214 protein-coding genes, 8 tRNA genes, 1 other RNA gene and 1 pseudogene (2 of these 224 only partly in view) are annotated in these 230686 nt (G+C 69.3%); 80 read left to right on the forward strand and 144 right to left on the reverse strand.

Annotated elements, in window-relative coordinates:
* The 5 genes from OL358_RS13830 to lnt form a co-directional block, all read left to right on the forward strand.
* On the forward strand, positions 1 to 936 hold the 3' portion of the coding sequence (locus OL358_RS13830; protein WP_264710648.1) for a helix-turn-helix transcriptional regulator. 27 nt of this gene lie to the left of the window's left edge; 936 of the gene's 963 nt are visible here — the last part of the coding sequence; its start codon lies beyond the left edge, outside the window; it ends in the stop codon at positions 934 to 936.
* Positions 937 to 1023: 87 nt separating this feature from the next.
* Complete coding sequence (tatA, locus tag OL358_RS13835) at positions 1024 to 1281, forward strand: Sec-independent protein translocase subunit TatA (RefSeq protein ID WP_264710649.1); 258 nt, start codon at positions 1024 to 1026, stop codon at positions 1279 to 1281.
* Between the two features lie 66 nt (positions 1282 to 1347).
* The gene (gene tatC / locus OL358_RS13840) at positions 1348 to 2109 is read left to right on the forward strand and encodes a twin-arginine translocase subunit TatC (RefSeq protein ID WP_264710650.1); all 762 of its coding nucleotides are present in this window, start codon (positions 1348 to 1350) and stop codon (positions 2107 to 2109) included.
* Positions 2106 to 4601 carry a DEAD/DEAH box helicase gene (locus OL358_RS13845; protein ID WP_264710651.1) on the forward strand — a complete coding sequence of 832 codons (2496 nt, stop codon included), beginning with the start codon at positions 2106 to 2108 and terminating at the stop codon, positions 4599 to 4601. The genes tatC and OL358_RS13845 overlap by 4 nt, the downstream gene beginning before the upstream one ends.
* A gap of 50 nt (positions 4602 to 4651) precedes the next feature.
* The gene (gene lnt / locus OL358_RS13850) at positions 4652 to 6232 is read left to right on the forward strand and encodes an apolipoprotein N-acyltransferase (protein WP_264710652.1); all 1581 of its coding nucleotides are present in this window, start codon (positions 4652 to 4654) and stop codon (positions 6230 to 6232) included.
* A 3-nt stretch (positions 6233 to 6235) separates the two neighbouring features.
* On the opposite strand, the gene OL358_RS13855 is transcribed toward lnt, so the two are convergent.
* The 4 genes from OL358_RS13855 to OL358_RS13870 form a co-directional block, all read right to left on the reverse strand.
* Positions 6236 to 6619, reverse strand: a complete 384-nt coding sequence (locus tag OL358_RS13855) for an RNA polymerase-binding protein RbpA (RefSeq protein WP_056120244.1) — start codon at positions 6617 to 6619, stop codon at positions 6236 to 6238.
* Between the two features lie 138 nt (positions 6620 to 6757).
* A complete protein-coding gene (locus OL358_RS13860) occupies positions 6758 to 7537 on the reverse strand; it encodes a glycerophosphodiester phosphodiesterase family protein (protein WP_264710653.1) in 780 nt (259 codons plus the stop codon).
* A complete protein-coding gene (locus tag OL358_RS13865) occupies positions 7534 to 8496 on the reverse strand; it encodes an SPFH domain-containing protein (protein WP_264710654.1) in 963 nt (320 codons plus the stop codon). The genes OL358_RS13860 and OL358_RS13865 overlap by 4 nt, the downstream gene beginning before the upstream one ends.
* Complete coding sequence (locus tag OL358_RS13870; protein WP_264710655.1) at positions 8493 to 8975, reverse strand: NfeD family protein; 483 nt, start codon at positions 8973 to 8975, stop codon at positions 8493 to 8495. Before OL358_RS13870 ends, OL358_RS13865 begins: the two co-directional genes overlap by 4 nt.
* Positions 8976 to 9020: 45 nt before the next feature.
* On the opposite strand from OL358_RS13870, the gene OL358_RS13875 reads away from it, so the two are divergent.
* The gene (locus tag OL358_RS13875; RefSeq protein ID WP_264710656.1) at positions 9021 to 9794 is read left to right on the forward strand and encodes an SDR family oxidoreductase; all 774 of its coding nucleotides are present in this window, start codon (positions 9021 to 9023) and stop codon (positions 9792 to 9794) included.
* Positions 9795 to 9797: 3 nt separating this feature from the next.
* A complete protein-coding gene (locus tag OL358_RS13880) occupies positions 9798 to 11780 on the forward strand; it encodes an alpha/beta hydrolase family protein (RefSeq protein ID WP_264710657.1) in 1983 nt (660 codons plus the stop codon).
* Between the two features lie 51 nt (positions 11781 to 11831).
* Here the strand turns inward: OL358_RS13880 and OL358_RS13885 are convergent, their stop codons facing one another.
* A complete protein-coding gene (locus OL358_RS13885; protein WP_264710658.1) occupies positions 11832 to 12392 on the reverse strand; it encodes an HdeD family acid-resistance protein in 561 nt (186 codons plus the stop codon).
* 190 nt (positions 12393 to 12582) lie between these two features.
* On the opposite strand from OL358_RS13885, the gene OL358_RS13890 reads away from it, so the two are divergent.
* Genes OL358_RS13890 through OL358_RS13900 form a run of 3 tightly spaced genes read left to right on the forward strand, consistent with a single transcriptional unit; the run spans position 12583 to position 14173 of the window.
* The gene (locus tag OL358_RS13890; RefSeq protein WP_264710659.1) at positions 12583 to 13176 is read left to right on the forward strand and encodes a sulfite oxidase-like oxidoreductase; all 594 of its coding nucleotides are present in this window, start codon (positions 12583 to 12585) and stop codon (positions 13174 to 13176) included.
* Positions 13173 to 13898: an FAD-binding oxidoreductase gene (locus OL358_RS13895; protein ID WP_264710660.1), complete on the forward strand. Its 726-nt coding sequence runs from the start codon at positions 13173 to 13175 to the stop codon at positions 13896 to 13898. The genes OL358_RS13890 and OL358_RS13895 overlap by 4 nt, the downstream gene beginning before the upstream one ends.
* Complete coding sequence (locus OL358_RS13900; RefSeq protein ID WP_264710661.1) at positions 13895 to 14173, forward strand: DUF6510 family protein; 279 nt, start codon at positions 13895 to 13897, stop codon at positions 14171 to 14173. The genes OL358_RS13895 and OL358_RS13900 overlap by 4 nt, the downstream gene beginning before the upstream one ends.
* Here OL358_RS13900 and OL358_RS13905 read toward each other — a convergent pair.
* Positions 14170 to 15090 carry an AEC family transporter gene (locus OL358_RS13905; protein WP_264710662.1) on the reverse strand — a complete coding sequence of 307 codons (921 nt, stop codon included), beginning with the start codon at positions 15088 to 15090 and terminating at the stop codon, positions 14170 to 14172. The genes OL358_RS13900 and OL358_RS13905 overlap by 4 nt on opposite strands.
* A 55-nt stretch (positions 15091 to 15145) precedes the next feature.
* On the opposite strand from OL358_RS13905, the gene OL358_RS13910 reads away from it, so the two are divergent.
* From OL358_RS13910 to OL358_RS13930, 5 genes are all read left to right on the forward strand, one after another.
* The gene (locus tag OL358_RS13910) at positions 15146 to 15604 is read left to right on the forward strand and encodes a pyridoxamine 5'-phosphate oxidase family protein (protein ID WP_264710663.1); all 459 of its coding nucleotides are present in this window, start codon (positions 15146 to 15148) and stop codon (positions 15602 to 15604) included.
* Positions 15601 to 16356, forward strand: coding sequence for an aminoglycoside phosphotransferase family protein (locus OL358_RS13915; protein WP_264710664.1), 756 nt, complete (start codon positions 15601 to 15603; stop codon positions 16354 to 16356). The genes OL358_RS13910 and OL358_RS13915 overlap by 4 nt, the downstream gene beginning before the upstream one ends.
* Before the next feature lie 168 nt (positions 16357 to 16524).
* A complete protein-coding gene (locus tag OL358_RS13920; protein WP_264710665.1) occupies positions 16525 to 17724 on the forward strand; it encodes a lipase family protein in 1200 nt (399 codons plus the stop codon).
* A 78-nt stretch (positions 17725 to 17802) separates the two neighbouring features.
* The gene (locus OL358_RS13925) at positions 17803 to 18669 is read left to right on the forward strand and encodes an AraC family transcriptional regulator (RefSeq protein ID WP_264710666.1); all 867 of its coding nucleotides are present in this window, start codon (positions 17803 to 17805) and stop codon (positions 18667 to 18669) included.
* Between the two features lie 73 nt (positions 18670 to 18742).
* Positions 18743 to 19426, forward strand: a complete 684-nt coding sequence (locus OL358_RS13930; RefSeq protein ID WP_264710667.1) for a GNAT family N-acetyltransferase — start codon at positions 18743 to 18745, stop codon at positions 19424 to 19426.
* 64 nt (positions 19427 to 19490) lie between these two features.
* Here the strand turns inward: OL358_RS13930 and OL358_RS13935 are convergent, their stop codons facing one another.
* Entirely contained in the window at positions 19491 to 19754 is a 264-nt protein-coding gene (locus tag OL358_RS13935) for a DUF6458 family protein (RefSeq protein ID WP_264710668.1), read from the reverse strand.
* A gap of 177 nt (positions 19755 to 19931) precedes the next feature.
* Between OL358_RS13935 and OL358_RS13940 the strand changes: the two genes are divergently transcribed.
* Genes OL358_RS13940 through OL358_RS13950 form a run of 3 tightly spaced genes read left to right on the forward strand, consistent with a single transcriptional unit; the run spans position 19932 to position 23082 of the window.
* Positions 19932 to 21278 carry an MFS transporter gene (locus tag OL358_RS13940; protein WP_264710669.1) on the forward strand — a complete coding sequence of 449 codons (1347 nt, stop codon included), beginning with the start codon at positions 19932 to 19934 and terminating at the stop codon, positions 21276 to 21278.
* 50 nt (positions 21279 to 21328) lie between these two features.
* A complete protein-coding gene (locus tag OL358_RS13945) occupies positions 21329 to 22246 on the forward strand; it encodes a pseudouridine-5'-phosphate glycosidase (RefSeq protein ID WP_264710670.1) in 918 nt (305 codons plus the stop codon).
* Positions 22243 to 23082 carry a carbohydrate kinase family protein gene (locus OL358_RS13950; protein WP_264710671.1) on the forward strand — a complete coding sequence of 280 codons (840 nt, stop codon included), beginning with the start codon at positions 22243 to 22245 and terminating at the stop codon, positions 23080 to 23082. The genes OL358_RS13945 and OL358_RS13950 overlap by 4 nt, the downstream gene beginning before the upstream one ends.
* Before the next feature lie 2 nt (positions 23083 to 23084).
* On the opposite strand, the gene OL358_RS13955 is transcribed toward OL358_RS13950, so the two are convergent.
* Together OL358_RS13955 and OL358_RS13960 are read right to left on the reverse strand one after the other, a co-directional pair.
* Positions 23085 to 23531, reverse strand: coding sequence for an SRPBCC family protein (locus tag OL358_RS13955; protein ID WP_264710672.1), 447 nt, complete (start codon positions 23529 to 23531; stop codon positions 23085 to 23087).
* Positions 23528 to 23899, reverse strand: a complete 372-nt coding sequence (locus OL358_RS13960) for an ArsR/SmtB family transcription factor (protein WP_264710673.1) — start codon at positions 23897 to 23899, stop codon at positions 23528 to 23530. The genes OL358_RS13955 and OL358_RS13960 overlap by 4 nt, the downstream gene beginning before the upstream one ends.
* A gap of 85 nt (positions 23900 to 23984) precedes the next feature.
* On the opposite strand from OL358_RS13960, the gene OL358_RS13965 reads away from it, so the two are divergent.
* Together OL358_RS13965 and OL358_RS13970 are read left to right on the forward strand one after the other, a co-directional pair.
* Entirely contained in the window at positions 23985 to 24554 is a 570-nt protein-coding gene (locus OL358_RS13965) for a dihydrofolate reductase family protein (RefSeq protein ID WP_264710674.1), read from the forward strand.
* Positions 24551 to 25162, forward strand: a complete 612-nt coding sequence (locus OL358_RS13970; RefSeq protein WP_264710675.1) for a DUF2087 domain-containing protein — start codon at positions 24551 to 24553, stop codon at positions 25160 to 25162. Before OL358_RS13965 ends, OL358_RS13970 begins: the two co-directional genes overlap by 4 nt.
* On the opposite strand, the gene OL358_RS13975 is transcribed toward OL358_RS13970, so the two are convergent.
* The 3 genes from OL358_RS13975 to OL358_RS13985 are packed head-to-tail and all read right to left on the reverse strand — an operon-like array spanning position 25057 to position 28273.
* Positions 25057 to 25818, reverse strand: coding sequence for an SGNH/GDSL hydrolase family protein (locus OL358_RS13975; protein ID WP_264710676.1), 762 nt, complete (start codon positions 25816 to 25818; stop codon positions 25057 to 25059). The genes OL358_RS13970 and OL358_RS13975 overlap by 106 nt on opposite strands.
* A 19-nt stretch (positions 25819 to 25837) precedes the next feature.
* Positions 25838 to 27199: an MFS transporter gene (locus tag OL358_RS13980; protein WP_264710677.1), complete on the reverse strand. Its 1362-nt coding sequence runs from the start codon at positions 27197 to 27199 to the stop codon at positions 25838 to 25840.
* Between the two features lie 36 nt (positions 27200 to 27235).
* Positions 27236 to 28273 (reverse strand): LLM class flavin-dependent oxidoreductase, encoded by a 1038-nt coding sequence (locus OL358_RS13985; protein ID WP_264710678.1) that lies wholly within the window; start codon positions 28271 to 28273, stop codon positions 27236 to 27238.
* Between the two features lie 108 nt (positions 28274 to 28381).
* On the opposite strand from OL358_RS13985, the gene OL358_RS13990 reads away from it, so the two are divergent.
* On the forward strand, positions 28382 to 29008 hold the full coding sequence (locus OL358_RS13990; protein ID WP_264710679.1) for a phosphoribosyltransferase: 627 nt from the start codon (positions 28382 to 28384) through the stop codon (positions 29006 to 29008).
* 11 nt (positions 29009 to 29019) lie between these two features.
* On the opposite strand, the gene OL358_RS13995 is transcribed toward OL358_RS13990, so the two are convergent.
* Positions 29020 to 30693 (reverse strand): DUF885 domain-containing protein, encoded by a 1674-nt coding sequence (locus OL358_RS13995; protein WP_264710680.1) that lies wholly within the window; start codon positions 30691 to 30693, stop codon positions 29020 to 29022.
* A 58-nt stretch (positions 30694 to 30751) separates the two neighbouring features.
* Complete coding sequence (polA, locus tag OL358_RS14000) at positions 30752 to 33391, reverse strand: DNA polymerase I (RefSeq protein WP_264710681.1); 2640 nt, start codon at positions 33389 to 33391, stop codon at positions 30752 to 30754.
* 57 nt (positions 33392 to 33448) lie between these two features.
* On the opposite strand from polA, the gene OL358_RS14005 reads away from it, so the two are divergent.
* A complete protein-coding gene (locus OL358_RS14005) occupies positions 33449 to 33874 on the forward strand; it encodes a hotdog fold thioesterase (RefSeq protein WP_264710682.1) in 426 nt (141 codons plus the stop codon).
* Positions 33875 to 33941: 67 nt separating this feature from the next.
* Here OL358_RS14005 and OL358_RS14010 read toward each other — a convergent pair whose 3' ends face one another.
* Entirely contained in the window at positions 33942 to 34559 is a 618-nt protein-coding gene (locus OL358_RS14010; protein ID WP_264710683.1) for an ANTAR domain-containing response regulator, read from the reverse strand.
* 50 nt (positions 34560 to 34609) lie between these two features.
* Here OL358_RS14010 and OL358_RS14015 point away from each other — a divergent pair.
* Positions 34610 to 34692 (forward strand) — tRNA-Leu (locus tag OL358_RS14015).
* 4 nt (positions 34693 to 34696) lie between these two features.
* Here OL358_RS14015 and OL358_RS14020 read toward each other — a convergent pair.
* On the reverse strand, positions 34697 to 36097 hold the full coding sequence (locus tag OL358_RS14020; protein WP_264710684.1) for a MinD/ParA family protein: 1401 nt from the start codon (positions 36095 to 36097) through the stop codon (positions 34697 to 34699).
* Positions 36098 to 36236: 139 nt separating this feature from the next.
* Positions 36237 to 36614: an SHOCT domain-containing protein gene (locus OL358_RS14025; RefSeq protein ID WP_264710685.1), complete on the reverse strand. Its 378-nt coding sequence runs from the start codon at positions 36612 to 36614 to the stop codon at positions 36237 to 36239.
* 280 nt (positions 36615 to 36894) lie between these two features.
* Between OL358_RS14025 and OL358_RS14030 the strand changes: the two genes are divergently transcribed.
* A complete protein-coding gene (locus tag OL358_RS14030) occupies positions 36895 to 37410 on the forward strand; it encodes a hypothetical protein (RefSeq protein ID WP_264710686.1) in 516 nt (171 codons plus the stop codon).
* Positions 37411 to 37489: 79 nt separating this feature from the next.
* Here OL358_RS14030 and pyk read toward each other — a convergent pair whose 3' ends face one another.
* The 14 genes from pyk to rpe all read right to left on the reverse strand — a co-directional run bounded on the left by pyk (position 37490) and on the right by rpe (position 52895).
* Positions 37490 to 38941, reverse strand: coding sequence for a pyruvate kinase (gene pyk / locus OL358_RS14035; RefSeq protein WP_264710687.1), 1452 nt, complete (start codon positions 38939 to 38941; stop codon positions 37490 to 37492).
* A gap of 48 nt (positions 38942 to 38989) precedes the next feature.
* On the reverse strand, positions 38990 to 40456 hold the full coding sequence (locus OL358_RS14040; RefSeq protein ID WP_264710688.1) for a glutamate synthase subunit beta: 1467 nt from the start codon (positions 40454 to 40456) through the stop codon (positions 38990 to 38992).
* On the reverse strand, positions 40449 to 45011 hold the full coding sequence (gene gltB, locus OL358_RS14045; RefSeq protein WP_264710689.1) for a glutamate synthase large subunit: 4563 nt from the start codon (positions 45009 to 45011) through the stop codon (positions 40449 to 40451). The genes OL358_RS14040 and gltB overlap by 8 nt, the downstream gene beginning before the upstream one ends.
* Before the next feature lie 66 nt (positions 45012 to 45077).
* The gene (lgt, locus tag OL358_RS14050) at positions 45078 to 46049 is read right to left on the reverse strand and encodes a prolipoprotein diacylglyceryl transferase (protein WP_264710690.1); all 972 of its coding nucleotides are present in this window, start codon (positions 46047 to 46049) and stop codon (positions 45078 to 45080) included.
* A 56-nt stretch (positions 46050 to 46105) separates the two neighbouring features.
* A complete protein-coding gene (gene trpA, locus OL358_RS14055; RefSeq protein ID WP_264710691.1) occupies positions 46106 to 46900 on the reverse strand; it encodes a tryptophan synthase subunit alpha in 795 nt (264 codons plus the stop codon).
* Entirely contained in the window at positions 46897 to 48162 is a 1266-nt protein-coding gene (trpB, locus tag OL358_RS14060; RefSeq protein ID WP_264710692.1) for a tryptophan synthase subunit beta, read from the reverse strand. Before trpB ends, trpA begins: the two co-directional genes overlap by 4 nt.
* Positions 48159 to 48935 (reverse strand): indole-3-glycerol phosphate synthase TrpC, encoded by a 777-nt coding sequence (trpC, locus tag OL358_RS14065; RefSeq protein WP_264710693.1) that lies wholly within the window; start codon positions 48933 to 48935, stop codon positions 48159 to 48161. The genes trpB and trpC overlap by 4 nt, the downstream gene beginning before the upstream one ends.
* 1 nt (position 48936) lies before the next feature.
* Complete coding sequence (locus OL358_RS14070) at positions 48937 to 49167, reverse strand: DUF6704 family protein (RefSeq protein WP_264710694.1); 231 nt, start codon at positions 49165 to 49167, stop codon at positions 48937 to 48939.
* Between the two features lie 31 nt (positions 49168 to 49198).
* Positions 49199 to 49807 carry a Trp biosynthesis-associated membrane protein gene (locus OL358_RS14075; protein ID WP_264710695.1) on the reverse strand — a complete coding sequence of 203 codons (609 nt, stop codon included), beginning with the start codon at positions 49805 to 49807 and terminating at the stop codon, positions 49199 to 49201.
* Positions 49804 to 50169 carry a phosphoribosyl-AMP cyclohydrolase gene (gene hisI, locus OL358_RS14080; protein ID WP_264710696.1) on the reverse strand — a complete coding sequence of 122 codons (366 nt, stop codon included), beginning with the start codon at positions 50167 to 50169 and terminating at the stop codon, positions 49804 to 49806. Before hisI ends, OL358_RS14075 begins: the two co-directional genes overlap by 4 nt.
* Positions 50166 to 50939, reverse strand: a complete 774-nt coding sequence (gene hisF / locus OL358_RS14085) for an imidazole glycerol phosphate synthase subunit HisF (protein ID WP_264710697.1) — start codon at positions 50937 to 50939, stop codon at positions 50166 to 50168. The genes hisI and hisF overlap by 4 nt, the downstream gene beginning before the upstream one ends.
* Entirely contained in the window at positions 50939 to 51781 is an 843-nt protein-coding gene (gene hisG / locus OL358_RS14090) for an ATP phosphoribosyltransferase (RefSeq protein WP_264710698.1), read from the reverse strand. Before hisG ends, hisF begins: the two co-directional genes overlap by 1 nt.
* 43 nt (positions 51782 to 51824) lie before the next feature.
* Positions 51825 to 52088 carry a phosphoribosyl-ATP diphosphatase gene (locus tag OL358_RS14095; RefSeq protein ID WP_264710699.1) on the reverse strand — a complete coding sequence of 88 codons (264 nt, stop codon included), beginning with the start codon at positions 52086 to 52088 and terminating at the stop codon, positions 51825 to 51827.
* A gap of 108 nt (positions 52089 to 52196) precedes the next feature.
* The gene (gene rpe, locus OL358_RS14100; RefSeq protein WP_264710700.1) at positions 52197 to 52895 is read right to left on the reverse strand and encodes a ribulose-phosphate 3-epimerase; all 699 of its coding nucleotides are present in this window, start codon (positions 52893 to 52895) and stop codon (positions 52197 to 52199) included.
* Positions 52896 to 52915: 20 nt separating this feature from the next.
* Between rpe and glsA the strand changes: the two genes are divergently transcribed.
* Positions 52916 to 54088 carry a glutaminase A gene (glsA, locus tag OL358_RS14105; protein ID WP_264710701.1) on the forward strand — a complete coding sequence of 391 codons (1173 nt, stop codon included), beginning with the start codon at positions 52916 to 52918 and terminating at the stop codon, positions 54086 to 54088.
* Between the two features lie 7 nt (positions 54089 to 54095).
* Here glsA and OL358_RS14110 read toward each other — a convergent pair whose 3' ends face one another.
* From OL358_RS14110 to rpsD, 27 genes are all read right to left on the reverse strand, one after another.
* Entirely contained in the window at positions 54096 to 55469 is a 1374-nt protein-coding gene (locus OL358_RS14110) for an RsmB/NOP family class I SAM-dependent RNA methyltransferase (protein ID WP_413631680.1), read from the reverse strand.
* The gene (gene fmt / locus OL358_RS14115) at positions 55463 to 56386 is read right to left on the reverse strand and encodes a methionyl-tRNA formyltransferase (RefSeq protein ID WP_264710703.1); all 924 of its coding nucleotides are present in this window, start codon (positions 56384 to 56386) and stop codon (positions 55463 to 55465) included. The genes OL358_RS14110 and fmt overlap by 7 nt, the downstream gene beginning before the upstream one ends.
* A gap of 8 nt (positions 56387 to 56394) precedes the next feature.
* Positions 56395 to 58371: a primosomal protein N' gene (locus tag OL358_RS14120; protein ID WP_264710704.1), complete on the reverse strand. Its 1977-nt coding sequence runs from the start codon at positions 58369 to 58371 to the stop codon at positions 56395 to 56397.
* 30 nt (positions 58372 to 58401) lie between these two features.
* Complete coding sequence (gene metK / locus OL358_RS14125) at positions 58402 to 59595, reverse strand: methionine adenosyltransferase (protein WP_264710705.1); 1194 nt, start codon at positions 59593 to 59595, stop codon at positions 58402 to 58404.
* An 87-nt stretch (positions 59596 to 59682) separates the two neighbouring features.
* A complete protein-coding gene (rpoZ, locus tag OL358_RS14130; RefSeq protein ID WP_264710706.1) occupies positions 59683 to 59937 on the reverse strand; it encodes a DNA-directed RNA polymerase subunit omega in 255 nt (84 codons plus the stop codon).
* A 91-nt stretch (positions 59938 to 60028) separates the two neighbouring features.
* Complete coding sequence (gmk, locus tag OL358_RS14135) at positions 60029 to 60925, reverse strand: guanylate kinase (protein ID WP_264710707.1); 897 nt, start codon at positions 60923 to 60925, stop codon at positions 60029 to 60031.
* On the reverse strand, positions 60918 to 61775 hold the full coding sequence (gene pyrF, locus OL358_RS14140; RefSeq protein ID WP_264710708.1) for an orotidine-5'-phosphate decarboxylase: 858 nt from the start codon (positions 61773 to 61775) through the stop codon (positions 60918 to 60920). Before pyrF ends, gmk begins: the two co-directional genes overlap by 8 nt.
* A complete protein-coding gene (gene carB / locus OL358_RS14145; RefSeq protein WP_264710709.1) occupies positions 61772 to 65059 on the reverse strand; it encodes a carbamoyl-phosphate synthase large subunit in 3288 nt (1095 codons plus the stop codon). The genes pyrF and carB overlap by 4 nt, the downstream gene beginning before the upstream one ends.
* Entirely contained in the window at positions 65052 to 66209 is a 1158-nt protein-coding gene (gene carA / locus OL358_RS14150; RefSeq protein WP_264710710.1) for a glutamine-hydrolyzing carbamoyl-phosphate synthase small subunit, read from the reverse strand. Before carA ends, carB begins: the two co-directional genes overlap by 8 nt.
* On the reverse strand, positions 66206 to 66715 hold the full coding sequence (locus OL358_RS14155) for a hypothetical protein (protein WP_264710711.1): 510 nt from the start codon (positions 66713 to 66715) through the stop codon (positions 66206 to 66208). Before OL358_RS14155 ends, carA begins: the two co-directional genes overlap by 4 nt.
* Complete coding sequence (locus OL358_RS14160; protein ID WP_264710712.1) at positions 66712 to 68022, reverse strand: dihydroorotase; 1311 nt, start codon at positions 68020 to 68022, stop codon at positions 66712 to 66714. The genes OL358_RS14155 and OL358_RS14160 overlap by 4 nt, the downstream gene beginning before the upstream one ends.
* Entirely contained in the window at positions 68019 to 68996 is a 978-nt protein-coding gene (locus OL358_RS14165; protein ID WP_264710713.1) for an aspartate carbamoyltransferase catalytic subunit, read from the reverse strand. Before OL358_RS14165 ends, OL358_RS14160 begins: the two co-directional genes overlap by 4 nt.
* Positions 68993 to 69523: a bifunctional pyr operon transcriptional regulator/uracil phosphoribosyltransferase PyrR gene (gene pyrR, locus OL358_RS14170; RefSeq protein ID WP_264710714.1), complete on the reverse strand. Its 531-nt coding sequence runs from the start codon at positions 69521 to 69523 to the stop codon at positions 68993 to 68995. The genes OL358_RS14165 and pyrR overlap by 4 nt, the downstream gene beginning before the upstream one ends.
* A 144-nt stretch (positions 69524 to 69667) precedes the next feature.
* Positions 69668 to 71236 (reverse strand): Rieske 2Fe-2S domain-containing protein, encoded by a 1569-nt coding sequence (locus OL358_RS14175; RefSeq protein WP_264710715.1) that lies wholly within the window; start codon positions 71234 to 71236, stop codon positions 69668 to 69670.
* Positions 71237 to 71347: 111 nt separating this feature from the next.
* Complete coding sequence (gene nusB / locus OL358_RS14180) at positions 71348 to 71758, reverse strand: transcription antitermination factor NusB (protein WP_264710716.1); 411 nt, start codon at positions 71756 to 71758, stop codon at positions 71348 to 71350.
* A gap of 3 nt (positions 71759 to 71761) precedes the next feature.
* Positions 71762 to 72322, reverse strand: a complete 561-nt coding sequence (gene efp, locus OL358_RS14185) for an elongation factor P (RefSeq protein ID WP_264710717.1) — start codon at positions 72320 to 72322, stop codon at positions 71762 to 71764.
* Positions 72323 to 72419: 97 nt separating this feature from the next.
* Positions 72420 to 72872, reverse strand: a complete 453-nt coding sequence (gene aroQ / locus OL358_RS14190; RefSeq protein WP_264710718.1) for a type II 3-dehydroquinate dehydratase — start codon at positions 72870 to 72872, stop codon at positions 72420 to 72422.
* 12 nt (positions 72873 to 72884) lie between these two features.
* A complete protein-coding gene (locus OL358_RS14195) occupies positions 72885 to 74171 on the reverse strand; it encodes an ion channel protein (protein WP_264710719.1) in 1287 nt (428 codons plus the stop codon).
* A 97-nt stretch (positions 74172 to 74268) separates the two neighbouring features.
* Complete coding sequence (gene aroB, locus OL358_RS14200) at positions 74269 to 75345, reverse strand: 3-dehydroquinate synthase (protein ID WP_264710720.1); 1077 nt, start codon at positions 75343 to 75345, stop codon at positions 74269 to 74271.
* On the reverse strand, positions 75342 to 75845 hold the full coding sequence (locus tag OL358_RS14205) for a shikimate kinase (protein ID WP_413631621.1): 504 nt from the start codon (positions 75843 to 75845) through the stop codon (positions 75342 to 75344). The genes aroB and OL358_RS14205 overlap by 4 nt, the downstream gene beginning before the upstream one ends.
* Before the next feature lie 10 nt (positions 75846 to 75855).
* Positions 75856 to 77085 carry a chorismate synthase gene (gene aroC / locus OL358_RS14210; RefSeq protein ID WP_264710722.1) on the reverse strand — a complete coding sequence of 410 codons (1230 nt, stop codon included), beginning with the start codon at positions 77083 to 77085 and terminating at the stop codon, positions 75856 to 75858.
* A gap of 35 nt (positions 77086 to 77120) precedes the next feature.
* A complete protein-coding gene (locus OL358_RS14215; protein WP_264710723.1) occupies positions 77121 to 78002 on the reverse strand; it encodes a shikimate dehydrogenase in 882 nt (293 codons plus the stop codon).
* A complete protein-coding gene (gene mltG, locus OL358_RS14220; protein ID WP_264710724.1) occupies positions 77960 to 79462 on the reverse strand; it encodes an endolytic transglycosylase MltG in 1503 nt (500 codons plus the stop codon). Before mltG ends, OL358_RS14215 begins: the two co-directional genes overlap by 43 nt.
* 1 nt (position 79463) lies before the next feature.
* Positions 79464 to 79931 carry a Holliday junction resolvase RuvX gene (gene ruvX, locus OL358_RS14225; RefSeq protein WP_264710725.1) on the reverse strand — a complete coding sequence of 156 codons (468 nt, stop codon included), beginning with the start codon at positions 79929 to 79931 and terminating at the stop codon, positions 79464 to 79466.
* Positions 79928 to 82585 (reverse strand): alanine--tRNA ligase, encoded by a 2658-nt coding sequence (gene alaS / locus OL358_RS14230; RefSeq protein ID WP_264710726.1) that lies wholly within the window; start codon positions 82583 to 82585, stop codon positions 79928 to 79930. Before alaS ends, ruvX begins: the two co-directional genes overlap by 4 nt.
* A gap of 61 nt (positions 82586 to 82646) precedes the next feature.
* Positions 82647 to 82931 carry an ATPase gene (locus OL358_RS14235; RefSeq protein ID WP_264710727.1) on the reverse strand — a complete coding sequence of 95 codons (285 nt, stop codon included), beginning with the start codon at positions 82929 to 82931 and terminating at the stop codon, positions 82647 to 82649.
* 103 nt (positions 82932 to 83034) lie between these two features.
* Complete coding sequence (gene rpsD / locus OL358_RS14240) at positions 83035 to 83664, reverse strand: 30S ribosomal protein S4 (protein WP_056119987.1); 630 nt, start codon at positions 83662 to 83664, stop codon at positions 83035 to 83037.
* A 303-nt stretch (positions 83665 to 83967) separates the two neighbouring features.
* Here rpsD and OL358_RS14245 point away from each other — a divergent pair, with 303 nt between their 5' ends.
* Complete coding sequence (locus OL358_RS14245; protein WP_264710728.1) at positions 83968 to 84462, forward strand: hypothetical protein; 495 nt, start codon at positions 83968 to 83970, stop codon at positions 84460 to 84462.
* 11 nt (positions 84463 to 84473) lie between these two features.
* Here OL358_RS14245 and OL358_RS14250 read toward each other — a convergent pair whose 3' ends face one another.
* Entirely contained in the window at positions 84474 to 85748 is a 1275-nt protein-coding gene (locus OL358_RS14250) for a replication-associated recombination protein A (RefSeq protein ID WP_413631681.1), read from the reverse strand.
* 165 nt (positions 85749 to 85913) lie between these two features.
* Here OL358_RS14250 and OL358_RS14255 point away from each other — a divergent pair, with 165 nt between their 5' ends.
* The 3 genes from OL358_RS14255 to OL358_RS14265 all read left to right on the forward strand — a co-directional run bounded on the left by OL358_RS14255 (position 85914) and on the right by OL358_RS14265 (position 88243).
* A complete protein-coding gene (locus OL358_RS14255) occupies positions 85914 to 86216 on the forward strand; it encodes a dioxygenase (RefSeq protein WP_264710730.1) in 303 nt (100 codons plus the stop codon).
* A 98-nt stretch (positions 86217 to 86314) separates the two neighbouring features.
* Positions 86315 to 87592, forward strand: coding sequence for a DUF349 domain-containing protein (locus OL358_RS14260; protein WP_264710731.1), 1278 nt, complete (start codon positions 86315 to 86317; stop codon positions 87590 to 87592).
* Positions 87593 to 87685: 93 nt separating this feature from the next.
* Positions 87686 to 88243 carry a hypothetical protein gene (locus OL358_RS14265; RefSeq protein ID WP_264710732.1) on the forward strand — a complete coding sequence of 186 codons (558 nt, stop codon included), beginning with the start codon at positions 87686 to 87688 and terminating at the stop codon, positions 88241 to 88243.
* On the opposite strand, the gene OL358_RS14270 is transcribed toward OL358_RS14265, so the two are convergent.
* From OL358_RS14270 to pdxS, 11 genes are all read right to left on the reverse strand, one after another.
* The gene (locus tag OL358_RS14270; protein ID WP_264710733.1) at positions 88230 to 90479 is read right to left on the reverse strand and encodes a RelA/SpoT family protein; all 2250 of its coding nucleotides are present in this window, start codon (positions 90477 to 90479) and stop codon (positions 88230 to 88232) included. The two genes, OL358_RS14265 and OL358_RS14270, sit on opposite strands and share 14 nt — an antisense overlap.
* Positions 90480 to 90533: 54 nt before the next feature.
* Positions 90534 to 91523, reverse strand: a complete 990-nt coding sequence (gene secF, locus OL358_RS14275; protein WP_264710734.1) for a protein translocase subunit SecF — start codon at positions 91521 to 91523, stop codon at positions 90534 to 90536.
* Positions 91523 to 93262, reverse strand: a complete 1740-nt coding sequence (gene secD / locus OL358_RS14280; protein WP_264710735.1) for a protein translocase subunit SecD — start codon at positions 93260 to 93262, stop codon at positions 91523 to 91525. Before secD ends, secF begins: the two co-directional genes overlap by 1 nt.
* A gap of 42 nt (positions 93263 to 93304) precedes the next feature.
* A complete protein-coding gene (locus OL358_RS14285; RefSeq protein ID WP_264710736.1) occupies positions 93305 to 93742 on the reverse strand; it encodes a preprotein translocase subunit YajC in 438 nt (145 codons plus the stop codon).
* An 81-nt stretch (positions 93743 to 93823) separates the two neighbouring features.
* Positions 93824 to 94852 (reverse strand): Holliday junction branch migration DNA helicase RuvB, encoded by a 1029-nt coding sequence (gene ruvB / locus OL358_RS14290; protein WP_264710737.1) that lies wholly within the window; start codon positions 94850 to 94852, stop codon positions 93824 to 93826.
* On the reverse strand, positions 94845 to 95465 hold the full coding sequence (ruvA, locus tag OL358_RS14295) for a Holliday junction branch migration protein RuvA (protein WP_264710738.1): 621 nt from the start codon (positions 95463 to 95465) through the stop codon (positions 94845 to 94847). Before ruvA ends, ruvB begins: the two co-directional genes overlap by 8 nt.
* A 46-nt stretch (positions 95466 to 95511) precedes the next feature.
* Positions 95512 to 96087, reverse strand: coding sequence for a crossover junction endodeoxyribonuclease RuvC (gene ruvC, locus OL358_RS14300; protein ID WP_264710739.1), 576 nt, complete (start codon positions 96085 to 96087; stop codon positions 95512 to 95514).
* A 55-nt stretch (positions 96088 to 96142) separates the two neighbouring features.
* Positions 96143 to 96901 (reverse strand): YebC/PmpR family DNA-binding transcriptional regulator, encoded by a 759-nt coding sequence (locus tag OL358_RS14305; protein ID WP_264710740.1) that lies wholly within the window; start codon positions 96899 to 96901, stop codon positions 96143 to 96145.
* A 116-nt stretch (positions 96902 to 97017) separates the two neighbouring features.
* Complete coding sequence (locus tag OL358_RS14310) at positions 97018 to 97563, reverse strand: DUF1697 domain-containing protein (RefSeq protein ID WP_264710741.1); 546 nt, start codon at positions 97561 to 97563, stop codon at positions 97018 to 97020.
* On the reverse strand, positions 97560 to 98159 hold the full coding sequence (pdxT, locus tag OL358_RS14315; protein WP_264710742.1) for a pyridoxal 5'-phosphate synthase glutaminase subunit PdxT: 600 nt from the start codon (positions 98157 to 98159) through the stop codon (positions 97560 to 97562). The genes OL358_RS14310 and pdxT overlap by 4 nt, the downstream gene beginning before the upstream one ends.
* Positions 98156 to 99046, reverse strand: a complete 891-nt coding sequence (gene pdxS, locus OL358_RS14320; protein WP_264710743.1) for a pyridoxal 5'-phosphate synthase lyase subunit PdxS — start codon at positions 99044 to 99046, stop codon at positions 98156 to 98158. Before pdxS ends, pdxT begins: the two co-directional genes overlap by 4 nt.
* 123 nt (positions 99047 to 99169) lie before the next feature.
* On the opposite strand from pdxS, the gene OL358_RS14325 reads away from it, so the two are divergent.
* Both OL358_RS14325 and pdxY read left to right on the forward strand, forming a co-directional pair.
* Positions 99170 to 100519 carry an aminotransferase class I/II-fold pyridoxal phosphate-dependent enzyme gene (locus tag OL358_RS14325; protein WP_264711025.1) on the forward strand — a complete coding sequence of 450 codons (1350 nt, stop codon included), beginning with the start codon at positions 99170 to 99172 and terminating at the stop codon, positions 100517 to 100519.
* Between the two features lie 57 nt (positions 100520 to 100576).
* Positions 100577 to 101428: a pyridoxal kinase PdxY gene (gene pdxY, locus OL358_RS14330; protein ID WP_264710744.1), complete on the forward strand. Its 852-nt coding sequence runs from the start codon at positions 100577 to 100579 to the stop codon at positions 101426 to 101428.
* Between the two features lie 46 nt (positions 101429 to 101474).
* Here the strand turns inward: pdxY and OL358_RS14335 are convergent, their stop codons facing one another.
* The 4 genes from OL358_RS14335 to OL358_RS14350 form a co-directional block, all read right to left on the reverse strand.
* Positions 101475 to 102059 (reverse strand): HIT family protein, encoded by a 585-nt coding sequence (locus tag OL358_RS14335; protein WP_413631622.1) that lies wholly within the window; start codon positions 102057 to 102059, stop codon positions 101475 to 101477.
* The gene (gene thrS / locus OL358_RS14340) at positions 102056 to 104065 is read right to left on the reverse strand and encodes a threonine--tRNA ligase (protein ID WP_264710745.1); all 2010 of its coding nucleotides are present in this window, start codon (positions 104063 to 104065) and stop codon (positions 102056 to 102058) included. Before thrS ends, OL358_RS14335 begins: the two co-directional genes overlap by 4 nt.
* Before the next feature lie 143 nt (positions 104066 to 104208).
* Positions 104209 to 104874, reverse strand: a complete 666-nt coding sequence (locus OL358_RS14345) for a DNA alkylation repair protein (RefSeq protein ID WP_264710746.1) — start codon at positions 104872 to 104874, stop codon at positions 104209 to 104211.
* The gene (locus OL358_RS14350) at positions 104871 to 107201 is read right to left on the reverse strand and encodes a glycoside hydrolase family 5 protein (RefSeq protein WP_264710747.1); all 2331 of its coding nucleotides are present in this window, start codon (positions 107199 to 107201) and stop codon (positions 104871 to 104873) included. The genes OL358_RS14345 and OL358_RS14350 overlap by 4 nt, the downstream gene beginning before the upstream one ends.
* A gap of 106 nt (positions 107202 to 107307) precedes the next feature.
* Here OL358_RS14350 and OL358_RS14355 point away from each other — a divergent pair, with 106 nt between their 5' ends.
* Together OL358_RS14355 and OL358_RS14360 are read left to right on the forward strand one after the other, a co-directional pair.
* The gene (locus OL358_RS14355; RefSeq protein WP_264710748.1) at positions 107308 to 107526 is read left to right on the forward strand and encodes a KTSC domain-containing protein; all 219 of its coding nucleotides are present in this window, start codon (positions 107308 to 107310) and stop codon (positions 107524 to 107526) included.
* Positions 107527 to 107718: 192 nt separating this feature from the next.
* A complete protein-coding gene (locus tag OL358_RS14360; protein WP_264711027.1) occupies positions 107719 to 109137 on the forward strand; it encodes an APC family permease in 1419 nt (472 codons plus the stop codon).
* Positions 109138 to 109229: 92 nt separating this feature from the next.
* Here the strand turns inward: OL358_RS14360 and OL358_RS14365 are convergent, their stop codons facing one another.
* Positions 109230 to 110525, reverse strand: coding sequence for an acyltransferase family protein (locus tag OL358_RS14365; RefSeq protein ID WP_264710749.1), 1296 nt, complete (start codon positions 110523 to 110525; stop codon positions 109230 to 109232).
* A gap of 1033 nt (positions 110526 to 111558) precedes the next feature.
* Here OL358_RS14365 and OL358_RS14370 point away from each other — a divergent pair.
* Positions 111559 to 112179, forward strand: a complete 621-nt coding sequence (locus tag OL358_RS14370) for a hypothetical protein (protein ID WP_264710750.1) — start codon at positions 111559 to 111561, stop codon at positions 112177 to 112179.
* Positions 112180 to 112534: 355 nt separating this feature from the next.
* Here OL358_RS14370 and OL358_RS14375 read toward each other — a convergent pair whose 3' ends face one another.
* Positions 112535 to 112723, reverse strand: a complete 189-nt coding sequence (locus OL358_RS14375) for a hypothetical protein (protein WP_264710751.1) — start codon at positions 112721 to 112723, stop codon at positions 112535 to 112537.
* Positions 112724 to 112802: 79 nt separating this feature from the next.
* On the opposite strand from OL358_RS14375, the gene OL358_RS14380 reads away from it, so the two are divergent.
* The 3 genes from OL358_RS14380 (at position 112803) to OL358_RS14390 (ending at position 114205) form a co-directional block, all read left to right on the forward strand.
* Entirely contained in the window at positions 112803 to 113012 is a 210-nt protein-coding gene (locus tag OL358_RS14380; RefSeq protein WP_264710752.1) for a helix-turn-helix transcriptional regulator, read from the forward strand.
* A 99-nt stretch (positions 113013 to 113111) separates the two neighbouring features.
* Positions 113112 to 113342: a helix-turn-helix domain-containing protein gene (locus OL358_RS14385; RefSeq protein WP_264710753.1), complete on the forward strand. Its 231-nt coding sequence runs from the start codon at positions 113112 to 113114 to the stop codon at positions 113340 to 113342.
* A 71-nt stretch (positions 113343 to 113413) separates the two neighbouring features.
* On the forward strand, positions 113414 to 114205 hold the full coding sequence (locus OL358_RS14390) for a hypothetical protein (protein ID WP_264710754.1): 792 nt from the start codon (positions 113414 to 113416) through the stop codon (positions 114203 to 114205).
* Positions 114206 to 114294: 89 nt separating this feature from the next.
* Here OL358_RS14390 and OL358_RS14395 read toward each other — a convergent pair whose 3' ends face one another.
* From OL358_RS14395 to OL358_RS14410, 4 genes are all read right to left on the reverse strand, one after another.
* Positions 114295 to 114702 carry a hypothetical protein gene (locus OL358_RS14395; RefSeq protein WP_264710755.1) on the reverse strand — a complete coding sequence of 136 codons (408 nt, stop codon included), beginning with the start codon at positions 114700 to 114702 and terminating at the stop codon, positions 114295 to 114297.
* 640 nt (positions 114703 to 115342) lie between these two features.
* Positions 115343 to 115414, reverse strand: a tRNA-Val gene (locus tag OL358_RS14400).
* 26 nt (positions 115415 to 115440) lie between these two features.
* Positions 115441 to 115511, reverse strand: a tRNA-Cys gene (locus OL358_RS14405).
* Positions 115512 to 115566: 55 nt separating this feature from the next.
* Positions 115567 to 115639: transfer RNA gene (locus OL358_RS14410), tRNA-Gly, on the reverse strand.
* 154 nt (positions 115640 to 115793) lie between these two features.
* On the opposite strand from OL358_RS14410, the gene OL358_RS14415 reads away from it, so the two are divergent.
* A tRNA-Val gene (locus OL358_RS14415) sits at positions 115794 to 115866 on the forward strand.
* A gap of 65 nt (positions 115867 to 115931) precedes the next feature.
* Here the strand turns inward: OL358_RS14415 and OL358_RS14420 are convergent.
* The 3 genes from OL358_RS14420 to zapE form a co-directional block, all read right to left on the reverse strand.
* Positions 115932 to 116456, reverse strand: coding sequence for a type II toxin-antitoxin system PemK/MazF family toxin (locus tag OL358_RS14420; RefSeq protein WP_264710756.1), 525 nt, complete (start codon positions 116454 to 116456; stop codon positions 115932 to 115934).
* Between the two features lie 76 nt (positions 116457 to 116532).
* Entirely contained in the window at positions 116533 to 117801 is a 1269-nt protein-coding gene (locus OL358_RS14425) for an ammonium transporter (RefSeq protein WP_264710757.1), read from the reverse strand.
* Positions 117802 to 117961: 160 nt separating this feature from the next.
* Positions 117962 to 118987 carry a cell division protein ZapE gene (zapE, locus tag OL358_RS14430; protein ID WP_264710758.1) on the reverse strand — a complete coding sequence of 342 codons (1026 nt, stop codon included), beginning with the start codon at positions 118985 to 118987 and terminating at the stop codon, positions 117962 to 117964.
* A 122-nt stretch (positions 118988 to 119109) separates the two neighbouring features.
* Here zapE and OL358_RS14435 point away from each other — a divergent pair, with 122 nt between their 5' ends.
* Together OL358_RS14435 and OL358_RS14440 are read left to right on the forward strand one after the other, a co-directional pair.
* The gene (locus OL358_RS14435) at positions 119110 to 120012 is read left to right on the forward strand and encodes a sulfurtransferase (RefSeq protein ID WP_264710759.1); all 903 of its coding nucleotides are present in this window, start codon (positions 119110 to 119112) and stop codon (positions 120010 to 120012) included.
* A gap of 39 nt (positions 120013 to 120051) precedes the next feature.
* Complete coding sequence (locus OL358_RS14440) at positions 120052 to 120492, forward strand: SufE family protein (RefSeq protein ID WP_264710760.1); 441 nt, start codon at positions 120052 to 120054, stop codon at positions 120490 to 120492.
* Positions 120493 to 120501: 9 nt separating this feature from the next.
* Here the strand turns inward: OL358_RS14440 and OL358_RS14445 are convergent, their stop codons facing one another.
* A complete protein-coding gene (locus OL358_RS14445; protein ID WP_264710761.1) occupies positions 120502 to 121722 on the reverse strand; it encodes an alpha/beta hydrolase family protein in 1221 nt (406 codons plus the stop codon).
* 25 nt (positions 121723 to 121747) lie between these two features.
* On the opposite strand from OL358_RS14445, the gene OL358_RS14450 reads away from it, so the two are divergent.
* The 4 genes from OL358_RS14450 to OL358_RS14465 all read left to right on the forward strand — a co-directional run bounded on the left by OL358_RS14450 (position 121748) and on the right by OL358_RS14465 (position 126961).
* Positions 121748 to 122338, forward strand: coding sequence for a DUF3000 domain-containing protein (locus tag OL358_RS14450; RefSeq protein ID WP_413631623.1), 591 nt, complete (start codon positions 121748 to 121750; stop codon positions 122336 to 122338).
* Positions 122331 to 123530, forward strand: a complete 1200-nt coding sequence (locus OL358_RS14455) for a ribonuclease D (RefSeq protein ID WP_264710762.1) — start codon at positions 122331 to 122333, stop codon at positions 123528 to 123530. Before OL358_RS14450 ends, OL358_RS14455 begins: the two co-directional genes overlap by 8 nt.
* A 72-nt stretch (positions 123531 to 123602) precedes the next feature.
* Complete coding sequence (locus OL358_RS14460; RefSeq protein WP_264710763.1) at positions 123603 to 124805, forward strand: thiolase family protein; 1203 nt, start codon at positions 123603 to 123605, stop codon at positions 124803 to 124805.
* Between the two features lie 11 nt (positions 124806 to 124816).
* Complete coding sequence (locus tag OL358_RS14465) at positions 124817 to 126961, forward strand: 3-hydroxyacyl-CoA dehydrogenase NAD-binding domain-containing protein (protein ID WP_264710764.1); 2145 nt, start codon at positions 124817 to 124819, stop codon at positions 126959 to 126961.
* A 210-nt stretch (positions 126962 to 127171) separates the two neighbouring features.
* On the opposite strand, the gene OL358_RS14470 is transcribed toward OL358_RS14465, so the two are convergent.
* The 6 genes from OL358_RS14470 to dut all read right to left on the reverse strand — a co-directional run bounded on the left by OL358_RS14470 (position 127172) and on the right by dut (position 135491).
* A complete protein-coding gene (locus OL358_RS14470) occupies positions 127172 to 128485 on the reverse strand; it encodes an HNH endonuclease (RefSeq protein ID WP_264710765.1) in 1314 nt (437 codons plus the stop codon).
* A 73-nt stretch (positions 128486 to 128558) separates the two neighbouring features.
* A complete protein-coding gene (gene dxs, locus OL358_RS14475; RefSeq protein WP_264710766.1) occupies positions 128559 to 130517 on the reverse strand; it encodes a 1-deoxy-D-xylulose-5-phosphate synthase in 1959 nt (652 codons plus the stop codon).
* A 99-nt stretch (positions 130518 to 130616) separates the two neighbouring features.
* On the reverse strand, positions 130617 to 133451 hold the full coding sequence (locus OL358_RS14480) for an aconitate hydratase (protein ID WP_264710767.1): 2835 nt from the start codon (positions 133449 to 133451) through the stop codon (positions 130617 to 130619).
* A gap of 137 nt (positions 133452 to 133588) precedes the next feature.
* Entirely contained in the window at positions 133589 to 134377 is a 789-nt protein-coding gene (locus OL358_RS14485; protein ID WP_264710768.1) for a DUF3159 domain-containing protein, read from the reverse strand.
* Positions 134374 to 134973, reverse strand: coding sequence for a DUF3710 domain-containing protein (locus OL358_RS14490; protein WP_264710769.1), 600 nt, complete (start codon positions 134971 to 134973; stop codon positions 134374 to 134376). Before OL358_RS14490 ends, OL358_RS14485 begins: the two co-directional genes overlap by 4 nt.
* Positions 134974 to 135032: 59 nt before the next feature.
* Positions 135033 to 135491 (reverse strand): dUTP diphosphatase, encoded by a 459-nt coding sequence (dut, locus tag OL358_RS14495; protein WP_264710770.1) that lies wholly within the window; start codon positions 135489 to 135491, stop codon positions 135033 to 135035.
* A gap of 12 nt (positions 135492 to 135503) precedes the next feature.
* On the opposite strand from dut, the gene OL358_RS14500 reads away from it, so the two are divergent.
* Complete coding sequence (locus OL358_RS14500) at positions 135504 to 135992, forward strand: DUF3093 domain-containing protein (protein ID WP_264710771.1); 489 nt, start codon at positions 135504 to 135506, stop codon at positions 135990 to 135992.
* On the opposite strand, the gene OL358_RS14505 is transcribed toward OL358_RS14500, so the two are convergent.
* On the reverse strand, positions 135967 to 136260 hold the full coding sequence (locus tag OL358_RS14505; protein WP_264710772.1) for a DUF4193 domain-containing protein: 294 nt from the start codon (positions 136258 to 136260) through the stop codon (positions 135967 to 135969). The genes OL358_RS14500 and OL358_RS14505 overlap by 26 nt on opposite strands.
* Before the next feature lie 210 nt (positions 136261 to 136470).
* On the opposite strand from OL358_RS14505, the gene sepH reads away from it, so the two are divergent.
* A complete protein-coding gene (gene sepH / locus OL358_RS14510) occupies positions 136471 to 137511 on the forward strand; it encodes a septation protein SepH (protein ID WP_264710773.1) in 1041 nt (346 codons plus the stop codon).
* Between the two features lie 4 nt (positions 137512 to 137515).
* Here sepH and OL358_RS14515 read toward each other — a convergent pair whose 3' ends face one another.
* The gene (locus tag OL358_RS14515; RefSeq protein WP_264710774.1) at positions 137516 to 138631 is read right to left on the reverse strand and encodes an alkaline phosphatase family protein; all 1116 of its coding nucleotides are present in this window, start codon (positions 138629 to 138631) and stop codon (positions 137516 to 137518) included.
* 63 nt (positions 138632 to 138694) lie between these two features.
* Between OL358_RS14515 and OL358_RS14520 the strand changes: the two genes are divergently transcribed.
* Entirely contained in the window at positions 138695 to 141154 is a 2460-nt protein-coding gene (locus OL358_RS14520) for a DNA topoisomerase (ATP-hydrolyzing) subunit A (protein ID WP_264710775.1), read from the forward strand.
* 27 nt (positions 141155 to 141181) lie between these two features.
* On the opposite strand, the gene OL358_RS14525 is transcribed toward OL358_RS14520, so the two are convergent.
* Complete coding sequence (locus OL358_RS14525) at positions 141182 to 143254, reverse strand: DNA gyrase/topoisomerase IV subunit B (protein ID WP_413631627.1); 2073 nt, start codon at positions 143252 to 143254, stop codon at positions 141182 to 141184.
* A gap of 169 nt (positions 143255 to 143423) precedes the next feature.
* Here OL358_RS14525 and OL358_RS14530 point away from each other — a divergent pair, with 169 nt between their 5' ends.
* Entirely contained in the window at positions 143424 to 143648 is a 225-nt protein-coding gene (locus OL358_RS14530) for a hypothetical protein (RefSeq protein WP_264710776.1), read from the forward strand.
* 78 nt (positions 143649 to 143726) lie between these two features.
* On the opposite strand, the gene OL358_RS14535 is transcribed toward OL358_RS14530, so the two are convergent.
* The 3 genes from OL358_RS14535 to OL358_RS14545 all read right to left on the reverse strand — a co-directional run bounded on the left by OL358_RS14535 (position 143727) and on the right by OL358_RS14545 (position 146946).
* On the reverse strand, positions 143727 to 144422 hold the full coding sequence (locus OL358_RS14535; protein WP_264710777.1) for a coenzyme F420-0:L-glutamate ligase: 696 nt from the start codon (positions 144420 to 144422) through the stop codon (positions 143727 to 143729).
* Positions 144419 to 145798, reverse strand: a complete 1380-nt coding sequence (locus tag OL358_RS14540) for an RNA polymerase sigma factor (protein WP_264710778.1) — start codon at positions 145796 to 145798, stop codon at positions 144419 to 144421. Before OL358_RS14540 ends, OL358_RS14535 begins: the two co-directional genes overlap by 4 nt.
* Positions 145799 to 146022: 224 nt before the next feature.
* On the reverse strand, positions 146023 to 146946 hold the full coding sequence (locus tag OL358_RS14545) for a PAC2 family protein (RefSeq protein WP_264710779.1): 924 nt from the start codon (positions 146944 to 146946) through the stop codon (positions 146023 to 146025).
* A gap of 130 nt (positions 146947 to 147076) precedes the next feature.
* Here OL358_RS14545 and OL358_RS14550 point away from each other — a divergent pair, with 130 nt between their 5' ends.
* From OL358_RS14550 to sucB, 3 genes are all read left to right on the forward strand, one after another.
* Positions 147077 to 148552: a leucyl aminopeptidase gene (locus OL358_RS14550; protein ID WP_264710780.1), complete on the forward strand. Its 1476-nt coding sequence runs from the start codon at positions 147077 to 147079 to the stop codon at positions 148550 to 148552.
* Complete coding sequence (gene lpdA / locus OL358_RS14555) at positions 148552 to 149925, forward strand: dihydrolipoyl dehydrogenase (RefSeq protein ID WP_264710781.1); 1374 nt, start codon at positions 148552 to 148554, stop codon at positions 149923 to 149925. The genes OL358_RS14550 and lpdA overlap by 1 nt, the downstream gene beginning before the upstream one ends.
* A gap of 61 nt (positions 149926 to 149986) precedes the next feature.
* Positions 149987 to 151747 (forward strand): 2-oxoglutarate dehydrogenase, E2 component, dihydrolipoamide succinyltransferase, encoded by a 1761-nt coding sequence (sucB, locus tag OL358_RS14560; RefSeq protein WP_264710782.1) that lies wholly within the window; start codon positions 149987 to 149989, stop codon positions 151745 to 151747.
* 12 nt (positions 151748 to 151759) lie between these two features.
* Here the strand turns inward: sucB and OL358_RS14565 are convergent, their stop codons facing one another.
* Positions 151760 to 153121, reverse strand: a complete 1362-nt coding sequence (locus tag OL358_RS14565; protein WP_264710783.1) for a hypothetical protein — start codon at positions 153119 to 153121, stop codon at positions 151760 to 151762.
* A gap of 124 nt (positions 153122 to 153245) precedes the next feature.
* Here OL358_RS14565 and OL358_RS14570 point away from each other — a divergent pair, with 124 nt between their 5' ends.
* Positions 153246 to 153956, forward strand: a complete 711-nt coding sequence (locus tag OL358_RS14570) for a DUF4191 domain-containing protein (RefSeq protein ID WP_264710784.1) — start codon at positions 153246 to 153248, stop codon at positions 153954 to 153956.
* A 55-nt stretch (positions 153957 to 154011) separates the two neighbouring features.
* Here OL358_RS14570 and OL358_RS14575 read toward each other — a convergent pair whose 3' ends face one another.
* Positions 154012 to 154434 carry an RDD family protein gene (locus tag OL358_RS14575; RefSeq protein WP_413631684.1) on the reverse strand — a complete coding sequence of 141 codons (423 nt, stop codon included), beginning with the start codon at positions 154432 to 154434 and terminating at the stop codon, positions 154012 to 154014.
* Positions 154435 to 154537: 103 nt separating this feature from the next.
* Here OL358_RS14575 and glnA point away from each other — a divergent pair, with 103 nt between their 5' ends.
* From glnA to OL358_RS14590, 3 genes are all read left to right on the forward strand, one after another.
* Positions 154538 to 155962, forward strand: coding sequence for a type I glutamate--ammonia ligase (glnA, locus tag OL358_RS14580; protein ID WP_264710786.1), 1425 nt, complete (start codon positions 154538 to 154540; stop codon positions 155960 to 155962).
* Positions 155963 to 156240: 278 nt separating this feature from the next.
* The gene (locus tag OL358_RS14585; protein ID WP_264710787.1) at positions 156241 to 156777 is read left to right on the forward strand and encodes a hypothetical protein; all 537 of its coding nucleotides are present in this window, start codon (positions 156241 to 156243) and stop codon (positions 156775 to 156777) included.
* Positions 156778 to 157061: 284 nt separating this feature from the next.
* Complete coding sequence (locus tag OL358_RS14590) at positions 157062 to 157553, forward strand: hypothetical protein (protein ID WP_264710788.1); 492 nt, start codon at positions 157062 to 157064, stop codon at positions 157551 to 157553.
* 12 nt (positions 157554 to 157565) lie between these two features.
* Here OL358_RS14590 and OL358_RS14595 read toward each other — a convergent pair whose 3' ends face one another.
* The 3 genes from OL358_RS14595 to OL358_RS14605 all read right to left on the reverse strand — a co-directional run bounded on the left by OL358_RS14595 (position 157566) and on the right by OL358_RS14605 (position 162184).
* Positions 157566 to 160565 carry a bifunctional [glutamine synthetase] adenylyltransferase/[glutamine synthetase]-adenylyl-L-tyrosine phosphorylase gene (locus OL358_RS14595; RefSeq protein ID WP_264710789.1) on the reverse strand — a complete coding sequence of 1000 codons (3000 nt, stop codon included), beginning with the start codon at positions 160563 to 160565 and terminating at the stop codon, positions 157566 to 157568.
* Positions 160566 to 160580: 15 nt separating this feature from the next.
* Positions 160581 to 161918 (reverse strand): glutamine synthetase family protein, encoded by a 1338-nt coding sequence (locus OL358_RS14600; protein WP_264710790.1) that lies wholly within the window; start codon positions 161916 to 161918, stop codon positions 160581 to 160583.
* Between the two features lie 80 nt (positions 161919 to 161998).
* A complete protein-coding gene (locus OL358_RS14605) occupies positions 161999 to 162184 on the reverse strand; it encodes an SPOR domain-containing protein (protein WP_264710791.1) in 186 nt (61 codons plus the stop codon).
* Positions 162185 to 162282: 98 nt separating this feature from the next.
* Between OL358_RS14605 and ppgK the strand changes: the two genes are divergently transcribed.
* Positions 162283 to 163044 carry a polyphosphate--glucose phosphotransferase gene (gene ppgK, locus OL358_RS14610; RefSeq protein ID WP_264710792.1) on the forward strand — a complete coding sequence of 254 codons (762 nt, stop codon included), beginning with the start codon at positions 162283 to 162285 and terminating at the stop codon, positions 163042 to 163044.
* A gap of 16 nt (positions 163045 to 163060) precedes the next feature.
* Here the strand turns inward: ppgK and rnpB are convergent.
* Positions 163061 to 163422, reverse strand: an RNA gene (gene rnpB, locus OL358_RS14615) — RNase P RNA component class A.
* Positions 163423 to 163633: 211 nt separating this feature from the next.
* Here rnpB and OL358_RS14620 point away from each other — a divergent pair.
* Together OL358_RS14620 and OL358_RS14625 are read left to right on the forward strand one after the other, a co-directional pair.
* Positions 163634 to 164278 (forward strand): LPXTG cell wall anchor domain-containing protein, encoded by a 645-nt coding sequence (locus tag OL358_RS14620; RefSeq protein ID WP_264710793.1) that lies wholly within the window; start codon positions 163634 to 163636, stop codon positions 164276 to 164278.
* Positions 164279 to 164312: 34 nt separating this feature from the next.
* The gene (locus OL358_RS14625) at positions 164313 to 166046 is read left to right on the forward strand and encodes a DUF4012 domain-containing protein (protein WP_264710794.1); all 1734 of its coding nucleotides are present in this window, start codon (positions 164313 to 164315) and stop codon (positions 166044 to 166046) included.
* Position 166047: 1 nt separating this feature from the next.
* On the opposite strand, the gene OL358_RS14630 is transcribed toward OL358_RS14625, so the two are convergent.
* The 3 genes from OL358_RS14630 to OL358_RS14640 are packed head-to-tail and all read right to left on the reverse strand — an operon-like array spanning position 166048 to position 168936.
* The gene (locus OL358_RS14630; protein WP_264710795.1) at positions 166048 to 167790 is read right to left on the reverse strand and encodes a bifunctional 3'-5' exonuclease/DNA polymerase; all 1743 of its coding nucleotides are present in this window, start codon (positions 167788 to 167790) and stop codon (positions 166048 to 166050) included.
* On the reverse strand, positions 167765 to 168208 hold the full coding sequence (locus OL358_RS14635) for a reverse transcriptase-like protein (protein WP_264710796.1): 444 nt from the start codon (positions 168206 to 168208) through the stop codon (positions 167765 to 167767). Before OL358_RS14635 ends, OL358_RS14630 begins: the two co-directional genes overlap by 26 nt.
* The gene (locus OL358_RS14640) at positions 168205 to 168936 is read right to left on the reverse strand and encodes a zinc ribbon domain-containing protein (protein WP_264710797.1); all 732 of its coding nucleotides are present in this window, start codon (positions 168934 to 168936) and stop codon (positions 168205 to 168207) included. Before OL358_RS14640 ends, OL358_RS14635 begins: the two co-directional genes overlap by 4 nt.
* Before the next feature lie 83 nt (positions 168937 to 169019).
* On the opposite strand from OL358_RS14640, the gene OL358_RS14645 reads away from it, so the two are divergent.
* Positions 169020 to 170543, forward strand: a complete 1524-nt coding sequence (locus OL358_RS14645) for an amino acid permease (RefSeq protein WP_264710798.1) — start codon at positions 169020 to 169022, stop codon at positions 170541 to 170543.
* 4 nt (positions 170544 to 170547) lie between these two features.
* Here OL358_RS14645 and OL358_RS14650 read toward each other — a convergent pair.
* Positions 170548 to 170620: transfer RNA gene (locus OL358_RS14650), tRNA-Val, on the reverse strand.
* A gap of 142 nt (positions 170621 to 170762) precedes the next feature.
* Here OL358_RS14650 and aceE point away from each other — a divergent pair.
* The 6 genes from aceE (at position 170763) to OL358_RS14680 (ending at position 178349) form a co-directional block, all read left to right on the forward strand.
* A complete protein-coding gene (gene aceE, locus OL358_RS14655; protein ID WP_264710799.1) occupies positions 170763 to 173492 on the forward strand; it encodes a pyruvate dehydrogenase (acetyl-transferring), homodimeric type in 2730 nt (909 codons plus the stop codon).
* A gap of 8 nt (positions 173493 to 173500) precedes the next feature.
* Positions 173501 to 174718 carry a PucR family transcriptional regulator gene (locus OL358_RS14660; protein WP_264710800.1) on the forward strand — a complete coding sequence of 406 codons (1218 nt, stop codon included), beginning with the start codon at positions 173501 to 173503 and terminating at the stop codon, positions 174716 to 174718.
* A gap of 84 nt (positions 174719 to 174802) precedes the next feature.
* Positions 174803 to 175717, forward strand: coding sequence for an ACP S-malonyltransferase (locus OL358_RS14665; RefSeq protein WP_264710801.1), 915 nt, complete (start codon positions 174803 to 174805; stop codon positions 175715 to 175717).
* Positions 175718 to 175731: 14 nt separating this feature from the next.
* Positions 175732 to 176733, forward strand: coding sequence for a beta-ketoacyl-ACP synthase III (locus OL358_RS14670; protein ID WP_264710802.1), 1002 nt, complete (start codon positions 175732 to 175734; stop codon positions 176731 to 176733).
* 71 nt (positions 176734 to 176804) lie between these two features.
* Positions 176805 to 177053, forward strand: coding sequence for an acyl carrier protein (locus tag OL358_RS14675; protein ID WP_214466933.1), 249 nt, complete (start codon positions 176805 to 176807; stop codon positions 177051 to 177053).
* Between the two features lie 57 nt (positions 177054 to 177110).
* Positions 177111 to 178349, forward strand: coding sequence for a beta-ketoacyl-[acyl-carrier-protein] synthase family protein (locus tag OL358_RS14680; protein ID WP_264710803.1), 1239 nt, complete (start codon positions 177111 to 177113; stop codon positions 178347 to 178349).
* Positions 178350 to 178493: 144 nt separating this feature from the next.
* Here the strand turns inward: OL358_RS14680 and OL358_RS14685 are convergent, their stop codons facing one another.
* Positions 178494 to 178997 (reverse strand): DUF3145 domain-containing protein, encoded by a 504-nt coding sequence (locus tag OL358_RS14685; protein WP_264710804.1) that lies wholly within the window; start codon positions 178995 to 178997, stop codon positions 178494 to 178496.
* Between the two features lie 191 nt (positions 178998 to 179188).
* Positions 179189 to 179962 carry a hypothetical protein gene (locus OL358_RS14690; protein WP_264710805.1) on the reverse strand — a complete coding sequence of 258 codons (774 nt, stop codon included), beginning with the start codon at positions 179960 to 179962 and terminating at the stop codon, positions 179189 to 179191.
* 213 nt (positions 179963 to 180175) lie between these two features.
* Here OL358_RS14690 and OL358_RS14695 point away from each other — a divergent pair, with 213 nt between their 5' ends.
* From OL358_RS14695 to OL358_RS14705, 3 genes are all read left to right on the forward strand, one after another.
* Positions 180176 to 182182 carry a DUF262 domain-containing protein gene (locus OL358_RS14695; protein ID WP_264710806.1) on the forward strand — a complete coding sequence of 669 codons (2007 nt, stop codon included), beginning with the start codon at positions 180176 to 180178 and terminating at the stop codon, positions 182180 to 182182.
* 29 nt (positions 182183 to 182211) lie between these two features.
* Positions 182212 to 182285 (forward strand) — tRNA-Ile (locus OL358_RS14700).
* Positions 182286 to 182392: 107 nt separating this feature from the next.
* On the forward strand, positions 182393 to 182695 hold the full coding sequence (locus OL358_RS14705) for a hypothetical protein (RefSeq protein WP_264710807.1): 303 nt from the start codon (positions 182393 to 182395) through the stop codon (positions 182693 to 182695).
* Here OL358_RS14705 and OL358_RS14710 read toward each other — a convergent pair.
* Positions 182687 to 183760, reverse strand: a complete 1074-nt coding sequence (locus OL358_RS14710) for a DMT family transporter (protein ID WP_264710808.1) — start codon at positions 183758 to 183760, stop codon at positions 182687 to 182689. The two genes, OL358_RS14705 and OL358_RS14710, sit on opposite strands and share 9 nt — an antisense overlap.
* 51 nt (positions 183761 to 183811) lie before the next feature.
* On the opposite strand from OL358_RS14710, the gene def reads away from it, so the two are divergent.
* Positions 183812 to 184378 (forward strand): peptide deformylase, encoded by a 567-nt coding sequence (gene def / locus OL358_RS14715; RefSeq protein ID WP_264710809.1) that lies wholly within the window; start codon positions 183812 to 183814, stop codon positions 184376 to 184378.
* 68 nt (positions 184379 to 184446) lie between these two features.
* Here def and OL358_RS14720 read toward each other — a convergent pair.
* From OL358_RS14720 to dusB, 5 genes are all read right to left on the reverse strand, one after another.
* Positions 184447 to 184519, reverse strand: a tRNA-Asn gene (locus OL358_RS14720).
* A 62-nt stretch (positions 184520 to 184581) separates the two neighbouring features.
* Positions 184582 to 185370, reverse strand: a complete 789-nt coding sequence (locus OL358_RS14725) for an ATP-binding cassette domain-containing protein (protein WP_264710810.1) — start codon at positions 185368 to 185370, stop codon at positions 184582 to 184584.
* Between the two features lie 50 nt (positions 185371 to 185420).
* Complete coding sequence (dnaG, locus tag OL358_RS14730; RefSeq protein WP_264710811.1) at positions 185421 to 187280, reverse strand: DNA primase; 1860 nt, start codon at positions 187278 to 187280, stop codon at positions 185421 to 185423.
* Positions 187280 to 188620 (reverse strand): deoxyguanosinetriphosphate triphosphohydrolase, encoded by a 1341-nt coding sequence (locus OL358_RS14735; protein WP_264711030.1) that lies wholly within the window; start codon positions 188618 to 188620, stop codon positions 187280 to 187282. Before OL358_RS14735 ends, dnaG begins: the two co-directional genes overlap by 1 nt.
* Positions 188610 to 189785, reverse strand: coding sequence for a tRNA dihydrouridine synthase DusB (dusB, locus tag OL358_RS14740; protein ID WP_264710812.1), 1176 nt, complete (start codon positions 189783 to 189785; stop codon positions 188610 to 188612). The genes OL358_RS14735 and dusB overlap by 11 nt, the downstream gene beginning before the upstream one ends.
* Positions 189786 to 189866: 81 nt before the next feature.
* On the opposite strand from dusB, the gene OL358_RS14745 reads away from it, so the two are divergent.
* Positions 189867 to 190370 carry a glutathione peroxidase gene (locus OL358_RS14745; protein ID WP_264710813.1) on the forward strand — a complete coding sequence of 168 codons (504 nt, stop codon included), beginning with the start codon at positions 189867 to 189869 and terminating at the stop codon, positions 190368 to 190370.
* A 63-nt stretch (positions 190371 to 190433) separates the two neighbouring features.
* Here the strand turns inward: OL358_RS14745 and OL358_RS14750 are convergent, their stop codons facing one another.
* From OL358_RS14750 to OL358_RS14775, 6 genes are all read right to left on the reverse strand, one after another.
* A complete protein-coding gene (locus OL358_RS14750; protein ID WP_264710814.1) occupies positions 190434 to 191114 on the reverse strand; it encodes a DsbA family protein in 681 nt (226 codons plus the stop codon).
* A 46-nt stretch (positions 191115 to 191160) separates the two neighbouring features.
* Positions 191161 to 192174 (reverse strand): hypothetical protein, encoded by a 1014-nt coding sequence (locus OL358_RS14755; protein WP_264710815.1) that lies wholly within the window; start codon positions 192172 to 192174, stop codon positions 191161 to 191163.
* On the reverse strand, positions 192174 to 192803 hold the full coding sequence (locus OL358_RS14760; protein ID WP_264710816.1) for a hypothetical protein: 630 nt from the start codon (positions 192801 to 192803) through the stop codon (positions 192174 to 192176). The genes OL358_RS14755 and OL358_RS14760 overlap by 1 nt, the downstream gene beginning before the upstream one ends.
* 98 nt (positions 192804 to 192901) lie before the next feature.
* Complete coding sequence (locus tag OL358_RS14765; protein WP_264710817.1) at positions 192902 to 193714, reverse strand: isoprenyl transferase; 813 nt, start codon at positions 193712 to 193714, stop codon at positions 192902 to 192904.
* Positions 193711 to 194454 (reverse strand): DNA repair protein RecO, encoded by a 744-nt coding sequence (gene recO, locus OL358_RS14770; protein WP_264710818.1) that lies wholly within the window; start codon positions 194452 to 194454, stop codon positions 193711 to 193713. The genes OL358_RS14765 and recO overlap by 4 nt, the downstream gene beginning before the upstream one ends.
* Positions 194455 to 194507: 53 nt before the next feature.
* Positions 194508 to 195695, reverse strand: a complete 1188-nt coding sequence (locus OL358_RS14775; RefSeq protein WP_264710819.1) for an aminotransferase class I/II-fold pyridoxal phosphate-dependent enzyme — start codon at positions 195693 to 195695, stop codon at positions 194508 to 194510.
* Positions 195696 to 195793: 98 nt separating this feature from the next.
* Here OL358_RS14775 and OL358_RS14780 point away from each other — a divergent pair, with 98 nt between their 5' ends.
* The 3 genes from OL358_RS14780 to OL358_RS14790 are packed head-to-tail and all read left to right on the forward strand — an operon-like array spanning position 195794 to position 197612.
* Positions 195794 to 196258 carry a MarR family winged helix-turn-helix transcriptional regulator gene (locus OL358_RS14780; RefSeq protein ID WP_264710820.1) on the forward strand — a complete coding sequence of 155 codons (465 nt, stop codon included), beginning with the start codon at positions 195794 to 195796 and terminating at the stop codon, positions 196256 to 196258.
* A complete protein-coding gene (locus tag OL358_RS14785) occupies positions 196255 to 196905 on the forward strand; it encodes a hypothetical protein (RefSeq protein ID WP_264710821.1) in 651 nt (216 codons plus the stop codon). Before OL358_RS14780 ends, OL358_RS14785 begins: the two co-directional genes overlap by 4 nt.
* Positions 196906 to 196925: 20 nt before the next feature.
* On the forward strand, positions 196926 to 197612 hold the full coding sequence (locus tag OL358_RS14790; RefSeq protein ID WP_264710822.1) for a trimeric intracellular cation channel family protein: 687 nt from the start codon (positions 196926 to 196928) through the stop codon (positions 197610 to 197612).
* A 45-nt stretch (positions 197613 to 197657) separates the two neighbouring features.
* Here the strand turns inward: OL358_RS14790 and leuA are convergent, their stop codons facing one another.
* Positions 197658 to 199418 (reverse strand): 2-isopropylmalate synthase, encoded by a 1761-nt coding sequence (gene leuA / locus OL358_RS14795; protein ID WP_264710823.1) that lies wholly within the window; start codon positions 199416 to 199418, stop codon positions 197658 to 197660.
* A 236-nt stretch (positions 199419 to 199654) separates the two neighbouring features.
* Here leuA and OL358_RS14800 point away from each other — a divergent pair, with 236 nt between their 5' ends.
* Positions 199655 to 200302: a hypothetical protein gene (locus tag OL358_RS14800; RefSeq protein ID WP_264710824.1), complete on the forward strand. Its 648-nt coding sequence runs from the start codon at positions 199655 to 199657 to the stop codon at positions 200300 to 200302.
* A gap of 6 nt (positions 200303 to 200308) precedes the next feature.
* On the opposite strand, the gene era is transcribed toward OL358_RS14800, so the two are convergent.
* From era to lepA, 11 genes are all read right to left on the reverse strand, one after another.
* Positions 200309 to 201205, reverse strand: coding sequence for a GTPase Era (gene era, locus OL358_RS14805; RefSeq protein WP_264710825.1), 897 nt, complete (start codon positions 201203 to 201205; stop codon positions 200309 to 200311).
* Entirely contained in the window at positions 201202 to 202566 is a 1365-nt protein-coding gene (locus OL358_RS14810) for a hemolysin family protein (RefSeq protein ID WP_264710826.1), read from the reverse strand. The genes era and OL358_RS14810 overlap by 4 nt, the downstream gene beginning before the upstream one ends.
* Entirely contained in the window at positions 202563 to 203033 is a 471-nt protein-coding gene (gene ybeY / locus OL358_RS14815) for an rRNA maturation RNase YbeY (protein WP_264710827.1), read from the reverse strand. The genes OL358_RS14810 and ybeY overlap by 4 nt, the downstream gene beginning before the upstream one ends.
* Positions 203030 to 204061: a PhoH family protein gene (locus tag OL358_RS14820; protein WP_264711031.1), complete on the reverse strand. Its 1032-nt coding sequence runs from the start codon at positions 204059 to 204061 to the stop codon at positions 203030 to 203032. The genes ybeY and OL358_RS14820 overlap by 4 nt, the downstream gene beginning before the upstream one ends.
* 52 nt (positions 204062 to 204113) lie before the next feature.
* Complete coding sequence (locus tag OL358_RS14825; RefSeq protein ID WP_264710828.1) at positions 204114 to 204461, reverse strand: HIT domain-containing protein; 348 nt, start codon at positions 204459 to 204461, stop codon at positions 204114 to 204116.
* 50 nt (positions 204462 to 204511) lie between these two features.
* Positions 204512 to 205246: a 16S rRNA (uracil(1498)-N(3))-methyltransferase gene (locus tag OL358_RS14830; RefSeq protein ID WP_264710829.1), complete on the reverse strand. Its 735-nt coding sequence runs from the start codon at positions 205244 to 205246 to the stop codon at positions 204512 to 204514.
* Positions 205247 to 205249: 3 nt separating this feature from the next.
* A complete protein-coding gene (gene dnaJ / locus OL358_RS14835; protein ID WP_264710830.1) occupies positions 205250 to 206365 on the reverse strand; it encodes a molecular chaperone DnaJ in 1116 nt (371 codons plus the stop codon).
* Between the two features lie 54 nt (positions 206366 to 206419).
* Positions 206420 to 207460 carry a heat-inducible transcriptional repressor HrcA gene (gene hrcA / locus OL358_RS14840; RefSeq protein WP_264710831.1) on the reverse strand — a complete coding sequence of 347 codons (1041 nt, stop codon included), beginning with the start codon at positions 207458 to 207460 and terminating at the stop codon, positions 206420 to 206422.
* Positions 207461 to 207555: 95 nt separating this feature from the next.
* Entirely contained in the window at positions 207556 to 208773 is a 1218-nt protein-coding gene (gene hemW, locus OL358_RS14845; RefSeq protein ID WP_264710832.1) for a radical SAM family heme chaperone HemW, read from the reverse strand.
* Between the two features lie 7 nt (positions 208774 to 208780).
* The gene (locus OL358_RS14850) at positions 208781 to 209431 is read right to left on the reverse strand and encodes a DUF1990 family protein (protein WP_264710833.1); all 651 of its coding nucleotides are present in this window, start codon (positions 209429 to 209431) and stop codon (positions 208781 to 208783) included.
* Positions 209432 to 209441: 10 nt separating this feature from the next.
* The gene (gene lepA / locus OL358_RS14855; RefSeq protein WP_264710834.1) at positions 209442 to 211295 is read right to left on the reverse strand and encodes a translation elongation factor 4; all 1854 of its coding nucleotides are present in this window, start codon (positions 211293 to 211295) and stop codon (positions 209442 to 209444) included.
* Positions 211296 to 211368: 73 nt separating this feature from the next.
* Between lepA and OL358_RS14860 the strand changes: the two genes are divergently transcribed.
* Positions 211369 to 212088 carry an alpha/beta fold hydrolase gene (locus tag OL358_RS14860; protein ID WP_264710835.1) on the forward strand — a complete coding sequence of 240 codons (720 nt, stop codon included), beginning with the start codon at positions 211369 to 211371 and terminating at the stop codon, positions 212086 to 212088.
* A 113-nt stretch (positions 212089 to 212201) separates the two neighbouring features.
* A complete protein-coding gene (gene rpsT, locus OL358_RS14865; RefSeq protein ID WP_264710836.1) occupies positions 212202 to 212462 on the forward strand; it encodes a 30S ribosomal protein S20 in 261 nt (86 codons plus the stop codon).
* A 58-nt stretch (positions 212463 to 212520) separates the two neighbouring features.
* On the opposite strand, the gene holA is transcribed toward rpsT, so the two are convergent.
* The 8 genes and pseudogenes from holA to pabB all read right to left on the reverse strand — a co-directional run bounded on the left by holA (position 212521) and on the right by pabB (position 222669).
* A complete protein-coding gene (gene holA, locus OL358_RS14870; RefSeq protein ID WP_264710837.1) occupies positions 212521 to 213558 on the reverse strand; it encodes a DNA polymerase III subunit delta in 1038 nt (345 codons plus the stop codon).
* 278 nt (positions 213559 to 213836) lie between these two features.
* Entirely contained in the window at positions 213837 to 214154 is a 318-nt protein-coding gene (locus OL358_RS14875) for a hypothetical protein (protein WP_264710838.1), read from the reverse strand.
* 179 nt (positions 214155 to 214333) lie between these two features.
* Positions 214334 to 215326: a hypothetical protein gene (locus OL358_RS14880; RefSeq protein WP_264710839.1), complete on the reverse strand. Its 993-nt coding sequence runs from the start codon at positions 215324 to 215326 to the stop codon at positions 214334 to 214336.
* 189 nt (positions 215327 to 215515) lie between these two features.
* Positions 215516 to 215638 (reverse strand): annotated as a pseudogene (locus OL358_RS14885) (DNA polymerase III subunit delta); the annotation flags it as partial.
* A gap of 9 nt (positions 215639 to 215647) precedes the next feature.
* Complete coding sequence (locus OL358_RS14890) at positions 215648 to 218011, reverse strand: ComEC/Rec2 family competence protein (RefSeq protein WP_264710841.1); 2364 nt, start codon at positions 218009 to 218011, stop codon at positions 215648 to 215650.
* Entirely contained in the window at positions 218008 to 218610 is a 603-nt protein-coding gene (locus tag OL358_RS14895) for a ComEA family DNA-binding protein (RefSeq protein ID WP_264710842.1), read from the reverse strand. The genes OL358_RS14890 and OL358_RS14895 overlap by 4 nt, the downstream gene beginning before the upstream one ends.
* Before the next feature lie 93 nt (positions 218611 to 218703).
* On the reverse strand, positions 218704 to 221295 hold the full coding sequence (gene leuS / locus OL358_RS14900) for a leucine--tRNA ligase (RefSeq protein WP_264710843.1): 2592 nt from the start codon (positions 221293 to 221295) through the stop codon (positions 218704 to 218706).
* Positions 221296 to 221364: 69 nt separating this feature from the next.
* Entirely contained in the window at positions 221365 to 222669 is a 1305-nt protein-coding gene (gene pabB / locus OL358_RS14905) for an aminodeoxychorismate synthase component I (RefSeq protein WP_264710844.1), read from the reverse strand.
* A 41-nt stretch (positions 222670 to 222710) separates the two neighbouring features.
* Here pabB and OL358_RS14910 point away from each other — a divergent pair, with 41 nt between their 5' ends.
* Genes OL358_RS14910 through OL358_RS14925 form a run of 4 tightly spaced genes read left to right on the forward strand, consistent with a single transcriptional unit; the run spans position 222711 to position 226110 of the window.
* The gene (locus OL358_RS14910; protein ID WP_264710845.1) at positions 222711 to 223403 is read left to right on the forward strand and encodes a DedA family protein; all 693 of its coding nucleotides are present in this window, start codon (positions 222711 to 222713) and stop codon (positions 223401 to 223403) included.
* A 5-nt stretch (positions 223404 to 223408) separates the two neighbouring features.
* Positions 223409 to 224446 carry an App1 family protein gene (locus tag OL358_RS14915; protein WP_264710846.1) on the forward strand — a complete coding sequence of 346 codons (1038 nt, stop codon included), beginning with the start codon at positions 223409 to 223411 and terminating at the stop codon, positions 224444 to 224446.
* Between the two features lie 29 nt (positions 224447 to 224475).
* Complete coding sequence (locus OL358_RS14920) at positions 224476 to 225189, forward strand: SOS response-associated peptidase (RefSeq protein WP_264710847.1); 714 nt, start codon at positions 224476 to 224478, stop codon at positions 225187 to 225189.
* Positions 225190 to 225234: 45 nt separating this feature from the next.
* Positions 225235 to 226110, forward strand: a complete 876-nt coding sequence (locus tag OL358_RS14925) for a 3-methyladenine DNA glycosylase (protein ID WP_413631642.1) — start codon at positions 225235 to 225237, stop codon at positions 226108 to 226110.
* Here the strand turns inward: OL358_RS14925 and OL358_RS14930 are convergent, their stop codons facing one another.
* The 4 genes in view from OL358_RS14930 to OL358_RS14945 are tightly spaced (at most 53 nt apart) and all read right to left on the reverse strand, a layout consistent with a single transcriptional unit that may run on beyond the window.
* Entirely contained in the window at positions 226111 to 227319 is a 1209-nt protein-coding gene (locus OL358_RS14930) for a glycoside hydrolase family 3 N-terminal domain-containing protein (protein WP_264710848.1), read from the reverse strand.
* A gap of 53 nt (positions 227320 to 227372) precedes the next feature.
* Entirely contained in the window at positions 227373 to 229052 is a 1680-nt protein-coding gene (locus OL358_RS14935; protein WP_264710849.1) for an acyl-CoA dehydrogenase family protein, read from the reverse strand.
* On the reverse strand, positions 229049 to 230134 hold the full coding sequence (locus OL358_RS14940) for a putative zinc-binding metallopeptidase (RefSeq protein WP_264710850.1): 1086 nt from the start codon (positions 230132 to 230134) through the stop codon (positions 229049 to 229051). The genes OL358_RS14935 and OL358_RS14940 overlap by 4 nt, the downstream gene beginning before the upstream one ends.
* Before the next feature lie 45 nt (positions 230135 to 230179).
* Positions 230180 to 230686, reverse strand: the 3' end of a protein-coding gene (locus tag OL358_RS14945) for a PQQ-dependent sugar dehydrogenase (RefSeq protein WP_264710851.1). The gene runs 639 nt beyond the window's last position; 507 of the gene's 1146 nt are visible here — the last part of the coding sequence; the start codon falls outside the window, past its right edge; its stop codon occupies positions 230180 to 230182.

Here is a 230686-nt window from a genome sequence, read left to right on the forward strand (position 1 = left end):
ACCGATCGCGCCGCTCTCATGCTCCAGCTCGTGCCGTACCTGATCGGCAAGGGCGAGGTCTCGATCGCGGAGGCCGCGGACGAATTCGACGTCGCGCCCGATCAGATGCGCGCGATGGTCGAGAAGCTGACGGTCATCGGGCTTCCCGGCGACGGCGGCTACTGGCAGATGTCGAACGACCTGTTCGACATCGACTGGGATCTTCTCGACCAGCGCGACCTCGTCGTCATCACGAACTCGGTCGGGCTCGAGCGCGCGCCGAAGCTCACCGCGCGCGAGGCGGCGGCTCTTCTCGCCGGTCTGCAGCTCGCCCGCACGATCCCCGGGGTCGGCGACACCGATCTGTACACCGGCCTGCTCGCCAAGCTCGCGCGCGGCGCATCGGGAACGCCCGCAGAGGTGATCGTCGCTCCCGGCCCGGTCGACACGGTGCGCGACGCGGTCGCGACCGCCCTCCGCGGGGGCGTGGCGGTCTCGTTCACCTACAAGGCACCGGATGCCGCGCCCACGACGCGGACCGTCGACCCCGTCAAGGTGCACATCGCCGACGGCCAGTGGTACCTCCAGGGATGGTGTCACCTGCGCGAGGCGATGCGCACGTTCCACCTCGACCGCGTGAGCGACCTCCAGCTGACGGACATCCCGATCAGCCACGCGAGCGAGCCCGCTCCGGGATGGTTCGAGGCCAACGAGGACGATGTCGACGCCCGTATCCGATTCCCGGAGGCGGTCGCGCGCCTGCTCGGCGATTATCTCGACCGCGCGATCCTCGAGACCGACGGCGGAGTCACGACGGCCACGATGCGCGTCGCAGACGAGTTCAGCCTGCGCCGCCTGGCACTCCGCCGCGGGGGCGAGGTCGAGATCCTCGAGCCTGCCGGCGCGAGGCGCGCGGCGGCCGATTGGGCCGAGGCGGGTCTGGCTCAATACCGATGACGCGCATCTGATGAGTTTGACCAGTCAGCACCGGGTCTCGTGGACGCGGGGTTAGACTGAAACAGGACCCGCCGAAAGGACATCGACATGCTGCAAGGCCTCACAGGGTGGCACTTCCTGATCATCCTGGCCGTGATCCTGCTGCTGTTCGGCGCGGCGAAGCTGCCGGCGCTGGCGAAGAGCATGGGTCAGTCCGCTCGCGTCTTCAAGGGCGAGATGAAGGCGATGAAGGACGACGACTCGTCGAAGGGCGACGCGACCTCGGCCACCACCGTCTCCTCCGTCGATGCACCGTCGACCGAGGTGCGCACCGACGCTGGCGGAACCGCCGAATCCAAGCCCTGACCGCTCGTGGCAACGGCAGGACCGCCGCGCATAGGAGCGTCCGAACCTCCGCGGCGTGAGAAGCGCATGTCGCTCGGCCAGCATCTCGTCGAGCTGCGCAAGCGGCTGATGTGGGCGGCGCTCGCCCTCATCGTGGGCATGGTCGTGGCGTTCTTCATCACCGACCCGATCATCTACCTCATCACCGAACCGCTCCGGGTCGTCGCTGCCGCAGACGGCCAGGAAGCCAAGGTCGAGCTGATGTTCAGCACCGTCACGGCCGCATTCGACCTGCGCCTGCGGATGTCGTTCGCGATCGGTCTGCTGATCTCGGCGCCGATCTGGCTGTGGCAGATCTGGGCGTTCATCATGCCCGGGCTCACCCGCAAAGAGGTGCGCTACACCGTCGGCTTCCTGGCCGCGGCGGTGCCCCTGTTCTTCGCCGGCTGTGCCATGGGGCTCGTGATCATGCCGCACATCGTCGAACTGATGGCGTCGTTCGTGCCGACGGGTGCGGCGTCGTTCTACGACGCGGCGTACTACTACGACTTCGTGTTCAAGCTCCTCATCGTGGTGGGTGTCGCATTCGTCCTGCCGGTGTTCCTCGTGGCGCTCAACGTCGCGGGAGTCATGTCGGGGCGCGCGATCCTCAAGGGGTGGCGCGTCGCTGTGCTCATCTCGGTCGTGTTCTCGGCGCTCGCAACCCCTGCCGCCGACGTGGTCAGCATGCTGATGCTCGCGGGAATCATGGTGGTGCTCTTCTTCGGAGCCGCGGGATTGTCCCTGCTGTTCGACCGTCGCCGTGCGAAGCGCGAGGCGCTCATCCTGCCCCCTGAGAGCGGCGCATGACCGACCCGGCTCCCGCGGAGAAGTACGCGCGGGCGCGTGAGTCGGCTGCGGCATCACGCAGCCATCCGGTCACGGCCGACTTCGCGGCATCCCAGCGGTTCACCCTCGACGACTTCCAGATCGCGGGATGCCGCGCCCTCGAGGAGGGCCGCAGCGTTCTCGTGGCGGCACCCACCGGCGCGGGCAAGACGATCGTCGGCGAGTTCGCCGTGCACCTCGCGATGCGCGAACCCGGCGACAAGGCCTTCTACACGACGCCGATCAAGGCGCTGTCGAACCAGAAGTTCCGCGAACTGCAGGATGTGTACGGGGCCGATCAGGTCGGGCTCCTCACCGGCGACACGAACATCAACGGCAACGCCCGCATCGTGGTCATGACGACCGAGGTGCTGCGCAACATGCTGTATGCGGACTCGCCTGCGCTGCGAGGACTGCGGTACGTCGTCATGGACGAGGTGCACTACCTCGCCGACAGGTTCCGCGGGGCGGTGTGGGAGGAGATCATCATCCACCTTCCGCAGACCGTGCGCCTGATCTCGCTCTCGGCGACGGTGTCGAACGCCGAGGAGTTCGGCGACTGGCTCGACACCGTGCGCGGCGACACCGAGGTCATCGTGTCGGAGACGCGCCCGGTGCCGCTCGAGCAGCACGTCCTCGTGCGGGGCGACCTGCTTCCGCTGTTCGACGACCGTGCCGGCATCGCCACCGCGCAGGTGAACCAGGAGCTCATGCGCATACGGTCCTTCAAGGGGCCGAACTTCGAGAACAACCGGCGCGTGCAGCAGATGTCGAGCGCGCGCAACGCCGGGTACGAGGCATCCCGTCGGCGCCCGAATCGCGGCGGCCGGAGACCCGTCCGCTCGGCGAACGTGCAGCGGATCGAACGCCTCGACCGGCCCGACGTCGTCGAGCTGCTCGCTCGCGCGAACCTGCTTCCCGCGATCTTCTTCATTTTCAGCCGTGTCGGGTGCGACGCCGCGGTGCAGCAGGTGCGGCGCGCGGGGGTCCGTCTGACGAATCAGGACGAGCGTGCCGAGATCCGGGCCATCGTCGAGGAGCGCACGCGCACCCTGCACGACGAGGATCTCGCGGTGCTCGGCTATTGGGAATGGCTCGAGAACCTCGAGCGGGGAGTCGCCTCGCACCACGCCGGTCTCCTTCCCGCGTTCAAGGAGGTCGTGGAGGAGCTCTTCCAGCGCAAGCTCGTGAAAGTCGTCTTCGCGACCGAGACGCTGGCGCTCGGCATCAACATGCCGGCCCGCACCGTGGTGCTCGAGAAGCTGGAGAAGTTCAACGGCGAGGCGCGCGTCGCGATCACGTCGGGGGAGTACACGCAGCTCACCGGTCGCGCGGGACGCCGCGGGATCGACGTCGAAGGACACGCCGTCGTGCAGTGGACCGAGGGGCTCGATCCGCAGGCCGTCGCCGCGCTGGCGTCGCGACGCACCTATCCGCTGAACTCGAGCTTCCGTCCGACCTACAACATGGCCGTCAACCTGATCGACCAGTTCGGGCGGTCGCGGGCGCGCGAGATCCTCGAATCCTCGTTCGCCCAGTTCCAGGCCGATCGCGCCGTCGTCGGGCTCGCCCGCCAGGTGCGCGAGCAGGAGGAGTCGCTCGCCGGCTACGAGCAGGCGATGACCTGCGATCGGGGAGACTTCGCCGAGTACTCCGGAATCCGGCGCGACCTGAGCGACCTCGAGAAGCTCAACCGCAAGGATGCGAACGCGTCTCGTGCGACCAGGGACAAGCGGCACAAGGAGATCGGCGGTCTCCGACGACGGATGCAGCGGCATCCGTGCCATTCGTGCCCGGACCGCGAGCACCACGCACGATGGGCGGAGCGGTACTGGAAGCTCAAGCGCACGATCGACAAGATGCGCCAGCAGATCGAGACGCGCACCGGCACCGTGGCCCGCATCTTCGATCGCGTCGTCGATGTGCTCGACGAGCTCGACTACGTGCGCGTCGATGACGGCGCCACGAGCCTCACGCCCGCAGGACGCACGATGCGGCGCATCTACGGCGAGCGGGACCTCCTCGTCGCCGAGTCGCTTCGCCTGGGGCTGTGGCGGGATCTGGATGCCGCTTCACTCGCATCCCTCGCGTGCTGCCTCGTCTACGAGCCCCGCCGTGACGAGGGCGGTCCGAATGAGCGTGCCCTTCCACGCGGTCCGTTCCGCACCGCATTCGCCGAGACGCTCGACCTGTGGCAGCGACTCGACGACCTCGAGCGCGAGCACCGCCTTCCCGGGTCGGAGCCGATTGCGGCGGGACTGGCGCAGGCCATGCACTCGTGGGCACGCGGAGCGATGCTCGATCGCGTGCTGTCCGAGGCCGACATGGCCGCCGGTGACTTCGTGCGCTGGTCGAAGCAGACGATCGACCTGCTCGATCAGCTCTCCATCGTCGCCGACGCGCCGATCGCGACGACGGCCCGCAAGGCACTCGACGCGGTGCGTCGCGGCATCGTGGCCTACTCGGGCGTCTGAGCACACCCCCTCCGGGTCGCTGAGGGGTCAGCGACGCTTAGGGTTGTCACGTGCCTCTCGCCGCCGCGCCGCGTCCGCTCCTGCCGCTGTGGGCGGCTGTGGCGGCATCCCTCGCCTCTGGCCTGCTCCTGACGACGGCGTTCCCGTCGCTCTCGTGGTGGCCCGTCGTGTTCGTCTCGGTGCCGCTCGCCCTGGTCGGCCTCATCGGGCGACGCTCGTGGTCGGCGGTGCTCGTCGGGTTCGCATTCGGCGCCGCCTTCTTCTTCGTGAATCTCTCCTTCACCGCGCGCTACCTCGGCCCCGTGCCGTGGATCGCGCTGTCGATGCTCGAGGCGACGATCACGGCGGCACTTGCGGTGCTCATCGCTCTGGCCTACCGCTGGACGCCTCGCGTCCTCCCCGGCGCGTGGGGTCGGCTGGTGGTGCTGCCCGCGCTCGTCGCCGGGCTGTGGACCCTTCGCGAAGAGGTTCTCGGCACGTTCCCGTACGGCGGCTTCCCGTGGGGGCGCCTGGGGATCTCGCAGGCGAACGGTCCGCTCGCCGACGTCGCGTCATGGGTCGGGGTGTCCGGGCTCTCGTTCCTCGTCGTTCTGGTGTGCGCCGCCGCCGTGGAGTACGCCCGACTCGGACGCTGGCGCGACCTGCGCACCGCACTTCCCGTCGCCATCGCGATCGTGGCACTCGTGCTGCCCCCGCAGTTTCCGACATCCGCCGGCGGGACGATCAGGGTCGGTGCCGTGCAGGGCAACGGTCCGACCGGCTACTTCGACGAGCGCAGCCGCAACGATGTGCTCAACGCGCAGCTCGCGGCGACCGCCCCGCTCTTCGGCGAGGACATCGACGTGCTGTTGTGGCCGGAGGGCGGCATCGACTCCGACCCGACGCAGAACGATTCGACCGCCGCGGTGCTCGACGCACTGTCGGAGCGTCTCGGCGCGCCGCTCCTCGTCAGCGCGGTGACCCAGCGCGGCGACGACTACTTCAACTCGTCCCTGCTGTGGCGGGCCGGAGCCCACAATCCGGTCGACACCTACGACAAGCGGCACCCTGTGCCGTTCGGCGAGTATGTGCCCGATCGCTGGCTGTACCGGATGTTCGCGCCGGACCTCATCGACCTCATCCAACGTGAGTACACGCCGGGAACGTCGTCACCGGAGTTCGACGTCGACGGGGTCGGCGTCGGTCTCGCGATCTGCTTCGACGTCATCTACGACGACGTGATCTGGGAGGGCGCGCGGGACGGCGCCGAGGTCTACATGTTCCAGACGAACAACGCGGACTTCCGCGGCACGAACGAGAATCTCCAGCAGCTGGCGTTCGCGCGCATGCGCGCGATCGAGACCGGACGGTCCGTCGTGAACCTCTCGACGGTGGGCACGAGTCAGGTCATCGCCGCCGACGGCACGACGATCGACGGGCTTCCGGCCGACACCGCAGGCCATATGCTGACCGACGTTCCGCTGCGCACCGGACTCACCCCGGCCGTCGTCGCCGGTGCCGGCATCAAGGCGTTCCTCGCGTGGGGGAGTCTCGCCGCTCTCGTCGTCATCGGCGGCGTGGTGGGCGTGCGCCGCCGTGCGGACGCGAAGACGCCGGCTCCCGAAGGAACCGGCGTCGGACCGAGCGAGTGACGCTCAGGCGCTGATCTTGTCGAGGGTGACGTCCTCGCCGGCGCCGCGACGGGCGCGAACGTAGGCGAGACGCTCCTCGAGGAGCTCTTCGAGCTCGGGGACCGTGCGGCGCTCGAGCAGCATGTCCCAGTGGCTGCGGGGGATCTTGTCACCGGAGTGATCGACGGTAGCGGTGCCGTCGCCGACGCGCAGGAGCGCCTCGGCACCACAGGTACGGCACTCCCATGCCGGAGGAACCTCAGCATCGGCCGCAAACGTCAGTTTCGTGTCACGCCCGCAGGCCGTGCACGTGTAGGCGTGCTGTGCACGCTCGTGGAAGACGACGCCCTCTTCGCTCTGTAGGCTCTGGGCGCCGAGTCGGATGCCGCGCAAGCTGCGGTCTGCCATTGTGTGGTCCTCTCGTCGCTGTATAGGTATAACGAAGCGACCTGTGCGGATCATCCGAAACGGCATTGGGACGACCCGTTTCACAGTGGATGCACAGCAGTCGCGCTCTCGGAGAAGGGCGGGGCCGCTCGCGCGTTCTCAGCGCAGCGCACGCAAGGCGAGATCAGCGCGATCCGTGACGATCCCGTCCACTCCCATGCGCACGAGCCTGGTCATGTCGGCGGGGTCGTTGACGGTCCAGACGTGCACTTCGACGTCGTGCGAATGAGCGGCCTCGATGAGCCTCGGGGAGACGACGCGGATCCGGCCCTGGCGCTCGGGGACCTGCAGGGCGTCGACCCCGTGCAGGGCCGCGCGCACCCCGCGACGGGACCGGACGGCGAGGGCGGCGAGGAGGCGCACCATCGTGGCGCTCCCCGCCGACGTAGCGGGGCGGATGCCGCGCCCGACCGCCTGTGCGGCGGCCAGCGCCGCTCTGCGGCGATCGTCGGAGAAGCTCGTCAGCAGAACACGCGCGCCGTGCGACGCGACGAGATTCCCGACGGCGGCGGCTGCGCCCGCAGCCTTGACGTCGAGATTGAAGCGCACCGTGGGGAAGGCGTCGAGCGCCTGTGCGAGCGTGAGGAGTCCGCCGCGCTCCGACATGAGCGATTCCAGTTCGCGGGAGGCGACGGATGCGATCGGCCGCGGATCGCCGGTGACGCGGGACAGGTCGTCGTCATGGAAGAGCACGACGATGCCGTCTGCCGTGAGGTGGCAGTCGGACTCGACGTACTCCGCACCCGCCGACTGCGCAGCCGCGACCGCGGCGAAGGAGTTCTCGACGACGCCGTGCGCGGCATCCTCAGGTGTGACGAGACCACGGTGCGCGAGAACGCGCGGCGTCGCCGCACCCGCGAACCAGGGGTGCTCGGTCACGACGCGGGCGGCTGAATGCCCGGCGCCTTCTCCTCGCCGCGAGCGCGGACCCCGGCGTCCTGTGCGGCGCCGAGGAACGAGCCGCTCAGGCCCTTCAGCGCCTCGGTGAACTCGCTCGGGATGATCCAGAGCTTGCTCGACGCACTGTCGGCGATCTTCGGCAGGGTCTGGAGGTACTGATAGGCGAGGAGCTTGTCGTCGGGGTTGCCCTCGTGGATGGCGTCGAAGACGGTCTGAATGGCCTCTGCCTCGCCCTGCGCGCGCAGGACCTGCGCCTGCTTGTCGCCCTCGGCCTTCAGGATCTCGGCCTGCCGGCGGCCCTCGGCCTCGAGGATCTGCGACTGCTTCGAGCCTTCGGCCGTCAGGATCGCCGCGCGGCGATCCCGCTCAGCGCGCATCTGCTTCTCCATCGAGTCCTGGATCGAAAGGGGCGGGTCGATGGCCTTGAGCTCGACACGACCGACGCGGATGCCCCACTTCCCGGTGGCTTCGTCGAGCACGACGCGCAGCTGGCCGTTGATGTTGTCGCGGCTGGTGAGCGCCTCTTCCAGGTTGAGCCCGCCGACCACGTTGCGCAGTGTCGTCGTGGTCAATTGCTCGACGGCGCCGAGGTAGTTCGCGATCTCGTACGTCGCCGCGCGCGCGTCGGTGACCTGGAAGTACACGACGGTGTCGATCGAGACGACGAGGTTGTCCTCGGTGATCACCGGCTGAGGCGGGAAGGAGACCACCTGCTCGCGCATGTCGATCAGGGGGCGGAGTCGGTCGATGAAGGGGACGAGCAGATTCAGGCCGGGAGCGAGGGTCTTGTGGTACCGGCCGAGGCGCTCGACGACGCCCGCGTTCGCCTGGGGGATGATGCGGATGGACCGCACGATCACGACCAGCACGAAGATGAAGACCGCGATGGCGAGCAGCCACGCGATGGCTGCGGGGATCAGGGTGTCGAGATCGCTCATGCGGTCGGGTCCTCCGTAGGTGTGCGGTCGGTGGCGCGGACGACGGCGGTCGCGCCATCGATGCGGCTGACGTTGATCAGGGTGCCGGGGTCGAGCTCGCCGGCCTCGGTTCGCGCGGTCCACACGTCGCCGTTGGCCAGGCGCACCTGACCGCCGTGGGTGTCGACGGTCGAGACGACGCGTCCGCCCAGGTCTATGAGGGCATCGACGTTCGACGGTGTGGGATCTTCACCGCGTCGCAGCCTCCGCAGCAGCGGGGGACGCAGGAAGAGCACAAGCACGGCAGCCACGACCGCGGCGATGATGACCTGCAGCCAGATGGGTGCTCCGACGAGGTCGGCGCCGAGACCGGCGAGACCGCCGATGCTCAGCATCAGGAAGGTGAAGTCGAGGGTGAGCATCTCGATCACCAGGAACACCAGGATGAGCACCAGCCACCCGATCCATGCGTACTGTTCGATCGTCTGGATCAGCTCCACTGTGCGCCTCCTTGTCCTTCGAACCTAGCAGGTAGGGTCGAGGGCGTGACTGAGACATCCACACCGCTTCCCGCCGGCTCGCTGAGCGGCAGGACCGCCCTCGTGACCGGGTCGTCGCGGGGTATCGGGGCCGATACCGTGCGCTACCTCGCCGAGGCGGGCGCGAACGTCGTGATCAACTATCGCAACAAGGCGCCGCGCGCCGAGAAGCTCGCGACCGAGCTGCGCGGACTGGGCGTAGAGGCCCTCGTCGTCGGCGCCGATCTGACCGACCCGGAGTCGGTTCAGGCGATGTTCGATGAGGTGCAGCGCACCTTCGGCGGTCTCGACATCCTGGTTCTCAACGCCTCGGGCGGCATGGAGGCGGGCATGGCCGAGGACTACGCCCTCCAGCTCAACCGGGACGCTCAGGTGCGCGTTCTCGAGACGGCCCTGCCCCTCCTCGGCGACGGCGCGCGCGTCGTGTTCGTGACGAGCCACCAGGCGCACTTCATCCGCACAACCCCCACCATGCCGGAGTACGAGCCTGTCGCCCTCTCCAAGCGCGCGGGCGAGGACGCCCTCCGCGAGCGGATCCCGCTGCTCGCCGAGCGGGGCATCGGCTTCGTCGTCGTCTCCGGCGACATGATCGAAGGCACCATCACCGCCACGCTCCTCGAGCGCGCCAACCCGGGAGCCATCGCGGCCCGTCGCGAAGACGCGGGGAAGCTGTACAACGTCTCGGAGTTCGCCGCCGAGGTCGCCGCAGCCGCACTCGATCCCGTCCCGGCCGACAACACGCGCCTGGTCGGCGAGACCGCTTCGTTCGACGAGGAGTGAGCCGTGCGCGCACACGACATCGAGGCGCTCATCTCTGTCGGGCGCCCGGCGATCGCGCCCGACGCGTCGTTCGCGGTGTTCGCGACGTCGCGTCCTGACATCCGAGCGAACCGCTCGGTCGGGCAGCTCTGGCGTGTCGACCTCCCCGAGGGGACGCCCCGTCGACTGACGCGGGGTGTCGCCGACTCGAGTCCTCGCCTTTCGTCCGACGGCATGCGCCTGGCGTTCCTGCGCGGTGACGGCAAGGGGCGACCGCAGATCTTCGTGATCCCGGCATCGGGCGGGGAGCCCGTCCAGGCCACGGACGCGACGCTGGGGGTCGAGGGGTTCGCGTGGTCGCCCGATGGGCGCTCCCTCGCCTATCTCGCGCGCGTTCCCGAGCCCGGTCGCTACGGCAGCGTGGAGGGACTGGATGCCGCGGCCGAAGCTCCTCGTCACATCACCGGCATCCGCTGGCACTCCAACGGGCTCGGGTACCTGGCCGACCGTCCGTCGCACCTCTTCCTCGTCCCTGCGCCCGAGACCGACTCCGAGCCGTTCTACGAACCGGCGGCGGCCGTCCTCGCGGACGGCGAGGAACGCCCCAAGAAGCCCGTCGTCGGCGCGGAGGCGCGCCGCCTCACGGACGGCACCGCCTCTCATGCCGGAGTCGTCTTCTCGAGCGACGGCGCGGAGGTGCTCACGACCGTCGACGAGATCGAGCCCGCTCGGCGCGATCTGCGCACGCGTGTGATCGCGGTTCCGCTCGACGGATCGGCGCCTCGGGAGGTGCTCTCGCGCGAGACCGGCCTCTCGGTGTTCGATCTCGAGGTCGCCGCGGACGGTGCGATCGCGCTGCTCGCGCACGAGGTCGGCGACGACGGCATCGACTTCATCGCTCCGGGCGTCGGGCTCTGGCTCGTCGAAGCCGCAGGGCCGCGCCGCCTCACCGACGACGATCTGATCAACCTCGGCGACAGCCACATCACTCCTCTCGGCGACGAGTTCCTCGTGCAGGACACCACGCGTGGGCGCGTGCGTCTGGTGCGCGTCAGCCGCGCCGGAGATCTCTCGGAGGTGCTCGGCGGCGGCGTCGAGGTCACCGGCCATGCCGCCGCCGGCGACCGCATCGTCGCCGCCGTCGCCGCCCCGGATTCGTTCGGCGAGCTGGTCGTCGTCGACGGCGGCTCGCCGCGCACCGTGACCGCGTTCGGTGCAAGAGCAGCGGCAGCCGGCATCGCCGCGCCCCGCGAACTCACCGTCGCCGGGCGCGACGGCTACCCGGTGCACGGCTGGGTGGCGGTACCCGAGGGCGACGGGCCGTTCCCGGTGATCCTGCAGATCCACGGCGGGCCCTACGCGTCGTACGGCGTGCACCTGTTCGATGAGACGCAGGTGCTCGTCGACGCGGGATACGCCGTCGTGTACAGCAATCCGCGCGGCTCCGCCGGATACGGACGAGCGCACGGGCGCAGCATCCGTCAGGCCATGGGCACGGTCGACTTCGCCGATGTCATCGACTTCCTCGACGGGGCCGTCGCCGGCGATCCACGACTCGACGGCGGGCGTGTCGGCGTGATGGGCGGCTCGTACGGCGGGTACCTCACCGCCTGGATCATCGCGCACGATCACCGATTCGCCGGCGCGATCGTCGAGCGCGGATTCCTCGACCCGGCGAGCTTCCAGGGCACGAGTGACATCGGGACGTTCTTCGGCGACGAGTACGTCGGGGTGTCCGCCGATGACATCGCACGCCAGAGCCCGATGGCGGTGGTGGACCAGGTGACGACGCCGACGCTCGTCCTCCACTCCGAGCTCGACTTCCGCTGCCCGCTCGAGCAGGCGACGCGCTACTACGCGGCGCTCAAGCGCAACGGCGCGGAGGCCGAGATGCTGGTGTTCCCGGGGGAGAATCACGAGCTCACTCGTGCCGGGCAACCTCGTCACCGGGTACAGCGCTTCGACGCCGTGCTCGACTGGTGGGCGCGCCACCTGCCGACGCACTGACCACGAGAAAGGGCCCCGGGAGATTCCCGGGGCCCTTTCGACGTCAGCGGTTCAGAGGTCCTTCTTGCCGAAGGTGAAGGCGCGGACGATGTTGATGATGCCGAGGACCACCAGCGCGATGCCGAGGATCCACCACAGCACGACGGCGCCCCACAGCGGGCTGAACACCAGGTAGAGACCGGCGATGAGGCTGATGATCGCGAAGAAGATCGACCATCCCTTCGACGCGGCGTCACCGAGCGTGGACAGTGCCACGATTCCCTCGATGATCCACATGATGCCCACGAGGATCACCACGAAGACCGCGAGCCATGCGGTCGCCTGCTGGAGGTTCACCAGCGCGACGACACCAGCGATCACGAACAGGATGCCGAGGGCGATGTGCCCGAGGCGGGCCCAGCCGCCCTTGTTGCGGGAGAAGATCCCGAGGCCGGCATAGACGATGCCCGCGGCGATCGCATAGATCGCGATCACGATGGTGACCACGAACGCCGCGTTCTGGGGCTGGAAGACGATGAACAGACCGGCGAGGACAGCGAGGACGCCGCCGACGCCGAGTGCGGTGCGGATGCCGTTGACGGCCGACTTCTCGGCCGCGGATTCTGTGGACATGCGAGGTGTCCTTTCTGAGAGTTACCTGGGAACGTGCGGCTAAAGCCTAGACCCGAACTCGAACAACCTCGGAATGAACATCGTGTGTCGCGTCACCTGTCGTCACGTCGTGATCAGGCTGTGACCCTCGCGCAGCGGCCTTCCGCGGCGATACGGTGAGCGTGCGCGGTACGAGCGAGGGAGGCGCGCGATGGCAGTGTTCTCGAGGGGATTCGGCGCGCGGCGCCGCGATACCGACCCGAATCTGCCTCCGGGGCAGTACCTCACCGAGGACTTCCCGGTGCTCTCCGCCGGTCCGACGCCGCGGATCGACACGGCCGAATGGTCCTTCGACGTCATCGAGGACGGACGTGGACTCGCGCGCTGGAGCTGGGACGACCTCCTGGCACTCCCCATCGAGGACATCGCCACCGACATCCACTGCGTCACCCGGTGGTCCAAGCTCGGCACGTCGTGGCGCGGCGTGTCGATCGACACCCTCCTCGAGGACGTCGACTCCGAGGCCACGCACGTGATGGCGCATTCCTACGGGGGCTATACGACGAACATCCCGCTCGAGGACCTCACCGACGGCAAGGCCTGGATCGCGTTCGAATTCGAGGGGGAACCGCTCGACCCTGAGCACGGCGGTCCCGCACGCCTGCTCGTGCCCCACCTGTACTTCTGGAAGAGCGCGAAGTGGGTCAAGGGCCTCGAGCTCATGGATGGCGACGCGCCCGGATTCTGGGAGCAGAACGGCTACAACATGCACGGCGATCCGTGGACCGAGGAGCGGTATTGGTGATCGTCGGGGCATGGCGTCCGGCACGCGTGGCCGACGTGGCGGCTGCGACGCCGACCGCGCGAGTCCTGACCCTGGACGTCCCCGGCTGGCCCGGAAGCGACGCCGGCCAGCACGTCGACGTCCGCCTCACGGCCGAGGACGGGTATCAAGCGGTGCGTTCGTACTCACTGGGCTCCTACGGCAGCGCCGAGCGCATCGAGCTCGGTGTCGATGAGATCCCCGACGGCGAGGTGTCGCCGTACCTCGTGCGCGACGTCCGCGTCGGGGACGAGCTCGAGGTCAAGGGCCCGCTCGGCGGCTACTTCGTGTGGCGACCCGGGGGAGGGGCCCCCGTGCAGCTCATCGCGGGCGGGTCGGGCGTCGTCCCTCTGGTGGCGATGGCGCGAGCGGCCGCGGACGCGGGGGCCGCGGCATCCGCTCGTCTGCTGTATTCCGTGCGCGGACCGGACGCCGCGATGTACCGGGACGAGATCGAGCAGCTGGCGGGCCACGGGGGAGTGGGGCTCACGTGGGCCTACACGCGGCGCGCGCCCGAGGGGTGGGACGGCAGCGTCGGGCGCCTCGACGACGAGCGTCTGCGCGGCGCCGTGTGGGATGCGACGCTCCGACCCGATGTGTTCGTCTGCGGCCCGACGGGATTCGTCGAGCACGTCGCGGACGCGCTGGTGAGGCTCGGACACGCGCCCGAGCGGATCAGGACCGAGCGATTCGGAGGGGGATGATGCGGGCGGACAACGCGATGTCGACGGTCGACGGGAATGTGCTGGCCGGGATGCTGGCCGGCGTGCTCGACGGCGACGCCACGACCCTGGTCGGCGTGTGCGCGGGATGCGGGGCGGCCGCGGCCCTGGCCGAGACGGTCGTCGAGATCGACGAGACGTGCGCGATCGTGCGCTGCCGCTCGTGCACGCACACCCTGCTCACCGTCCTGCGGGACGGAGAGGGCGTGCGGATCGTGCTCGGAATGCTGAGAGAGCTGCGCCGCGGCGCGCTCTAGCCGAGCAGGAGCGTGACGGCGATCAGCACCGGCACGCAGCCGATCGTCGTGAGGAAGATCGTGTCTCTCGAGATGGTCTCGCCGACGTCGTAGCGCTGCGAATAGTTGAAGACGTTCTGGGCGGTGGGCAGCGCCGCCAGCACGACCACGATCAGCACATCATGAGCGCTGAGTCCGAAGACGAACTCCGCGACGATCCAGGCGAGCACCGGCATCGCGATGAGCTTCAGCGCCGACGCGAGCACGACGTCGCGCCGGCGTCCCGACGGCGCGAGCACGCGCTGACCGTGAAGCGAGATGCCGTAGCTGATCAGCAGGATGGGCACGCACGCGTTCGCGATCAGGATCGCCGGCTCCATGACGACCGCGGGAAGGTCGAGGCCGCTCACCGAGACCAGCGTGCCGAGAACGGACCCGAGCACGATCGGGTTCGTGACGGTGCGGACGATGGACCGCCAGAGCGTCGCGCGGCCGAAGGTGACGGCATCCAGGATCGCCATCGTGATGGGCGTGAACACCAGCAGCTGAAGCAGGATCACGGGAGCGGGATAGGCGGCGCTGCCGAGGAGGTACAGCGAAAGCGGGATCCCGATGTTGTTCGAGTTCACCTGACCGGCGCTCAGCGCGCCGATCGCGGTCTCGCCGACGGACCGCTTCCACGCGAAACGCGCGACGAGTGCGTACAGCGCGATGATCGTCACCGCCGCGATGGCTGACACCGGCAGCAGAGCGGAGAAGAGCGTGCGCACGTCGGCCTGCGCGAGCACCACGAAGAGCAGGAAGGGGGACAGGACGAAGAACGTCAGCCGGGCGAGAACCGGGCGGCCGTGCTCGCCGAGGAGATCGATGCGACCGAGGATCCAGCCGAGCAGGATCGCGACGCCCACCACGACGAACCCTGTGAGCGACTCCAGCATGATTCGAGCCTACGGGCGCGGGCGCATCCGTGACGGTCGCCGCTAGCGTGGGGGCATGAGCGCCGCTGCCGAACCGCGAGACCGCGCCACGAGAAGGGCCGATGCCCTCGCAATGCTCGCGTCGGCGGAGATCGACGTGTGGGTGGCCACCGCCTCGCCGGGCGGCGCCCCTCACCTCGTGCCGCTCTCGCTGGCATGGGTCGAGGGCCGAGCCGTCATCGCGGTCGAGGAGCGATCGATCACCGCTCGCAACGTCGCGGACCAGCGCGTGGCGCGGCTCGCGGTCGGACCGACGCGCGACGTGGTGCTGCTCGACGTCGAACTCGAGCGCACGGTCGGCGTCGACGCGGACGCGGAACTCGGCGCCGGGTACGCGGCGCAGGCGGACTGGGATCCCCGCGGCCTCGCCGGCTATGTGTTCCTGGTGCTGCGGCCCTCGCGCGTGCAGGCGTGGCGCGAGGCGAACGAGCTCCGTGGCCGGGTGCTCATGCGCGAGGGGGAGTGGCTGCCGTGAGCGATGGGCTCGACGAGCAGGTGCTCACCGGTGGCAATGCGACCCCGGTGGTGCGTCGCGGTGGCGCGGTGCACCGCGAGACGGGGCCGTGGACGCCCGCCGTGCACCTACTGCTGCGCGCGCTGCGCGACGGCGGCGTCACCGGGGTGCCCGAAGCGCTCGGCTTCGACGAGCGCGGACGTGAGATCCTGTCGTTCGTCCCGGGGGAGACCCTGACGGATGCCGCTCCCCGGGTGCTGTGGTCGATCCACGTGCTGCGGGACGCCGCCCGCCTGCTGCGCGCAATCCACGATGCGAGTGCGCCGCTCGCCGGGGATCGGGCACTCGTCTGGCGCTCGAACCGCCACGAACCGGCAGAAGTGATCTGTCATAACGATTTCGCCACCTACAACCTCATCGTGGTCGGGGATACGCTTTCCGGTGCCATCGATTTCGACTTCGCGTCGCCGGGGCCGCGGGTGTGGGATCTCGCGTACCTCGCTTACCGGATCGTGCCGTTCGCCGAGGATTCACCCGACGCCGCTGAGCTCGATCGTGCGCACCGTCTGGACGAACTCATCACCGCGTACGGCGGCGGATTCGAAGCCGCAGACGTCGTGGCGGCGATGGTGCGACGCCTGCACGATCTGCGCGAGTTCACACTGACGCGTCGGGATGCCACAGGACGTCTCGATTTCGGTGAACACGCGGCGATGTACGAGCGGGATGCCGCGCGCCTGACGGACTGGAGTCCTGGGCTACCGTATTGCTGATAATGCACATTATGTCAGTTTGCTCGAACGAGACCACCGACAGTTACGCTCTGGGCGGTCCCCCGAATCCCGCGTGACGCCGGAGGAGCCGTGCGAATGAGCCGCTGAACCGTGGCGAGCGTCTGCGATGTTCGGAACCGACCTGGATCTGGCCATAGCCTGAGGTCCATGTCGATGCACACGGCTCGCCACCGTCACCGCTGGTGGATCGCTGCGTGCGCCGCCGTCCTCGCCGTCATCGGCGGTCTGGTGGCCGTCACCGAGGTGCGCATCGCGGGCGACCTCCTCGAGCGCGACGGTCTGGAGGCGTTCTATACGCAGCCCGCCGATGCGCTCTCGGGCGATCCGGGCTCGATCGTGAAGAGCGAGCCGCTCCTCGGCGTCCCGATGGACACGCGGGCGTGGCGCATCATGTACCGGTCCACCGATCTCCACGGCGATCCCGTCGTGGCGACCGGCGTGGTGGTCACTCCCCTGGGCCCGGCCCCTGCGGGCGGACGCACCGTGGTGTCCTGGGGACATCCCACCACCGGATCCGCCGCCTCGTGCGCGCCATCTCGCAGCCTCGACCCCTACATCGGCATCGAAGGAATGCGCGTACTGCTCGACCGCGGCTACACCGTCGTCGCGACCGACTACACCGGCATGGGCACGGAAGGCCCCGACTCGTACCTCATCGGCGTCACCGAGGGCCACAATGTGCTCGATGCCGTGCGCGCCGCACAGGCGATCCCGGCGGCTGAGGCGAGTTCGGACGTCGTGCTGTGGGGCCACTCCCAGGGTGGGCAGGCCGTGCTCTTCGCTGCGGAACTCGCCGAGGAGTACGCACCAGAGCTCGATATCCGCGCCGTGGCGGCGGCCGCGCCCGCGGCGGACCTCAAGGCGCTCATGAAGACCCATCTGGACGACATCTCGGGCGTGACCATCGGCTCCTATGCGTTCACGGCCTTCTCGGAGATCTACGCCGATCGCGGCGCGGACATCGACGCCATCCTCACTCCGGAGGCCGTTGCGATCCAGCCGCAGATGAACGCGCTCTGCCTCCTCACGCATATCGAGGAGCTGCACGAGATCGCCGGTCCGGTCGTCGGGACGTTCACCTCGGCCGACCCCACCACCACGGAGCCGTGGGCGACCCTGCTCGAGGAGAACTCGGCGGGAGGAACGGCGTTCGGCGCACCGCTGCTGATCGTGCAAGGACTCGACGACGAGCTCGTCAGACCGGCCGACACGGAGGTGTACGTCGAGCACGCGAAGTCCCTGGGCATGGACGTGACGTATCGCACCGTCCGCGTCGCCACGCACGGCACGATCGCCTACCTCGGGCTGTTCGATCTCGTCGAGTTCCTCGACCGCGCGGGTGTGTGAGCCCGCGCGATCTTTTCGGTCCGCGACGATCGGGTCCGCAGCGCTCCCCCGCGCGAGGCTGGAGGCGAAGGAGGAACCGTGATCGCGAACCTGAACAGCGTCGTCGACCTCGTCGAGGAGCACCTGACCGATGAGATCGACATCGGCGCCCTTGCACGGCGGCTCGGAACGACCGAGTACCACGTGCGCAGGATGTTCTCATCGCTGTCCGGGATGCCGCTTTCCGAGTACATCCGGCGCCGCCGGATGACGCGCGCCGCGGCGGACGTGATCGGCGACGCCGACCTGCTCGGGATCGCGGTGCGCTACGGATACGGCTCGACCGAGGCGTTCGGCAGGGCGTTCCGTGCTGTGCACGGCGCCAGCCCCGCCGACGTGCGCCGGGACGGCGGTCCCCTTCGCGCTCAACCACAGCTCAGGTTCCGCCTGACCGTCGAAGGGAACGTATCCATGGACACCCGCATCGCCGACCGGCCGGCATTCCGGCTGGTCGGGCACGCCGCCCGCGTGCCACTCATTCATCGCGGACCGAATCCGCACATCCAGGCTCACATCTCAGGGCTCCCGGTCGCGGAGCACGCCCGCCTCAAGTCGCTCAGCGCGCTCGAACCCGCGGGTCTGCTGCAGGTGAGCGCCGACGTCGATCCCGACTACGCCGAAGGCAGCAAGCTGACCTACCTCCACGGCGTCGCGGTCGCCGCGGACGCGGAGACCCCCGACGGGCTCGACGTGATCGATGTCCCGGCCGGTCACTGGGCGGTCTTCCGAACCGAGGGACCGTACCCCGCTGCGCTCCAGGAGACGTGGGCGGCGACGGCGAGCGACTGGTTCCCGTCGAATCCGTGGCGATTGCGCCCGGGGCCGTCGATCGTCGCCGTCCTCGACCGGTCCCCCGACTTCGCCGAGGCGACCTGCGAGCTGTGGCTCCCGGTCGAGCGCACCTGACGCGATAGCTCCGGCCGGATGCCCCGCACCCGGCACCCGCGCGGCGGCTCCCACGGTCTGGCAGACTGCCGGGATGTCATCCGAGCAGCTCATCCGGCTCTGGCCGGCAGCCGGTGTGCGCGTGCGCAGCGGTGGCCTGGAACTCCGGTGGATCGACGACGAGCTGCTCGGGGAGCTGGCGGACCTGGCCGGACGCGGCATCCACTCCCCCGACACCCTGCCGTTCGAGCACGCCTGGACGCGAGGGACCCCCGACGAAGTCGCCCGCAGCGTCGTGCGGTTCCAGTGGAATGCCCGGCCGCAGGTGTCGCCCGATCGCTTCGTGCTCGAGCTGGGCGTGATCGCCGACGGAGTTCCCGTCGGTGTCCAGGGCCTCGTGGCCGACGATTGGGGCGTACTTCGATGCGTTCGGACCGGCTCCTGGCTGGGCCAGGAGCACCAGGGTCGCGGCATCGGACGCCGCATGAGGGTGCTCGCGCTGCATCTCGCCTTCGAGGGGCTCGGCGCCGTCGAGGCGAGAACCGGTGCGTTCGTCGACAACGCGGCGTCGAACGCCGTCTCGCATCGCGTCGGCTACCTCCCCGACGGAGCTGTACGCGTGGCACGCGATGGCGAGCCGGTGCTCCACAACAACTTCATGATGACGCGCGAGCGGTGGAGTGAACTGCGCGATGCTCACGCGGCAGTCCTCGGAGCCCCCGTCGAACTCCACGGCGTGGCGGGGTTCCGCGCGCAGATCGGTGCCGACGGCTCCTAGCGCGGGAACCGGACAGCGAAGCGGGGCGGGGTCTCTCGACCCCGCCCCGCCGCACGATCTGGCGTCAGAGTCCGGCGGTGTCGTCGGTCGAGCTGGTGGTGCTGCGCGTGACGCGTTCCCCCGCGACGGGGTCGACGGCGGTGCGCGTGACGGTCTCGGCGCTGCGGCGGCGCGCCATCAGGATGATGCCGATGAAGAAGATGACGGCACCCGCTCCCATGAGGATGTAGCCGATCATGTCGAGATTGAGGTACTCGAGCTCGATGTTCACGGCGAACGCGAGAATGGCTCCGATCGCGAACAGCGCGATTCCTGCTCCGATGCTCATGTGACGTTCCTTTCCGGGGCGCGAGGATCGGCCCTCCCCTGGTTTCGGGACGCTTTCGTCCCGGCATCCACCCTTGCCGACCGGACAGACCGGATGCAGGGGCTTGACAAACGGCGGAATCCGCCGATCCGCTGGCCGGCGCCTCGTCACGGCGCACCGGGTGGTTACGGTGGACGTGTGCGTTCTCCCTCCCGCCTCCCCGCCGCGGAGCCGGGAGCGCGGGCGTGGATCATCTGGAGCGTCGGCGTCGCCGCGTACGTGCTGGCAGTCACCAACCGGTCGTCGCTGAGTGCCGTCGGCGTCGATGCCGCAGAGCGTTTCGACGCGGATGCCGCGACCCTGTCGATGTTCGCGGTCGTGCAGCTGGCCGTGTACGGCGGCATGCAAATTCCAGTGGGGGTGCTGCTCGATCGCTATGGCGCCCGTCCCATCATGACGATCGGCATGGTGCTGATGGCGGTCGGGCAGCTGGTGATGGCGATCTCCCCCAGCGTCGGGGTCGCGATCGTGGCCCGCATGCTGCTCGGCGCGGGCGACGCGGCGATCTTCCCGGGCGTGCTGCGGCTCGTCGCAACGTGGTTCCCCGCCCAGCGCGGACCCCTGATGGTGCAGTTCACCGGTCTCGTGGGGCAGACCGGACAGCTCGTCGCCCTGATTCCCCTCGCCGCCCTGCTGCATGCCACGACCTGGACCATCACCTTCGGCAGTGTGGCCGGACTCGGCATCCTGTTCGCCGTCCTGGTGTTCCTGCTGATCCGCAATCATCCGCCCGACCGCGACGAGGACGTCTCCGTCGACACCGACACCGGCGCGATCCGCGTGGTGACCTCGTCGATCGACACCGGGGTCGGCATTCGCGCTGCGTGGGCGCATCCGGGCACCCGACTGGCGTTCTGGTCGCACTTCACGACGCCGTTCGCCGGAACCGCCTTCGTGCTGCTGTGGGGCATGCCCTTCCTGACCGCCGGCGAAGGGCGCACTGTGGCCGAGGCGGCCACGATCATGTCGACGTATGTCCTTGTCGGCATGGGTCTCGGTCCCGTTATGGGCGAGCTCTCCCGGCGCATCCCCCATCTGCGTTCGCGGGCGCTCGTGCTTCCGGCGGTCGCGGTGCAGTTCGCCGCCTGGATGGCGGTCATCCTCTTTCCCGGCCCCGCCCCGCTGTGGCTGCTCTTCGTCCTGGCCATCGCGCTCGCGATGGGTGGCCCGGCGTCGATGATCGCGTTCGACCACGCCCGCACCCACAATCCGAGGAACCGGCTGAGCACCGCCACCGGTGTGACGAACGCCGGCGGGTTCCTCGCCGCCCTGATCGCGATCTTCATGATCGGGCTCGCGCTCGACCTGCAGGGCGCGGGAACTCCGCAGACGTACACGCTCGACGCGTTCCGGATCGCGTTCCTCACGCAGGTGCCGCTGTGGCTGATCGGCAGCGCGTTCATCGTGATCGAGCGCAAGCGCACCCGCATCCGCATCGGGATGGACGCGCCGCGGTCACCGCGGCGCCCGCGCGGTGCCCGCTGACGCCGTCGCGGGTTTGTAGGGTGGCCGTATCCCGACCGGAAGGACGCCCCGTGACCGCATCCCTCGTGATCGCCGCTGAGGTGCAGGAAGCCGTGAGCGCGGGCGACCCGGTGCTCGCACTGGAGTCGACCATCTTCACGCACGGACTCCCCCGGCCTCGCAACGTCGCGGTCGCTCTGGAGGCCGAGGAACGCGTGCGCGCGCTGGGTGTCACGCCGGCGACGATCGGCGTCGTGGACGGCCGGCCGACGGTCGGCATGTCCAGCTCCGAGATCGAGCGGCTCTCCGACATGGACGACGTCGTGAAGGCGAGCCTGCGCGATGTGCCGATCGTCGCGGCGAAGGGGCTCAGCGCGGGAACGACGGTGGCCGCCACCGCCTACCTCGCCCACCTCGCCGGCGTCCGCGTCTTCTCGACCGGCGGATTGGGCGGCGTTCACCGCGACGCACAGCGGACCTTCGACGAGTCCGCCGATCTCGGCACCCTCGCCGCCCTCCCGCTGGTGGTGGTGAGCGCCGGGGTCAAATCCATCCTCGACATCCCGCTCACCCTGGAGCGCCTCGAGACGCTCAACCTGGCGGTCGTCGGCTATCGGACCACGGACTACCCCGGCTTCTACATCGCCGATTCCGGCCATGACATCGAGTACGCGGTCGACTCACCCGCCGAGATCGCCCGCATCGCCCAGGCACGCGACGGCCTGGGCATCGCGTCGACACTTCTCGTGGCGAATCCCGTCTCGGCCGGGAGCGAACTCGATCCCGACCTGCACGACGACGTCCTCACGAGGGCCCTCGGTGCGGCGGAGGACGCGGGCGTGACCGGACACGACACGACGCCGTTCCTGCTCGACTTCATGCAGCGCGAGACCGCCGGGCGCAGCCTCGACGTCAACGTCGAGGTCTACCGCGGCAACGTGCGCCTCGGCGCGGAGATCGCCCTCGCCCTCTCCGGCATGCCCCGATGATCGTCGTCATCGGCGATCTCGTCGCGGACCTCATCGTGCTCGGCGGAGGCTCACTCGAACGCGGCACCGACAACCCCGCAGAGGTGCGGCTCACGCGGGGCGGCAGCGCGGCCAATGTCGCCGTGGCGGTCGCGCCGCGGCATCCGGTGCGCTTCATCGGCCGCGTCGGCGACGACACCATCGGGCGCGCACTCGTGGCCGAGCTCGAGTCCGCGGGCGTGGAGGCACGCGTCCAGCGCGCCGGGCGCACCGGGGCGATCGTCGTGCTGGTCGACCCGGTGGGCGAGCGCACGATGATAACCGACCGCGGCGCCGCGGCCGAGCTCGAAGCGATCGATCCGGGCTGGCTCGCGGGCACGCGGTGGCTGCACCTGCCGCTCTACGGCTTCGCGGCGCCCGCATCACGCGAGGCGCTGACGGATGCCGCGGCCACCGTGGTCGCGGCGGGAGGCCGGCTGAGCCTGGATCTCTCGAGCGTCGCGACCATGCGCGAGCTCGGCCGGCACGCGCTCCAGAAGATCGTGGACCGGATCGCGCCCGACGTCGTCTTCGCGAACGCGGATGAGGCTGCGGCGACCGCCGAACTCGGACTCGACCTCGGCCGCAGCGTCTCCGTGATCAAGCGAGGCGGCGACCCCGTGGTGATCGAGACGGCGGGCACGCGCGTCGAGGTTCCCGTACGGCGTGTGGACGACGTGCTGGACTCCACAGGCGCGGGCGATGCCTTCGCCGCGGGGTACATCGTGGCTGCACTGGGCGGCGCGGACCCGCAGGAGAGCGCGAGGGCGGGCGGCGCACTCGCGATGAGCGCGCTGCGCCGCCCCGGCGCCCTCTGAGGTCAGGCCGTCTGCAGTGACTCGAGGACCCGCTCGATGTCGTCGACGAACGCGTTGTAACCGGCGATCGTCGCCGCGACCTGCTCGTCGCTGAAGTCCGAACGATCCTGGCGAATCGTCAGCTGGGTGCCCCCGTCGACCTCTTCAAGGTCGAACAGCACGGGGAGGCCCGCATCGTCTCCGGGCTGATCGGTGAGTGTCATCGCCAGGTGCGACGGCGGCTCGACGACCTTGTACTCGCCGGCCCAGTCGATGCGATTCCCGTCCGGCAGAACCATCACGGCGCGGAAGGCGCCGCCCGGCCGCACGTCCATGGTCAGCGACTCCTGCGGCACCTCGACGGCGGCGGTGCCGAACCACACCGCGAAGTGCTCGGGCAGCGTGATCGCTTCGAAGACGAGCTCGCGCGGTGCGCGGAGTGTGCGGGTGATGGTGAAGTACTCGGTCATCGGTCTTCCTTCGTGTCGGTGCCGTCCGTCGTGGGCGGCGGGCTGAGCTGTTGCAGAGCGTTGAGGTACTGGTCGAGCGCATCGACGCTGTCCTCCCAGAAGCGGGCGTAGTCCTCGATCCAACGGGATGCTTCGACGAGAGGTCGCGCATCGAGCTGAGCCGGTCGGTACTGGGCTTCGCGCCCGCGGGTGACGAGACCGGCGGATTCGAGGACCCGGAGATGCTTCGACACCGCGGCGAACGTCATGTCGAACGGTTCGGCGAGCTCACCCACGGTGGCCGCTCCCCCGCTGAGGCGCGTGAGCATCGCCCGCCGCGTGGGGTCGGCCAGCGCCGCGAATGTGCGGCTGAGCGGATCGCTGCTCATCGTCTCCTCCTTGTTCAACTCATTGGTACAGTACCGATTAGTTGAATACGTGTCAACTGTCGGACGGTCGCGCTAGCGTGGCGGGATGCCGCGCGTGATCTTCTACACCGCCACCACCCTCAACGGCTTCCTGGCCGACGATGCCGATTCGCTCGACTGGCTCTTCGCCGTGCCGGGCGGCGAGGGCGGAGACGGCGCGTTCCAGGAGTTCCTCTCCGGCATCGGGGTCCTCGTGCAGGGGTCCTCCACGTACGAATGGGTCCTGCGCCAGGAGGATCTGATCGCACACCCCGAGAAGTGGCCGGCGTACTACGGCGCCCGCCCGACGTTCGTGTTCACGGGGCGGGAGCTGCCGTCGGTGCCGGGGGCTGACATCCGCTTCGTCCGCGGCGACGTGAGCGCGGTGTGGCCGCGAATCCTCGAAGCGGCGGCCGACCGCGACGTCTGGGTCGTCGGCGGAGGCGATCTCGCCGGGCAGTTCGCCGATGCTGGGCTGCTCGATGAGATCCTCGTATCCGTCGCACCCGCGACACTCACCTCGGGCAAGCCGCTTCTCCCCCGCGATCTCGGCGCCGACAGGCTGACGCTCACCGGCGTGCGCCAGGCGGGTGCCTTCGCCGAACTGACGTACGCGGTGACGGGTGAGCAGTCGTGAGCGACCGCTGGCGCGGCATCGTGGCCGCCCTGCTCAATCCTGACCTGCGCGCGGTGCTGGCGGAGGCGATCGGCGCGACCGACCTGACCGCCTCGCGACGGGAGCGCGCGACCGAACGCCTTCTCGATATCGGGCTGCTGCGCGCGTCGCCGGACGGCGTGGTATTCGACGAGGACTTCGTGCGCGCCCTGCTCGCCGAGCAGCCGAAGACGCGACCGACGGGCCCGGAGCGCTTCCTCGACGGTGCCGGGCGCATCGACCGCTATCCGGTGCAGGCGACGGAGCGCGCGGAGCTGCTCCGCTGGGTCGCGACGCGCGCGTTCGCTCCCGGCGACGTGCTCAGCGAGAGCGAGACGAACGAGCGGCTCGCACCCTTCACCGATGACGTCGCGCTGCTTCGCCGCCACCTGGTCGACGCCGAACTTCTCGAGCGCACCAGGTCGGGATCGGAGTACGCGCCCGTCGAACTCGAGGTCGAGGAAGAGTCGAGGACCCGACCGGCTCAGTCGCCTGAAGGGCGCACCTCGAACCACTCGCCGTGCTTGGGCTCGCGGCCGTCACCCGACGACGTGCCCGTCAGCCGGCGCCGTACCCAGGGTCCGACGTGATCGCGATAGTAGGCGGCGCCGCGGTTCGCCGCGGCCGGAAGCTCCGGAAGCGACCACCAGCCGGACGCCGGCTCGAGCCCGAGGGAGGTCAGCACGCGCGCGGCGACGCGGTGGTGTCCGCGGGAGTTCATGTGAAGCCGATCCTCCGACCAGTACGGCGGACTCGAGAGCTCGCGATCGGGCCAGTTGAACGCACGGACGAGGTCGCCGCGATCCGCCAGCTTCTTCGACACGGCGGCCGAGAGCAGATCGCCGCGTCTCTGGATCACGCGGCTCAGCGGAAGCTGCGCCGACGGATTGGCGCCGGACAGCACGATGAGCTTCACGCCCTCCTCGTCGCAGCGGCGGAGCACGTGGGTGAAGGCCTCGACGACGCGAGCGACACTCGTGCGGGGCCGCAGCATGTCGTTGCCGCCACCGTTGAACGAGAGGTGCGTGGGCTTGAGCGCCAGCGCCGGTTCGAGCTGCTGCTCGACGATCGGCCACACGAGCTTGCCGCGGATCGCGAGATTCGCGTACTCGACCGGCTGCGCCGAAGCATCCGCCCATCCCTGCGCCACCAGGTCCGCCCACCCGCGCACGCGGCCATCGGGGAGCTCGTCGCCCACGCCTTCGGTGAAGGAGTCGCCGATCGCGACGTACCGCACGGATGCCATCGTCACAGCCTACGGCGGGTCAGCGGTCGTCGAGCGCCGCGCCCCGTCGGTCGACGAGCCCCCAGGCCGCCGCCGCGGCGACGGTGAAGAAGGCCGCGAACACGATGAACAGGGCCGGCGCTCCCCCGGCGGAGAGCAGCAGCGGCACGCTCAGGGGCGCGATGATCGACGCGATGCGGCCGGCACCCGCCGCCCACCCCGAGCCGGTGGCCCGCAGCGAAGTCGGATACATCTCGGGCGTGACGGCATACAGGGCTCCCCACGCGCCGAGGTTGAAGAACGACAGCGCCATGCCTGCGGCGATGACCGCGCCTTCGGTCCCTGCGGTGCCGAAGAAGCCCGCGGCGACGGCGGAGCCCACGAGGAAGACCGAGAGCGTCAGCCTCCGCCCCCAGACTTCGATGAGCCACGCGGCGACGGCGTACCCGGGAAGCTGCGCCAGCGTGATGATCAACGTGAACCCGAACGAACGGACGAGGTCGTACCCCTGGGCGACGAGGATCGACGGAATCCAGATGAACGCTCCGTAGTACGAGAAGTTCACGCAGAACCACACCAGCCACAGGCACGCCGTCCGCACCCGGAACTCCGGCGCCCACAGCGCGGCCAGGCGCGAGCCGACGCTGGTGGCCACGGGCGGCGCGGCATCCGCGGTCGGTACCGCAGCAGGGGACGGAGCGGATGTCGCACCCGCAGACTCCTCGAAGGACCGGACGACCGCATCCGCCTCGGCATGCCGTCCTCGGCGCTCGAGCCACCGGGCGGACTCCGGCAGTCCCCACCGCACGAAGAGGGCGTAGGCCGCCGGTATCGCGCCGAGCGCGAACGCCCAGCGCCAGCCGGCCTCGGATGCCGGGATCACGAAGTAGCCGATCAGCGCGGCCGCGGTCCAGCCGATCGCCCAGAACGCCTCGAGGAACACGATCAATCGTCCGCGCATCCGTGCCGGGGCGAACTCGCTGACGTACGTCGACGCGACCGGCAGCTCGGCTCCGAGGCCGAGTCCCACGAGGAATCGCAGGACGAGCAGTGCCGCGAGCCCGCCGACGAGGGCGCTCGCGCCGGTGGCGAGCCCGTACACCAGGAGCGTGATCGCGAAGACCGATCGGCGGCCGAACCGATCGGCGAGAAGACCGCCGACGCTCGCACCGATCGCCATGCCGATGAAGCCGACGGAGGCGATCCAGGCCGTCTCCTGCGGCTGAAGGCTCCACTGCACCGCGAGAGCGGTGATCACGAAGGAGATCAGCCCGACGTCCATCGCGTCCAGCGCCCACCCGAGCCCCGATCCGGTCAGCACCCGCAGGTGGCGACGCGTGAAGGGCAGGGCATCGAGGCGTTCCGAGAACGTGGCTGCGACGCGGGGCTCGGCATCCGTCATAGCGTCATGCTACGGATGCCGCGTCCCCTGCGGCAGTCACGACAGCATGTCGCGCACGAGAGGCGCGACGCGCGAGCCATAGAGCTCGATCGAGCGCATCATGCGCTCGTGCGACAGCGTGCCGGTCGAGAACTTCATGTCGAAACGCTGGATGCCGAGCGTCGCGACCGTGTCCGCGATCTTCCGGGCCACCGTCTCGGGCGAGCCCACATAGAGCGCTCCCTCGGGCCCGACGTCGCGCTGGAACCGCATCCGGCTGTAGGGAGGCCAGCCGCGTTCGCGGCCGATGGTGTTGTTCATTGCCTCGAAGCCCTCGTAGGCCTCGTCCCACGCCTGCTGATCGGTGTCGGCGACATGGCCTGGCGAGTGCACGCCGATCGGAAGCTCGGGCTTCTCGAAGCTCGTCAACGAGCGACGGTACAGGTCGGCGAACGGCCGGAATCGGTCCGCCGGGCCGCCGATGATCGCGAGCATGAGCCCGTACCCGTGACGCGCAGCGCGAACCACGGACTCGGGCGTCCCTCCCACGCCGACCCACGCGCGCAGACCGTTCTCGGTCTTCGGGAACACGTCGGCGTCCTCCAGCGGCGCACGCAAGGTGCCCTGCCACGTCACCGGCTTCTCGTCGAGGAGGCGTGAGAAGAGGTCGAGCTTCTCGTCGAAGAGGGTCTCGTAGTCGCGCAGGTCGTAGCCGAAGAGCGGGAACGACTCGATGAAGGATCCGCGGCCGAGGATGACCTCCGCGCGCCCTCCGGACACGGCGTCGAGGGTGGCGAAGCGCTCGTAGACGCGCACCGGGTCGTCGCTCGAGAGGACGGTGACCGCGGTCCCCAGGTGGATGTTCTCGGTGCGGGCGGCAGCCGCCGCGAGCACGATCTCGGGGCTCGATACGGCGAACTCCGGCCGGTGGTGCTCCCCCACCCCGAAGAACGACAGGCCGACGCGGTCGGCGAGCACCGCCTGCTCGACGACATTGCGGATCGTCTGGGCATCGCTGAGACGCGTGCCGGACGCGTCACGCGTGACGTCTCCGAACGTGTCGAGACCCAGTTCGACGGCGGTGAGATCGGTCATTCGAGCATCCTTTCCATTCGCGTGAATGCATCACGCGTGAGAGGGAACCGTGAGCGGCGACGTCGCATTCCCGCAGACAGACGGATGCCTCGGGCGTAGCGTGACCGCATGGCCATCTTCGCGGACCGCACGGCGGCGGGGGTCGACCTCGCGGCCGGTCTCGCTGCGTGGCGCGGTGCGGATGCCGTCATCGCCGGAATCCCCCGCGGAGGGATCGTCGTCGCCGCCGAGGTCGCACGCGTTCTCGGCCTGCCGCTCGCGGCGATCGTCGTACGCAAGCTCGGAGCACCCGGGCAGCAGGAGTTCGCCGTCGGGGCGATCGCGGACGACGTCCGCGTGCTCACCGAGCAGGGAGGTCGCATCGGAGCGGCGACACCCGCGCAGCTGGACGCGGTCGAGGCGGTCGAGCGCGAAGAACTCCGACGCCGCTCGGTCATCTTCGGCAGCATCGAGGGCGTCGCCGGACGGACCGTGATCGTCGTGGACGACGGCATAGCGACAGGTGCCACGGCGACCGCGGCATGCCGGTCGCTGCGTGGTCGGGATGTCGCGCACATCGTTCTCGCGGTGCCCGTCGCACCCGCGGCGTGGACGCCGGACCCGGTCGCTGTCGACGAGTACGTGTGCCCGCACCGCCAGGAGCGATTCTGGGCGGTGGGCGAGTTCTACGACGACTTCGCGCAGACGAGCGACGCGGAGGTCGTGGCGCTGCTGCACCACGACCCCCGCGCCTGATCCGCCGCGGGTCAGCGCGAGAGTGCGCTGCGGAGGGTGTCGAGTCCGACGCCGCCGATATCGAGCGCTCGCTTGTGGAAGCGCTTGATCGAGAAGTCGGCGCCCTCGCGCTCGGCGACGTCGTCGCGGAGCTGCTCCCAGATCCGCTGGCCGACCTTGTACGACGGTGCCTGTCCGGGCCAGCCGAGGTAGCGGTTGACCTCGAACTTCACGAACTCGTCGGGCATGTTGACGTTGTGGCGCATGAAGTCGAGCGCGAATCCGGCATCCCACGTGCCCTGGCCGTCGGGACGGGCCTTCTCGAGGTGGACGCCGATGTCGAGCACGACGCGGGCGGCGCGCATGCGCTGGCCGTCGAGCATGCCGAGCCGGTCGGCCGGATCGTCCAGGTAGCCGAGCTGTTCCATGAGCCGCTCGGCGTACAGCGCCCAGCCCTCGGCGTGACCCGACGTGCCGCCGAGCAGCCGGCGGTACGAGTTCAGCTGCGCGCGGTTGTACACGGCCTGCGCGATCTGCAGGTGGTGTCCAGGGACGCCCTCGTGGTACACCGTCGTGAGCTCGCGCCACGTGTCGAACGACTCCACGCCCTCGGGGACCGACCACCACATGCGGCCAGGGCGCGAGAAGTCGTCGGTCGGACCCGTGTAGTAGATCCCGCCTTCCTTCGTCGGCGCGATCATGCACTCCAGCCGTCGGATCGGGTCGGGAATGTCGAAGTGCGTGCGACCGAGCTCCACGACGGCTCGGTCGCTGGTCTCCTGCATCCAGCGCTGCAGCGCGTCAGTGCCGTAGAGCTTGCGGCTGTCATCCTTCTCGAGGAAGGCGACGGCCTCCTCGACGGACGCTCCGGCCTTGATCTCGTGGGCGATCGACTCCTGCTCGGCGACCATCCGCGCGAGTTCCTCGATGCCCCACTCGTAGGTCTCGTCGAGGTCGACGGTGGCGCCGAGGAACTGCCGCGAGTGCAGCGCGTACAGCTCGCGTCCGACCGCGTCCTTCTCGGTCGAGGCCGGTGCGAGCTCGCTGCTCAGGAAGGCGGCGAGCTCGTCGTAGGCCACGCGGGCGGCGTTCGCGTTGTCGGCGAGATCGCGCGCGAGCGAGGCGGGAAGCTGTCCTTCCTCCGGGGCGGCTTCGGCCGCGAACGTCGCGAAGAAGCCGCCGTCCTCGGTGTAGCGGCCGATCTGCGTCACGACCTCGACGACCTGACGACGAGCGGGCACGACGCCCTGCTCGATCCCGGCGCGCAGCGACTCGACGTATCCCTCGATCGCGGCCGGAACGGCGCCGAGGCGCGTGGAGATCACCGACCAGTCATCCGGCGTCGCAGTGGGCATGAGGTCGAACGCGGAACGGATGTTCTGCGCGTGCGAAGCGATCACATTGATGTCGCGCAGATGCCACTGCGCCTCGTGGAGCTCGATGCCGAGCTCGATCTCACGGGCGAGATCCTCTTTGGTGACGACGTCGATGTCGTCGACCGGAGTCGCCGCGGTCAGGGCGGCCAGCGTCTTGCGGCCCTCGGCGGTGAGGTGCTCGTGGCCTGCGGGGCTGTAGTCGCCGAAGCGGTCGTTGAACTCCGTGCGGCCGATGTAGGTCGCGAGGGTCGGTTCGAGCTCGGCGAGGGTGTCGACCCATGCGTCAGCGATCGTGTCGATCGGCGTGGGCGTGCGTGTTTCGTCAGTCATAGATCGAGCCTAAGGAGCCGTCGCGTGGCGCGCCACACGGCGCGCCACACACGGATCGTCAGTGCCCTGCTTCGTTCCAGTCCGCACCGCGGCCGATCTGCACGTCCAGCGGGACGGAGAGCTGCGCGGCGTCGCCCATCCGGTCCTTCACGATCCGCTCCGCGGCATCCCACTCCCCCGGGGCTACCTCCACGACCAGTTCGTCGTGGATCTGCAGCAGCACCCGCGAGCGCAGATCGGCGGTGGTGAAGTCATCGTGGATGTGGAACAGGGCGATCTTCATGATGTCGGCCGCGCTGCCCTGGATCGGGGCGTTGAGAGCGGCGCGCTCGGCGTTCTCGCGCAGTACGCGGTTGGGACTCGCGAGATCGGGGAACGGACGACGTCGCCCGAAGATGGTCTCGGTGTACCCGTCGATGCGCGCCTGCTCGACCGAGGAGCGCAGGTAGTCGCGGACCGCGCCGAAGCGGGCGAAGTACTCCATCATGAGCTGCTTCGCCTCGGACTGCTCGATGCGCAGCTGCTTCGACAGCCCGAACGCCGACAGGCCGTAGACGAGACCGTACGACATCGCCTTGACCTTCGTGCGCATCTGGGGCGTCACGTCGGCGGGGTCGACGGCGAAGACTCGAGCACCGACGAAGCGGTGGAGGTCTTCGCCGGAGTTGAACGCCTCGATCAGGCCGGGGTCTTCGGAGAGGTGCGCCATGATGCGCATCTCGATCTGCGAGTAGTCGGCGGTCAGCAGCGTCTCGTAGCCCTCGCCGACGGTGAACGCGGAGCGGATGCGGCGACTCTCCTCGTTCCGGATCGGGATGTTCTGGAGGTTGGGGTCGGTGCTCGACAGTCGTCCTGTCTGGCTCCCGGTCTGCACGTAGGTGGTCCGGATGCGCCCATCCGTCGCGATCGCCGTGTCGAGCGACTCGATGATCTGACGCAGCTTCGTCGCCTCGCGGTGCTGGAGCAGCAGATCGAGGAACGGGTGCGGGTTGCTCTCCTGAAGATCGGCGAGGACCGCAGCATCCGTCGAGTACCCCGTCTTGGTCTTGCGGGTCTTGGGGAGCTGCAGTTCGTCGAAGAGAACCTCCTGCAGCTGCTTCGGCGAGCCGAGGTTGACCTCTCGGCCGATGGCGGCGAAGGCCTGCTGCGCGATCGCGTCGGCACGCTCGCCCAGCTCGCCCGAGAAGGAGGAGAGCGTGTCGTGCGACACCGCGACGCCGGCGAGCTCCATGTCGGCGAGAGTGAGCAGCGTCGGCAGCTCGATGTCGGACAGCACCGCGGCGACGCTGTCGGCCAGCTCGCCGCGCAGGGCCTCCGTCACGCGGATGCCGAACCAGGCGAGCTGACCGGGGGTGGCGCCCTCGGTCTCGGGCACCAGCTGGGTCGGGTCTGCTTCAGGGAGCTTCTCGTCGAGGTACCGGTCGACGAGGTCGGCGAGGGTCTTGTCGGGAAAGCTTGGCCGGAGCAGCCACCCGGCCACGATCGTGTCGAAGGCGAGACCGCCGAGGGTCAATCCTGCGCGGCGGAGCGCCTTGACCTGCGGCTTCGCGTCGCTGAGCACCTTCGGCGCGTCGGAGGCGAGCCACGAACGCAGTGCGTCCGCGACCTCGGGGGTCCAGTCGGCTTCGGCCGCGGCATCCGCCGTCGCGAAGCCCGCCCGGCGAGGAAGGCCGCCCTCGACGACGAGGCTGACGCCCACCTCACCCTGCGCCGCCTCGAGCCACGCGAGCAGGTCGGCCGGCGAGGGTTCGACGGGCACCGGCATCGGCACGGCAGCGGCGCTCGCGACCGCGGCCATCTGCTGCTCGATGCCGGCGAGCTCGGCCACGCGCGGAATGAGCGTCTTGAACTCCAGCCGCGCGAAGATGTCGCGCACCGCCTGCGCGTCCATCGGCTTCACCTCGAGGTCGGCCACCGCGACGGGAAGCTCGACATCGCGGAGGAGCCGGTTGAGGGCGCGGTTGCGCCGCACGGTGTCGAGATTGTCGCGTAGGTTGCCGCCGACGACACCGGTGACCTTGTCGGCGTTGTCGAGCAGCTCGTCGAGCGACCCGAACTGGTTCAGCCACTTCACCGCGGTCTTCTCGCCGACCTTCGGCACGCCGGGCAGGTTGTCACTCGTCTCGCCGACGAGCGCGGCGATGTCGGGATACTGCTCCGGAGGCACCCCGTAGCGATCGATGACGGCCTGGCGGTCGTAGCGCTTGAGCTGCGAGACGCCCTGCACGTTCGGATAGAGCAGCGTGACGTCGTCGTCGACGAGCTGAATGGTGTCGCGATCGCCCGAGCACACGAGGACGTCGAAGTGCTCCTCGGCCGCCTGCGTGGCCAGCGTCGCGAGGATGTCGTCGGCCTCGATGTCTTCTTTCTGGATGACGGTGATGCTCATCGCAGCGAGGCAGTCCTGCAGGATCGGGATCTGTCCCTTGAACTCGGACGGCGTCTCGGAGCGGTTCGCCTTGTACTCGGGGTACTCGCGCGTGCGGAACGACTGCCGAGACGTGTCGAACGCCACGGCCAGGTGCGTCGGACGCTCGGCCTTGATGAGGTTGATGAGCATCGCGAGGAACCCGTAGATGCCGTTGGTGTGCTGCCCGTCCTTCGTCGAGAAGTTGTCGACGGGGAGGGCGTAGAACGCCCGGTAGGCCAGCGAATGGCCGTCTACGACGAGAAGGGTAGGCTTTGCGGAGTCCGTCACCCTGCAACTCTAGCCAGGGTCGACGACACCCCCTCCCCTCGTCCCGAAGGTGCGCGCATGCCCGAGAACTCCCCCGCGAACACCGATGGCCTCACGTGGGCGGCGAACCGCGGAATGGGCGCACTCGCCGAGAAGATGGGCGTCGTGTTCACCGAGTTCTCGATCGAACGCTGCGTCGCGACGATGCCCGTCGAAGGCAATACCCAGCCTGTCGGGCTCCTGCACGGCGGCGCCTACGTCGTGCTCGGCGAGTCCCTCGGATCGATGGCGGCGAACCTTCACGCCGGCCCCGGACGGCTCGCCGTGGGCGTCGACATCAACGCCACCCACACCCGCTCGGCGACATCCGGACTCGTCACCGGGGTGTGCACGCCGATCCATCTCGGCAGCACGATCACCGTGCACGAGATCGTCGTGACCGACGATCAGGACCGCCGCTGCTCCACGGTCCGCATCACGAACCACATACGCCGGATCGACTAGCGATCGGCGAGAACGAGAGAAGCGGATGCCCCGTGGGAGACATCCGCTTCTCTGAACTCCGTGCGCCCTACTTCTTCGGGGCGAGCTGCTCGATGATCGCCTTGGCGACGTCCTGCATGGTGAGGCGGCGATCCATCGACGCCTTCTGGATCCAGCGGAACGCCTCGGGCTCGGACAGGCCCATCTTCTCGTTGAGGAGGCCCTTCGCGCGGTCCACCAGCTTGCGGGTCTCGAAGCGCTCGACCATGTCGGCGACCTCGGCCTCGAGCGTGATGATCTGCTCGTAGCGGGCCAGTGCGATCTCGATCGCCGGGAGCAGATCGTTGGGCGTGAACGGCTTCACGACGTAGGCCAGCGCGCCGGCCTCGCTCGCGCGCTCCACGAGCTCCTTCTGGCTGAACGCCGTGAGGAGGACCACCGGTGCGATGTGGTTCTTGCTGAGCTTCTCGGCCGCCGAGATGCCGTCGAGCTGAGGCATCTTGACGTCCATGATGACGAGGTCGGGACGCAGATCTGTCGCGAGCTGCACGGCCGTCTCGCCGTCACCCGCCTCGCCGACGACGTCGAATCCGTTGTCGCGGAGGATCTCCACGATGTCGAGGCGGATCAGCGACTCGTCCTCGGCGACCACCACGCGGCGGGGGGTCGAGGCCGGCGCTGGGGGGGTCTGCTCCTGGTCAGTCACCATTGAATCCTACGGTATGGTCAATCGCGGAAGCGCGGCATCAGCCGCCTGCCGGTGTGGCGGAATGGCAGACGCGACCGACTCAAACTCGGTTGCCCGAAAGGGCGTGTGGGTTCGACTCCCACCACCGGCACTCGTCAGAGGCGATCCGCGATCGTCGCCGCCGCGGTCAGCCAGGCGTCGCCCGTCTCAGGCGACAGTGCATCGAAGTCGATCGGACCGCCGTCGACGAGAGACGCGTCGAACGGCGCGATCACGACACCCGAGGTCACCTGCTGGAAATGGCGGGTCAGACGCGCCTCGAGCTTCTTGTCGGGTCGCGACGATGGCGCGGTGAGCACGGTGATCGCGCGGTCGACCTTGTCGCCGAAGCCCTTCTCGCGCAGTCCGTCGAGGAGCCACGCGGCACTGGCGGCCGTGTCCTCCCGCACCGTCGAGACGATGACGAGCTGGTCGGCGGCCGCGACCGAGGCGATCCAGTTGGACGCCCGCATGTTGTTGCCGGTGTCGACGATCATGAGCCGGTAGTAGCGGCGCAGCAGCCCGTGAAGGCGATCGAACGCCACCGCGTCGATGGTGGAGGATGCCGCGGCATCCTCGTCGGAGGCGAGCACGTCGAATCGCGCGTCGACCTGCGTGCGCACGTAGGTGTCGAGGGTCGCGAGACCCGACGCGCTCGGATCGGAGAACCGGTCGAGATCCTCGAGGAGATCGACGGCGGTGCGATGGTGCGGCGCGTTCTGCGCGCGCCAGCCCAGCGTCCCCCGGGTCTCGTTGTTGTCCCACGCGAGCGTCGCGCCACCCCGCAGCGTGCCGAAGGTCGCGGCGAGCAGCAGCGTGCTCGTGGTCTTGTGCGCGCCGCCCTTCGGGTTGAGCACGACGATCGTGCGCGGCGCATCGAGGCGGCGCTGCACGCGCTTCTCGCGGTCGAGCCGCGACTGCTCTCCACGACCCGGCTGGGGCGAGATCAGGCCTCCGGTCGCCCTGCGGACGGCGGCCTGCCAGCCCTCGGTCGCACGCGGCTTGTCGCCGTCATCGCGGGAGTCGAGCAGGTCCTGGACGGTCGGCTTGGCGATCTCGCGTGCCGCGGATGACGATGCGCGCGTGAGCGGAGGCTCCGTGGAGCGCGTGGCGGGGGCTTCCTCGACGACGGATGTCGCCGCGGGCGCGGGTGCCGGTACAGGTGCGGCGCTGATGCTCACCGGTGCGCTCAGTGGCACGACGCTCAGCGGCTCGGCGGCGGAAGCGGGCTCGACGCTCGCGGGCTCGGCGGCGGGAGCAGCCGCGGCGGCGGGTGCTGACTCCGCGAAGGTGCCGTCGGGATGCACGATCAGAGGCCAGCGCGAGGACCCTTCGACCAGGGTCGCGTGAGCCGGCTCGCCCGCGGATGCCGCCAGCAGCCGGATCTCCTCGACGACACGATCGCGCAGCGCGCGGCTGTCGGCAGCGATGACCTCTTCGACGTCGGATCCGACGTGAACCTCGGCAACCGTGCTCGACAGGATGTGCACCGTCGCTTCGGGCGTGCGTGTAGTCATGGTTCCTCCTGCGCGGTGGGCCTGAGCGCGAGACAACGCTAGCCGACACGGCGCGCGGTGCGGCCGAGGCGTGCCGAGTCCGTGTGCACGCGCAGAAGAGCGGATGCCCCGTGCCGAGGCATCCGCTCTTCTGCGTCGTTCAGGCGCCGAAGTACTGGTTCCCGAGCGCCTTGCTCTTGAGGGCATCGAACTCGCCCTGCGAGATCGAACCCGCGTCGAGGAGAGCCTTCGCCTTGGCGATGTCGTCGGCGGGGCTCGCGGAGGCCGCCGGCTTGTAGTCGTCGACCTCGGGGGCGCCGGCGTAGCGCGCCCGCGCCCGCTGCGCCATGCCGGATCCGCGGGCGATCACGTAGATGAGCGCCGTGAGGAACGGAATGAAGACCAGGGCGATGATCCACAGCGCCTTGAACCATCCGTTGAGCTTCTCGTCACGGAACAGGTCGGTGATGATGACGACCACCACGTAGATGTAGGCGGTGAACCAGAAGATCCACAGCAGCCACCAGAAGAAATCCATGCGAGGGCCTCCAGTCACAGAAACGACAACGGTCGCGCTCAGCATAGTGAGCGCGACCGTCGTACCGGTGGAACCGGAGGTCAGATTTCCTTCGACTTGTAGATCGGCGCCTTGCCGTGGACGGCGTCGCCGACGATCGGATCATGGCGGTGATCGCTTGACACGTGAACACCGCTCGCAGATGATTGCAAACTGTCCCCCCGACTATCTAGGGGATTCTCATGCTCGAACTCCGCCGAATTGTTGTGCCCACCGCGATCCTGGCTCTCTCGCTCAACACGTGAACACTCCCGCACCGGCTCTCGGGGCCCAGCGTCGATTTCTCGTCCGGCTCTCCGGGATTGAGAAGTCTCAGCGTCGACGCGACATCATCTGCACAGCGATCGAATTCAGCGGCGAAGAGGTCGTTCTCTTCGGGGGCGCGTCAGGCGCGCGCCGAACGCTTGCGCTAGGCAGCTCAGATGCTCTCATGCAGGAGGCGCTTCAAACCATGTGGAACATGCCGCTCGATCCTCCAGACGGCCTTGCGGACCGCTATCCATCGCAACTCGACTTGGCAGGCTGCTGGGCGGAGCTTCACTACGATCTCGGGCGCACAAACTACCTGGACGAGATCGACAGTTCGATCAGATACGACGAGATCCGTCTCGTCGACGGATCTGGCGTGGTCTCAGCGAGTAGCGTCGCACGGAAGAAGAGCGGCGTTGTCCGTGTTGTGCTCGATCGAGGCGAAGCCCCGATCCACGTCGCCGATGAGCTCAGCGCAATGCTCGACCGCGCACCCGCCCAAACCTGATCCCGCCGTCGCAGTGCGGAAACGACGACGGTCGCGCTCAGCATAGTGAGCGCGACCGTCGTACCGGTGGAACCGGAGGTCAGATTTCCTTCGACTTGTAGATCGGCGCCTTGCCGTGGACGGCGTCGCCGACCTTGTGGATGCGGATGTCGTTGGTCGAGCCGATGATCCCGGGAGGCGAGCCCGAGATCACGACGACCTTGTCGCCGACCTTCGCGAGGTCGTTCGCCAGGAGATAGTCGTCGACCTGGATGAACATGCGGTCGGTGTGCGCGACGTGCTCGACGAGCGTCGACTTCACTCCCCAGGTCAGCGCCATGCGGCGACGGATCGCCGGCTCGGGGGTGAACCCGATCATGGGGATGCGCGGACGCAGCCGCGACATGCGTCGTGCGGTGTCGCCCGACTCGGTGAAGATGCACAGGTACTTCGCGTCGACGAACTCGGCGACCTCGAGCGCCGCGAGAGTGATGGCGCCACCCTGCGTGCGGGGCTTCGTGGTCAGCGGCTGGATCCGCTCCAGGCCGTGCTCCTCGGTGGAGTCGATGATGCGGGCCATCGTCTCGACGACGCCCACGGGGTACTTGCCCACGCTGGTCTCGCCGGAGAGCATGACCGCGTCAGCGCCGTCGAGGACGGCGTTGGCGACGTCGCTCGTCTCGGCGCGCGTGGGCACCGGGTTCTCGATCATGGACTCGAGCATCTGGGTCGCGACGATCACGGGCTTGGCCATGCGGCGGCACAGCTCGACGGCGCGCTTCTGGACGATCGGGACGGCCTCGAGCGGGAGCTCCACGCCGAGGTCGCCGCGGGCGACCATGATGCCGTCGAACGCGTCGATGATCTCTTCGAGGTTGTCGACGGCCTGCGGCTTCTCGATCTTCGCGATGACCGGCAGATGGCGTCCTTCCTCGGCCATGATGACGTGCACGCGCTGCACGTCCTTCGCGTCGCGGACGAACGAGAGGGCGATGATGTCGGCGCCGGCGCGAAGGCCCCAGCGCAGGTCGGCCTCGTCCTTCTCCGAGAGCGCGGGGACGTTGACCGCCACGCCGGGGAGGTTGATGCCCTTGTTGTTGGACACCGGGCCGCCCACGATGACCTTCGTGGTGACGACGGTCCCGTCGGTCTCGACGACCTCGACGCGCACCTTGCCGTCGTCGATGAGGAGGAAGTCCCCCGCCTTGACGTCGTTGGGGAGGCCCTTGAACGTGGTGCCGACGATCTCCTTCGTGCCGAGGATGTCGTCGGTGGTGATCTTGAAGATGTCGCCGACGGCGAGCTCGTGGGGTCCGTTCTCGAACTTGCCCAGGCGGATCTTCGGACCCTGGAGGTCGACGAGGACGGCGACGGGACGGCCCGCGTCGTCGGCGGCCTTGCGCACATTGGCGAAGTTGTTGTCGTGGACCGAGTAGTCGCCGTGGCTCAGATTGAAGCGGGCGACGTCGACGCCCGCATCGATGATCGCGCGAACGCTCTCAAACGTTGAGGTGGCGGGACCAAGGGTTGCGACGATTTTGGCGCGTCTCATCCGTGTGTTTTCTCCGGGTGTTTTCGAGGGCGAATGCCGTATGCCAGCCTACGCGGGCTGCAGGCCGATCGCGACATCGGTCGGGCGGACGGGGGCGGGCAGCTGCGTCTCCCCCATGAGGTAGGCGTCGACGCTCGCGGCGGCCGCGCGGCCCTCCGCGATCGCCCACACGATCAGGGACTGGCCGCGACCGGCGTCGCCGGCCACGAACACGCCCGGCGCGGTGGTCTGGTAGTCGTTCTCGCGCTGCACGCTGCCCGTTCCGGTGAACTGCGCACCCAACTGCTCCTCGAGCAGCTGGCGCTCCGGGCCCGTGAAGCCCATCGCGATGAGGACGAGGTCCGCCGGGATCTCGCGCTCGGTTCCGCTCTTGGGAACGCGGCGGCCGTCCACGAACTCGGTCTCGGCCACGCGCAGCGCGCGCACCTCCCCGGCCTCGTTCGCGAGGAACTCGACCGTGCTGGCCAGGTACGACCGCTCGCCGCCTTCCTCATGGGCGGACTGCACCTCGAAGAGCGTCGGCGACATCGGCCACGGCTGGTGCTCCGGGCGCTCGCCCGGAGGACGCCGCCCGATGGCGAGGTTCGTGACGCTGAGCGCGCCGTGACGGTGCGCGGTGCCGATGCAGTCGGCGCCTGTGTCACCGCCGCCGATGACGATGACGTGCTTGCCCTCGGCCGAGATCTGGTTGGGCACCGCGTCCCCGGCGACCGCCTTGTTCGACTCGACGAGGTACTCCATCGCGAAGTGCACGCCGGCCAGGTCGCGCCCGGGGATCGCGAGCTCACGGGGAACCGTGGACCCCGTCGCGATCACGACCGCGTCGTAGCGCGCCCGCAGGTCGCTCCACGAGATGTCCTTGCCGATCTCGACCCCGGCACGGAACCGCGTGCCCTCGTCGCGCATCTGGCGAAGGCGGGACTCGAGGTGCTTCTTCTCCATCTTGAAGTCCGGGATGCCGTACCGCAGCAGACCGCCGATGCGGTCGTCGCGCTCGAACACGGCGACGGTGTGGCCAGCGCGGGTGAGCTGCTGAGCGGCAGCGAGTCCCGCGGGACCGGATCCGACGACGGCGACCGTCTTGCCGGTGAGGCGCCCGGGGGGCTCGGCCTCGATCCAGCCGTGGGAGAACGCCTCGTCGACGATCGAGACCTCGATCTGCTTGATCGTGACCGCGGGCTGGTTGATGCCGAGCACGCACGAGCTCTCGCACGGTGCGGGGCAGAGCCGGCCCGTGAACTCCGGGAAGTTGTTCGTCGCGTGCAGACGCTCGCTCGCCGAGCGGCCCTCGCCGCGCCAGGTGAGGTCGTTCCACTCCGGGATGAGGTTCCCGAGCGGGCAGCCCTTGTGGCAGAACGGCACACCGCAGTCCATGCAGCGACCGGCCTGCCGACGCAGGACGGCGGAGTCGCCCGGCTCGTAGACCTCTTTCCAGTCCATGATGCGCACCGGCACCGGCCGCCGCGCGGGCAGCTCTCGCTCGGTGACCTTCAGAAAGCCTTTCGGGTCAGCCACCCGTCACCTCCAGGATGCGGTTCCAGACGACGTCGCCGTCGGGGTCCAGCCCCTCGGCGACGGCGTTCTGGCGCGTCTCGAGCACCGCGGCGTAATCGCGGGGCATGACGCGGACGAAGTTGTCGAGCTCGTTCTCGAAGTCGGCGAGCAGCGCCGCCGCGAGGGTCGAGTCGGTCTCGGCGACATGCTGCTCGAGCAGGTCGCGCAGGATCTCGGCGTCGCCCGATCCGAGTGTTCCGAGTTCGAGCTCGCCCGTCGCGAGAGCCTCGCGGTTCACGAGCTTGCGGTCGAGGCGGTACACGTAGGCGGTGCCGCCCGACATGCCCGCGCCGAGGTTCCGGCCGGTCGCGCCGAGGATCACGGCGAGCCCGCCCGTCATGTACTCGAGCGCGTGGTCGCCCACACCCTCGACCACCGCGGTCGCGCCGGAGTTGCGCACGAAGAAGCGCTCCCCCACGACGCCGCGCAGGAACAGCGTGCCCTGCGTCGCGCCGTAGCCGATGACGTTGCCGGCGATCACGTTCTGCGATGCGTCGAAGGTCGCGCTGCGCGGCGGGCGCACCACGATCTGGCCGCCGGACAGACCCTTGCCGACGTAGTCGTTGGAGTCGCCCTCGAGGCGCAGCGTGATGCCCGCGGGCATGAAGGCGCCGAACGACTGACCGGCGGACCCCGTCAGGTTCACGACGATGCTCCCCGAGGGAAGACCGTTCTCGCCGCGGGCGACGGTCACGTGATGACCGAGCAGCGTGCCGACGGCGCGCTCCGTGTTGCGGATCGGCAGGTCTATCGTGAGCTGGCCGCCGTGCGCGATCACATCCTGTGCGCGCTCGATCAGCGGCACGTCGAAGTGCTCGTCGAGATCGTGCTTCTGCGACGTGGTGTTGCGACGCGCCTCATCATCGGAGAATGCGGGGCCTTCGAGCACCGGGCTGAGGTCCAGCCCGCTCGCCTTCCAGTGGTTCACGGCGCCGTCGATGTCCAGCAGCTCGCTGCGGCCGATGGCCTCGTCGAGCGACCGGAAGCCGAGCTCCGCGAGGTACTCGCGCACCTCTTCGGCGATGAACTCCATGAAGTTCACGACGAACTCCGGCTTGCCGTTGAAGCGCGAGCGCAGCACCGGGTTCTGGGTCGCGACCCCGACGGGGCAGGTGTCGAGGTGGCAGACGCGCATCATGATGCAGCCGGAGACGACGAGCGGAGCCGTCGCGAAGCCGAACTCCTCAGCGCCGAGCAGCGCACCGATGACGACGTCGCGTCCGGTCTTGAGCTGACCGTCCACCTGCACGACGACGCGGTCGCGCATGCCGTTGAGCATGAGCGTCTGCTGCGTCTCGGCGAGGCCGAGCTCCCACGGGGTTCCGGCGTGCTTGAGCGAGTTCAGCGGGCTCGCCCCGGTGCCGCCGTCGTGGCCGGAGACCAGGATCACATCGGCGAGGGCCTTGGCGGTTCCCGCCGCGACCGCGCCGATGCCCGACTGGCTCACGAGCTTGACGTGCACACGGGCCTTCGGGTTCGCGCGCTTGAGGTCGAAGATGAGCTGCTTGAGGTCTTCGATCGAGTAGATGTCGTGGTGCGGCGGAGGCGAGATGAGACCCACTCCGGCCGTCGCGTGGCGCGTGCGCGCCACCCACGGGTACACCTTGGTCGGCGGCAGCTGTCCGCCCTCACCGGGCTTGGCGCCCTGCGCCAGCTTGATCTGGATGTCCTCGGACTCCGTGAGGTACAGGCTGGTCACGCCGAAGCGGCCCGATGCGACCTGCTTGATCGCGCTGCGCCGCTCAGGGTCGAGAAGACGATCGACGTCCTCGCCGCCCTCGCCGGTGTTCGACTTGGCGCCGAGGCGGTTCATCGCGATCGCGAGGGTCTCGTGCGCCTCCTTCGAGATCGAGCCGTAGCTCATCGCACCCGTCGAGAACCGCTTCACGATGGACGCCACCGACTCGACCTCGTCGATCGGCACCGGCGTGCGGCCGTCGGTCTTGAAGCGGAAGAGCCCGCGGAGGGTCTTGAGCTCGCTCGCCTGGTCGTCGACGAGCTTCGTGTACTCGCGGAAGATGTCGTAGCGGCGCGTGCGGGTCGCGTGCTGCAGACGGAACACCGTGTCGGGGTTGAAGAGGTGGGGCGAGCCGTCGCGGCGCCACTGGTACTCGCCACCGGTCCACAGGCGCTCATGCGCGCGGACGGCGGCATCCTCGGGGTAGGCGTAGGCGTGACGGGCGGCGTTCTCCGCGGCGATCACGTCGAGCCCCACGCCGCCGAGCTTGGACTCCGTGCCCGTGAAGTACTTCTCGACGAACTCCTCGGACAGGCCGACGGCCTCGAACACCTGCGCGCCGGCGTACGACGACACCGTCGAGATGCCCATCTTCGACATGATCTTGAGCACGCCCTTGCCGAGCGCGTAGATCAGGTTCTTGACGGCCTTCTCGGGAGCGATGCCCGTGATGTATCCGGCGCGCACGAGGTACTCGACCGTCTCCATCGCGAGGTACGGGTTGACGGCGGATGCTCCGTACCCGATGAGGGTGGCGACGTGGTGCACTTCGCGCACGTCACCCGCCTCCACCACGAGACCGCAGGTCATGCGCGTCTCGTTGCGGATGAGGTGGTGGTGCACCGCGGCGAGCATGAGCAGCGACGGGATCGGGGCGAGGTCCTTGTTGGAGTCGCGGTCGGACAGCACGATGAACTCGGCGCCGTCCTCGATCGCCTGGTCGACCTCCTGGCACATCTGCGCGAGGCGCTTCTGCATGCCCTTGTGGCCGGCCTCGACGCGGTACAGACCCCGGATCGTGACCGACGTGCGGCCGGGGAGCGCCGTGTCGATGTGCTGGATCTTCGCCAGTTCGTCGTTGTCGATGACCGGGAAGTCGAGCGTGACGACGCGCGTGTGCCCCTCGCCCCACTCCAGGAGGTTCCGCTCGGGTCCGAGCCCGAGGGACAGGGATGTGACGACCTCTTCGCGGATCGAGTCCAGCGGCGGGTTCGTCACCTGCGCGAACTGCTGCGTGAAGTAGTCGAACAGCAGGCGAGGCCGCTCGCTGAGCACGGCGACGGGTGTGTCGGACCCCATCGCGCCCAGCGGCTCGGCGCCCGTCTGGCCCATCGGGGTGAGGAGGATCCGGACCTCTTCCTCGGTGTAGCCGAAGGTGCGCTGACGACGCGTGATCGAGGCGATCGGGTGGACGATGTGCTCGCGCTCGGGCAGATCGGCCAGGCGCACGCGCCCGGCGTCGAGCCACTCCTGCCACGGCTCGAGCTCGGCGAGGTCGCGCTTGATCTCGTCGTCCTCGACGATGCGGCCCTGCGCCGTGTCGACGAGGAACATGCGGCCCGGCCGCAGCCGGCCGCGCCGCTTGATGCGCTCAGGTGCGAAGTCGAGCACGCCGGTCTCGCTGCCGATCACGACGAGGCCGTCGGTGGTCTCGGTCCAGCGTCCCGGACGCAATCCGTTGCGGTCGAGCGTCGCACCGACGAGCGTGCCGTCGGTGAAGATGAGCGCTGCGGGACCGTCCCACGGCTCCATCTGCATGGAATGGAACTCGTAGAACGAGCGCAGCTTGGGGTCGATGTCGGCCTGCTTCTCGTAGGCCTCCGGCACCATCATCATGATCGCGTGCGGCAGGGTGCGCCCGGTGAGGGTGAGAAGCTCCAGAACCTCGTCGAACGACGCGGAGTCGCTGGCGCCGTCGGTGCAGATCGGCAGCAGCGGGCGGATGTCGCCGAGCAGCTCCGACTCCAGCTGCGACTGCCGGGCGCGCATCCAGTTGCGGTTGCCGTTGACCGTGTTGATCTCGCCGTTGTGCGCGAGCATCCGCAGCGGCTGCGCAAGCGGCCACGACGGGAAGGTGTTCGTCGAGTAGCGCGAGTGCACGACCGCGAGCTCGGACGCGAAGCGCTCGTCCTGCAGGTCGGGATAGAACGGCTCGAGCTGGAGCGTGGTGACCATGCCCTTGTACCCGAGTGTGCGCGCCGACAGCGACACGAAGTAGGCGTCGAGCTCGGTGCGTGCGCGCTTGCGCAGGCGGAAGGTGCGACGGTCCAGGCCGATCCCCGACAGCGCCGGTGCGTCACCCACCGCGGGGCGTGAGACGAACAGCTGCTCGAACACGGGTCGCGCCGCGAAGGCGAGCTTGCCGAGGTTCTCGTCGGCGGTCGGAACCTCGCGCCAGCCGAGCACCGTCAGGTTCTCGGATGCCGCGATTTGCTCGATCCCGGACTTCTGGGCTGCACGCTCGTCGTCGTCGCGGGGCAGGAAGATCATTCCGGCGGCGTACTCCCCCACGGGCGGGAGGTCGAACTCGACGACCGCGCGAAGGAACTCGTCGGGCATCTGGGTGAGGATGCCCGCGCCGTCGCCGGTACCGGCGTCGGAGCCGATCGCGCCCCGGTGCTCGAGGTTGCGCAGCGCCGTGAGCGCCAGATCGATGATGTCGTGTCCGGCTTCACCGCGGAGTGTGGCGACCATCGCCAGACCGCACGCGTCCTTCTCGAACGCCGGGTTGTACATGCCCTGCTTGCGCGGGAAACCCGACAGGGGGCTCGCAGCCATGCCTACCGTCCTCACGTTGATACTCAAAATGGGACGACGTCGGCCCGGGGGCGCGCGCGGAGCGCGCTATTTCGTGGCGGGAGTGCTTGTGGCGCTGGCCTCGTCGACTTCGGACGTCGGGGGTTCGCTGACGTCGACGAAGTCGTCGGTGTCCTGCGATTGTACAGCCTGTCCGGCCTTCCACTCGCGTCCGGACACATAGGGTGAAGGCTCGAATCCGGGGTGGCGGCGCTTCTGCACGAAGAAGATGACCAGACCGACGGCGACACCCACGATCGCGGCCCACACGTTGGTGCGCAGTCCCAGGATGATCTCGCTCGGGTCGATGCGGATCGACTCCCACACGATGCGGCCCGCGCTGTACCAGACGAGGTACAGGCCGAAGAGGCGGCCCCACTGCAGACGGAACTGCTTGCCGGCCCACAGCAGGAAGACGACGCCCAGCAGGTTCCAGATCACCTCGTAGAGGAACGTGGGGTGGAAGAGCGTGCCCTCGGGCAGGCCGACGGGCCACGCCGGGTTCGGGTAGTCGATCTCCAGGCCCCACGGCAGGTCTGTCGGGAGGCCGTAGAGCTCCTGGTTGAACCAGTTCCCGAATCGACCCACCGCCTGCGCGAGGAGCAGGCCGGGAGCGAGGGCGTCGGCGAAGGTCCAGAACCGGATGCCGGTCCACTTGCAGCCGAGCCACGCACCGACCGCGCCGCCGATGAGGGCGCCGTAGATCGCGATCCCGCCCTCCCAGATGAACAGCGCGGACAGCGGGTTCGCGCCCGGCCCGAAGTAGAAGTCCCAGTGGGTGACCACGTGGTAGATGCGCGCGCCGATGATCGCGAGCGGCACGGCCAGCAGCGCGATGTCGATCACGACCCACGGCTCCGCGCCGCGCTTCGTCAGCCGGTGGTTCGTGAGCAGCACAGCGAAGATGATGCCCAGGATGATGCACAGCGCGTAGAAGTGGATGGTGAGCGGTCCGAGCGGGAACGAGCTGACCGACGGGCTCGGAATGCTGGTGAGGACGCTCGCGGCGGCGGAGATCATGTGCGATCGATTCCTTGGCTGTTCGGGGGTGCCGGCGGCGAGCCGACGGAAGAAGTCTAGTTCGCGGTGCGCGCGGTGCCGGCGGCGAGAGCGCGCGCGGACGCCGCCAGGCCCTCGAGGCCGCCGTCACGCAGTGCGCGCACCAGCGCGGTGCCGACGATCGCGCCATCGGCGTACTCGAGCACGCCGGCGACCTGCTCGGCGGTCGAGATGCCGATGCCGACGCACGCGTTCTCGACCCCGTGCGCGCGCAGGCGCGTCACGAGGGTGCGGGCTGCGGCATCCAGCTGCGCCCTCTCCCCCGTGATCCCCATGGTCGAGACGGTGTAGACGAATCCGGTGGACGATGCCGCGATGAGCGCGAGACGCTCGTCGGTCGACGTCGGCGCCGCGAGGAACACGCGATCGAGGCCCGTGCGCTCACTCGCGGCGATCCACTCGGATGCCGCATCGGGGGTGATGTCGGGCGTGATGAGCCCTGCACCGCCGGCCGCGAGGAGATCATCGGCGTAGCGGTCGACTCCGTACTGCAGCACGGGGTTCCAGTAGGTCATGACGAGAACGGGCACATCCACGCGGCGGGTGATCTCGGCGACCGCTGTGAAGGTGTCGCGCAGCCGGAAACCGCCCGCGAGCGCGGCCTGCGTGGCCTCCTGGATGACCGTTCCGTCCATCACGGGATCCGAGTAGGGCGGACCGAGCTCGAGGATGTCGGCGCCGTTCTCGGCGAGGGCGACGGCGGCGTCGATGCTGCCCTGCAGGTCGGGGAATCCGAGCGGCAGGTAGCCGACGAAGGCTCCGCGGCCCTCGGCTCGTGCCGCGCCGATCGCGGCGGCGACGCGCGAGGTCACAGCTTCTCCCCCTCGCCGTGGGCGGCATCGTCGTGCGGCGCGGCGGCGGCGGCCGCGGCATCCCTGCCCTTGTCGTAGAGATCGAAGTAGCGCGCGGCGGTATCCATGTCCTTGTCGCCGCGACCCGAGAGGCACACCGCGAGGACCGCGTCGGGGCCGAGTTCGCGCCCGATCCGCAGGGCGCCCGCCAGCGCGTGCGCCGACTCGATCGCCGGGATGATGCCCTCGGTCTCGGACAGCAGTCGCAGCGCCTGCATCGCCTCGTCGTCGGTGGCGGGGATGTACTCCGCGCGCCCGATCGCCGAAAGCCACGCGTGCTCCGGACCCACGCCCGGATAGTCCAGGCCGGCGGAGATCGAGTGCGACTCGATCGTCTGGCCGTCCTCGTCCTGCAGGACGAAGGTCTTGGCGCCGTGGAGCACGCCCGGGCGGCCTCGCTCGATCGACGCCGCGTGACGGGGCGTGTCGACCCCGTCGCCCGCGGCCTCGACGCCGTACAGCTTCACGCCCTCATCGTCGAGGAAGGCGTCGAACATGCCGATCGCATTCGAGCCGCCGCCCACGCACGCGAGCACGGCGTCGGGGAGCCGGCCGGCCGCGTCGAGCAGCTGCGCGCGGGCCTCTTCGCTGATCACCTTCTGGAAATCGCGGACCATCGCGGGGAACGGGTGTGGTCCCGCCGCCGTGCCGAAGATGTAGTTGGTGTTCTCGACGCTCGCGACCCAGTCGCGGTAGGCGTCGTTGATCGCATCCTTGAGCGTTCGCGAACCGGTCGTCACCGGCACGACCTCGGCGCCGAGCAGGCGCATCCGGGCGACGTTGAGCGCCTGGCGTTCCGTATCGACCTCGCCCATGTAGATCGTGCACTCGAAGCCGAAGAGGGCGGCCGCGGTCGCCGTGGCGACGCCGTGCTGTCCCGCGCCGGTCTCGGCGATCACGCGCGTCTTGCCCAGGCGCTGGGTGAGCAGCGCCTGGCCGAGCACGTTGTTGATCTTGTGCGAGCCGGTGTGGTTGAGATCCTCGCGCTTGAGGAAGATCCGCGCACCGCCCGCGTGCGCCGCGAACCGGGGCACCTCGGTGATCGGCGACGGGCGCCCCGCGTAGGAGTTCAGCAGGCGGACGAACTCGGCCTGGAAGGCGGGATCCGCCTTCGCGGCCTCGTACTCCGCCGTCAGCTCGTCGATCGCGGCGATGAGCGACTCCGGCATGTACCGCCCGCCGAAGTCGCCGAAGAAGGGACCGGATGCTTCGCGAAGACTCACGCGCCCGCCTCCAGGAACGATCGAAGGGTCGAGATCGGGTCGTTGGTCACCAGGGCCTCGCCGATCAGCACGACGTCGGCTCCGGCGGCGCGGTAGTGCGCGACATCCGCCGGAGTGAGCACCGCGGACTCGGCGACCTTGACGGCGCCCGCGGGGATACGGTCGGCCACGCGCCCGAACAGGTCGCGGTCGAGCTCGAACGTCGACAGGTCACGGGCGTTCACGCCGATGAGCCGGGCACCCACGTCGACGGCGCGGTCGACCTCGTCGGCGGAGTGCGCCTCGACGAGGGGCGTCATGCCCAGCTCGAGGATCAGCGTGTGGAGGCGTGAGAGCACGTCCTGCTCGAGCGCTGCGACGATCAGGAGAACGAGGTCGGCACCGGCCGCGCGGGCCTCGAGCACCTGGTACTCGTTCGCGATGAAGTCCTTGCGCAGCACGGGAAGGTCCACGGCGGCGCGGACGGCCTCGAGGTCGGCGAGGCTGCCCTTGAAGCGGCGTCCTTCGGTGAGCACGGAGATGGCCGATGCCCCGCCCTCCTCGTACCGGCGTGCCTGCAGCGCGGGATCGGGGATGGCGGCGAGATCACCGCGGGACGGGCTCGCCCGCTTCACCTCGGCGATGATCTTGACGCGGTCGGCGGGGGCCAGGGCGGCGAGGGCGTCGCGGGCGGACGGCTGCGCGAGTGCCGCAGCCTCGACGACCGCGAACGGCCGCTCCGAGGCACGGGCCCCGGCATCCTCCACCGCGCCGGCCGTGAGGTCGGCGAGCATGTCAGTGCTCTTTCGAGGAGTACTTCGGGCCGTTGACGCCATAGCCCGACTTGGCCATGATCCAGCCCACGATGAGACCCACGACCAGGAGCGCGGCCGAAGCCCACACGAGGACCGGCATGTCGAACCAGTAGAACAGCGTGCCGAGCGTGACCGCGACGAGCATGATCACGACGGCTGTCCAGGCGGCGGGCGAGTGTCCGTGGCCGGGGTCGCCGATGTGGTTGCTCATGGATCTCCTCCAGGTAGGCGCGGGGATGTCGTCAGTCTAGCGGGCGGGTCGTCGGATCCTCGCCACGAGAGAGGTCGTCCCACGAATCGATCGCGTCATGCGGGCGCGAGCCCGCCGCGGCGATCGGCGCGGGGCCGTCCTCGGTGCGATAGCGGCGGCCCGAGCCCTTCCAGCGGTGCGCCGTCACGAGCGTGAAGGCGCCCGCGGCCGCGAGCACGATGGTGGTGACGAGGGTCACTGCCGGCCACGCGGTGGGCGTGATGGCGGCGACGAGTTCGGCGACCGCGGCCTCTCCGGTGATGCCGGTCGACTCCGTGACGGTCGACGCGACCGCGCCGACGGGATGGGCGAACACGATCTGACCCGTGAACCAGCCGAGGATCACGGCGATCAGGACGGTGAGTGCCCCGAACGCATAGCGCAGGGCGAGCCCGACGATCGAGAGCGCGCCGCCGAGCGCGAGCACCGCCAGTCCGAGCGGTGCGAGCACCGGGATCGCGGCAGCGCCGGGCACTTCGAGCGTGTGGCCCGCACCGTCGTCGAGCACCACGACGAGCCAGGTCTGCGTCGCCGAGATGACCGTCACGGCCCCGCAGGCCACGAGCGCGACGACGGCGAGCAGGCGGGCGCGGCGGGTCACTCCGGACGCTCCGGACCGGCGATCGGGTCGAGGTCGTCCGCGTCGAAGCAGGTCCGCGTGCCCGTGTGGCACGCCGGGCCGACCTGCTCGACCTGGAGCAGGATCGCGTCGCCGTCGCAGTCGAGGCGGGCGCCGCGCACCAGCTGGATGTGACCGGACGTGTCGCCCTTGCGCCAGTGCTCCCGGCGGGAGCGCGACCAGAACGTCACTCGACCCTCGGTCAGCGTGCGACGCAGCGCCTCGGCATCCATCCACCCGAGCATGAGCACCTCGCGGGTGTCCCACTGCTGCACGATGGCGGCCACGAGGCCGTGGGCGTCGAACGAGACGCGATCGATCCGTTCCTGAACGCTCTCGGTCATGCCGCGACCTCCCGCACCGCGATGCCGGTTGCCGCCATCGCGCTCTTCACGTCACCCACGGTCAGCTGACCGGAGTGGAAGACGGATGCCGCGAGCACCGCGTCGGCGCCCGCGTCGATGGCCGGACCGAAATCCTCGGCGCGACCCGCTCCGCCGGACGCGATGACCGGGACGCTCGAGACCTCGCGCATGAGTGCGACGAGCTCGAGATCGAACCCCTCGCGCGTGCCGTCCGCGTCGATCGAGTTCACCAGCAGCTCGCCCGCGCCGCGCTCGATCGCCTCGCGCGCCCACGCGAGCGCGTCCAGCGTGGTCTCGGTCCGGCCGCCGTGGGTCGTGACGACGAATCCCGACTCCGTGCCGGCCGAGCGCTTCACGTCCAGGGAGAGCACGAGCACCTGGGCGCCGAACCGGTCCGCGATCTCGTCGAGCAGCGCAGGACGCGCGATCGCCGCGGAGTTCACACCGATCTTGTCGGCACCGACGGAGAGCAGTCGGGCGACGTCGTCGGTCGAGCGGACTCCCCCGCCGACGGTGAGCGGGATGAACACCTGCTCGGCCGTGCGGCGCACGACGTCGTATGTCGTCGACCGCGCGTCGACGGTTGCCGTCACATCGAGGAAGGTCAGTTCATCGGCGCCCTGCCGGAAGTACTCGCGCGCGAGCTCGACCGGGTCGCCCATGTCGCGCAGGTTCTCGAAGTTGACGCCCTTCACGACGCGCCCTGCGGCGACGTCGAGGCACGGGATGACCCGGCAGACGAGGCTCATCAGAGCCTCGCGTTGTGGATCGCGGTCACCAGGATGGCGCGCGCGCCGATCGCATAGAGGGCGTCCATCACCTGGTTGACCCCTGCGCGCGGAACCATGACACGCACGGCCACCCACTGGGGATCGCGCAGCGGCGCGATGGTCGGCGACTCGATGCCCGGAGCGATCGCCACGGCGTCGTCCACGAGAGTGGCGGGCAGGTCGTAGTCGATCATGACGTAGCGCCGCGCCACCATGACGCCTCGCAGACGTCGCAGCAGCGTGTCGGTGCCGCCCGCGTCGGTCGGCCCGCTGATGAGCACGGCCTCCGATTCGAGGATCTTGGGTCCGAAGATCTCGAGACCCGCCTGGCGCAGCGTCGTGCCCGTCGACACGACGTCGGCGACGGCATCCGCCACCCCGAGCCGGACCGCCGACTCGACCGCTCCGTCCAGCGGCACCAGGTCGACGGCGACGCCGTGATCGTCGAGGAAGCCGTCGACGAGGCCCGGATAGGCCGTCGCGACCCGCATCCCCTCGAGGTCGTTCACGGTGGTGAATCGTCCGGGCGGACCGGCGAACCGGAACGTCGAGTCGCCGAACCCGAGGGCCTCGATCTCTCGCGCACCCGGCATGCGGGCGTCGAGGAGGAGGTCACGGCCGGTGATGCCGACGTCGAGGGCGCCGGACCCGACGTAGGTCGCGATGTCCTTCGGGCGCAGGTAGAAGAACTCGACCTCGTTCTGCGGGTCGATGGTGTGGAGGTCCTTGGGATCGCGACGGCCGGTGTAACCCGCCTCCGAGAGCATCTCGGTGGCGGTCTCGGCGAGCGATCCCTTGTTCGGAACGGCGATGCGCAGCATGGCGGCGGGAGCTTTCGGTTCGAGGTCGGAAGGGAGCGCGCGCTCAGAGATGTCGGTAGACGTCTTCGAGGCTCAGCCCCTTCGCGAGCATCATCACCTGGAGGTGGTACAGCAGCTGCGAGATCTCCTCGGCTGCGGCATCCGTCGACTCGTACTCGGCTGCCATCCAGACCTCGGCGGCCTCTTCGACGATCTTCTTGCCGATCGCGTGGACGCCCGCGTCGAGCTGAGCGACCGTCCCCGATCCTTCGGGGCGCTCGACCGCGGTGGCGGTGAGCTCGGCGAACAGCGCATCGAACGTCTTCACCGTTCCAGGGTAGCGGCCGGGCGGCACGCCCCGGCGCCCCGTGACGCGTCGACACGGCGTGCGGGTGAGCGGCTCCTCGCGGAATGCCTGGTCAGTGCGCGTGCCGGGTCAGTGCGCGTGGCGGTGCTGCGCGGCGGTGGCGCGGAGCCCGGCGATCGCTGCCGCCGGGTCGGCCGCCCCGAAGACGGCGGAACCTGCGACGAACGTGTCCGCTCCCGCCTCGGCTGCCTGCGCGATCGTGGACTCGCCGATGCCGCCGTCCACCTGCAGCCACACGGCCGACCCGCGCCGCCGGGCCTCATCGGCCAGGCGACGCAGCTTCGGCATGGTCTCGGGCATGAACGATTGCCCTCCGAACCCGGGCTCGACGGTCATCACGAGGACCTGATCGAAGTCGTCGAGCAGATCGAAGAGTGCTTCGACCGGAGTCGCGGGCTTCACCGCCACCCCCGCGCGGGCGCCGATGTCGCGCAGTCGGCGCGCGAGTGCGACCGGCTCTGTGGCCGCCTCGAGATGGAAGGTGACGGATGCCGCGCCGAGCTCCGCGTACCCCGGAGCCCACCGGTCGGGGTCGGCGATCATGAGGTGCACATCGAGCGGCACGGTGCTGGTCGCCTGGATGCGCTCGACCATCTGGGGACCGAAGGTGAGGTTCGGCACGAAGTGGTTGTCCATAACGTCGACGTGCACGAAGTCGGCGGAAGCGATGCGCGCGAGCTCGGACTGCATGTTGACGAAGTCTGCGGCCAGGATGCTCGGATTGATGCGGACGCCGCCGTTGCGGCCGTTCTCGTCGCGGAGGGGCACGAGTCCATTATGGTCGAGCCGTGGACCCCATCACGGCACTGCTCGCCGACGTGCTCGAGGAGATCCGACCGGGCGACTCCGGCGCGCCGGCCTCCTACATCCCGGAGCTCGCGACCGCCGACCCGGAGAGGCTGGCCTTCGCCGTCGTCGGGCCGCGCGGGCGCGTGCGCTCCGTCGGGGACGACCACGTCGAGTTCACCATCCAGTCGATCTCCAAGCCGTTCGTCCTCGCCCTGGCGCTCGAGGTGCACGGGCTCGATGCCGTGCTGCAGCGTGTCGGGGCGGAGCCGAGCGGTGAGCCGTTCAACGCGATCAGCCTCGAGCCGGTCACCGGGCGTCCCGCGAACCCCATGATCAACGCCGGGGCGATCGCGACGTCCGCGCTCATCCCGGGCGACGACGTCGACACGCGCACCGCACGCATCGTCGAGATGCTTTCGGCGTTCGCCGGACGATCGCTGTGGATCGACGAATCGGTGTACTCGTCGGAGTCGACCACGGGCGATCGCAACCGCGCGCTGGCCCATCTGCTGAAGTCCCACGGCGTGATCGACGGATCCGTGGACGTGGCTGTCGAGACCTACTTCCGGCAGTGCTCGATCCTCGTGAGTGTGCGCGACCTCGCGATCATGGCGGCGACGCTCGCGTTCGGAGGGGTCAATCCGGTGACCGGCCGCCGTGTCGTCGACGAACGCGTCGCGCGGGACGTGCTGTCGATCATGTCGAGCTGCGGGATGTACGACTTCTCCGGCGAATGGCTGCTGCGGGTGGGGCTTCCGGCGAAGAGCGGCGTGAGCGGCGGCCTGATGTCCGTGGCGCCGTCGCAGTTCGGCGTCGCCGCGTTCAGCCCCCGCCTGGACGCGCACGGCAACAGCGTGCGCGCGGTCGCCCTGGTGGAAGCGGCGTCCGAGCGGTTCGGCATGCATCTGCTCGAACCCCACGAGAGCGTTGCCTCGCCCGCCATGACCTTGCACGAGGGCGACGAGGGCCGCGTCGTACGCCTGGGCGGCGAGCTCGGCTACTCCGGCGCGGAGCGGATCGTCGCGGTCCTGCGCGAGGTGGCGTCGGGGCTGCCCGACGGGGCGCCGCTCATCGTGGATGCCCGCGAGCTCGGACGCACGCATCCGGGCGCTCTCATCGCGCTCCGCGGCGAGTTCGAGGATCTGCCGGAGTGGGTCTGGCTGCAGGAGTAGTCCTGGGTCACACCCGACGCAGCAGCGAGATCGACATCGCGTCGGTGTTGTGGCGGTGCGGCCACAGCTGCGCCCGCCCCGAACCGTCCGCCTGCGGCGGCAGCGCAGGGTCGCTCTCCGCGAGGGCGGTGAGCACTTCACGGGCCGAGAGCTCTTCGAGCGCCGCACCCCACTCACGACGCACCTCGGCCACGACACCCGAGGTCTCGGCGAGGTGCGGTGAGCACGTCACGTACGCCACGACTCCCCCGGGCTTGAGGGCCGAGACTGCTCCGGTGAGCAGCTCGCGCTGCAGCTCCGTCAGCTCGGGCACATCGGCGGGTGCTTTGCGCCACCGCGCCTCGGGCCGCCGCCGGAGAGCACCCAGCCCGGTGCACGGCGCGTCGACGAGGATCCGGTCGTACGTCTCCGGAGTCTCCGCTATGCGTTCTCTGCCGTCCTGCTCCGAGACCGGGACATCGAGGGGCACGCCCTCGATCGCTCGGCGCACCAATCCCGCGCGTGCGGGTGAGATTTCGTTCGCCTCGAGGAGCGCACCGTGGGCCAGCGCCTCGGCGGCGAGCATCGCCGTCTTGCCGCCGGGCCCGGCGCAGAGGTCGAGCCACCGCTCGCCCTCGCGAACCGGCAGCGCCCGGGTGAGCGCGAGCGCGGCGAGCTGCGAACCCTCGTCCTGCACCCGGATGCGGCCGTCCGACGCCCGGATGATGCCCTCCGGGTCACCGCCGGCCAGCCGGAACCCCACGGGCGAGAACGGGGTGCGCCGGGCATCGTCGGGGGCCGCGGCGAGTCCTGGAAGCGCCGCCATCGTGACGCGAGGGGATGCGTTGTCGGCGGTGAGGAGCGCCTCGAGCTCATCGGCACGGCCCTCGGCGGCCAGCGCGCGCCGGAAAGCGCGCACCACCCACACCGGGTGCGAGAACAGCAGCCCCAACTGCTCGTCGTCGGATCGAGCACCGTCGGCGACGCGCGTCATCCAGTCGCCCGGCGTGTCGCGGGACACGCGGCGGAGCACGGCGTTGGCGAATCCCGCCGCCCCGCGGCCGCCGGCGGACCGCGCCAGCTCGACCGATTCGTTCACGGCGGCGTGCGAGGCCACCCTGGTCGACAGCAGCTGGTGCACGCCGAGACGGAGGGCGTCGAGCACGGCCGGGTCGATGTCGACGATCAGGCGGTCGGCGGCGATCGCGATGACCGCGTCGTACGTGCCCTGCCGGCGGAGGGTGCCGTACGTCAGCTCGGTCGCCAGCGCGGCATCGGCGGTCGACAGGCCCGCCCGCGTGATCAGCGTCGGAAGCAGGAGGTTGGCGTACGCGTCGGACTCGTGGACGGCCCGAATCGTGTCGTAGGCGACGCGACGGGATGCTGCGGCGGCGGTCACGATCCGGCCACCGGCTCGTCGCTGCGGAGCCCGCGCCACCAGTCGGCGGCGCGCATCGGTCCCTTGCCCGCCGGCTGAACGGTCTCGACGATGATGGGCCGGGTGGCGGTCCCGACGTGCAGCTCGCGCTCGTGGAGGGCCATGTGTCCGGGCTCGAGCGCAGGCGCACCGTCGGCAGCGCGCCGCACGACGAGGATCTTCACGCGGGTGCCATCGACGGTCGTGTGTGCGCCGGGCTCGGGCGTGACGCCCCTGATGCGGCCGAGCACAGCATCTTGCGGCTCGGCCCAGCGCACGGCGCCGTCGTCGTCGCCGAGCTTGCCCGCGTAGGTCGTCGCGCCCGTCTGCGATCGGGCGACCGCGGTGCCGGCCGCGATCGCATCCACGACCGAGAGCAGCAGCTCGGCGCCGTCCTCGGCCAGCGCGGTGAGCAGCTCTCCCGCGGTCACATCCGCGCCGATCGGATGCGCGCGCTCGGCGTACACCTCACCGGCATCGAGCTCGGGAACGAGACGGAACACGCTCGCACCCGTTTCGGCGTCGCCCGCGATCAGGGCGTGCTGCACCGGAGCGGCGCCACGCCACCGAGGAAGGAGCGAGAAGTGCAGGTTGATCCAGCCGTGGACGGGTGTGGAGAGAAGCGGCTCCCGGACCAGGCCGCCGTACGCGACGATCACGCCCAGGTCGGGGCGCAGCGCTGCGATCCGCTCCGTCGCCTCCGCGTCGAGCCGATCGGCCTTGATGGCGTGCAGGCCGAGCTCGCCCGCCGCGGCCGCCACCGCAGACGGCGTGAGCACGCGCTTGCGACCGAGCGGCGCGTCGCGTCGCGTGATCACGGCAGCCAGGTCGTGATCGGATGCCGCGAGCCGGCGCAGGGACGGCACCGCCGGCTCCGGTGTGCCGGCGAAGACGAGGCGCATGGGGTTCCTCACAGGTCGAGATCGGGCACGTCGACCCGAACTTTCAGTGTATTGCGCGGGCCCGGGGCGCGACCCTTCGCTGGTCGTCTCGCCTTGATCGCGTGATTCACGACGGACGCCCGCAGGCTCTCCGCCACGCGGGGTCCGAGCGCGTAGTCGAAACGGATCAGCGCGCGCACGCCCTCGTCGCGCGGGAGCGGCCCGAGAACGGCTTCGCGATCGAGCTCGGGCACGGCCGAGCGCAGCGCGGCCAGTGCCGCATCGACCGCGGCGCGGGCGCCGTCGATCGACGCGACCCGCACGGTGGGCGGCATCCGCAGCGGAGCGCGATCGGCGAGCTCGGCGCGCGCGTACGCGGACTGCGTCCACGTGGCCAGAGCGCGCGCGACGGGACCGGCGACGCCGACCAGGTGCACCGGCGCGCCCGGCGCGGCGAGAGCGGCGGCATTCGACCACCAGCGCAGGCAGGACTCTCCGATGCGCAGATCCTCGGCGAGCAGCATCCGATCGCCATCCAGAAGGATCACCGCGCGGTAGCCGCCTGCGGCGAGAGGCTCCGCGCCGCGCGTGGCGACGACGAGAGACGGGCGCGCATCCACCGTGGACACGGGGTGGTCGCCGTCGGCGATGATGACCCGCACACCCGGAAACGCGCGGCCGAGCTCGTCGGCGGTGCGCTCGCTCCCCGAGGAGGCCATGCGCAGCCGCGTGGAGGAGCACTCCGGGCACATCCACCCGGGGATCGCGCGACCGCACCACGTGCACGTCGGCACCGCACCCTGCCTCGCTGCGTGCAGGGGTCCGCCGCAGTGGGGGCAGCGCGCCGGATGCCGGCACTCCGCGCATACGAGGACGGGGGCGTAGCCCGGGCGGGCCACCTGGACGAGCACCGGACCCTGCGCGAGCGCTTCCCGGGCTGCTGCGAAGGCGGCCGACGGGACGCGAGCACCGCGCGACTCGCCTTCGCGCGTCGCGCTGAGGACGACCCGGGGGCTCGTACGACGCGTCGCCGGCGACTCCCGGACCCACCCCACCGCGACGAGTCGCTCCACGTCCGTGGTGCGGGTGTGACCGGCAAACACGAGTGCACCGCCTTCGAGCTCCTGCCGGAGCAGCGCTGCATCGCGCGCGTGCACTCCGGGACTCAGCGGCTCGCCGAGCAGCGGATCACCGTCGTCCCATACGGCGATCAGCCCGAGCTCGTGCACGGGTGCGTAGACCGCGGAGCGATTTCCGATCACGACGCACGGCGACGCCGCAAGCGTCCGAAGGAACGCGCCGTACCGAGCGGGCGAGCTCTGCCGGGAGTCGTCGCGCACGAGCGCCGTCTCGGGGATCCTGCCCTCGAGTGCCGCTTCGAGCTCGGCGCGGTCCCGATGATCGGGCACGACGAGCACAGCGCTCCGCCCCGCTGCCAGCGTGCGCACCGCGGCCGCCGCGAGCAGCAGCGCCCAGGACCCGATCGGCGATCCGTTGGGCAGGAGCGCGGGAGCGGGCGGCGGGTCGACGGCGAGGCGCTCCCCCGCGTCGATCCCGGCACCGAGGCCATCGAACGCATCGAGCGTGCCGTTCGCCCACAGCAGGTGATCCGGGTCGACGGCGGGAGCCTCGGCGATTCCGGAGGCCAGCCAGGCCCTCTCGGCGCGCACCATCCGCTTCGGGATCGCCAGGCGCAGGATGTCGCTCGCCGACCCCGCGGCGCGGTCGGCGCATCGACGGGCGAGGGCGTAGAGGCGGGTCGGCAGCACCGCGACCGGCGAGACGACGGCATCGAGCTCCGAGAGCGGGCGGTCCGAGGCATCCGGCTCGCCCAGCTCCACGAGGAAGCCGTCGACCACCCGACCAGCCGTGCGCAGCGGCACGCGCACGCGCACGCCCGGCAGCGCCGAGTCGGCGAACTCGGAGGGGATCTCGTAGTCGAAGAGGCGATCGAGCTGCGGCAGCGGAGAGTCGATCAGCACGCGCGCGACTCTCCGCGCGGTCACCTGCGACCTCCGCGGACGCGCCGGGTCACGTCAGAGCCCGGCGGCGGCGCGCAGATCGTCGGCGCGGTCGGTGCGCTCCCACGTGAACTCGGGGAGCTCGCGGCCGAAGTGACCGTAGGCAGCGGTCTTCGCGTAGATCGGGCGCAGCAGGTCGAGCTGGTCGATGATCGCTTTGGGCCGCAGGTCGAAGACGTCGAGGATCGCTCGCGTGATCGCTTCGTCGGAGACCCGTCCGGTGCCGAAGGTCTCGACGTACAGGCCGACGGGCTTCGCCTTGCCGATGGCGTACGCCACCTGCACCTCGAGGCGGTCAGCGAGGCCCGCGGCGACGGCGTTCTTCGCGACCCAGCGCATCGCGTAGGCGGCGGAGCGGTCGACCTTCGAGGGGTCCTTGCCGCTGAAGGCGCCGCCGCCGTGCCGCGACGCGCCGCCGTAGGTGTCGATGATGATCTTGCGACCCGTGAGCCCGGCATCGCCCTTGGGTCCGCCGGTCACGAAGGGTCCGGCGGGATTGATGTAGAACTTCACGTCGGGAAGCTCGAGACCGGTCGACTCGAGAACGGGGTCGATGACCTCGGCGCGGACCGCGGCCCGCAGCGCCTTCTGCGAGATGTCGGGCTGGTGCTGGGTGGACAGGACCACGGACTCGACCGTGCGCGGTGTGGCACCGTCGTAGCCGAGCGTCACCTGAGTCTTGCCGTCCGGACGCAGGAACGGGAGCTCACCGGAGCGACGCACGGCCGCGAGGCGCTCGGCCAGGCGGTGCGCCGTCCATGCCGCCATGGGCATGAGTTCCGGAGTCTCGGTGGTCGCGTAGCCGAACATGATGCCCTGATCGCCCGCGCCCTGCAGGTCGGCCGGGTCTTCGGAGCCGTCCTCGCGGCGCTCGAACGCCTTGTCGACGCCCGCCGCGATGTCGGACGACTGCGCGCCGATCGACACGCTGACGCCGCACGAGTCGCCGTCGAACCCGGTCTCGCTCGAGGTGTAGCCGATGCGGTTCACCACGGAGCGGACGATCGCGGGGATCTCCACGTACGCGGAGGTCGACACCTCGCCGGCGACGTGGACCAGCCCGGTCGTGACCAGGGTCTCCACGGCCACGCGACCGCGCGGGTCTTCGGCGAGGATCGCGTCGAGGATGCTGTCGGAGATCTGATCGCAGATCTTGTCAGGGTGCCCCTCGGTGACGGATTCGGATGTGAACAGACGAAGGTCGGTCATCGATGCTCCAGGTCGGATGAGTGCAGGCACCAGTATGCCCCCGGACACGGACAAGGCCGCGCCGGGGGCATCAGAAGGTCACAGAGGTCAGTCGAGTGCGCGCAGACGCAGCTTGTCCTCGTGGATCTCGTGCATCGCGATCGTGAGCGGCTTGTCCTCGACGGTGGAGTCGACGAGCGGGCCCACGTTGTCGAACAGGTTCCCCTCGTGCAGGTCGGAGTAGTAGTCGTTGATCTGGCGCGCGCGCTTGGACGCGAAGATCACGAGCTGGTACTTCGAGTCGACCTTCTCGAGAAGGCTGTCGATGGGGGGCTCGATGATGCCCTGGTTCGTTCCTGCCATGGGAATCCTCCTGGATCGTATGACGGGTGGAGAGGTTCGGGAGCCCCGGACGTGCCGGGGCATCCCACCATTCTACGTCAGCGGGTGAGATTCAGCGCGCAAGCCCGGCGACCTCGTCGGCCGCGCGCGCCACGTCGTCGTTCACGACGCGATAGTCGAACTCCCCCTGCGAGGCCAGCTCGGTCTTCGCGGTGCGCAGGCGACGCGCGCGTTCCTCGTCGCCCTCCGTGCCGCGACCGACCAGACGCTGAACGAGCTCGTCCCAGCTCGGCGGGAGCAGGAACACCAGCGTCGCCGAAGGATCGGCGGTGCGCACCTGCCGCGCGCCCTGCAGATCGATCTCGAGGAGTGCGGTGCGTCCGTCGGCGAGCACGCGTTCGATCGGCGCGCGCGGCGTGCCGTAGCGATAGGCGTTGTGGACGGTGGCGTGCTCGAGCAGCTCCCCCGCCTCGACGAGCCGGTCGAACTCCGCGTCGTCGACGAAGAAGTAGTGCTCGCCGTCCACCTCGCCGGGGCGGGGGGCGCGCGTCGTCGCCGACACCGAGAGGTGGATCTCGGGGTGGTGCTCCTTGATGTGTGCGGCGACCGTTCCCTTGCCGACCGCGGTGGGTCCGGCGAGCACGACGAGACGACTCCGCCCGCCCCGCGGCTCGAGCTCGGGCCAGCGCTCGTCGAGAAAGCGTCGCAGGTGCGTGCGCTGCCGCGAACCCAGGCCGCCGAGTCGCTTCACCGGCGAGATCCCCAGGTCCGCGAGAATGCGGTCGCGCTTGCCTTCGCCGATCGCGGGGATGCTGGTGAGGAACTCCGTCACGCGCATGGCGCCGGCGGGCGATGCCGGGTCCGCCAGGGCGCGCCGCAGCAGCTCCTGCGGAGTGATGACGCGCATCGACACGTCCTTCTTGAGCGCCGCCCTCTCGCGGCGCGCCGCGACGGCGCGCCGGGATGCCGCGACCCGGTCGACCTCGGGGGGCGTGCGGGAATCAGCCACGGGGTCCTCCGTACAGCGCAGCGCGCTCCTCGATGCGCCGGGCGAGGCCCGCCGGGCCGGCGGACAGGATGCTGCGGCTCTCGCTCGCGATGACCTGGCCGGCCACCGGGCCGAAGAGCGTCGCCAGGTCGGCCGGATCCGCGCCCTGTGCACCGAAGCCGGGAGCGAGGATCGGCGCTCCGCGGAGGGCGTCATCGGTCAGGCCGATCGCGGCCCGGTCGACCGTCGCACCGACGACGAGGCCGACCGGTCCGAGCCCGCCCGCGAACGCGGCCGAGCCGTTGACCCATGCGATGTCCCGCGCGACGCGCTCGGCCACGGTCTGGCCGTCGCTCGCGGCGACATCCACCACCTGTGCGCTCTGCAGCGCGAAAGCTTCGGGGTTGCTGGTGGCCGCGAGCACGAAGGCGCCCTTGCCGTGACGGATCGCCGTCGTGAGGGTCGCCCGCAGCGAGTCCGGCCCGAGGTACGGGCTCAGCGTGACCGCATCGGCCTCGAGCGGTGACCCGGCCTCGAGCCAGGCGGCCGCATACCCCTCCATCGTGGTGCCGATGTCGCCGCGCTTGGCGTCGGCGATCACGACCAGGCCGGCGTCGCGCGCCTCGGCGAGCACGTCCTCGAGCGCCGCGAAGCCGGCCGAGCCGTAGCGCTCGTAGAACGCGACCTGGGGCTTCACGATGCCGACGCGCCCTGTTGCGGCTTCGACCACGCGCAGGCCGAACTCGCGGGCCGACGTGGCGGAGGCATCCATTCCCCACTCCTCGAGGAGGGCCACGTGCGGGTCGATGCCGACGCACAGAGGGCCGTGCGCCGCCAGAGCCGTCGCGACCCGATCGCCGAATGAGCTCACGTGCGCACCGCCCGATCGATCGCGTACTCCTGGAGGCTCTTCACAGCGAAGCCCTCCCGCAGCACGGGAAGCGCGCTCACCGCAGCGCCGAGCACCGCCATCGTGGTGAACAGCGCCTTGTCGGCGGCCACGGCCGCCGCGCGGATCTCGTAGCCGTCGGCGCGGGCGGCACCGCCGGAAGGGGTGTTCACGACGATGTCGATGTCGCCCGCGTTGATGAGGTCGACGATGTTCGTGGCGCCGGATTCCTGCGTCTCGGAGAACTTGCTCACCACGCGCACCGCGATGCCGTTGCGGGCGAGGATCTCGGCGGTGCCCTCGGTGGCGACGAGGTCGAAGCCGAGCTCCTGGAGGCGATGCGCGGGAAGGATCACGGCGCGCTTGTCGCTGTCGGCGACGGAGATGAAGACGGTGCCGGACTGCGGCATGCCTCCGTAGGCCGCCTCCTGCGACTTGGCGAACGCCGTCGGGAAGTCGCGGTCGATGCCCATGACCTCACCCGTCGAGCGCATCTCGGGGCCGAGCACCGAGTCGACGGTCTGACCGTCGGCGGTGCGGAAGCGCTTGAACGGCAGCACGGCCTCCTTGACCGCGACGGGAGCGTCCAGCGGTACGCGGGAGCCGTCCTGCGCGGGGAGGAGTCCCTCTGCCTTGAGCTCGGCGATGCTCGCTCCCGCCATGATGCGCGACGCGGCCTTCGCGAGCGGGATGCCGAGCGCCTTCGACACGAACGGCACCGTGCGGCTCGCGCGGGGGTTCGCCTCGATGACATAGAGCACACCGGCCGAGATGGCGAACTGCACGTTGAGCAGCCCGCGCACCCCCACGCCCTCCGCGATCGCACGCGTGGCCTCGCGGACACGGTCCACGTCGGTGCGGCCCAGACTCACGGGCGGCAGGGTGCACGAGGAGTCGCCGGAGTGGATGCCGGCCTCTTCGAGGTGCTCCATGACGCCGCCGATGTACAGCTCGTCGCCGTCGAACAGCGCGTCGACGTCGAGTTCGATCGCATCGTCGAGGAAGCGGTCCACCAGCAGCGGAAGCCCGGGACCGATGATCGCCTCACCCGCGACGCGCACGAAGTAGTCGCGCAGCGCCTCGGTCGAGTAGACGATCTCCATTCCGCGGCCGCCGAGCACGAAGCTCGGCCGGACGAGCACGGGGTAGCCGATCTCTTCGGCGACCGCGACCGCGCCGTCGGCGTCGATGGCGGTGCCGCTGCGCGGGGCCACGAGTCCGGCGGCGTCGAGAAGACGCGAGAAGAGCTCGCGCTCCTCGGCGAGGTCGATCGCGGCGGGCTGGGTGCCGAGGATCGGGTACCCGGCCTCCTCGATGCCCTTCGCGAGTCCGAGAGGCGTCTGGCCGCCGAGCTGGCAGATGACGCCGAGGATCGTCCCCGACTGCGCTTCCGCGTGCAGCACCTCGAGCACGTCCTCGAGCGTGAGGGGCTCGAAGTAGAGGCGGTCGGACGTGTCGTAGTCGGTCGACACGGTCTCGGGGTTGCAGTTGACCATGACGGTCTCGTAGCCGGCCTCCGAGAGGGCGAACGACGCGTGCACGCACGAGTAGTCGAATTCCACGCCCTGGCCGATGCGGTTCGGACCCGAGCCGATGATGACGATCTTCGTCCGCTCGGACGGCGTCACCTCGGTCTCGAAGTCGTAGCTCGAGTAGTGGTACGGCGTGAGCGCCGGGAACTCCCCCGCACAGGTGTCGACCGTCTTGTAGACGGGCCGGATCGAGAGGGCGTGACGGATGCCGCGCACCTCCGCCTCGGTTGTGCCACGGAGCTGCGCGATCTGGGCGTCGCTGAAGCCGTGCTCCTTCGCGACGCGCAGGGTGGCGGCATCCAGCTCCCCGGCCTTCGCCACGAACTCGGCGACCTCGTTGATGAGCACGATCTGGTCGAGGAACCACGGGTCGATCTTGGTGGCCTCGAAGGCCTCCTCGACCGAGGCCCCCCGCCGCAGAGCCTGCTGCAGCACGACGATCCGACCGTCGGTCGGCTTCTTCGCGATCTCGAGCAGCTCTGCCGCCGAGCGCTCCTCGTCGCCCCAGTGGAAGCTCGACCCGCGCTTCTCCAGCGAGCGGAGCGCCTTCTGCAGCGCTGTCGCGTAGTTGCGCCCGATGGCCATCGCCTCGCCCACCGACTTCATGGTGGTCGTGAGGGTCGTGTCCGCCGCCGGGAACTTCTCGAAGTTGAAGCGGGGCACCTTGACGACGACGTAGTCCAGGGTCGGCTCGAAGCTCGCCGGCGTCACCTTCGTGATGTCGTTCGGGATCTCGTCGAGCCGGTATCCGATCGCCAGCTTCGCGGCGATCTTCGCGATCGGGAACCCGGTGGCCTTCGAAGCGAGCGCGGACGAACGCGAGACGCGCGGATTCATCTCGATGACGATGATGCGTCCCGTGGCCGGGTCGACGGCGAACTGGATGTTGCAGCCGCCGGTGTCCACGCCGACGGCGCGGATGATGTCGATGCCGATGTCACGGAGCTTCTGGTACTCGCGGTCGGTCAGCGTGAGCGCCGGGGCGACGGTGATCGAATCGCCGGTGTGGACCCCGACCGGGTCGACGTTCTCGATGGAGCAGACGACGACCGTGTTGTCGGCGGTGTCGCGCATGAGCTCGAGCTCGTACTCCTTCCACCCGAGGATCGACTCCTCCAGGAGCACCTCGTTCGTGGGCGAGTCGTGCAGGCCCGCACCGCCGATGCGGCGGAGGTCGGTCTCGTCGTAGGCGAACCCGGAACCGAGACCGCCCATGGTGAACGACGGGCGCACGACCAGCGGGTAGCCGAGCTGCTCGGCGCCGGCGAGCAGCTCCTCCATCGAGTGGCAGATGACGGATGCCGCGACATCCGCCCCCGCATCGAGGACGAGCTGCTTGAAGATCTGGCGGTCTTCGCCCTTGTTGATCGCCTCGAAATCGGCGCCGATCAGCTCGACGTCGTACTTCTCGAGGATGCCGAGCTGGTGCAGGGCGATCGCCGCGTTCAGAGCGGTCTGGCCGCCGAGGGTGGGCAGGATCGCGTCGGGCTTCTCCTTCGCGATGATCGACTCGATGACGGCGGGCGTGATCGGCTCGATGTACGTCGCGTCCGCGAAGTCGGGGTCGGTCATGATCGTCGCCGGGTTCGAGTTCACCAGGATGACGCGCACGCCCTCCTCGCGGAGCACACGGCAGGCCTGCGTTCCCGAGTAGTCGAACTCGCACGCCTGCCCGATGACGATCGGGCCGGAGCCGATCACGAGGACGGAGTTGATGTCGTCGCGCTTAGGCATTCTTCTTGCTCTCCAGGGTTGCGACGACCAGGTCGCGGAAGCGGTCGAACAGGTAATGGGCGTCGTGCGGGCCGGCGGCGGCCTCGGGGTGGTACTGCACCGAGAACGCGGGGATGTCGAGGGCGCGAAGACCCTCGACGACACGATCGTTGAGGCCGACGTGGCTCACCTCGATGCGCCCGTACCCGTTCGGGCTGTCGAACTCGCCCTCGATGGGCGCGTCGACCGCGAAGCCGTGGTTGTGGGCGGTGATCTCGACGCGGCCGGTCGCCTTGTCGAGCACCGGCTGGTTGATGCCGCGGTGCCCGAACGGCAGCTTGTAGGTGCCGAGGCCCAGGGCGCGCCCGAGCAGCTGGTTGCCGAAGCAGATCCCGAAGAACGGCAGCCCGTCGTCGAGCACGCCGCGAAGCAGGTCGACGTGGTCGCCGGATGCCGCGGGGTCGCCGGGACCGTTGGAATAGAACACCGCGACGGGATCGATCGCGCGGATCTCGTCGATCGTGACGTCCTGTGGGAGGACGTGGACCTCGAAGCCGCGAGCCGCGAGATTGTCGACCGTCGCCTGCTTGACGCCCAGGTCGAGCACCGCGAGGTTGCCGATCCGCTCCCCCGTGGCCGCGGTGACCTCTGCGGCTGAGACCGAGACCTGTGCGGAGAGGTTCTGCCCCGCCATCTGCGGAGCCTCGCGCACCAGGCGGAGCTGCTCCTCGGTGTCCAGGGCTGCGGCGTCACCCGAGAAGATGCCGCCGCGCATGCTGCCGGCTGAGCGGATGTGCCGTGTGACGGCGCGCGTGTCGATGCCGCTGATTCCCACGACCCCGTCGTTCACGAGGGCGTCGTCGAGGGACTCGTCGGCGCGCCAGTTCGACACCACGCGCGAGGGGTCGCGGACGATGTAGCCCGACACCCAGATGCGGCGCGACTCCGGGTCCTCGCCGTTCATGCCCGTGTTGCCGATGTGCGGAGCGGTCTGGAGCACGATCTGGCCGGCGTAGGAGGGGTCGGTCAGCGTCTCCTGATAGCCGGTCATGCCGGTGGAGAACACGACTTCGCCCATCGTGGTGCCCTCGGCACCGTAGGCGCGGCCGACGTGGCGTGTCCCGTCTTCGAGGACGAGCACGGCGGGAGCGGTCTGGAACAGGGAGGTCATGCGTCGGTTCCCGTCTGGCTGGGGAGGAGGATGGCGGACACCGCGTCGGCGAGAGCGCGAGCCGAGGCATCCTGGGGGCGGAAGTAGGAGTCGACGACCGTGCCGTCGTCGGTGCGCCAGGAGAGGCGCGTGAGCCCGTCGCGCTCGACGACGCGATCGATCGCGACCGTGGACTGCGCCACCTCGACGATCCGGGCGGCGTCGAGGAACACACGGGGCTGGCCGGTCAGGTCGATCGCCACACCGGCCTCGGTCACGGTGACGTCGGCGCGCGAACGGAAGGCGAGACCCTTCACCGCGAGACGTTCGAGCGGCTCGCCGTGACGCGTGGTCGCGACGTACAGCGACGCGAACGCGGCGAGCACGGTGGCACCATCGGGCGCCTCCGCGACGGGCGCGACGATGCCGCTGTCGCGGCGGGCACGTCGGCGCCACGCCCAGACGCCGAGCCCGACGAGCGCCAGCGCGACGACGGCCGTGACGACGAGTGCGCCCTCGCGTGTCATGCGCGCACCCCCGGCGCGTCCAGAAGGGCGCCGTCGGCGACGGTCGCTGTGCCGTGGTGCAGCGTCCAGCGCACCTCACCCGGAAGCTGGCGGCCGAGGTACGGGGAGTTCACGCTGCGTCCGCGGAGGTCGGCTGTCGTGAACGAGCGCACCGGTGCCGGGTCGTAGAAGGTGATCGACGCCGGGTGTCCCGCCGTCAGCGGCGTGCCGTGGTCGGAGAGGCGCCCGATGCGCGCGGGCTCGCGAGACATGACGCGGGCGACGCCCGCCCAGGTGAGCAGGCCGGTGTCGACCATCGACTGCTGCACGACGCGCAGTGCGCTCTCGAGGCCCACCATGCCGTTGGCTGCGGCGTGCCACTCGCACGCCTTCGCCTCGGCCGGGTGCGGCGCGTGGTCGGTTGCGACGATGTCGATGGTGCCGTCGGCGAGCCCCTCTCGCACCGCGAGCACATCCTCTTCGCGCCGCAGCGGCGGGTTCACCTTGAAACGCGCGTCGTAGTCGCGCACGAGCTCGTCGGTGAGCAGGAGGTGGTGCGGCGTGACTTCGGCGGTGACGTTCACGCCGCGGCGCTTGGCCCATCGGATGATGTCGACCGACCCCGCCGTCGACAGGTGGCAGACGTGCAGGCGCGAGCCGACGTGCTCGGCGAGCAGCACGTCGCGCGCGATGATCGACTCCTCGGCGACCGCCGGCCAGCCGGCGAGGCCGAGTTCGGCCGAGACCGCGCCCTCGTTCATCTGTGCGCCCTCGGTGAGGCGCGGATCCTGCGCATGCTGCGCGATCACGCCGTCGAACGCCTTCACGTACTCGAGGGCACGGCGCATGATCAGCGGATCCCACACGCAGAATCCGTCGTCACTGAACACGCGCACGCGGGCACGCGAGTCGGCCATGGCGCCCAGCTCGGCGAGCCGCTCGCCCTTCTGTCCGACGGTGACCGCCCCGATCGGCTGCACGGTGACGAAGCCTGCGGCCTCCCCCAGCGCGAGCTCCTGCTCGACGACGCCGGCGGTGTCGGCGACAGGTGACGTGTTCGGCATCGCGAAGACGGCGGTGTAGCCGCCCGCCGCGGCCGCACGCGAGCCGCTGAGGATCGTCTCCGATGCCTCGTACCCGGGCTCGCGCAGGTGCGTGTGCAGGTCGACGAGGCCGGGGAGGGCGACGAGCCCTGCCGCATCGACCACGGTCGCGCCGGCGCGGCTCAGACCCGAGCCGACCTCGGCGATGATCCCGTCCTCGACGAGGATGTCGGCGGAGCCGGTGCCTTCGATCTGTGCTCCGCGGAAGAGAAGGGCCTCGGTCATGGGGTGTTCTCCTTCTCTCGGGTGTCTTCGCTGTGCTCCGCGCCCGCCAGGAGCAGGTAGAGCGCGGCCATGCGCACCGAGACGCCGTTCGTCACCTGCTCGAGCACGGTCGAGCGAGGTGAGTCCGCGGCTTCTGCGGAGATCTCGAGGCCCCGGTTCATCGGACCGGGGTGCATGACAATGCTATCCGCACCGAGCGCGTCCAGACGCCGCGCGTCGAGCCCCCACCGGCGGGAATACTCCCGTTCAGTGGGGAAATATGCCGCATTCATGCGCTCGAGCTGGATGCGCAGCATCATGAGGGCGTCGGGGCCGGCGGCGATCGCCTCGTCGAGGTCGTAGAGCACGCGGGCCGGCCAGGCCGAGACATCCTGCGGCACCAGCGTCGGCGGGGCGACGAGGGTGACATCGGCACCCAGGGTGGCCAGCAGCCACACGTTCGAGCGGGCGACGCGGGAGTGCAGGATGTCGCCGACGATGGTGACCCTCACCCCGGCGAGGTCGCGGCCGCGGCTGTCCGCACCGAAGCGGCGCTTGCGGATCGTGAAGGCGTCCAGGAGCGCCTGGGTGGGGTGCTCGTGCGTCCCGTCCCCCGCGTTGACGACCCCGGCGGTGATCCATCCGCTCGTGGCGAGGGTGCGGGGTGCGCCCGACGCGCCGTGGCGGATGACGACGGCGTCCGCACCCATCGCCTGCAGGGTCTGGGCGGTGTCCTGGAGGGATTCGCCCTTCGAGACGCTCGACCCCTTCGCCGAGAAGTTGATGACGTCGGCCGACAGCCGCTTCGCGGCGGCCTCGAACGAGATGCGCGTGCGGGTCGAGTCCTCGAAGAACAGGTTCACGACGGTCTTGCCGCGCAGCGTGGGCAGCTTCTTGACCTCGCGGCGCTGGGTGTCGGCCATGTCCTCGGCGACGTCGAGGATGCGCAGCGCCTCCTGGCGCGACAGGTGCTTCGTGTCGAGCAGGTGCCTCATGATTCGATCGTCACCTCCTCGCGTCCGTCGGTCTCGGTGAGGCGCACGTTCACGCGCTCGTCCCGCGAGCTCGGCAGGTTCTTGCCGACGAAGTCCGGCCGGATGGGCAGCTCGCGGTGACCGCGGTCGACGAGCGTGGCCAGCCGAACGGCCGTCGGACGCCCGATGTCCTGCAGGGCGTCGAGGGCGGCGCGGATGCTGCGCCCCGAGAAGAGCACGTCGTCGACGAGGACGACGATCCGGCCGTCGATGCCGCCCGCCGGGATCTGCGTAGGCTGCGGGGCCCGGGTCGGGTTGCGGTGCAGATCGTCGCGGTACATCGTCACGTCGAGCGCGCCGACGGGGACGGACGCCCCGCCGAACTCCTCGACGAGCGCGGCGATGCGGTGCGCCAGGGTGACGCCTCGAGTGGGGATGCCGAGGAGGACCAGATCCTGAGGGCCCCTGTTGGACTCGAGGATCTCGTGGGAGATCCTAGTCAGCGCTCGGGCGATGTCGGCCTCGTGCAGCACGGTTCGCGTGCTCATCCGCCGCTCCCTTCTCCGCCTCACGGGACGGGGTTAAAGGTTGCTGTGGTTCTCCGCGATCCTATCAGCGCGCGGGGGTCGTCGTCCGCTCGGATGACGGGGATCCACCCGTTCACTCGAGCCCACGGCGACCGAGCGACCGTGTCAGGCGGCAGGGGCGTCGGCGGTCTCCTCAGCCTCGACCTGGCTCGCGCGGATCGGATGACCCTGGCTGGTGAGGCACTTCCCGCTGGCGAGATCCCACTTCCAGTCGTGGAGCGAGCAGGTGAGCACGCCGTCCTCGATCTTTCCGGTCTTCGTCAGATCCGCGCGCAGATGCGGGCAGCGGCGCTGCACCTTCCAGTCGCCGAGCTGGGCGTCCTCGGTCTGGTCCGTCTGCTCGGAGTACCAGTTCTCGACGTACTCGATGCGGTCGCGCGAGAGGCATTTCAGGAACGTCGTCAGGAACTCGTTGAACTTGCCGCTGCGCCCGACCTCGAACTGCATCGAGAGGAAGATCGAGTTCGACCAGTCGATCTCGTGGTCGGCGATGTTCGTCGAGACGAGGTCGGCGGGGATCGTGTACCAGTAGATGCAGTCCTCGCCCGCGTACTCGCGGACCTTGGCCTTCGGGAAGTCGACGACCATGTCGAGCTCGCCGATGCGGAACCGCACCACGCCGCCGACGCCGTTGCGGATCGTGCGGGCACGGCGGAGAAGCGGCTCCCACCACTCCTGGATCGCCGCGAGCATCTCGGCGGGCGGAAGGACGGCGGCTCGGGATGCCTCCTCTGCGGCGATCTCGTCCTGACGCGAATCGCGCTGCTCGGCGAGGTAGGACCACTTGTCGTCGAAGATCCGGTCGATCTCGGCATCCGTGTACAGGGTCTGCGTGACCGACAGCTCACCGCCGTTCAGCTCGACCACCGTGCCCGGTACGAACTCGTAGCCCTTCTGCTCGGGACGCAGCTCGGCCATGTGCGCGAGGAATTGACGCTGGTCCGTGAAGATCGCGTCGCCGTCGAGACCGTAGCCGTTGTACTTGAACAGCTCCTCGCGCAGGAACATCGGCGGGCCGGCCATCGGGAACACGTGCTCCGCATCGACCTTCTCGATGTAGTACATCGCGCGTTTGTTCTGCGCGTCGCGCTTGAGCTTCGCGAAGTTCTGCTTGGCGTCCTGCGGCAGGTCGTAGACCATCGGCCACCAGATCGCTCCCGACACCTGCGTGAAGTACGCGTCGGGCTTCGAGAAGCCGAGGAGCTTCTCGAGGTCGAGCGGGTGCGAGTCGTTCTGGTTCAGGATGCTGGCGGTGCCGTCGTCGACGCTGAGTGACGAGTCGCCGATCGGCCCGTCGCTCGGTGCTCGCAGCGGCGTGACCATGAGCGTGAGGTCGCCGAACTGGAGGGGCACCCCCGCCTGCGTGTAGATGAGGTTCTCGTAGCCGAGCCGTCGCAGATCCTGTTCCAGTTCGTCGGTGGGGTACTCCGGCAGCAGGACCTTGATGTCCTTCGGAACGTGGCGGTTCATGAGCGCCGGGTCGAAGTGATCGCGGTGGCGGTGCGAGACGTAGAGGAAGTCCGCGTTGCCGTACTTCGCCCAGTCGAGCGCCCGGTTGTCGGGGAAGGGGAACCACGAGCCGAAGAACGTGGGTCCGATGACGGGGTCGCAGAGGATGCTTCCTCCCGCCGTCTCGATGAACATTCCGGCGTGACCGAGGCCCGTGATGCGCATGCTCGCTCCTTCCTCGACAAGTCTACGAGAGGGGGTCGGAACGGCCGCGGACCACCGGGCCGTGGAAAAGCGGATGCACCGCGCACGGCGGCGCGGTGCATCCGGAAGAGGTCAGGACGAGCGCGCGATCCGCGCGAGCACGCCGTGGACGAAGGAACCGGAGTCGTCGGTCGAGAACTCCTTGGCGAGTTCGACCGCCTCGTCGATCGCCACCGCGGCCGGAACCTCGTCGTTGTAGAGGATCTCCCACACGCCGATGCGCAGCACCGCGCGGTCGACGGCGGGCATGCGGGCGAGCGACCAGTCCTTCGCGAACGTGGTGATCTGCTCGTCGATCGCGTCGCGGTTGTCGATGACGCCGTCGACGATCTCGCGGGCGTACAGCCACGACGCTTCGCGTGCGGGCTCATTGGCCGCGCGCTTGGCCTCCACCGCGAGCATCGCCGGAAGGTCCTCTCCCCGCACGTCGGCCTGGAAGAGGATGTCGAGGGCGCGCTTGCGCGCCTTGCTCCGAGCGCTCAACGGTCAGTTGACGCGGCCGAGGTAGTCGCCCGTGCGCGTGTCGACCTTGACCTTGGTGCCGGTCTCGAGGAACAGCGGGACCTGGATCTCGTACCCGGTCTCGACGGTCGCGGGCTTGGTGCCCGCCGAGGAGCGGTCGCCCTGCAGTCCGGGCTCGGTGTACGTGATCTCGAGGACGACGGATGCCGGGAGCTCGATGTACAGCGGGTTGCCGTTGTTGAGCGCGATCTGCACCTGCTGGTTCTCGAGCAGGAAGTTCGCCGCGTCGCCGACCGTGGCGGCGCCGACCGTGATCTGGTCGTAGTCGGCGACATCCATGAAGACGAAGCCGTCGCCGTCGTTGTACAGGTAGGTGAAGTCGCGGCGGTCGACGTTCTCGGTCTCGACCTTGGCGCCCGCGTTGAACGTCTTGTCGACGACCTTGCCCGACAGGATGTTCTTCAGCTTGGTGCGGACGAAGGCACCGCCCTTGCCGGGCTTGACGTGCTGGAACTCCACGACGCTCCAGAGCTGCCCGTCGATGTTGAGGACGACGCCGTTCTTGATGTCTGCGGTCGATGCCATGAGGAAGGAGATTCCGTTTCGTGAGGGTGATGGGCCGATCGGGACCCGACAGTGAAGTCTACGGGATGCCGCGCCGCGGCCCCGATGCGGGGCGCAGTCAGCCGTCGGACTGGCCGGTGATGGCGGAGATCAGCCGGTCCACCGCGGTGGCGTAGCCGTCCACCCCTTCTCCGACCACGTGCACGATCGCGACGTCGGCGACGTAGGAGTGGTGGCGGAACGGCTCGCGCGAACGAACGTCGGAGATGTGGACCTCGGCGACCGGGAGGGCGACGCCAGAGAGCGCATCTCGCAGGACGACCGAGGTGTGGGTGAGACCGCCGGGGTTGATCACGATTCCCGCGCAGTCCTCGCGCGCCGCGTGGATCGCATCCAGGAGCACCCCTTCGTGATTGCTCTGCACCGCACGGATGTCGAATCCCCGCGCGGCCGCTGCGGCGCGGGTCATCTCCTCCACGTCGGCAAGAGTGGCCGTGCCGTAGATGTCGGGCTCGCGCGTGCCGAGCAGATTCAGGTTCGGGCCGTTGACGAGGAGCAGACGACGGGTCACGAGGTCACGCTATCAGCGCGCCTCGGCCGACTCAGGCTCAAGGGTCGGCGCGATGATCTGGAACGCGGGCATGCGGGACACGAGCAGCCACGCGGGCAGGACGATGATGCACAGCATCGGCAGCAGCGTGATGTCGTTGGGAACGGCCACACCGAGGAAGATCGCTAGCCAGCCGTCGCGCCCGACCACCACGATGACCCCGACGATGCCGCACGCGACGGCGAGTCCGAGCGGGAGTCCGGGGATCAGCACGTGGCCGAGCATCCCGAGCGCGACCCCGATGAACGTCGCGGGGAAGATGCGGCCGCCGCGGAAGAGGGCACTCGCCGCGACCAGGAGCGCGAGGATCTTGATGCCCGCGATCACCGCGAGCTGTGTCCCGTCATAGGCGCCCGGGTCCTGCAGCAGCTCGCCGATCTGGGCGAGGCCCTTGAACATCGTGATCGGCCCGCCGATGAACCCCAGGATGCCGAGGATGAATCCGCCGACGAGCGCGATGAGGATCGGACTTCTGAGAGCGTGCAGTGCGCGCCAGAAGATCGGGAAGAGGAAGAGCGCGATGAGGCCGAGCCCGGCGGCTCCGCACGCGACGAGACTCCCTGTGAGCAGATCGATCGCCTGGGGGCTGCCGTACGCGGGAAGATCGAAGGCGAGTGGCGGGGCACCCAGCAGATGCATCGTCACGGCACCCGCACCAGCCGCCGCGACCGGCAGGAACAGCTTGTCCCACAGCGAGCCCCCGCCCTTGGCCGCGGCGACGATCCCCGTGAACAGGAGCGCCGCGGCGACGGGCGTTCCGAACAGCGCACCCACGGTCGCCGCACCGCCGATCAGGACCGCTATCTGGGCCGGCACCTTCGGGAGCAGGCGTGCGAACAGTGCGACCACGATCGCGATGTTGATCGCGATGATCGGGTTCTCGGGGCCGAGGCTCACGCCGCCGGCGAGGCTGAACACGGTGACGAGCGCGAGCCCCGGGAGGACGCGGAGCTTCAGCGGCGGCGAGATGAGCTCGGTCGTCGCCGAGTCAGGGCCGCCGTGACCGGGCAGGAAGCGCAGGCCGAGACCGACGGCCAGGCCGGTGAGAGTGAGGATCAGGATGATCCACCAGCCGTCGGGGTCGACCCCGAGCGCGTCCGGGAGGGCCGTCCACAGCACGCCGCCCAGCAGGTCGGCCAACTGCTCGAGGCCCCACAGCAGCAGCGCGGCGAATGCGCCGAGCACGATCGCCGGGATCGCGAGGATGAGAAGCTGCCGCGGCGACACGCCGCCATCCGTGGTCGTCGGCGCCAAGCTCATCACGGCCTCCTCATCGGGGATCCGGCGTGGAGCCGATCCGTCGCATTCATCCTGCCCGAGCGCACGTCGCTCGCGGCGGGTGATTTCCGCGGCGCGACTAGCCCGCGACCTCCTGGTAGGCCGCGAACAGCAGCGACTCGTCCGGCGCCTGCAGGACGGTGGGCTTGGCGATGTCGTCGAGGACGATGAAGCGCAGCATCCCGCCACGGCTCTTCTTGTCGCGCTGCATCGTCGCGAGCAGCTGCGGCCACGCCCCGGCGCGGTAGGTGGTCGGCAGGCCGAGCAGGTTCAGGGTGTCGCGGTGGCGCTGGGCGGCGGCATCCGGCAGCCGTCCGGCGAGCCGTGAGAGCTCGGCGGCGAAGACCATGCCGACCGACACGGCCGCGCCGTGACGCCAGCGGTAGCGCTCGGCGTGCTCGATCGCATGGCCCAGCGTGTGGCCGTAGTTGAGGATCTCGCGCAGTCCGGCTTCACGCAGGTCCTCGCCCACGACGCGAGCCTTCATGTCGATCGCGAGCTCGATCGTGCGACGGAACGCGTCGCTGCGCGGGTCGGTCGCGGTCTCGGGATCGGCCTCCACCAGATCGAGGATCTCGGGCGCCCAGATGAACCCAGCCTTGACGACCTCGGCATACCCGGCGACGCGCTCGTTCCTCGTGAGCGAGTCGAGCAGGTCGAGATCGCACAGCACGGCGGTCGGCGCCCAGAACGCCCCGACGAGGTTCTTGCCCTCTGCGGTGTTGACTCCGGTCTTGCCTCCGACGGCGGCATCCACCATGCCGAGCACCGTCGTCGGCACCTGCACGACGGCGACGCCACGAAGCCAGGTTGCGGCGACGAAGCCGGCGAGATCCGTCACGGCGCCACCGCCGAAGCCGACGACCGCGTCCGTGCGCGTGAAGTCGGCCTTTCCCATGACCTGCCAGCAGAACGCCGCGACCTCGATGCGCTTACCGGCTTCGGCGTCGGGGATCTCGGCGAGCAGCACCTCCCGGTCACCGGTGAGCTGCGCGCGCAGCCGTTCCGCCTGCTCCGCGAGGGTCGGCGGGTGGATCACGAGCACCTTTCGGGCGGCGGCGGGCAGCACCTCGCCGAGCTGGGACAGGATGCCGCGTCCCACCGTGATCGGGTAGCTCGCGTCGCCGCTCACCGTGATGGTCGTCGTGTCGGTCATGCCACTCCCTGGTCGTCGTCGCCGCGGGTCCAGGCGACGATGCGGTCCACCACGTTCTGCAACGGGCCGTTCGAGGTGTCGAACGAGGCGTTCGCCAGTCGCTCGTAGACGGGCCTGCGCTGCTCGTAGATCCTCGTCCATCGCTCGAGCGGGTCCTCGTCTCCCTGCAGCAGCGGCCGGCTGCTCCCCCGCACGCGAATGGCGACGACGCGCGGCGCGACCGTGAGCAGCACGACGCGGTGCTGCGCGAGGTCGGACTGCGTGTCGGCGTCGAGCACCGCCCCGCCGCCGAGCGATACGACTCCCCCCGTCGCCAGGCCCTCGACCACGGCCGCGCGCTCGAGCGCGCGGAACTGCGCCTCGCCGCGGTCGGCGAAGATCTGGTCGATGGGACCGTGCTCGCGGGAGATCGCCGCGTCGGTGTCGAAGAACGGCACGTCGAGCGCACGCGCGACGCGCTTGCCGACGCTCGTCTTGCCGGCCCCCATCGGGCCGATCATGACGATCGCTCTAGATGTCGAGGTCATGCTGGGCCAGAGCGGCGTCGCTCTCGGAAGCCGTGCGCAGTGCCGCGGGAATGGCCGCGAGGTACCCGTCGAGGTTGCGGCGCGTCTCGGCGACGCTGTCGCCGCCGAACTTCTCGAGCACGACCTCTGCGAGCACGATCGCGACCATCGCCTCGGCGACGACTCCTGCCGCGGGGACCGCGCACACGTCGGAACGCTGGTGGTGAGCCGATGCGGTGTCGCCGGTCGCGACGTCGATCGTGCGCAGCGCCTTCGGAACGGTGGCGATCGGCTTCATGCCTGCGCGCACCCGGAGCACCGTGCCGGTGGACATGCCGCCCTCGGTTCCGCCGGCCCGGTCGCTGGACCGGGTGATGCCGTCGCCCGTGGCGTGCAGCTCGTCGTGCGCTTCGGAGCCGCGGCGCGTCGTGGTGAGGAAGCCGTCCCCGACCTCGACGCCCTTGATCGCCTGGATGCTCATGAGCGCCTGCGCCAGCTTTCCGTCGAGGCGGCGGTCCCAGTGCACGTGGGAGCCCAGCCCGGGGGGAAGACCGTACGCGAGCACCTCGACGATGCCGCCGAGGGTGTCGCCGTCCTTTCGCGCGTCGTCGACCTCGGCGACCATCCGCCCGCTCGTGGCCGCGTCGAAGCACCGCAGCGGATCGGCGTCCAGCGCGTCGACGTCGTCGGGCGTCGGCAGGGCGGCATCCTCTGGCACCCGGACCGGGCCGATCGACAGCGTGTGGCTGACCAGTCGGATGCCGAGCTCGCCGAGGAAGGACCGCGAGAGGGCGCCGAGGGCGACGCGCGCCGCGGTCTCGCGCGCGCTCGCGCGCTCGAGGATCGGGCGCGCCTCGTCGAAGTCGTACTTCTGCATGCCGACGAGGTCGGCGTGTCCGGGGCGCGGACGGGTGAGGGCGGCGCCGCGACCGCGGGACTTCTCGGTCAGCTCGACAGGCTCGGGGCTCATCACCTCGGTCCACTTCGGCCACTCGGTGTTGCCGATGCGCAGGGCGATCGGGCTCCCGAGCGTGAGGCCGTGCCGCACGCCCGCGGAGATGGTGAGCTCGTCCTCTTCGAACTTCATGCGCGAGCCGCGGCCGTAGCCGAGCTTGCGCCGCGCGAGATCGGCTTGGATGGCGGCGCGCGATACCGGGACGCCCGAGGGCAGTCCTTCCATGACGGCGACGAGTTCGGGACCGTGCGATTCGCCGGCCGTGAGCACGCGGAGCATTGCTCTAGTCTCCCATGCGCAGGTCGGGGGTTACGTCAGGCGTCGGACTCGAGCGCACGCCGCATGGCGGCGAGCACCGCCGGCTCGTCGGGGAGCGCGGCCGTGACGTCGCCGGTCGTGAAGGCGCGCACCTGCAGCACCGCTTGGTGCAGCAGCATCCCGAGACCCGACGTGCTCCGCCCGCCCGCGGTCTCCCACGCCCGGGACAGCGCTGTCGGCCAGTGACCGTAGACGACGTCGAGCAGGAACCCGCCGCCCGCCGCGAGGGCCGCGGCCGCGGCATCCGGGACCGGCGCATCGCCCGGCAGCGTCGCGATCGTGACCGGAACGGCGTCGAACGTCTCGGCATCGAAGGGCACCGCACTCACGGCGACTCCGAGCGCCGACCCGAGAGCCGACAGCGGCCCCACCGCTTCGGGTCGTCGCGCGACGACGTCGATCTCGGACGCGCCCAGCTCCGACAGCGCGACGAGCGCGGATGTCGCCGTGGCGCCCGCTCCGACGATGCGCGCGCGGGGCGCCTCGACGACGCCCTCCTCCGCGAGCGAGCGGACGATGCCGCCCACGTCGGTGTTGAAGCCACGCGGTCCGGCGGCGTCGAGGACCAGGGTGTTCACCGCGCCGGTGAGCTCGGCACGGCGGTCGACCTCGCGCGCCGCCGCGCGGGCCACGCCCTTGAGCGGCATCGTGAGCGACAGCCCGCGCCAGCTCGCGTCGAGCGAGGCAAGGGCCTCGCCGAAGCGGATGTCGTCGACGCGGCGCCGCTCGTAGGTCCAGTCCAGGCCGAGCACGGCATACGCGGCCGCGTGCAGCTGCGGCGACCGGCTGTGAGCGATCGGATCGCCCCACACGGCGAGCCGTGCACCTGCGGGGATCAGCACCCGGCGTCCGGGTTCGCCGAGCACCACTCCTGCCATTGCGCGACCGCCGCGTTGTGGTCGGCGAGGTTCGTCGTGAACACCGTCTCGCCCGTGTTGAGGTTCACGGTCACGAAGTACAGCCACGGGCCGTCGGCGGGGTTCATGGCCGCCGTGATCGCCAAGTCGCCCGGGTTCGAGATCGGGCCGATCGGCAGGCCCGTGTTCACGTACGTGTTCCACGGGTTCGGGTCCTCCAGCGCCTCCTGGGAGGAACTGACCGTGCCGTCGTGCATCTCGCCGTACCCGTACTGCGCCGTCGAGTCCATCTGCAGCAGGCCGAACGTCTCCTGATTGGCGGGGTCGAGGCGATTCTGGATCACCCGCGAGACCTTCTGCATGTCGGCCTCGTAGCGGGCCTCGCGCTGGATGATCGACGCGATGGTCAGGATCTCCTGGCGCTGGTCCTCGGGCACGCCCGCCTCGTCGAGCGACTGGACCGTGCGGTCCACGAGCGTCTGGATCACGCCCTGCGTCGTCACGTCCGGATCGAATGTGTACGTCGCGGGGAACAGCCAGCCCTCGAGGGAGTCTGCGGTGACACCGTAGACGGACGGGTCGGCGACCGCCGCCTGGAACTCCTCGAGAGGGATGCCGGTGGCTTCGGCCAGCAGCGGGAGGGACTGCTCGACGGTGAGCCCCTCGCGCAGCTGCGCGGTGTTCTCCATCTTGTTCGCGGGATCGAGGAGCGCCTCCAGGGCCGCCGCCGAGGTCATCTGCTTCTGCAGCTTGAACACTCCCGGCACGAACGGCGGGTTCTCACCCGTCTCGATCAGGTAGTCGTAGAAGGCGTCGGGAGTCTTCGTCACGCCGGCCTCGTACAGACTCTGCGAGATCGGCGAGCCGGTATCGCCGGATGCGATGGTGACATAGGCCTCGCCGTTGGCCATGCCCTCTTCGTAGTCCTTCGGCTCCTCCCAGCCCATGACCTCGCGGATCTTGTCCTCGTAGGTGTTCCAGACGTAGGCCACACCCACGCCGACACCGCCGATGATGAGGAGGACGATGCCGAGCGCGATCCATCCGCCCCTGCGGCGCTTGCGCTTGTCTTTCGGCGGCGGCGGCGCACCGATGTCGTCGGTGGAACTCGCGCCCGTGAAGAGGTCCTGGAGCGTCGCGGTGCGGGCTGAGCGGTCAGGCACCGTCTCGGTCGTCCCGCCGTCCGTCCCGGAGCCCGCGCGGCTGTATGTGGGAACAGGGGCTGGTCCGGTCGCGAAGAGCCAGGCGTCGTCGCCCGCCTCCGCATCGATCGCGCGGGATGCCGGAACCTGCGGCTGTGCGAGCGGGCTGGACTCCTCGGCCGCGGGCCTCGGGCCTCGCGGCACCTCAGCGCCCGGCGCCTCGCCCGTCACCTGTCTCGCCGCCGCCTCGCGCGCCTCGCGGCGGGAGAGCGGCGCTCCCCCGGCGCCCACCGCGCCGGACGGCGCCGCGGACGGATCATCCATCGGGGAATCGGGCATGTCAGGCGAGCTCCTGGGGGACGGGGGTTCCGGGTGGTCGGCCAGTGCTCTTCTCGACGTCGAGGGCTTGCTGAAGCAGCACCACCGCGGCGACCTGGTCAACAATGCTACGAGAAGAACGCTGTGATCTGCCCGAATCGCGCAAAGCCGCGTGAGCGGAGACCGTCGAGAGCCGCTCGTCGACCAGACGGACGGGAACTCCGGATGCTGCCGCCAGCGCCGTCGCGAACTCCCGCGCATCGACGGTCGACGCCGTGTCCTCACCGCGCAGATTGAGCGGCAGCCCGACCAGCAGCTCGAACACCGAGTACTCCTCGACCAGCGCGACCACGCGCGCGACGGCGGCCTCATCGCGCGGAACGGTCTCCACGGGCGTCGCCAGGAGTCCGTCCGGATCGCAGCGCGCGACACCGACCCGGGCGCGGCCGACGTCGATGCCGAGTCGCACGCCCCGACGGAACCCGCTCACGCGCCGAGCGCGTCCTTGATCGCCGTGAGCGCGGCCGGCAAGGCCGCGGCATCCGTTCCGCCGCCCTGCGCGACGTCGTCACGGCCGCCTCCGCCGCCGCCGAGCACGGCGGCCGCTGCCTTGGCGAGCACGCCGGCCTTGGCTCCCGCGGCGCGAGCGGCGTCGTTGGTCGCGACGATGACCACCGGGCGACCGTTCACCTCGGCGCCGAGCGCGACGACGGATGCCGCCGACCCGAGGCGTTCGCGCACCTGCAACGCCAGCGCCCGCACGTCGTCCGCCGAGCCGGCGGCGCCCAGCGACTCCGCCACCACGACCAGCTCGCCGACGCGCGACGCGGTGTCCGCGAGGGCCGGCACGCGATCGCCGAGCGCCTTGGCCTCGAACGCGGCGATCTTCTTCTCGGCGGTCTTCAGGCTCGCCGTCAACTCCGCGATGCGGGCGGGAAGCTGATCGCGCGGCGTCTTGAGGCTCGAGGTGAGCTGCGAGACGATCGCGCGCTCGGCCGCGAGCGATCGGAACGCGTCCAGGCCGACGAGGGCCTCGACGCGGCGATTGGATGCTCCTACCGACGACTCGCCCACGAGGTTGATGAGGCCGATCTCCGCGCTCGTGCTCACGTGCGTCCCCGCGCAGAGCTCGCGGGACCACGGGCCGCCGATATCGACCATGCGCACGGTGTCGCCGTACTTCTCGCCGAACAGTGCCATCGCGCCGAGCGACTTCGCCTCATCGAGCGCCATCACGCGGGTGGTGACCTCGAGGTTGTCACGCACGGCGTTGTTGGCGATCTCTTCGATCTCGCTCTTCGTCGCGTCCGAGAGAGACTGCCCCCACGTGAAGTCGAAGCGCATGTACCCGGCACGGTTGAGCGAGCCGGCCTGGGTCGCGCTCTTGCCGAGCGTGTCGCGCAGGGCGGCGTGCACGAGGTGGGTCGCGGAGTGCGCCTGGCGTGCGGCACGGCGGTTGGCGGCATCCACGATCGTCGTCGCGGGCTGGCCGACCCCGACCTCGCCGGTCGTCACCTCGACGGTGTGGCTGATGAGCCCGGCCACCGGCTTCTGGACGTCGAGGACCTCGAGCTCGTAGCCGGGACCGACGATGACGCCGCGGTCGGCGACCTGACCACCGGACTCGGCGTAGAGCGCCGTCTCGGCGAGGATCACTTCGGCGATCTGCCCGGCGCCGGCGCGGTCGACGGAGAGCCCGTCCACGAGGATGCCGAGCACGGAGGACTCGGTCTCGAGGTCGGTGTACCCGGTGAACACCGTCTCGCCCACCGCGCGGAAGTCACGGTAGACGCTGGTGTCGGCGAGCTGGCGCTTGCGCGACCTCGCGTCGGCCTTCGCACGCGCACGCTGCTCCTGCATGAGCGTGTCGAACGCGGCGCGGTCGACCGTGAGGCCCGCCTCTTCGGCGACCTCGAGCGTCAGGTCGATCGGGAATCCGTAGGTGTCGTGCAGCAGGAATGCCTCGGAGCCGGGAATCGTCGTGCCGCCGGCCGCCTTCGTCTGCACGAGCGAGTCGTCGAGAATCGACTCCCCCGCCGCGAGCGTGCGCAAGAAGGTGGCCTCCTCCGCGAGGGCGTACTGCGACAGGCGGGCGTAGTCCGCCTCGACCTCGGGGTAGGCGTCCTTCATCGCGTCGCGCGAGGCGGCGAACAGGTCGGCGAAGGTCGGGCCGTCGACTCCGAGGAGTCGCATCGAGCGGATCGCCCGACGCATGAGCCGGCGCAGGATGTAGCCGCGGCCGTCGTTGGAGGGCGTGACGCCGTCGGACATGAGCATGAGCGAGGAGCGCACATGGTCGGCGACCACGCGGAAACGGATGTCGTCCTCGTGGTTCGCTCCGTAGGTGCGACCGGACAGGGCGACGGCACGGTCGAGCACCGGCCGCACCTGATCGGTCTCGTACATGTTGTCGACACCCTGCTTGATGAACGCGATGCGCTCCAGGCCCATGCCGGTGTCGATGTTCTTCGCGGGAAGCTCGCCGACGATGTCGAAGTCGTACTTCGACTGCACGTTGGTGATCTCGTACTGCATGAACACGAGGTTCCAGATCTCGACATAGCGGTCGTCGTCGGTGGCGGGACCGCCGTCGATGCCGTACTCGGGTCCGCGGTCGAAGAAGATCTCCGAGCAGGGACCGGCAGGGCCGGGAAGGCCGGTGCTCCAGTAGTTGGTGTCCTTGCCGAGGCGCTGGATGCGCTCCTCGGGCAGGTCGGTGAGCTGACGCCACAGCCCGTGAGCCTCGTCGTCGTCCTCGTAGACGGTGACCCAGAGATCCTTCGGGTCGAATCCGAGTCCGCCGTCGGCCTCGGCAGAGGTCAGGAGATCCCACGCGAAACGGATCGCCCCCTCCTTGAAGTAGTCGCCGAACGACCAGTTGCCGAGCATCTGGAAGAACGTGCCGTGTCGGGGCGTCTTGCCGACCTCTTCGATGTCGTTCGTGCGGATGCACTTCTGGTTGTCGGCCGCGCGCCGGTACGGCGCGGGGACATCGCCCGAAAGGTAGGGGATGAACGGCACCATGCCGGCAACGGTGAACAGCAGTGCGGGGTCGTCGGTCACCAGCGAGGCGGACGGGACGATCGTGTGGCCGTTCTTCTCGAAGTAGTCGAGGAAGCGCTGTGCGATCTCGGCGGTCTTCATTCGGGGTCCTCGCAAATGGCGCGGTCCACTCCCCCGGATCCGGGGCCGAGCGGACGCTGGGTCAGTCGGTGAGCTTCTTCGCCGCGTCCGCGGCGGAGTCGACGGCGTCGGATGCTGCGGCGCGAGCGCTCTCGACGGCGTCGGCGGCGGCGCCCTTCACGTCGTCGACCAAGCCCGACATGCGGGCCTCCTGCTCGCGATACGCGTCGCCGATCCGATCGGTGAACTCCGTGATGCGGGCGTCCACCTCCGCGAGGATCTCGTGCCCCCGCGGGTCCTTGTTCATGAAATGGGCGACGACGAACCCGCCGGCGATGCCGACCAGGAACCACAGCAGGCTCTTCATGTCACCACTTCCTCGCGGGGCCGCCGGGCGCGGCATCCCTCCATCGTAGGCGGAAACGACGAAGGGCGTCGGGAGATCCCGACGCCCTTCGCACGAAACGGTCTTAGCGTGCTGCGTAGTACTCGACCACGAGCTGCACGTCGCCGACCACGGGGACCTCGGCGCGCTTGGGGCGACGCACGAGGCGCGCCTGCAGCTTGTCGAGCTCGACCTCGAGGTACGCGGGGACCGGGGGCAGGACGTCGGCGTGACCGCCGGCGGCTGCGACCTGGAAGGGCTCGGTGCCCTCGCTCTTGGCCTTGACGTGGATGAGCTGACCCGGCTTCACGCGGAAGGACGGGCGGTCGACGAGCTGACCGTCGACGAGGATGTGACGGTGCACGACGAGCTGGCGGGCCTGCGCGGTCGTGCGAGCCAGGCCGGCACGGAGCACGAGGGCGTCGAGACGCATCTCGAGCAGCTCGACGAGGTTCTCACCGGTCAGACCCTGGGTGCGACGGGCCTCGTTGAACGTGTTGCGCATCTGCTTCTCGCGGATGCCGTACTGCTCGCGCAGACGCTGCTTCTCGCGGAGACGGACGGCGTAGTCGCTGTCCTGCTTGCGCTTGGTGCGACCGTGCTCACCGGGAGCGTAGGGACGCTTCTCGAGGTAGCGCGCAGCCTTCGGGGTGAGGGCCACGCCGAGAGCGCGGGAGAGACGGACCTTGCGGCGGTCCTGGGACTTCGTTGCCACGAAGTGTTCCTTTCGATGACGCGGCCGTGTCGATCACGGCCCGCGGACGTATCCCGGATCCCACCTGTCGGGACGCACGTCGGGGCGTCCTGGAGGTTGTGAAGGGAGAAGGGGATGCCCGAAAACTGTGTTTCGAGCCGGTCAAGTCTATCAGAACGACTCTCCTCACTCGCTCCGCGCCCTCACACCGCAGAACGCGTGGACCAGCGCACGCAAGACCTCCCGGCTCCGACCGGCGCGCGCATCCTGCGAATCGACCGGAAGACCGCGCCGGGGCGTGCCCCTGTGCGACATGCTGTGGCCATGACGCATCGCAACCGGCTCGTCCTGGTCGTCTCGCTGTTCGGCACGCTCGCCGTGGCGGTCTACGCCGGGATCGCGGCGCTCCAGATCCTCGTCCTCAATCCGCTCGCCGCACGCCCGGGGACGACGCTCTCGCAGATCCACGCCGACATGGCCGAGATGAACGAGGCACCGGGCACCGGGATGACGCTCACGATCCTGGGACTCGGCGTCGCGCTCGCGATCATCCTGCTCACGCTCCTCGTCCGACGATCCGACGCCACCCCGACCGCGGCGCTCCTCGCGTACCTCTCGATGATCGCGATGGGCGCACCGGCGTACTTCATCGCTTCCTTCGGTCCCGGCATGGCGCTGGCCGACACCTACGGCATCGGCGGCGCCGACTACGCGCGGTGGTCGCTGCTCCTCTACGGAGCGAGCTTCGCCGCCCTCGTCGGCATCCTCGTCACGGCGGTCCTTCGGATGACGGTGCGCGTACAGGCCGCTCCGGCCTGAGTCGTCGCCGGTCAGCGGCCGTCGAGGATGCGCCGGATCTTCTCCAGGCGCGCCTGCACGTCGCGCTCGGCGCCGAGGGCCTTGGGCTCGTAGTACCGGCGCCCGCGGAGCTCGTCAGGCAGGTACTGCTGCGCCGACACCCCCACATCGGAGTCATGCGGGTAGACGTATCCTTTGCCGTGCCCGAGACGTTTGGCACCCGGATAGTGTGCGTCGCGCAGGTGGATCGGCACGCGCCCGAAGCCGCCCGTTCGCACGTCGGCGATCGCCGCATCGATCGCCAGGTAGGCGGCATTGGACTTCGCCGTCGTCGCCAGGTACGCGGTCGCCTCCGCCAGCGGGATCCTGCCCTCCGGCATGCCGATGAACTGCACGGCGTCGGCCGCAGCCACGGCCAGCGGAAGCGCGTGCGGATCAGCCAGACCGATGTCCTCTGCCGCGGAGATGATCAAGCGCCGCGCGATGAACCGGGGATCTTCGCCCGCCTCGATCATGCGGGCGAGGTAGTGCATCGCGGCATCGACGTCGGACCCTCTGATCGACTTGATGAACGCGCTGATCACGTCGTAGTGCTCGTCGCCCTGCCGGTCGTAGCGCAGCAGCGCGCGATCGACCGCCTGCGCGACGTGCTCGGCGCTGATCACCGGGGTCTCGGCGCCGTCCGACGGCTCGGCGAGCGACGCCGCCGCTTCGAGGGCGGTCAGCGCCCGGCGCGCATCCCCCGAGGCCAGCCGCACGAGGGCGTCGCGCGCGTCGTCGCCGAGGCTGACGGATGCCGCGAGCCCCCGGGCGTCGGCGACGGCGCGATCGACCAGCATCCGCAGATCGTCGTCGGTGAGCGGCTTGAGGGTGAGGAGCAGGGAGCGTGACAGCAGCGGAGAGATCACCGAGAACGACGGGTTCTCGGTGGTCGCCGCGATGAGCACGACCCAGCCGTTCTCGACACCGGGCAGCAGCGCGTCCTGCTGCGCCTTGGTGAAGCGGTGGATCTCATCGAGGAAGAGGATCGTGGACTGGTCGTACAGATCGCGCTGCGTGAGCGCCTCCTGCATGACCTCCCGCACGTCACGGACGCCGGCCGTCACCGCCGAGAGCTCCACGAAACGTCGGCCCGACGAGCGCGCGATCGCCTGCGCGAGGGTCGTCTTGCCGGTTCCGGGCGGCCCCCACAGGATGACGGACGAGGCGGTGCGCGCGGCATCCGGATCCGCCAGCGTGACCAGCGGCGACCCTGGACGCAGGAGATGACCTTGACCGGCGACCTCGTCGAGCGACGTCGGCCGCATGCGCACGGCGAGCGGCGTCTGCCCTTGGAACAGGGCGGTCGGTGTCGTCACCGGTCCAGGCTAATGCGCACGGGCGACACCGGACGCGGGAGCTTTTGCCGCACACGCGCGCGCGCCGTAGGATCAACCCCGGCCCGGGCGTCGACCCGGATCGGAGGAGGTCTCGTGGCGAACGGTGGCAAGGACCGCAGCTCGCGGGAGTCGCGCGAGCGCGCGCGGCTCTATCAGGCGCGCCAGGAGTTCCACTCGGGTCAGTCCCGTCGCCGCACGCGCGACAACCTCGTCGCCGGGATCGTGGGCGGTCTGCTGATCCTCGGCGTGGTGGGCGCCCAGACGGCGTACTTCGTCGCCGGCCCCGGCGCCCCGGTGCCCGCCCCCACCAACACCGGAGTGACCCCGACGCCGACCGTCACGTCCACTCCCACCCCCACGTCGTCGACGACCCCGACGCCCACACCGACTCCGTAGCTGCGCTCTCCACGGCACCTGAGGCGAGGGCCGCGCCCGTACTAGGCTGGGGCCGTCCATCCCCCACAGGCGGCGTACGCCGCGATGAGGTGCATCCCGTGACTGCCGCAGCAGAGTCCACTCCCGAGACCACCGGTCCCGCTACCGAATCCCCCGAGCCCTGGGGTCGCGTCGACGACGACGGCACCGTATCGGTGCGCGAGGCCGACGGCTGGCGCGTGGTCGGGCAGTTCCCCGACGGCTCGTCCGAAGAGGCCCTGGCCTACTTCGAACGCAAGTACACCGACCTGGCCAGCGAGGTCACGCTCCTCGAGGTGCGCCACCGCCGCGGCGGGGCATCGGCGTCCGATCTCCGCAGCGCCGCGCGCACCGTCTCGGCCAAGCTCGACGGCGCAGCCGCAGTCGGCGATCTGGCGAGGCTCGAAGCCCGCGTCGCCGCACTGACCGAGACGCTGGCCGCGGCATCCGACACCGAGGCGGCCGCCGCCCGCGAGGCCGTCGACGAGGCGGTGCGCGCCCGCACCGAGATCGTCGAGAAAGCCGAGGCCCTCGCCGCCCGCGACCCCCGCACCGTGCAGTGGAAGCAGGCCACCGCCGAGATCACCGATCTCTTCGATCAGTGGCAGTCGCAGCAGCAGAACGGCCCGCGCCTGCCGAAGTCGGCGGCACAGCAGCTCTGGAAGCGATTCCGCGACGCGCGCGCGACGGTCGACAAGCACCGTCGCGAGTTCTACGCCGAGCTCGACGAGGCCCACAAGGGCGTTCGCGAGAGCAAGACCAAGCTCGTCGAGAAGGCGGAGAGCCTCGCGCCGAAGGGCGAGGACGGCATTCCCGCGTACCGTGAGCTGCTCGATCAGTGGAAGACGGCCGGACGCGCCGGCAAGAAGGTCGACGACGCTCTGTGGGCTCGATTCAAGGCGGCGGGAGACGCGCTGTACTCCGCTCGTGTCGAGCGCGAGACGGCGGACGTCGAGGCATCCCGCGAGAAGATCGAGGCCAAGCGCGCCCTCCTCGAGGAGGCGAAGGCCGTCGGCGACGAGCGCGAGATCTCGAAGGCCCGCACGCTGCTCACCGGCATCCAGCGCCGCTGGGATGACATCGGCCGCATCTTCCCGCGCGACGCCGAGCGCAGCCTCGACGACGACCTGCGCAAGGTGGAGCAGGCGCTGCGCACCCGCGAGGAATCGGACTGGAAGCGCAACAACCCCGAGACCAAGGCGCGTGCCAACGACATGACGCGTCAGCTCACCGACGCGATCGAGAAGCTCGAGGAAGAACTGGCCGCGGCGAAGAAGTCCGGGGACAAGAAGGCGATCGCGAACGCGACCGAGTCGCTCGAGGCGCGCAAGTCCTGGCTGAAGGCGCTCGGCGGCTGACCCCCGTCTCTCCCCCGTCGTACGAGCGCGGGGTTGTCCACAGAATCCCGCGCTCGGCCGAGCACTCGGCGGCTGCTGCGTCAGACTGCGGAGATGGCGTCACCGTTCCTTTACTACGTCGATGACCGGCTCTCCCTCGCGGAGCTGACGGCTGCACGACTCGATGGCCACGTCGTCGAACTCGGCGACGCCTACATCCCGGCCGACGCGGTCGAGACCCGTGCGCTCCGCGCCGGTTCGCTCGCCGCGCTCCTCGGCCACACCCTCGCCGCAACGCACCTCACGGCGGCCTGGGTGCACGGAGCACTGCCCGTCCCGCCCGATCGCCACACCGTGCAGCGGGCCGTGCCGAAACGGCTGAGCCACGCGCCCTCGCGGCGCGTCGTCTACCGCGACCTCGCCGTCGATCCCGAAGACCTCGTGCTGGTCGGTGGCGTGCATGTCACCACCCGCCTGCGCACCCTCGTCGATCTCGCTCGCGTCGACGACGACGAGCACGCCCGTGCCTGCAGGCTGGTCGCTGCAGACGACCCCGACCTCGTGTCCGCCGCGATCGACAGGCTCGAGCGGGGTGCGCTCCCCCACAAGCGTGCCGCCGTCGCACTGCTCCGCGGGATCGCGGCGGCTCAGGCGGCGGTCAGGACGACGTGACGCGGTAGACGTCGTAGACGGCGTCGATGCGCCGCACGGCGTTGAGCACTCGGTCGAGATGGACGATGTCGCCCATCTCGAACACGAAGCGGCTGAGCGCCAGCCGGTCCCGCGATGTCGATACCGATGCGGACAGGATGTTCACGTGGTGCTCGCTCAGCACACGCGTCACATCGCTGAGCAGTCCCGACCGGTCGAGCGCCTCGACCTGGATCTGGACCATGAACACGCTCTTCGTCGTCGGCGCCCATTCGACATCGATGAGCCGTTCGCTGTCGGCCATCAGCGACTTGACGTTCGTGCAGTCCGTGCGGTGCACCGAGACGCCGCTTCCGCGTGTGACGAACCCCATGATCTGATCGCCCGGCACCGGCGTGCAGCACTTCGCGAGCTTGACGAGGATGTCGGGAGCACCGCGCACAAGCACGCCCGAGTCGCCGTTGCGGGGCGCACGCGAGCGCCCCACGCCCGGCAGGTCGATCGGCCCGGTACTGGTGTCGCTCGCGCTGACGAGCGCGGTGACCTTCTCGATCACCGACTGGGTGGAGACATGTCCTTCGCCGACAGCGGCGTACAGCGCGGACACATCCTCGTACTTCAGCTGATGGGCGACCTCACTGAACGAGTCCTGGCTCATGAGTCGCTGCAGGGGAAGGTTCTGCCGGCGCATCGCGCGGGCGATCGCCTCCTTGCCCTGCTCGATCGCCTCTTCGCGACGCTCCTTCGTGAACCAGCCGCGGATCTTGTTCCGCGCCCGGGTGCTGCGCACGAAGCCGAGCCAGTCCTGGCTGGGACCGGCATCCGGATTCTTCGACGTGAACACCTCGACGACGTCGCCGCTCTTGAGCTCGGTCTCCAGCGGCACGAGGCGGCCGTTGACCTTCGCGCCCATCGTGCGATGACCCACCTCGGTGTGGACCGCGTAGGCGAAGTCCACGGGTGTCGCGCCGGACGGGAGGCCGATCACACGGCCCTTCGGCGTGAAGACGTAGACCTCCTTCGCGCCGATCTCGAAGCGGAGCGAGTCGAGGAACTCCCCCGGGTCGGCGGTCTCGGCCTGCCAGTCGGAGATGTGGGCGAGCCACGCCATGTCGGCGTCGACCGCCTTGGCGTCGGTCTTGCCGCCGTTCATCCGCTCCTTGTACTTCCAGTGCGCAGCGACGCCGTACTCGGCCTGCTGATGCATCTCGTTGGTGCGGATCTGGATCTCGACCGTGCGGCCTCCGGGACCGATGACGGTCGTGTGGAGCGATTGGTAGAGGTTGAACTTCGGCGTGGCGATGTAGTCCTTGAAGCGCCCCGGCAGCGGCGTCCACCGCGCGTGGATCGCGCCGAGCACGGCGTAGCAGTCGCGCACGCTGCTCACCAGGATGCGGATGCCGATCAGGTCGTAGATGTCGTCGAACTCGCGGCCGCGCACGACCATCTTCTGGTACACCGAGAACAGCTGCTTCGGTCGGCCCATCACCCGTCCGCGGATGCGGAGCTCGCGCAGATCCGTGTCGACCGCGTCGATCACGTTCTGCACGTACTGCTCGCGCTGCGGGGTGCGCTGCTTGACGAGACTCTCGATCTCGGCGTACAGCTTCGGGTGGAGCACGGCGAACGAGAGGTCCTCGAGCTCGGACTTGATCGCCTGGATGCCGAGCCGATGTGCGAGCGGCGCGTAGATCTCGAGCGTCTCGGTCGCCTTCTTCCGCGCCTTCTCAGGCGGGACGAACCCCCAGGTGCGCGCGTTGTGCAGTCGGTCGGCGAGCTTGATGAGCAGCACGCGGATGTCGCGCGACATCGCGACGATCATCTTGCGGACGGTTTCGGCCTGCGCGCTCTCGCCGTACTTGACCTTGTCGAGCTTGGTCACGCCGTCGACGAGCATCGCGACTTCGTCCCCGAACTCCGCCGTGAGCGCGTCGAGGCCGTAACCGGTGTCTTCTACCGTGTCGTGAAGCAGGGCAGCCGCGATCGCCTTCGGCCCGAGGCCGAGGTCGGCGAGGATCTGGGCCACCGCAAGCGGGTGGGTGATGTACGGCTCACCGCTCTGCCGCGTCTGCCCCGTGTGGGCGGTGTCGGCGACGGCGTAGGCCCGCTCGATGATCGACAGATCACCCTTGGGGTGGTGCGTGCGCACCGTGCGGAGCAGCTGCTCGACATCGTCGCGGCGCGCCGACCGCGAGAAGATCCGCGGAACGAGGCGCCGAAGCGACGAGGTCTGGGCGGGAGGGACGGTCTCGGTCACCCGGCTCCCTCCCCTCCGCTGGACCTCACAATCCTACGCCCGCGCCGATGCGCCTCAGGCCGGGGTGCCTGCGAGCTCGCGCGCTGCGAGCACGCGCGCGTCGCGCGTCTTGATGGGCGCCTCGTTCTCGCGCAGGAGCGAGTAGAGCGGCGCGGCGACGAAGATCGTCGAGTACGCGGCGACGATCGTTCCCACGAAGATCGACAGCGACAGATCGGTGAGCGTCTGCGCACCCTGCCAGATGATGCCGATGAAGAGGATCGCACCGGTCGGCAGGATCGCCACGACGGTCGTGTTGATCGAGCGCACCAGGGTCTGGTTCACCGCGAGGTTCACCGACTCGCCGAAGGTGCGGCCGGACACTTCGCCGTCTTCGCTCGTATTCTCCCTGATCTTGTCGAACACGACCGTGGTGTCGTAGAGCGCATAAGACAGGATCGTGAGGAACCCGATCACGGCGGCCGGCGAGATCTCGAACCCGAAGAGGGCGTAGATGCCGACCGTGATGATGAGGACGTCGACCAGGCCGATGATCGCCGACACGGACATCTTCCACGTACGGAAGTAGAGCGCGAGGATCAAGAACGTCAGCGCGAGGAAGATCGCAAGACCCCACAGGGACTGACGCGTGACATCGGCTCCCCAGCTGGGTCCGATGAAGGAATAGCTGACCTCGCTGGCGGGCACGTCGTACGCCTCGGCGAGGGCCGCAGAGACTTCGCGGCTCTCGGCATCCGTCAGCTGGTCCGTCTGCACCCGCACCGCGTTGTCGCCGATTGTCACGACCTTCGTCGTGGCGTCGGACACGACGGAGTGAACGGCCTCGGTCGCGACGGTCTGGTCGGGGCTCTCGACACCGCTGACCGTGAACTGCGATCCGCCGGTGAACTCGATCGAGAACTGGATCGGACGGAAGACCGGCACCAGCGCCGAGCCGACCACCAGGATCGCCGCGATCAGGAACCACAGGCGCCGGCGCCCGACGAACGGGAAGGAGGTCTTGCCGGTGTAGAGGTCGTTTCCGAGCTGATTCATGGAGCGCATCAGTCGTCTCCCTCCTTGGCGGTCTTGCCGGGTTTCGACTTGTCGCCGGCCGAACTGGCTGCGAGTTCTGCCTGCTTGCGCTCGGCGATCGTCTGCCGTCGCTCCGCCTCTCCGCGGGACTTCCCGGCGCGCCGACCTGCGGCCGTCGTCGAGGTCGCCGCGACGGGTGCGCGGAACTGGGCGCGACCGCGGTAGACCGCGCCGAGCGCTGTCGGGTCGAGTCCCGACAGCGGGTGTCCGCCGCCGAAGAACTTCGTGCGTGCCAGCAGCTGCATCACCGGGTGGGTGAAGAGGATGAAGATCAGCACGTCGATCGCGGTCGTGAGACCGAGAGTGAAGGCGAAGCCCTTCACCGTCGCGTCGGCCAGGATGTAGAGCACCACGGCGGCGAGGATGTTGATCGACTTCGAGATGTAGATCGTGCGCTTGGCGCGGTTCCAGCCGTCCTCGACCGCGCTCGTGATCGACTTGCCGTCTCGCAGCTCGTCGCGGATGCGTTCGAAGTAGACGATGAACGAGTCGGCTGTGAAGCCGATCGTCACGATCAGACCCGCGACGCCGGCCAGCGAGAGCCGGAAGCCCATGCGCCACGCGAGGATGCACAGCGTGAGGTATGTCAGCACGGCCATCACGGCGAGCGACGCGATGATCACGAAACCGAGCGCGCGGTAGACGATGAGCGAATAGATCGCGACGAGCGCGAGACCGATGAGGCCGGCGATGAGGCCGATCTGCAGCTGCTGCGAGCCGAGGGTCGCCGAGATCGAGTTGGAGCTCTCGACCGTGAACGAGAGCGGAAGAGCGCCGTACTTCAGCTGATCGGCGAGGACCTTCGAGGACTCCTGCGTGAAGTTTCCCGTGATGCTCGGGTCGCCGCCGAGGATGACAGCGTTCATCGATGGTGCCGAGAGCACGTAGCCGTCGAGCACGAACGCGAACTGGTCGAGCGGCGGGTCGGCGCCGTAGAGGCGCTGGCTGATCTCGCCGAAGATCTTGGTGCCCTCGTCGTCGAAGCGCAGGTTGACGGCCCACAGTCCGTTCTGCTGCTGCAAGCCGAACGAGGCGTCGTCGATCGATGAGCCGTCGAGCTCCACCGGTCCGAGGATGTACTTCTGGGTGCCGTCGGCGTCACACGTGATGAGCGGCTCGTCGGCCGGCGCGTTCGCGGGGTCGTTCGTGGGATTCGCGCAGTCGTACGCGTTGAACTCGGCCTGCAGCTTCGGCGTGACCCATGCGGAGTCGCTTCCGTTCGTGGGCGCGACGGAGGGGGTGGCCGCGAGCGTCGGGTCCGGCGTCGGGAACGGCGTCTCCTTGCCGTCCTCGCCGACGAAGGACGTGACCGGCGCACTGGTCTGGAGCACCGCACGCAGCTGCAGCTGAGCCGAGGCCTCGATGCGGTTGCGGGTCTCCTCGTCGGCCTGGCCGGGGATCTGCACGACGATCTGGTTTCCGGCCTGCGTCGTGACGTCGGCCTCACCCACGCCTGACGCGTCGACGCGCTGGCGGATGATCGTGACCGCCTGGTTCATCTGCTCCTCGGACGGCGCAGTGCCGTCCTCGGTCTGCGCCTCGAGCACGATCTGCGTGCCGCCCTGAAGGTCCAGCGCGAGTGCCGGCGTCCACGAGCTCTGCTGGAACACGTAGACGCCGAGCGCGTTGATGCCGGCCAGCAGGGCCGTGATCACGAGGAGGCCGGTCAGCGCGCGCCACGCATGCCGGACGGGAGTGGAAGTCGCCACGGATTCCGCTTTCTGGAAGGAAGCCCGAACGGGCCGGTGGGATCAGGCCTGGGGCTTGGTGCCGGGCTCTGCGTCCGGGTCGGCCGCGTCAGCCTTGTCGTCGACGGCGCGGATGTCGTCGGCGACGTCATCGACCGGAGTGACGACGGGAGCGGATGCCTCGGGGAGGAAGTCGTCCTCCGTCTGGACCTCGACCGCGGGGTCGACGACGCGCAGGATGGCCTGGCTGTGGACCTTGATCTCGACACCGGGGGCGATCTCGACGATCGCCGGCTGGTCGAGGTTCTCGGGGTCGTACGACACGATCGTGCCGAACAGCCCGCCCTGGAGGAGGACCTCTGCGCCGGGCACCGTCTGGCGTGCGCGCTGCTCCTGCTCGAGCTTCTGCTTCGCCATGCGGCGGCGCGAGCTCCAGAACATGAAGACCAGAAGGACGACCAGCAGGATGATGAGGCCGTAGTTGGTGAAGAACTCGTTCATGAAGGTGAGGTGACCTTTCGGGTCAGGCGCGCACCAGGGCGGCGCTGCCTGTGAGAGGAGGGGGGCGAAAGCCTCCAGCGATTATAGGTCATCGAAGTCGAGCACCGATTCGGCGGGCCGCGCGCCGAGATGCGCGTACGCCTCGGGAGTCGCCACACGCCCGCGCGGTGTCCTGCCCATGAATCCGATGCGAACGAGATACGGCTCGACGACGGACTCGATCGTCTCACCCTCCTCGCCGACCGCCACCGCGAGCGTGCCGAGTCCGACCGGCCCGCCGCGGAATCGGCGGACGAGCGCGTCGAGCACCGCGCGGTCGAGGCGATCGAGGCCGATCGCATCGACGTCGTACAGGTCGAGGGCCGCATCCACCAGCGCCGCATCGGCTTCGCGCCCATCGCCGTAGACGATGAGATAGTCCCGAACGCGGCGGAGCAGCCGGTTCGCGATGCGGGGTGTTCCGCGCGAGCGCCGGGCGATCTCCGCCCGCGCCGACGGCGGCAGCGACACGCCGAGCATGGCGGCCGACCGCTCGATGACGCGCTCGAGCTCTTCCGGCTCGTAGTACTCGAGGTGGGCGGTGAAGCCGAAGCGGTCGCGCAGCGGGTTGGGGAGAAGACCCGACCTGGTCGTGGCGCCCACGAGCGTGAACGGTGCGAGATCGAGCGGGATGCTGGTCGCCCCGGCGCCCTTGCCGACCATGATGTCGATGCGGAAGTCCTCCATTGCGAGGTAGAGCATCTCTTCAGCGGATCGCGCCATGCGGTGGATCTCGTCGATGAAGAGCACCTCGCCGGGGGTGAGGCTCGAGAGGAGGGCGGCGAGGTCCCCTGCGTGCTGGATCGCGGGACCGCTCGACAGGCGCAGCGGTCGTTCGCTCTCGTGCGCGACGATCATCGCGAGAGTGGTCTTCCCGAGGCCGGGCGGACCCGACAGCAGAATGTGGTCGGGCGAACGCTGCTGGATGCGCGCGGCATCCAGCAGAAGCTGCAGCTGCCCGCGGACCTTGTGCTGCCCGACGAACTCGGCCAGCGACGTGGGCCGCAGGGCGCCCTCGATCGCGAGCTCGGTCTCGTCGGCCGGCTCCTCGACATCGCGCACGTCACCCACCGATCGGCTCCTTGCGCGCGGGGCCGAGCACGGACAGCGTGAGGCGGAGCAGCGCAGGGACGGTGGCGCGGTCGGCTTCGGTCGCGTCGCCGGCGACCGAATCCACCGCTTCGGCGGCGACGCGTTCCGACCACCCGAGGCCCACCAGCGCCTGCACCACCTGCGCGGGAATGGCCGGCGAGGCATCCGCTCGCCCAGGGCCGGCGGTGCGCGTGACCGTGATCTTGCCCGCGAGCTGAACGACGATGAGCTTGGCCGTCTTCGGCCCGATGCCCGAGACGCGGCGGAACGGCGCATCGTCGTCGGCGGCGACCGCGTCGGCGATCTGGGCGACGGTGAGCGTCGAGAGCACGCCGAGCGCGGACTTCGGCCCGACGCCGGTGACTCCCAGGAGCTGCGTGAAGACGACGAGCTCTTCACGCTCTTCGAAACCGAAGAGCGACAGGGCGTCTTCGCGCACGATGAGGTTCGTGTGGAGCAGGATCGACTCGCCCAGACGCGCGCCCCTCGCGACCTGCTGCGTCACCGCGACGGACAGGCCGACACCGCCGACCTCGACGACGACGGCGTCCTGCTCGATGTGCACCACGGTGCCGCGGAGGGACGAGATCATGCTCCGAGCCTACGTGCGCCTTCGGACGTTTGTTCGAGCGACACGCTCAGCGGCTCGTGAGCCGTTCGGCGTCGTGCCATGCCTTCTGCGCGGGCGTGAGCGGTGCGGATGTCGCGACCGCCGCCCCGCCGCGCCAGGCGTGGCAGAGCGCGAGCGCGAGCGCATCCGCGGCGTCGGCCGGTTGCGGGAGGGCGTCGAGGCGCAGCACGCGGGCGACCATCTTCTGCACTTGGAGCTTGTCGGCCGAGCCATAGCCGGTCACCGCCGCCTTCACCTCGGACGGCGTGTGAGTCGCCGCGGGGAGGCCGCGCTCCCCCGCGATCAGGAGGGCGATGCCGCTCGCCTGCGCCGTGCCCATGACCGTCTGGCGGTTGTGCTGCGCGAACACGCGCTCGACCGCGATCACGTCGGGATCATGGGCGTCGACGACGGCGCGGATGCCTGCCGCGATGATGGCCAGGCGCTCTTCGATCGGCGCGCCGTGATCCGAGCGCACGACGCCGACGTGCACCAGACGGGCCGAGCGGTCGCGCGCGACATCGACGACGCCGACTCCGCAGCGGGTGAGACCGGGGTCGATGCCGAGCACCCGGAGGCTGCCGTGCGCGCGTGCGGAGGTCACCCGATCACGTTAGGCGACACGTGCGACGGCGGCGCCGAGGCGCTCCGCGCGAGACCTACTCGTCCTCTTCGAGCTCCGCCTGGACGTCGGCCGACAGGTCGAAGTTGCTGAAAACGTTCTGCACGTCGTCGCTGTCTTCCAGCGCGTCGATCAGGCGGAAGACCTTGCGCGCCGTATCGGCGTCGATCTCGACCTTGAGGTTCGGCACGAACTCGACGTCCGCCGACTCGTACTCGATGCCGGCGTCCTGCAGCGCGGAGCGCACGGTGACGAGATCGGTCGCCTCGGTGATGACCTCGAATCCCTGGGCGTGCGGCTCGACATCATCCGCGCCCGCCTCGAGCACTGCCAGCATGACGTCGTCCTCGCTGGTGCCCTCGCCCGAGACGACGATGACGCCCTTGCGCGTGAAGTTGTACGCGACGCTGCCCGGGTCGGCCAGCGTGCCGCCGTTGCGCGACAGCGCCGTGCGCACCTCGGCCGCCGCGCGGTTCTTGTTGTCGGTGAGGCACTCGATCATGAGGGCGACGCCATTCGGTCCGTAGCCTTCGTAGACGATCGACGAGTACTCGACCGACTCGCCGCCGATGCCTGCGCCGCGCTTGATGGCGCGGTCGATGTTGTCCTTGGGGACGGAGGTCTTCTTCGCCTTGAGGACCGCGTCGAACAGCGTCGGGTTGCCCTGGAGGTCGGGGCCTCCGAGCTTCGCGGCCACTTCGATGTTCTTGATGAGCTTTGCCCACGACTTGGCACGGCGCGAATCGATGACGGCCTTCTTATGCTTGGTCGTCGCCCACTTGGAATGCCCGGACATACTTCTCCTGATCAGCTCGTCGGCCCAGCGGGGACGATCGCATCGACGCGATCCGAACCCTGCCGCCGGCTGACAAGTCTAAACCCGAGCACGGACGCGCGCCGCGGAACGCCGCGTCAGCCGATGATCCGTCGCAGCGTCCGCAGGTTGCGATTCGTCGTGCGCGCCTTGTATGCGGGCTTCGCGATCACCTTCGCGAATGCCGTGGAGACGGTCGTCCCCTTCACCGGGTTCCAGTAGACGACGCCGGGTCCGGAGGCGACCGGGTCGGCCGCGGCATCCGATTCGCTCGCGGCCTTCACGAGCTCGTCACGCGTGGTCGTGTCGACGCAGAAGATCACCCACGGCTGGCGCGAGGAGTCGGCGTCGTCGAAGGGGAACGCGTCGGCCGCGGCCGTGAGCTCGTCCATCGTGACGAGCACGATCCACGCGTCGTAGTCGAAGCGCTCGCGAAGAGCCTTCTCGATCTTCGCCTTCAGCTTCGGGCGGGCGGATGCCGCGGCATCCGCCTCGAACACGACGTTGCCGCTCGCGAGCACCGTGCGCACGGCATCGAAGCCGAGCTCGGTGAACACCCGCGCGAGGTCGGCGCTGCGGATGCTGATGCCGCCCACGTTCACGCCCCGAAGGAGCGCGACCCACGTGGTCCTGACGCCGGTCATGACGCGCGCATCGATTCGAGGAAGAGCCGATGGAACCGGTGCTCCCCCGAGACCTCTGGATGGAAGGCCGTCGCGAGCAGCGCACCCTGCCGGACGGCGACGACGCGACCGTCGTCGAGCACGGCCATCCGCTCGACATCGGGACCTGTCTCCTCGACGAGCGGCGCGCGGATGAACACGGCGTGCACCGGAGGGTCACCGAGCACGGGCACGGTCAGATCGGTCTCGAACGAGTCGACCTGGCTGCCGAACGCATTGCGCCGCACCGTGACGTCGAGGCCGCCGAACGTCTGCTGCCCCTCGATGCCGTCGGTGATGCGGTCCGCCAGGAGGATCATGCCGGCGCACGTGCCGTACATCGGCATCCCCGCGGCGATCGCGTCGCGCAACGGCTCGCGCATCCCGAACGTCCGCGACAGCTTGTCGATGACGCTCGATTCGCCGCCGGGGATCACGAGCCCGTCGACCGCGGCGAGCTCGACCGGCCGGCGCACGAGGGACACCTCGGCGCCGAGGCCGGTCAGCACGCGCGCGTGCTCACGCACGTCGCCCTGCAGCGCCAGGACGCCGACGTGGGGACGAGAGGGAACGGTCACCAACCGCGCTCGGCGAGGCGGTGCGGGGCCGCGAGGTCGGTGACGTTGATGCCGACCATCGCCTCGCCGAGTCCTCGGGAGACCTCGGCGATCACCTTGGCGTCGTCGTAGAAGGTCGTCGCTTTCACGATGGCCGCGGCGCGCTCCGCCGGGTTGCCCGACTTGAAGATGCCCGACCCGACGAACACGCCGTCGGCACCCAGCTGCATCATCATCGCGGCGTCCGCAGGAGTGGCCACGCCACCGGCGACGAAGAGGACGACGGGGAGCTTGCCGGTCTCGGCGACCTCGGCGACGAGCTCGTACGGCGCCTGGAGCTCCTTGGCCGCGACGTACAGCTCGTCCTTCGTCATCGAGCGCAGCACGTTGATCTCGCTCGAGATCTTGCGGATGTGCTTGGTGGCCTCGGAGACGTCACCGGTGCCGGCCTCGCCCTTCGAGCGGATCATCGCGGCACCCTCGTTGATGCGGCGGAGCGCTTCGCCCAGGTTGGTGGCACCGCAGACGAAGGGAACCGTGAAGCCCCACTTGTCGATGTGGTTCACGTAGTCGGCGGGCGAGAGCACCTCGGACTCGTCGATGTAGTCGACGCCGAGCTCCTGGAGCACCTGGGCCTCGACGAAGTGGCCGATGCGAGCCTTCGCCATCACGGGGATCGAGACCGCGTCGATGATGCCGTCGATCATGTCGGGGTCGCTCATGCGCGACACGCCGCCCTGGGCCCGGATGTCGGCGGGCACACGCTCGAGCGCCATGACCGCGACGGCACCGGCGTCTTCGGCGATCTTCGCCTGGTCGGCGGTCACGACGTCCATGATGACGCCGCCCTTGAGCATTTCGGCGAGGCCGCGCTTGACGCGACCGGTTCCCGTGTCGACTGCGCTCACGAGGGTTCCCTTCGGGTGGGCCGCACGGCGCGCGCGACCGGATGGAGACGAGGTGGCCGATTGGCCTAGGCCAAAAGATAGCATGTACCGACCCATAGAATCGGCACGGTGAAGGGCGGTGGCATGGACCACGGGATCAGCGGACGCTCCGCCGCGGAGATCGCCGACAGTCTGCGAGCTCTCGTGGAGCGACGGATGCTGCGCCCCGGCGACGCCCTCCCGTCGGTGCGCGCGCTCGCCGATAGCCTCGGCGTCAATCGCAACACGGTGGTCGCCGCCTACCGCCAGCTCACACAGGCCGGCCTCGTGGTCACCTACGGCCGCGGAGGCACGCGCGTGGCCGACCGCGCCGTGGTCGCGCAGGAAGGGTTCGCAGCCGACACCGTGCTGCGCGACGTGGGCACGGGGAACCCCGATCCGACCCGCATTCCCGACCTCTCCCGCGCGCTCGCCGGTGTCGCCGGGAGGCCGGTGCTCTACGGCGAACCCGTCATCGACCCCGACCTCGAACGCTGGGCCCGAGCCTGGATGGGCGACTCCCCCGCCTCCGACTTCAGCCTCACCATCACGAGCGGCGCCGCCGACGCCGTCGAGCGGCTCCTGGCCAGCGCGCTGACCCGCGACGACGCCGTCGCGCTCGAGGACCCCTGCTTCCTCACCAGCATCCACACCGTCCGCGTCGGCGGCTACCGGGCGGTCGCCGTCCCCGTCGACGACGAGGGCATGACGGTCGCGGGGCTCCAGGCGGCGATCGACGACGGAGTGAGGGCCGTCATCTGCACACCGCGCGCGCAGAACCCGACGGGCGCCAGCGTCTCGGCGCGAAGGGCCGAACAGCTCCGCGCGGTGCTGGCGGAGCATCCGTACGTGCTCGTCATCGAGGACGACCACTTCTCGATGCTGTCGCGCGAGCCCTTCCACACGATCATCCCCGCCACGCACCTCCGGTGGGCGCTCGTCCGCTCGGTGTCGAAGTTCCTGGGGCCCGACATGTGCCTCGCCGTGACGGCGTCCGACGCCGAGACGGCCGGTCGCCTCGCGATGAGGCTGACCCCGGGGACGACGTGGGTGAGCCATCTGCTGCAGCGACTGACGCTGGCGCTCGCCTCGGACCCCGTCGTGATGGCGGAGATCGATCGCGCGGGCGCGCACTACGCCGCGCGCAACACGGCATTCGCCGAGCGCCTCACCGCGCTCGGAATCCCCGCGGGCTCCGGCGACGGGCTCAACCTCTGGGTGGCGCTGCCGGTGCCGGCGCGCGCGGTCACCGAGCGGCTCATGCGCCGCGGGTGGCTCGCCCGCAGCGGGGACGACTTCGCGCTCGGCGGCACCGACGCTTCCCACCGGCTCCGGCTCACGACGCACGACCTCACGGATGCCGAGGCGGATCAGCTCGCGGACGACATCGCCGCCGCCGTGCACGCCGTCGGCGGCCGCCCTGTCGCGGCCACCGTGGGAGCGATCGACCGGTGACGAACCATTCCAACCAGTCCGCCTTCGCGTACGAGCACGGGATGGGATGATCGACCGGTGAAGATCCTCTCGATCCAGTCCGCCGTCGCGTACGGTCACGTCGGCAACTCGGCAGCCGTGTTCCCCCTCCAGCGCATCGGCGTCGAGGTGCTGCCGGTGTACACGGTGAACTTCTCGAACCACACCGGCTACGGTGCGTGGCGCGGTCCCCTGATCGGCCCCGACGATGTGCGGGACGTGATCCTCGGCATCGAGGAGCGCGGCGTGCTTCCCGAGATCGATGTCGTGCTCTCGGGCTACCAGGGCGGCGAGGGCATCGCCGATGTCATCCTCGACGCCGTCGCACGCGTGAAGGCGGCCAACCCCGACGCGGTGTACTCCTGCGATCCCGTGATGGGCAACGCGAAATCCGGATGCTTCGTCGCGCCGGCGATCCCGATCCTCCTCCGCGACCGGGTCGTCCCCTCGGCGGACATCATCACCCCGAACCAGTTCGAGCTCGGGTTCCTCACCGACACCGAGCCCGATACCCTCGCATCGACGCTCGAGTCCGTCGACCGCATCCGCGACACCGGTCCGCGCACCGTGCTCGTGACGAGCGTCGAACGCCCCGACCGCCCCGACGACACGATCGAGATGCTCGCCGTCGACGACGGCGGCGCGTGGATCGTCCAGACGCCGCGCATCCCGATGAAGGCCAACGGCTCGGGAGACGTCACGGCCGCGCTCTTCACGGCGCACTACCGACGCACAGGCGACCTCGGCGACGCGCTCGCGCGCACCACGTCGAGCGTGTTCGACTTGCTCGAGCGGACCCACGAGTCGGGCGAACGCGAGTTGCAGCTCGTGGAGTCGCAGGAGTCCTACGCGCACCCCCGTATGCAGTTCGAGGTGCGTCAGGTCCGCTGAGCGGGGCCGGATGCCGCGCCCGCACGCCCGCGAGGCGTGATTCGCCTCAGTCGTTCCAGGCCTCCGCGACGGCGACGCGCACCTCGCCGAGCAGCTGGGGCAGCGCCTTCGTGCGGGCGATGATCGGGAAGAAGTTCGCGTCGGAGCCCCAGCGGGGTACGACGTGCTGGTGGAGGTGCTCGTCGACCCCCGCGCCGGCGACACTCCCCTGGTTCATCCCGATGTTGAACCCGTCGCAGCGCGACACCGTCCGCAGCACGCGCATCGCCGTCTGAGTGAGCTCGCCGATCTCCGCGACCTCCTCGTCCGTCGCCTGGTCGTACGTCGCGATGTGGCGATACGGGCAGATCAGCAGGTGCCCGGAGTTGTACGGGAAGAGGTTGAGCAGCGCGTAGGCGGTGCGGCCGCGCGCGACGATGAGTCCGTCGGCGTCGCTCTTGTGAGGTGCCGCGCAGAACGGGCACTCCTCGCGGAGCGGATCCGGTCCGGCCTGGATGTAGGCCATCCGGTGCGGCGTCCACAGGCGCTGGAACGCGTCGGGGACGCCGGGGAGCGATGCCGCATCCACGAGACCCGCGACGTCGCCGGACTCGTCGGCTGCGGCATCCGTCCCCGGGGTCCCGCTCCTCACCCGAAGTCCTCTGCGGAGTTCACCAGCGCGTGCGTCGCGATCGATTCATGGATGCGGCGCACGGCGTCGGCGATCGGCACGCCGTTCTCCTGCGAGCCGTCGCGGAAGCGGAACGAGACCGTCCCGCCTGCGCGATCCTGCTCGCCGGCGATCAGCATGAGCGGCACCTTCTGCGTGGTGTGCGTGCGGATCTTCTTCTGCATGCGGTCGTCGCTGTGGTCGAGCTCGGCGCGTACGCCGTCCGCCCGGAGCTGCGAGACGACGTCGGACAGATAGTCGGCGTACTCCTCGGCGACCGGGATGCCGACCACCTGGACCGGCGACAGCCAGACCGGGAACGCACCGGCGTAGTGCTCGAGCAGGATCGCGAAGAACCGCTCGATCGACCCGAAGAGAGCCCGGTGGATCATGATCGGGCGCTTCTTCTGTCCGTCACGGTCGGTGAACTCCAGCTCGAAGCGCTCGGGCAGGTTGACGTCGACCTGCACTGTCGAGAGCTGCCACGTGCGGCCGATCGCGTCCTTCGTCTTGAGGTCGATCTTCGGGCCGTAGAACGCGGCTTCGCCGGGGACCTCGGTGACCTTCAGCCCGCTCGCGTGCGCGACGTTGCGGAGGGCGTTCGTCGAGTAGTCCCAGAACTCGTCGGAGCCGATCCACTTGTCCTTCTCGTCGTCGCGCATCGACAGCTCGAGCTCGAAGTCCTCGAGACCGAAGTCGCGGAGCATCGAGATCACGAACTCGAGGACCCGGGTGGTCTCGGTCTCGAGCTGCTCCGGGGTGACGAACAGGTGCGAATCGTCCTGGGTGAACCCGCGCACACGGGTGAGACCGTGGAGCGCGCCGGAGAGCTCGTTGCGATACACGGTGCCGTTCTCGGCGAGGCGCATCGGCAGGTCGCGGTAGCTGCGCGCGCGCTCCTTGAAGATCAGGATGTGCATCGGGCAGTTCATCGGCTTCAGGTAGTAGTCCTGGCCGTGCTTGATGATCTCCCCGTGCTCGTCGCGCTCCTCGTCCATCACGATGGGCGGGAACATGCCCTCCTTGTAGGTGACGAGGTGATTCGACTGGAGGAAGAGGTCCTCCTTCGAGATGTGGGGCGTGTACACGTAGGTGTACCCGCCGCCGATGTGGCGACGGCGCGCGTGCTGCTCCATCTCGCCGCGCACGATTCCGCCGCGGGGATGCCACACCGAGAGGCCGGACCCGATCTCGTCCGGGAACGAGAACAGGTCGAGCTCCTTCCCGAGCTTGCGGTGGTCGCGCTTGGCGGCCTCCTCGAGACGCTGCTGGTAGGCGCGCAGCTCCTCCTTGGTCGGCCAGGCGGTGCCGTAGATGCGCTGCAGCTGCGGGTTCTTCTCGCTCCCGCGCCAGTACGCGCCGGCCACGCGCTGGAGTGCCCAGCCGTTGCCGATCATGCGGGTGCTCGGCACGTGAGGGCCGCGGCAGAGGTCCTTCCAGACCGTCTGCCCGTCGCGGTCCACGTTGTCGTAGATGGTGAGCTCGCCGGCGCCGACCTCGACGGAAGCGCCTTCCGCCGCCTCTTTGGATCCGCCCTTGAGTCCGATGAGCTCGAGCTTGAAGGGCTCGTCGACGAGCTCGGCGCGCGCTTCCTCGTCGGTGACCACGCGGCGCACGAAGCGCTGGCCCTCGCGGACGATGCGCTGCATCTCCTTGTCGATCGCCTTCACGTCCTCGGGCGTGAACGGATGCTCCACGCCGAAGTCGTAGTAGAAGCCGTCGGTGATCGGCGGGCCGATGCCGAGGTTCGCCTGCGGATTGATGCGCTGCACCGCCTGCGCGAGGACGTGCGCGGTCGAGTGGCGAAGGATCGCGAGCCCGTCGGGGCTGTCGAAGGTGATCGGCTCGACGGCATCCGTCTCCTGCACCACCGTCGCGAGGTCTTTCAGCTCGCCGTTGACGCGCAGGGCGACGACGGAGCGGTCGGGGAACAGGGCGAACCCGTCTGCGGGGAAAGGCACGGCGGGCGGGAGGACGTCGTCAGTCACGGAAACTCTCCTGGAGATGGCTCGGATCAAGGCTACTCAGCTTCGGACGCCGTATGCGTCCTGCCCGCTCAGGCGCCGAGCGTTCGCGTGCGGACCGTCACGGCGAAGGCCGCGCGCGCCCCGACGAGTTCCATGCCCCGAGTCTATCCAGGAAGGTGCTTGAGAGCCTCGCGACGACTCAGGGGGCTCAGCGCGTGGCTGTCTGCGAAATCGCGCACCCATACCGGATCGATGCGGGCGACCTCGCGGAGCGCCCAGCCGATCGCCTTGCGGATGAAGAACTCGCCGTCGGCGAGGTTGGGCTCGATCGTGTCGGCGAGCAGCGCCCGGTCGACACGATCGCGGCGTCCGAGCTGGGAGAGGATCGCGATCCGCCGCACCCAGAAGTCGCCGTCCGTCGCCCAGCGCCGGACGAGGGCGGCGGTCGTCACGGGGTCGACGTCGTGCCGGTCGGCGAGGCGGTGGGCGAGCTCGTCGGTGTAATCCCACCACTGCCCGGTGCGCACCATGTGCTCGATGACCGCATCGAGCCGGCGGTCGCCGCGCAACGGTCTCAGCCCGAGGAGCGACATCGCCGCATAGCGCTCTTCACGGTGGGATGCCGCGTCCCACAGCTCTCGTGCGGAGGAGAAGAGGGTCGGGGCATCCGTCTCGCCCTTCGCGCACTGCCGCGCAATGGCGCGGGCGCGGGGCACGCGGACGCCGAGAAAAGGCATCGCGGACTTCATGTACGCCTGCTGGCCGGGGGCGAGCGCCGGGTCCGCCGCCGCCCGGAGACCTGCGCGGATCCGCGCGACGAGGTCGGTCATGGCGCGTCGCCCGATCGCAGCTCGTAGTCCCCGGCCGCGCAGCCGGTGACGAGCCATCCGCCGTCGACGCTCGTCGCCTCGAGCTCGGTGATGCCCGTGACCTGCACGTCGGGCTCCGCCTGGCCGGGAATCCACACCTCGAGCCCGCACCCGTCGCCACCCGTGCCGGTCAGCCGCACGTCCGCGCCGTCCGCCGACAAGGAGGTCAGCACGCCGGGCGCCGATCGCGGGTACGCACGGCTGAGGATCTCGAGCAGGTCGGTGCGCGGCGCCGCGTCCTCGCCGGTCGCGCAGTCCTGTCGCATGAGCGAGTCGGTCAGGTCGACCAGCCCGCCCTGCGGGTCGCCGCATGCCTGCTTCCACACCCAGTAGGCGCTGCCGAGGATGTGCTCGTCCTCCAGCGCGGCGTAGCGCTCCAGGCGCGCGACCCGGTCGGCGTCGTCGCCCCAGTAGCCGTACTCCCCCGACCACAGCGGCATCCCGTAGGCGCTCGCCGCGCGCAGCGCGAGGTCGAACTGCCGGTCCATCGAGACGATGGGAGGGATGCCGAGCGATCGGTCCATCGTGATCGATTCGGCGTACAGGTGAGGCGAGTAGGCGAGGTTCGCGTCGTCGGAGAACCCGGGTCGCGGACCGCTGTCGAACCCGAGACCCGACCACAGGATGCTCGGCTCGATGAAGACGATCTGCTCGGCTCCCGCAGCTCGGATCGCGCCGATCGCCCGCTCGTAGAAGCGACCGAGGAGGTGCGAGGTCGTGACCGGCGCCGTCTCGCCGAACCCGGGCTCGTTGAGCAGGTCGTAGCCGGCGATCGCCTCTTCGTCCTTGAACATCGCGGCGAGTTCCGCCCACGTGTTCACGAGCGCAGACTGCACCCCGTCGGTGTCGAAGTAGAAGTGCTGGAACGCCCGATCGCTCGCCGGCGAGATGTCGCGCCCCTGGAACTGGCATCGGGGTGCGCCGTCGGTGATCGTCGCCCACCCGGGTGCCCCGTCGTATCCCCACATGGGGTCGGTGCCGGGTCGACACGTCGTCCCCTCGGGGGTCCCTTCGTTCCACCACGAGTCCTGATGCATGTCGAGCACGACGTAGAGGCCGTGCTCCTTCGCCGAGTCCACTGCGGCGACGATCTGAGTGACGTAGTCCTCGTCGAGCTCGCCGCGCTCCGGCTCCAGGGCCGACCACGACATCCCGAGCCGGACCACGTTGAAGCCCTGCTCGGCCATGCCTGCGAAGTCCTCGTCGGTGAGCGGACGCGTCGCCTCGACGTCCGCGTCGGGGCTATAGAAGTCGACGAGCTGGTTGACGTTCACCCCGCGCAGGAGGACCTGGTTCCCGTCGCCGTCGACGATGCGCTCGTCGTCGGCGCGCAGCATCCCAGGAGGGGTGTCGACGGGATCGCCCGAAGCCGCCGTGCCGGACGTGACCGGAACGAGCACCGTCACCCCGAGCGCGACGACCGCGACCGACGCGATCGCCGCCGTGGCCACGCGCAGCGCGGTGGCCGACCGGATGCGGTCGACGGCCACGGCGGCGACACCGACCACCCAGCCGACGCAGGCGCCGAAGGAGAGACCGTCCGCGACGGTCACGTACGCGGCCATCAGAGGCCACAGATCAGCCCGCACGCCATCGATCACCAGCGCGACGAGAGCCTGCACGACGCCGACGAGTGCGCCGGCCACGACCGCAGCGAGCCAGCCTCCCAGCACGCCGGGAACCCGGGGACGCAGCCATCGGAGGCTGATCCAGGTCGCGGCTGCGATCAGCACCATTGCGACGACGACCGACAGGATGCCGCGCTCCGGCCGCGCGATCGGCACTCCCAGCGCGTACACGACGGTCGTCCACCACAAGCCCGACACCAGGGGTGCGATAGCGCCGAACAGCGAGGCGGGCAGCAGCGTCGCGCCGCGCTCGCCGCGCTCACGGCTCACCGGTCCGCCGAGCCAGCGTGCGGCGGCGGCGACGATGAGCGCCGCGGGAACCGCTTTGGCGGTCACGTAGGCCGCCGCCCACGCGGCGATCGCGACGTCCCACGTCATGACCAGGCATGCCGCGGCCTGCGCGAGCAGGATCGCCAGCACGAATCCGACCACGAGCGTCCAGTACCGGTCCCCCGCTCGCAGGGCGACCCACCACGTGACGCCGAGCAGCACGGGCACGAAGACGACGTACGGCGCGAGGGTCCACAGCTCCGTCCATCGAGGCGAGGCCCCGGACCAGCCGACGAGGGCGAGCAGCCCCGTGGGGTCGGCGATGGATGGGATCAGGACCAGCGCGAGCATGCTGACGAGCGCGACGAGAGGACGTCGATGAGACCGCATTGACACTCCGTTGTGACAAAGGGGGCGAGGGGATGTTCGCACAGCATCCGTCATCGACCCGGGCAAGTCAAACTGGAGAGCGGATGCCGCAGGTACGCTCGTGCGCATGAAACGGCGGCCCCTCGCATCCGGCGCGATCGCGTCGGCCGGGTACGACCCCGCGCTGGCGGTGCTCGAGCTGGAGTTCACCTCAGGCGAGGTCTATCAGTACTACGCCGTCCCGCCCTCGGTGCACCGAGCCCTGCTCCAGGCCGAGAGCGCGGGCCGCTTCTTCCGCGACAGCATCCGCGACGTCTACCCCGTCGACCACCGCCGACCCACGTAGCGCTCCTCGCGGGTGGGTTGGTGCGTCCCGATGAATCACTCACGCTGAGCACGCCCCGCGGTGCATACTCTTCGTAGCCCCGACCCGAACGGGCATCACCAGCCGTCGGCCGTGTCGAACGGGGAGAGAACCGAGGAGCCCGCCTTGGCACTGACAACTGCGAAGAGCTCGAATCTGCGACGCAATCTGGGGCTGTGGGCCATCGTCGGCCTGGGCCTCGGATATATGACGCCGACCGTCGTGTTCGACACCTTCGGACTCGTCGCGCGAGACACGGACAACGTCGTCCCGATGGCATACCTCGTCGCGCTCATCGTTATGGTCTTCACTGCGATCAGCTACGGCAAGATGTCGGGGGCCATTCCCAGCGCCGGGTCGGCCTATACCTACGTGCGAGAGTCCGTGCATCCGAATGCCGGCTTCATGGTGGGCTGGACGTCGCTGCTCGATTACATGCTGCTGCCGATGGTGAACTGCCTCATCATCCGCAGCTACCTCGAGGCGATCTTCCCCGATATCCCCGGTTGGATCTGGGTGGTGGCGTACTGCACGTTGGTGACGGCGGTGATCTACCTCACGATGCGCGGCACGTCGAACATGAACATGGTCCTGCTCGTCATCGCGATCGCCGTCATGATCGTCTTCGTCGTCATGGTCATCGCGCAGCTCGTCCAGGGCGAGGGGGCAGGAACCGTTGCATCAACTGCGCCCTTCTTCCACGACGGCGTCACGATGGCCGCCGTGCTCACGGGCGCGACCATCGTGTGCTTCTCGTTCATCGGATTCGACGCTGTCACGATGTATGTCGAGGAAGCGAAGCATCCGAGGGTCGTCCCCCGGGCGATCCTCATGACTGTGCTCATCGGAGGCGGGATCTTCCTCGTCACGTCCTACTTCACGCAACTGCGGTTCCCCGATTGGAACGTGTTCGCGCCCGGGGGCGATATGCAGTTCGTCGAGGACAGCACGCTTCCGATCATCGGCCAGCTCGTCGGCGGCGACGTGCTCATGGCTGTGCTGACGGCGGCGGGCTTCGCCGCGACCCTCGCATCCGGACTCGCGTCGCACGCCTCGGTCTCACGCATGCTGCTCGTGATGGGACGAAACAACGTGTTGCCGCAGCGGTTCTTCGGCTACATCAACCCGAAGACCCACACGCCGACGTTCAACATCGTTCTGACGGGCGCGATCTGTCTTCTCGCCGCGGCGTTCACCCTCGAGATGATCGCGGCGTTCATCAACTTCGGGGCGCTCATCGCCTTCACGTTCGTCAACATCTCCGTGATCGCGTGGTTCGCCATCCGCAAGGGCATGAGGCGCACGCCGAAGGAGATCTTCACCTACATCGTGATGCCCGGCATCGGCATGGTCCTCACGGGCATCCTGTGGGCGAACCTCCACGTCGACGCGCTCGTCGGCGGCCTCATCTGGGCAGCGATCGGGCTCCTCTATCTGGCTGTCATCACCAGGGGATTCCGCCGGCGGGTCGTCGCGTTCGACGAGAACCAGCCTGTAACGGGCTTCAACAAGGTCATCCCCGGCGACGACTCGCTCGACGAGGTCATCGCGGAGGACGACAGCCAGATCACGCCTCTGAACGAGAAGGACTGACACCCAAGCTCCCGACGTGTCACTGACCAGTCACCGCCGCTGACGGGAGAATCCGAACTGCCGACTGCGACCAACGTCCTGACCCGGTACACCTAGGCGCGCGCGTCGCTGACGGCCTGCGGCGCGTCCGCGCGCGGCTCGCGCCTTCCGGTGCGGCGAAGCACCGTCACGGCGACCGCGTAGGCGACCGCTCCCACGACGGCGAGCACCACGTCGAGACCGAGCTCCATCACGAGGAATGCGGGCACGAACGCCAGGACGACGCCGACGCCGACGGCGATCGGCCCGGGGCCGTCTGGGAGGGGCGGGATCGCCTCCCAGCGGCCGACGACGAGCGAGAGTGCGTAGAGCAGTCCCATCACCACGATGAACATCGAGATGCGGCTCCACCACCACGCGGGCGTGGCGGGAGTGGGGGCTGCCCCCGGGATGAGGAGCGTGAGACCCGTGACGGCCAGGATGACCGGCAGGTGCCACAGGTAGATCGTCATGAGGCGGCTGCCGACCACGAACACCACGGCACGCGCGGCTCGCAGGTCCATGACGGCCGTCAGTGGGCGCTTGAGCAGGCGCAGCAGACATGCCTGTGCGACACCGAGCACGATGAGCGGCAGTGTCGGTGGATTGAGGTTTCCGAGCATGCTGACGTAGTACGGGCCGACCGCTGTGAGGGGCCACAGCGCCAGGTAGCACCCGGCGGCGATGACGGCGAGCACGACAGGACGGGCGCGGTCGAACACGCCCCGGAAGTACCAGATGCCGAGCTGCTGGCAGAAGAGCCACACGAAGGCCAGGTTGAGAAGCCCGATGTCCTCGATTCCCGTCGAGTAGCGCAGAGCATCGACGATCACGACACCCGCCGCGAGGAGAGCCAGCGTCAGTCGCGGCGCCGCCTCGTCCAGTCGCATCATGAGGGGCACGCAGGTCTGGCACAGCAGGTACGCCGCGAGGAACCACAGCGGCGATCCGGCGCCGATCGCCGCGGGGGCGACGATGTCGGGGGCGAGCTGCAGGATCGTCGCCGCGCCCAGCACGATCGCGAAGAACGCGAACAGCGGGAGCGCGGGCTGGGCGAGTCGGAGCGCTCGCCCGCGAACGAACGCCGTTCCCGTGCCGCCGCGCGCCGTGTGGGAGCGCCAGCCCGCCGCGGAAGCGAAGCCGCCGACGACGAAGAACAGCGGCATGATCTGACCCGCCCACGTCGCGAGGGCGAACCAGTCCTGCATCTCGGCCGGTCGCGTGACGACGAACGCCCCCGCCTCGTCGACGCCGATTCCGACCTGGAGCAGGTGGATGACGACGACCAGCAGCACGCATGCGACACGGGCGAGGTCGAGCGTGAGGTCGCGCTTCGCGAGGTCGACCTCGGGTGGGGCGGATCGTGTCATGCCATCTCCATCGACGTGAGAGACCGACAGTACCAATCCCGCGGCGCACCGCCCGGCGGCACGCACCTGGCACGCTGCCCGTTCCCTGAGAACGGGCAGTGTTGCTGCTACCGCCGGCGGCGGAAGAGCCGCGGACGCTCAAGTATCCCGACCCGGTACGGGGAGGCTTCCAGCGTGATCTCGCTCGGCGGTTCGCCCTCGCTCGTGATGAGTACAAACTTCGAGTTTGGTGACCGGAAGCTCACAGACCACATGGCGGGTCCGGATGTCACTGCAGTGGTCCGCAGGAGCTGGCCGTCGACGTAAATGTCGGTGGTACGGCCGTCGTTGTGGCCCGGCGGGACCGCGATCGGTGAATCAGACATCTGGACGTCGTACCTCACTTGCGTGCCGTCCTCGCGCACGCTCGTCGTTGACGTCGCGAAGTATGGGATACCACTTCGGCGGCAACCCCGTTGTCGTGGTCGGGCATGCGACTTTCTCGGGCTGCAGCTTCGAGGTTCGAGGGACGATATGGCGGTAGCATCCGCCTATGACACAACCGGCCCGGGTCGTGGTGGACTGCATGCTGCACGGCTTTGTTGCTGGTGATATACAGCTCTACCTCGACACTCCCGAGGCATCCGCCACCATCGAGAACAACGACGGCAATTGCCCGTTGTGTGGCGGGCCGGCCCCCATCCTGCGGTGTCACGTGACGAGAAGTGCCTTCGGGGGACCGAGGACGACGGTCGATCCCACTTCTGTCCGCCCCGATCGCCTTTCGGAGCTTGCTGAAGCCCTCGAGGCAGAGCCATCGATCAGGCTGGCGTAAGCCCTGAGTTGTTCTCTGGCCGCTCGCCGATATGGTCGCCGTATGAGTAGAGTGCCCGGGGCTTCCTTGGAGGTCGGCCCCGAAAACGACGACGGCGATCCTCTCTGGATTCGACCAGCGAGTTCCGTTGAGGGTGCTTGGCCAGGGGATGTGTACAGTCCGTACGGACGATGGATGGCTCGCCTCCCGCCGCCAGACGACTGGTCTAAAGCTGATCCGATGCCCTTCATCAGACAGGGCTACCGTCTAGCAATTGCTCGGTGGAACGACGTTATGAAGGATCTACCTCCAGACCTCACCGTCGAAGCCAGTGGGATGGTCGACCCGCGCGAGTCCCCGACTGCGCTCACGCTGATCGCCACCCATGACGTCCTCGAGTGGATCCACTCGATGGACGACTACTTGAAGGAGCGCGGTACATACAAGGGCGCTCGAGACGCCGCTGAAGTCGACCCTGAGCTGGGGCCCTACATCGACGGGATGCTCGGAGCTCGGGCGGCTATTCATCACCTGTTCACGCCTGTCGTCGGGCTAGCCCGCACGACAGGGCCTCGGTACCTCGCCGTCCGCGATCGATGGGAGCTAATCGGGACGACATCTGAGCTGCGCAAACTGCATCCGCGCTGGGTGTCGGACATTCCTAAAATCCGCAACAAGCGCCAACGAGATGCATTCCTCTCACACCTCGCAGGTAGGGCCGTCGGCAACACGTTCCAAATGGCCACGCACTACTTCTGGACACAGATGGGCACTCCACCAGCAGAGCCGTTCGTCGCTAGCGGGCCCGCGGATCATCCACCCCCGATCGTGCCCTTCTCCGACGACGGCAGCGACGACTAGGACGATGGTCCCTGCGTGCGCCAGCTCGTACCCCAGTCGGCCATCGGAGACCCTCCTGGGCCATGCGCGCACAGGTACGCCTCGTGAACGCGCCGACACGCCTCACGCAACGTGGTAGCCCATCCGATGACTTCACCGCGCCAGACCGCCTTATAGCGCGTCTCAGTTCCATTCACGCGCCGTATCTCGATGCGGCCGTACTCTTTGCCGCTCGGATCAACCATCCGCCACACACCGGTCGGGCCTTCAACGGCCGACAAGATCGGGTGCCAGTCGGACTTGCTCACAGGGCCGGGATCCTTCCTCCGGCCTGAGGAGTCCAGGCTACGCCGTGACCACCGACACCGCTGCGACGTCACTCCTCGAGATGGGTGATCGTCACGATGAATGAGGTGATCGGGATGTCGAGAGTGACGGCGATGTAGTCCTGAGCGATCGGCACCACTTCTTCGAGCGAACGCGCCTGGGTCAATCCGTCGATCTCGGGGATGCCGACCATCCACCACTCGCCGTCCCTAGTCACTGTGATGTCGTAGGTCTTCACCCGATCACGATATCCGGGCGGGCAGCGTTACTCACAGGGAGAAAACCCTCCCGGAGTCTTCTTCGCTACGTTGGCGAGCATGATCGACGCGCATCGAATGACCGGCCCCGTGCTTACGTCGAAGGCTGCGGCCGAGTACTGCGGCCTCAAGGTGCAGACGCTCTACAACCTGATCTCGCAGGGGCAGGGTCCGAAGCACTACAAGCACGGCAAGCTGAGCGCCTTTTACGCCGCTGACCTCGACGAGTGGAACCAGGCACGGCTGGTCCTCGCCGCGCGCCGCGTGTAGGGCTTGCTTGAATCGACAAGACGGATTGTGCATTGCGGGTGGTGTCCAAATGTACACCTGACCAGGGATTTCCTGTTGCACACTCGTGCGCTTAATGGGATGCTCACCGACATGATCACAGAGCACACTGAAGCCGCGTCCCCCGCATCCGAACTTCCCAAGAGGGGGTTCACAGTCCGTGAAGCTGCCGGCTACCTCGGGATCTCGGATTGGGTACTCCGCCAGGAAATGCGCCACAACCGCATCGCCGCGAAGAAACGGGGCAGCACGATCCTGTTCGATCGGGACGAGCTGGACCGGTACTTCGATGACCTACCAGAGCGGGTGTAGTCATGCGTGCCTCGGTGACCAGACTGGATCACCTCCCAACCTCCTGACCGGATTCACGGGAGAATCTGTCCATGTCCGACACCTTCATCCAGACCGACTGGCCAGTCGCGCCCGCATACAACGAGTGGGTGGGAGCGGCACCGGACTCGACTCGAGCATGGTGTGAGTACAAGCTGCGTGCGGCGACCTGGTACATCGATCTCCTTGAGCGTCTCGCGACGGAGTATGGATTCCCCCGACTGGTGGGCATTGAGATGGCCCTCGACGGAGCGCTAAGCCACTTGAGTAGCGCGTACGACGCCGCAGTCGCGGGGCTGATTGTGGTCGCTGAGGCCAAACTTACTGAGACCGCTGAATCGGGGGGGCCACAGGCGCCGAAGCCCATCCCCGTCTACGCATACAAATGGGAACTCGCATGGGACCGCCTTCACCTGATCGAACTTGCTGAGGACTCGACCAGCGCACTCCTGCGCGAGCAACTCGAAGTTGCCATCGAAGCTGCGATCGGTCGAGATCCGAAGGGATGGCTAACCACGCTCCGCGACCTACGAAACCGAACTACTCACCACGACACGCTCAAGCGATTCATCGACGTCAAGGTGGGTCTCGAAACAAACACTCGCTGGCACCTCACCATCGACGATGCGGGTGTCGATCCCGTCGCGTACTTGCGCGAAGCGCACCACAAGGTTGACCGTTTGATCCACGACCGCATGCTTCCACTCATCGACGCACTCGGCGGAACTTCGTCAAGTGCAGAGAACACGATTCAAGGCGTCAGCATCCAAGTTCCCGCGGCGCTAGTTGTCGTGCCTCCAGCCCACACCACTCTCAGCCTTTCGGGCGACTCTGACGGACCATAGCCGCATCGCAGTTAGAAAGAGGCAACACGATCCTTTGCTCGGGACGCTCGACCGCTACTTTGACGACCTGCCTGAGCGCAACTAGCGCGTTACCAGTCCTTGATGACTGCGCAGGCAGTAACGAAGCTCCTGTCTTCCATCCCCGCGGGCGGCATTGCCACGCTAACCCGCTTGAAACCAGCGGGCGCGTAGAGCCGATCGAAGACCACCTCTTGTGCATCCACTACGAGGAATCGCCCGGCAATCAGGTCGCGCGCACGCCGAACGATCGCCTTGGCCTCATCGAGGATGACGGAGCCCGGCAGGTGCGTCGCATCGAATCGATCGCTTCGGGCCAACTCAGCGATGCAGTACGCGCCTGTCGTCTCCATCGGAATGTTGCCCATCAGCTTTGCCCGCGCGTTTTTGCTGGCTGCGGTCAGGTCGAGATAGGTCATGCCGATCGTGAAGAAGCCGGCAACGTCCACGCCGTACTCGTCGTCGGGGGTGAGGATCACATAGGTGCGGCTATGTCCGTGAGCTTCCCAGTTGTGGACGCCACCTCTGGCGAACTTTTGAAGGTGCTCAGACCGGGAACACTCGAACTCGGCGAGTCGCTCACGGACGGATGCGCTCAGCGACTCGAGGCCTGGGTCATCAAGACTAGCTAGGGCGAGGACGTCGTAGTCGATTCGCCCGCTATGGCCGGTCAACGCTTGGGACGGTGCCGAACCAGCTCTTCGAGCGCACTCAGGCGCTTTGAACCTGAGTCGCGGAAGTGAGAAGTGAAACCTGCGGCGGATACGGGCGCGCTTCCGTCGCTGGCCATAGCTGCCAGCTGCGCAACACCCTCGGCGGTGAGCACGTACGCGCCACCCAGTGCTTCCGAAGCCATGGTCTGTATCTTTCCGTCTTGTTGCTGCTGATTGTATTGATCTGCTACTTGCGGTGCTTATTAGTTCTTCGCTTCCCGCCAATATACGGGATCCGGCTTAAAACTACCTGATTCCGCGGGTAACTGGGACGCTGGTCAATGCTACGGCTGGTTGCGCGACTGGCGGATGCGTTGCGGCATCGGTCTGGAGCACGGAATTGCACGCATGTTGCACGGTCCATGGGTGGGACGAGAAAACCCCCGGCGAACCGGGGGTTTCAGTGTGCGCGATACTGGGATCGAACCAGTGACCTCTTCCGTGTCAGGGAAGCGCGCTACCGCTGCGCCAATCGCGCCTAAAGAGGCTATTCAGTTGTCGGTGAGGTGGCGACGGGATTCGAACCCGTGTAAACGGCTTTGCAGGCCGGTGCCTAGCCGCTCGGCCACGCCACCGCGTGTGGTTTGACCCCACGTGCCGTGACTTCCCGGAGGGAAATCCCTGCACTCGAGCGGATGACGAGACTCGAACTCGCGACCCCAACCTTGGCAAGGTTGTGCGCTACCAACTGCGCTACATCCGCATTTCATCCCCGGATTCGCACCCGGGCACTTGAACGACTTTAGCCCACGAAACCCCGACTGCCAAACCGGGCGCGACCCGCGCGTGTCTCCTCATCTCGGTCGGAAGGAGGGTGACGCATCGGGTAGTATCGAGTCTCGGCCCCCTGGGGTCACGGGCGATTGGCGCAGTTGGTAGCGCGCTTCCTTCACACGGAAGAGGTCATCAGTTCGAGTCTGGTATCGCCCACGGACAGCACACGGACAGCCCCCGCACCGGCGGGGGCTTCGTCGTTTCCGGCGGACCGCTCCCGCTTACTCCCCCGCTCCGACGCGCCAGCCGTATCGCGCCTGCAGCGCCGCAGCGACCCGCGTGAAGCGGTCGAGATCCAGAACGGATGCCTCGCGCCGCATCCCTTCCCGGTGCACGCGATAGATCTGCTCGACATCCACCCACGACGGGCGCCCCTGCGCGTCCCACGGACCTGCGCCGATGGCGAGGTAGTCGCGATCGCCGTCGTGCGATTTGCTCGTCAGGCGCACGGCGAGGACGTGCTCGGCATCCGCACGCGCGATCACGAGGACGGGACGGTCCTTGCCCCGGCCGTCGCGCTCGTCGTACGGCACCCACGTCCAGACGATCTCCCCGGTGTCGGGGTCGCCGTCGATGCTCGGCGCATAGGAGATGGTGAGCCCGCCAGACGGGGGTGGCTCGATCTCGACGGTCGCTCCGGGCCCGGCGCTGCCCGGCGTCTCACGGTGCGAACCGGGCGGCGCCTCTTTCGGCGAAGGGCGGAAGAGCTGCGCGAGGCGGCTGAGAAGCCGGGGCCGGGTCGTCACCTCGTCAGACTAGTGCGCACGCGGAAGGGGCGCCGCGGATGATCCGCGACGCCCCTCACGTGCTGTGTGCAGGAGGTCAGGCCCGGCTGTTCTCCAGGACGTAGCCCTCCTCGCCGTGGATGACGGTGTCGATGCCGGCGATCTCGTCCTCGTTCTTCACGCGGAAGCCGATCGTCTTCTCGATCGCGAACCCGATGATCCAGGCGAGCACGAACGAGTAGATGAGCACGGAGAACGCGGCGATCGCCTGGACGAGCAGCTGCGTTCCGTCGCCACCCGTGAACAGGCCGGTGTTGGTGGCGAAGAAGCCCAGGTAGAGCGTTCCGATGAGGCCTCCGACGAGGTGGATGCCCACCACGTCGAGCGAGTCGTCGAAGCCCCACTTGAACTTCAGCTCGATCGCCAGGGCGCACACCGCACCCGCGATGACACCAAGCACGATCGCCCAGATCGGCGTGAGGAACGCACAGGCGGGAGTGATCGCCACGAGACCTGCGACGGCACCCGAAGCGGCGCCCACCGACGTCGGCTTGCCGTCCTTGATCTTCTCGACGACCAGCCACGCCAGCAGCGCAGCGGCAGGCGCTGCGATCGTGTTGACGAACGCGAGTGACGCCGTGCCATCGGCCGCGAGCTCGGAGCCGGCGTTGAAGCCGAACCAGCCGAACCACAGGAGGCCTGCGCCCAGGAGCACGAACGGCGGGTTGTGCGGGACGTGGACGCCCTTCTGGAAGCCCACGCGCTTGCCGAGGACGAGTGCCAGCGCGAGAGCGGCGGCGCCGGCGTTGATGTGCACCGCGGTGCCACCGGCGAAGTCGAGTGCTCCGACGCCGAACCACTCCTGCATGCCGTAGGTGATCCAGCCGCCGTAGGCGAAGCTGCCGTCATCGGCGAGGCCGAAGTTGAACACCCAGCTCGCAACCGGGAAGTACACGATCGTCGCCCAGATCGCGGCGAAGATCATCCACGAGCCGAACTTGGCGCGGTCGGCGATGGCGCCGGAGACCAGCGCGACGGTGATGATGGCGAACGTCGCCTGGAACGCGACGAACGCGAGCGGCGGGTAGGCCGAGCCCTCGGGGACCTCGATGAGTGCCGACAGCCCGATGTTGTTCCAGTCGATCGACCACGGGGCGACGAGGCCCTCCGAGCCGGGGAACGCGATCGCGTAGCCGTAGACGACCCACAGGACGCCGATCAGACCGAGTGCGCCGAAGCTGAGCATCATCATGCTGATGACGCTCTTCGCCTTGACGAGACCGCCGTAGAAGAAAGCGAGTCCAGGCGTCATCAGGAGCACGAGCGCCGCGCATATCAGGATGAATGCAGTGTTGCCTTGATCCATCTCAGGGAGAACCTCTCTGCAGGGACGCAGGTATCGCGTCGGGTCCCCCCAGTGTCGCTACCGCCCGTTTCCATCGCGGTTCACCCTGTGTTTCCCGTCGGTTACGGGAGGTGCGCGTGCGTAAACATCGTGTTTCGGCGCGCCTCACCGGCCCCGGGAATCAGGCGAGAGTCGACGCAACGAGACGTGACACGGCGCGCAGGTACTTCTTGCGGTACCCGCCGGCGAGCATCTCATCGGGGAAGACGAGGTCCAGCGATGTCCCGGTCGCGCGGATCGGGAGCTCCGCGTCGTAGACGCGGTCGATGAACGCGACGAAGCGCAGCGCGGCAGACTGATCGGCGAAGGGCTCAACGTCTCGCAGGCCCACGACCGAGAGCCCCTCGATGAGACGGATGTAGCGCGACGGATGAACGCGTGCCAGGTGCGCGATCAGATCGGCGAAGGAGTCGTCCGAAGCGACGCCGCGGGCGGCGGCATCCGCGATCGCCGCGTCGTACTGCGCCGTAGTGAGAACCGCGGCGTGCCCGTCGACCGCGCGATGACGGTAGTCGGTGCCGTCGATGCGGATGGTCTGGAAGCTCGATGCCATCGCGTGGATCTCGCGCAGGAAGTCCTGCGCGGCGAAGCGTCCCTCGCCGAGGGCGTTGGGCGGGGTGTTGGATGTCGCAGCCAGCCGCGTTCCGGATGCCACGAGCTCGCCGAGCAGGCGCGTCATGACCATCGTGTCGCCCGGGTCGTCGAGCTCGAACTCGTCGATGCAGAGGAGGTCGGCTCCGCGGAAGAGCTCGACCGTGTTCTTGTATCCCATCGCCCCGACGAGTGCCGTGTACTCGATGAACGAGCCGAAGTACTTCCGGCGGGCGGGCATCGCGTGGTAGACCGCGGCGAGAAGGTGGGTCTTGCCGACGCCGAAGCCGCCGTCGAGGTAGATGCCGGGTTTGGTCTCGGGGCGCTTGGCCTTGCGGAAGAAGCCTCCCTTGGCCGGCTGCGCGGCGCCGGCGAACACCTGCAGCAGGTCCTTGGCCTCCTGCTGCGACGGGAACGCGGCATCCGCGCGGTACGTCTCGAACGTCGCATCGGCGAACTGCGGCGGCGGGACGAGGGCGGCGACCATGTCGGCGCCGGCGAGCTGGGGTGTGCGGTCCGCGAGGTGGACGATGCCGGTCGGGGCGGGCGCGCTCATAGGGGATCCTGTGTCGGAGTCTTACGGGAGCCGGATGCGGCGTCCCGCGGGAATCTAAGGTCGAAGTCGACGGTTCAACCCTAGTCGTCACATGTTTCCGCCCCGGACCCGAGGAGCAGCCCATGACCGTCGAGACCGACACGTCGTCGCAGAAGTTCGCCGAGTACGCCGAACCCGGCCGTCTGGTCACGGGAGACTGGCTCCAGGAGCGGCTGGGCTCCCCCGGCCTGGTCGTCGTCGAGTCCGACGAGGACGTCCTGCTGTACGAGACCGGCCACATCCCGGGCGCCGTCAAGGTCGACTGGCACACCGAGCTGAACGACCCGGTCGTCCGCGACTACGTCGACGGCGAGGGATTCGCGCGCCTGCTGTCCGCCAAGGGCATCTCGCGCGACGACACGATCGTCGTCTACGGCGACAAGAACAACTGGTGGGCCGCGTACGCCCTGTGGGTGTTCTCCCTGTTCGGGCACGAGGACGTCCGCCTTCTCGACGGCGGACGCGACAAGTGGATCGCGGAGGGGCGGCCGATCACCACCGACAAGCCCGTCCCGGCACCGACCGTGTACCCGGTGATCGAGCGCGACGACACGAAGCTGCGGGCCTACAAGGAAGACGTTCTCGCGCACCTCGGGCGTCCGCTGATCGACGTGCGCTCCCCGGAGGAGTACGACGGCTCGCGAACCTCCGCTCCGGCCTACCCCGAGGAGGGCGCCCTGCGTGCCGGACACATTCCCACCGCGAAGAACGTGCCGTGGGCGCGCGCGGTCGCCGAGGACGGCGGCTTCAAGAGCCGCGCGGAGCTCGAGGCGATCTACCGGGACGAGGTCGGGCTGCGCGACGGCGATGCCGTCGTGGCGTACTGCCGCATCGGCGAGCGGTCGAGCCACACGTGGTTCGTCCTCACGCACCTGCTCGGGTTCGAGGATGTCCGCAACTACGACGGATCGTGGACGGAGTGGGGCAGCGCGGTGCGGGTGCCCATCGCGACGGGCGCCGAGCCGGGCGAGGTCCCCGCACGCTGAGCCGGGGCTGACCCCTCCACGCGTGAAAGGATGGCGGGGATGACCGACGCCGACCTTCCCGACAGCCTCGCCGAGATCCGCGACGAGTTCCTCGAGCTGCCCGAGGCCGACCGCCTTCAGCTGCTCCTCGAGTACTCGCAGGACCTGCCGGCCGTTCCGGCGGAGTACGAGAACCACCCCGAGCTGTACGAGCGCGTGGCGGAATGCCAGTCCCCCGTCTTCATCGTCGTCGACGTCTCGGAGGACGGCGTCGTCGCCATGCACGCGACGGCCCCGCGCGAGGCTCCCACCACGCGCGGTTTCGCGAGCATCCTGGCGCAGGGCATCACCGGCCTGACGGCCGACGAGGTCCTCGCGATCCCGGCGGACTACCCGCAGTCGATCGGACTGACCAGGGTGGTCTCGCCGCTGCGCATCTCGGGCATGACCGGCATGCTGATGCGCGCGAAGCGTCAGGTCCTCGCCAAGCGGCCCGGCTGAGGAGCCGGTTCAGGCGTCGGCCGAGACGGATGCCTCGGTGAACCCCTGCTCGGCGAGCCAGACCGTGATCCGGTCTGTCCAGCGGTCCTGGTCGTAGTTCCACAGCTTGGTGTGACGCGCGACCTCGAACACCTCGAGCTGCACCAGATCGGGGCGCGCCACCACGAGGTCGTGCGAAGCATCCGACGGCACGAATCCGTCGTCGTCGCTGTGAAGGATGAGCATCGGATGCCGCAGCTCCGCCGCGCGCGACACGACGTCGAGCCGGTCGAACGGGATCGCGCTCCCCGCTCGCGTGATCGGGGCTGTCCACTCGTGCCGCAGCGCCTCGATCGCAAGGCCGCTCACCGTATGCGGCACGTTCATCATGCGCGCCTGGTACTCGAGCACGACGCGCCAGTCCACCACGGGCGACTCGAGGATGAGCCCGGCGATCGATCCGCGGTGTGCGGAGTTCAGCGAGACCTGCAGCGCGATCGCGCCGCCCATCGACCAGCCCATCAGGATGATGCGCCGCGCACCACGGCGCCGCGCGAAGCCGACGGCGGCGTCGACGTCGCGCCACTCGGTGGCGCCGAGGGTGTACGTGCCGGCTCGACTGCGCGGTGCTTCGCCGTCGTTGCGGTACGAGACGACCAGCGTGGTGATGCCGAGTCCGTGGAACAGCGGGACCGCGCGCAGGCATTCGGCGCGCGTCGTGCCGCGGCCGTGCACCTGGATGACCCAGACCTCGCCGTCGCCGGCCGGGAAGAGCCACGCCGGGCACGGGCCGACCGACGAGCCGATGAGTTCGGGGCTGTGCGCCAGCTGCAGCTGCTCGGGACGGTCGTAATACCAGCCGCTGAACGCCGCATCAGGCGACAGCCGCGCATCGACGCCGACGTGGGTGAGCAGCTTGCGCTTGACCGTGGTCGCGTCCTCCGACAGCACCGTGCCGAGCTTGACGTAGTCGGACGTCCCGCTCGTGAACAGGCCATAGCGACCGGGCAGCTCGGTATCCGGCGTGCGCGAGAGCGTGATCGTCTGCGCGGCTGTGTCGAGCGAGAGGATGCGGGTGTCGGCGCGCCGGAGCGCGGGCGTGACGACGCGGCGCGCCATGTGGATCGAGGCCACGGCGGTCGCTGCGAGCACGCCGGTGAGAGCCACGCTGAGGATCGTGAGCGCGGCCCTGACTCCGGTCAGGAGGGCGGGTGATGCGCCGCGGATCGCGGCGCGCCTGGGAGCGGCCATCGAGGCCTCACTCTAGTCTGTCCGAGTGGCTGAGCTTCGTCCTCCGGCGGCTATGACGCCGTTCGCGCATGCTGCCGAGTCCGTGCGGGCCATCGTTTTCCGCGACGACATCTCGGTGAGCGAGATCGCGGCGCCCTCGGGGCTGGCCCCGGACGCTCTGGCCCTTCGGGGCGATGTGCGTCCCGAGGGCGAAGGCGAGGAGTCCGTCTACGGCACAGGGCGGCTGGTGCTCCTCCACGACGCCGACGAGCCCTCCCAGTGGAACGGACCGTGGCGGATCGTGAGCTTCGCCCAGGCGCCGCTCGAACCCGACATCGGGATCGACCCGATGCTGGCGGATGTCGCGTGGGCCTGGCTGACGGATGCGCTCAGCTCGCGGGGCGCGGGCTACCACTCGGCATCCGGCACCGCCACGAAGACCCTTTCGAAGGGGTTCGGTTCGCTGGCCGCGGAGGGGGACGGAGCGCAGATCGAACTGCGCGCGTCCTGGTCGCCCGAGGGCGAGATCGCGCCGCACGTGGAAGCATGGGCGGAGTTGGTGTGCATGCTCGCGGGTCTTCCCCCGGGCTCGGAAGGGATCGCAATGCTGGGTTCACGCAAGGTGCCGCGTGACTGAATACGTCGTCATCGATCGTCTCGACGACTTTCGGGACGCCGCGCAGCAACTGGCCCTCGGGCACGGCCCGGTGGCCGTCGACGTCGAACGCGCGTCAGGATTCCGCTATTCGCAACGCGCCTACCTCGTTCAGGTCTACCGGCGCGGCGCGGGCGTGTTCCTCTTCGATCCGCCGCCGATCGGCGACTTCTCGGCCCTGCAGGACGCGATCGGCGACGCCGAATGGATCCTCCACGCGGCGAGCCAGGATCTCCCGTCGCTGCGCGAGCTCGAGCTCGAGCCCAAGACGATGTTCGACACGGAGCTCGCCGCTCGCCTCCTCGGCCATGAGCGCGTCGGCCTGGGAGCCGTCGTCGAAGACACGCTGGGGATCACGCTCGCAAAGGCCCATTCGGCGTCGGACTGGTCCACACGCCCGCTTCCGCAGTCCTGGCTGGAGTACGCCGCGCTCGATGTCGAGCACCTCGTCGACGTGCGCGACATCCTCGTCGCCGAGCTCGCCGAGCAGGGCAAGACAGAGTACGCCGCCGAGGAGTTCCGCGCCGTGCTCGAACGCGAACCCAAGCCCCCGCGCGACGACCCGTGGCGGCGCCTGAGCGGTCTGCACCTCGTGCGGGGGCGGCGGTCGCTCGCGATCGCCCGCTCGCTGTGGACGGCGCGCGAGGACTACGCCCGCGAACAGGATGTCGCCCCCGGAAGGCTCGTGCCCGATCGCGCGCTCGTGGCCGCGGTGATGGCGGACCCGAAGTCGAAGTCCGAGCTCGCGTCCGTGAAGGAGTTCACCGGCCGGGCGAGTCGCATGCAGCTCGATCGCTGGTGGCTGGCGTTCGAGGACGGACGCGCCGCGACCGACCTGCCCCTCGAACGCGTCCCCGGTGGCGACACGCTCCCCCCGCCGCGCGCCTGGCCGGACCGCAACCCGGAAGCCGATGCGCGCTTGAAGGCCGCTCGGCCCGTCGTGGAAGAGCTCGCGCGCGAGCTGAAGATGCCGACCGAGAACCTGCTCACGCCCGACCTGCTGCGCCGCGTGGCCTGGTCTCCGCCCGATCCGGTGACCGCGGCATCCGTCGGCGAAGCCCTCGAGGCACTCGGCGCACGCGCATGGCAGATTGCGCAGACCTCACAGGTGATCGCCGATGCCTTTGTGGGTTCCGTGCAATCGGCCGTGACGGCGTCCGAAGACGCTTCGTAGGATTCCCCCACCCGATTCCGGCGCTTCCGAGCGCGCTCCTAGGCTGGCGGCATCCCTATTTTTGGAGGCAGAGTGGCCGAGCTTTCGGACGTCTTCTTCGTCGATGGAATGCGCACCCCCTTCGGGCGCGCCGGCGAGAAGGGCATGTACTGGAACACCCGATCGGATGATCTCGCCGTGAAGGCGACGATCGGGCTCATGGAGCGCAACGCGGACGTTCCGACCGACCGCATCGACGATGTGGCGATCGCCGCGACGTCGCAGACGGGCGACCAGGGGCTCACGCTCGGGCGCAGCGTCGCGATTCTCGCGGGGCTCCCTCAGACGGTTCCGGGGTTCGCGATCGACCGCATGTGCGCGGGCGCGATGACGAGCGTCACCACGATGGCCGGGTCTATCGGCGTCGGCATGTACGACATCGCCCTCGCGGGCGGCGTCGAGCACATGGGACACCACCCGATCGGGGGCAATGCCGACCCGAACCCGCGTTTCGTCGCGGAGCGCATGGTCGATCCGGGCGCGCTCAACATGGGTGTCACCGCGGAGCGCATCTTCGATCGGTTCCCGCACCTCACCAAGGAGCGCTCCGACCGCTACGGCATGCTGAGCCAGCACAAGGCGCAGGCCGCCTACGACGCCGGAAAGTTCCAGCCCGACCTGGTTTCGGTCGCTGTCAAGGATGCCGACGGCTCGTGGGGTCTCGCGACCGAGGACGAAGGCCGCCGCCCGCAGACGACGATGGACGACCTCGCCGCCCTCAAGACCCCGTTCCGTCCGCACGGACGCGTGACCGCCGGCACCTCGTCGCCGCTCACCGATGGGGCGACCATGTCGCTCCTCGCCGGTGGCGGCGCCGTCAAGGAGCTCGGGCTCGCCCCCAAGATGAAGCTCGTCTCGTTCGCCTTCGCCGGCGTCCAGCCCGAGATCATGGGCATCGGTCCGATTCCGTCGACGGAGAAGGCGCTCAAGAAGGCCGGCCTCACGATCGCCGACATCGGTCTGTTCGAGCTCAACGAGGCGTTCGCCATCCAGGTGATCTCGCTCCTCGACCACTTCGGCATCGCCGACGACGATCCGCGCGTGAACCAGTGGGGCGGCGCGATCGCCCTCGGCCATCCGCTGGCGGCCTCGGGCGTGCGCCTCATGATCCAGCTCGCGGCGCAGTTCGCCGAACGTCCCGACGTCCGGTACGGCCTCACGGCGATGTGCGTGGGCCTCGGTCAGGGCGGCTCGGTCATCTGGGAGAACCCGCACTACGACGGCAAGAAGAAGTAGGACCGCCTCGAATGACGAACTACGAAGAGATCGACTTCTCCCCGCTGGACGCCCTTGCCGAAGGCGAAGTGGTGACGCACTCCCGCGTGCGCGACATCCGGCTGCCCTCGGGCAAGGTGCTCGCACTGGTGACCCTCGACAACGGTCGGGACCACACACGACCGAACACGCTCGGTCCGACCACGCTGAAGCACCTCGGCCAGACGCTCGATGCGCTCACCGCGCGGGCGGCGGCCGGCGAGATCCAGGCCGTCGCGGTCACGGGCAAGCAGTACATCCTGGCCGCCGGCGCCGACCTTTCCGACATCTCGAAGGTCGGCTCCAAGGACAACGCCCGTCTCATCGCGCAGCTCGGGCACCACGTCTTCGGCAAGCTGTCGGAGCTCGGTGTACCTGCGTTCGCCTTCGTCAACGGACTCGCGCTCGGTGGCGGGCTCGAGATCGCGCTCAACTCCACGTACCGGACGGTGGATGCCTCGGCCGCCGCGATCGCACTGCCCGAGGTGTTCCTCGGCATCATCCCGGGCTGGGGTGGCGCGTACCTGCTGCCGAACCTGATCGGCATCGAGAACGCGCTCGAGGTGGTCGTCTCGAACCCGCTCAAGCAGAACCGCATGCTCAAGCCGCAGCAGGCGTTCGACTACGGGATCGTCGATGCGATCTTCCCCGCCGCGAACTTCCTCGAGGATTCGCTGCGCTGGGCCGACGCGGTGCTGGGCGGCTCCGTGAAGGTTCATCGGAAGAACGAGCCGGGCAAGATCGAGCGCCTCACGAAATGGCCGATCGCGATCAAGGTCGCGCGCGGAATGCTCGAGTCCAAGATCGGCACCGTCCCGAAGTCGCCATACGCGGCGCTCGAACTGCTCGACAAGGCGAAGAGCGGCACGAAGGCCGAGGGGTTCGCCCGTGAGGACGAGGCGCTGGCCGACCTCGTCGTCGGCGACCAGTTCGCGGCATCCATGTACGCCTTCGATCTGGTGCAGAAGCGCGCGAAGCGTCCCGTCGGCGCTCCCGACAAGGGCCTCGCCAAGAAGGTGACAAAGGTCGGCATCATCGGCGCCGGCCTCATGGCGAGCCAGTTCGCGCTGCTGTTCGTGCGCAAGCTTCAGGTCCCGGTGCTCATCACCGACCTGGATCAGGCTCGCGTCGACAAGGGTGTGGCGTACATCCACGACGAGATCGGCAAGCTCGAGGCGAAGGGCCGACTCGACGGCGACAGTGCCAACAAGCTTCGCGCGCTCGTCACCGGAACGACCGACAAGAGCCTCTACGCCGACTGCGACTTCGTCATCGAGGCGGTCTTCGAAGAGGTCGGCGTCAAGCAGACGGTCTTCGGTGAGATCGAGAAGGTCATCGCTGAGGACGCCATCCTCGCCACGAACACCTCGTCGCTGTCCGTCGAGGAGATCGGCGCGAAGCTCGCTCACCCCGAACGTCTGGTCGGCTTCCACTTCTTCAACCCGGTCGCGGTCATGCCGCTGATCGAGATCGTGAAGACGCCGCACACGTCGGATGCCGCGCTCTCGACCGCGTTCGTCGTCGCGAAGAACCTCGGCAAGAATGCGGTGCTGACGGCCGATGCCCCCGGCTTCGTCGTCAACCGCCTGCTCGCCAAGGTGATGGGCGAGGCCGCGCGGGCCGTGTACGAGGGCACGCCCGTCGCGGAGGTGGAGAAGGCCTTCGCCCCACTCGGACTTCCGATGGGCCCCTTCCAGCTGATCGACCTCGTCGGTTGGAAGGTCGCCGCGCACGTGCAGGACACGATGGTGAAGGCGTTCCCCGACCGGTTCTACGCGAACGAGAACTTCCACGCTCTCGCGGAACTCTCCGAGGTCGTCGAGACGGACAAGGGCGGCCGGGTCACCGGATGGACCAAGGCTGCGGAGAAGGCGCTCAAGCCCGCCGTGGGGTCGTCCCCGGCGTCTGCCGCGACGATTCTCGCGCGCGTGCAGGACGGCCTCGCGCAGGAGATCCGGATCATGCTCGACGAGGGCGTCGTCCCCGAGGTCGAGGACATCGACCTGTGCCTCATCCTCGGCGCAGGCTGGCCGTTCATCGACGGTGGCGCATCGCCCTACCTCGACCGCGAGGGTGCGTCGGAGCGTACCTTCGGCGACACGTTCCACCACCCGGTCATCAGGGGCATCGGCGCCTGACGTTCTGACAGCCTGGTTGACGGCGAACCGCCAGGATCCCGCACGACGAGTGACGCGGATCCCGGCGGTTTCGCCCTCCACGCGACGTGCACGTCGGTCGTGCAGCGCTGGGTGTATCCGGGCGCGTCGGAGCTCAGCGGCGCGTCGGATCACCGCGGCGCGCCGGAGCTCGACGGGATTCAACGGTCGGGGACGGAGCTGGGGCCGGGGCTAGAAAGGCGCGTCCGCCACGTCGGGTGGTCCGGACGGACGGAAGACGGGGACCGCCCGTTCGGGTTTGACGAGGTACTGCCGCCCGGTCGGCGACCGCCACAGTAGCGCCCCGCCCTTGTCGGGAAGGTTCTCGACAGCCCAGCCACCGTGATGCTTCACCGTGTGGTGCCCGACGCACAACGGGGCGTGGTTATCGAGGGCGGTGTGGCCGCCATGCTCCCATGCGATGTTGTGGTCGATCTCGCACCTGGACGCCGGTATCCCGCATCCGGGGGCCATGCACCGGTCTGCGCGCCACCTGATGAGCTTTCGCAGGGCCGGTGGTGGGCGGTACCGGGTGCGACCCACCGACAGCACCATTCCGGTCTCGGGGTGGGTGAGCACCCGCATCCAGAGCTCGTCTCCACCGCAGAGGTTCTTGGCCACGCTGAGCGGGATGGGGCCTACTCCTTCTACCGTCGCGGGGGCGAGCCCTTGTCTGTGGCGGGCGGTGTCGTCCTCAGCCAGCAGCGCGAGTGCCGGCACCGTCACCGCGACGGTCGCACGGACTCCCCGTGCCCCGTCGGGATGAGCGGCAGTCGAGCCGTCGATGAGCAGGTCGCACAACACATCGGCGCGGGTCTGATCCAACGACCGGGTCTCTTCCGGCTCAGCGTTGATGACTTTCGCCATTCTCGTGACCCGGTCGTGAATCGCGTGCGCTTCGACCGCCGGCAGGTACGCGTGCAGCCACGCCATCCCCTCTGCTGCGGGCTCGACGACGATCCGACGGTTCGTCAACGCCTGCTCGTGTCGCTGCATGAGTGTGGCGGATTCCTCCGACTCGATCAGTCTCTGCAACTGCCGGCGGAAAGATCCCACGGGCAGTTCCATCGCCAACTCGACCGCTCGCCCCGTGAGCCGCTCGCGCACGTCGAGGGACGCAAGATCCATCAGCTGCACGAGGACGATCGCGTGCCGTTCGGTGATCCGTGCCCGTCCCAGTGCTTCCAGCGCGTCCGGATACCGGTGCACCAACGCGTCGGCCTGCGCGAGAAGCGCGCCGGCCGTGCTCTCTGTCATCCCCAGCGCCGAAGCCAACTCCAGACGCACCGACCGTTCGACGATCTCCACAGCGCCCCCGCCGTACTGACCCGCGTTCTCGACCGCGTTGGACCGCAGCCGTTCCACGCGTTCGAACCGCTCGGCTGCGAAGACCGACATCATCCCCGCGACCTCGGTCACCAACTCCACGTCATCCGGAACCGGAGCAGCCCATCCCGGCACGGCGTCGACGGACTCGAAGTCCGAGGCGTCGGGGAGGAATGTCATGTCACAGACATTAGAACATACCTCCGACATCGCTCACGCGGCGCCGATCACCAAGCCGCGACCGCCCCGGTGCCTAGCGCTGCTTCTCCTCGCTTCTGGCAAGTGAGCCGATCGTCGGGATCTCGCTCGTGGCGCCCCGCGCGACGGGGATGCGCGTTCCGAGAACCTGCGACACGACATCCTGCGCGATCTTCGCGGGAGTGAGTCCGGCGTCCTCGAGGATCTGCTCGCGGCTCGCGTGATCGATGAACTCATCGGGAAGGCCGAGCTCGTCGACCGCGGTGTCGATGCCCGCCTCGCGCAGCACCTGGCGCACCCGGGTGCCGATGCCTCCGACACGGATGCCGTCCTCGAGCGTGATGACGAGGCGATGGGATGCCGCGAGCTCGACGATCGACGGCTGCACCGGCACCACCCACCGGGGGTCGACCACGGTCGAGCCGATCCCCTGCGCCCGCAGGCGCTCGGCGACGTCGACGGCGATGTGCGCCATCGGCCCGATGCCCACGATGAGCACGTCCTCGGCATCCGATCGCGAGAGCACGTCCACACCGTCGTCGAGGCGCTCGAGGGCGGGAAGCTCAGGGCTCACCGCGCCCTTCGGGAAGCGGATGACGGTCGGTGCGTCCTCGACCTCGACCGCCTCCTGCAGAACCTCGCGCAGACGCGGCTCGTCCCGGGGGACCGCGATGCGGATGTGCGGCACGATCTGGAGCATCGCAAGGTCCCAGATGCCGTGGTGGCTCGGCCCGTCGGGACCGGTGACCCCGGCGCGGTCGAGCACGAACGTCACGCCGGCGCGGTGGAGCGCGACATCCATCAGCACCTGATCGAAGGCGCGATTCATGAAGGTCGCGTAGATGGCGACGACGGGGTGCAGTCCGCCGAAAGCGAGCCCCGCGGCCGATGCGACGGCGTGCTGCTCGGCGATGCCGACGTCGTACACGCGCTCGGGGAAGCGCTGCGCGAACGGCAGCAGCCCGGTCGGGCGCAGCATCGCCGCCGTCATGGCGATGATGTCGTCGCGCCGCTCCCCCACTGCGACGAGCTCATTTGCGAAGACATCGGTCCAGGCGGTCGCACCACTGGAACCGCCGACCGTCTTTCCTGTCGCGGGGTCGATCTTGCCGACGGCGTGGAAGGCGTCGGCCTCGTCGTCGAGGGCCGGCTGGTAGCCACGGCCCTTCTCTGTGATCGCATGCACGATGACCGGCGCACCGTAGGTCTTCGCGAGCTCGAGCGTCTCGATGAGGGTCGGCAGATCGTGACCGTCCACCGGACCGAGGTACTTGATGTCGAGGTTGGAGTACAGCGCGGCGTTGTTCGTGAATCGCGAGAGGAAGCCGTGGGTTCCGCCGCGGACGCCGCGATACACCGCGCGTGCGGCGGGCCCGAGCTTGCGGAACAGACTGTCGGAGCCGCGATGAAGGTTGCGGTACGCATCCGCCGTGCGCACCCGGTTGAGGTAGCGGGCCATGCCGCCGATGGTCGGCGCGTACGAGCGGCCGTTGTCGTTGACGACGATGATCAGGTTGCGGTCGTTGTCGTCGGAGATGTTGTTGAGCGCCTCCCACGTCATGCCACCCGTGAGCGCGCCGTCGCCGACCACGGCGATCACATGCCGATCTTTGCGGCCCGTGCGCGTCAGCGCGCGGGAGACGCCGTCCGCCCAGCTCAGCGAGCTGGACGCGTGGGAGGACTCCACGACATCGTGCGGACTCTCCGACCGCTGCGGGTAGCCGGCCAGCCCACCGCGTGAGCGGAGCGCCGAGAAGTCCTGGCGCCCTGTGAGCAGCTTGTGAACGTAGGACTGATGCCCGGTGTCGAACACGAACGGATCGGCCGGCGAGTCGAACACACGGTGGAGGGCGATGGTCAGTTCGACGACGCCGAGGTTCGGTCCGAGGTGACCGCCCGTGCGCGCGACGTTCTCGATGAGGAAGCCGCGGATCTCCCCCGCCAGTTCCTCGAGCTGATCGGTGCTCAGGGCATCGAGATCTCGGGGTCCGGCGATCGACGACAGCAGCGACATCCGCGCTCCCTTCCCGGCCCGGCTGGGCGTTGTCAGTCTACCCGTGACACACCGGAGGGGCCGGAGCGCTTGCGCGCTGCCGACCCCTCCAGGTATGCGTCAGACGAGCGAGCGCAGCACGTACTGCAGAATGCCGCCGTTGCGGTAGTAGTCGGCTTCACCCGGCGTGTCGATGCGCACGACCGCATCGAACTCGACGGTCTCCTTACCCTCGGCCGAGAACTCGCTGGGCGCCGCGGTGACGCGCACCGTCTTCGGGGTCACGCCCTCGTTGAGCTGCTCCAGGCCCGTGATCGAGACGATCTCGGTGCCGTCGAGGCCGAGCGACTCCCACGACTGGCCCGCCGGGAACTGCAGCGGGACGACGCCCATGCCGATCAGGTTCGACCGGTGGATGCGCTCGAAGCTCTCGGTGATGACCGCCTTCACGCCCAGGAGGCTCGTGCCCTTGGCCGCCCAGTCGCGCGACGAGCCGGAGCCGTACTCCTTGCCGCCGAAGATCACGAGCGGGGTGCCCGCCGCCTGGTAGTTCTGCGATGCGTCGTAGATGAACGACTGCGGACCGCCCTCCTGCGTGAAGTCGCGCGTGAAGCCGCCCTCGACGATCGCGCCGTCGTTGACCGCGCTCACGAGCAGGTTCTTCAGGCGGATGTTCGCGAACGTGCCGCGGATCATCACTTCGTGGTTCCCACGACGCGAGCCGAAGGAGTTGAAGTCCTTCTGGCGGACGCCGTGCTCCTCGAGGTACTTCGCCGCGGGGGTGCCGATCTTGATGTTTCCGGCAGGGCTGATGTGGTCGGTGGTGACGGAGTCGCCGAGCGTGGCCATGACCCGGGCACCGTGGATGTCGGTGACCGGCGTGAGCTCCATCGTCATGCCGTCGAAGTAGGGCGCCTTGCGGACGTAGGTCGAGTTCTCATCCCACTGGAAGACCGAGTCGTCGGGCGTCGGCAGGCTCTTCCAGCGCTCGTCACCCTCGAACACGGTGGCGTACTGCTTGATGAACTGCTCACGCGAGATCGACGTGTCGATCGTGGCCTGCACCTCTTCGGGCGAGGGCCAGATGTCCTTCAGGAACACATCGTTCCCGTCCGAGTCCTTGCCCAACGCGTCCGTCTCGAAGTCGAAGTGCATCGAGCCGGCGAGGGCGTAGGCGACGACCAGGGGCGGCGACGCGAGGTAGTTCATCTTGACGTCGGGGCTGATGCGACCCTCGAAGTTGCGGTTGCCCGAGAGGACGGCCGTCACAGCCAGGTCGTGCTCGTTGATCGCGTGCGAGACCTCTTCGATGAGCGGTCCCGAGTTGCCGATGCAGATCGTGCATCCGTAGCCGACCGTGAAGAAGCCCAGACCCTCGAGCGCCTTGTCGAGACCTGACTTCTCGTAGTAGTCGGTGACCACCTTGGAGCCCGGGCCGAGCGTCGTCTTGACCCACGGCTTCTGCTTGAGACCCTTCTGCAGCGCGTTGCGCGCGAGGAGTCCGGCGGCGAGCATGACCGACGGGTTGGACGTATTGGTGCACGACGTGATCGCCGCGAGCGTCACCGCTCCGTTGTCGAGGATGTACGTCGTTCCGTCAGGAGACGTGACCTTGACGGGCTTGGATGCCGCCGCAGGTCCCCCGCTGGAGATGTGCACGACGCGCGTCTCCTCGTGCTCGTCGCCGGGGCCCGCACCGGGGTCGGAGGCGGGGAACGAGTGCTTCGACTCCAGATCGATGATGTCGTCCGAGGTCGTCGCCTCGGCGTAGTTGAGGATGTCGACCTCGAACTGCGACTTCGCCTCGGACAGCAGGATGCGGTCCTGCGGGCGCTTCGGTCCGGCGATGGAGGGGACGACCGTCGAGAGGTCGAGCTCCATGTACTCGCTGAACGCCGGCTCGTGCGACGGGTCGTGCCAGAGCTTCTGCAGCTTCGCGTACTCCTCGACGAGCGCCACCGACTGCTCGCTGCGGCCCGTGAGTCGCAGGTAGTCGAGCGTGACGTCGTCGATCGGGAACATCGCGGCGGTCGAGCCGAACTCGGGGCTCATGTTGCCGATGGTGGCGCGGTTGGCGAGCGGCACGGAGGCCACGCCCGCCCCGTAGAACTCGACGAACTTGCCGACCACGCCGTGCTTGCGAAGCATGTCGGTGATCGTCAGGACGACGTCGGTCGCCGTGACGCCGGCCGGGATCTCGCCGGTCAGCTTGAAGCCGACGACGCGAGGGATGAGCATCGACACGGGCTGACCGAGCATCGCGGCCTCGGCCTCGATGCCGCCGACGCCCCAGCCGAGCACGCCGAGGCCGTTGACCATCGTGGTGTGGGAGTCGGTGCCGACGCACGTGTCGGGGTAGGCACGCAGGACGCCGTCGACGCTGCGGTCGTAGATGACCTTGGCGAGGTGCTCGATGTTCACCTGGTGCACGATGCCCGTGCCTGGGGGGACGACCTTGAAGTCGTCGAAGGCGGTCTGGCCCCAGCGCAGGAACTGGTAGCGCTCGCCGTTGCGCTCGTACTCGATCTCGACGTTGCGCTCGAGGGCGTTCTCGGTGCCGAAGAGGTCGGCGATCACCGAGTGGTCGATGACCATCTCGGCGGGCGAGAGCGGGTTGATCTTGTCGGGGTTGCCGCCGAGGGCGCCGACAGCCTCACGCATCGTGGCGAGGTCGACGATGCAGGGCACTCCGGTGAAGTCCTGCATGACGACACGGGCGGGGGTGAACTGGATCTCGGTGTCGGGCTCGGCAGCCGGGTTCCAGGATCCGAGGGCCTCGATCTGAGCCTTCGTGACGTTCGCGCCGTCCTCGGTGCGGAGGAGGTTCTCGAGCAGCACCTTGAGGCTGAACGGGAGATTCTCGTAGCCCGCGACCGTGTCGATGCGGAAGATCTCATAGTCGGTGCTGCCGACCGTCAGGGTGCTCTTGGCACCGAAGCTGTCAACCGTGGACACGTCTGTCTCCTTCGTCGGCGGCGGGAGCGGGATCGAAGCCCGGCACTCCCCATCTTCCCCCGCCCGGGACCCCTCGGCTAGTGAGGGTGACCTAATCCTCGGCGGAGCGAATTTATCTTGATATCAAGATAAATGTATCACTCCGCGGCGGGATCGGCGCGCGACTCACGGTGGGGGTAGAGGGCGCGAACGGCGAGCCAGGTGACCGCGACGAGGGGCGCGAACAGCGGCAGCCCCATCACGAGCTTGAACGTGCCCAGAGCGGTGACGTCGCCCGCGAAGTAGAGCGGAACCTGCACCAGCAGCCGTGCCGCGAAGAGCGAGGCCCACGCGATCGCGAGCCAGAAGAACACCCGGCGCTTGCGCTTATCTGCACGCCACGCGGTTCCCTCGCCCATGAGGAATCCGACGGCCAGACCGATCAGCGACCACCCGATGAGCGCTGACACGAGGAAGGCTGTGCCGTATACCGCGTTCGTGATGAACCCGGGGATGAAGCTGTCCTCCCCCCTCCCCGTCAGCAGCGAGAGGCCGGCGGCGGCCGCAGCCGCGACCAGGCCGCCGATCGCGGCCGCGGCGGACTGCCGCTGCACCAGGCGAACGAGGGTGAACACCGCCGCGAGACCGACCGACAGCACGAGGCTGAGAAGAAGGTTCCCCGATCGGGTCGCGGGATCGTAGGTCGCCGTCCACGCGACCAGGAAGACGACACCGGGGAGGACGGACTCGAGCACACCGCGCCAGCCGCCCATCGCGGCCCAGACCACGTGCCCCGTGGACTTGCCCTCGGCGGGGTCGAGCCCGGCGCGCTTCGCGGCGCTGCCGAGCGCCGCACCCAGAAGGTCCGAAGCGGATGCCTCGGTCGCGGGCGGCGGCGTCAGGTCGGCGCTGCGCTCGGCATCCTCGGGCTTCGATGCGTCGCTCACGCGGATCCGGGGGTGGCAGGCATGCGCAGCGGGATGAGATCGCGCGGCGGCATCGGTGAGCCGCCGCGCACCACGACGATCGAACGGAAGAGATCCTCGACCGCGGCCGCGGCCTCGACGTCCGACGTCGCAGCGCCGCCGATGACTCCGCGCAGGAACCATCGCGGGCCGTCGACGCCGATGAACCGGGCGAGGCGCTTGCCGGCCGAGCTGTCAGGTCCGGCGACGACGGGCACCTCCGCCAGGAGCTCCGGTCCCAACGGGCCCTCGCGCTCCTCGACACGACCGCCCTGCTGACGGATCTGCGCACGGATCTGCTCACGCGTCTCCGCCCACAGCCCCGCCGTGCGCGGGGCAGCGAACGGCTGCACCTGGAGCGTCGAGTCGGCGTAGTCGAGACCGACGGCGACGATGCGCTTGGTCTGCTCCTCGACCTCGAGCCGCAGGTTCAGCCCCTCACGAGGAAGGATCTTGATGCCGCCGAGATCGATGTACGGCCGCACCGGATTGGCCTCGGACTCGTCGAAGGGTCCGGTGACCGCGCGGTCCTCCGGTGCGTCCTTCTGCGGGGCGTCTGCGGGTGTGGGATCGGTCATGCGAGGACTCCGTCCTTCTGTGTATATCTCGGTCGCGGGGAGCTCCCCGCGAGGACTCGCTAGCGCTCGTCGGCGGCTCCGCCGCGCCCCCGCCCGGTGGACCCGAAGCCGCCCTCGCCGCGAACGCTGTCGGGCAGAGTCTCCACGGGGATGAATCGCGCGCGAGGCACGGGCATGACGATCAGCTGAGCGATCCGGTCGCCCACGGCGATGTCGTGCGCGTGCTCGGGATCGGTGTTGAGCAGGATGACCTTGATCTCGCCGCGGTAGCCCGCATCGACGGTGCCAGGGGCGTTCACGACGGTGATGCCGTGCTTGGCCGCCAGCCCGCTGCGCGGGACGACGAACGCGACGTGGCCCTCCGGCAGCGCGATGCGCACTCCCGTTCCCACCATCGCCCGCCGGCCGGGCTCGAGGCGCACGGCCTCGGCGGCGACCAGGTCGGCACCGGCGTCGCCCGGGTGCGCGTACACCGGGACGTCGGAAGCGATAATGGGGACGTCCACCGTTTCAGTCACCCAATGAGGGTAATGCAGAAGACAACACTCGATGTCGGGGCCGGCGAGTATCGCGAAAGGCTCGGTCCCTCTTTGTGGATCCTGGTGAGCGCGGCGCTGGCCGGGCCTATGGCCGCACTCGTGTTCACGCCCATCGACACGACGCTCGCGCTCGTGATCGGCGCGGTCGTCGGGGTGACGGTCGTGGCGCTGCTCGTGGCGGGCTCCCCCGTCGTGACGATCAGGGAGGGTGTGCTGCGCGCGGGGCGCGCGCACATCGATGTCGCCCTTCTGGGCGATCCCGTGGCCGTCACCGGAGACGAGGCGAGGACGGCACGCGGAGCGGGACTGGATCCGCGATCGTGGCATCTGATCCGCGGCGGGATCGACGCCGTGGTGGTGGTGTCGGTGATCGACCCCGACGACCCGACTCCGGCGTGGGTGGTGTCCACCCGCACGCCGGATCGGCTCGTCGCGGCGGTGCGCCGCGCTCAGATCACGCGGCGCACTCCGAGCAGATAGGCCCTTGGGCGGTGTCGTGATCGAGCTGCGAACGGTGCTTCACGAGGAAGCAGTTCGAGCACGTGAACTCGTCTTCCTGCGGGGGCAGGACGACGACGTCGAGCTCGAGGTCCGACAGATCTGCTCCCGGCAGCTCGAAGCCTGACGGGTTGTCGGCGTCCTCCACATCGACCGCGCCCGAGAGCTTGTCGGGGACGCGCTCCTTCAGCGCCTCGATCGACTCGCTGTCGTCCTCGGTCTTGCGGGGGGCGTCGTAATCGGTGGCCATGCGTAAGCGTCTCAACTTCCGGAGTATTTCGGGTGCGCGCCCTTTCGGGCGGCGATAGTTTGCATGACGGGGCTCGTTTTCGCAAATGCTGAAGATCGGATGCCCCGCCCTGCGTCCGCCTGAAACTCGCGCCACGCGCGGGATATTCCCGGCCGTCCACATCCCCTGTGTCAGCATGGGCGGGACATGCAGGATCGGAGGCGCGTTCGCATGGAACAGCTCAAGGTGATCGGAACCGAGGACGACAGTCTCGTCCTGGCGACCGAGTCCGGCGAGAGGTTCGTACTCGCCGTCGACGAGGTACTGCGCATCGAGCTGCGCAAAGCGCGCCGTGAGCGCGACGGCGAGACGCAGGGCGCGCGTCCGAGCCCCCGCGAGATCCAGTCGCACATCCGTGCCGGACTGTCCGCCGACGAGGTCGCGAGCCTGCTCGGCGCGCGCGTCGAGGACGTCATCCGGTTCGAAGGCCCCGTGCTCGCCGAGCGCGAGCATGTCGTCGGCCAGGCGTTGGCGGTCCCCGTGCTGCTCGGCGGCGATTTCGATTCGGACACCAATCCCACCTTCGGGGCGGCGGTGCGCGCCAAGCTGGCCGATGCGGGAGCGATCGCGGAGCGCTGGACCAGCTGGAAGGATCACACCGGCTGGATCGTGAAGCTCGAGTTCACCGCGAACGACGTGGACCACGACGCGCGCTGGGGGTTCGATCCCCGACGCAGCACGCTCTCCCCGCTCAACGCCGATGCGATCCAGTTGTCGAGACAGGGTTCGCTCCCGGACGGCCTGATCCCGCGCCTGCGCGCGCTCGACACCGCTCCGGCGAAGGACGACACCCGCTTCGACAGCGGCGCGTTCGGCCCTCGGAAGCTTCCCGACGCCGACCTCCAATCGCCCGACCTTCCCGCTCCGGCAGCGGCTGCCGTTCAACAGGCGGCCATCAAACGTGCGGACGAGCCGGTGGCCACGTCCGCCGAGACGGCCGATCTGCTCGAGGCTCTTCGGCGCCGCCGCGGTCAGCGTGAGCCGCTGCCCGGTACCGAGGAATCGGCATCGAGTCGATCGCACTCCCCCGTGGCGCTGTTCGATGCGCTCGAGCCCGGCTATGACGAAGCTCCTGTCGACGACGACGACGAGGACATCGACTTCGATTCGCCGCCGACCGTCGCCGAAGTCGCCGAGGCGGGGCGTCGCAAGGGCCGTACTTCGATGCCGTCCTGGGACGAGATCGTCTTCGGCGCTCGCACCGAGGACTGATCCGTCAGGCGAACGCCCCGAGGCGCAGCAACGGGACCACCCGCTCCTCCGGAGTGAGCGAGCCGTGTTGCCCGACCATCTTCTGCGGCCCTTTGTCGGCGAGGCGGTCGTCGTAGTAGACGACGTTCGATCGCGCGGCCACGATCACGTCTCCGATCCGCGGGGCGACCTCGGCATCCACCGGGCCCATGAGTCCTGATGCGATCAGCTCACTGCGGGACATGACCCAGGATCGGGATGCCTCGGCAACCCGCCAGTTGTGCAGCACGGCCTGAGCCTCGCCCGGCTCGGCGTAGAGGTGCAGCATCCGCGGCTCTCCGCCGATCAGGTGCACCCCGTCGAGCAGCGGGTCGTCGTCATGCAGCAGGATGTGGCGGTGCCTCGGCACATCCACCATTCCGTGGTCGGCGGTCACGATCGCGCCGACGCCCGGAGCGAGTGATTCGGCGAGGATGCGGGCGGCGGCATCCATTCGTTCGAGGCCCACGAGCCACTCGTCCGACTCCCAGCCGCGGCGGTGTCCGATGCCGTCGAGCTCAGGGGCGTAGAGGTAGACGAGTGAGCCGGGAGTGCGGGATGCCAGGTCCGCGGCCGTCTCGAAGCGCTCGACGAGGTCGTCCACGCCGTGGAACTCCGCGCCCGCCTGCGTCGCCGCCGTGAAGCCCGTTCCGGCGTACTCGCGCTTCGTCACGGTGAAGAAGGGCCGTCCGGACGACGACGTGAGCGGCACCGACCGCTGCCACGACTGCGGCAGGCCGTCGGTGTCCCAGCCGCGCAGCTGATTGATCACGTCGTCGGTGCCGGGCACGCGCGCACGGTAGCCGACGATGCCGTGCGCACCTGGCGCCGTCGCCGTCAGCAGGCTCGTGAGAGCGGATGCCGTCGTCGAGGGGAACACCGTGCGCGCGACATCCTTCTTCGTGCCGGCCTGGGCGAGGAAGCGCGCGTGCCCCGCGCGTGCGGCGAGGTTGATCGCGCCGAGTCCGTCGACGACGAGGATCACCGCGCTCGTGGCGGGGGCGAACCAGTCCGAACGGCCGTCGAGCGCCGCCGACAACTGCGGCACGACACCGGTGAGGCTCCGGGCTCGCGGCGGGTCCGCGGGTAGGCTGAGGGACATCGGGGCCAGTCTCGCACACAGGCGATCGGCCCCCGCCGCTCCGCCGTAACCCGAGGCTCCGTCATGCCCGCATCCCGCACCGAATCCACCCCCATCGACCACGGCCGCATCGAAGACGTCGATGTCGCCACCGAGATGCAGGGGTCCTTCCTCGAGTACGCGTACTCGGTCATCTACTCCCGGGCGCTGCCCGATGCCCGTGACGGGCTGAAGCCCGTCCAGCGCCGCATCCTCTTCCAAATGGCGGACATGGGCCTGCGGCCGGACCGCGGGCACGTGAAGAGCGCCCGCGTCGTCGGCGAGGTGATGGGAAAGCTCCACCCCCACGGCGACGCCCCCATCTACGACGCCCTCGTGCGCCTCGCGCAGCCGTTCTCGCTCCGCGTGCCCCTGGTCGACGGCCACGGCAACTTCGGATCGCTCGACGACGGCCCCGCCGCACCGCGCTACACGGAGGCCCGTCTCGCTGCGCCCGCGCTCGCACTGACCGAGAATCTCGACGAGGATGTCGTCGACTTCATCCCCAACTACGACGGGCAGTTCCAGCAGCCCGAGGTGCTCCCCGCTGCGTACCCGAACCTGCTGGTCAACGGCGCCACCGGCATCGCGGTCGGCATGGCGACGAACATGGCGCCCCACAATCTCATCGAGGTCGTGGGTGCGGCGATCCACCTGCTCGACAATCCCGAGGCGACCGTCGACGAGCTCATGGAGTTCGTCCCCGGGCCGGATCTCCCCTCCGGCGGCATCATCGTCGGCCTCGACGGGATCAAGGACGCCTACGAGAAGGGACGCGGTTCGTTCCGCACGCGCGCCAAGGTCTCCGTCGAGTCCCTCGGCCCGCGCCGCACCGGCATCGTCGTCACCGAACTCCCATACCTGGTCGGTCCCGAGCGGATCATCGAGAAGATCAAAGACGCCGTCAACGCCAAGAAGCTGCAGGGCATCGCCGACGTCACCGACCTCACCGACCGCCATCACGGCCTTCGCCTGGTGATCGGGATCAAGACGGGCTTCGACCCTCAGGCGGTGCTCGAGCACCTCTACCGGCTCACCCCGCTCGAGGACTCTTTCAGCATCAACAACGTCGCGCTCGTCGAAGGCCAGCCGCAGACCCTCGGGCTCCGCGAGCTGCTGCGCGTCTACCTCGCCCACAGGCTGAGCGTCGTGACGCGGCGAAGCGCCTACCGGCTGGCGCGTCGCAAGGAGCGGCTGCACCTCGTCGAGGGTCTGCTCGTCGCGATCGTCGACATCGACGAGGTCATCCAGGTCATCCGCACGTCCGACGACGGCGAGGCCGCGCGTACGCGCCTGATGGATGTCTTCGACCTGTCGGAAGCGCAAGCGGAGTACATCCTCGAGCTGCGTCTGCGCCGCCTCACGCGGTTCTCGCGCATCGAGCTCGAGGCCGAGCGCGACAAGCTCAAGGCCGAGATCACCGAGCTCGAGGAGCTCCTCGGCAGCGAGGTGCTGCTGCGTGCGCAGGTCGCACGCGAGCTCGACGTGGCCGCGGAGACGTACGGCACGCCCCGCCGCACCCTGCTGCTCAACGGCGGCCCCGTCGCACCTCGCTCCCGTGCGGCCGCCGCTGCCGCGGACCTGCAGATCGCCGACACGCCATGCCGCGTGTTCCTCTCCGCGACGGGCCGGATGGTGCGCGCCGAACTCGCCGCCGACGCCCCCAACGGCGGGATCGTCCCGCCGTCTCGCCGCGCGAAGCACGACGCGATCCGGGCGTGGGTCGACTCGACCACACGCGGCGACGTCGGCGCGGTCACGAGCCACGGCCGCCTCATCCGCTTCTCCCCCGTCGACCTTCCGTCCGTCCCTGGGAACTCCGTACAGCTCGCGGCGGGAACGCGTGCCGATCAGTACCTCGGACTCGGCTCGGGAGAGCACGTCGTCGCGGTCGTGCCGCTCGAGGATGGTCCGCCGATCGCGATCGGAACCCTGCACGGCACGGTGAAGCGCGTCGCCGCGTCCGAACTCGGCACCAAGCACGACATCGAGATCATCGCGCTGCGCGACGGTGACCGCGTCGTCGGTGCGGCGCCGGCATCCGACGGCGCGGAACTCGTCTTCGTGGCGAGCGACGCTCAGCTGCTCCGATTCGACGCGGCCTCGGTGCGCCCCCAAGGACGCTCTGCCGGCGGCATGGCGGGCATCCGCCTGGGCGACGGCGCCGAGGTCATCGCGTTCACCGTGGTGGGAGCATCCGCCTTCGATGCCGTCGTGGTGACCGTCGCCGGCTCGGGCGCCGCGCTGGCCGGAACGGATGCCGGAAGCGCCAAGGTGTCCGCGTTCACCGAGTTCCCGGCGAAGGGTCGTGCCACGGGCGGGGTCCGCGCGCAACGGTTCCTGAAGGGCGAGGACGCGCTCACACACGCGTGGATCGGTACGGAGCCGCGGGCCGTCGGCGCCGATGGAGCGACGCGCGCGCTGCCGGAACCGGGCGCGAAGCGCGATGCCTCGGGCACGCCGCTCGACGGTGTGATCGGCGCGATCGGAACCGGGATCCGCTGATCGCGGCCCGCCCGCCGCACGGCCGGATCAGGCGTCGATGCGCTCGCGCGCGAGTCGATCGCTCGAATCGATGATGAACTCCTTGCGGGGAGCCACGTCGTTGCCCATGAGGAGCTCGAAGATGGATGCCGCCGCCTCGGCGTCCTGCATTCGCACGCGCCGCAGGGTCCGACCGGCGCGATCCATCGTGGTCGTCGCCAGCTGGTCGGCATCCATCTCACCGAGGCCCTTGTAGCGCTGCACGGGCTCCTGCCAGCGCTTGCCCGCCTTCGTGAGCTTGGCGAGCAGTCCGTGAAGCTCCTGCTCGGAGTATGTGTAGATCGTCTCGTTGGGCTTGGTGCCGGGGTTCATCACCACCACGCGGTGCAGCGGCGGTACGGCCGCGTAGACGCGGCCGTCGTCGATGAGGGGTCGCATGTAGCGGAAGAACAGCGTCAGGAGCAGCGTGCGGATGTGTGCGCCGTCGACATCGGCGTCGCTCATCAGGATCACCTTGCCGTAGCGCGCCGTCTCGAGGTCGAACGAGCGGCCCGATCCTGCTCCGATCACCTGGATGATCGCGGCGCACTCGGCGTTGGACAGCATGTCGCTGATCGACGCCTTCTGGACGTTGAGGATCTTGCCCCGGATCGGCAGCAGCGCCTGGTACTCGCTGTTGCGGGCGAGCTTCGCGGTGCCCAGCGCCGAGTCGCCCTCGACGATGAACAGCTCGGAGGCCTCGACGTCGCTCGTGCGGCAGTCGGCGAGCTTCGCCGGCAGGGACGAGGACTCGAGGGCGTTCTTGCGACGCTGGGTCTCTTTGTGCGCCCGGGCCGAGATGCGCGCCTTCATCTCTGCGACGACCTTCTCGAGCAGGAGCGCCGTCTGCGCCTTGTCGTCGCGCTTGGGTGACGTGAACTTCGCCGTGAGCTCGCGGGTGATGACGTTGGCGACGATCTGGCGCACGGCCGGCGTGCCGAGGACCTCCTTGGTCTGGCCCTCGAACTGCGGCTCGGGCAGGCGCACCGTCAGCACGGCTGAGAGCCCCGCCAGGATGTCGTCCTTCTCCAGCTTGTCGGAGGCGCCGAACTTCAGGCGGCGCGCGTTCTGCTCGACCTGGGTGCGCAGCACCTTCATGAGCCCGACCTCGAAGCCGGCCTGGTGCGTGCCGCCCTTCGGCGTCGAGATGATGTTGACGAACGAGCGCGACGTCGTCTCGTAGCCGGTTCCCCACCGCACCGCGACATCCACCTCGCACGTGCGCTCGAGCTCGGTGGGAACCATCGCACCCGATGGCTGGAGCACCGGCACCGTCTCGGTGAAGGTGCCCGTTCCGGTGAGGCGCCACGTGTCGGTGATCGGTGAGTCGGGGGCGAGGAAGTCCGCGAACTCCGAGATGCCGCCGTCGAAGCGGTAGCTGGTCTCTATCGGCTCCTCAGCGCGCTCGTCGCGAATGACGATCTCGAGACCGGGCACGAGGAAGGCGGTCTGACGCGCGCGCTGCTCGAGCTCCTGCGCGCTGAAAGCGGCATCCTTCGTGAAGATCTGGCGGTCGGCCCAGTACCGGATGCGCGTGCCGGTCGCGCCGCGCGCGGCCTTGCCCACGACCCGGAGCTCGCTGCGATCCTCGAACGGACGGAAGCCGGAGTCCGGGGTGCCGTTCGCGAAGACGCCCGGCTCGCCCCGGTGGAACGACATCGCCCACGTCTTGCCGCCGCGGTCGACCTCGACGTCGAGGCGCTCCGAGAGCGCGTTGACCACGGATGCTCCCACACCGTGGAGTCCGCCGGATGCGGCGTACGAGCCGCCGCCGAACTTGCCGCCCGCGTGGAGCTTCGTGAAGACGACCTCCACGCCCGACAGTCCCGTGCGCGGCTCGATGTCCACCGGGATCCCGCGCGCCTGGTCGCGGACCTCGACACTGCCGTCGGCGTGGAGCACGATATCGATGCGGGAGCCGTGCCCGGCCAGGGCCTCGTCGACGGAGTTGTCGATGATCTCCCACAGGCAGTGCATGAGACCGCGGGAGTCGGTCGAGCCGATGTACATGCCGGGCCGCTTGCGTACCGCCTCGAGGCCTTCGAGCACCTGGAGATGATGGGCGGAGTACTCGGCTGTCACAATCTCCAAGAGTATCCGCCGGGCCTCTGAGGGCGGATCCGACACGCTCCCGCGAGCCTCACGGTACGCGCACAGCGAAATGTGACCCGTTCGCGGCATTCTCGAAACAAAGGCGTGGTTGTATTTCATGACCCGCAACGGAGTTCTATCTGAACGAGGAGGCACCGACATGACCACGCTTTCGACTCCCACTGAGGCCGGCACGGTCCTCGAGCACCGCCTCACGGCGGCCGACCGCTGCGACTCGTGCGGCGCTCAGGCCTACATCGCCGCAGAGGTCAACGGCAGCGAACTGCTCTTCTGCGCGCACCACGGTCGCAAGTACGAAGAGAAGCTCCGCGCCATCGCCACGTCGTGGCACGACGAGACGGCACGCCTGGCCGAATCGGTCTGATCCGGTCCGCGCCTCCTCACCAACGCCGAAAAGGGCGGGCTCTCGATGAGAGCCCGCCCTTTCGCGTTGACGGTGTCGTCAGACCTTGCGAACGATGCCGAGCGGCGTCGACTCGTGGCCCTGTCCGAGCGGATTGTCCTTCAGGATGGCGACGAGTCGCTTCTCACCGGCCGAATCCAGCGTGGAGCCGAGGATGTTCCCGCCGATGTCGTTGATGTCGACCACGGCGACCTGTGCGGCCACGCCGAGGAGGCTCTGCACGTGCTGCGCAACCTGCTTCGGCTTCGCCGGTCCGAGCACCACGGCGGTGTTGTACGGCGGGATGGTGTGCGCGGTCGGACCATCGATCGAGCGGGCCTTGTAGCCGGCGACCCGGTAGAAGTCCCCGCGTCGCCCGAAGAGCTTCGTGACGGCGGAAACCGCGGCGGCGAGCAGAATGCGCGGAGCGCCGCACTCGCGCAGCGCCATCTCCATCGTCTCGGGCATGCCGAGGCCGATGCCGTAGCTCGTGCGCGTGACGTACTTCGACAGGAAGCGGGCGAGACGGCGAGGCTGGATCTCGTTCAGCTGGTACGACCGGCCCTGCGTGATGGCCACGATCTTCTCGGTGACGAAGAGCAGGTCTCCCTCGCGGACGAGGTCGCCCGCATATTCGCGCACGAACGCGTCCAGGTCGTCGCCCGGCATCACGACCCGGGTGCGGATCGGGATGCGGGCGTACGAAGAGTCTTCGACCTTGACGGTGAGCGCCTTGCCGGCGTTCGCCTCGCTCACTCGAGGTAGTCCCGCAGGGACTGCGAACGTGACGGATGCCGCAGCTTGGCCATCGTCTTCGACTCGATCTGGCGGATCCGCTCACGCGTGACGCCGAACGTGTCGCCGATCTGGTCGAGTGTCTTGGGCTGACCGTCGCCGAGCCCGAAGCGCATGCGGATCACGCCCGCCTCACGCTCAGAGAGCGAATCGAGGAGCGACTCGAGCTGGCGCTGCAGCATCGTGAAGCCGACGGCGTCGGCCGGGACGACCGCCTCGGTGTCCTCGATGAGGTCACCGAACTCGCTGTCACCGTCCTCGCCCAGCGGCGTGTGCAGCGAGATCGGCTCACGGCCGTACTTCTGCACCTCGATGACCTTCTCGGGGGTCATGTCGAGTTCGCGGCTGAGCTCTTCCGGGGTGGGCTCTCGGCCCAGGTCCTGGAGCATCTGGCGCTGCACGCGGGCGAGCTTGTTGATGACCTCGACCATGTGGACCGGGATACGGATCGTACGCGCCTGGTCGGCCATGGCACGGGTGATGGCCTGACGGATCCACCACGTCGCGTAGGTCGAGAACTTGAAGCCCTTCGTGTAGTCGAACTTCTCGACCGCACGGATCAGGCCCAGGTTGCCCTCCTGGATGAGGTCGAGGAACTGCATGCCGCGACCCGTGTAGCGCTTCGCGAGCGACACGACGAGGCGAAGGTTCGCGCCGAGCAGGTGCGACTTCGCGCGCTGGCCGTCGCGAGCCACCCACTGCAGGTCGAGACCCAGCTGCGAGGACTTCTCGGCCGGAGACATGTGCGACAGCTTCTCTTCGGCGAAGAGGCCCGCCTCGATGCGCATCGCGAGCTCGACCTCTTCGGCCGCGTTGAGGAGCGGAACCTTGCCGATCTGCTTCAGGTAGTCCTTGACCGGGTCGGCGGTGGCGCCGGTGATCTGCGTCGAGTAGACGGGCACATCGTCCTCGTCGCTCGACGAGATGACGATCGCACCGGTGGGCAGTGGCTCGGTGAACACAGGCTTGGTGCTCTCCTCGTCCTCTTCCTCGGCATCGGCGTCGTCGGATGCCGCAGTGTCGCCGTCTTCGACCGGAGCGGCCTTGGCGCCGCGACGCGCGGGCCTCGCGGGCGCGTCCGCGTCGTCGGTGTCTTCCTCGAGGGCGTCGGCGTCGAGTTCGACGTCGTCGATCTCCTCGACGTCGTCTTCCGACTCGTCGTCCTTCGCCGCCTTCTTCGATGCGGTCTTCGGCGCTGCCTTGGCGCGCGTCGTGGTCTTCTTCGCGGCAGGCTTGGCCGCCGCTGTCTTCGCGGGCGCCTTCGTCGCGGTGGTGGTCTCGTCCGCTTCGGTGTCCTTCGCGGCCGAGCGAGCCTTGGTGTTCGTGCCTGAGGTCACGTTTCGCCTTTCACCGGGAGCATGGGCCGCACGCCGCCGGTAGATTTCGGACACTAGTAAGACCCTTGTCAAGTCCTCGCTCCGCCGAGATGACCTCACGGAACCAGTTGACAACGGGTCAGAGCATCCAGTATCTCATACTTGCGATGGGCCGCCAGCACGGGCTGCCGTCGCGCCGCATCGCTCAGCCGGTACAACACCGGGGAGCGCTCGCACATTCCGCGTCAGGAGCCGCGCTTGTCGTCGTCGCCTGTCGGACGGGTCGCCAGAAAGCGCTCGAGTTCGGCGGCGAGCTCGTCGGCGCTGGGGAGGTCGCCGGTGTGGATCATCGGCGTGGCGAGCGTGGATCCGGCCATGTAGGCGTCGTATCGCTCCTCGAGCCCTTCCACCATGCGGGAGAGCTCCTCGCTGCCCGTCACCTGATCGCCGACCTTGGTGAGGTACTCGCGGTTCTCTTCGCGGAGCTCTTCACCGGTGAACACGAGTCCCGTCGCGACGGTGATGCTGTCGAGCGCGGCCAATGCCGCGGCCGGGTACTCGGTGTCGCCCAGGTAGTGAGGCACGAGCAGCACGAAGCCGGCCACGAGCGCGCCTGCCTCGGCGAGCCGATACTCCAGAAGGTGACCGGCGGTCGAGGGAACCTGCGTGTGCGGCTGCCACACGGAGTGCGCCTCCGTCAGCTCGGTGCGCGTACCGCTCACCGTGGTGCCGATCGGTCGCGTGTGGGGCACCGGCATGGGAATGGCGTGCACCCAGGTCACGGTCGACACACCGAACTCGTCGACGAAGCCGACCACTGCGGCTGCGAAGGCGTCCCACGCGAAATCCGGCTCGTACCCCGAGAGCACGAGGAACGGCTGCCCGAGGGCGTCGTGGGCGAAGGAGAGCTCGAGCCGCGGCGGACGGTAGTCGGTGAGATGCGTCTGATCGAAGGAGATCAGCGGCCGGCGAGCACGGTAGTCCAGAAGCACGTCGTTCGTGAACACGATCAGCGGTGTCGGGGCGAGGTCGTCGCGGACATAGTCCACGACCCGGGTCACGGCGCTGCCGGCATCAGTGAATCCGGTGAGCGCGATCACCAGCGGGAGGCCCCGCGGCACGGGAGGCGCAGACGCGGAACGCTCGAACAGCGGGCCGGAGAGGGGCATACCTCCCATGCTACGAGTCGCCGCCGACGGTCCGGGTCGCGGTCGTCCCGCTCAGAGCGAACACGGAGGGATCGCCGCCGGGTTGAGTAGTGCGACGAAGGACCACGTATCGAAACCTAGGATGGAGGTCATGTCGTTTCCCGACCTCGCGTACAGCGATGCACAGATCCGAGAGTCCGACGCCGATGCGATCCTGATCGCGCTTCCGCCCGTCGAGGGTGATGCAGCCCCCGACTTGAGCGACTGGCCCGGCCTGCGCGATGCGCTGGTCGCCACCGGCTTCACCGGTGCGGCGGGGTCGCTGCAGCGGGTGTACGCGCCCGAGTCCACCACCCGCCCGCTCGCCGTCGTGGGAACCGGAACAGCTCCGGATGCCGCCGCCATTCGTGACGCCGTGGGTGCGGCGGTCCGCAATCTGACGGGCTTCCCGACGATCGCGGTCAGTGCGCCGTTCGCAGAACCGCAGCTGTGGACCGCGATCGCCGAAGGCGCCGCGCTCGGCGGATACCGCTTCGACGGCTACAAGACCGAATCACCGAAGCCGCGTGCCTCGCGCGTGGTCGTGCACGGCACGGTCGAGGAGGACGCCGGCGCGCTCGCCGCTGTCGTCGCGACCGCTGACGCGGCCGCGCTCGTGAAGGACCTCGTCTCGATCCCGGCCGAGTGGCTGGGCCCCGCCGACTTCGCCGAGCGCGCACGCGCATCGGTCGAAGGTCTCGACGTGAGCGTCGACGTCCTCGACGAGAACGCACTTCGTGAAGGCGGCTACGGCGGCATCCTCGGCGTCGGCCAGGGGTCGGATCGCCCGCCGCGCCTGATCCGACTGTCGTACTCCCCCGAGGGCGCCACACGTCACGTCGCGCTCGTCGGCAAGGGCATCACCTTCGACACCGGCGGCCTCTCGCTCAAGCCCGCTGCCGGAATGGTCGGCATGAAGTACGACATGTGCGGTGCCGCCACGGCGCTGGCCGTCCTGCGTGCGGTCGCCACGATCGCCGCACCGGTCGCGGTGACGGCATGGCTGTGCGTCGCGGACAACATGCCCTCGGGCCGCGCGACGCGTCCAGGCGACGTGCTGCGGATGCTCGACGGCACCACTGTCGAGGTGCTGAACACCGACGCGGAGGGTCGTCTTGTTCTCGCCGACGGTCTGGTCGCCGCGAGCCGCGAGCATCCCGATGTCATCGTCGATGTCGCCACGCTCACCGGAGCCATCACGATCGCCCTCGGCACGCGTCACACCGGAGTCATGGGAGACGACGACGCCGTCGCCGCCTATCTCGCCGCGGCCGCAGCGGAAGCCGAGCCCGCGTGGCGACTTCCGCTCCCGGCCCACATGGTCGACGAGCTGGACTCCCCCATCGCAGACCTGCAGAACGCCAAGATCGGCGATCCCGCCGGCGGCTCACTGTTCGCCGGGCTCTTCCTGCGCCACTTCGTCGGCCGAGTGTCCGACGCCGCCGATGCGCCCCGCATCCCCTGGGTCCACCTCGACATCGCCGGTGTCGGCATGCACAAGGGTGCGGGCTACGGGTTCACCGACAAGGGTCCGACGGCAGCCACGGTGCGCAGCCTGATCCGATTCGTCACGACAGAGGAGTCCTGATGACCGACCACACCTTCGACCTCGTCGTCCTGGGCGGCGGAAGCGGCGGATACGCCGCTGCCCTGCGTGCGGCCGAGCTCGGCAAGTCCGTCGCCCTGATCGAGAAGGACAAGGTCGGCGGCACCTGCCTGCACCGCGGCTGCATCCCCACGAAGGCGCTGCTCCATGCCGCCGAGGTCGCCGAGACGGCTCGGGATGCCTCGTCCATCGGCATCCGTGCGTCCTTCGACGGCGTCGATCCGGCCGGCGTGCGCGCCTACCGCGAGGGCATCGTCGCGAAGAAGTACAAGGGGCTCGAAGGGCTCGTCAAGGCTCGTGGGATCACCGTCGTGGCCGGTGAGGGCCGCCTCGAGGCGGGCCCCGCCGTGCGCGTGGGCGAGGACCTCTACCGTGGCACCGACGTCGTCCTCGCGACCGGTTCGTACAGCCGCACCCTCCCCGGCCTCGAGATCGGCGGCCGCGTGCTCACGAGTGAGCACGCCCTCGAGCTCGACGAGATCCCGTCGCGCGTCGTGATCCTCGGAGGCGGTGTCATCGGCGTCGAGTTCGCGAGCGTGTGGCGCTCGTTCGGCGTCGACGTCACGATCGTCGAGGCGCTGGAGCACCTGGTTCCGAACGAGGACATCGCGCTCAGCAAGGCGCTCGAGCGCGCCTTCCGTCGCCGCGGAATCGCGTCGTCGCTCGGCGTGCGGTTCCAGAGCGTGTCGCAGACGGCGGACGCCGTCACCGTGACCCTCGAGGACGGCAAGACCTTCGACGCCGACTACCTGCTCGTGGCGGTCGGTCGCGGTCCGGCCACCGCAGGCCTCGGCTACGAGGAGGCCGGTCTCACGATCGATCGCGGGTTCGTCGTCACCGACGAGCGCTTGCGCACCGGCGTCGCACACGTGTGGGCCGTCGGCGACATCGTTCCCGGTCTGCAGCTCGCCCACCGCGGCTTCCAGCAGGGCATCTTCGTGGCCGAGGAGATCGCCGGGCTGTCGCCGGTCGTGATCCCCGACACGCAGATCCCCAAGGTCACGTACAGCCACCCGGAGGTCGCGTCCGTCGGGCTCACCGAGGCGCAGGCTGCCGAGGCGCACGGCTCCGACGGCATCGCGTCGTACGAGTACAACCTCGCCGGCAACGGAAAGAGCGAGATCCTCGGCACGGGCGGCATCGTGAAGGTCGTGCGCGTCAAGGACGGTCCGGTCGTGGGCGTCCATCTGGTCGGCGATCGTGTCGGGGAACTCATCACCGAGGGGCAGCTCGCCGTCGGCTGGGAGGCCCATCCCGAAGACATCGCGCCCTTCATCCACGCCCACCCGACGCAGAGCGAAGCCCTGGGCGAGGCGTTCCTCGCGCTGGCGGGCAAACCGCTCCACGCGCTCTGACGCTCGGGCCTCGCGGCATCACTAAGCTAGATCCGATATCCATTCCTAAGGAGACATCGACATGAGCACTTCCGTGGTCCTCCCCGCTCTCGGCGAGAGCGTCACAGAGGGTACGGTCACCCGCTGGCTCAAGCAGGTCGGCGACACGGTCGAGGCGGACGAGGGCTTGCTCGAGATCTCCACGGACAAGGTCGACACCGAGATCCCGTCGCCGGTGAGCGGTGTGATCGAGGAGATCCTGGTCCAGGAGGACGAGACCGTCGAGGTCGGCGCCGTCCTCGCCAAGATCGGTGATGGATCGAGCGCACCCGACGCCGCCCCGCAGCCCGAGACCGCTGCGGCGGAGTCGACGGAGGCTCCGGCCCCCGCCGAGGAGGCACCTGCCGAGCCCGCTCCTGCTGAGCCCGTTGCAGAGCCCGCTCCCGCTGAGCCCGCTCCCGCTGCTCCTGCTTCCTCTGGTGGCAAGGACGTCGTGCTCCCCGAACTCGGAGAGAGCGTGACGGAAGGCACCGTGACCCGCTGGCTGAAGCAGGTCGGCGATGACGTGGCCGTCGACGAGCCTCTTCTCGAGATCTCCACCGACAAGGTCGACACCGAGATCCCGTCGCCGTTCGCCGGCACCCTGCAGGAGATCCTCGTCCAGGAAGACGAGACCGTGAGCGTCGGCGCGGCCCTCGCCCGCATCGGCGAGGCTGGTGCGACAGCGGCTCCCGCTGAGGCGCCTGCTCCCGCAGCATCCGAGTCCCCCGCCCCGCAGGCGGAAGCGCCGACGGCTGAGCCGGCACCGGCTGCTGAGCCCGCCCCGGCACCTGCACCTGCCTCGGCTCCGCCGGCCGCGGCGCCCGCCGCTGCTCCTCAGGCCGCCCCGCAGCCTGCTGCGCCGGCACCCGCCGCAGCGGACGATTCCGACGTGGTGTCGTATGTGACCCCGCTCGTGCGCCGTCTCGCCCAGCAGCAGGGTGTCGATCTCGCCTCCGTCACCGGAACGGGCGTCGGCGGCCGAATCCGCAAGGAAGACGTCCTGAAGGCCGCGGAGGCCGCAGCCGCACCGGCCGCTTCGGCTGCCGCTCCTGCCGCGGCGGCGCCCGCGCCGCTCGAGGTCTCGCCGCTGCGCGGCACGACCCAGCCGATGTCGCGTCTGCGGAAGGTTCTCGCGGAGCGCGCCGTCGCCTCGATGCAGTCGACCGCACAACTCACGACCGTGGTCGAGGTCGACGTGACCAGGCTGTCTGCGTTCCGCGACAAGGTGAAGGGCGACTTCCAGTCCAAGACGGGCGACAAGCTGTCGTTCCTGCCGTTCTTCGCTCTCGCGGCTGCCGAAGCACTCCAGGCGTACCCGGTGGTCAACTCGACCGTCGACGGAACGGACATCGTCTACCCGCCGACCGAGAACCTCTCGATCGCGGTCGACACGGAGCGCGGCCTGCTGACACCCGTGCTTCGCGATGCGGCGTCGAAGAACCTGGCGCAGATCGCGCACGAGATCGCCGATCTCGCGGCTCGCACGCGCGACAACAAGCTGAAGCCGGATGAGCTGGCGGGTGGAACCTTCACGCTCACCAACACGGGTTCGCGCGGCGCGCTCTTCGACACGCCCGTCGTGTTCCTGCCCCAGTCGGCCATCCTCGGCACCGGCATCGTCGTCAAGCGCCCCGGCGTCGTGAGTGTCGACGGCAAGGACGCGATCTCGGTGCGGTCCTACGTGTACCTGGCACTGTCGTACGACCACCGGATCATCGACGGCGCGGATGCCGCCCGCTTCCTGGGCGCGGTCAAGACGCGTCTCGAGGCGGCCGCGTTCGAGGGCCAGCTCGGCATCTGATCTCAGCGGTCATCATGGCTGCTGCGCGGCGTCCTGGATGTCGCGCAGCAGCCATTCGCCGTCTTCGAGCGCGATGACGACGAGCTGAGCGGGCACTTTCTCTGCCGAATCGTCCACCCGCAGGACAGCCATACCGCCGAAGTCGTCGAGCAGCACGAGCTTCCGGCGTTCAGCGGGGGCCGCTGCCGGCTGCAGGCGGCCTGCGGAGCCGTCCATCGCGAGCTCGGCGATGCAGTCCCCGTCGTCACCGCATCGGTCGAGTCGCTCGAGCAGGGCTGACGTGCCTGCCTCGAGGTCCTCGTCTGTGCCCGAGCCGGCGCTCGGGTCCGAACCCGAACCCGAACCCGTGCCCGAGTCCGGGGCTGCGCCGACCGAGTCCGACTGCGATCCTGGGCCGGGGACGACCTCGGTCCCAGAAGCCGTCGACGCAACGGTGGGCTGGGCGACCGGCGTCGTCCCCGCGCTGCCCGCGCCCTCGGCCGTGGCCACGCTGCCCTCCCCTTCGGGCCACATCAAGCCGACGCACAGCACGGCTGCTGCGATGCCCGCTCCGACGAGCAGCGGGGCGCGGCGGCGCTCTCGCCGGGCACCTCGCGCCCGACGCCATACCGATGTGGTCGCGCGGGAGACGACGTCTGCCAGATCGGCATCGATATGACGGGCGAGGGACTCCCACAGAGCACGACGCGGCTCGCGCTCCTGCGAGCCGACCGGGTCGTTTCGCACTGCGGGCAGGATGCCCGAGCGAAGCGCACTGGTGGTGAGGTCGAGCGCGACCGGGTCTGCGATGGTGAACAGCTCCACTTCCGCACGATCCAGTTCGGCGGCAGACGGACGTGGCGCCGACACCGCGTCCGCCGCGCCCGCCCAGGCAGATGGATGCGGCACGGCGCGCGCGAGGGCGCCGAGCACGGCAAGGGTGTCGTCTCGAAAGAGTGAGGGGGCAGCATCCGTGGCGAACACCGGCCGCCCCGCGTCGGTGAGCCACCATTGCCCGGCGACCGCGTCACGCCCGAGGAGGTCGACGGACCCTCGCAGCAGACTCACCCCGATCGTGACGGCCTCCCCTCCGGTGAGCGGCGCCGCCGATGCCTGCCGGCGCATAATGAACCCTTCGAGCGTCTCGGGGCATACCGGAAGGATGATCTCGTGACCGCCGGGGATGCGCACGACATCGAGCGGGCCGAGCACGTGTCCCTCAGGCACGGCGTTCCATCCGCCCCATCCGGCACCGAGCACCTCGGCATCGACGAGCACGCCTCGCTCGCCCGACGGCAGGCTGGTGAGCATGCCCGCCCAGGGACCGTCACCGGGCGCCACGATCGGTCGGACGGCACGGTACGGCGACGTCAGCAGGTCTTCAAGGCGGGTCACAGGCCCACTGTCGTCGCTCCGGCCATCGGTCCGCCGGCGAGGGCGTCGATTGTGGGGAACGCCTTCGGCGAACGCCCTGGGGAGGAGCCGTTGGACGCACGCGCGGAAAGGTAGGCTGGAGGGCATGGCCGCCCGCAGTTCCGCACCCGAGAAGCGCCCCGGTTTCTTCTCGCAGATCCGCTCCCTCTACACCTTCACGCAGCAGGCGTTCCCCTGGCTGCCGTGGATGCTCGTCGGCATCGTGCTGCTGGGCATCGCCATCGGTGTCAGCATCGGGTTGTTCCTCCCGCCGGTCGCGATCTGGAGCATCATCCTCTGGGGAATCACCGGCCTCATGCTCGGCGTGCTCGGTGCGCTCATGCTCATGACGCGTCTCTCCACGAACGCGATGTACAAGAAGATCGAGGGGATGCCGGGCGCCGCCGGTCACGTGCTCTCGACCTCTCTCGGGCGCAAGTGGCAGGCCGCCGACATGCCGGTGGGCGTCAACCCGAAGACGCAGGAAGCCGTCTACCGCGCGGTCGGCCGCGGCGGCGTCGTGATCGTCGGCGAGGGAGCGCGCGGTCGCCTCACCCGCCTGGTCAACGACGAGCGCTCCAAGGTGCAGCGGGTCGCTTCCGGCGTGCCGGTCACCGTCTTCTACATCGGCCACGGTGAGGGCGAGGTGCCGATCTCGAAGCTCTCATCCTCGATCAAGGCGCTGCCGAACAAGATCGACCGCTCCACGATGGCCGCCGTCATCAAGCGCATCGAGTCGGTCTCGCAGTCGCTTTCCTCGATGCCGATCCCGAAGGGCATCGACCCGACGAAGGTCCGCGCTCCGCGCCCGCGCTGACGCGCTCAGTCGCTAACGCGCAAACGCGCTCAGGCGCGCAGGCGCGAAACCTGGCTCAGGCGCGCAGCAGGATCGTTCCCGCGGCCTTGTCGTGAAGACCGCGCTGATCGGCGTCCCAGATCACTGCGGGGATCACCACGATCAGCAGCAGCGTCCGGATGATCGGGCGCCACAGCCCCACCCAGGCGCCGTCGATGCGCACGACGCGCAGCCCGAAGATGCGGTGCCCGGGGCTCCCCTGCAGCGTCGGGATGAACACCAGCTGGATCGCCGCGAAGATCGCCAGGATCGCCAGCGGATCCCACCCGAAGAATCCGGAGATCAGATACGCGGCGCCGTAGTCGAGGAACAGCGCTCCGATCCGTCGTCCCACCCGTCCGATCGAGCCGGATCCCTCTTGAGGCAGTCCAAGGCGTTCGCCGGGGTAGAGATGGGCGCTGTCCGTCACTGTTCCAGCGTAACCAGGCGGCTGTAACATGCCCGAAACAAAGGTGTCACTGCCGGGCAATCCCTCCCGGGTACCGTGCCACACAAGCGCGTACGCGTGCGGCAGTTCCCGATGCCCTATCTCTGGAGCCTTCATGTTCAAAGATTCATCCGAGGTGCTCAAGTACATCAAGGACGAGGACGTCAAGTTCCTCGACATCCGATTTACGGATCTTCCTGGTGTGCAGCAGCACTTCAACATCCCGGCCTCGACCGTCGACGAAGAGTTCTTCACGGTCGGTCAGCTGTTCGACGGCTCCTCGATCCGAGGCTTTGCGAACATCCACGAGTCCGACATGCAGCTCATCCCCGACGTGTCGACGGCGTACCTCGACCAGTTCCGCGAGGCCAAGACGCTCGTGATGGTCTTCGACATCTACAACCCGCGCAACGGCGAGATCTACAGCAAGGATCCGCGTCAGGTCGCCAAGAAGGCCGAGAAGTACCTCGCCTCCACCGGCATCGCTGACACCGCGTTCTTCGCTCCCGAGGCCGAGTTCTACATCTTCGACGATGTGCGCTTCGAGGTGAAGCAGAACTCGAGCTTCTACAGCGTCGACTCCGAAGAGGGCGCCTGGAACTCGGGCCGCGAGGAAGAGGGCGGAAACCTCGCCAACAAGACCCCCTACAAGGGCGGCTACTTCCCGGTCAGCCCCGTCGACAAGACCGCCGATCTGCGCGACGACATCACGCTGAAGCTCATCGAGTCCGGTTTCATCCTCGAGCGTTCGCACCACGAGGTCGGCACCGGTGGCCAGCAGGAGATCAACTACCGCTTCGACACGATGGTGCACGCGGCTGACGACATCCTGAAGTTCAAGTACATCGTCAAGAACACCGCTGACCAGTGGGGCAAGACGGCGACGTTCATGCCGAAGCCCCTGTTCGGCGACAACGGCTCGGGCATGCACACCCACCAGTCGCTGTGGCTCGACGGCAAGCCCCTCTTCTACGACGAGAAGGGCTACGGCGGCCTGTCCGACACCGCCCGCTGGTACATCGGCGGTCTGCTGGCCCACGCGCCCGCCGTGCTCGCGTTCACCAACCCGACGATCAACTCGTACAAGCGCCTGGTCAAGGGCTACGAGGCTCCCGTCAACCTGGTCTACTCGGCCGGAAACCGCTCGGCTGCCATCCGCATCCCGATCACGGGCTCCAACCCCAAGGCCAAGCGCATCGAGTTCCGCGCGCCGGATGCCTCGGGCAACCCGTACCTCGCGTTCGCGGCGCAGCTCATGGCCGGCCTCGACGGCATCAAGAACCGCATCGAGCCGCACGAGCCCGTCGACAAGGACCTCTACGAGCTGCCGCCCGAGGAGGCCAAGAACATCCCGCAGGTGCCCAACTCGCTGCTGGACTCGCTCGACGCCCTCGCGGCCGACCACGAGTTCCTGCTGGCCGGCGGCGTGTTCACGCCCGAGCTGATCGAGACCTGGATCGAGTACAAGATCGAGAACGAGATCAAGCCGATCGCTGCTCGCCCGCACCCGTTCGAGTACGAGCTGTATTTCGGCGTCTGAGTCGTTCCAGCACCGCGAAGGGCCCCGGAAGACCGGGGCCCTTCGTCATGTGCCGGCGCGAAGCGGATGCCGCTCCGCAGTCAGTTCTCGCGGGCACGGGGGCTCCAGGGGCCCCCGGAAGTGACTGCGGAGTCCGCGATGAAGCGGCATCAGCGCATCGGCGGGACTCGTGGCGATCACGGAACACCGGCTCCTCCCCAGGGCGCGCTCTGACCCGGAATCCAAGCCGGGTGTGGATAAGTCGCTCGCGCCGGCGGCGGGCTGGTTAGCGTGGGGCGATGACCTCGCCGACGAAACTCATCGCCGTCGCGGGCTTCGGCCTTGCTGTGGCTCTCGCGGGCTGCGCACCCACCCCGACAGACATCGATCCGACACCGACGTTCTCAAGTGAGGCCGAGGCGTTCGCCGCCGCAGAAGCCACCTACCGCGAGTACATCAAGGCGCTGAACGCGGTCGATCTCAGCGATCCGGAGACGTTTGAGGATGTGTATGCGTGGACGACTGGTGATCTGAACGCCTCCGACCGAGAGTCGCTGACGCGCTACCACGCGGATGGTGCGGAGATTGGGGGTGAGTCCACCATCGACTCCGTGTCACCTGCTCCCAAGGCGAACATTGGACGCGTGCAGCTCGCCGTTTGTCTGAATGTGTCTGAGTTTGAGCTAATCGATGCAGCGGGCAAATCGCTAATCGATGAAGACAGGGCTGACATTCTGAGCTTGACGGTGAACCTGGCACGGTCCCAGTCGTCACCGACTGGGCTACTAGTTGATGCAATCGGCCCGAGGACGGAAGATCCGCAATGCGGTCGCTGATTGTCTCGGCGGTCATCGCGTTGGCGGTCCATGTGCCGCTCACATATGCCGATCAGTCGTGTGGCGATCTCGGAATGTCGGCCTCATCGTGCGCAGTAACCAACTCCGGATCCGGAATTGACATTGCTGCGGGCACGTCCGCCGGCGCATCCAACCCGGGCTCGAACGGCCCAACCACTCCATCACAGGACTCCCCCGGTCCCCCCTCGCAGCAAGACGCCGACGCCACGCCCACGCCTGAGGAATGCGGGCCACTGGGCTGTCGCCCCACCTACAGCGTCGTCATGATCCCCGACGTGACGCTGGCCGACCTGGCATCGTTCCGGCCAGCGACACCGCGTCTCACGGGGCAGCCAGCCGGGTTCGCGATCGCCGGGATGCCGGCGAATCTGGTGGCGGCGGCATCCGTCCAGTCGATTCCGGGCACCGTCCTCGACTGGGAGGTGACGGTGCGCTTCACACCGGTCTCGTTCGAGTTCGACCACGGCGACGGAACGAGCGCCGTCTACACGACGGGCGGCGCGACGTGGGAGCAGCTGGGCCAGCCGCAGCTCACACCCACGGCGACCAGCCACGTCTTCCGCGACCGGGGGACGTACTCTGTGGCGGTCACGGTGCGGTACGCGGCTTCCGTGAACTTCGGCACGGGCACGTGGCGGCCGGTACCGGGCTACGTCACGGCGACCAGCGGTGGCTACGCCGTGCGGGTGCTCGAAGCGCGCACGGCGCTCGTCGACAAGACCTGCATCGAGAATCCCGACGGGCCAGGATGCTGACGCGACACCCGTCTACCCGTAGAACAGTTTCTCGAACACGCGCCGGGCGCGGCGGGTCGCGCCGAGGTAGTCCTCCTCGACCTGCGTCGCCGAGCGCGGGGGGTACTCGAGCAGGCGTCCGATGCCGTCCAGCTTCTTGCGATCGACGGGGAGCACGTCGCTCGTCTGCCCGGACAGCAGGGTGTTGGCAGAGCGCAGCCGGCTCGCCAGCCGCCACGCCTCCGTCAAGCGCTCCGCCGAAACGCCGGGCACCAGACCGGCGTCGCGCGCCGCCGCCAAGGCTTCCAGCGTCGACGTCGTGCGCATACCCGGCACAGCATGAGCGTGTGTCAGCTGCAGCAGCTGCACGAGCCACTCCACGTCGCTCAGCGAACCCGGTCCCAGCTTCAGGTGCCGCGCCGGGTCAGCGCCTTGCGGCAGCCGCTCGCTCTCGACCCGGGCCTTGATGCGCTTGATCTCCCGAAGCCCCTGCAGGTCAGCCCTCTCGGGATAGCGCACCTGATCCGCCAGCGCGGTGAAGGCCTCGATCAGCTTGACGCTCCCCGCGAACCCCCGCGCACGAAGCAGAGCCTGCGCCTCCCACGACAACGACCACCGGCGGTAGTACTCGGCATACGCATCGAGAGAGCGCGCCATCGGGCCGTTGCGCCCCTCCGGCCGCAGCCCGGCATCCAGATCCAGCGGCACCCGATGATCCTCGGACTGCGCACGCAACGCCGCCACCAGCTTCAACGCGAGCTCATGCGCCCGCTGTGGATCCACACCGTTCGCGCGATACACGTACATCACGTCGGCATCCGACCCGAAACCCAGCTCACGGCCGCCGAACCGGCCCATCGCGATCACCGAGAAGTCGAGAGCGTCGTCCTCGGGCGGCACGACGCCCGGCCGCACAGCTCGCAGCGTCGCCTGGATCGTCACCTCGGTGATCGTGGTGAGCGCATCCGCGACCTCCTCGATCGAGATGGTCCCGATGATCGCCCCCATCGCGGTGCGCAGCAGCTCCCTCCGCCGCAGCGCCCGCACCGACCGCATCGACTCGTCCACAGAGCCGTGACGTGCCTGGATCGCCCGGGCCTCCTGTTGCAGGGCAACCCCGGAGCGAGGCCTCAGCAGCTCATCGTCGTCGAGCCACGCGGCGGACTCCGGGATCCACTCCATCAGCTCGCCGATGTACCGAGAACCCGACAGAACCCGGGTGAGGCTCTCGGCCGCCGCCGACGAATCGCGCAGCATCCGCAAGAACCACGGCGTGTCACCCAACCGCTCGCTCAACCGCCGGAATGCGACGAGCCCGTAGTCGGGGTCGACACCGTCCGCGAACCACCGGATCATCACCGGCATCAGGTGGCGCTGGATCGTCGCCTTCCGGCTCAACCCGCTCGTCAACGCCGCGATGTGCCGAAGCGCGCCCGCAGGATCGGCGAACCCGATCGCCGCCAGTCGATCGTGCGCCTGCGCGGTCGACAGCGCCCGCTCCTCCGCCGGCAGAGCCGCCACCGCCGACAGCAGCGGACGATAGAACAGACGCACGTGAATGTCGCGCACCTCGCGCTTGACCGACTCCCACAGCTCCCAGATCCCCGGCCCCGAATCGCTGAGTCCGCTCGCACGGGCCAGCACCCGCAGCTCCTCCGGGCGGGCCGGCATCAGATGCGTGCGTCGAAGATTGCGCAGCTGCACACGATGCTCCAGAAGGCGAAGCACCCGATAGTCGCGTGAGAATGCGGATGCCTCGGACCGGCCGATGTAGCCCTCGGCGACCAGCGCGTCCAACGCCTCGAGCGTGCCGCGCTGGCGGATTCGGTCGTCAGACAGACCGTGCACGAGCTGCAGCAGCTGAACCGTGAACTCGATGTCGCGGATCCCGCCCGGCCCCAGCTTGATCTGGAACGCGACATCCGTCGCCGGAATGTGCTCGGTGACCCGCTCCCGCATCCGCTGCACGCTGTCGACGAAGTTCTCGCGCGCGGCGCTCGTCCACACCTTCGGCTGCACCGCCGCGACGTAGGCCTCGCCGAGCTCCACGTCCCCGGCGATCGGACGCGCCTTGAGCAGCGCCTGGAACTCCCAGCTCTTCGCCCATCGGTCGTAGTACGCCAGATGCGAGTCCAGCGTGCGCACGAGCGCGCCCTGCTTGCCCTCGGGCCGCAGATTGGCGTCGACCTCCCACAGCGGCGGCTCGATCTCGATGCTCGAGATGCCGCGCATCGTCTGCACGGCGAGGCGGGTCGCGATATCGACCACACGGCTCTCGCCCAACTCCTCGATCGCGTCGTCGTCGGCACCCGCCACGAAGATCACGTCCACGTCGCTGACGTAGTTCAGCTCGCGCGCTCCGGTCTTGCCCATGCCGATGATGGCCAGCTTCGCCCGCGACACCTGATCGCGGGGGAACAGGCCCGCCCCGGCGGCGCCGCCCGACACCCTCGTGCGGGCGACGGCGAGGGATGCCTCGAGCGCCGCGCCCGCAGCATCCGCCAATCGTGCCGCCACCGAGGGCACATGGTCGACGGGCGAGGCGCTGAGCAGATCGAACGCCGCGATGCGGGCGAGCATGCGGCGGTACCGCACCCGGAGGGCGACCCAGGATGCCTCTCCGCCGTCCGCCGCGAAGCCGTCGACCGCACTCACTGCGTCGAGAAGGGTGTCTCGCAGCTCTCCCCCGGACGGCAGGGAATCGCCCGCTCCGATCAGCTGCGCGAGTTCGCCGGGATGCCGGAGGAAGAAGTCCGCGAACCCGGTCGACGCGCCGAGCAGCGCCCACAGCGCTCGCCAGCCCTTCCCGTCGGACTGCAGTGCACGAACCGCGTCGGGGTCGCGCCGCGCGATCCGTGCCAGTGCGCCGAGCGCCTCGTCGGGATCGGCCGCGACGGAGGCACCGGCCATCGCGGACTCGCGCGAGATGCCGACGGCTTCGACTTCGTCGAGGAGCGCGTCAGCGTCGGCGAGGCCGCTGAATCCCAGGCGCGCGAGATGCGTGAGAGAGCTGGACCGTTCGCTCGCAGACATGCGTCGCTGGGCGGCTCAGAGCATCTCGAGGTTGCTCTTGAGCTCGAACTGCGTGACCTGCGAGCGGTACTCCTGCCACTCGCGACGCTTGTTCAGCAGCACATAGTTGAAGACCTGCTCGCCCAGTGTCTCGGCGACGAGCTCGGACTCCTCCATGTACTCGAGAGCGTGGTCGAGGCTCGCAGGCAGCGGTGCGTAGCCGAGTGCACGGCGTTCCGCGTCGGTCAGCGACCACACGTTGTCCTCGGCCTCGGGAGGGAGCTCGTACTCCTCCTCGATGCCCTTGAGGCCGGCCGCGAGCATGAGCGCATACGAGAGATACGGGTTCGCAGCGGAGTCCAGAGCGCGGTACTCGACGCGCGACGACTGCCCCTTGCTCGGCTTGTAGAGCGGGACGCGTACGAGCGCCGAGCGGTTGTTGTGGCCCCAGCAGATGAAGCTCGGAGCCTCGTCACCGCCCCACAGGCGCTTGTACGAGTTCACGAACTGGTTCGTGACCGCCGAGATCTCGTTCGCGTGGCGCAGGAGTCCGGCGATGAACTGGCGACCGACGCGCGAGAGCTGATACTGCGCGCCCTCTTCGTAGAACGCGTTGACGTCACCCTCGAACAGCGACATGTGCGTGTGCATGCCGCTGCCCGGCTTGCCGCTCAGAGGCTTGGGCATGAACGTCGCGTAGACGCCCTGCTCGATCGCCACCTCTTTGATGACGGTGCGGAACGTCATGATGTTGTCGGCGGTGGCCAGCGCGTCGGCGTACCGCAGGTCGATCTCGTTCTGCCCGGGACCACCCTCGTGGTGGCTGAACTCGACCGAGATGCCGAGGTCTTCGAGCATCCGCACCGAGCGGCGACGGAAGTCGTGCGCCGTGCCGCCGGGCACGTTGTCGAAGTAGCCGGCCGAGTCGACGGGCTCAGGACCGTCCGCTCCGAAGGACGACGACTTGAGCAGGTAGAACTCGATCTCGGGGTGCGTGTAGAACGTGAAGCCGGCATCGGCCGCCTTGGCGAGCGTGCGCTTGAGGACATGACGGGGGTCGGCCACCGCGGGCTGGCCGTCGGGCGTCGTGATGTCGCAGAACATGCGCGCCGTGGGGTCGATCTCGCCGCGCCACGGCAGGATCTGGAACGTCGTGGGGTCGGGGTGGGCGAGCAGATCGGACTCGTACGAACGAGTCAGTCCCTCGATCGCCGAGCCGTCGAACCCGAGACCCTCGGTGAAGGCGCCCTCGACCTCTGCCGGCGCGATCGCAACCGACTTCAGCGTGCCGATGACGTCGGTGAACCACAACCGGACGAACTTGACGCCCCGCTCCTCGATCGTCCTCAGAACGAAGTCACGCTGCTTGTCCATCGCATCCTCTCCGGGCGCCCGAACGGGCCGTAGCCAGACTACTGGTCAGCGCCGGACGCATCCGACGGCGACGAGCCGCTTCAGGAGTCTTCGCGCGCCTCTTCCTCGGCCCACGCGCGGGAGCGCTCACGCATGATCTCAGGGGCCTTCGCGGCCTCCTCGGGCGTCTCGAACGGACCGGCGCGGTCGACGGACGGCGACTCGTAGCCCTTCTCGACCTCGCCTGTCTTGAGGTTGTACCAGTACTTCTCGCTGTCGCTCGTCACGGTCTGCTCCTCGGTCGATCCAGGCCCTCAGCGGCCCTGGCTCGATCCTAGTGACAGCCCGCGCGCACCCGCCCGTCGCGGCTGGATAGGCTGAGCGCATGGCATCTCAGGCGACGCGAGCCGTGGGCGTGGACATCGGCGGCACCGGAATCAAGGCAGGGCTGGTCGATCTCGTCAAGGGCGAGCTCCTCAGCGACCGGATCAAGGTCTCCACACCCGCCGGAGCAGAGCCCGAAGACGTGCTGAAGGCCGTCACCGAGGTGCTCGCCACGCTCGACGTCTCGCACGACGCCATCCCGCTCGGTGTCGCGTTCCCGGCGATCGTGAAGAGCGGGCGCACCCTGTCGGCCGCGAACGTGTCCGACAAGTGGATCGACTTCGAAGCCGAGAAGTTCTTCGAGGACGGGCTGGGCCGCGACATCCACTTCGCGAACGACGCCGACGTCGCCGGCGTCGCCGAAGTGCGCTACGGCGCCGCGAAGGACAAGCCCGGACTGACCATCCTGACGACCCTCGGCACCGGCATCGGCTCGGCGCTGCTCTACAACGGCGTCCTGGTACCCAACTCCGAACTCGGTCACGTGCAGCGCGCGAAGCACGGGAAGGATGCCGAAGCCTTCGCCGCGTACTCCGCGATGGAGCGCGAGGATCTGTCGTGGGAGCAGTGGGCGAAGCGGCTGCAGTGGTACTACAGCTACATCGAGTTCCTCTTCAGCCCCGACCTCTTCATCGTCGGCGGCGGGGTGTCCAAGCACGCCGACCAGTTCCTGCACCTGCTGGATCTGCGCACACCGATCGTCCCGGCCGTGCACCGCAACAACGCGGGCATCATCGGGGCTGCGGCGCTCGCGCTGGGCTGAGCGCCGCAGGAGAGGGCGAATGGGCCGGCCTGTACGCCGGGTTCTGTCCGGGGGCGTGAGCCCCGTGGACGGTCATCTCTCTCGGCGACACGTTGCCGTGCCGCTCCAGCGGCCTACCCGGGGACTCGGCGAGCCGCGTCGTCATCCCCTGTCTGGCCTTGCTCCGGGCGAGGTTTACCCTGCGGGCCGCGTCACCGCGGCCCCGGTGGTCTCTTACACCACCCTTTCACCCTTACCCCGGTCGGAACCGGGGCGGTCTGCTCTCTGTGGCACTGTCTCGCGGATCACTCCGGGTGGGTGTTACCCACCGCCCTGCCCTGTGGAGCCCGGACGTTCCTCGGCGCGGGAGACCCGCGACGCGACCGTCCAGCCGACCCATTCGCACGGTCGATTCTAGTCGGCGGGACACGGCGCGTCGCTCACGTCATCTCTCGTCAAGTCGGCCGTCGTCATGTAAGCTGGCGCCACTCGTATCTGGGGATGCGGGTGGTTCGTCTGGGAAAACGGACCGCAGGTTTCACTCGACGCGCCGTCGCGCGTCGCAAACAGCCACTGGGGAGGCTGAATCATGTTGCGTAAAACTCTTTCTGTGATCGCTGTCGCAGCGTTCATCGCGGTATCCACGCCAATGGCGGCATCCGCTGTCGAGGAAGACCCGTACACTCCGCACGAGCCGACTGCAGCGACGCTCGCAGGCTCGGTCGCGGTCGGTGAGTGCGTCGCCGACGTGCCGTACATCCACTACGACATCACGCTGACGGATCCCGACGAGCAGTCGACCGGAAACGTCGCATCGCTGGTGCTCTCCAGCGGTTCGAACATCGTCACGGTTCCGCTGGGAACCCTGGTCGACAACCACCTCTCCGGCACGGTCCTCTGGCCCGGCGCCTCGGTGGACGACGAGGGCAACCCGAGCGGATGGCCGGGCTGGGCATTCGTGGACGGCACCTGGGTCGAGACCTCGGGCAACTTCGCCTGGACCCGCGGCAGCATCTCCGCGGTCATCAAGGTGAACCCCGAGCTGTCGGTCCCGCTGTCGTACCCGGCAGCCACGCCGAACTGCGCGACCACGCCTCCGACGGCGCTCTCGCCGGAGTCGCCCGCATCCGTCGGCGACCCCGCACTCGCGGCCACCGGCGGTTCGCTGCCGTACATCGCTGCCGGTGTCGGCGTCGCGCTCGTCGGTCTCGGCGCCGCGGTCGTCGTCTACCGTCGCCGCTCCGCTCGCTCCTGAGGTGATGCGGGCGGTAACGCGCCCATCGAGAATCGTGCTCATCGTGGGCGCCGCCATTCTGGTGGCGGCGCTCGCGTGGGTCGCGTGGATCGGTGTGCGCGGGTGGCTGGCGAAGGAGGAGCTCGACAGTGCACGCGCGCTGACGAGCGACCTTCGCGACGCCGTGGAGTCGGGTGACCTGGATGCGGCGTCGGCGACGACGGAGCGGATGCTGGCACACGCCGAGGCAGCGTCGGGATTGACGTCCGACCCGCTCTGGCGAGGGGCCGAGGTCGTTCCTGTTGCCGGCGCCAATCTTGCCGCCGCCCGTGTGATCTCGGCAGAGCTGACCGAGGTCCTCTCCGGCGCGGCGCTTCCCATGATGGAGAGCGCCCGGCTGCTGGTGGATCAACTCCGACTGCCCGAAGGCGGCATCGACACCGCGCTGCTCGCGAGCCAGCAGCCCGCGTTCGATGACGCGCGCGCGACACTGGCGGCATCCGCCGACGAACTCGGCCAGATCGACCCCGACACGCTGGCGCCACCGGTGGGTGATGCGGTCCGGCAGCTCGACGATGCCGTGTCCGACCTGCTGCCGATCGTGGGGGCGCTCGACGACACCGCCGCCGTGCTGCCCACTTCGCTCGGATCCGCCGGACCGCGCACGATCCTCGTGATGCTCCAGAACAACGCCGAGCTGCGCACCGCCGGCGGCATCACCGGTTCGTTCGTCGAGCTCCGCGCGGACGCGGGCAAGCTCACGCTGGTCTCCCAGGCCGACTCGTCCGAGTTCGAGCGGACGGCCTCGCCCATCATCCCGATCCCCGCCGCGACGCTGGCGCTCTACGGCGACCAGGTGGGCCGGTTCGTGCAGAACGCGACGATGCCCGCCGACTTCGACCTCTCCTCTCGGCTCGTCTCCCAGTGGTGGCAGGCCCGCACGGGAAGCGCGCCCGACACGGTGCTCTCGGTGGACCCGCTGGTGCTCCGATCGCTGCTCAGCGTGACCGGGCCCATCGCGACCGAGCAGGGCACGATCACTGCGGACGACCTCGTCGATCAGCTCCTCGTCGAGCCGTACATGTCACTCGACGCGGCCGCTCAGACCGCGAAGTTCCGCACGACGGCGGCCGCGGTCTTCACTCAGGTCGCCGACTTCGACATCGATCCGGTCGCTTTCGCCACGGCGCTGGCCGCGCCGATCGCGGAGGGCCGGATCTCCGTGTGGAGCGTGCACCCCGACGAGCAGGAGATCCTCGCGCAGACGTCGCTCGCAGGCCCCGCGGCGCGCCAGCGGGCAGCCGGCCCGGACGCCTTCGCCGTGTACTTCAACGATGCGACCGGCGGCAAGATGGACAGCCTCCTCGACGTGGCGATCGCCGCCGGGAGCGCCAGCTGCCGCGCCGACGACCGACAGGACGTCGTCGTATCGGTGACCCTCACCAACACCGTCGAACCGAACGCGGTGGCGACGCTTCCCACGGCGATGACCGGAGGCGGGCACTTCGGTGCGCGCGTCGGGAACATCGCGACGAACGTCTCGGTCTCGGCGCCGGAGGGCTCGTTCTTCGGCGGCGTGAGCGTCGCCGGGGAGCCGCTGCTCTCGGTGGACGTCGAAGAGGAAGGCCTGTCGGTGAGCTCGGCGCGGGTGGAGCTCGCACCCGGCGAGACCCGGACTGTCGAGTTCCGCTTCATCGCCGCACGCACGGAGCCGGTCGAACCGACGTTGCTGCACACGCCGCTCATCGGCGACGTCGCGGTGTCGGTGGGCAAGGTCGAGTGCGGCTGAGCTAGTCCTTGAGGGCGATCTCCGACACGCGGACGTCGAGAAGGAAGTCCAGCGGGAAGTCGCCGAACAGCAGACGACCGGCTGACGCCGCGGCATCCGTCACCGCCTCCGCGACCTGATCTGCCAGGGCTTCGGGTGTGTGCACGATGACCTCGTCGTGAAGGAAGAACGCGAGGTGCGGCCGCGTCGCGAACACGGGGCCCGATCGCGGTGCGGACTGCTCGTCGCCGACGGGAGGCAGCGCTTCGAGCCGTCCGCGCAGGTCGGCGAGCCAGGCCAGCGCCCACTCCGCTGCCGTGCCCTGCACCACGAAATTGCGGGTGAACCGGCCGCGGTCGCGCGCCCATCGCTTCGCGCGCGTCTCCTCCGCGCCCGACGCATCGGCCTCTGTCGCACGGGACTGCGCGGAGAACCACTCGGGCGACGGCCGCGGCGAGGTGCGGCCGAGCCAGGTCGAGACCACCCCGCCGTCCTCCCCCGTGCGGGCCGCGTCGTCGACGAGGCCCATCGCGCGCGGATACGCGCGCCGCAGACGGGGAACGAGGCGCCCCGACTCCCCCGTCGTCGCGCCGTACATCGCGCCGAGCATGGCGATCTTCGCCTCTTGCCGCGTCGCGACGGCACCGCTGTCGACGATGCCGGCGTAGAGGTCGCGTCCTCGCGCCGCATCGGCGAGGGCGATGTCGCTCGACATCGCGGCCAGCACGCGCGGCTCGAGCTGTGCGACGTCGGCGACGACGAGCTTCCATCCGGGATCGGCGCGCACCGCCTCGCGAAGCTGGCGTGGCAGCTGCAGCGCTCCCCCGCCCGAAGAGGCCCACCGCCCGGTGACGACTCCGCCGGGCACATAGACGGGGCGGAACCGCCCCTCGTCGACCCATTCGTCGAGCCAGGCCCATCCGTTGGCCGACAGGAGACGCGAGAGCTTCTTGTACTCGATCAGCGGTTCCACGACCGGATGCTTCTGCTCGGCCAGCTCCCACCTGCTGGTGGATTCGACCAGCACGCCCACGCGGTGAAGCGATCGCAGGAGCTTCTGCTGCGAGTCGAGGCTGGCCGAGGGATCGCCGAGCGCCTCGCGCACTCGACCCGCGGCCGCGGCGAGCCGTGCCGGTTGACCGCCGCCCGGCGGACGCTCGCCGAGGATGTCGACGAGGATGCGGTCGTGTTCGGACGAGTCCCACGGCACTCCCGCCGCCCGCAGCTCCTCCGCGATGAGGGCGCCGGCCGACTCCGCGGCCGTCAGGAGTCGCAGGCGGACCGCGTCGGACGACTCCGCGATCGCGTCACGTTGACGTGTGAACTCGGCGACCACCTCATCGAGGTCGGCAGGAAGTCCCGCCGGCTGATGCGACTCGTCGAGATCGAACAGGGCCGGCGCGGTCGCCGGCGCGGCCTCGTGAGGCGCGGCATCCCATGCAGGCGCATGTCCGACAGCGGCCGACTCGGGCACGAGGGCGGAGTCGCGCAGAATGGCGTGCACCAATCGCAGGTCGTGGCACCGGCCGATGCGCACGCCGTCGGCGAGGAGGGCCGCGTACCATCGCGGCGCGTCGTTCCACACCCACCGCGGAGACCAGCGTGCTTCGCTGTCGGCCACCCAGGACGACAGCGCGGATGCCTCCACCTGCCGCCTGTCGAGCTCGGCGCCGCCGGCGTCCAGGAGCGCCGCATCGATATGCCCACCCGCCCTCCCCAGGGCGATCCAGGCGGGAGGGCTAGGACTGGCCCGCGTCGAGGTCACGTCGGAAGCTCTCTCGAAGGTCCATCGACTCGTTGGCGACGGCATCCGCTCGAGCGTTCTCGGCGCGAGGGACCCACTCGAACGCGACGTCACGCTCGGCGATGAGCGCGCGGGCGCGCCGCGCCTGCGCCTGCATGTCGGGATGCGCGATGCGCCACCGCCCGGACATCTGCTCCACCACGAGACGCGAGTCCATGCGGACGATCACCGAGGCCGCCGGGTCGCGGTCGAATGCCGCCTCGACCCCCGCGATCATTCCCGCGTACTCGGCGACGTTGTTGGTCGCGACGCCCATGTAGACGCCGACCTCCGTCAGCTCGGCACCGCTCGCGGCGTCGACCACCACCGCGCCGCCCGCAGCCACGCCCGGATTGCCGCGGGAACCCCCGTCGGCCTCGACGACGAGGTGCCGGCTCACAGTCCCGAGTCGTAGGTGCGGACCAGGATGCTGCCGCACTCGGGGCAGTACACGACGGCATCCTCCGCAGCCTGGCGAAGGGCGTTGAGGTCGGTGCCCGAGAGCACCATGTTGCAGCCCTCGCACGTGCGGGCGCGGAGGATCGCAGCGCCCGCGCTGCGAACGGCGAGCTTCTCGTACTCGGCGAGGAGATCAGCCGGCACCGAGCCCGCCAGAGCGGCACGATCACGGGTGGCAGCGTCGAACGCGGCCGTCGCCTCGGCGACCACGCGCTTGGCCTCGGCGCTCAGCTCGGCACCCTGCGCATTCGTCTCGGCGATGAGCGCCTCCTGGGCGGCGACCGACGCATCCGCCTGCTCCAGGCGCTCCATCACCTCGAGCTCGGCGTCTTCGAGGTCGGACTTGCGTCGGGCCAAGGACGCCAGCTCGCTCTCGAGGCCCTGCGCCTCCTTGGAGTTGCTCGACGTCGCCAAGCGCCCGGCGTCACGGGCGCTGCGGGCGTCGACGACCGCGACATCCGACTCGATGCGTGACAGCTCGGCGCGAAGGTCGTCACGCGATCCGAGCCGCGCGGTGAGCTCCTGCGACAGCGTCTGGCGCTGCGCCAGCAGCTCCTGGACGCGGGCTGCCTGCGGCGGATTCCTGCGGGCGTGGTCGGCCTGACGGATGCGGGCGTCGAGGCCTGCGACCTCGACGAGGCGGAGCTGGTCTGCGGGGCTGGCGTTCACGACACCAACCTACCCGGGCATCGACGCCCCCGCGCCGCGGGACTAGCATTCAACGACCGGTCCCCACCAGGAAGGCGAGAACAATGAGCGTTCTGCGCACCAAGTCCGTCGAGCAGTCGATCGCCGACACCGATGAACCGGAGTTCCGGCTCAAGAAATCGCTGACTGCTCTCGATCTGACGGTCTTCGGCATCGGAGTCGTGATCGGAGCGGGCATCTTCACGCTGACGGGACGCGCTGCACACGAGGTGGCGGGACCCGCGATCGTCATCAGCTTCGCGGTCGCCGCCATCGCATGCACCCTTGCCGCGCTCTGCTACGCGGAGTTCGCGTCCACCGTGCCGGTGTCGGGATCGGCCTACACCTTCTCGTACTCGTCGCTCGGCGAACTGTTCGCCTGGATCATCGGGTGGGATCTCATCCTCGAGATGTTCCTCGGTGCGAGCGTGGTCGCCCAGGGATGGAGTGCCTACCTCGGCACCCTCATGGAGCAGCTCGGCGCACCGATCCCGAAGGAGATCGGCTACGGCGGAACCGTCGACGTCATGGCGATCGTGCTCGTGGTGGTGCTCGGGGCGCTCATGACCTTCGGGATCAAGGAATCGCTGCGGGTCAACATGGTGCTGGTCGCGGTGAAGCTGTTCATCGTCCTCTTCGTGATCGTCGCCGGCCTGCTGTTCGTCAATCCCGCGAACTGGTCGCCTTTCGTCCCCGAGGCGGTCCCCGCCGAGTCGGAGTCCGGGCTCACGCAGCCGTTGCTCCAGTTCCTCTCGGGGATCGAGCCCACCGCCTTCGGCGTCGGAGGGATCTTCGCCGGTGCCGCGCTGGTCTTCTTCGCCTACATTGGATTCGACGTGGTGGCCACGACCGCCGAGGAGACGAAGAACCCGCAGCGCGACCTGCCGATCGGCATCATCGCGTCTCTGGTCATCTGCACGCTGCTCTACTGCGCCGTCGCCCTCGTCGTCACGGGGATGGTCCCCTACCAGGACCTCGACCCCAACGCGGCGCTCGCGAACGCGTTCGTCTTCCACGGCGCGGACTGGATGGCCGTGCTCATCTCCGCGGGCGCCGTCGCCGGACTCACCACCGTCGTGCTCACGCTGCTCATCGGCGCGACCCGCATCATCTTCGCGATGTCGCGCGATGCGCTGCTCCCCGTGCGCCTCGCGAAGGTGCACCCCCGCTTCCGCACCCCGTGGGTCATCTCGATCGTCGTCACGGCGATCGTCGCGATCGTCGCCGGCTTCACTCCCATCGGAGTGCTGGAGCAGATGGTGAACATCGGCACGCTGTCGGCCTTCGTCCTCGTGTCCGTCGGTGTGATCGTGCTGCGCCGAAAGCGGCCCGACCTCAAGCGCTCGTTCCGCGTGCCCCTCAGCCCGTGGCTGCCCGCGTTGTCGGCTCTCATCTGCATCTACCTGATGCTGAACCTCTCGGTGGAGACCTGGCTGCGCTTCCTCATCTGGCTCGCCGCGGGCTTCGTCATCTACTTCGTCTACTCGCGACGGCACTCCCGCATCGGGCAGCCGGGATACGAGGAGTTCGCGCTGCCGCACGTCGTCTCGCATCAGCGCGACGACACGAGCGGCGACTCGCGAACCTGAACGGTGGGCCCTGCCGGGATCGAACCGACGACATCCACGGTGTAAACGTGGCGCTCTACCAGCTGAGCTAAAGGCCCTCGCCGCCCAGTCTAGGAGGTGCATCCCTGCGGCCCCGGACTGGGTAGGCTGAGAGACGGTGCGTTGTGCACGGCGAACAAAGCCTGCACCGCTTCGGTAGCGAATAGCTGGCACGATCTGCCAGACGACGAAAGGTCATCTGTGACTGTCAACGATCAGGATCCGTACTCGCAGGACCCCCTCGACAGCGATCCCGATGAGACCTCCGAGTGGCAGGAATCCCTGCAGCAGCTCGTGCAGGCCAAGGGCCACGGACGTGGCCGCGAGATCATGCTCAGCCTGCTCCAGACCTCGCACGAGCTTCAGCTGAACGTGCCCCAGGTCCCCACCACGGACTACATCAACACCATCGCGCCCGACAACGAGCCCGAGTTCCCCGGTGACGAGGAGCTCGAGCGGCGCTACCGTCGCTGGCTGCGCTGGAATGCCGCGATCACGGTGCACCGCGCGCAGCGCCCGGGCATCGGCGTCGGCGGCCACATCTCCACCTACGCGTCGTCGGCGTCGCTGTACGAAGTCGGCTTCAACCACTTCTTCCGCGGCCTCGACGACCCGACCGGCGGCGACCAGATCTTCATCCAGGGCCACGCCTCCCCCGGCATCTACGCGCGCTCGTTCCTCGAAGGACGCCTCAGCGAGACGCAGCTCGACGGCTTCCGTCAGGAGAAGTCGAAGGCCCCGGACGGCATCCCGTCGTACCCGCACCCGCGCCTGATGCCGGAGTACTGGCAGTTCCCGACGGTGTCGATGGGCCTCGGTCCGATCAATGCGATCTACCAGGCGATGTCGAACAAGTACCTCACCAACCGCGGGATCAAGGACCTCTCGAACTCCCACGTGTGGGCGTTCCTCGGCGACGGCGAGATGGACGAGGTCGAGAGCCGCGGTCAGCTCCAGGTGGCCGCGAACGAGGGCCTCGACAACCTGACGTTCGTCGTCAACTGCAACCTGCAGCGCCTCGACGGGCCGGTGCGCGGCAACGGCAAGATCATCCAGGAGCTCGAGAGCTTCTTCCGCGGTGCGGGCTGGAACGTCATCAAGGTCGTGTGGGGCAGCGGGTGGGACGAACTGCTCTCGAAGGATGCCGACGGCGCCCTCGTCCACCTGATGAACACGACTCCGGACGGCGATTTCCAGACCTATCGTGCTGAGGACGGCGCGTTCATCCGCGAGCACTTCTTCGGTCGCGATGAGCGCACGGCAGCCCTCGTGAAGGACTGGTCCGACGAGGACATCTGGGGCAAGCTGCGCCGCGGCGGTCTCGACTACCGCAAGGTCTACGCCGCGTACAAGGCCGCGACCGAGCACAAGGGGCAGCCCACCGTCATCCTGGCGAAGACCATCAAGGGCTACGGCCTCGGTCACCACTTCGAGGGCCGCAATGCGACCCACCAGATGAAGAAGATGACGCTGCAGGACCTCAAGTACTTCCGCGACTCGATGCGGATCCCGATCTCGGACGAGCAGCTCGACGAGAACCCGTACCTGCCGCCGTACTACAACCCCGGCCCGCAGGACGAGACGATCCAGTACATGCTGGATCGCCGTCGGTCGCTGGGCGGATTCCTGCCCGAGCGCCGCAGCCACCACGTCGGCCTCCAGCTGCCCGGTGACGACGCGTACGCGCTGCCGAAGAAGGGCTCGGGCACGCAGGAGATCGCCACGACGATGGCGTTCGTGCGCCTGCTGAAGGACCTCCTCCGTGCGAAGGACTTCGGTCACCGCATCGTGCCGATCATCCCCGACGAGGCGCGTACGTTCGGCATGGACGCGTACTTCCCGACCGCGAAGATCTACAACCCGCACGGCCAGAACTACACGTCTGTGGACCGTGAGCTGCTCCTCGCCTACAAGGAGAGCCCGCAGGGACAGATCATCCACGTCGGCATCAACGAGGCGGGCGCTCTCGCGGCGTTCACCGCGGCCGGCACCTCGTACGCGACACACGGCGAGCCGCTGATCCCGGTCTACGTCTTCTACTCGATGTTCGGGTTCCAGCGCACCGGCGACGCCCAGTGGGCCGCCGGCGACCAGATGGCACGCGGATTCATCATCGGCGCCACCGCGGGCCGCACCACGCTGACCGGCGAGGGCCTGCAGCACGCGGACGGCCACTCGCAGCTGCTCGCATCGACGAACCCGGCGACGGTCTCCTACGACCCCGCCTACGGCTACGAGATCGCGCACATCGTCCGCTCGGGAATCGAGCGGATGTACGGCGGGAACCACCCGGACCCCAACGTCATGTACTACCTGACGGTGTACAACGAGCCGCTGGTCATGCCGGCGGAGCCCGAGGGTGTCGACGTCGACGGCATCGTGCGCGGCATCCACCGCATCTCCTCCCCCGAGGGCGACGGGCCGCGTGCCCAGATCCTCGCTTCGGGTGTCGGCGTGCCGTGGGCGCTCGAAGCGCAGCAGCTGCTGCGCGACGACTGGGGCGTGCAGGCCGATGTGTGGTCGGTGACCTCGTGGAACGAGCTGCGCCGCGACGGCCTCGCCGCTGACGAGCACAACTTCCTGCACCCGTCGGACGAGCCGCGCACCGCGTACATCACGCAGAAGCTCGACGGCGCGGCGGGCCCGGTCGTCGCCGTGAGCGACTTCATGCACGCCGTGCAGGACCAGATCCGCCCGTGGGTGCCGAACCGCTTCGTGACGCTCGGAGCCGACGGCTTCGGGTTCTCCGACACGCGCGCGGCCGCACGCCGGTACTTCAAGATCGACGGTCCGTCGATCGTCGTTCGCACGCTCCAGGCCCTCGCGGCCGACGGTGTCGTGGATCGCGGACTCGCAGCCCAGGCCATCGAGAAGTACCGCCTGCACGATGTGACGGCCGGCACGAGCGGAAACGCCGGCGGCGAGAGCTGACCGGAGCGATGCCCGCCCCCGCCTCGATGGACAAGACCGAGACGCTCGCCTGGTTGCGGCGCATCTCGGGCGACCTCGCGACGGCCACCATCAAGCGCCTGGAGGACACGCTCCCCTGGTACGCCGACATGCCGCCGGCGCGGCGGTCGGCGGTGGGACTGGTGGCGCAGGCGGGCATCACCTCGTTCATCTCCTGGTACGAGGATCCGACGTCCACCCCGTGGATCGCGGCCGACATCTTCGCGGTGGCGCCGCGCGAGCTCCTGCGCAGCGTGAGCCTGCAGCAGACGCTCCAGCTCATCCGCGTGACCGTCGAGATCACCGAGGAACGCGTCGCCGGCAAGGGCGAGCACCTGCGGGAGGCGATCCTGCTCTACTCGCGCGACGTCGCCTTCGCCGCCGCCGACGTCTACGCGCGCGCAGCCGAGGCCCGCGGGCTCTGGGATGCCCGCCTCGAGGCCCTCGTCGTCGACTCGATCCTGACGGGAGAGGCCGACGAGGAGCTGCCCAGCCGCATCGCCGCCCTCGGCTGGCACGGTCACGGCGAGGTCGCGGTGCTCGTGGGCACGACACCCCCGCAGTTCGACATCGATCAGCTGCGGCGCACCGCGCGCAAACTGGGTGTCGACGTGCTGATCGGGGTGCAGGGATCGCGTCTCGTGCTCGTGCTGGGTCGCGCCGAGCCTCCCACTCGTCCCGATGACGTCCCTTCCGATCTCCCGTTCACGGAGATCGCCAAGCGCCTCGAACCGGGCTTCGGCCCCGGCTTCCTCGTGCTGGGACCGACCGTTCCCGCACTCGTCGACGCCGGCCAGAGCGCCCGCGCCTCTCTCGCCGGCTTCGCGGTCGCCCGGGCCTGGCGCCACGCCCCGCGCCCTGTCGAGGCTGATGACCTGCTGCCCGAGCGCGCACTCGCGGGCGACCCGCTCGCCAAGCTGACCCTGGTCGATCGCATCTACCGCCCGCTCCAGGCGCACAGCGCCGATCTCGTGACGACGCTGTGGAGCTACCTCGACAACGGCCGTTCGCTCGAGGCGACCGCGCGTGAGCTCTTCGTTCACCCGAACACCGTGCGCTACCGGCTCAAGCGCGTATCCGAGGTGATCGGGTGGGACGCCACGGGTCCCCGTGAGGCGCTCATCCTGCAGACCGCGCTGATCCTGGGATCGATCGGGACGGATGCCACCCGCCGCCGGGCACCGCAGGCACGCCGTTCGGCGCCCTGATCTGTACACCTCGCACAAACGCTCCCGCAATTCTTGTGTCGGGATCGCCAGAACCGGGGGCTCGATCCTTGGCAGGATGGAAAAGTGAGAATCGCCGTCTTCCCTGGGCAGGGCTCGCAGTCCCCCGGATTCCTGTCCCCCTGGCTCGCCCTCGACGGCGCAGCCGACCGGCTTTCGCAGTACTCGGAGTGGTCGGGTGTCGATCTCGTCGCGGCCGGGACCGAATGGGATGCCGAGCAGATCCGCGACACGCAGGTCGCTCAGCCGCTCATCGTCGCGGCCAGTCTGCTGTCGTGGAACGCCCTCCCGACCCGTGACGCCGTCGTCGGTGTCGCAGGCCACTCGGTCGGCGAGTTCGCGGCCGCGGCGGCCGCCGGCATCCTGAGCGAAGAGGACGCGCTGCGCCTCGTCGGCATCCGCGGCCGAGCGATGGCCGAGGCCGCAGCGGCGGAGAAGACCGGCATGAGCGCGGTGATCGGCGGGGACGAGGCATCCGTCGTCTCCCGGCTCGAAGAACTCGGCCTCACGCCCGCCAACTACAACGGCGGCGGACAGCTCGTAGCCGCGGGCGCCCTCGACGCCCTCGCGCAGCTGTCGGCCGAACCGCCGGCCGGCACGCGCGTCATCCCGCTCCAGGTGGCGGGCGCTTTCCACACCCGCTACATGGCGCCGGCCGTCGACACACTGCGCACGGCAGCGACGCAGGTGGCGGCATCCGATCCCCGCGTGACCGTGTGGACCAACCGCGATGGATCGTCCGTGGCATCAGGGAGCGAGTTCGTCGGACTGCTCGTCGAGCAGGTCGCGTCGCCGGTCCGCTGGGACCTGTGCATGGCGGCCTTCTCTTCCGCTGGTGTGTCGGGCATCGTTGAGCTGTCGCCCGCGGGTACGCTCACGGGGCTCGCGAAGCGGGCACTGCGCGGCGTCCCCGCTGTCGCCGTCAAGACTCCCGACGACCTCCCGACGGCAGCCGATCTCCTCGGCTCCGCCGGCGCATGACCGGAGAACCCCGCATGACCCCCACACTCGTCCAGGCCACCGGCGCAGCCCACACGCGCATCTACTCGTACGGGGCTGCCCGCGGTGAGATCGCCGTGCCCAACGACGACCTCGTCGGCCCCATCGACTCGAGCGACGAGTGGATCCGGCAGCGCACCGGCATCGTCACGCGCACGCGCGCCGTCCCCGGGACCGACGCGATCGACCTCGCAACCGACGCTGCCCGAGAGGCGATCGAGCGTTCGGGAGTGGACGCCGCGAAGATCGACGCGGTCATCGTCGCCACCATCAGCAACCCGAAGCAGACCCCTTCGGTGTCGGCGATCGTCGCCGACCGCGTCGGATCCAACCCCGCCGCGGCCTACGACGTGAACGCCGCGTGCGCCGGTTTCGCCTACGGCGTCGCGCAGGCCGACGCGCTCATCCGTGCCGGCGCGGCGAACTACGCACTCGTGATCGGCACCGAGAAGCTCAGCGACGTCGTCGATCCCGCCGACCGCAGCATCTCGTTCCTCCTCGGCGATGGGGCGGGAGCCGTGGTGATCGGTCCGAGCGACACGCCCGGCATCGGACCGACGGTGTGGGGCTCGGACGGCTCGAAGGCCGAGGCGGTGGGCATGAACCACACCCTGACTGACTTCCGCGACGGTCTCGCGCCGTGGCCGACGCTCCGCCAGGAGGGCCCGACGGTCTTCCGCTGGGCGGTGTGGGAGATGGTGAAGGTCGCACGACAGGCGCTCGAGGCCGCCGGGGTCGAAGCATCCGATCTCGCCGCCTTCGTACCTCACCAGGCGAACATGCGCATCATCGACGAGTTCGCCAAGCAGCTGGGCCTGCCCGAGAGCGTCGTGATCGGTCGCGACATCGAGACCACCGGCAACACGTCGGCCGCATCGATCCCGCTCGCGACGCACCGCCTGCTCGAGGAGCATCCGGAGCTCAGCGGCGGGCTCGCGCTTCAGATCGGCTTCGGAGCCGGTCTGGTGTTCGGCGCGCAGGTCGTCGTGCTCCCCTGAGCCGGGCCGAGGCCGACCCTAGACTTGACCCGGACCACCCGGTCCCGCACCCCGAAGAAACAGGAGAAACCATGGCATTCAGCAGCGACGAGGTCCTTGCCGGGCTCGCCGAGCTCATCACCGACGAGACGGGCATCTCGGCCGACGAGGTCGCCCTCGAGAAGTCGTTCACCGACGACCTCGACATCGACTCGATCTCGATGATGACGATCGTCGTGAACGCCGAGGAGAAGTTCGGCGTCACGATTCCCGACGACGAGGTCAAGAACCTCAAGACCGTCGGCGACGCCGTCAGCTACATCACGTCGAACCAGGCGTAGGACCACCCCGGTGGGGGCCTCGGCCCCCACCGGTCAACACTCGAGGACCTTGATCTCATGAGCACACCCCGCATCGTCGTCACCGGCATCGGCGCGTCCACCCCGCTCGGGGGGAACGCACCCGACACCTGGGCGGCCCTCCTGGGAGGGGCGTCGGGCGCCCACACTCTCGAGTACGACTGGGTGGAGGAGTACCAGATCCCGGTCACGTTCGCCGCCGAGGCGCTCGTGCGGCCCGACACCGTGCTCGATCGCCCCGTCGCCAACCGCCTGGACCCGTCCGCGCAGTTCGCGCTCGTCGCGGCTCTCGAGGCATGGGCGGATGCCGGAAGCCCCGAGGTCGACCCGGAGCGGTTCGCCGTGGACTTCGCAACGGGGATCGGCGGTCTGCAGACCACGCTCGCCGCCTGGGACGTCCTCAAGAGCAAGGGTCCGCGCCGCGTCATGCCGATGAGCGTGCCGATGCTGATGCCCAACGCGCCGGCGGCGGCAGTGTCGATGCACCTGGGGGCGCGCGGGTATGCCCGCACGGTCGCGTCCGCGTGCGCCTCGAGCACCGAATCGCTCGTGAACGCGTACGAGGCTCTGAAGGCCGGAGAGGCCGACGTGATCATCGCGGGCGGCTCCGAAGCCGTCATCCATGGACTCACGCTCGCCGCGTTCGCCGCGATGCAGGCGCTCTCCAAGCGCAACGACTCCCCCGAGACCGCCTCGCGGCCGTACAGCGTCGACCGCGACGGCTTCGTGATGGGCGAGGGCGCCGCGTGCCTCGTGCTCGAGACCGAGGAGCACGCCAAGGCCCGTGGCGCGAAGATCTACGCCGAGATCGTCGGCGGTGGCATCACCGCGGACTCGTACCACATCACCGCACCCGAGCCCGAGGGCCTCGGCGCATCGCGCGCCGTCCGGAAGGCGCTCGAGCAGGCCGGCGCGACCCCCGACGAGGTCACGCACATCAATGCCCACGCCACCTCCACACCCACCGGCGACATCGCCGAGTACAAGGCGCTGCGCAGCGTGTTCGGCGAGCGGGTGCACGACATCCCCGTCTCCGCGACGAAGGGGGCGACCGGCCACCTGCTGGGCGGCACCGGCGCCCTCGAGGCGATCTTCACGATCCTCGCGCTGCGCGACCGCGTCGCGCCGCCGACGATCAACATCTCGACGCAGGACCCGGAGATCCCGCTCCGCGTCTCCGGCGAGGTCGTGCCCCTCGGAGACGGCCCGCAGCTCGCGATCAGCAATTCGTTCGGCTTCGGCGGCCACAACGCCGTCGTCGCGATCCGCTCGGTCTGACGCCTCGCGCCAGACGCGAAGACGCCCCCGGGATTCCTCCGGGGGCGTCTGTCGTGTCAGGCGGTGATTCGCGTTCCCGCGGCCCGGGATTCGTCTTCCTCCGAGCCTCGGTAGTGACGCCTCGCCCGCCTGAGCGTGTGCGGGTCAGCCGACCTTGTGCAGCCACACCACGGGCGCGTCGTCGCTCGCGTGGCGGAAGGGCTCGAGCTCTTCGTCCCACGCGGCGCCGAGCGCGACCTGCAGCTCGCGGTGCAGTTCGAGCATGTTGCCGGCGGCGACCTCCATCGCGTACCGGACGCGGTCTTCGCCGATCACGACGTTGCCCGCCGTGTCGGTCTGCGCGTAGTGGATCCCGAGCCCCGGCGTGTGGAGCCAGCGGCCGCCGTCACTGCGCGGTGTCGGATCCTCGCTCACCTCGAAGCGCAGGTGCTCCCAGCCGCGGATCGCGGTCGCCAGCGCTGCACCGGTGCCGGCCGGACCCTCCCAGTAGTGCTCCGTACGGCGTGCACCGTGGAGGACCGGCTGGTCCGCCCAGTCGAAGCTCACCGCCCGCCCCAGGGCTCGGCCGACAGCCCACTCCAGGTGGGGGCACAACGCGCGTGGCGCAGAGTGAATGTAGATCACTCCACGCGCCTGTGGTGTCGCCATGATCTCTCCGTTTCATCAGGTGCGTCTTCCCCAACGACCTGATACGGCGCTCTGGCGATATTCGATTGTGCTGTGGCCATTATCGCCCACGGCGCAGGGGAATGACAAGCGTGTCATTCGGCCTGTCGCGGCATCCGCCTCACGACGAACGCCCCGGCCGAAGGGCCGGGGCGTTCGAAGGATGCGTTGGGTCAGGCCTCGCTCATGACGTCGACCGCCGCCTGGCCCTTGGCTGCGTAGTATGCCGCGCGCGCGGCATCCTTCCGAGCCTGCTCGGCATAGCCGGCCTCGAGCACGTCCTGCGCGACGGGGAAGTTCTCGGTGTGGTTCACGCCGTTGTACTTCTCGATGTACGCGTCGAGCTCGGGGCCGGAGGTCCACGAGGTGATGAGGCAGTAGCGCGGCTCGTCGCCCGTGTGCGTGGCGGCGTGCCAGAGGCGCTGCGTGTCGATGATGAGCTGCGCACCGGCCGGCAGCGCGATGCGCACCTCGCCCTCGGGGTCGGTGCGGTTCTCGCGCAGGACGAAGAAGCTGTCCTTGTCGTCGGTGAGGTTGAAGAATCCGCGCACGACCCACCCGGTGCCGTCCGGGTTGAGACGGTTGTTGTCGTCCTGGTGGAGGTTGTAGAGGCATTCGCCGTACGGGGTCGGCTGCAGTTCGATCACGCGGCAGCGGCCGACGTTGGCGCCGGGCTCCTGCGCGCGGCGCGTGAGGTTCGGCGCCTTCTCGGTCTGCGAGTCGATCCACACGCCGTCCTTGTCGGTGCGCGGCGGCTTGTGGTTCCAGAAGCCGTTGCATTCGATCTCGCCGAACGCGCTCGCGAGAGGGGCGAAGCGCGTGTCGCCCGACGACTTCCAGTCGTTGTACTCGATGTCGAGCCACTCCCGGGGGTCGAGCTCCTGGTTGTAGCGGTCGAGGACGACGTAGCCGGTCTCCTCGAGCGCAGCGGACTTGATGTAACCCATGACGGATTGCCTTTCGGTCAGCGGGCCAGCACGTTTTAACAGGCCCAACTAAGGCAAGCCTACCTTGGAGCCCTGCCGCGCCCCCGAGGCCGGACCGTGAATAACGGATGCCGCCTCCCCTGTCCCGCACGGAGGGTCGATTAGACTCGGGCGCGGCGTGCCCGGCGGCTGTCGACCGCACGTTGACGAGGTTCGAAGGAGCGTGTCCGCGCGATGGTCAGTGCCACCAATGTCGATGCGACCGCGGTCAATACGATCGGCTGGCTCGCCGCAGGGGACGCGACGATCGTGGTGCCCGTCTACCAGCGGCAGTACCGCTGGGACATCGGAGCCTGCGAACAGCTGCTGTCCGACATCCGCGCGGTCTCCGACTCCGACGACCGCCACATGCACTTCATCGGGTCCATCCTCTCGTCCGCGACGGCACGGGAGACAGGTGCCGAGCTCGTGCTCATCGACGGGCAGCAGCGCATCACGACGCTGATGCTGCTGGTCGCCGCCCTGCAGCACACGGTCCGCGAGCACGACGCCGCACTCGCCGCGGACCTCCAGCGGGTCCTGGTGCACCGCGCCTCACCGGAGCGCACGAAGCTGCGACCGCACCGCGCGTGGGCGGGGGTGTTCGAAGCCGTCGTCCTCGACCGACGCAACGGCGACGGCGCACGCGATTCGCGCTTCGACGACAACTACGCGTTCTTCCGCAGCCAGATCAGTGCCGAGGAGGCCCCCCGGATCTGGCGCGGCCTCCAGAAGCTCGAGCACGTCTCGATCACGCTGGGCGCCGGTGCCAACGCGCAGCAGATCTTCGAGAGCCTCAATTCCACCGGCGAGCCGCTGCGCGACCACGAGCTCATCCACAACTACGTCCTGATGGGCCTCTCGCACGCCGAGCAGCAGGAGATCGAGTCCGAGTACTGGCTCCCCATCGAGCAGAACACGGGCGACGCCATCGCCGCGTTCTGGCGTCACTATCTCGTCATGAAGACGGGCCGCGAAGTCGTCGTCACGGGCGGCCGCGGGGTCTATGACACCTTCCGGCAGGTATTTCCCCGGCTGCAGCTCGCCGACCTGCGGCGCCATGCCGCGCAGTGGCGCGAATTCTCCGACATCTACCGGGTCCTGCTCGACCCGGGTCAGGAGCCGGATGCCGCCATCGCGCGACAGCTCGCGTGGCTCGGCACCTTCGGCAGCGGCATGTACCCCCTGGTCCTGCGCCTGTACCGCGACCACGCGCAGGGCGCGCTGGGAACGGACGAGCTCATTCGCACACTCGAGCACGTGCAGGCGCTGCAGCTGCGGCGCGCGATCGTCGGCGTGACCAACGAACGTCTTGTCGCACGGCTCTGCCGGGCGCGCGAGGAGGGCGCGGCTGCGCTGTCCGCCGCGATCGCGCGGATCTCGCCGTCGGATGAGCGCGTGCGCGCCGCGCTCAAGTACTCCGCCCTTCCCCACCCGGCGTACGTGCTGGGGCGCCTCGCGGGGCTGGACTCCCCCGCCGGACTGGACGTGGAGCACATCGTGCCGGCCGCGCCCTCCGACGCGTGGACGGGCGACGGGACGCGCGTGTGGAGCGAATACAGCGAGGACGAGCAGAACAGCCATCGTGCGCTGGCGGACACCCTCGGCAATCTCACGCTCCTCGAGGAGGACCTCGCCATCGCGGCATTCGACGCATCGTTCCCCGAGAAGCGGCGGCTGTACGCGCGGAGTGCCGTCTCCTCCACGCGCGAACTCGCCGCCGTCGAGGCCTGGGGAACGGGCACGATCGCGGAGAGGTCGGCCCGTCTCGCCGAACAGGTCGCCGAACTCTGGGCCCGGCCCGAGACGAGGCTCATCGACGACGACGGCTTGACTCCGGTCCTCGACGCGGTGCGGCGCCGGGGATGGCCGGCCGGATGGCAGCGGGAGTGGGACTACGTCGAGTACCGCGGCGAGCACTGGGAGGTGCCCGACGTGAAGTACCTCTTCAACCGCATCTTCAAGCGGCTCTGGGCGGATTCGCGCGAGGACGTCGTCGCCTACAGCGCCCGTCGCGGCGGACCCGTGTATCCGCAGCAGTCCTGGAACGGGCAGTGGGACCGCCTCGACGACGAGAACTGGCTCTACATGGGGTGGGATTCGAGCTATATGCTCACCGCGGTGCAAGGTGTGCTCGAGCAGGCGGGCATCGCACCGGAGGTCTTCGTCAAGTACTCCTACATCGGCACGGCGATGAAGTGAGCCTCGCGAGCGTTAGGCTCGTCCGGCAGGGGGCGGTGGCCAAGCTGGTCAAGGCAGCGGGCTCATAACCCGACGATCGTGGGTTCAAGTCCCACCCGCCCTACGAGCAGAGGGGGTCGCCGAGCGGCGGCCCCTTCTCTCGTGTCCGGCCTTCACCGTCGGATGGGGTCAGGGACCGAAAGCCGCGGAGGAGCGTGCCAGAATTCTCCTGTGGATGCGATCGGGTGGCTGGTGCTCGTGGCGGTGAGCGTCACCACGGTCGTGCTCATCGCGCTGGCGCCGCGCCTCAAGCGGGAGCAGCTGCGCAAGCAGCTCGACGGCACCGCCGGCGGATCGCTCGCGGGCGTCGGATCCGGATTCGACGCCGTGTGGCGACCGTCCGCCGAAGACGCCCACGCCGACTGGGAGGCAGCGGTCGAGATGCCTGCTCCCGCGCCGACTCCGGGCGACAAGGGACGGATCGAGAACGGCCGGCTCGTCATCCGCGTGGACGACGGCGACGCGTCAGCGTGAACCGGGGCCGTCTGCCTTGTTCTTGAGCGGGGGGTCCGGCCAGACCTTGGCGACCGCCTCGGTCACGCGGATGGATCCGGTCATGGGCTGAGTGCTGTCTGCACCGGGTTCGCTGCCGCGCTTGATCGGCATCTCCTGGCTGTCGCTGAGGATCTGCGGATGGTACCGAGCGAGCTGATAGACGCCCCAGACCGCGACCGCGCCGACCGCGGTGAAGGCGAAGTAGACCCAGACCGGAGCTCCGCTCGCCTCGCCGAGGATCGTCAGGCCGATGACCACGGCCACGATCGGATCGATGACCGTGAGCCCGGCGATCACGAGATCGGGGGGACCCGACGCGTAGGCGGTCTGCACGAAGTACGCGCCGATGGTGGCGCCCAGGATCAGAGCCACGACGCAGGTGACGGTGAGCCACTCGAAGTCGCCCGTCTTGATGCGCTCGATGATCACCTTCGCGAGGGTGGCCACGAAGCCGTACATGACACCGGCGGCGGAGATGTAGAAGAGCGCGCCGATCCGCTTGCGCCGCCACAGCCACAGTCCGCCGAGCACGAGGGTCACGACCGCGAAGATGATGAGGATCGTGATGACCTGCGCGTTGGTGACCGGCTTCTCGGTGGCGAAGAGCGCGGCGATCGTGACGAACACGAAGATCCCGCCGACGCACGCCGCGATCGCGATCAGCGACCGCTTGGTCGGACGGTGCCCGCTGATCTGCGCGTTGAGCAATGTGGTGATGACGAGGGCGATCGCTCCGAGCGGCTGCACGACGATCAGCGGCGCGACCGCGAGTGCCGACAGCTGGCACACGATCGCCAGACCCAGCATGACCGTCCCGACCACCCACGACGGCCGCGACAGCAGCTTCAGGAGGTGATGGAGGTTGAGGCCGCCGCTGCTCGACCCGGACATCTTCTCGACCTTGGTCACGCCCCGGTGCTGGTATTGCGCGCCGAACGACATGAAGACGGCGCCGAGGAGGGCCAGCGGGATGCCGTAGAGAAGGGCCGGGTTCTGGAACGCGCCGACCAGCTGGTCGCCCACGTCCTGGAGTTCGTCCGCCATCCACACCACACGTCGACACTAGCCGCCGTCGCCGCTCGGTAGGCTCAAGGCGTGGCCGTTCTGCCGATTCGCATCATGGGTGACCCCGTCCTCCACGCCCCGGCGGGCGTGATCGAGGAGATCACGGACGAGATCCGTGCGCTCGTCGCGGACATGTTCGAGACGATGGATGCCGCGCCCGGCGTGGGCCTCGCGGGTCCCCAGGTCGGCGTGCCGCTCCGCCTCTTCACCTACTCCTATTCGGACGACGACGGTGCACCCTGGCGCGGCGTCATCATCAATCCCGAGCTATGGCAGCGCCCGCTCGATCCGGGTGAGCCCGACGAAGACGAGGAGTCCGAGGGCTGTCTGTCGTTCCCCGGCGAGAGGTTTCCGCTGCGCCGCTCCGACGAGGTGCTCGTGACGGGCACCGACCTCGAGGGCGAGCCCGTCCGCATCCGGGTCGACGGTTGGCGCGCGCGCATCATGCAGCACGAGTTCGACCACCTCGACGGCATCCTGTACGTCGACCGGCTCGGTGACGGCGACTGGAAGACCGCGCAGAAGATCGCGCGCAAGCGCGGCTGGGGCCGCCCCGGGCAGTCGTGGATGCCGGGCGTCGACGATATCGACGCCTGACGCGCCCGCAGTTCGTCAGCGCCCGCGGGCATGAAGAAGGCCCCGAGGGTGGAGCCCCGAGGCCTTCGCTCCCCCACTTGGACTCGAACCAAGAACCTACCGGTTAACAGCCGATTGCTCTGCCAATTGAGCTATGGAGGAATACTGCTCGCTCGCGCGGGCAACCACACCATCTTAGCAAATGATGAGGTGTGCTCGTGACGTCATGAGGCGATCAGCCGGTGGTCGGCCTCGCCGCTGGGCGTCCACAGCAGATCCTTCGTGCCGTGCCCGTAGGCGATCGCGTGGCCGCCGCGGAGCACCAGCACGTCGGCGTCGAGCTCGCGCACGACCTCGGCTTCATTGGTCACCACGAGCGTCGTCATGCCGTACTCCGCGCGGCGGCGCAGGATCGCCTCGCGCGCGGCGCGGCGCACCTCGACATCCATGTTCGAGAACGGCTCGTCGCCGATGAACAGGCGCGGCTGCAGCACCAGTGCCCGGGCGAAGGCCACGCGCTGCCGCATCCCCGCGCTCAGCTCGTACGGGTACTTCGCCGCTGCGCCGAGGGGCAGCATGAGCTCGTCGAGAAGGGTCGCCACCCGCACGGAGAGGGCCCGCTGGTTCACGCGCCGATCACGGCCCGTGATGGGTTCGCCGATGACCTCCGACACGGTGAGCCGCGCGGGAAGCGCTGCGCCGGCGGCCTGCGGAAGGAACCCCGTCATGTACGTGAGCTGGCGGATGCCGCGACCGGGCCGCCGCACCCGGATGCCCTCGACGAGCGCGTCGCCGCCGACGACGGCGAGCCCGTCGTCGGTGGAGCCGGCGAGCACCGACACGAGGCTCGACTTGCCCGAACCGGTCGGACCCATCACCGCCAGCGTGCCGGCGTGCGGGAGGGTGAACGACACGCCGTCGACCACGCGCTGCGCGGGACCGCCGCGCCCTGCACGGGCGATCGAGAGATCGCTCGACCGGATGGCGACGTCGGCTTCTCGGCGTCGAGTCATGGCTTCATCCTGCCCTGTCGCGCAGAGCGACGCCAGCCGAGGACGCGGGCTCAGACCTCGGTAGCCAGCTGCTGACGCTGCGCGTCCAGTTCGCGCAGCCTGAGACGGATCTCACGCCCTTCCTCGGACGCCGCAGGCACGCGCTGGATCGCTCCGAGAAGCTCGTTCTTCTGGGCATCGAGCCCGCGGATCACGAGCCGGCGCGCGAGATCGGTGGTCGACGACACCGCTGCCGCGTCGTCCAGCGCGGGGAAGTCGGCGGCCAGCAGCTGGCCGCCGAGGGCGCGATACGGCTCCCGGACCGTGCCGATCGCATCGACGGCCCAGCCCGGTCGCGCCATGCCCGTCGCGTGCTGCTGGACGGCGGTGCGCACCGCGTCGAGGGCCGGATGCCGGAACGGCAGCTCCAGCGCGCGAGAGACGAGCGGCGCGTCCAGCCGGTGACCGAACTGCAGTAGGCCCATCAGCGCGTCGCGCTCGAGGGTGACCTCCGCCGTGCGGGGCAGCGACGTGAGCGTGACGCGGACCACCGGCTCGCCCTCGCGGTCCGCCGCCGGGGGCGCGGCATCCGGAGCCTGTTCGCGCCGCGAGCCGCTGCGGCCCGCACGCTCGACCTCCCGTCGCACGTCCTCCGTGTCCATTCCGAGTCGCCGCGCGAGCACGCGCACATACTCGGGCTGCAGAAGTGCGTCTCGCAGCTCTGCGACCACCGGGGCGGCCGCGCGGAGCGCGCCGACGCGTCCTTCGACGGACGCGAGGTCGAAGCCGGCGATGCGCTGGTCGAGCACGAACTCGACCATCGGCGCTTTCGTCTCCATGAGGCCGCGCACGGCGGCGTCGCCGCGGTGCAGGCGGAGGTCGCACGGGTCGAGGCCCTCGGGACCCGTTGCGACGTAGGTCTGCGCGTTGAACCGCTTCGCATCGGCGAACGCGCGCAGCGCGGCCTTCTGGCCCGCGGCATCCGGGTCGAAGGTGAAGACGACCTCGCCGGCGGTGGAGTCGTCACCCATCACCCGGCGAAGCACCGTGATGTGGTCCGAGCCGAACGCCGTGCCGCACGTCGCGATCGCCGTCGTGATGCCCGCGAGGTGACAGGCCATCACGTCGGTGTAGCCCTCGACGACCACGACGCGGTGCTCGCGCGAGATGTCGCGCTTGGCCAGATCGAGCCCGTACAGCACCTGGGCCTTCTTGTAGATCGTGGTCTCGGGGGTGTTGAGGTACTTGGGTCCCTTGTCGTCCTCGAAGAGACGCCGGGCGCCGAAGCCGATGACCTGTCCGGTGACGTCGCGGATCGGCCACACGACCCGTCCACGGAATCGGTCGTAGACGCCGCGCTGTCCCTGCGAGACGAGCCCCGAGTTGGTGAGCTCCTCATCGGTGAAGCCCTTCGCGCGGAGGGCGTCGCGCATGCCCTCCCAGCCCTTGGGGGCGTAGCCCACGCCGAAGTGGGCGGCCGCGCCGGCGTCGAAGCCGCGCTCCCCGAGGAAGCGGCGCGCGATGTCGGCCTCACCCGTGGCGAGCTGGCCCCGGAAGAACTCGGCGGCGGCGGCGTTGGCGGCGTAGAGACGCGTACGACCGGTGTGCTCCGGCGCCGCTCCGCCATCCTCGTAGTGCAGGGTGAAGCCGATGCGGCCGGCAAGGCGCTCGACGGCCTCGGTGAACGAGACGTGGTCCATCTTCGTCAGGAACGAGTAGACGTCGCCGGACTCGCCGCATCCGAAGCAGTGGTAGAAGCCCGCCTGCGGGCGCACGTTGAAGCTCGGGCTGCGCTCGTCGTGGAAGGGGCACAACCCCTTCATGGCGCCGACTCCCGCGTTCTTGAGCGCGACGCGCTCGCCGATGATGTCGGCGATGTTGGTGCGCGCCTTCACCTCTTCGACGTCGGCCTGGCGGATGCGCCCCGCCATCAGCGCGCCCCCGTCCCGCGGGCACCCGGGGACCAGATTCCGAGGGACGCGGCATCCAATTCGCCCACGAGCCTGCCGTGCCACGCGATCGCGACCTGATCGGTGAGGCTTGCCACCTGATCGACGACGACGCGTCGGCGCGCCGCGTAGGTCTGGGCGGAGCCGAAGTCCTCGGCATGGAGCGCGTCGAGGGCCTCGGGCTGCTCCCACAGGGCCGTCGCGAGCCGCTTGAGCACCTTGCGCTGCTCCTTGTAGAGCTCTTTGCGTCCGTCGATCGATACGACGACGGCACCGATGATGCCCTTGAGGACGGCCATCTCGGCCTCGACCACCCGCGGCACCACCACGTGCGCACGATACCGGGTGAGCACCGACATCCCGTAGGCGTCGCGCGTCGCGGTGGTCGCCGCCCGGGCGAACCGCCCGATGAGGTCGGATGTGAGGTTCTTCAAGCGGGCCAGCGAGGCGCGCGTTCCGTCGAACGCCGTGATCCATTCGGGCATGCGCATCAGGCGATAGAGGGCATCCTCGAGCTCGTCGCGGGCGAAGTCGAAGCCGACCCAGGACTGTATCGCCGTGAGCAGCGCCTGGTGCTCGGCCGGATCGGCCAGGCGCGCGGGATCGAGATAGCCGTTGACCACCGCGTCTTCGAAGTCGTGCACCGAGTAGGCGATGTCGTCGGAGAGGTCCATCACCTCGGCCTCGATGCAGCGCACCCGCCCCGGCGCACCTGCCCGCATCCAGCGGAAGACGTCTTCGTCGTCGGGATAGACGCCGAACTTGAGACGGCCACCGGGATCCGGCAGCGGATGCTCCGCCGTCCACGGGTATTTGCACGTCGCGTCGAGGCTCGCGCGGGTGAGGTTCAGGCCGAACGTGCGCCCGGCGTCGTCGACGATCTTGGGCTCCAATCGCGTGACGATCCGCAGCGTCTGGGCGTTGCCCTCGAACCCGCCGATGTCGTCCGCCCACTCGTTCATGGCGCGCTCGCCGTTGTGCCCGAACGGCGGGTGGCCGAGGTCGTGGCTGAGGCAGGCGGTGTCGACGACGTCAGGAGCGAGCAGGAGCGCCGTCGCCAGCTCGCGCCCGACCTGGGCGACCTCGAGCGAGTGCGTCAGCCGGTTGCGCGCGAAGTCCGCCGGGCTCGCCGGGCTCAGAACCTGGGTCTTGGCGGCCAGTCGGCGCAGCGCCGCGGAGTGGAGCACACGCGCACGGTCCCGCGCGAAGTCGTCGCGCTGCGACCGGTGCCGCTCGGGGTGGAAGCGCGCGGCATCCGCATCGTCGTAGCCGGACGGACGCTCCGACGCGATGCCGATCGCGACGGCGCCGTCACCCGCCACTGTGGTCGAGCTCCGCTTCGGCGAGGGCGCAGGATGCTTCGGCACCAAGGTCACGCGAGTCCAGCCACCCCTCGGGGAGGGCCGGCCGCTTGGGGGTTCCGGCGCGTCCGCGCTGGCCCTCGGCCGCGGCACCCGGATACGGGGCGGCGAGGTCGAGGGTCGCGAGCATGTCGTCGATCTCGGCCAGGCTCGACACTGTCGCGAGGCGCGCACGGATGTCACCACCCACCGGGTACCCCTTGAAGTACCAGGCGACGTGCTTGCGGATGTCGCGGCATCCGCGGTCCTCGTCCTCGAAGAACTCCACGAGGAGCTCGGCGTGCCGACGGAACGCGCGGGCGACGAAATCCAGGGTCGCGTCGACGGGGGCACCGGATGCCGCGTCCGGCCCGCCGAGCTCGCGTGCGAGATCTCCGAACAGCCAGGGGCGGCCGAGGCATCCGCGACCGACGACGACCCCGTCGCAGCCGGTCTCCGCCATCATGCGCGCCGCATCGGCGGCCGACCAGATGTCGCCGTTGCCGAGCACGGGGACGCTCGTCACCGCCTGCTTGAGGGCGGCGATCGCCGACCAGTCCGCTTCGCCCGAGTAGAACTCGGCGGCCGTGCGTGCATGGAGCGCCACCGCCGCCACACCGGCGTCCTCGGCGATGCGGCCGGCATCCAGGTAGGTGAGGTGATCGCCGTCGATGCCCTTGCGCATCTTCACCGTCAGCGGCACGTCGCCCGCCGCACGCGCGGCGCGCGTCACGATCTCGCGGAAGAGGCCGAGCTTCCACGGCAGCGCCGCGCCGCCGCCCTTGCGCGTCACCTTGGGAACGGGGCATCCGAAGTTCAGGTCGATGTGATCGGCGCGGTCCTCTTCGACCAGCAGGCGCACCGCGGCCTCGGTGGTCGCGGGATCGACGCCGTAGAGCTGGATCGAGCGCGGCTTCTCGGACTCGTGGTGCGTGATGAGACGCATCGTGGTCGCGTTGCGTTCGACGAGCGCACGGGTCGTGATCATCTCACTCACGTAGAGCCCGGCACCGTATTCGCGGCACAGCCGGCGGAACGCGGTGTTGGTGATCCCCGCCATGGGCGCGAGCACGACGGGCGCGTCGAGCTGGATGGGCCCGATGCGCAGAGTGCGCGCGGGAGCGAGGGCAGTGGTCACGTCGTCCATTCTCCCAGACTCCCGCTGGGCGAGCGCAGTGTGATCCCCGCCTGTGGAGCCGCCCCCCACGCGAGGGCTTAGCCTGGGGTCATGACCGAGGCTACCGCCACAGACCTGCGCCGCATCCCGTTCCATACCGCCGACGGCGGAACGACGACCCTCGCCGACTACGGCGACAAGGTTCTCCTCGTCGTGAACGTCGCGTCCCGGTGCGGCCTGACCCCGCAGTACGAGCAGCTCGAGCAGCTCCAGCGGGCCTATGCCGACCGCGGCTTCACGGTCCTCGGCTTCCCCTGTAACCAGTTCATGGGGCAGGAGCCCGGCTCGATGGACGAGATCCTCGAGTACTGCTCGACCACATGGGGGGTGTCGTTCCCCGTGCACGACAAGGTCAAGGTCAACGGCGGCAAGGCCGCCCCGCTCTACAAGGCGCTCAAGGATGCCCGCGACGTCGAGGGCAACAAGGGACGCATCCAGTGGAACTTCGAGAAGTTCGTGCTCACGCCTGACGGCGACGTGCACCGCTTCCGCCCGAACGTCACGCCGGATGACCCGGCCATCGTGAGCGTCATCGAGGCGAACCTGCCCGGCTGAGCCCGGACACGCGAAAGCCCGCCGCGACGACATGCGGCGGGCTTTCGCCATGCTTCGGGGATCTCAGACGGCGACCGGCGCGTCCTCGCTGCGCTCCGTCCACACCTGGCGGACGATCTGGGCGAAGGCCTCGGCGGGCTGGGCTCCGGAGACCCCGTACTTCCCGTCGATCACGAAGAACGGCACCCCGTTGATGCCGTAGGCCTGAGCCTGCGCCTGGTCGGCGCGCACCGCGTCGAGGAACCTCCCGCTGCGAAGGGCGTCGCGCGCGGCATCCGCATCCAGCCCCGCGTCGGCGGCGAGTGCGACGAGCTCGTCCTCCTCGCCGAGGTGGCGTCCTTCGGTGAAGTATGCGGACATGAGGCGCTCGGCCAGTTCGTGCTGGCGACCCTGCTCCTTCGCGAAGTGCAGGAGCTCATGCGCCTTCACGGTGTTGGTGTGCTTGAGCAGATCGAAGCGGTACTCCAGACCCGCTTCGGCAGCGACCCCGGTCACCCGGTCGAGCATCTGCTGCGCCTGGTCCTGCGAGATGCCCTTGTGGGTCGCGAGGTAGTCCGCCTCGCCGCCGTGGAAGTCGACGGGGGTGTCGGGCGAGAGCTCGAACGAGTGGAAGACGACCTCGACGGCAGGGGCGTCCTCATCACCGGATGCCTCAGCCAGCCCCTTCTCGAGATTGCGCTTGCCGATGTAGCACCAGGGGCAGGCGATGTCACTCCACACGTCGATCTTGATGGCATCCGTCATGCTCAGGACAACCGCGGCACGTCCCCTGTCTATTCCGGCGAATGCGTCATCCGCCGTTCGGCGGGTCGGCGTCGGGGAGGAAACGGAACCGCACGCGTACGTCGTCGTAGGGCACGACGATGGTCGATGCGTCCGCGGACCACTCGTCCGGCACGAGGTAGAGCCGGCCGCCTCCCTGCGCCAGCAGCCGGAGTCCGAAGTAGCGAAAGCCGTACGTCGGCGGATCCGCCTGCTGGGCGCCCTCGTCACCCTCGCCGGCGGGATCGGATGCCGCCTCCCCCAGCTCGCGGGACGAGATGTCGTCGTTTCCGGGGTAGAGCCGCTCCTTGGTGTCGAGGACGACGGCGGGGAGCGTCTGCAGGTCGGAGGCGAGGGCGCGGGCCTGTCCGAGACCCCACCACCGGGCGATCGTGGCCGTCGACCAGAAGGTGCCCGCGACGAGGACGAGGACGAGGATCACGACCACGCTGCGCCCGATGCCCGATCCGCCGAGGGCGCGCACGGTCGACGCGGCGTAGGCCGCGAGGCCTGCGCCGATCGCCAGGAACAGCGGTGTGAACAGCTGCGCGTACTCCCCGTCGTCGAAGACCGGCATGAGGAACGCGAGAGCGAGGCCGGCGAGGAGGAATCCGATCCCCGTCCACGCGATGACCGCGATGAGTCGCCGTCGCCGATCGGGCTCTGATGCCTCGATGTGGCGACGCAGGCGGCGGTGACCGACGATGAGGCCGGCGGCGAGCAGGAGCAGCACCATGACGGGGATGAACAGCGCGCCCGGGCTGCGCATGACGAATTCCTGCGAGCTCAGGCCGATGATGTCCACGTCGATGCCGAAGTAGCGGAAGAACTCCCGCGTGGAGACGTAGCCGAAGTAGAAGAGCAGCGCGGTCACCAGCGTCAGCGGAGCCACGAACGAGGACAGGAAGCCCATCCACTTCTCGAAGCCGAGGCCGCCCGCGGCGGGTGCTGACGGCTCTGCCGACGACGCCGGCGGCTCCGGGGGGTCGTCGGCGGATTCCGGCGGCGGAGCAGTTCGCCGGCCCTTCCCGAGCGCCGCCATCAGGCGCCTTCCGGGGTGAAGATCTCGATCGGCGGGCCCGGTTCGACCGCCCTCTCCTCCACCGCGACGCACGCCTCGGCCGTGGGGCACTCGAGCGTGCCGGCGAAGGTGATCCGCGTGCCGTCCACGAAGTCGTCACCGGGTCGGACTTCGAGACTGCAGAACCCGGACGCGTCCGCTTCGAGGACGAACCCGATGCAGGAGGCCAGCGGCACCCCGTCGAAATCCGTGCCGCACGCGTCGTCGGTCACCTCCAGCCCCGCCCGGTCGACGATCGCCTCGGTGTATGTGAAGCGGACGCCTTCGGGCACGGGGTCGCCTCCCCAGAACACCGCGACCGTCTCGCACCAGACCCCCGGCTCCAGAACCGTCGCGTCTCCCTGGTCGCCGTCGTCCGGGCCTCCGTAGTCCACCGTCGGCCCCGTGCGGACGCGGTCCTGCTCGGGATCCTCCTCGCCCTCGCTCCCTCCCCCGCCGTTCTCCTCGCTCGGCGTGGAACCACCTCCGTCCGTCGAGGTGCCGTCGTTGCCGCCCGCCCCCTCGTCCACGGCGGGCGCGCAACCGCAGAACAGCAGGGCGACGGCGACGATGGCAGCGCCGAGAGCGACCCTCCCGAGGGAACGGGGCATGGCACACCTCCTGAACGGCCGCGGCGGCGCGGCTCTCATCAGAGAAGAGGACGGTGACGCTCGCAGAATACGCCCGGGAGCGGCATCCGGACAGTGCCCTACAGCGCGGGATCCTCCGGCACGTCGACCGCGCCGCCGAATCGGCGATCGCGATCGAGGTACAGTCCGATCGCCCGCCACAGATCGGCGCGGGAGAAGTCCGGCCACAGTGTGTCGAGGAACACGAACTCCGCGTACGCCGACTCCCACAGCAGGAAGTTGGACGTGCGCTGCTCACCGCTGGAGCGGACGAAGAGGTCGACGTCGGGCATGTCGGGCTGGTAGAGCCGCTTGCGGATGAGCTTCTCGGTCACTGCCGACGGCGCGATCCGACCCGCGGCGATGTCGTCGCCGATGGAGCGCATCGCGTCGACCAGCTCGACACGGCCGCCGTAGTTGACGCACATCGTGAGGGTCAGCACGTCATTGCCCGCGGTGAGGCGCTCGGCGAACTGCAGCTCCTTGATGACACTGGACCACAGCCGGGGCTTGCGTCCCGCCCACCGCACGCGCACACCCCATTCGTTGAGCTGATCGCGACGTCGGTGAAGCACGTCGCGGTTGAAGCCCATGAGGAAGCGCACCTCATCGGGCGAGCGCGACCAGTTCTCGGTCGAGAAGGCGTAGACGGAAAGGTGCTTCACCCCTGCCTGGATGGCGCCGGCGACGACATCGAGCAGGGCCGCCTCCCCCGCCTTGTGACCTTCGACGCGGGTCAGCCCGCGACGGTTCGCCCACCGGCCGTTCCCGTCCATCACGATCGCGACGTGCCGGGGCACCGCTCCCGAAGGGAAGGCGGGCGGGTACAGGCCCGTCCAATCGACGGGCTTGTAGGGGACCGCGTCGCGGTGCGTGAACGGCTTGGGCGTCATCGATCGCCTCCGTCGCGCGCGGATGAGACGTGCGCGAGGGAGCGGATGCCGCGCTCCAGATGCCACTGCGCATAGGCGGCGATGAGACCGGATGCCGCAGCGCACGACGCCGCGGAGGAGGCATCCACTCGCTCCCACTCGCCAGCCATCAGCGAGTCCAGGAGCTGGGCGGTGTCGGGGTGGACGCGCGCCGCCCCGGTCGGTGCGCAGTCGTGGCAGATCATGCCGCCGAGCTGCGCGACGAACGTGTCGTGGGGTCCTGGAGCGCCGCACCGTGCGCACTCGGAGAGCCCGGGGGCCCAGCCCGACAGCGCCATCGCCCGGAGCAGGTAGGAGTCGAGGACGCTGCGCGAGGCATGCTCGCCGCGGGCGAGTGCACGCAGTCCTCCGACCAGCAGCAGGTATTGCTGGGGTGTCGCCTCGGCTTCGTTGAGGCGGTCGGCGGCCTCCACCATCGCGTGCGCCGACGTGTACCGGTCGTAGTGGGTGGCGATGTCGGCGCCGTACGATCCGAGCGACTCGGCCTGCTGGATGATGTCGAGGGAGCGTCCCTCGTACAGCTGCACGTCGGCGACCATGAACGGCTCGAGCCGGGCTCCGAAGCGGGACGTGGTGCGGCGCACGCCTTTGGCGACGGCGCGGATCTTGCCGTGGCGGCGGCTCAGCATCGTCACGATCCTGTCTGCCTCCCCCAGCTTGTGGGTGCGCAGGATCACGACTTCGTCGCGATAGGTGGGCACTCGTCAATTATGGTCTCCACCACCCACGCGGGCGCGGTGGCGCCCCGTGCCCGTCAGTCCTGGATGCCGCCCAGCTCCTTCGAGACGTCGAGCAGGTGCGGGAGCGCGAGCTCGATCGACTCCATCGTCGCCGTCAGCGAGATGCGGAAGTGGTGCGGCTGCACGAACAGCGATCCGGGCATCAGGTGGACGCCGCGGCTCGCGAGGGCATCGCAGAACGCCTCGCCGTCGCCGCCCGGCGCCTTCCCCCACAGGTAGAACGTGCCCTCCGGCCGCGTCATCTCGACGCCTGCACCGACGAGCGCGTCGTAGAGCCGATCGCGCTTGCGGGCGAGTTCGGCGACATCGATCGAGACGTTCTCGAGCGCCGGCACCGAGTACTGCATCACCGCGTCGGGGAATCCCCAGCCGATCGCGAGGCCGAGAGGGAACAGCGCCGCACGCAGCGCGTCGCGATCCTCGCGTGGGATCAGCGGCGACAGGGCCAGGTAGCCGAGGCGCTGACCCGGCGCGAGGAGCACCTTTCCGTAGCTGTAGGCGATGACCGTCCACGGATACGCCGCCGCGGGGCTCGCGAAGTCGATGCCGTCGAACCGGATGCGCCGGTAGGGCTCGTCGGAGAGCAGCCAGATCCTGCGGCCGTTCGCCCTCGACGCGCTTTCGAGCATCTCGGCGAGCGCGCGCCACGTGGCCGCGGGATAGACCCGGCCGGTGGGGTTCGCGGGCGAGTTCACGATCACCACGCGCGTCCGCGGCGTGATCGCTCGGGCGATGACCTCCACATCGAGATCGAACGTGTCGGTGTCCAGCGCCGCGCGCACCGGTGCGAGGTCGGCGGCGTACAGCATCGGCTCGTAGCAGAACCACCCCGGGACGGGGATGACGACTTCGTCGCCGGCGTCGGTCAGCAGACCCAGCGCGAGCGAGATCGCCCCGAACGCGCCCTGGGTCATGGCGATGTCATCGGGCTCGAACGCGAGGCCGACCTCGGCTCTCAGCGCATCCGCGACCGTCTGCTGCGCGAGAGGCTCGCTCGTCTTGTACGCGAACCAGTCGACGCTCTGCGGCTCGATCTGCGCTCGCAGCGCGTCGGTCAACCCCGGCAGCGCGAACTCGTGCGGATTGCCGAAGGTGAAGTCGAGCGCGTCGGGGTCGTCCGCCGCCGCCTGCATCTTCGCGAAGAACGTCGTGACGACATCCACCGCCGCCTTCGCTCTCGTCGCGCGCACCGAGATCGTCATGGCCGTCACCTTTCCCCAGGGTCGCGGAACCTGCGGCAAGGATCCCAACAGATCCGGGCCCGGGTCAACGGGTGGTCACATACTGTATTCTGTTCACTATGTCTGGGACTCACGTACTCGATACGCTCCTCGCCATCTCCCGCATCCTCGAGACGGACCAGGAGCGCGAGCTCGATCGCCGCGGGCTCACCGTGCCCCGGACGCACCTGATGTGGGTGCTCTTCCACGGCGGACCGACGACGCAGGTCCACCTCGCCGAGGCGCTCGCCGTGACACCCCGGTACATCACGACGCTCGTGGACGCCCTCGACACCACCGGTCTCGCCCGCCGCGAACCGCACCCGACCGACCGCCGAGCCGTCCTGGTGCACCTCACCGAGCGCGGTCTCTCGATCATGGAGACGATGGATGCCGAGCACACCGACCTCGGTGCGGCCCTCATCGACGGTCTCGACGACGAGACGGTGCGGACGGCGATCCGGGCGCTCGACCACGTGCACGGCAGGCTCGAGCACCTCGTCGCCGAGCACGAGCGCGCACAGCGGGAGCGTGAGGAGCCATGACCGGCCTCGCACCCGAGACGGCTCGCACGGCATCGCTCCGACCGCTCGAGCGTGTCGTGTGGATCGCCCGCGCCGCGTGGCGCGCCGAGATCGGCATCTGGCGGAGCCTGGGCCGATGGCTCTTCCGGCGCCCGCGCGTGCCCCGCGGGGCGTCCGGGTTCACCTATCACTCCCCCGTGCTCACGATCCTCGTGATCTTCATCGTGCTGTCGGCGATCGAGATCCCGATCGTCGACCTCATCGTGCATCGATGGCCGTGGGTGCGCATCCCGCTCCTCGCCCTCGGCATCTGGGGCGTGACGTGGATGATCGGACTGCTCCTCAGCTACCTGACGCGACCCCATGCGGTCGGCCCCGAAGGCATCCGCGCGCGTCTCGGCGCCGACATCGATGTCGACCTGCCGTGGGACGCGGTCGCGAGCGTCGAGAAGTCGCGCGACGTCCTCGAGAAGGCCCCGAAGGTGCGTGATGAACCGCACGGCCGCACCCTCGCCCTGCGTATGCAGAACGAGACGAACGTCCTCGTCACCCTCGAGAAGCCCGTCCGGACGCGTGTCGGCGACTCCGAGGCCGAGCTCGATGCCGTACGGCTGTGGGTCGACGATCTCGACGGCTTCATGACGGCGGTGCGCACGCACATCCCGTGACCCGCCACGACAATGGTGGGGTGGACGAACCGATCTTCGTGATCCCGCTGTGGGCCGACCTCATCGCCGTCGGCCTCGGCGGCATCCAAGGCGCCCTGTTCGCGTCGGGCTTCCGCGGGCAGCGCCGACTGGATCTGCTCGGCGTCGCGATCATCGGCATCGTCGTGGGCATGGGCGGCGGGCTCATCCGCGACCTCCTGCTCAACGTCACGCCCGTCACCCTCCAGAGCAACTGGTACCTGCTCACCGCCACCGGGGCGGCGCTGCTCGGGATGCTGCTCGCGGGCCTCTTCCAGCGACTCAACGCCGCGATCGTCGGCCTGGACGCGCTCGTGATCGGTCTGTTCGGCGCCTTCGGCACGAGCAAGGCGCTCTTCCTGGGCCTCCCCCTCGTCCCCGCGGTCTTCGTCGGCGTGTGCGCCGCGGTCGGCGGCGGCATCCTCCGAGACATGATCATGGGTCTGCCCGTCGCGATCATGCACGTCGGCTCGCTCTACGCCGTGGCGGCCGGGGTCGGATGCCTCGTGCTCGCAGGTGCGAACGCATTCGGGCTCGACCTCGTGATCGCCGCGGTGGTCGGCGTGGTCGTGACGACCGTGATCCGCCTGCTGGCCGTGATCTTCGACATCTCACTGCCCGAGCAGCGCGCGCTCTACCGGCGCAAGGTCGCCGTCGAGACCTCCGCGATCCCGATCGTCAAGTCCTGACGATCGGATGCCGAAGCATCCGGTCGTCCGCGCGCGGGAGGGCGATCAGACCCCGGCCAGCTCCCCCGAGCGCTCACGGGTGCGGATCGCGCGGTTGACCCCCGACACGATCGCCTTGAGCGACGCGGTCGAGATGTCGCCGTCGATGCCGACGCCCCACAGGCGCTCGCCGTCGACCTGCAGCTCGACGTACGCCGCCGCCTGCGCGTCGCCGCCGGCGCTGAGCGCGTGCTCGACGTAGTCGTAGAGCGTCACATCGAATCCCTGCGCGCGCACCACCTCGAGGAATGCCGCGACCGGACCGTTGCCGTGGCCGGATGCCTCGTACTGATCGTCCGAGTCGCGCAGCGTGACGTCGAGCGAGACATCGCCCGACATGTCGCTGCGCGTGCTGGTCGCCAGCAGCTCGAACCGGCCCCAGCGCTCGTCGTCGACCGGCGACGGGAGGTACTCGTCGTTGAAGATCGCCCAGATCTGGTCGCTCGTGACCTCGCCGCCCTCGGCATCCGTCTTCGCCTGCACGACGCCCGAGAACTCGATCTGCAGCCTGCGCGGCAGGTCGATCGCGTGGTCGGTCTTGAGCAGGTAGGCGACGCCCCCCTTGCCCGACTGCGAGTTGACGCGGATCACGGCCTCGTAGGAGCGGCCGAGATCCTTCGGGTCGATGGGCAGGTACGGCACGGCCCACTCGATCTCGTCGACCGTGACGCCGTCGGACGCGGCCCGCGCGGCCATCGCCTCGAAGCCCTTCTTGATGGCGTCCTGGTGCGAGCCGCTGAACGCCGTGAAGACGAGGTCGCCTGCCCACGGGCTGCGCTCGTGAACGGGCAGCTGGTTGCAGTACTCGACGGTGCGCTTGACCTGGTCGACGTCGCTGAAGTCGATCTGCGGATCGATGCCCTGGGTGAGCAGGTTGATGCCCAGGGCGACGAGGTCGACGTTGCCGGTGCGCTCGCCGTTGCCGAACAGGCAGCCTTCGATGCGGTCGGCACCGGCCATGTACCCGAGCTCCGCGGCGGCGATCGCCGTCCCGCGGTCGTTGTGCGGATGCAGCGACAGGATCACGTTCTCACGGTGGGCGAGTCGTCGGCTCATCCACTCGATCGAGTCCGCGTAGACATTCGGCGTCGCCATCTCGACGGTCGCCGGCAGGTTGATGATGACCTTGCGCTCGGGCGTCGGTTCGAAGACCTCGATCACCTGGTTGCAGACGTCCAGGGCGAACTCGAGCTCGGTGCCGGTGTAGCTCTCCGGCGAGTACTCGTAGAACACCTTCGTCTCGGGAATCCGCTTCTCGAACCGACGGCACAGCCGCGCGCCTTCGAGGGCGATGTCGATGATGCCCTGCTTGTCGGTGCGGAACACGACGTCGCGCTGCAGCACGCTCGTGGAGTTGTACAGGTGCACGATGGCCTGCTTCGCCCCCGCGATCGACTCGTAGGTGCGCTCGATGAGGTGTTCCCGCGCCTGGGTGAGGACCTGGATGGTGACGTCGTCAGGAATCAGGTTCTCTTCGATGAGCTGTCGCACGAAGTCGAAGTCGGTCTGGCTGGCCGACGGGAAGCCGACCTCGATCTCCTTGTACCCCATGCTCACGAGCAGCTCGAACATGACCCGCTTGCGCTCGGGACTCATCGGGTCGATCAGAGCCTGGTTGCCGTCGCGCAGATCGACGGCGCACCAGCGCGGCGCTGCGGTGATGCGGCGATCCGGCCACGTGCGGTCGGGCACGGACACCGCGATCTGCTCGTGGTACGGCCGGTACTTGTGAACCGGCATGCCCGAGGGCTTCTGGGTGTTCTCCATGATGTCGCTCTTCTTCTCTCGTCGAATGGCGGGCCGACGACAAGCTCCGCGACGAGGAGGGCCCTAGATCGAGGCCTCGTCGCGGCAGCTAAGGAGAAGCGAGCCTGCACGCATGACCTCAGGGTACACCCGTGCGGAGCGGGTTCGCGAACCGCCCGTCACACGCGGGCGACGGATGCCGCACCGTGCCGGATCTCGATGTGAGACGATCGCGCCACCGCCGACACTTCCCGGGTATGACACGTCACCGTCGACACCTGCTGGTCGCGCTGAGCGCGGCATCCGTCCTCGCTCTCGCCGGCTGCGCCACGCCCTCCGGATCGGGCGCACCCGCCGGCGCTTCGGACGCCCCTCCGGGCGCTTCGCTCGGTTCGCTCTGGCCCGCACCGCCCGAGGGCGATGTCGTCGCGCAGGGCACCGTGATGGATGTCGGCGGCGAGGCCGAGCTGTGCCTCGGCGCGGTGGCCGAGTCCTACCCGCCCCAGTGCAGCGGCGTGCCGATCACGAACTGGACATGGGACGGCATCGAGGGATCCGAGACGTCGGGCGACACGACCTGGGGCTCCTACGCCGTGCAGGGCACGTACGACGGCGAGGAGTTCACGGTCACGCAGCCGCCGATCATGCTCGCGCTCTACGACCCCATGATGCCGGAGGACCCGACCGGCGGCGAGCCCGGCGCCGGCGACGAGAAGACGCTCCTCGCGATCCAGGAGGACCTCCCCGACGCACTCGACGAGGCCTACCTGAGCTCGTACCCCGAAAACGGGTGGCTGTGGGTCGACGTCGTGTGGGACGACGGCACGTGGCAGGATGCCGCGGACGCGGACTACGGCGAGAACACCGTCATCATCCGCTCGGCCCTCCGCCCGGTCGACGGCTGATCGGCGTCAGAAGCCGAGACGGCCGAGCTGCTTCGGATCGCGCTGCCATTCCTTCGCAACGCGCACGTGGAGCGACAGGAAGACGCGGGTTCCGACGAGCGGCTCGATGCCGGCGCGCGCACGCTTGCCGACGTCGGCCAGACGCGACCCCTTCCGGCCGATGATGATCGCCTTCTGGCTGTCGCGCTCGACGACGATGTTCGCGTAGATGTCGGTGAGGTCCGAGTCCTCGCGGGGCGACATCTGCTCGATCGTCACCGCGATCGAGTGCGGCAGCTCGTCGCGCACGCCCTCGAGCGCGGCTTCGCGGATGATCTCGGCGACGCGGTCCTCGATCGACTCGTCGGTCACGACATCGGCATCGTAGAGAGCCGGCCCCTCGGGCATGAGCGCGAGGAGCTCGTCGGTGAGCACGTCGAGCTGCTCACGGGTCAGCGCAGACAGCGGGATGACGGCTGCCCAGTCCTCGCGCAGGGAGTCGACCTCCATGAGCCGCTCGGTGATCTGGTCGCGTGAGGCGGCATCGGTCTTGGTGACGATCGCCACCTTCTTCGCCCGCGGATATCCGTTCAGCGATTCGGCGATGCGTCGGTCTCCGGGACCGACCTTCTCGGTCGCCGGCACGCAGAAGCCGATCACGTCGACATCGCCGAGCACCTGCTCCACGAGGCTGTTCAGCCGCTCTCCCAGCAGCGTGCGGGGCTTGTGGATGCCGGGAGTGTCGACGATCACGAGCTGCCCTGCGGGACGATTCAGGATGCCGCGGATCGCGCGACGCGTCGTCTGAGGCTTATCGCTCGTGATGGCGACCTTCTCGCCGACGAGGGCGTTGGTGAGCGTCGACTTCCCCACGTTGGGACGACCGACGAAGGTCACGAACCCGGATCGGGTCTTCTCGGTCATGCGCGTTCGCCTTTCCTGGATGCGCGAGCATCGCCGTTGCGCGCCGAGACGACGCGAACCTCACCGGTGCGGGGCGCGCGTCCGAACGCCGCCTCGACCGCGTCGAGTGCGTCGCCGCGCTCGACGAACACCGTCGAGATGCCGCGGCCTCGGCCGCGCGACGCGCCGCCGGTCATCACGAGGCCGGAGTACTCCGCCGTCGCTCCCGGCTGCGGGACGCGTCCGAGCGCCTTGCCCAGGAGTCCGCCGATCGAGTCGACGTCCTCGTCCTCCAGCTCGATGCCGAAGAGGTCCCCCACCTCGTCGAGGCCCAGGCGGGCGCTCACTCGGAAGCGACCGGGCTCGAGCTCGGTCACCTCGTCGCCGCGCGGGTCGTACTCGTCGGCGATCTCGCCCACGAGCTCCTCGATCAGGTCCTCGAGCGTGACGAGGCCCGAAACGCCCCCGTACTCGTCGATCACGAGGCACACATGCACTGCATCGCGCTTCATCTGCTGCAGCAGTGTCTCGGCCTTCATCGACTCGGGCACGAACACCGCGGGCCGCGCGATGCGGCTGATGGGAGCATCCCGCCAACCCGTCTCGTCCCGGAAGCCGAACTGCACGAGGTCCTTCAGGTACAGGACGCCGACGACGTCGTCCGCCTCGTCATCGACGATCGGCACGCGGGAGATGCCCTTGTCGAGAAAGATCTGCATCGCTTCGCGCGTGGAGGACGAGGCATCCACCGTCACCATGTCGGTGCGGGGAACCATCACAGCGCGCACGAACGTGTCGGTGAAGTCGAAGACGGAGTGGATGAGCTCCCGATCGTCCTCTTCGATGAGCTCGTTCTCGGCGGCTTCGTCGATGATGCTGAGCAGCTGCTCCTCGGACGCGAACGACGAGCCCCGGGGCACGCCGGGAGTGATCCTCGTGCCGAGGGCGACCAGACCGTGCGCCAGGGGGCCGAGCAGGATCCGCACACCGCGCACCACCGGAGCGGCGCCCCGCAGCAGGCCCTTCGCGTGCAGCCGGCCGACGTGACGCGGGCTCGCGCCCACGACGACGAACGACACACCGGTCATCAGCACCGCCGCCGCGAGCATCGCCCACCAGATGCTGTCGAAGAGCAGCGTGAAGGCCACCGTCACCAGCACGGCGGCCGTGGTCTCGGCCAGGACGCGGATGAAGATGACGGCGTTCGCATGCGCATCCGGGTCCGCGGCGATCCGCCGCAGGGAGGACGCGTTGCGACCGGATGCGCCGAGCTCGGCCAGATCGGCGCGGGAGGTGACCCCGAGCGCCGCATCGATGGCGACCATGAGCGCACCGAAGGCGAGCAGCAGCGCCGCGCCGACGAGAAGGAGTGCCGCGGTCATGCGCGATTTCGGCGACGCTCCACGGCCTGGAAGGCCGTGATGAGCTCGCGCTGCAGACCGAACATCTCGCGCTCCTCTTCCGGCTCGGCGTGGTCGAAGCCGAGAAGGTGCAGCAGGCCGTGCGTGGTGAGCATCACCAGCTCGTCCATCGTCGAGTGCTGGGCCGCCACCGCCTGTGTCTCGGCGACCTGCGGGCACAGCACGATGTCGCCGAGCAGTCCGGCGGGCGTCGGCGCATCGTCGGTGCCGGGGCGCAGCTCGTCCATCGGGAAGCTGAGCACGTCGGTCGGCCCGGGCTCGTCCATCCACTGGACGTGGAGCGCCTCCATCGCACCCTCGTCGACGAGGAGGATCGCGACATCCGCGTCCGGGCTCACATTGAGCTCGCTGAGGTTGTTCTCCATGAGCCGCAGGAGGACGGTCTCGTCGACCGCGATTCCGGATTCGTTGCTGATCTCGATCGTCATGATGAGGGTCCTCGCTTGGGGAGATGATCACGCGGACCCTGCGGCCGCATACCGGTGCGCCGTTCGGCGCGGTTGGCGAACTCGGATGCCTCGTCTCGCTCCCGCCGCGAGGCGATCCGTCGTTCGTCGTACTCGGTGTACGCATCGACGATGCGACCGACGAGCGTGTGACGCACGACGTCGTCGCTCGTGAGGTACGAGAAGTGGATGTCGTCGATGTCGCCCAGCACCCGGGTCACCAGTCGCAACCCCGATGAGCCCTGCGGGAGATCGACCTGAGTGATGTCGCCCGTCACCACCATGCGGGTGCCGAATCCGAGCCGCGTGAGGAACATCTTCATCTGCTCGGGGGTGGTGTTCTGCGCCTCGTCGAGCACCACGAAGGAGTCGTTGAGCGTGCGCCCGCGCATGTACGCCAACGGCGCGACCTCGATCGTGCCGGTCGCCATGAGCTTGGGCACGAGCTCGGGGTCGAGCATCTCGTTGAGCGCGTCGTACAGCGGTCGCAGATACGGGTCGATCTTGTCGGTCAGGGTGCCCGGCAGGAACCCGAGCCGCTCCCCCGCCTCGACGGCCGGCCTGGTCAGGATGATCCTGTTGACCTCTTTGCGCTGCAAGGCCTGAACGGCCTTGGCCATCGCGAGATAGGTCTTGCCCGTACCCGCCGGGCCGATGCCGAACACGATCGTGTTCTCCTCGATCGCATCGACGTAGGCCTTCTGACCGAGGGTCTTCGGGCGGATGATCTTGCCGCGCGACGTCAGGATCGCCTCGCCGAGCACCTCGGACGGCCGCGGGCCGCCCTCGCTCCGGAGGATGCGGTTCGACGACGACACGTCGGACGGGTCGAGACCCTGTCCCGCCCTGGTCATGGCGAGCAGCTCGTCCACGAGCGAACGGGCCGCGGCGACGGCATCCGCTTCCCCCGTCAAGGTGATCTCGTTCCCCCGCACATGGACATCGACGGCAGGATGCTCGCGTTCGACGACGCGCAGGAGCCGGTCCTGCGGGCCGAGCAGCTGCACCATGGCGACGCCGTCCGCATACACGCGGTCGGTCACGGATTCGTGTGCTGTTTCGTCAGGCACCGAGACTCTCTTCTCCCAGTCCTCCGGCCAGCACATGGGCGTGCACGTGGAAGACGGTCTGGCCCGCGTTCGGGCCGGTGTTGAAAACGAGGCGGAAGTCGCCGTCGGCGTGCTCCGCCGCCAGGCTGTTCGCGAGGCCGACGACCTCGGCGAGGAGACCGGGGTCGCCCGCGGCGAGCTCGACGACGTTGCGGTACTCCTCGCTCTTGGGGATCACCAGGAGGTGGACCGGAGCCTTCGGCGCGATGTCGCGGATGGCGAACACGTTCTCGGTCTCCGCGATGATCTCGGACGGGATCTCCCCGTTGCGGATGCGCGTGAAGATCGATGGATCGCTCATGCTCCGAGTCTACCGACGGGGTGCGGCGATCGGACGGGTGGTACCGACCGTCACCACCGGCCGAGCGCCGCGCTCACGACCGCCAGCGCGGCCGGCCCGGCGGTCGATGTGCGCAGCACGCTGTCGCCCAGGCGCACGATCGCCGCACCCGCCGCGGCGAGCCGCTCGAGCTCCTCCGGCGCGATGCCGCCCTCCGGTCCGACGACGAGCAGCACGTCGCGGTCCTCGTGGGCGAGCTCGAGGCGCGTGAGGCGCTCGTCCCCGGTGGGTTCGAGAACGAGCGCGAGGGATGCCGCGGCCCGCGTCGTGAGCTGCGCGGTGGTGACGAGCGGCGAGACCTCCGGGATCCAGGCGCGATGGGCCTGCTTCGCGGCCTCGCGCACGATCGTCGACCAGCGGGCGCGGCCCTTCTCGGCCTTCGCCGCATCCCACCGGGACACGCTGCGCGCCGCCTGCCACGGCACGATCTCGTCGACGCCGAGTTCGGTCGCCGCCTGGATCGCGAGCTCGTCGCGGTCGCCCTTGGCCAGGGCCTGCACAAGCACCACGCGCGGGCGCGGGGGCGCAGCATCCGTCCGCCCTTCGACCCGCACGACGACCTCGCGCGGCGCGACGGACTCGCAGCGCCCCGTCAGCCACGCACCACGACCGTCGCCGACCGTGATCTCCTCGCCGACCCGGACCCGGCGCACGCTCGCCGCGTGGTGCGCCTCGGAGCCCGTCAGCACGACCGTGTCGCCGGGACCGGCGGACGTCGGCTCGTCGAGCACGAAGTGCAGTGCCACGGGTCAGCCGTTCCGGAACCGGTCGCGCAGCTTGGCGAAGAGTCCCTGATGGAACTCGGCGAGGCGCGGGCTCGGCGCCTTGGTGCGCTGAGCGAAGTCCTCGATGAGCGCGCGCTCCTTGGCGTCGAGGCGCGTGGGGGTCACCACGTGCACGCCCACGCGCAGATCGCCGCGCTGGGACCCGCGCAGGGGCGTGATGCCGCGACCCTTGATCGTGAGGACATCGCCGCCCTGCACGCCGGGCCGCAGCTCGAGGTCGACCGCGCCGTCGAGCGATTCGATGGTGGTCGTGGTGCCGAGGATCGCGTCGGGCATCGACACCTCGAGCGTGGCGAGCAGATCGTCGCCGTCGCGGCTGAACACCTCGTGCGGCGCGACGGTGACCTCGATGTACAGGTCGCCGTTCGGGCCGCCGGCAGGACCGACCTCACCCGAGCCCGGCAGTTGCAGCCGCAGGCCCGTCTCGACGCCCGCGGGGATGTCGAGCGACACGGTGCGACGCGCACGCACGCGGCCCTGGCCCTGGCACGTCGCGCAGGGGTACGGGATGGTCGTGCCGTAGCCCTGGCAGATGTTGCACGGCTGGTTGGTGAGTACATTTCCGAGAAGGCTGCGCACCTGGCGCTGGACGTGACCGGTGCCGTGACAGATGTCGCACGTGACCGGCGAGGTCCCCGGCTGGCAGCACGAGCCCTGGCACGTCTCGCACTGCACCGCGGTGTCGACCTCGATGTCACGGTGGACGCCGAACACGACGTCGCCGAGCTCGAGTGTGACGCGCACCAGTGCGTCCTGACCGCGCTCCCGGCGCGACCGCGGCCGTGCCCCTCGCGATCCGCCGCCTGCCGCGCCGAAGAAGGTCTCGAAGATGTCGTTGAACCCGCCGAAGCCGCCGGCACCGCCGAATGGGCTGTCGGTGCCGCCCATGTCGTAGCGGGCGCGCTGGTCGGCGTCGCTGAGGACGTCGTACGCGTGAGTCACGAGCTTGAACCTCTCGGATGCCTCCTCCCCCGGGTTCACATCGGGGTGGAGTTCGCGCGCAAGACGCCGGTAGGCCTTCTTGATCTCGTCGAGAGAAGCGTCTCGCGAGACGCCGAGGACCTCGTAGTGGTCAGCCACATTCGCCTTCCTGCCCGCGGCCGGCCGCGGGGATCGTGGGGGTGCGCGTCCGCGTCAGCGGCTGCTCTCGTCTTCCTCGAGCATTCGCGTCAGATAGCGTGCGACGGCACGGACCGCCGCGAGATTGGTGGGGTAGTCCATGCGCGTCGGGCCGAGCACGCCGACGCGGGCACGCGAGCCGGTCGCGTCGTAGTCACTGACGACGACGGATGCCTCGGCCAGACCGAACGGCTCGTTCTCACGCCCGATGCTGGCGGCGAGACCCTTCTCGTCTGCCACCATCTCGCCCATCAGGTTGAGGATCGTGACCTGCTCCTCGATCGCCTCGAGCAGCGGGTAGATGCTGCCGCGGAAGTCCGCCTCACGGCGGGCGAGCGTCGCGCTCCCCGCCATCACGAGGCGATCCTGGCGGAATTCGTCGAGCTCCTCGGCGACCACACGGACGATCGCGGCCGTGGCGGCCTCGTGCGGCGCCGCGGCCGCCGGGGCACGGTCGAGGTGATCCGCGATGCGCTGCAGGCCGTCGCGCACCGGACGTCCGACCAGCAGGGTGCCCAGCTCGGCGCGGATGCGGGCGAGGTCGGCGTCGTCGAACTCGTCGCGCACGATCGCGATCCGCTGCGAGACGCGACCGGTGTCGGTCACGACGATCACCAGCATCCGACCGCCGCCGAGCTGCACGAGCTCGACGTGGGTGACGTTCGCACGCGCGAACGACGGGTACTGCACGATCGCGACCTGGCCCGTGAGCTGGGTGAGGGCGCGAACGGTGCGCGCGAGCACGTCATCGAGATCGCCTGGTCCGTCGAGGAACGAGGTGATCGCGGTGCGCTGCGCAGGACTGAGGGGCCGCACCTCGGCGAGATGGTCGACGAACACGCGGTAGCCCTTGTCGGTGGGCACGCGGCCCGAGGAGGTGTGCGGCGCGGCGATGAGCTCCTCGTCCTCGAGAAGGGCCATGTCGTTGCGGATGGTCGCAGCCGACACGCCGAAGGCATGCCGCTCCACGATGGCCTTGCTGCCGACCGGCTCGCGCGTGTCGACGTAGTCCTCGACGATCGCGCGCAGCACCTGGAGTCCGCGCTCGCTGACCATCCCGCCTCCTCACGCCCGTACTGGCACTCGCATGACTGGAGTGCCAATTCTACCGGATGCCCCGCCGCGTCGCCGCGATCGCAGCGCGCTCTCGTCTAGTCGGTCAGAGCCCGCACCACCGCGTCGGCGAGAAGCCTGCCCCGCCGCGTGAGCACGATGCGTCCGTGGATCGCCGACGGCCCGTCGATGAGCCCGTCCGCGATGAGCGTCGCCACCGCGTGACGACCCTCGCCGAGAACCTCGGACACGGGGAGCCCTTCGCGGATGCGGGTGCGCAGCAGCACGTTCTCGAGCGTGCGCGCCGCGACATCCGGCACCTCCCGGCCCGCCGCCGGCGACTCCCGTGAGGCGAGGCGCTGGGCGTACGCGGCGGGGTGCTTCACATTCCAGAAGCGCACGCCGCCGATGTGGCTGTGCGCGCCAGGACCGAAACCCCACCAGTCCGTGCCCTGCCAGTACGCGAGGTTGTGGCGCGATCGCTGCTCATCGCTGCGCGCCCAGTTCGACACCTCGTACCATTCGAAGCCGGCCGCACCGAGCGCGTCGTCGACGAGCTCGTACATGTCGGCCTGCAGGTCGTCGTCGGGAGCCGGCACCTCGCCTCGCCGGATCTGGCGGGCGAGCTTCGTGCCGTCCTCGATGATGAGCGCGTACGCCGACACGTGGTCTGGTGCGAGGTCGACGGCCGTGCGCACGGACGTGCGCCAGTCCTCGAGCGACTCCCCCGGTGCGCCGTAGATGAGGTCGACGCTCACGTCGAGTCCGGCGGCCCGCGCCGCGGCGACCGCCGTGCGGACGTTCGCCGGATCATGCGTGCGGTCGAGCGCGGCCAGCACATGCGGGACGGCCGACTGCATGCCGATCGAGAGCCGGGTGACGCCGGATGCCGCGAGCTCGGCGGCCACGGCATCCGTGACGGTGTCGGGGTTGGCCTCGACCGTCACCTCCGCGCCGTCGGCAATGCCGAAGGCGTCGCGCACGCCGGCCAGCATGCGGCCGAGGTCGCCGGGCGGAAGCAGGGTGGGCGTCCCGCCGCCGAAGAAGACGGTGGCGGCCGGCCGCCGCGGACCGATGCCGTCGAGGATCTGCCGGGCGAGGGCGACCTCGCGCAGCAGCGTGTCGGCGTACTGGTCCTGCCGCGCCCCGCGCAGCTCATCCGACGTGTAGGTGTTGAAGTCGCAGTAGCCGCAGCGCACGCGACAGAAGGGCACATGGAGGTAGACCCCGAATGCCGTGGCCGGATCGGCCCGGGTGCCCGCGGGGAAGGAGCCGTCTGCGGGGACCGGCTCACCCAGGGGAAGCGCGGCTCCCATCAGCGGCTCACGAGGGCGTCGTGTACAGCGGCGAGATCGCGCGCAGGTACCGGGTGAACAGCTCGCGTCGCCGGCGGCGGACGAGGCCGGGGAAGGTCCGGTAGAGCAGCGCCTTCGGCGTGTCGAAGGCGCGCACGGTGAACCAGACCTCGTCGTTCTCGTACCAGTCGAGCATGAACGACTCCTCGCCGGACACGACCGAATCGCTGACCGTGCCCAGGGCGAACCCGATGCGGCGCGGCTCCTCGATCGCGAAGATCACGCGGAGCTCGGCATCCGCTCGCAGTCCCCGGACGCGGCCGTCGACATGCACCGTCGTGCCGGCTCCGACATACGGTGTGCCGTCGGCGTCGTAGCGCAGGTCGGACTCCGACCGGCTGGGCGCGATCGGGTGCCCCTCGGCGTCGAAGCTCACGCCCGAGTACATCGGACCGGATGCCGGCCGCACGTCCGTGAGATCCAGACCCGCTCCGCGCTGCGCGGTCCACGACAGCAGGGCATCGCTGGCACCGCGGAAGCGCGATTCACCGCTGCCGATGCGCCACGACTGCTCGGCGGGGATGCTGCGCTCCGGCGGGTAGTGCATGAGGTCGGGCGCCTGCGTCGCCCCGACCGCGGCGTAGTCGACGGTGTCGTCCCGGAAGTTCCCTCGACGCATGACGGCCAGCCTACTTGGCGTCCTTCTTCTCGGTGTCGCCCGAGAGCGCGGCGATGAACGCCTCCTGAGGGACCTCCACGCGACCGACCATCTTCATGCGCTTCTTGCCCTCCTTCTGCTTCTCGAGGAGCTTCCGCTTGCGGCTGATGTCGCCGCCGTAGCACTTGGCCAGAACGTCCTTGCGCATCGCGCGGATGGACTCGCGCGCGATGATCCGCGCACCGATCGCCGCCTGGATGGGCACCTCGAACTGCTGCCGCGGAATCAGCTTCTTCAGCCGCTCCGTCATCAGCACGCCGTACGCGTAGGCCTTGTCGCGGTGCACGATCGCGCTGAACGCGTCGACCGGCTCGCCCTGCAGCAGGATGTCGACCTTCACCAGGTCGGCCTCCTGATCGCCGCTGGGCTCGTAGTCCAGCGACGCGTAGCCCGCGGTCTTGGACTTGAGGTGGTCGAAGAAGTCGAAGACGATCTCACCGAGCGGCATGCTGTAGCGGATCTCGACGCGGTCCTCGCCGAGGTACTCCATGCCGAGCAGAGTCCCGCGACGCGACTGGCAGAGCTCCATGATCGTGCCGACGTAGTCCTTCGGCGCGAGGATCGCGGCCTTGACCATCGGCTCGGTGACGCTGGCGATCTTGGTGCCCGAGGGGAACTCGCTCGGGTTGGTGACCGTGTAGCTCTTCTTGTCGTCGGTGACGACCTCGTACGTCACCGAGGGCGCCGTCGAGATGAGGTCGAGTCCGAACTCGCGCTCCAGGCGCTCGGTCACGATCTCGAGGTGCAGCAGGCCCAGGAACCCGCAGCGGAAGCCGAAGCCCAGGGCGACCGAGGTCTCGGGCTCGTAGTTCAGCGAAGCATCGGAAAGCTTGAGCTTATCGAGCGCCTCGCGCAGCACCGGGTAGTCGCTGCCGTCGATCGGGTACAGCCCCGAGAAGACCATCGGCTTCGGGTCGGTGTAGCCCGGGAGTGCCGCGCTCGACGGCTTCGCCGCGTTGGTCACGGTGTCGCCGACCTTGGACTGGCGCACGTCCTTCACACCGGTGATCAGATACCCGACCTCGCCGACGCCCAGGCCCTTCGTCGGGGTGGGCTCCGGCGAGGAGACGCCGATCTCGAGGAGTTCGTGCACAGCGCGGGTCGACATCATCTGGATGCGCTCACGCGGGTTGAGCGAGCCGTCGACCATTCTCACGTAGGTGATCACGCCGCGGTACGAGTCGTACACCGAGTCGAAGATCATCGCGCGCGACGGAGCGTTCGGGTCGCCCTTCGGCGCGGGGATCTGCGCGACAACGTGGTCGAGCAGGTCTTCGACGCCCATGCCCGTCTTCCCGCTCACCCGCAGGACGTCCTCAGGCCGGCCGCCGATGAGGCTCGCGAGTTCCTTCGCGTACTTCTCGGGATCGGCCGCGGGCAGATCGATCTTGTTCAGGACCGGAATGATCTGAAGGTCGTTCTCGAGCGCCAGGTACAGGTTCGCGAGCGTCTGGGCCTCGATGCCCTGCGCGGCGTCGACGAGCAGGATCGCCCCCTCGCAGGCAGCGAGCGAGCGGCTGACCTCGTACGTGAAGTCGACGTGGCCGGGCGTGTCGATCATGTTGAGCGCGAACGTGCCGTCGGCGGTCGACCAGGGCATGCGCACGGCCTGGGACTTGATCGTGATGCCGCGCTCGCGCTCGATGTCCATCCTGTCCAGGTACTGCGCGCGCATATCGCGGTCGGAGACGACGCCGGTGATCTGCAGCATCCGATCGGCCAGCGTCGACTTGCCGTGGTCGATGTGGGCGATGATGCAGAAGTTGCGGATCAGCTCGGGCGGGGTCGCGGACGGCTCGAGAGGCTTCAGGGCGCGCGGTGACATATCCCGTCGATTCTACGGGTGAGGGAAGCCTCGCCCCTGCACGAGTCCTGTATCCGGCCGTTAGCCTGAGCGCATGGTCGTCCAGGTCGTGCTCGTGCACGGCATCCGCACGTCCGCGACGATGTGGCGCGCGCAGGTCGCGTACCTCGAGCAGCGCGGCAATCCCGTGACCGCGGTCGACCTCCCCGGGCACGGGACGCGCAGGGGCGAAGGCTTCGCACTCGACCGCGCCTTCGCGACGATCGACGAGGCGGTGACGGATGCCGCCTCCCGCGGCCCCGTGCTCCTGGTGGGCCATTCGATGGGCGGCCTGCTGTGCATCGAGTACGTCGGCGCGGAGGATCCGCCGCCGGTCGCCGGGCTGATCGCGGCGTCGTGCACGTCGATCCCCCGCGGAGTCGGGCTCGCCGCCTACCGCATGCTCGCTCGCGGCTTCGACTCGCTCCCCGATCGCGGCATGTGGCTGACCGACCGGATGCTCGACCGCATCCTCCCGCCGGAGACCAGGCACGACTTCGGCGCCGGCGGCTATGCGCTCGACGCGCAGGATGCCGCGCTGCGGAGCCTCTCGGTGCTCGATCTGCTCGCCGCGCTCGCCCGCATCGAGGTGCCGCTGTGGTTCATCAACGGCCAGTACGACCAGCTGCGTGTGAACGAGAGGCTGTTCACGAGCATCGCCCCGCACGCGGAGCTCATCGTGGTTCCGCGGACCACCCACCACGTCACCGTGATGCGTCCGGAAGTCTTCAATGCGATGCTCCACCTCGCGATCACGACGCTCGAGCAGACCTGATAGACTCGGTGATTGGTTTGCGTGCGGGGTCCCACCTTCGCACGACGCCGCGAGCGGCCCCTCTACCCGTAACGCGGCAAATCCCCATCCATCTCACACGAAAGTTCTTTCACGTGGCGAACATCAAGTCGCAGATCAAGCGCAACAAGACCAACGAGAAGGCGCACGAGCGCAACAAGGCCGTCAAGAGCGAGCTGAAGACCGAGGTGCGTCGCACCCGCGAGGCCGTCGCCGCCGGCGACAAGGCCGCCGCTGAGAAGGCGCTCCTGCGGGCGACCAAGAAGCTCGACAAGGCCGTGAGCAAGGGCGTCATCCACCAGAACCAGGCCGCCAACCGCAAGTCGGCGATCGCCAAGCAGGTCGCCGCTCTCTGAGCCCGCCAGCTGAGCGAAGGCCCGTCCCTCCGGGGGCGGGCCTTCGTCGTTCGTGCTCTCAGCCGCCGTAGGGGGCGCGTGTCGCGATGACAGTGACGAGGCGCTCGAGCGAGAACACGGAGTCACGCGAGCCGCCCTTGACCTCGGCATCGGCCCGGGCCGCTGCCTGGATCGCCATGCCGAGGGATGCCTCGTTCCAGCCCGTGAGGTCGCGACGGGCCCTGTCGACCTGCCAGTCCTTGAGTCCCACCCGCGCGGCGAGGGCACCCGACGACTCGCGACTGCCGGCCACGCGGGCCATGGTTCGCAGCTTGAGCGCGATCGCCGCCACCATCGGCACCGGATCGGCCCCCGACGCGAGGGCGTGCCGCAGGGCGATCAGCGCGTCGCCGTAGCGGCCGGCGATCGCGGTGTCGGCGACCGTGAAGGCGGAGGTCTCGACGCGCCCGCCGTAGTAGCGCTCGACGACCTGCTCGGTGATGTCGTCCGGCACGTCGGCGATGAGCTGCTGGCAGGCCGCGGCGAGCTCGGTGACGTCGTCGGCGAACGCCGACACGAGGGTGCGCAGCGCGGGAGCCGCGATGCGCTTCCTCGCCGCCTGGAACTCGCCCGCCGCGAAGTCGTAACGGTCGGAGTCGCGCTTGATGGCGGGGCAGGCGACCTCCACTCCCCCGCCTTCGCCGGCGCGGACGGCGTCGAGCAGCTTCTTGCCGCGCACGCTGGCGCCGGTGTGACGGAGAACCACGGTCGCGCCGTCCTGCGGCATCGCGAGGTACGAGATCGCCTCGGACAGGAAGGCGTCGGAGCACTTCTCGACTCCCGTGACGCGCACGAGGCGCGGCTCACCGAAGAGGGAGGGCGAGGTGACGGCGAGCAGCGATCCTGCGGCATAGTCGTCGGCGCGCAGATCGGACACCTCGAGGCTGGCGTCTTCGGCGCGGAGGTAGTCCCGCACGCCGGCGATCGCGCGCTCGGCGCACACGTCTTCGGGCCCGGAGACGAGCACGATCGGCGCCGGTTGGGGTGACCGCCACGACAGCTGCGGGATCGCGCTGCGCGCTGCCTTCGCGGGAGCGCGTCGCGGTGTCGGTGCCATGCATCCAGCCTAGCGATCGCCTCCGACTCCACCGCCGCGCTCGCGCCACACCTCGAGTCCGTCGGCGCGGAGCTCGCCGGTGTCAGCGGACGCTGGACGACGCCAGGAATATTGGGGGCGCCTGTGCAGCGATCTGCGCGGTCGTCAGTGTCTGGAACGTGTCCAGCACCACCCGGCAAGCCGTAGTCGTTGTCAGGCTCGGCGGTGACGACGAGCTCGACTGCGCGGGTGAGGTCCATAGCCACCACCTGCGCGGTGACGTTCCCACGCGCCGCTGTCTACTCGGGCGGAGTCCACGCCCCGTAGCGGGCACTCATGTCGGTCAGGCTCACTCCGCCTGTACCCACATTCGTCACGTTCAGAGAGTCGAGATCGGCCGCAGCTGCACGAAGGTCGACGACCTCGTGCCCGTCCGCAGTGTCAGCCCCCGCCGTGATGCGGATCGAGTTCGGCTCCCAGGGCAGAGCGCCCCACACCGCCTTGACGACAGCGTCGAGCTCGTCAGGTGTGAACGGCTCGGCCGAGGCGGTGACGATCCCGAACCGGAGTGCGTGGCCGAGCCCGTTGGTTGACTGGCGCAGGTCTCGTACGCTCACGACCCTCGGGACTGCTGCGGTCACGGCGGCCGCAACATCCCCGTAGTCCGCCTCCGCCTGCTGAGTGCGTGCGGTGTCCGCTGACGCACCACCGCATCCTGACAGTCCACCTGCCAAGAGCGAGGCTGCGAGCACCGCGATGAGAAGACGTCGCCCCCGCACAATCCGTCTCATCATCTTCACTGGCTCCTGGAGGTGTTGGCGCGGGCGATCTTCGGTGGAACGAAGATCGCTTCACGTTCGGCGGCGCGGCTCTTCCACGCAGATACGGTCTCCGCGGCGACCACGGCGCCTGGCTGAGCGAAGATGGTGGCGAACCGGTTGAGGTCGGCGACCCACCGCCAGAATGCGGGATCCGTGAACGGAAGTTCCTTGCGGGCAATGACGTACAGGCGGCCGCCGTCCACCTCGATGTCACACTTCGCTGCCACGATGCGCAAGGCGTGACGAACCTGGAATGTCAGCCGCGCACGCACAGCGTCATCGTCCACGGGGTCGCAGTACACGCGGAAGTGCATGTCGAAGTCGTCGTCGACGCTGACCAGATGCTGCGTGTTCCGGTGTACCGACACCGGGCCCCACACATCTCCGAGTTTCGTCACCATCGTCATCGACGGCCCCACAGTCGCTAGGTCCAGCGCAACGTAGCTCGAGCGGTGCTCGACTATCGACCGTCCCATGCTCCGCTCGTAGAAATACGTGCCCACTTCCAACCCTGAGCGCGCAGGTGAGCGCAGCAGGTCGCGGATCGCGAGAGGCCCGCCGTCACGGAACCGAACCACCGGATGCTGGGCTGCAGGCTCAGCGGCGACATACGTCATGTGGTTGTCGGCCGCGAACCGTGGGAGCCGGTATGTGATCTCTCCGAGGGTCCGCCGGCGGGACCTGAACGACCTGATCTGCGCGATCACGAACGGGGAGATGATGATGAGCGCGATGATCCAGGTGGCGAGGTTCATCCCGGAACCACCGAAGGCCATCTGCAGGATCATCACCGCGATCGCAGCCAAGACACCGAACCCGAGAACCTGAATGATGAGCCGGATCACCAGTCGGCGCACCGACAGCTCCTCAGTAGCACTCCCCGGGATCGCACCGTTCGACGGGACCATTTTCGCCACGAGACCGATCGGGCCTGTGAGCGCGGCAGTGTCGAACTCGAGCGAGCTCACGCTCCCCATGAGTTCCCCGCGCCGAGCAGTTCACTACGAAGATCGTTCATCGATTCAGTCTCCATTCACCCGTGTACGACCCGGCCCGCACGGTGTTCCACGACAAGTGGATCACTGGAACCAGCGATCGCGCGACCTCCAGCCCCGACCTGGCCGGCGGGGTGGCTGAGCAGTTCAGCGCACGGTGGGGGCGCACACGTCTTCAGGGCCCGAGACGAGAACGATCGGCGCCGGTCGGGGCGACCGCCACGACAGCTGCGCGATCGCGCTGCGCGCTGCCTTCGCGGGAGCGCGTCGCGGTGTCGGTGCCATGCATCCAGCCTAGCGATCGCCTCCGACTCCACCGCTCCGCTCGCGCCACACCTCGAGTCCGTCGGCGCCTTCCCACACGGCGATGATCCCCTCGGCATCCGTCCGCGCGATGCGCGCGCCGAGCGCGGTGAGCTCGTCGAGGATCTCATCGCGTGGATGCCCGTAGTCGTTGTCCGCGCCCACGGTGACGAGCGCCAGCCCCGGTGCCGCCTGGCGGTAGAGATCAGGGTCCTGGTCGGCGCTGCCGTGGTGCGCGACCTTGACGATCGCGTAGGGCGGGTCGAGTCCGCCGCCGGCGGCAAGGGCGCCCTGCGGCGATGCCGAGAGATCGCCGAGGAGCAGGATCGGCGGAATGCCGCCGCCGCGCACATCGAGCACGACGCTCGCATCGTTTCCCATCGGGAACGCTCGCCCCTCGGGCGGTGGCCACACGACCCGCCAGCGGGCGCCGCCGAGCGCACCGGCGAGTCCCGCGCGCGCATCCACGACTTCGGCCCCTGCGGACACGAGGCGATCGAGGATCGCCGCGCCGTCCGCGTCGGCGGGGCCGTGGAGCACGGCGTCGACGCGTCCCACGACCGCATCGACACCTCCGACGTGATCGAGATCGAAGTGGGTGAGCACGAGCAGATCGATACGGCCCACTCCGGTGCGATCGAGACAGGCCGCGAGGCGATCGGGCTCGGGTCCGGTGTCGATCAGGGCCACCGCCCCCGCGGATCTCAGAAGCACCGCATCGCCCTGCCCGATGTCGCATGCGAGAACGCTCCAGTCGGCCGGGAGCGTCCATCGGCCCGCGACGGTGACGAGCAGCCCGCCTCCGGCGGCGGCGCCGAACACGAGAGCGACCACCACCGCCGAGGCTCCGCGCACCAGCGCCCGTGACGGCGTGCCGCGACGCAGCGCGACGAGCAGGCCGATCGCGAGCCCCACCCCGCCGAGCGAGAATGCGCCGGGCCACCCCTCCAGCCACGGCACGAGATCACCCGGCAGCCCGCTCAGCGTCGTGGCCGTCCCCGCGATCCACGATGCGGGGAGCCACGCGACCGCGGCGAGACCGTCCTGGACCGGTGGGATCGGCGCCGCAAGGCAGGCTGCGAGCCCGGCCACGGTGGCCAGCGGGGCGGCGGGGGCCGCCAGCAGGTTCGCGAGCACGCCGTACACGGGCACCTGCGGTGCGATGAGCACGAGCAGCGGCCCGCAGGCGAGCTGCGCCGCGAGCGGGACCGAAAGGCCCAACGCGAGTGCGCGGGGAAGCCGTCGAGCGAGTCCGTGCGCGAGCGGCCGGGCGAAGAGAAGGAGCGAGCCGGTCGCCGCCACGGACAGCGCGAAGCCGAGCGATCCCGCCAGCCAGGGATCCGCGATCAGCAGAAAGGCGACGCACAGCGCCAGGATGGCGATGCCCGCCCCGGGTCTGCCCAGGAGCACGCCCAGCATCGCGACGGCCGCCATCGCGCCCGCGCGCACGACACTCGGCTCCGGCGTCACGAGCAGGACGAAACCCGCGAGCGCGACCACCCCTGTTCCGACTCGCACCGCCCTGGACGCTCCGACCGCTGCGGCTGCCGCGAACGCGAGCCCGACGACGAGGGCGCAGTTGGCACCGGACACGGCCGTGAGGTGCGAGAGCGATGCCTCCTTCATGTCGGCATCGAGCTCGAGAGAGACCGCCGACGTGTCGCCGACCGAGAGCCCCGGGACGAGTGCCGCTCCGTCGCCGGGCAGGCCCCTGACCGACCGGACGAGCTCCTGCCGCAGCGTCGCCGTCGCGTGCGCAGCGCCGCGGGGAGGCGTCGTCACGACGACCCCTCGCGACGCCTGCACGACGAGCACCGCCCGCTCCCCCGGCCTCGCCGCCGACGCCGTTCCGCGCGCCTCGATCACGGCGCCGAGGTCGAGGTCCGCCCGAGGCTCGACATCATCGGGATTCACCCGCACGACGGCGTCGACGCTGACGACGGTCGCGCCTGCACCGGTCGCGATCCGAGAGATCCGCGCGTCGAACGCGAGGCCGCCGTTCGCGCGACGCTCGACCTTGCCGACGACGGACGCCTCCACGACGACGGCGCGCCCGTTCATGATCTCGAGCTCGAGGACGGCGTCGCGGGCCGGCTGGGCGAGCGCGACGTGGGATGCCGCGGCGGCCCCCGCCGCCAGCGCGATGACGACGACCAGGACGGACACCCTCGCGCTCCGCGCACGGGTGGCGGCGGTGTACGTGGCGAACAGCGCCAGCGCGCCGAGGCATGCCCCCCATAGCGCCAGAGAGACGCCGGCAGCGGCATCAGGCCACATCGTGGCGCACCAGGCCGTGACCCACGCCGCAGCGGCGACCGGGATGAGCCGCAGGGTGATCCGCAGCGGCGCCCTCACACCGACACCAGATCTCGCAGCGACTCGAGCATCTTGTCGCCGATGCCCGGCACGGCCAGTAGATCCTCGACCGCGGTGAAGCGACCGTTCGCGTCGCGCCACTCGATGATGCGTTCGGCCAGCGCCGGCCCGATCCGCGGCAGCGTCTCGAGCGCGGCGACGTCTGCGGTGTTGAGATCCACGCGCGCCTCGGCGGCCCCGCCTGCCCCCGACTGGGCGACCGGCCCCTCACCGACGGCCGGAACATCGAGCTGCTCTCCGTCGGAGACCGGTCGCGCCAGATTCACCGCCGCATCGTCGGCGCCCTCCGCGAAGCCGCCCGCGGCTGCGATCGCATCGACGACCCGCGCGCCGCTGTCGAGCACGTAGAGACCCGGCTCGACGACGGATCCCGACACGTGCACGTAGAGCGCGGCCGGGGTTGCGGCATCCGTCCCCCCGCCCGCGTCGATGCTCACGCGCTCGACCGGTGCGGACGCACCGCGCAGGATGCCGATCGCCACCGTCACCGCCAGCGCGACGATCACCAGCACGACGGCCGCGCCGAGTCCGAGGCGCCGCCGCGGGGAAGCGCGGTCGGGCTCGCCATCCACGGTCATCCGCCCACGGTAGGCAGGCGGCAGCGCCGGCCGGCACCGTCAGCGAACCGCTGTGGACCGCACGACCTCGCGGACGACCGGGGAGGAATCGCGTCAGTGCGTGCTGAAGCTGACGACCTTCGGCGGGCGCACGACGGCACGCGTGATCTCGCGTCCGGCGAGCGAGCGCTGCACGCGATCGTCGGCGCGTGCGATCCGCTCGAGCTCGGCGGCGTCGATCCGCGCGGGCACCTGCAGGGTCGCGCGCACCTTGCCGTCGATCTGCACGACCGCCGTGACCGTCTCCTCGACGAGGAGCGTCGGGTCGGCGCTGCGCCACGGCACGAGCCCCACGAAGCCCGTGTACCCGAGGATCTCCCACATCTCCTCAGCCATATGCGGCGCGAAGAGGTCGAGCACCATCGCGGTCACCTCGGCGGCCTCGCGCACGGCGGGGTCCGCCGGCCCGGCACCGGTGTCGATGGCCTTGCGCGTGGCGTTCACGAGCTCCATCAGGCGAGCGACGACGACGTTGAACTTGGTCTGCTCGACCAGTCCGGGGGCATCCGCCAGCAGACGGTGCGTGACCCGGCGGAGCGCGGGGTCGCCCTCCGCCCAGATGACGTCGGTCTCGCTGTCCACGTCCTTCGCGACACGCCAGGCGCGGGCCAGGAACTTCTGGGCGCCGGTCGTCGAGACGTCCTCCCAGTTGATGTCGTCCTCGACCGGTCCGGCGAAGGCGATCGCCACACGAACCGCGTCGGCACCGGGGTCGATCATGCTGGCGGCGAACTCGACGAGGTTGCCCTTGCTCTTGGACATCTTCGAGCCGTCCAACAGCACCATGCCCTGATTGATCAGGCTCGTGAAAGGCTCCGTGAACTCGATCAGCCCCATGTCGAAGAGGACCTTCGTGATGAAGCGCGCGTACAGCAGGTGCAGGATCGCGTGCTCGACGCCGCCGATGTAGGAGTCGACCGGCGCCCACTTGTCGGCCTCGCGCGACGGGAACGCCTGGGTCGGATCGTTCGCCGACAGGAAGCGCAGGAAGTACCACGAGCTGTCGACGAAGGTGTCCATCGTGTCGGCGTCGCGCAGCGCGGGCTCGCCGGTCTCGGGATCGGTCGTCGCCATCCACTCGGCGGCGCCACCCAGCGGCGAGGTGCCCTTCGGGGCGAGGTCGAGGCCCTTCGCGTCAGGCAGGCGCAGCGGGAGCTGGTCCTCGGGCACGGGGACGATGCGCCCGTCAGCCGTGTGGATCATCGGAATCGGCGTTCCCCAGAAGCGCTGCCGCGAGATGAGCCAGTCGCGCAGGCGGTAGGACTTGGACGCGCGGCCCGTGCCGGCGGCCTCGAGCTGTTCGATCACGCGTGCGATCGCGTTGCGCTTGGACAGTCCGTCGAGGGGGCCGGAGTTGATCATGCGGCCGTCGCCCGTGAGCGCGATGCCCGTCTTCCCGGGATCGATGTCGGCGAGCGTCGGCTCGTCCACCTCGGGATCGATCGGCACGCCGTCATCGTCGAGCTCGATCACGGGGATCGCGCCGGTGATGGGCGCCGTGGTGTCGACGACGGTCTTCACCGGCAGGCCGAACGCCCGCGCGAAGTCGAGGTCGCGCTGATCGTGCGCCGGCACGGCCATGACCGCGCCGTGGCCATAGTCGGCGAGCACGTAGTCGGCGGCCCAGATCGGCAGGCGGTCCCCGTTGACGGGATTGACGGCGTAGCGCTCCAGGAACACGCCCGTCTTCGGGCGGTCGGTGCTCTGACGCTCGATGTCGGTCTCGCGCTGCACGCTCTCGAGGTAGTCCTGGAAGCGCATCCGCACCTCGGCGGACGAGCCGGAGGCCAGTTCGGCGGCGAGGTCGCTGTCGGGGGCGACGACCATGAACGTCGCGCCGTAGAGCGTGTCGGGACGCGTCGAGAAGACGGTCACCGTGTCGTCGCGCCCCTCGATCTCGAAGTCGATGTCGGCGCCGACCGAGCGGCCGATCCAGTTCCGCTGCATGCGGATGACCTTCTGCGGCCAGAACCCCTCGAGCTGGTTCAGGTCGTCGAGCAGGCGGTCGGCGTACTCGGTGATCTTGAAGTACCACTGGGTGAGCTTCTTCTTGACGACCTCGGCGCCGCAGCGCTCGCAGTGACCGTCGACGACCTGCTCGTTCGCGAGCACCGTCTGGTCGTTGGGGCACCAGTTGACCGGGCTCTCCTTGCGGTACGCGAGGTCGCGCTCGTACAGCCGCTGGAACAGCCACTGGTTCCAGTGGTAGTACTCGGGGTCGCTCGTGTGGAGGATGCGGGACCAGTCGTAGGAGGAGCCGTACTCGCGGAAGCTCTTCTTGTGCTGGTCGATGTTGGCGTAGGTCCACTCACGCGGGTCCGCACCGCGCTGGATGGCGGCGTTCTCGGCGGGGAGTCCGAAGGAGTCCCAGCCGATCGGGTTCAGGACGTTGTACCCGCGGTGGCGCCAGAACCGCGCAACCACGTCGACGTACGCATAGCTCTCGGCGTGACCCATGTGCAGGTCGCCCGACGGGTACGGGAACATCCCGAGCACGTACTTGCGAGGACGCGTGTCGTCATCGCCGCCGGCGCGGAACGGGTCGGCCTCCTGCCAGCGGTCCTGCCACTTCTGCTGAATCGCGTAGGCGTCGAAGCCCCCGCCTTCTGCGGGCACAGCGGAGTCGGGCGGGAGGGTCTGTGACACGGAGGAACCAATCGAACGGATGCCGGAGACGCGCGCGAGCGCGAAACTCCAGGTTACCGGAACCGGCGCTCACCAGCCGGGGGGCAGCGACGCTCCGATGGCGGCCAGCGGTCCGCGCGCCTTGATCCCCACTTCGGCGACCTCGGCGGCGGCATCCGATCTCCAGGTGATGCCTCCGCCGGCTCCGACGTAGGCGCCGTCCGGATGCACCACGATCGAGCGGATCACCATCGCGAGATCCAGCGCACCGTCCGTACCGACCCAGCCGAAGCAGCCCGCGAAAACGCCGCGCGGCGCGCCCTCGAGCTCGTTGAGGATGGTCATCGCCGACAGCTTCGGCGCACCCGTCATGCTTCCCGCGGGGAACGCGGCATCCAGCAGGTCCCCGACCGTGACGTCGGGCACCAGTCGTCCCGACACGGTGCTGACCAGCTGGTGCACGGCGGGGTACGACTCCACCTGCAGCAGTCCGTCGACGCCGACGGAACCGGGCTCGCTGACGCGCGAGAGGTCGTTGCGCATGAGATCGACGATCATGACGTTCTCGGCGCGCTCCTTCTCGTTCGTCCGCAGCTCCTCCGCGAGGGCGGCATCCGACCGCGGATCCGCGCCCCGCGGTCGCGTCCCCTTGATCGGGCGCGTCCGCACCACGCCCGCGGCGACCTCGAGGAATCGCTCCGGGCTGGCACTCGCCAGCGCCACGTCGCCTGACCGCACGAGTCCGCCGTGGTGCGCCGGAGTGAGCGCGCGCAGGCGCCGGTACGCCGCGACCGGATCGACGGTCCCGGTGAGCGAGAAGCGCGTCGTGAGACACAGCTGGTAGGCGTCGCCGGCCCTGATCGCGTCGCGGCAGCGTTCGATGAGGGCGGCGTACTCCGCCGGAGCGTTGCGCGAGGCGGCCCTCCGCGGTGCGGCGACCTCGACCGCGATCGGGTCGGGCGGGACGATCCCGTCGACGGCGGCCGCGAGATCCTCGGCATCACCCGCGGCACCGACCGCCCACGCCCGCCGCGAGCCGTGGTCGAACGCGACGAAGGTCGTCGCCCGCAGCCAGGCCTGGGGCGGCATCCGCTCGTCGAAGCGTGCGGGAGCGCCCGCGCGCTCGGCCGCGTCGTCGTACCCGAGCCACCCCACCCAGCCGCCTCGGAAGGGCCCCGCCGGCCACTCCTCGCCGGAGCTCTGCTGGCAGGCGACGTGCCGCACCGACTCGGGGTCCGTCTCGGGTGCGCCGGCGCCGACCCAGCTCCAGCCGTCGGAGGCATCGGGCCCGGCGTCGAGCCAGAAGGCGTGATCTTCTCCGCCGTAGAGAGAGACGAAGACGGATGCCGGATCCGCCCACGCCGTCAGCTCGACGGCGATGAGGGGCTCCGACATGTTCCCAGGCTAGACGGGCGGGCGGGTTCTAGGCTCATGGCGTGAACGACTTCCTGACGTGGCTGCTCGACGCGGTGCAGAGCGTCGACCCGGTCGTCAGGACGCTCATCGCCGGCGTCGCGATCATGCTCGAGACGAGCGTGCTGGTGGGGCTCGTGGTTCCGGGCGACACGGTCGTGATCGTGGCGGCGACCGCGGTCGCGTCGCCGCTCGAAGGGGTTCTGCTCGCCGTCGCGGTCGTGATCGGCGCGCTCATCGGCGAGAGCATCGGCTTCTGGCTGGGCAGGTACCTCGGCCCGAAGATCCGCCATTCGGCGCTCGGGCGGCGCATCGGCGAGGCGAACTGGCAGCGATCGGAGCGCTATCTGCGCCGCCGCGGCGGTCCGGCGATCTTCATCTCGCGCTTCCTCCCGGTCCTGCACTCGCTCGTGCCGCTCACCGTCGGCATGAGCGGCTACCCCTACCGCCGCTTCCTCGCCTGGACGGTGCCGGCCTGCGTGATCTGGGCCACCCTCTACGTCTCGGTGGGTGCCGCAGCCGCGGGCACGTACCGCCAGCTCGCCGATCAGCTGCACTACGCGGGCTACATCTTCGTGGGCATCATCGTGGTCTTCCTCGTGCTCGTGTTCGTGACCAAGAAGGTCATCGAGCGCGCCGAGCGCAAGCATCTCGACCACGAGCAAGACGCTGTCGCCCCTCAGGGGGATGGCATCGCAGAGGACGTGGAAGACTAGTCGTGATGCCCGAGACCGCCACTCCGCCGCCCCGCACCAAGGTGCTGTGGTTCGCCCGACTCGAGTACCGCTTCCACTCCTGGCGCGAGCGCCGCGCCCGCCGCCGCGGCCAGACGCCCACCGTCACGCCGTTCCCCGGGTATGCCGGACCGGACTGGGTGAGGGTGCTCGGGCGCGTCATGATCGTGCCTCCGGGCAAGCGCACCGAGAGCGGCGAGTACGCGAGCGTGCGAGGCTGGCGCAGCTTCGTGGCCGTTCCGATCGGCTACGCCCAGGTGACGGTGACGATCGCCGGCGTCGACCACGAGGTGGTCGCCGACCGTGGCGGGGTGATCGACGTACGGCTTCCCGCCGCGCTCGAGCCGGGATGGCAGACGTTCACCGTCTCGGTCGAGGACGGCGAGCCCATCGAGACGCGCGCCTTCGTGGTGGCGCCCGATGTGACCTTCGGGGTGGTCTCCGATGTCGATGACACGGTGATGGTGACGTCGCTCCCCCGCCCGCTGCTCGCGGCATGGAACTCCTTCGTCGTGGACGAGCACGCCCGCCAGCCCGTCCCGGGCATGGCCGTGCTCATGGAGCGGGTCGTCCGGGAGAACCCCGGAGCACCGGTGGTGTACCTCTCCACCGGGGCCTGGAACATCGCACCCACGCTCATGCGGTTCCTCCGCCGTCACCTCTTCCCGCCCGGGGCGCTGCTCCTCACCGACTGGGGTCCCACCCACGATCGGTGGTTCCGCAGCGGCCAGGCGCACAAGCTGTCGAACCTCCGCCGGCTGGCGGACGAGTTCCCACACGTGCGGTGGCTGCTCATCGGCGACGACGGCCAGCATGACGACGAGCTGTACACGACCTTCACCGCCGAGCATCCGGCGAACGTCGTCGGCGTCGCGATCCGCCGGCTGTCTCCCACCGAGGCCGTGCTCGCGGGCGGACGCACAGCGGTGAACGACCACAGCGCGGCCCGCGTGCCGTGGGTGTCCGAGTCCGACGGCGCCGGCCTCCTGGAGCGCCTCGAGGACGTCGGAGTCGTCCCGCGCTGACGTCGGACGCCGCGCGTAGGCTTTCCCGCATGTGCGGACGCTTCGTGGTGGCCAGTGCCGGATCCGATCTCGTCGGCGTGCTCCGCGTCGACGTCGAGGGCGACGATCTGCCCGCGCCGTCGTACAACGTGGCGCCCACCGCTCAGGCGGCCATCGTGCTCGACTCCGTGAAGGAGGAGCTGCCGGTACGGCGGCTCGAGAGCGCGCGCTGGGGCCTGGTGCCGGGCTGGGCGAAGGACGTCAAGATCGGCGCACGGGCGTTCAACGCCCGGTCCGAGGAGCTCGAAGACAAGCCGATGTTCCGCAGCGCCCTCGAGAAGCGGCGCGCCGTGGTGCCGACGTCCGGCTATTACGAGTGGAAGACCGTCGACGGAGCGAAGATCCCCCACTACATCCACCCCGCCGACGGATCGCCGCTGTTCATGGCGGGGCTCTACGAGTGGTGGCGCGACAAGGCGAAGGCCGACGACGATCCCTCGCGCTGGGTGCTGAGCTTCACGATCCTGACGCGAGACGCGATCGGCCACCTGGGCTCCATCCACGACCGCATGCCGCTGTTCCTCGACCCCGATCACGCTGACGCGTGGCTCGACCCCACGACCGACAATGTGCGCGACGTGCTCGACGCGGCGATCGACGCGGCGCCGGCGCTCGCCGACACGCTCGACGACCATGTCGTCTCACGCGCGGTCGGCAACGTGCGCAACAACTCCCCCGAGCTCATCGATCCCGCCGACGACTGAGCCACCGCCGGCGGGCCGCCCCTGCCCCGCGCGTATCCTCGAACGGTGACGATCGCGCCCCCGTCCAGCCCCGTGCTCGCCGCCCCCGTGTGGGGCGAGCTCGAGCGCGCTCACGGCGCACGGGCCGACGCCCTCACCGCGGCCCACCGCGCCCGCGCATCCCGCGGCGAGAAGCATCCCGTCGAGGACTTCCTCTTCACGTACTACTCGTACAAGCCCGCCGTGCTGCGGCGCTGGCACCCCGGCGAAGGCGTCGAGCTGGCGGATGCCGCGACCACTCCGCGCGCGCAGTGGCGCGGGTACGCGCCCGGCGATGCACCGGGATCGCTCGTCGTGGACGGCGCGCGGTGGCGTGCGGAGTACGGCGCGCTCATCACGAACATCGGCCGCATCCTTCGCGCGACGCGGGGACGTGCCGCCGGATACGGATGCTTCGGACTGCACGAGTGGGCGATGGTGTACCGCGATCCCGATCACCGCCACGAGGTGCAGCTGCGGCTCGGACTGTCCGGTACCGATGCGGTGGTCGAGGCGCACGACCTGCGCTGCACCCACTTCGACGCCTTCCGGTTCTTCACGCCCGACGCGGCGCCGCGCAATCGTGAGACCCCGACCCGGGAGAGCCAAGCCGCACTCGAGCAGCCCGGATGCCTGCACGCGGGCATGGATCTGTACAAGTGGGCGATCAAGCTCGGCCCGATCGTGCCGGGCGACCTGCTCCTGACAGCGTTCGAGCTCGCGCGCGACATCCGCACGCTCGACATGCGCGCATCGCCGTACGACCTCCTGTCGTGGGGCTACGAGCCCGTCGCGATCGAGACGCCCGAAGGAAAGGCCGAGTACGTACGCGCTCAGCGGGCGTTCACGGACCGCGGTCAGGCGATCCGCGCGCGGCTCATCGAGATCATCGAGCGAGGCTGATCAGCCCGCGGACTCGCAGTCGGCGCACGGCATGAGTCCTCGCCCATCGGCTGCCAGGCTCGTCCGCATCTCGTGGACGCGCGCCGCGGCCTCGTCGAGCCGTTCGGCCGGCAGCGACCCGGACTCCACGGCGGAGACGATCCCGTCGACGATCCGTGTCGCACTCCGGGAATCCGAGAACATCACCCCCAGGACGACGTCGTTGCCCGCGGCGAGGGCGGCGACCGCGTTCGCCACGGGATCGCCGTAGCGAGGGTCGCCGGATGCCTCGAGCATGCCGAGGTCGTCGGTGACGGCGATTCCCTCGAACCCGAGCTCCTCCCGCGCGATGCGGTGCCACTCGGCGGAGAGACTCGCGGGCGCGGCATCCACCGCGGTGTAGGCGAGGTGCCCGAACATCAGCAGCGGCGCGTCGGCGTCGATGCCTGCGGCGAACGGCACGCCGTCGGAGGCGGCCCACTGGTCCTTCGACATGTCCGTCGACGGGATGCCCCGGTGCGAATCGCCGGGCGCGGCTCCGTGCCCTGGGAAGTGCTTGAGCGTCGACATCGCCGCGCTGCCCTCACCCGCGACCGCGGCGGCGACGCGCTCAGCGGCGGAGTCCGGCGTCGTACCCAGAGCGCGGCGGTAGATGAACGATCCCGGGTCGTTCGTCTCGTCGGCCACGATGCCGAAGTTCACCCCGATGCCGGCTCGCTGGACGAGGGCGGCACGAGCGGCGAAGGCGTCCTGCGCCGCCGCGGGCGGCGCGTCCTTGAGCTCGAGTGAGGAGGGGAATCCGTCCCAGGGAAGCCTCGAGACGTCGCCGCCCTCCTGGTCGATCGCGAGGAGCGGCGGCAGAGCCGGGTCGATCGTGAGCGCCGCCGTGACGTCGCGCAGGGCGCTCTCGCTCGCCGGGATGTTGGCTCCCATCAGGATGAACCCGCCGATGCCGGTCGAGGCCATGTAGTCCCTCAGCGCGGCGGTGTCGGTCGTGGGGATATGCCCCATGACGACGGATGCCGCACGTTCGCGGAGCGACATCGCCGCGACCGCGCGCACCGACTCGTCGCTCACGGCATCGGCGGCGGCTGCCTCCACGCGGACCGACCCCGCGTCCTCGGCCGCCGGCGGATCGGTCTCGTCCGCCCACGCCGACGGCATCACGCCGATCGCCACGAGCCCGAGCGCGACCGCCGCGGCGGCGATTCCCCGTCGAGCGACATCCACCACGTCAGCCTAGGTCGCGTGCTGCGATCGCGCACCGCTCGCCGTCGGGGCGCTCAATGCCGGGCGACGATGGCGGCGGCATCCGTCCCGGCCGGCAGGACTCCGTATTGCGCGGCGCGATCATCGCCGAGGCGCGCGGCGATGAACGCCTCGGCGTCGCGGGAGGGCGCGTGGCGCAGCATGAGCGAGGCCTGGAACGCCAGCGCGAGCGACTCCGTGAGCCTGCGGGCCTGTCCCTGAGCGGTCTCCGGGTCGGCTCCCTGGAGATCGCGCAGCAGTGCCAGGGTGCGGGCGCTGTGGGCGTCGAGTATCGCGGAAGCGCCATCGGTCGTGTCCAGCTCGGCGGCGAAGGCCTCGGCCGAGTCCGGATCACGTGTGAGCGCCCGCAGGACATCGAGCGCGATCACCGTGCCCGAGCCCTCCCAGATCGCCATCACCGGCTGCTCGCGGTAGCGCCGTGCGAGCGGGAACGCCTCGGTGTACCCGTTGCCGCCGAGGCACTCGAGCGCCTCGTACGCATGGTGCGGCCCCCGCTTGCAGACCCAGTACTTCGCGACGGGGGTCGCCAGGCGCCGCAAGGCGATGTCATGGTCGGATGCCGCCGCCTCGAAGAGCTGGGCGAGGCGCAGGCCCGTCAGCATCGCGGCCTCGGATTCCAGCGCGAGGTCCGCGAGGACGGCGGTCATCGCGGGCTGGTCGGCCAGCGGCGCGCCGAACGCCACGCGCCCGCGCGCATGCCACACGGCCTCGGCGACGGACTGACGCATCCCGGCCGCGGTGCCCAGGACGCAGTCGAGGCGTGTGCGCTGCACCATCTCGATGATGGTGCGCACGCCCCGGCCCGGCTCACCCAGCACGAACCCGACCGTGCCGTCGAACTCGACCTCGCCCGACGCGTTCGAGCGATTGCCCAGCTTGTCCTTCAGCCGCTGCAGCCGGAACACGTTGCGCGTGCCGCCGGGCAGGATGCGCGGCACGAACAGGCACGACAGTCCTTCGTCCGTGCCTCCCCGGCGGGTCTGCGCGAGCACGAGGAACCCGTCCGACATCGGAGCGGAGCAGAACCACTTGTGGCCGGTGAGCTGATACGCGTGCCCGCCCATCGATACGCCGACCGTCGTCCCCGCGCGCACATCCGATCCGCCCTGCTTCTCGGTCATCGCCATGCCGACGAGGGCGCTCGGCTTCTGATCCGCGGGGAGCAGACGCGGGTCGTACTCACGGGACAGCAGGCGCGGCATCCACTCCTCCGCGACCCACGGCGAATCGGCGATCGACGCGACGGCGGCGTGCGTCATGGACACCGGGCAGGCGTGTCCGGGTTCCACCTGTGCGAAGAGCATGAAGGTGGCCGCACGGGCGACGGCGGCGCCCGGGCGAGGGTCGGCGCACGCCGCGGTGTGCGCGCCGCGCGCGAGGGCGGCGGAGATCACACGGTGGTACGACGGGTCGTACTCGACCTCGTCGAGCCGGAAACCCCACCGGTCGTGCGTGTACAGGACAGGAGTGTGGACGTTGGCCAGCTCGGCGTCCCGCTGGAAGTCGAGTGAGCCGACGAGCGCGCCCGCCTCGCGCAACTCGGAGTCGGCCCAGCCTGCTCCGAACGCGTCCACGGCACCCACCAGCGGGGCGTTGGCCGAATACTCGTCGACGTCCACGCGCCACGGCGGCTGGTTGTCGACGAAGTGCGTGAACGCGCCGATCACGCGCTGGCCCCGCGCGAAGGTCGTCATGCCCGCTCCGGCTCGGATGTGAAGGCCAGTGCGAACTGCTCGTCGAAGGTGAGCGGCGCCCGCGTGATGATGTCGTGCACGAACTCCAGCTTGTGGCGCACCGGCCCCACGATCGTGAAGGGGTACAGGTCGCCGAAGCCCATCGCCCGGTTGATGCGGTTGAATGCCTGCGACATCCACTCCCAATCGGTCAGCAGGCGCTGAATCGGCTCGTCGCGGTACGACTCGATGGGGATGACGTCGGTGTCGCGCAGGTTCGTGACGGCGGAGTCGAGGTGGATGCCGAGCGCGGCCGCCGTCTGGAGGGTGCCGGTGATGTGCAGGTAGTGGGCGAAGGTCTCGGCGAAGTCCTCCCACGGGTGCATCGTGGCGTACTCCGAGATGAAGCTCTCGTGCCAGTCGACGGGTGCCCCGAGCTTGTAGTGGCGGGTCAGCGCGTCGCGATAGCTGGCGCGCTCGTCGCCGAACAGCGCGCGGCACTTCGCCCACAAGGCGTCGTCGGTCAGCAGCACGTTCTGGAAGTAGTGCCCGACCTCGTGGCGCAGGTGCCCGAGGATCGTGCGGTACGGCTCCCCGAGCCGCACGCGCAGCGCCTCGCGCCGGTCGTCCAGGCTCTCGGCGAGATCGATCGTGACGATGCCGTTCGCGTGCCCGATCATGACGGGCTTGCCGTCGGTGAGACTGGAGATGAGGTCGAAGCCCAGTCCGCCGTCCTTGACGTCCCACGGGACGATCGGCAGTCCGAGGTCGCCGAGCTGGAGCAGGAGCCGCCGCTTGGCCTCCTCGGTCTTGGCGAGCTTCTCGAGCGCGACGGTGTCATCCGCCGCCGGCCGCCGGCGCGTGAGGCGGCACGAGAAGCAGCGGCCGGCCGGGGCATCCTCTCGCACCAGCCAGTTGCAGGCCCATTCCCGATTCGAGCAGGAGTACCAGGTCTTCTCCTCGATCTGCACGCGCCCGTGGCGGATGCCGTAGAACTGCCGGGTCACGATGTGATAGCCCAGCTCCGCCTCGCAGTTCGGGCAGGTCAGGGTGTCCAGGTACACGAAGTGGCGACAGTGCGGGCAGCGGGGCTGGGAGCTCACGCTCTCACCGTACTGCCGAGGCGCGCGCACGGGGAGCGCGACGCGTCAGGGCGCGGGGGCCAGCCGCAGGCGGAGGAGCAGATCGTCCTCGGGCCGCGGCGATCCCCTGCCGTCGGTGTTGTTGGTCAGCACCCACAGCGTCCCGTCGGGAGCAGCGACCGCATCGCGGAGGCGGCCCTGATCCCCGGCCAGGACGGCGATGGGCTCTCCCGCATCCGCTCCGTCCGCGGTGTCGACGACCCACAGCCGCTCCCCGCGCAAGCTGGCGAGGAACACCGTGTCGCCCACGGCCGCGATGCCGCTGGGACTGGCGTCGTCGGTGGCCCAGGTCACGACGGGATCGATCATCCCCTCGCGCCCCGCGTTCCCCTCGACGACCGGCCACCCGTAATTGCCGCCGGCCTCGATGCGGTTGAGCTCGTCCCACGTGTCCTGGCCGAACTCGCTCGCCCACATGGTGCCGTCCTGCGTCCAGGCCAGACCCTGGACATTGCGATGACCCATCGAGTAGACGGCGCTGTCCCACGGATTGCCGGGAGCCGGATCGCCCTC

The sequence above is a fragment of the Microbacterium sp. SSM24 genome (assembly GCF_025989145.1).
Taxonomy (GTDB): domain Bacteria; phylum Actinomycetota; class Actinomycetes; order Actinomycetales; family Microbacteriaceae; genus Microbacterium.

Bases quoted from the DNA above. Each gene is read 5' to 3' on its own strand.
- OL358_RS14435 (WP_264710759.1), top strand. From the start codon at position 119,110: ATGACCGTCGAGACCGACACGTCGTCGCAGAAGTTCGCCGAGTACGCC.
- OL358_RS14550 (WP_264710780.1), top strand. From the start codon at position 147,077: ATGTCGTTTCCCGACCTCGCGTACAGCGATGCACAGATCCGAGAGTCC.
- pyk (WP_264710687.1), bottom strand. From the start codon at position 38,941: ATGAGACGCGCCAAAATCGTCGCAACCCTTGGTCCCGCCACCTCAACG.
- OL358_RS14380 (WP_264710752.1), top strand. From the start codon at position 112,803: ATGATCGACGCGCATCGAATGACCGGCCCCGTGCTTACGTCGAAGGCT.
- OL358_RS13885 (WP_264710658.1), bottom strand. From the start codon at position 12,392: ATGTCCACAGAATCCGCGGCCGAGAAGTCGGCCGTCAACGGCATCCGC.
- OL358_RS13920 (WP_264710665.1), top strand. From the start codon at position 16,525: ATGTCGATGCACACGGCTCGCCACCGTCACCGCTGGTGGATCGCTGCG.
- OL358_RS14325 (WP_264711025.1), top strand. From the start codon at position 99,170: ATGGACCACGGGATCAGCGGACGCTCCGCCGCGGAGATCGCCGACAGT.
- OL358_RS14520 (WP_264710775.1), top strand. From the start codon at position 138,695: ATGCCCGCATCCCGCACCGAATCCACCCCCATCGACCACGGCCGCATC.
- glnA (WP_264710786.1), top strand. From the start codon at position 154,538: ATGTTCAAAGATTCATCCGAGGTGCTCAAGTACATCAAGGACGAGGAC.
- OL358_RS14470 (WP_264710765.1), bottom strand. From the start codon at position 128,485: ATGACATTCCTCCCCGACGCCTCGGACTTCGAGTCCGTCGACGCCGTG.
- OL358_RS14600 (WP_264710790.1), bottom strand. From the start codon at position 161,918: ATGGACAAGCAGCGTGACTTCGTTCTGAGGACGATCGAGGAGCGGGGC.
- OL358_RS14465 (WP_264710764.1), top strand. From the start codon at position 124,817: ATGACGAACTACGAAGAGATCGACTTCTCCCCGCTGGACGCCCTTGCC.
- OL358_RS14680 (WP_264710803.1), top strand. From the start codon at position 177,111: ATGAGCACACCCCGCATCGTCGTCACCGGCATCGGCGCGTCCACCCCG.
- OL358_RS14175 (WP_264710715.1), bottom strand. From the start codon at position 71,236: ATGCGCATCACGGGCCTCGGTCACGCCGGAATGTTCATCGAGACGGCG.
- OL358_RS14645 (WP_264710798.1), top strand. From the start codon at position 169,020: ATGAGCGTTCTGCGCACCAAGTCCGTCGAGCAGTCGATCGCCGACACC.
- carB (WP_264710709.1), bottom strand. From the start codon at position 65,059: ATGCCTAAGCGCGACGACATCAACTCCGTCCTCGTGATCGGCTCCGGC.
- aroC (WP_264710722.1), bottom strand. From the start codon at position 77,085: ATGCTCCGCGTGCTCACGGCCGGCGAATCGCACGGTCCCGAACTCGTC.
- OL358_RS14370 (WP_264710750.1), top strand. From the start codon at position 111,559: ATGCCCTTCATCAGACAGGGCTACCGTCTAGCAATTGCTCGGTGGAAC.
- OL358_RS14445 (WP_264710761.1), bottom strand. From the start codon at position 121,722: ATGGCCGCTCCCAGGCGCGCCGCGATCCGCGGCGCATCACCCGCCCTC.
- OL358_RS13965 (WP_264710674.1), top strand. From the start codon at position 23,985: ATGCCGCGCGTGATCTTCTACACCGCCACCACCCTCAACGGCTTCCTG.
- OL358_RS14850 (WP_264710833.1), bottom strand. From the start codon at position 209,431: ATGCGTCGAGGGAACTTCCGGGACGACACCGTCGACTACGCCGCGGTC.
- OL358_RS14025 (WP_264710685.1), bottom strand. From the start codon at position 36,614: ATGGATTTCTTCTGGTGGCTGCTGTGGATCTTCTGGTTCACCGCCTAC.
- efp (WP_264710717.1), bottom strand. From the start codon at position 72,322: ATGGCATCGACCGCAGACATCAAGAACGGCGTCGTCCTCAACATCGAC.
- OL358_RS14385 (WP_264710753.1), top strand. From the start codon at position 113,112: ATGCTCACCGACATGATCACAGAGCACACTGAAGCCGCGTCCCCCGCA.
- OL358_RS14920 (WP_264710847.1), top strand. From the start codon at position 224,476: ATGTGCGGACGCTTCGTGGTGGCCAGTGCCGGATCCGATCTCGTCGGC.
- OL358_RS14160 (WP_264710712.1), bottom strand. From the start codon at position 68,022: ATGACCGAGGCCCTTCTCTTCCGCGGAGCACAGATCGAAGGCACCGGC.
- OL358_RS14775 (WP_264710819.1), bottom strand. From the start codon at position 195,695: ATGACGATCTCGGTGCGCGCGACGAGAGCGAAGGCGGCGGTGGATGTC.
- mltG (WP_264710724.1), bottom strand. From the start codon at position 79,462: ATGCCCGATTCCCCGATGGATGATCCGTCCGCGGCGCCGTCCGGCGCG.
- ppgK (WP_264710792.1), top strand. From the start codon at position 162,283: ATGGCATCTCAGGCGACGCGAGCCGTGGGCGTGGACATCGGCGGCACC.
- rpoZ (WP_264710706.1), bottom strand. From the start codon at position 59,937: ATGGCAGGAACGAACCAGGGCATCATCGAGCCCCCCATCGACAGCCTT.
- OL358_RS13955 (WP_264710672.1), bottom strand. From the start codon at position 23,531: ATGACCGAGTACTTCACCATCACCCGCACACTCCGCGCACCGCGCGAG.
- OL358_RS14005 (WP_264710682.1), top strand. From the start codon at position 33,449: ATGCCCGAGAACTCCCCCGCGAACACCGATGGCCTCACGTGGGCGGCG.
- dxs (WP_264710766.1), bottom strand. From the start codon at position 130,517: ATGTCGCTGCTGTCGTCGATCGCCGGACCCCGAGATCTCGATGCCCTG.
- lpdA (WP_264710781.1), top strand. From the start codon at position 148,552: ATGACCGACCACACCTTCGACCTCGTCGTCCTGGGCGGCGGAAGCGGC.
- OL358_RS13905 (WP_264710662.1), bottom strand. From the start codon at position 15,090: ATGCTGGAGTCGCTCACAGGGTTCGTCGTGGTGGGCGTCGCGATCCTG.
- sepH (WP_264710773.1), top strand. From the start codon at position 136,471: ATGGAACAGCTCAAGGTGATCGGAACCGAGGACGACAGTCTCGTCCTG.
- holA (WP_264710837.1), bottom strand. From the start codon at position 213,558: ATGGCACCGACACCGCGACGCGCTCCCGCGAAGGCAGCGCGCAGCGCG.
- OL358_RS14250 (WP_413631681.1), bottom strand. From the start codon at position 85,748: ATGCGGCCGACGTCGCTCGACGAGGTCGCCGGTCAAGGTCATCTCCTG.
- OL358_RS14745 (WP_264710813.1), top strand. From the start codon at position 189,867: ATGACCGAGGCTACCGCCACAGACCTGCGCCGCATCCCGTTCCATACC.
- lepA (WP_264710834.1), bottom strand. From the start codon at position 211,295: ATGTCACCGCGCGCCCTGAAGCCTCTCGAGCCGTCCGCGACCCCGCCC.
- OL358_RS13935 (WP_264710668.1), bottom strand. From the start codon at position 19,754: ATGAGCATCGGAGCAGGAATCGCGCTGTTCGCGATCGGAGCCATTCTC.
- OL358_RS13985 (WP_264710678.1), bottom strand. From the start codon at position 28,273: ATGACCGATCTCACCGCCGTCGAACTGGGTCTCGACACGTTCGGAGAC.
- OL358_RS14810 (WP_264710826.1), bottom strand. From the start codon at position 202,566: ATGACCGCGGCACTCCTTCTCGTCGGCGCGGCGCTGCTGCTCGCCTTC.
- hisF (WP_264710697.1), bottom strand. From the start codon at position 50,939: ATGAGCCTCGTCTGCCGGGTCATCCCGTGCCTCGACGTCGCCGCAGGG.
- OL358_RS14020 (WP_264710684.1), bottom strand. From the start codon at position 36,097: ATGACTACACGCACGCCCGAAGCGACGGTGCACATCCTGTCGAGCACG.
- hisI (WP_264710696.1), bottom strand. From the start codon at position 50,169: ATGACCGAGAGCGTTCAGGAACGGATCGATCGCGTCTCGTTCGACGCC.
- OL358_RS14690 (WP_264710805.1), bottom strand. From the start codon at position 179,962: ATGGGTTACATCAAGTCCGCTGCGCTCGAGGAGACCGGCTACGTCGTC.
- OL358_RS14515 (WP_264710774.1), bottom strand. From the start codon at position 138,631: ATGTCCCTCAGCCTACCCGCGGACCCGCCGCGAGCCCGGAGCCTCACC.
- OL358_RS14500 (WP_264710771.1), top strand. From the start codon at position 135,504: ATGCAGAAGACAACACTCGATGTCGGGGCCGGCGAGTATCGCGAAAGG.
- ybeY (WP_264710827.1), bottom strand. From the start codon at position 203,033: ATGACGATCGAGATCAGCAACGAATCCGGAATCGCGGTCGACGAGACC.
- OL358_RS14860 (WP_264710835.1), top strand. From the start codon at position 211,369: ATGGTCGTCCAGGTCGTGCTCGTGCACGGCATCCGCACGTCCGCGACG.
- OL358_RS14440 (WP_264710760.1), top strand. From the start codon at position 120,052: ATGACCGACGCCGACCTTCCCGACAGCCTCGCCGAGATCCGCGACGAG.
- OL358_RS14530 (WP_264710776.1), top strand. From the start codon at position 143,424: ATGACCACGCTTTCGACTCCCACTGAGGCCGGCACGGTCCTCGAGCAC.
- OL358_RS14785 (WP_264710821.1), top strand. From the start codon at position 196,255: ATGACCGGCCTCGCACCCGAGACGGCTCGCACGGCATCGCTCCGACCG.
- OL358_RS14915 (WP_264710846.1), top strand. From the start codon at position 223,409: ATGCCCGAGACCGCCACTCCGCCGCCCCGCACCAAGGTGCTGTGGTTC.
- OL358_RS14755 (WP_264710815.1), bottom strand. From the start codon at position 192,174: ATGGCGGCGCTCGGGAAGGGCCGGCGAACTGCTCCGCCGCCGGAATCC.
- aroB (WP_264710720.1), bottom strand. From the start codon at position 75,345: ATGACCGACACGACGACCATCACGGTGAGCGGCGACGCGAGCTACCCG.
- OL358_RS14935 (WP_264710849.1), bottom strand. From the start codon at position 229,052: ATGACGACCTTCGCGCGGGGCCAGCGCGTGATCGGCGCGTTCACGCAC.
- OL358_RS14490 (WP_264710769.1), bottom strand. From the start codon at position 134,973: ATGACCGATCCCACACCCGCAGACGCCCCGCAGAAGGACGCACCGGAG.
- OL358_RS14070 (WP_264710694.1), bottom strand. From the start codon at position 49,167: ATGAGCAACCACATCGGCGACCCCGGCCACGGACACTCGCCCGCCGCC.
- hemW (WP_264710832.1), bottom strand. From the start codon at position 208,773: ATGGGAGCCGCGCTTCCCCTGGGTGAGCCGGTCCCCGCAGACGGCTCC.
- OL358_RS13950 (WP_264710671.1), top strand. From the start codon at position 22,243: ATGATCGTCGTCATCGGCGATCTCGTCGCGGACCTCATCGTGCTCGGC.
- ruvA (WP_264710738.1), bottom strand. From the start codon at position 95,465: ATGATCTCGTCCCTCCGCGGCACCGTGGTGCACATCGAGCAGGACGCC.
- dnaG (WP_264710811.1), bottom strand. From the start codon at position 187,280: ATGGCGGGGCGCATCCGCCAGGCCGACGTCGAAGAGGTGAAGGCGCGC.
- OL358_RS14235 (WP_264710727.1), bottom strand. From the start codon at position 82,931: ATGAAGAGCCTGCTGTGGTTCCTGGTCGGCATCGCCGGCGGGTTCGTC.
- OL358_RS14350 (WP_264710747.1), bottom strand. From the start codon at position 107,201: ATGCGGTCTCATCGACGTCCTCTCGTCGCGCTCGTCAGCATGCTCGCG.
- OL358_RS14695 (WP_264710806.1), top strand. From the start codon at position 180,176: ATGGTCAGTGCCACCAATGTCGATGCGACCGCGGTCAATACGATCGGC.
- OL358_RS13930 (WP_264710667.1), top strand. From the start codon at position 18,743: ATGTCATCCGAGCAGCTCATCCGGCTCTGGCCGGCAGCCGGTGTGCGC.
- secF (WP_264710734.1), bottom strand. From the start codon at position 91,523: ATGCGCTCCATGAATCAGCTCGGAAACGACCTCTACACCGGCAAGACC.
- OL358_RS14825 (WP_264710828.1), bottom strand. From the start codon at position 204,461: ATGAGCGATCCATCGATCTTCACGCGCATCCGCAACGGGGAGATCCCG.
- OL358_RS14155 (WP_264710711.1), bottom strand. From the start codon at position 66,715: ATGACACGCGAGGGCGCACTCGTCGTCACGGCCGTCGTCGCGCTGGCG.
- OL358_RS13855 (WP_056120244.1), bottom strand. From the start codon at position 6,619: ATGGCAGACCGCAGCTTGCGCGGCATCCGACTCGGCGCCCAGAGCCTA.
- OL358_RS13845 (WP_264710651.1), top strand. From the start codon at position 2,106: ATGACCGACCCGGCTCCCGCGGAGAAGTACGCGCGGGCGCGTGAGTCG.
- gltB (WP_264710689.1), bottom strand. From the start codon at position 45,011: ATGGCTGCGAGCCCCCTGTCGGGTTTCCCGCGCAAGCAGGGCATGTAC.
- OL358_RS14675 (WP_214466933.1), top strand. From the start codon at position 176,805: ATGGCATTCAGCAGCGACGAGGTCCTTGCCGGGCTCGCCGAGCTCATC.
- OL358_RS14310 (WP_264710741.1), bottom strand. From the start codon at position 97,563: ATGACCGGCGTCAGGACCACGTGGGTCGCGCTCCTTCGGGGCGTGAAC.
- OL358_RS14265 (WP_264710732.1), top strand. From the start codon at position 87,686: ATGGCGTCACCGTTCCTTTACTACGTCGATGACCGGCTCTCCCTCGCG.
- alaS (WP_264710726.1), bottom strand. From the start codon at position 82,585: ATGAAGACCGCCGAGATCGCACAGCGCTTCCTCGACTACTTCGAGAAG.
- OL358_RS14390 (WP_264710754.1), top strand. From the start codon at position 113,414: ATGTCCGACACCTTCATCCAGACCGACTGGCCAGTCGCGCCCGCATAC.
- OL358_RS14205 (WP_413631621.1), bottom strand. From the start codon at position 75,845: ATGATCGGCCCGATGGGGGCCGGCAAGACGAGCGTCGGCAAGCGCGTC.
- era (WP_264710825.1), bottom strand. From the start codon at position 201,205: ATGACCGAGAAGACCCGATCCGGGTTCGTGACCTTCGTCGGTCGTCCC.
- OL358_RS14585 (WP_264710787.1), top strand. From the start codon at position 156,241: ATGACCTCGCCGACGAAACTCATCGCCGTCGCGGGCTTCGGCCTTGCT.
- pabB (WP_264710844.1), bottom strand. From the start codon at position 222,669: ATGTCGGAGCCCCTCATCGCCGTCGAGCTGACGGCGTGGGCGGATCCG.
- OL358_RS14895 (WP_264710842.1), bottom strand. From the start codon at position 218,610: ATGACCGTGGATGGCGAGCCCGACCGCGCTTCCCCGCGGCGGCGCCTC.
- OL358_RS13995 (WP_264710680.1), bottom strand. From the start codon at position 30,693: ATGACTGACGAAACACGCACGCCCACGCCGATCGACACGATCGCTGAC.
- OL358_RS14425 (WP_264710757.1), bottom strand. From the start codon at position 117,801: ATGGATCAAGGCAACACTGCATTCATCCTGATATGCGCGGCGCTCGTG.
- OL358_RS14760 (WP_264710816.1), bottom strand. From the start codon at position 192,803: ATGCCCCGTTCCCTCGGGAGGGTCGCTCTCGGCGCTGCCATCGTCGCC.
- leuA (WP_264710823.1), bottom strand. From the start codon at position 199,418: ATGGAGAACACCCAGAAGCCCTCGGGCATGCCGGTTCACAAGTACCGG.
- OL358_RS14595 (WP_264710789.1), bottom strand. From the start codon at position 160,565: ATGTCTGCGAGCGAACGGTCCAGCTCTCTCACGCATCTCGCGCGCCTG.
- OL358_RS13980 (WP_264710677.1), bottom strand. From the start codon at position 27,199: ATGACGGATGCCGAGCCCCGCGTCGCAGCCACGTTCTCGGAACGCCTC.
- hrcA (WP_264710831.1), bottom strand. From the start codon at position 207,460: ATGGTCAGCGAGCGCGGACTCCAGGTGCTGCGCGCGATCGTCGAGGAC.
- OL358_RS14590 (WP_264710788.1), top strand. From the start codon at position 157,062: ATGATCCCCGACGTGACGCTGGCCGACCTGGCATCGTTCCGGCCAGCG.
- tatA (WP_264710649.1), top strand. From the start codon at position 1,024: ATGCTGCAAGGCCTCACAGGGTGGCACTTCCTGATCATCCTGGCCGTG.
- OL358_RS14800 (WP_264710824.1), top strand. From the start codon at position 199,655: ATGACACGTCACCGTCGACACCTGCTGGTCGCGCTGAGCGCGGCATCC.
- trpC (WP_264710693.1), bottom strand. From the start codon at position 48,935: ATGCTCGCCGACCTCACGGCCGGCGCGGTGGAGGATGCCGGGGCCCGT.
- pyrR (WP_264710714.1), bottom strand. From the start codon at position 69,523: ATGAGCACGCGAACCGTGCTGCACGAGGCCGACATCGCCCGAGCGCTG.
- metK (WP_264710705.1), bottom strand. From the start codon at position 59,595: ATGACCGACCTTCGTCTGTTCACATCCGAATCCGTCACCGAGGGGCAC.
- OL358_RS13865 (WP_264710654.1), bottom strand. From the start codon at position 8,496: ATGAGCGATCTCGACACCCTGATCCCCGCAGCCATCGCGTGGCTGCTC.
- OL358_RS14365 (WP_264710749.1), bottom strand. From the start codon at position 110,525: ATGACACGATCCGCCCCACCCGAGGTCGACCTCGCGAAGCGCGACCTC.
- OL358_RS13900 (WP_264710661.1), top strand. From the start codon at position 13,895: ATGATGCGGGCGGACAACGCGATGTCGACGGTCGACGGGAATGTGCTG.
- OL358_RS14285 (WP_264710736.1), bottom strand. From the start codon at position 93,742: ATGAACGAGTTCTTCACCAACTACGGCCTCATCATCCTGCTGGTCGTC.
- OL358_RS14575 (WP_413631684.1), bottom strand. From the start codon at position 154,434: ATGTTACAGCCGCCTGGTTACGCTGGAACAGTGACGGACAGCGCCCAT.
- OL358_RS14545 (WP_264710779.1), bottom strand. From the start codon at position 146,946: ATGCCCCTCTCCGGCCCGCTGTTCGAGCGTTCCGCGTCTGCGCCTCCC.
- OL358_RS13910 (WP_264710663.1), top strand. From the start codon at position 15,146: ATGAGCGCCGCTGCCGAACCGCGAGACCGCGCCACGAGAAGGGCCGAT.
- OL358_RS14165 (WP_264710713.1), bottom strand. From the start codon at position 68,996: ATGAGGCACCTGCTCGACACGAAGCACCTGTCGCGCCAGGAGGCGCTG.
- OL358_RS14355 (WP_264710748.1), top strand. From the start codon at position 107,308: ATGAAACGGCGGCCCCTCGCATCCGGCGCGATCGCGTCGGCCGGGTAC.
- OL358_RS13960 (WP_264710673.1), bottom strand. From the start codon at position 23,899: ATGAGCAGCGATCCGCTCAGCCGCACATTCGCGGCGCTGGCCGACCCC.
- sucB (WP_264710782.1), top strand. From the start codon at position 149,987: ATGAGCACTTCCGTGGTCCTCCCCGCTCTCGGCGAGAGCGTCACAGAG.
- OL358_RS14505 (WP_264710772.1), bottom strand. From the start codon at position 136,260: ATGGCCACCGATTACGACGCCCCCCGCAAGACCGAGGACGACAGCGAG.
- OL358_RS14570 (WP_264710784.1), top strand. From the start codon at position 153,246: ATGGCCGCCCGCAGTTCCGCACCCGAGAAGCGCCCCGGTTTCTTCTCG.
- OL358_RS14345 (WP_264710746.1), bottom strand. From the start codon at position 104,874: ATGACCGACCTCGTCGCGCGGATCCGCGCAGGTCTCCGGGCGGCGGCG.
- OL358_RS14670 (WP_264710802.1), top strand. From the start codon at position 175,732: ATGACCCCCACACTCGTCCAGGCCACCGGCGCAGCCCACACGCGCATC.
- tatC (WP_264710650.1), top strand. From the start codon at position 1,348: ATGTCGCTCGGCCAGCATCTCGTCGAGCTGCGCAAGCGGCTGATGTGG.
- OL358_RS14765 (WP_264710817.1), bottom strand. From the start codon at position 193,714: ATGACGCCCAAGCCGTTCACGCACCGCGACGCGGTCCCCTACAAGCCC.
- fmt (WP_264710703.1), bottom strand. From the start codon at position 56,386: ATGCGCCTCGTCTTCGCCGGCACACCGGAGCCGGCGGTGCCGTCCCTG.
- OL358_RS14750 (WP_264710814.1), bottom strand. From the start codon at position 191,114: ATGACGGATGCCATCAAGATCGACGTGTGGAGTGACATCGCCTGCCCC.
- OL358_RS14215 (WP_264710723.1), bottom strand. From the start codon at position 78,002: ATGGCAGGAGTGGTGCTCGGCGAACCCGGACGCCGGGTGCTGATCCCC.
- OL358_RS13975 (WP_264710676.1), bottom strand. From the start codon at position 25,818: ATGGCATCCGTGCGGTACGTCGCGATCGGCGACTCCTTCACCGAAGGC.
- OL358_RS14725 (WP_264710810.1), bottom strand. From the start codon at position 185,370: ATGACTCGACGCCGAGAAGCCGACGTCGCCATCCGGTCGAGCGATCTC.
- OL358_RS14685 (WP_264710804.1), bottom strand. From the start codon at position 178,997: ATGGCGACACCACAGGCGCGTGGAGTGATCTACATTCACTCTGCGCCA.
- OL358_RS14710 (WP_264710808.1), bottom strand. From the start codon at position 183,760: ATGGCGGACGAACTCCAGGACGTGGGCGACCAGCTGGTCGGCGCGTTC.
- OL358_RS14660 (WP_264710800.1), top strand. From the start codon at position 173,501: ATGCCCGCCCCCGCCTCGATGGACAAGACCGAGACGCTCGCCTGGTTG.
- OL358_RS13890 (WP_264710659.1), top strand. From the start codon at position 12,583: ATGGCAGTGTTCTCGAGGGGATTCGGCGCGCGGCGCCGCGATACCGAC.
- OL358_RS14820 (WP_264711031.1), bottom strand. From the start codon at position 204,061: ATGGTGCAGCTGCTCGGCCCGCAGGACCGGCTCCTGCGCGTCGTCGAA.
- OL358_RS14305 (WP_264710740.1), bottom strand. From the start codon at position 96,901: ATGTCCGGGCATTCCAAGTGGGCGACGACCAAGCATAAGAAGGCCGTC.
- carA (WP_264710710.1), bottom strand. From the start codon at position 66,209: ATGACCTCCCTGTTCCAGACCGCTCCCGCCGTGCTCGTCCTCGAAGAC.
- lgt (WP_264710690.1), bottom strand. From the start codon at position 46,049: ATGATCTCCGCCGCCGCGAGCGTCCTCACCAGCATTCCGAGCCCGTCG.
- zapE (WP_264710758.1), bottom strand. From the start codon at position 118,987: ATGAGCGCGCCCGCCCCGACCGGCATCGTCCACCTCGCGGACCGCACA.
- dusB (WP_264710812.1), bottom strand. From the start codon at position 189,785: ATGGACGACGTGACCACTGCCCTCGCTCCCGCGCGCACTCTGCGCATC.
- OL358_RS14245 (WP_264710728.1), top strand. From the start codon at position 83,968: ATGACGCATCGCAACCGGCTCGTCCTGGTCGTCTCGCTGTTCGGCACG.
- OL358_RS13990 (WP_264710679.1), top strand. From the start codon at position 28,382: ATGGCCATCTTCGCGGACCGCACGGCGGCGGGGGTCGACCTCGCGGCC.
- hisG (WP_264710698.1), bottom strand. From the start codon at position 51,781: ATGCTGCGCATCGCCGTTCCGAACAAGGGATCGCTCGCCGAGACCGCC.
- OL358_RS14780 (WP_264710820.1), top strand. From the start codon at position 195,794: ATGTCTGGGACTCACGTACTCGATACGCTCCTCGCCATCTCCCGCATC.
- OL358_RS14195 (WP_264710719.1), bottom strand. From the start codon at position 74,171: ATGAGCTTGGCGCCGACGACCACGGATGGCGGCGTGTCGCCGCGGCAG.